A 230,686-nucleotide genomic window follows, 5' to 3' on the forward strand; every position below is an offset into this window, starting at 1 on the left:
TGCACCAACGATATACTTCAGATTCCCTTCCGGAAGAAGCGTATCAATGACATGGCTGACCGCCAGCGGGAAGCATAGTTCCAGAACGGCAAGGATAACCGCACAACAGAAGTCCAGCAGGAACAGCTTACGATAAGGCCTATAGTATGCAAAAAACTTCTTAAGCATTAGAGGCACTCCTTTATTCTAAAAATATAAGTAAGTATAGGTGTCTATATACTGGGGTCCGCCAACATTTTAACGAAAATATACGCTAAGCATCGTTCTCATCCCCTTATTGCAAAGCTGTTTTTTCTACTTCCGATTGCAGATCCGAACGAGTCGTCTTTACGTAATTCATCGTTGTGTCCAGTCTATCGTGTCCCATAATTTGCGCCAGGCGGTGCAACGGGGTGTTTGCTGCCATCACATAACCGAACCGGTGCCGTAGATCGTGAGCGCTCAAACCTTCGAGCTGCGCCGATTTCATGTATTTTTGAATCGCATGGCGTAAAGCTCGTTCGGTTAATCGATCGCCAGTTTTCTCCGATGGAAACAGATAAGGACTATCTGAAGGAAGGACTGTGAGATATTTTTCTAAAGCAGCTCTGCAGGTAGCGTTCAAAGGTACTTCCCGCTGTTTATTCCGTTTTCCAGATCGAACCGTTAACTGACCGTCGTGTTTACCGATTTGAATATCTTCGAGAGCCAGATCGCATACTTCCATTGTTCGTAAGCCGGTGTGAAGCATCACGATAATAATCGTCTGATCCCGAATGGAACCGCCGTGCTCTGCCGCAGCGATCAATGCAGCTTCTTCTTTGTCTGTCATCTGCCTGGGACTTACCTTTTCTTCCGGAAGCAATTTGACCGGCTTCGCAGGGTCGCGGCGAATCTTTGATTCCAACAAGGCCCATTCGAAAAAACGTTTCAGGGTTATAAGCCGCCGGTTAATGGTCGCCGGTTTCAATTCCATTACCTTTTGAGTGGCTTCCCGGTATCTTGTTAATGTTGGAGTAGTCACTTCTTCAATTCGAAATATCACTTCATCCTCTTGGTCGCCGGATGTCTCAAACCAACCGATGAAGTGTTTCAGATCGCTTGCGTATTCCTTTAGCGTTTTGGGATTCAAATCTTCGTTGGTAGTGAGAGCGTGAATGAAGTCGTGAATCGTCTGCTCCCCCTGTTTAGAAATCCCGGTCGTTCCACTCATTAGTGAGACCTCCAAATATTGACTTACATTAGCGGACATGGTACTCTTATATTAATCAATACATTAGCGGACATCAAGTACGAATTCTGAATATGCCTAATAACCGCTAATCTTAATTAGTGGCCATTGATATGATTGTGTTTAATAATTTAATTTTTGGAGGAATCCTATGCAAACAGGTACAGTTAAATGGTTTAATGCTGAAAAAGGCTTCGGTTTTATCGAGATTGAAGATGGTAACGATGTATTCGTTCATTTCAGCGCGATTGAGGGTGATGGTTACAAGTCGTTGGATGAAGGTCAACGCGTCCAGTTCAATGTAGCCCAAGGCAATCGTGGACCACAGGCTGAAAATGTTTCTAAACTTTATTAAATCTTTAGAGCTGCCCTAAACATGGGTAGCTTTTTGTTTATTCCTGCTTTTACATCCATGCACGAGGACTGTCATTTAAGTAATTAAAACAAATATAAGCGGAGGTATCCTAAATGAACAAAGAACAATTGATCGAAGATGTGGCTAAATCTAGTGGATTTTCAAAAAAGAATGCTGAAAAAGCAGTAACACATGTGCTGGACTCGATTTTTGAAGCACTAAAGCAAGGCAAAGAAGTTCAGCTAGTTGGCTTCGGAAAATTTAATGTCCGTAATCGTGAAGCGCGCCTGGGAAGAAGCCGCATAACCGGTGAAGAGGTGGAACTTCCGGCAGGTAAAGTTCCTGTTTTCACGGCAGGAATCACTCTGAAAAAAGCTTTAAATTAAGCTTAATATCACCAAATGCTAATATAAAATAAAGATGTTACAACATCAGAAAAGCGGTTTTTTATAAGTACACATGATTCGAACGTTAGTGTCGTATTTTCTACCATGGATGACATTATTAATTTTTACACCAAACAGAATTTGCAGAGAAAAGCAGCCAACCTGAGCAATTTAAAGAATGATACAAGCAAGGAAAGGGATGATTTATCATTATTTACAACCGACCAGTAAGGACAATTAAGAAGAGTTCGTGGTTGATAATGATTTCCTGCGTTGTTTCTTCATTTTTCTTCACTGTTTGGGGGGGATGCCTTTTGTTTGGCTGTCTCCTTTACTTAGCCTTTTCGAATCGAAAGGTCAGAAGCCACTTGGTGAGTTTGGGGTTTCGGGGTCTCAAAGGATAAACAAATGGCAGATCGTAGTTTCTTGCGATCTGCCTTATTTCATTGCCTGTTTCAGTAAACAATTATACAGGGTTTACCTGTACCGCAGCCTGCTTGCCGCTCAGCTGAATTCCTGACTGTTTGGTGCCATAAGACTTGAGGTCGGTAAGCAGCTGTTCCAGCAGTTCCTTCGCCTTCGCTCCCTCTTTGCCTTGAATCCGAATCACGAGCTGAACCGCGTTGCCGGATTCGAGCAGCTTCACGGCCTGTCGCTGCTTCGTCTCATAATCATGCTGCTCGATATCGACGCTAAGCCGGAGCTCCTTCACTTTCGTCGGCTGATCTTTCAATCTCTCCTCGCGCTTCTGCTGACTAGCCTGTTGCTTCGCGCCACCGCGAATAATCAGCTTGCATGGCGGCGGGCTGCTCATCAGTGATTCGCATACGAGATCCACCTTCAGCTGCTTCGCCATAGCAAGCGCTTCATCTCTCGACACGATCCCAAGGTCTTCACCGTCAAGACCGGTGAGACGCACCTCGGCTGCTTTTATTTTCTCATTCATAATCAACATAAATCCTGTAACCCCCGTCTACTGTCTCTTTAAATCTCTAATGTGGCGCCTTTGCTGCCGCTGCTGCTGTGCGGTCCGGAAGACCTTTTCTGCTCTTCTTTCTTTATAAACTGCTTCTGTCTCCAACGTCTCAGCACCCATAAGCCGCGAATGTATTCATCTAATATCATACACGCATAAATGCCGACGAGCCCCCACCCCAGAGTTATACCAAATATATAAGAAAGAATAGTTGCGATCAAGGTCATGGAAGTGATGGAGGTCCACATGACAAAGCGCGTATCCCCAACAGCATTCAGCGCGTTGCCAATGCCCATGTTCAGCATCTTGCCCGGCTGCAGCAACAGGTTCATCCCCAGCAGCGATACGCCCATCGCGATAATCTCCGGATTATCGGTAAAGATCTTCAGCAGCTTCCCGCCGATCAGATACAGCACCAGCGCATTCACCGTCACGATCGCAAGTCCAATCCATAACGCGCGGTAGGAGTTTTTGTAAGCCTCCTGCACTTTGCCCGCCCCATACAAATGAGCGATCTGAATCTGAAGCGCAAGCGCCAGCGAATAACCAAGCATGAAGCAGAACGATTCCAATGTATTCATGTACGTGCGTGCCGACAGCTCAATTGCGCCAAGCTTCGCAATGTACGTATAGATGAGCAGCTGAGAGAAGACCCAGCAGGACATATTAATGCCAAGCGGCCAGCCAATCTTCAAGATTTCCTTAAACAGCTTATTATCGTACAGCTTGAAGTCACGGAGCGTAATCTGACGCTCGAAGGCACCAAGGAACATCATCAGGAGCACAACAACCGCAAGCAGGCGGCTGATGTCCGTCGAGATCGCAACCCCTCTAAGCCCCCACTCCGGAAACCCGAATTTGCCGAAAATAAACGCATAGTTCATCCCGACATGAATGATATTCATGCCAATCGCGGTATACATCGGTCCTTTCGTATTGCCCGTATTCCGAATCGCATTGCTGAGTGCGGCCATCACCGCAACGAGTACCATTCCGCCGCCAACAATGGAGATATAAGTCTTGGCAAGCGACATTAGTTCATCCGGCAGCTGGAACGCGGAAGCAATCTGTCCGGGGAATAGATATAAGGGCACGCTGATCACAAGCCCAATGATTGCGCTGATTTTTACGGACATAATCGCGATTGTTCTTGCATCCTCTTGCCTCTGTGAACCAATTCGCTGCGCAATGAGAATACCCGCCCCGCTCGCCACCGTCATGAACAGAGTCATCAGGGCGCTGAACAGCTGCGTCGAGAATCCAACTACCGCAACCGCATCGTCCGAGATTTTGCTCACCTGAAGGGTATCGGCTGCCCCTAACAGAAATTGCAGAAACAACTCAATAAATATCGGCCATGCAAGCATCCATAGCGAAAACTTGTTTCGTTCACGCTTTTGCATTTTATAATCCTCCCGAGCGTACACCTGATGCAGCCGATTAATCAAGGTAACGGCAACCCAATACGCCTCTATAATAGTGATGTCAATTTCATATTATAGATGCTATACTTCGGATATTGTATCAGTTTTACAACCGAAACTTTCAAAATTCAAACCTCCGCTAGGAGTACAAAAAGGTGCCTATATGACCCTGTTTCACTTTACTGTTCCGCCACTTCCGCATTATATTGCTTCGGGCTACACAAAAGCTTCTGCCGGGTTCAAGCACCCGAGCCGTTACCGGATTGGAGTATTCGATCTGCTGGTTGTCACAGAGGGCTGTCTCTTTATGGGGGAAGGCGATGCCACGTTCGAGGTACGGGCTGGCGAGGCTTTAATTCTGGGGCCGGACAATCATCACTACGCGACAAAAGAATGCGAAGAGCCCTCCGCCTATTACTGGCTTCACTTCCAGACAACAGGACGGTGGGCGGCTTCAGAGGAATATGCTCCCCGAATTATTCAGGGCAGGGAGCCGCATGGATTAAATCCCCAAATTTTCACTACGCAAACCTTCATTAAGCAGGTACCGCAATACACCCGGCTGCTGCAGCCGGCCAAGATGATCGAGCAGATTCAGCAGCTGATGGAGCTTGGCCACGGCAACCATCTAGGCAGCGTCTCCTGGAAGCAGCAGGTGCTGTTCCAGGAGATCATCGAGCAGCTGTCCGCCTCCATCGAGATGCAGGGCTCAACGCCAACCGCCCATTGCGCAGAGCTTGCGGCCTCCTACTTAAGGAAGCATTACCGCGAGGATATTAAGGCGCAGGAGCTTGGCGAGAGCATTAACTTCCATCCGGTCTACATCGCCAGATGCATGCAGAAGGAATTCGGCTGCTCGCCCTTCGACTTCCTGCTGCGGTTCCGCATCCAGCAGTCGAAGCTGCTGCTCCTGCAGACGAACTATACGATCTCGCGGGTGGCCGAAGAGGTCGGCTTCAACTCCGCCGCCTATTTCACCTCCTGCTTCGCCAAATACGAAGGCATAAGCCCGCGCAAATACCGGCAGCGCTTCTCGCACGGTTGACGCTAGCGACGAACTACTGCTGATGGGCCTTAATCAGGTCCATCTTCAACTGCCAGGCTTTCTCGCTCAGATGAACCGGATACAGGTCCGGATTCAGCTTGCGGAGCAGCTCCGGCCGGAACAAGCGAAGCTGTCCCTCATGGAAGCTGCGAATCTGCTCCAGAGGCGGGAGCTTGTACACAATCTCGCCTTGTTCCACGATCGGCTTCAATAATGGTACTGCCTCATAATTCTCAATGTAACGATGAATATACGGATGCACCGGATCAAACAGCTTGATCCGCTCGCCCCGCTGTACATCCGTCTCCTCATGCAGGGTCATATAATCCGCCTCTGCAAGTCCCGTCTCCTTGTTCATAATCCGGTAGACGTCCTTCTTGCCGGGAGCGGATACCTTCTCGGGATTACCCGAGATCTTGATGACCGGTATGTACTCTCCGCTGCATTTGCGGGCGGTCAGCTTGTACACGCCGCCAAGCGACGGCTGATCGGCTGCGGTAATCAGCTGCGTGCCGACGCCCCATGTATCAATCTTGGCGCCCTGCGCCTTCAGATTAAAGATCAGCGTCTCATCCAGGTCGTTCGAAGCCACAATCTTTGCATCCTGCAGACCTGCCGCATCAAGCAGCTTGCGCGCTTCCTTGGACAGGTAAGCAAGGTCACCGCTGTCGAGCCGAATCCCGCCAAGCCGCTTGCCGATACTCTCCAGATAGCGGGCTGTCTTAATCGCATTCGGCACCCCGCTTCTGAGCGTATCGTACGTATCCACGAGCAGCGTTACCCCATCCGGCAATGCCTTGGCATACGCGAGGAAGGCTTCCTCCTCGGATTCATGCCCCTGCACCCAGGAGTGGGCATGCGTCCCTTTTGTCGGAATGCCAAACAACATGCCGGCATGCATATTGGATGTCGCATGGAAGCCTGCCAGGTAAGCCGCACGCGCTCCCCATACCGCGGCATCCGCCTCCTGTGCCCGCCTTGTTCCGAACTCCAGCAGGATGTCTCCGGCTGCTACCTGCTTGATCCGCGAAGCTTTAGTCGCGATCAGTGTCTGGTAGTTCATGAAGTTCAGCAGCGCCGTCTCCACCAGCTGCGTCTCGAAGATGGTTCCTTCCACCCGGACAATCGGTTCATTAGGGAACACAAGCGAGCCCTCTTCTACGGCATATATCGTCCCCTTGAAGCGGAACTGCCGGAGGAGCTCCAGATAGGCCGGATCATAATCCTCCTCCTGCTTGGCAAGGAAAGCAAGCTCTTCTTCTCCGAACGATAGATGCCGGATGTATTCCACAATTCGCTCGAGCCCGGCGAAGACCGCATAACCGTTGCCAAACGGCAGCTTGCGGAAGAACGCCTCGAACACCGCGCCTTCTTCTGCCGTACCATTCTTCCAATGGGCATACATCATATTAATCTGATATTTATCGGTATGAAGCGTTAAGTTATTAGCACCATTCACTGCTCTTGTACACACTCCCCAAGTAAAATCTTTATTCACAGCATAACCATTTCCGGCAAAAACAACAGCCCTCCGCTTCAATCAGCGAAAGGCTGCTGTACATACGACCATTAGAATTTGCGGACAAACCGGTATTCCGTCCGGCGCCGTCGTCTGCGCTCAAACCAATAATTAATGAGGATGCAGACGATCAGACCGATGCAGGCTCCCGTCAAATCCACAAGGACATCCATCGGATTCCCCGTCCGCCCCACCTTGCTCAGCTGATTCCTCTCATCCATCGCGGCCGCTCCGCCCGTTAAGATGAGTGCCATAATTACCGGCAGCACCATCTGCCTGCGGGCCATCAAATTACGGATCAGCATATACAGTGCAGCTGCCAGTACCGCGTACATGAACAAGTGAGCCCCTTTACGGAAGAAGAACTCGACGAAACCGTAAGGATCCTCCTTGGCAACAACCGTGCTGCCATGGTATGTCACCGAAGTATCCGGAAGCTTCTCCGCCAATTCCTCTTTGGACACCCATTTATTTAACGTCGGTTTGATCGACTGTTGATTATACGATTCAGATGACAATGAAAATATGAAAAAAATCCAACAAAATACGACAAAAAACCATATTATAGAAAACTTTTTATCTTTTTTCGGCATTATTCTTCAACACTCCTTCGACACTATCCGCTACGCCCTATTTCTTTCTCTGGTCTGTTATTGTATCAGATCTATGAAGGAAATGGAAATCTACCGATAAACTCCCGAAAAACAAGACTAAGGTAATGTAAATTTGAGCAAAAAGTCCTATAAACTACTGTTTTTTTCATCCATTCTTTGGTATTATAAAAGCACGAGAAAACAATGAGATAATTGTTAAGCTCATGCTTACGAAGCATGAACAATCACGAATGTCCTTGAATACGGCCATTTGTGTGATAATTCATTTTAGGAGGTTATGCGGAATGGCTGGTTACTTAATGTTCTCCGAGGTTTGGACACCCTTCAAGATGGTAGGCTTTCGATTATTCAAAGACGAGAACGGCGCCTATTGGTACAAATACAGAAACAACAAGCGATCGCGGCTATTCAGATAATCTTCCGTTACATAAATAAAGACACCCCCGGCAGCCAAGCTGCCGGGGGTGTCTTGCATGATTACGACAATCCTTTGACGATATCCATGCCTGCTTTCATATCGGCTTCGAATTGAGCTTTAAATGCAGCAATGATCTCCGTGCTGTATCCATACTTGGTAAGCTCTGCAGTCGTATCTTCAACAATCTTATTGAAGTCGGCCGTACATTGATCAACCATTTGATTAGCTTCTTGCTTAATTCTCTCTTTTGTAGCCGCATCACCAGTCAAATATGGATTAATCATAGCCTGAAGTGTTGCTGCGCAGTTTGCTTCAAGAGCATTTAGCTTGGCTGTAGCAGCCGATTCAATTGATTCTTTTGTTGGCTTTGCAGGTTCAACCGGATCCGTACCTCCGCCAGTACCTGTAGAGCCATTACCCGTGCCGTTGTTTCCGCCAGCTTGGGCAGCTTTGTAAGCTTCCGATTCGCCTGTAATGCTGCTAGTTTTCTGATCCCACTTAATATCGGTTCCTACCGCTTCAGACATGAAGCGAAGAGGAACATAAATGCTGTTATTGATCGAATAGAGAGATTGACCTGCAGGAAGAGCCTTCGACTGTCCATCGAATACAAGCGTAGCTTGAACCGGCTTAATCGCAATACTCTTTCCAGCTGCAGGCTGTTGACCGCCGGCTGCTGCACCGGCCAGCAGCTTCACAAGAGCTTCCTTCTCCAGAGCTGTAGGCTCCGATACCATTACTTTAGAAGTTTTTTGATCCCACTTCACCGACTTCTGCAGTGCATACGAGATGAAACGAATTGGAATATAAGTGCGGTTCTGATAAATGAAAGCATATTGTCCGTCCGGCAACGTAAGCGTTTGTCCGTCGAACTTCAGACTAACCGCTTGTGTCTTAATCGTTACCGAACTGGATGCTGCTGCACCGGCCGTAAGCGGTAAAACGGTACATAAAGCGATAATTAGCAACATGAGTGTGTAATGGCGTAAACTTTTCATCATTTTGATTCTCCTCTTATTTATTGTTATTTATAGCTTTGGCAATGGCGCTGATTGCGGATGATCGTACGGCTTGCTTACTTGCCTCATACTTAGCATTCCAATCCGGCATTGCACTGCTATCAATACCTGCGTCAGCATAACTAGAGGCCGCTTGACTCACAATGCCCTGGAACGCTGCATCACATGAGCCCTCGGCCTCCATGACTTTCCCTAGATATTTATTTTGAAGATTCTCTAGCGTAACACCGTCTGCACTGCCGACGATCTGTGCAAGAATAGAATTACTCTTCGCTTGGCAAGTGCCGGAGAGCGACGCCAGTTGCCCTTCCGTCTTGGAGTCAATCGATTGTTTGACTTGCTTCAGGTCGGTAGTGAGCTCTGGTGTCGGTTCTTTCTCTGGCTCAGCAGGTTTATCGTCCTGCTTGGTGTCAGTGTTAGCAGGCTTTTCATCCGTCTTGGTACCGGTATCGGTTGGCTTTGTTGAACCATTGGATTGCTGGTTCATCTTTTTCCAGGCTTCATTATTCTCCTTCATCTTTTCCGGATCTCTTTCGCCAACCCATTCAATTGGGTAATTTGGGTTTAGAATATTGAGCCCTATACCATATTGTTTCGTGATTGATTTCAACAATTCTATCTCTTCATCAGAGAGTTTGGACAATAAGATATCTCGAATTTTCTGTTTCTCCTCAACAGGCAGATCTGTTGTTGCATTACCTTGCAGATAAGAGATCTGTTTCAAGCTAAGGCCAGAATTAAGGAGGATCGCTGCCACATCGAGTGCGTCTGCACTGTCGATCTTCTCTCCTCCAATTAACTGGCTTGCTTTCTCAACAGGTTTTTCGATAATCGCAGGCAGCTTAGACTCCGGTTGCTTTTCACCAGAGTCCGCAGCTAGATCACTGCTATGACGGGAAGCAATATCTTTGATATCAATGGACTTAATGTAATAGTATGTGACTCCCGTAAAGATCAAAGCGACTATAACAAAAAATGAAGCGGTACCTAGTAACCACTTCATCCACGGCTTCAGCTTCTTTTTGGTTTTCTTCTGTGGCGTTTCCATGTTGTCTCCTGTCTGTTTATAAATTTAAAAAGAAAGAATAGGGTTCGTCTCTTTTACACCATTATTCATCTTCGGTCTGCCGATTGAGTAATAGGCGAAAGGCGTTGCTTCCAATTCTTCTTCGCGATAAATATTCCGGCCATCGATTAAGTTCGGCGTCTTCAGCCATTTCTGAATATCGGATAGCGGGATATTAATAAACTCCTTCCACTCCGTAAGAATACAAAGAGCATCCGCACTTTCAGCAGCTTCTTGAGCCGATGAACAGTACTCCACCTCAGAGCGGTTAAAGGTTCTTTCGAAGTTATTCGAAGCAATAGGATCGTAGGCTTTAACCTGTGCCCCCCGCTCCAATAACGTCTCAATAATCTCAAAGGCAGGAGCATCACGTACATCATCCGTTTCCGGCTTAAAGGCTAAGCCCCAAATACCGATGGTCCGGCCAGCAACATCCCCCAGCAATTCATCCAGCTTCCGAATGACATTAAAGCGCTGATCACGATTGACTTCAACCACAGATTTCAACAGCTTGAAATCATAATCCATCTGTCCTGCAATCTGAATAAGAGCTTGAGTATCTTTCGGGAAGCAGGATCCTCCATAACCAATACCCGCCTTTAGGAATGACGAGCCGATACGCCGGTCCATCCCCATCCCTTTAGCCACTTCCTCTACATCTGCTCCTACCTTTTCGCAGATATTGGCGATCTCATTAATGAAGGAGATTTTAGTAGCCAGGAAAGCATTGGAAGCATATTTAATCATCTCAGAGCTTCGTACATCGGTGATTGTAATTTGATCGGTTAATGGACGATGCAGCTCAGTCAGCATCTCTGCTGCCCGATCACTCGCAGTCCCGATAATAATCCGATCCGGATTCATCGTATCCCGTACGGCCGTCCCTTCCCGGAGGAATTCAGGGACAGAAGCAAAATCAAATGAGGCTTCAGCAAAGTTACGTATAATATCTGCAACCTTCTCGTTTGTTCCGACAGGTACCGTACTTTTCACCACAACAACTTTATAGTCATTAATGGCACGACCAATCTCTTCAGCCGCTTGCTCAATATAGGCCAAGTTAGCCTTTCCATCTGGTAAGGATGGTGTACCAACCGCAATAATAATAATCTCAGAGGCACTCACCGCAGCGGCTAAATCCGTTGTAAAGGACAGCCTGCCTGCTGCCGTGTTGCTTGCGATCAGTTCCTTAAGGTCTGGTTCATGAATAGGAACTTCACCATTATTCAACAACTCAATCTTCGATTTGGCATTGTCTACACAGATGACCTCATTGCCTAGTTCGGAGAAGCATACCCCAGAGACTAAGCCAACATACCCGGTACCGATTACCGCCAGTTTCATCCTCATCCACTCCCTACAATTTGTTTGAGATAGTCAGCAATATGAGCTGCCTCAATCCGTTGCTGACCATCTACAAATAACTGCTCTCTATCTATAACCTCATGCATATTGCCTTCAAGTAATTGCTCCCACTCTACTATCCAATAGGGATGACGATTCCGAAGAGCTCGAATCGTATGCTCATCCTCCTTCATCTTGCTTCGATGAAGCAGAAGTAGAGGCTTCTGAAGGGCTACCGCTTCACCAACCGTACTCCATCCAGGCTTGCTAATGACAATATCCGATGATGCAACATAATTCTGCGACTCCGTATAGGAAGCAGGAATAGCCACAATATTCTTATGCTTCACCTTCATGTTGCTCGACACAATATAAAGGCACGCATCATCATCCCATAGCTTTAATGCCGCCAGATCTTGTACATTTATACTCATTCCAATGCCGAAATAGACGACTCTCTTTTGTTTATCAGGATTAATGGTCTGCAGGATCTTCCTTACTTCCTGATGCTCGACTTCCCTGCTGAAGAAGTTCGCCTGCAAGGTTCCTCTAATGCCCCAGTCCGGTTCAACGGCACCTTCCAAACGGACAAAATAATCCATTGCAGCATAGGCTGCAAACAACGGCTGCAAGGCAGGTTTATCGATCATTTCCAAATACGCGGTATGCCAGGTGAAATTAGATATCCCTACCGATGTTACTTTTGCCTGACTTGCAGCTACAAAGGCAATTGGTGAAATATCTGAAATTACAAGATTCACCTCGGCAGTGTGAAGAAAATCGGCTTCCTTCGCTGCTTCATGAGGTAAGCTCTCAACATATTTGTGATACTTCGTTCTGAAGGCAGGGATGTCCGGTTCAATGCTACCTTCCTGAAGAACATAACCAACATCTGAGGCACACCGATGGTACTGGATAACTTCCTGATAACCCCATAGAGAAGCTCGCATAAAGTTCAATATCTTTTCTGAAGAACATAAAATGATACGATAAACTTCTTCCCCGTCTCGAAGCAGAGCACGGATAACAGCAATGCTTCGAGTAGCATGACCATAACCGTAGTCCGAAATATAATAAGCGATCGTCTTCATTATCTTATCGAGACATTAAGGCAATGTTCGGACATCTCCGACCATGTCGTGTACAACTCCATTACCTTATCCTCATCCGAATATCCGCTATGAACGACGATCATTTCCATATCTGTAACTGCTTTCAGACCATGTAAAGTCTTCATAGGAATATGCAGCACATTGCCGGCTTTTACTTTCATAGGAACCCCGTTTTGAACGAACTCTCCTTCACCTTTGACAACCGTCCATACCTCTTCACGGTTCAGGTGCATGAGATAACTAAAGTTTCTGCCTGCTTTCACTGCAACCCGTTTCGTGATTACCGTACGGCCATCTTCGTACCGCTCATCATCCAAGATGCGTACCCAGCCCCATTCTCTTTCCTCGAACATTGGGCCCTGGTCATAGTTAATGAAATCTTTAATCCGCGGGCTTGCACTCTTATCTGTCACAAGAATACCGTCTGGACTAACCGCTACAACAACATTAGATACCCCAAGTACAGTAACTGGAATTTCAAGTTCATTGACTAGATGCGTATTGATAGAGTCCTCGCTAATGGTACCTCTGCCAATCTGATTCTGTCCCATCTCTTCCGTTAACGTATTCCAAGTACCTAGATCCTTCCAATAACCGTCATAAGGAACAACAACAATGTTATTGGTCTTCTCAACAACTTCATAGTCGAAACTAATCTTCGGCAACTCATGATACTGCTCCACAAGCTGATCATATTGAAGCGGATACCCTTTCTCTTTCAGAATATTAATGAGGTATCCGAGCTTGAAGGAGAATACTCCACAGTTCCATAATGCTTGTTGCTCAATTAAACCAGCAGCAGCCTCTTCTGAGGGCTTTTCTTGAAAATGACTAACTCTTAGGACACCATTAAGGTCTGCCTGCTCACGTTCAGGAATGATATAGCCATATTTTGCAGATGGATAGGTTGGCCTCACCCCAATCAAAGCCAGGTCAGCCTGCGTCTTTTGAATAGTAGCCTCTAGCTGTTTTACGGCATAAAAAAAGTGGCCCTCTACATAAGGGTCCACTGGTAAGATCGCTATCACTTCATCTAAATCCACATTGGCGACAGAATATAAATAAGATGCAGTTAAGGCAATGGCCGGGAACGTATCTCTACGTTCAGGCTCAATAATAAGCGGTACGGTCGGTCCGATCTGATTATGCATCATCTCGATCTGAGCCTTGCCTGTCGCGATATAGCTGGAATCTTCTAAACCACTTTCACTGATTTGCCCCCATACTCGTTGCACCATCGATACGAGTTCTTGATCTTCGTTCTCTAGTACTTTCAAGAATTGTTTAGACCGGGCATCGTTAGATAACGGCCAAAGCCGTTTTCCTGATCCTCCCGAAAGAAGGACTAGTTTCATTAATATTCCCCCGGAGTTATTATTAGTTTCTTCAACTTATGTTTAGTCTTAAGTTTGATTCAAGATGATTATCCATACTATAAAAACTATTCGCTCGTTCTTGCCCTTCTTTAATTCCTGCAAAAATCAGAATTAAAAACATACAGGTAAAAATAGTAGGCTCACTCGCAAAAAATAAGAATACAACAAAAAGTTTCAGCATATAATCAACATTTCCAACAGACATCTTTCTAATAGAATAACAATAAATCAAAAGTATTGTACCTCCGCCCAGCAAACCAAATTGAGACAATACAGAAAGAATACCGTTTGTTGCATCAGTTATTCCGGTTCCGTTTAAATAAGAATTATTCTGAAAACCTATTCCTAGAATAGGATCTGTAGAAATGGTTTCATAAAACAATGGTATCTCACTACTCCGGGCAGTATATGATGCATTATCTGCGGAAAATTTATTTGAGATTATACCCATTTTGTTCTCAGCAATAACCAACGTTAATAAAACAATAAGTAGTAAACTCACTGTTTTAAAGTTTAAATTTTGCAGTATTATTCTTCTTGATTTAATAATAACAATAAGTCCACATGCTATTATTCCAGATGTTGATACAGTAGTGATAATAGCCGCTATAAATACAAGTATTTTCAATCTAGACATTTTTGAAGATAAACTTTCCTTCTCAAATATCCATAAAATAGCTAGATTAAGAAATACTGCGAACATACCACCTTCATGAAAAGGTCCAAAATTCCTTATGGTGTAGTTATCTAATGGGAAATTAAAAACTAACATATATCTAGTTGTATGATCCCAATAGGTTATGGGTTTAATAAATTGAAATACAATTGATGGATTAAAAACAAATATACTAAAGCAAATCAGACTAATAATAGCTATTATAAAGATTATATTTATGTAGTATTTTTTTAACTTTTCAAAATCAATAATTTGAGCGACAATAAAACAACTAATAATTTTCATAACTAAACCCAAATGCCCGTTAATATTTTTACTATATACCATTAAATTAATTAAGACTATTAACAATAAGGTAATACAAATTAGCACATTGACTTTATTAAATGTTTTATTTTTTATCAACACAAGAAATATAATAGATAATATTAAGAAAGCAACGATGCTTTGTGAAAACCAGATATATGAAAATTGAATAGTACCTGAAAGTCCAATTAATACTAAACATATAATTAACGTTATGCTTGGCTTAAAATTTGTTTGTTTTATAATATTCTGGGCGTAATAACTATCCTTCATAGTAGCTCCCTTCTTATTATGGTGATTTGATGAAATCATGAGAAAATAATGCTTATGTGAGAATTCTCATAATCTTTTCTCCAATATTTCGAGGAAGGTTATCTTCACTTAGTTTCTTGGCAACTAGTTTCATATCTAATCGATCTAAATTCTCTAGTGAATTTTTAATCACATCCGCCAATAACTTTGGATCGTCATTTTGATAATAATAAAAAGCATCACCAGCAAAATCTTTAATGTCTGCCACTTCAGATGATATTATCAAATTACCCGTTGCCATATATTCAAATATTTTTGATGGAAAGGAACTGTTACCAAACTGATGTTGACTTAGTTGGCTTTGAATCAATATATCAGCATCAAGCATATATCGAATCACACTTTCATAATCAATAAATCCTTTAAAATCAATTCTTGGATCATTTACTGTAATTTTTCCTTTCCCAGTGATAATTAGTCTAAAATCGTTTGATATATATTTTAAACTATCCAGAAGTATATCAATGCCTCTCTCTTTATCAAGTCCACCACCATAAAAAATAATAGGCCGTGACCTTTCACTTTTTTTATGCCCTTCTCTCTTTAGAAATAAATTTTCATCAGTAACACCCCTTACTACAACGCATGGAACTGTCTGCTGTTTAGCTAATAGAGAATTAACTGTGATTGCGGTTGAAATATTTTTGGACACTACTTTTTCTGTTAGCCTCATTAATAACCTTTTAAACCCTTTAACTGAATCAATATTTGAGTAACCATCCTCATATTCAATTGTAATTGGAATATTTAAAATTTTTTTTGCCAACCACGCAGCCCATGCGACTTCCGGCTTGTAGTTATAAAAAATTATATTATTAATAGGCCTTATTTTATTTTCTTTACGAGTCTCTAGAAACATAAATATTATAGATACCATAGTGCTCAATATTGGAACATCCCAAATTGAACAATAAACTACATTAATTACATTTGATTTTTCTTCCACCCTTTTGTACCATTTAAAGCTTTTAGAATTTACAAGTCCGCTCGATAATACCTTAACATGAGCCCCCACTGCTTCTAATGACTTTTTTATTCCTATTATTTTATTATTTGCTGGTTGAGAGTAAATATTCTGACTGTTTCGAGATTTAGCAATATTAACTGACATATAATTATTCAAATATAAGATATTTTTGTTCATCTGCATGTTTTATTCCTCAATTCATTAAAAAGATGACTTATTCTCCGTTTTATTAATTATGTTCGGAGTTCTTTTTTATTCTCTTTCTAACCCACTTAACCATTTCCAAATACATCTCATCTTTTGCAAAAAAACAAAGTATTAAATATGCAGCTGCACCTACTAGTATTTGAATAATTGTTGTTATAATGGTCGGTGCCATTCTGTATGAGATAATAAATACAATGAAGCACATCCCCACCGAGTAGAAAAAATAATTCCTACAACTTTTTAACAAATTATTAATTGGTATTTGTTTATTTAAATATACATATTGAATCAATATTGTTATGTAACTCGAAACTAATGTAGCGATTGCTGCCCCTAAATATCCCCAGATCGGAATTAGTATTATATTAATTACGAAGTTAAAAATTGCTGTAGTAGTGTATGCCACAGTTAAAATTTTTGTTTGATTGGTGGCTGTAAAGTACTGTCTACCTGAAATCCCCTCTAATGAATAGGCAATAATGATTGGGCTAATAATCATAATCCCATAAATAACTGGTAAAAAATCATCCCCTAAATACCAAGGAACTAAGCTCTTTGCAATTACGATTAATCCAAATGTCATCGGAAAAGCTAGAAATACGGAAAATTTGCCCGATTTAATCAGATAATCTTGAACTTTTTGATTATTTCCTTTACTGTATTCATTTGCTATTCGTGGCATCATTACAGTACTTAAGGCAGTAATTAATGTTAAGATAACTGTTACGATTTTTTCAGCATTATCATAATATGATAATTGACTTGTTTCTTTTGTAAAGTACTCAATCATTACCTTACCAAGTTGTAAGTATAGTAGCGTTGCAACCATAGGTAAGAATAATTTCAATGATCCCTTTAGATGCAATACAATATTATTAATTTTAATTTTTGGCTTCTCTACATATATCCTCAACTGAGTAAATGCGAGTAAATTTGATACAAGAACCGATAGCCCTAAAATTAATAAATAAATCCCGACATCATTGCTATTTTTAACAAATAAGAATATTCCTATTGTGCTGATAATTTTAGTTACTGCATTTTTTATAACAGCAACCTTCATATCCTCAAGCCCAACAAAAATCCATGTGCAATCAATATACTGTGCTAAAAGATAAAGATAGTATATTAAAAAGTAGATTGTATAAGTCTTATACATTATTGCAATAATAATAAAAATACATGTTCCTACAAGTGTCAAAATTATTCTTAAAAACATGATCTCCCAAAAGGTTTGACTCATTTTTGAACGATTATCACGCTCATAAGCAATTTGCCTATTTCCATAGCTATAGATACCAAGTAAAGTTAAGATACTAATAATATAAGTAACAGAATTAACGTAACTATATATACCTTGATTCGAAGCTCCCAATACTCTTGCAAGATAAGGGGCAGTAATAACGGGAACAAGCATTGCGAAAACTTGGTACAATATATTATATATATAATTTTTAACTATCATTTTTCTCTCCTGGTATCTATGTCTAATGGACGTGTATCATAACTTTTCAAGTTCTAAGTAAATTTTTTCGATCTCATTTTCGTATCGCTTCCAAGTATAGTTTTGAACGTTTTGAAATGCTTTTTCACCCATTTTTTTTAATACTTCACGCTCTTTGTTCAGATATTTAATATAGTTCACTAAAGCATTAACATCCCCATTTGGATGCACGTATCCATCTTCTCCATGTACAATAACCCCCTTCCCTCCATCGGCTACAATACATGGCAAACCATAAGTCATCGCTTCAAGGGTTACCATACCAAACCCTTCGAATAGAGCTTCAAAGACAAATATATCATGTGCACAATACTGCTTATACATTTCAACATGGGGGACACTTTCAATATATTTTGCGTTGGAGAGATTTCTTACTGCATTAACTAGAACTTTATCTTGCTCAAAAGTAGGCTTTCCTATAAACGTAAATTCAATATTTTCACCTACTAATTGCTTCGCTGCCTCAATTATATACTGTACACCTTTAGTAAGATTAAACGCGCCTACATAAAGAATTCTTAAAGCATCTGTAGTCTTTTTATGCTTTATCCTATTTTTTATCTCATCAATATTACTATTTGAAATAATTGAACCATACGGAATTAAACGTAATTTTTCTTCATTTACATATGGCAGTAATGAATTATAAGTGGCCTGTGATGCTACGATAATAATATTGGACATTTTAATATTTTCAATTTGTTTTTCAATCATTTCATCAGGGAATTTAACATCAGCATATTCCTTTGGATAATTAAACTTAACTATCTCCTCCATTAGTTTTTCTTTTTGGTAACTAGCGAAAGGTTGAATATGCTCATATACTATAATTTTTTTTTGCTCGTACGCCCAGCGGACTGTTTCATTTAAGTAGTCCTGTAAAACGTGAATAACTTCATTCTGTTTTATAAATTTTTTGCTCCAGCGTTGAAAACCCTTAAAATAGAGACTCTTGAATTTTGTAGGTATAAACTTATTAAGTAAATATAACCCCTTTACAAGTAACGAGGTTTTAATAGAATCACTGATTTGTTTATCTTCGTATCCCTCAATTTTCTTTTTATGCTTTGACTTTAGAACTAATTTATCTAAAATATCGTCTTTATAATAGTATCCATAAACTCCAATTACTTTGTTTGTGTATTGAGCAATTCCTTTTAAAGAGTAATATGAGTGATGCTTATATGGATGAAATAAAGCAACCTTTTTCATTTTTACTCCTCCATATGATTATTAGCTTAATAGATCAGCATAACCTTTTATATTTAATCTTTTTCCATTTATTAAATGATCTTTAATATAGTCCTGATTCTTTTTAGTAAAATCGGAGAATTGTTCTTCAGTTAACGCAATTAAATCGTTAATTATTTTTATAAATCCATTTTTATTTGATAAGTACTCCATAGTAGATGCTATTTTCTCATAGCTATCCCATGGAGTCACTCCTTTACTTAAAACTACTAAACAGTTATTCGCCATAGACTCAACAATTACATGACCATAATTCTCCCCTAATGTAGGGAATAAAAATGCATGATAATTACTAAAAATATTGCCGATTTCTGAGTGAGGGGCTTCCCCCTTATAAGAAACCTTTACATTTTCGGGCATATCTTTTATCAGTTTGTTACAATCTTCCCAATATAATTTATCTTCCAATGGTCCAAAAATATCAAAAGTTACTATTCCTGATTTAATCTCTTTTAATACCTCTAGTGCAAACTTTAGATTTTTCTTAGGAAATATTCTTGAAACGAACACCAGTCGAAGTTCACCTCTATTTTTCGAAAGAGAGGAATTTACCGGGATATAGTTTGAAGTAAGGTTTGAAACATTGCATATTTCTGCTGCATTAAACTTTTTCTTTATATCATTCATTTCTAAGTCACTTGTAGCATGCCAATTTAAATTTTTATAAAGGCCGAATAACTTACTTAAGTAGATATAAGTATACTTTTTAAACTTTTTATTTTCACTTCCACCCGTAAAATCTCCTCGTGGAGTAAGGATAGTCTTTTTGTCCTTTAACTTACCTAACCTTCTTAATATAAGTGGCTTTATTGTAAAAACAGGTGAATAAAAGCCATTAAAATAGATCGTATCATAGTCAATTGAATTAAGTATCTTTTGAAAACCAGATAAGTTTTGAAGCTCAGGACTCATGTAAAACACCTTCGCTGGACCTACCTGGTTCCATTCATTTACCTTTATCTCACTATAGGGGTGTTCTTCTTTGTGATCTCGGTCAGCTGTTAAAACATAAAATTCAAATTGATCTTTTAAATTTTCAATCATGTTTACACATGATTGAATAGGGCCTCCCCCTTTATAACCAGGAAGATACTGCCCGTTTAAAACTAAAACTTTTTTTGGCATTATATATCCACCCTTTTAGGACTAGGACTTTAATTCCCCTTGCACTCCCAATTTTCTATCAAACTTCTCACACTCAAACATCTTAGCGTCCACTAAGAACCTATACCAATATGCTTGCAAGAAGTGAAAAATCCTTCCTTCAGGGCCATCAAGGAAACCTAGCTTTATGTAGTACCTATAAATAAAGTAAAGATGGGCTCTAAAGAATTTGGGCATACCATAGTACCCTTTGTTTTTAACTACCCTCTTCATTTTTGCTTGCTTTGTAAGCTTACCTTGCTGTGCAGAATCATTTAACAAAGTTGTTGCGTTAGTCTTTTGATAATCAAGGACTTCTCGATTGCTATACCAATTATGTTTGTTAGTCCACCACTCAAGATCCTTTGTATTGTTATCAATCAGATCATACTTAAACTCAATAGATTTACCTTCAAGTAAAACCATGTGTTCATCCATAATTTTTTGCTCACAAGCTGCTTTTCCTGTTCGGAATATTCGAAGTAAAAGTTCCGGATAACGGCCACCGTGTTTAATCCAGCGCCCCATGAAATAAACTCTTCTTCGAAGAACAACTCCATTAACATCTCGAGCCAAGTCCATCAACTTATTGTTTATCTCATCTGCTAAATCTTCCATTAACTCCTCATCTGCATCTATACGCATTGACCATTCAGTATTTATATTTGTATTTGCAAATCCCCAGTTTAATTGGGTAGCATGATCAACAAACTCATTTTGATAAAAATCCAGTTTACTACCGATTAGCTGAAGCTCGGCATCTAAGACTCTGCAAAGATGTTCTGTACCATCCGTACTATAGCTATCAACAATAACAAAACGTTTAGCAATGCCACGAAACGATTCTATACACTTTCTTAAATTGCTCTCTTCATTTTTAGTGATAATTACAACCGTAAGATCTACCATTGTCATTTCCTTTCCACTACGTTTAATGTAAGTGGGTTAAAATCTTTTGATGACTCTAGCCGGATTTCCAGCAATTACGCAGTTATCCTCGAATACACCACTAACGACTGCCCCCGCTCCAACTATGCAGCCATCACCGAGCACAGTCCCTTTTAGGATCAGCGCATTACATCCTATAAAGCAATTCTTTCCTATCGAGATTGGTTTGGCCCCAATCTTCTCTTTAATGTCTGCATTTCTTGCTTCAATCTCTAGAGGGTGAAAATCATTGTCCAAAATCTTGGCATTACCGCCTACAAGCGTATTCTCACCGATTGTTATGGATTTTCTAGCATAGATAGTCGCACCAGAAATACCAACATTGTTACCGATTAATATCTGTGATTCCGGAGTTCTGGTAATAATTATCGTCCTCTGATATAGGCCAACCAAGTTAGATAGAAACGATGAGTTAATCGTTACATTATCACCAAAAGTAAGCTGGGCCCCAGACTTGTTAAAGATGACTGGCATTCCTTTCAGCGTTAAGTTCTTACCGTAGCTGACCTTAGTCATTTTCATTAAAAGCTTGAACCAATTACTATTCATATGAATAACCTCGACTTCGTTAAATACTGATTTCTTGAATATATTTACTAATCGATACATCCTTCGTCAGATTCTTAACTAAGAAGGCTCTTGCACGTTTACTCATCTCGGCAGGAACGTTGGTGTCTTTCTCCCTTATAAATTTCTCAATAATAACCTCAACATCACCATAATTGGCCGGTTCGGTTACATAGCCGCAATTCGTCTCTTCAATAATAAGGCGTGCTTCAGATCCTTGTTCGAGGACACCTAATATAGGTTTGCCAGCTGCCATAATACCGTAGAGCTTACTCGGAACAGATACTCCCTTAATGCCCTTGGCATTAATACACCAGTGTACATCACCGGCATTCAAGCTATAGATCAGGTCCGACTTCTTCTGATACGGAATAAAGGTTACGTTATTTAGATCGTGTTCTTCTTTGTAAGCGATCAGATTCTTAAGGACAGTTCCATCTCCGATAAAGGCGAATACGACTTCATCCCGATCCTTGAACTTCTCAATGATAGGCATCATGTTCTCAAGATCATAGTACAGACCGATATTACCGGAATACATAATGACAAACTTATTCTCCAGCCCATACCGCTTCTTGAATGTGACTACCTGCTCATGATCAGCCGGCAAAGGATAGATTTCCTTCTCATCAATCCAGTTGTTAATAAAGGAATGATTCGGAACCCTCTTTCCCTTGAAGCGATGCTTTACGGTCTCGACCATATCACGGCCAACCACGATTACCTTATCCGAACATTTGCAGCTGAATTTATCGAACCACATCATGGCATTCAGGATTAGCTTATTTTTGCTGTAACCAACCGCCATTGTCTGTTCAGGATTGAAATCCTGAATATTGTAGATATACTTGGCACGCTTCATCCATTTGCCCCATACCCCAATAAGTCCACCAAGGACAGGCGGCTGGGAGATGGAATAGACATAATCCATCTTGCCAACCTTGAACGTTGCCAGCATGGCACCAACAAAGTAAGCCAGAATGTTCTTAATTCTGCTTACCTTGCTGCTCTTGGAGAACTCCGGCACACGGATTCGAGTCACTTTCACGCCATTAATCTCTTCTTGATAGAACATCTTGGTCTTATACTCCGGAGCTACTCCTCCTGTATAAGAGGGAACAACACAAATTACCGTGATATCAAAGGAATCGAGCATCCCTTCGGCCAGTTCCTTCAGGATCTGGCCAGTTGACGCTACGTCAGGATGGTAATAGTGCGCATAGATAAGCAGCTTCTTCTTGGAACTCAGTTCGGTTGCCATGCTCTACACTAGCACCCCATCAAACATTCTTCTGCTGCCTTCTTCCGAGCGGACTTTCGCCATATCGTATTTCACCATAATGCTAACTAGCTCTTCGAAGGATGTCTTCGTTGGGTTCCAGCCTAATAATGTTCTTGCCTTGGTTGGATCGCCGAGCAATTGCTCCACTTCTGCCGGTCTGAAGAATGTAGGATCTACTTCAACAATCACTTCACCTGTAGCTTTGTTAATGCCTTTCTCGTCTACACCCTCACCTTGCCATTCGATATTGACTCCTACATGCTTAAATGCAAGCTCCACAAACTCACGGACCGAGTGCATTTCACCTGTAGCAATAACAAAGTCTTCTGGCTTATCGTGCTGCAAAATCAGCCACATGCATTCTACATAATCTCTTGCATAACCCCAGTCACGCAAGGAATCCAGATTACCAAGCATCAGCTTCTGTTGTTTGCCTTGCGCAATACGAGCTGCGGCAAGAGTGATTTTACGGGTAACAAACGTCTCGCCGCGGCGTTCCGACTCATGGTTGAACAGAATGCCGTTAACCGCGAACATATTATAGGATTCACGATAGTTCTTCGTAATCCAGAAGCCATAAATCTTCGCTACGCCATATGGAGAGCGTGGATAAAATGGAGTTGTTTCTTTCTGAGGGACTTCTTGGACTTTGCCGTACAATTCAGAAGTGGATGCTTGATATACACGGGTTTTGTCTGTCAGACCCAGAACTTTAACCGCTTCAAGGATATTTAATGTGCCTTTGCCATCGACATCCAAGGTGTAACCAGGCATATCAAAGGAAACACGTACATGCGATTGTGCTGCGAGGTTATAAATCTCATCCGGTTGAATTTCACTAATCAAGCGGGTGATGTTAAGTGCATCGGTGACATCACCATAATGAAGATGGAAGTTACTATTATTCAGAATTGCTCTAGCTTCTTCTTCTGTCAGAAGATCTTCCAGACGCTCCTGGTTGTAGGACGAGCTGCGGCGGATAACACCGTGAACTTCATAACCCTTCTCCAATAGGAACTCTGCCAAATAAGAACCGTCTTGTCCTGTTACACCTGTAATCAACGCGCGTTTAGCCATGGTTTCCACTCCTCTATTCTCTCTACTTAATATTATTGTCGTACCAAATATTCATTCTGAAAGGTTTCGTAAACAGCCTTAATACCGTCTTCCAACGGAATCGTCGCTTTCCAGCCAAGACCGTTAATCTTTGTTACATCAACCAGTTTCCGTGGGGTGCCATCCGGAGCAGAAGTATTAAAGACTACTTCTCCTTCATAGCCAACTACATCTTTAATAAGATAAGCCAGCTCTTTAATCGAGATATCTTCACCAACACCAATATTGACGATTTCGTTCTCTTCGTACGTATTCATCAGGAAGAGACAAGCATCGGCCAGATCATCGGAGTGAAGGAATTCTCTGCGGGGTGTTCCTGTTCCCCATACCTCAACTTCAGGGGATTGATTGATTTTCGCTTCATGGAACTTGCGAATTAACGCAGGAAGGACATGTGAAGTCTTGAGATCAAAGTTATCGTTAGGTCCATACATATTGGTTGGCATAACCGAAATGTATTTCGTTCCGTATTGGCGGTTATAGGATTGGCACATCGTAATGCCGGCAATCTTCGCGATTGCATAAGGTTCATTCGTTGGTTCAAGAACGCCGGTCAGTAAATATTCTTCCTTCATCGGCTGAGGGGCGAACTTCGGATAGATACAAGTCGAGCCCAGGAACAACAGCTTCTTCACGTTGTTGCGGTATGCCGCATCAATAACGTTCGTCTGAATCAGGATATTGTCGCGGATGAAATCAGCCGGGTACTCGTTGTTTGCTACTATACCTCCGACCTTCGCTGCTGCCAGGAATACATACTCAATGCCCTCTTCCTCGAAGAAAGAAAGAACCCGATCTCTGCTCAGCAGATCGAGTTCAGCACGGGTGCGGTAGACCAGATTCGTATATCCCTTCTCCTCTAGAGCTCTCAGAATAGCTGAACCTACCAGCCCTCTGTGTCCTGCTACAAAAATTTTCGAATTGAGTTCCATTCTCTATCCACTCCTTCTCTCTAATACGCGTCGTCTGATCCAACCATGGCCTTTGCTGTCTTCGCAAGGATCTTCAGATCAAACCACACATTTCGTTTCTCTATATACTCAAGATCCAGCTCCACCATTTCACTAAAGCTCAGCTCATTCCGGCCGCTAACTTGCCACAGTCCGGTACAGCCTGGCTTCACGCGAAGGCGGAGTTTATCGTAGCTGCTATATTCTGCAACCTCTCTTGGGAGAGGCGGCCTGGGACCAACCAATGACATATTGCCGCGAACGACATTCCACAATTGCGGGAGCTCATCTATACTTGTGCGGCGTATAAATCTTCCGATAGCTGTGATTCTTGGGTCATGTTTCATTTTGAACATGTGACCTTCTATCTCATTCTTATGTAAGAGCTCTGTCAATAAGTCCTCTGCATTCGGAACCATAGACCGAAATTTATACATTCGGAAAAGTTTTTCATTGATTCCAACCCGGTTCTGATAGAAAAAGACCGGAGCTTTCGGATTCTCTAATTTAATTAGAAGCGCTACAGTGAGCAGTAGCGGTGATAATAGTATAAGTCCAATCGCGGCACCAACCAGATCCATCATGCGCTTAACCATCAGATAAGTACGTTTGGAATTTCTGGTCTGGGCTTGTGCTTTATTAACCAATGTTAAATGGCCGTCTATGGTCATCTCGGATTCTTTCCGAAGAGGCGATAACGCCATATTGCATTCTCCCCCGTTTAATTAGATTTAAAAATAAGCTCTCTCTCTAAAATCTCTCTCATCGCTTCAAGCAGCGGTCCCTTGAGCGACTCGTTCCGCAGGGCAAAATCAAGTGTTGTTGTAATAAAACCTAACTTCTCCCCAACATCGAATCGTTTGCCTTCGAATTCATAAGCGTAGACACCCTGAGATTCATTCAGCTTCTGAATGGCATCGGTTAATTGAATCTCGCCGCCAGCGCCCTTCTCCTGCTTCGACAAGAATTTGAAAATATCCGGAGTCAGAACATAACGGCCCATAATAGCAAGATTCGATGCTGTCGTTCCTGGAGCCGGCTTCTCGATAAAACGGTCAACCATACTTAATAGCCCGTTCTTCTCGCTATATTCCACAATGCCGTAACGCTCGGTCTCATTCATTGGTACCGGCTTTACGCCTATAACCGATTTACCGGTGTGCTCGAATTGTTCCATCAGCTGCCTTGTACATGGAATCCGGGAGTCCACAATGTCATCGCCAAGCAGTACAGCAAATGGCTCATCCCCGATAAAATTCCGCGCACACCATACGGCATGACCGAGACCTTTTGCTTCCTTTTGCCGGATGTAATGAATCTCGACTCTTGAAGATTTCTGAACTTCATCCAGCAGCTTAAGCTTGCCCTTCTCCATCAGATTGTGCTCAAGCTCAAATGCGCTGTCGAAGTGATCTTCGATTGCACGCTTGCCTTTGCCGGTCACGATAATAATGTCCTCGATTCCGGATGCAACGGCCTCTTCCACGATGTACTGAATGGTCGGCTTGTCTACAATTGGCAGCATTTCCTTCGGCATGGCTTTGGTCGCGGGCAGGAAACGGGTTCCAAGGCCTGCGGCCGGGATAATCGCCTTCTTAACTTTTATCATGTTTTTGTTCCCTCTCTTTTCTTTCTTCTCTCTCTATTTGTCTATGTATGTTGGTATTGATTGGATAAACATCATGTATAAATATACGAGCTATGTCTTCCTTCGGCAGAAAAACATAGCTCGAACATTTAGTTATGAATATAGGGGCATTAAACCCCTCCTCACATCACACCCTTGGCAATAATGCCTAAGGTCGCTAAGACCCACAGCGTGATCGAGTGCCTGCAGTGATAAAGGTGCAGCAGACTTTACCTTGAGCGATTGTTGTAGCCGCTCTTCCTACTTCACATCAGCACTATAGTAATAGTAGTAAGCTTCTTCATTGGAACGCCGCTTGACGTTATTCAGCACAACACCAAGAATGCGGGCATTCACGTTCTGCAGATTTTGAATCGCCTTCTGTGCGAATTGGCGTTTCACTCTGCCTTGATCCACGACCAGGACAACACCATCACTCTTGGTTGCCGCAATTTGCGCATCCGTTACAGCGAGCAGCGGCGGCGTATCCACAAGGACAATATCATACATGGTGCGAAGCTCATCCAGCAGAGCTGTCATCCGCTTCGATGCCAGCATCTCTGCCGGATTTGGCGGAATCGGTCCCGCTGTAATAACATCCATGTTCGGAATATCCGTTGACTGGATAACTTCTTGCAATGTACTTTGCTGCGAAATCACCGAGGACAAACCAAACCGGTTCGAAATCTGGAACGTCTTATGTGCCGTTGGTTTACGCATATCCGCATCAATCAGAACAACCTTGCGGTCGGATTGGCTATAGGTAACGGCCAGATTTGCGATTGTTGTAGACTTGCCTTCACCTGGTCCCGCAGACGATACCATAATGACCTGCAAAGCAGAGTCGATCGCCGCAAATTCAATATTCGTCCGAAGGGTACGATACGTCTCCGATACCGGCGAACGCGGGTTAACGACCGATATGAGCCTGCGTTTATTCTCCGACTGTGACATTCTCGAGTCCCCCCGCTTTCTGTCTGCCTTGTACTCTACTTCCCGTTTGGAATTCACTCGCCTCAACTCTGGCAACCATCGCAAGTGTAGCCTGACCCAGGTAACGCTCCACATCCGCTTCCGTTTTAATCGTGTCATCCATATATTCCAACAGGAACGCAATGCCGACCGAGATCATAAGGGAAACAATAAAAGCGATGATGATATTCAGCGTGACATTTGGTGATATTGGCGCCGGCTGATCGTCCAGCGGCGCTTCATTCAAGATGGATACGTTCTCGACCTGGAAGATATTCGGAATTTCTTCTTGAAAGACAATTGAGATCGCATTCACGATCTTCGCAGCCTGAGGGTAAGACACATCCTCTACAGCGAGTGTCATGACTTGCGTATCATTCACGGAACTTACCTTAATCTTCTTGGCCAGTTCCTTGGCGGATAAGCCCAGCTGTGGATACTTCTCTGCTACCTTGCCAAGAATAGCCGGTGTCTTAATCACTTCTTTATAGGTTTCTATCATCTTGATGTTGGAGTTAATAGCATTGATATCAAGTGCTCCGACAGACAGCGATTCACTAGTCCGGTTCACGACAATCTTCGTCGATGCCTCATAGATCGGATCCTTGAACAGCTTGGTATATACACCAGCTGCTATTGTGCATACCAATACGAAAATAACGATAAGCACCAGTCTCTTCCTCACGATAAGGAAGTACTCTCTTAAATCTAGTTCTTCAGACACTATTAACCTCCTCCTGATTGCCCAGTTGCCTATTCAATTGTAATACGATAGTCCCATTGTTTGTAGACAAAAATTGTAAATAAACCAACATTTTCTATTATTTAGCGAAAAAATACCTTCCTCCCAACTACTGCACATGAGAGGAAGGTAGAAAGTCCTATTTATTACTTAAAGTTAACCGCACGGTAGATCATAACTGCCGCTTCCGCACGTGTTGCCGATGCATTCGGCGAGAATTTGCCGTTGTTCCCAATGACGATTTCGTTCTTAGAAGCGAATGCTACGCCAGCTTTCAACGCTGCGCCGATCGAGCTTGCATCCTTGAAGTTCGCCAGTGCTGCATTCACATCAGCTACATCTTGAGCGCCTTTTGTTATTTTCAATGCACGAGCGATCATAGTTGCCATCTCTGCACGAGTAATTTGAGCGTTAGGGTCGAACTTCGTAGCCGAACGGCCTTGGATAATGCCAAGCTTAGCCGCTGCACCGATGTAAGGTGCGGACCAGTCTGTATCTTTCACGTCTGCAAAGTTTTCTGTCGCCAGGCTGTTATCCAGATCAAGTGCACGAGTAAGCATTTTCGCGAACTCTGCACGAGTTACGTTATCTTTCGGAGCAAATACGCCGGCTTTCTTGCCTTCAATTGCACCTTTCGCTGCGATAACCTGGATTGCACGGCCAGCCCATGCTTCAACCGATTTGATATCTGTAAACGTTACTTTGTTCTCTACAACAACATAGGAAGAGAATGTGTCACGTTGCTCAACGATTGTGTTGCCTCGGATGGAACCGCCTTGGAAGACAAGCTTGCCGTCAACGATCTTAGCAAGCGACAACAGCTCCTTGTCAACGCCATCTACGTTACCAAGCGGAACGCTAACGATGATTGGTTGCGCGAACGATGTAACCGCTTTTCCGCCAATTGCTAGACCAAAGCTGTATACATCGGAAGCCGCTTGAAGGCCGCCAGTTGTTGTGGAATCTGCTTTGGATTTGTTGATTTTGAAATCAACTGCGCCATTGAATTGACCGCCAACCGGAAGCGTAGCGCTCAGGCCGCTTACTGTCAGGTTAATACCGCTAAGACCTGCTTTGATTGCTTCTTGGATAACGGCATTGTTCAGACCAATGTTCACATCGTTCTGAGCTACGTTACCAAGGTTAATGTTCAGAACAACCGGAGGTACAGGCACGCCTGCAGCCAGTTCTTTCACGTTCTTCAGGATCTCGCCGATACCCGCGATTGCAGACAGTACAGATGAACCGCTAACTTGCAGAGCAGCTTGACCGTTCGATACTGTTACATTGCTGGACAGATCGAAGTTCGACAGCTTCGTTACCAAGGTTTGTGCTTGTTGAATCGCTTGCGCGATCAGAGCCGCTTTCTCGGCATCTGTTGCTGCTGCCAGCTTCTTCTTGAAGTCATCGATGAAAGCTGTTACTTCTTTCGGAACTTCTACAGTAGTTTCTTCACCGCCGCCGATAGCGCCACCGCCAGGACCGCCAGTCGACTCGTTCATTTTCAGGTAAGCGCCGTAGAGAGCAGTAGCTGCTTTAATAACGACTGTGTTGTCTACTTTTTCTTGGGCACGCGACACTACCGTAGTCAGGTCCGCTTTTCCAATGCCATAAGCTTCAAAGATATCTTGAACTATAAGGCTTTCCGCCGACAAAGCTTCGAAAGCATCTTCAATCAGAGCAGCTCTTGCTTCTGCATCATTCAGGGCTGCCAGCAATTCAGCAGCGGACAATCCGTTCAGCAAACCAGCAACTTTCTCTTGCAAAGTGAAGAAGTACTCTGCAACATCATCAACGGTCAGGTCATCTACTTGCTGCGGCGTGAAGCCTGCGCCAACAGCCAGTTCAGCAAGAACGCTGCGGTATGCATCTTTATTACGGATAATTTCGAGTTCAGTCAGGTTCGGATCGTATGTAATCGAGATTACATCAAGAACGAGGTCCTCAACCGCTTGTCTGTCCGTTCCATTAAACTCTGCACCAAGCTTAGTTGTTACTTTGCTTGTAATAGGTTGAGCAACATATTTCAGATCGTCAGTGCCTAAACCTTGGATTACTGTGCGCAATGCTTGCACTTCATCAAGACCGCTTGTTGCAACAAGTGCCGCGCGCAGGTCGTTCACATATTCTACGATATCCGTGCTTGGGAATGCCGCTGTTGCAGCATAAGCCGTTGCATTAAAACCAAGTTTCTCTGCCAGTCCTTTGTTGCTGAGCGGAAGTCCTGCAAATGCGGTTGCCGCTACGCTTGCTGCGATAGTTGATACGATAAGCTTCTTTCTGATCGTCATCTCTGTTCACCTCATAGTTTGATAGTTAGACCTTATGTAACCTTGTAACTCTGTATACCATAAAATGGTATATGTAGACACAAAATAACGTGGCATACCACTAGATCGATAGCTCTAACTCTCTAGTTGATTGCCAATTCGTTATCCAATTCTGCATATGGAATCCAATATTGGTGCATCCATCCATGGTTTTCCGTCCAGATCCTGTGCCTATATGCAATGCATTGCTAAAATGTACCTAGGAAAATACTTGATGCTCATTATAGCAGAATAGACCAATAGAATCAGCAGTTTCGCAATCTTTCTCATCATTCGACAAAAAATGATCTAATGGTACTAAATTGTCGGGATAAATTCCCAAAATGATAGCGTTTTCAGTCGATATTTAACGCTGGAAATTATATTTCCTGTGAAAATTCGACAAATGATAAACCGTGCCCTCAGCCTACTCAGAGGTCCTATCCCAAATGAAATAGGGACCTGGTTGTCCCCCGGCACGAATATAACAGTAATTGTTAAACATTAATTGTATTACTTCTTACATTCAAGGAATGATCCGTCTGAGGGTAATAAAGCTATGTATTTGATATCTGTATCCATGCTATCCTGTCAATCGCTTATCTCGAAGGAGTCTCCTCCATAAATATTCCTGTATACATAAAACCTATTAATGTTTATTACCCTTAAGTCCGTATGAGCAGGCTATGATTAAACTCTCCTTCAGCAGCACTTTTACCATACTTTACTAATAATTGATGGATAACCTATAATATTAGCGAATCTATCATCTATCTATTGAGGAGTGTCAAATGAACGTTCGTCGCAAACTTGGTTTATGTGTATCGGTATTGCTGATCATGATGAGCTTATTTCCTCTGGCTGCAGGGGCCGCAAGTGGAGGTAATGGGAAGGGGTCAAAGGTAATCGTACAACTGGCGGCATCCTACGTGACCGCATTCGAGGCTGAAATAACAGCCGTCATAGGCAAGGGTTATTCCCCGAGACTATATATCGGCACGGATCCTGCCAGCCTGACCCTGAGTCAAGGAAAGGTTTCCCGACTTGCCAATCAATATCGCTTTTACGTCACCGATTTGAAGCCACAAACGACCTATTATTATCAAGTAGAAGCCCTCTCGGGCAAAAAGACCGAAAAAAGCAAAGTACAGACCTTCACCACACTTCAAGAAGCGCTGGTCATCAGCGGAATTCAAGCTTATTCCACCAATTCAACCTTTACGAAGTTCGAATGGAGCACCAATCACGGCGCGACTTCAACCCTGTACTACGGTATCGATCCTTCTACATTGGATCAAACAGCCGCCACGGCTCAAGACGGCAATACGCTGCACCTGGCCTACGCGGATCAATTAAAACCGGGCACCACCTACTATTACCAAGTTGTCGCCAAAGATGACTATGGCAATTATGCAGAGCGATGTTTATAAATTTACGACCATGCCAGACGAAGCGCTGGTCATCAGCGGAATTCAAGCTTATTCCACCAATTCGACCTTTACGAAGTTCGAATGGAGCACCAATCACGGCGCGACTTCAACCCTGTACTACGGTATCGATCCTTCTACATTGGATCAAACAGCCACCACGGCTCAAGACGGCAATACGCTGCACCTGGCCTACGCGGATCAATTAAAACCGGGTACCACCTACTATTACCAAGTTGTAGCCAATGACGCCTTTGGTCATTATGTGAAAAGCGATGTTTACACATTCACGACGGTGAGCGAAATAAAGATTTAAGTCCTTACGGGCTGTCGAGACAATCTCGACCTGGATTGGCGCATGACTCCATCAAAGAGAACCGATTAAACCGAAATAAACCCATGTCTCATTGCAAGACATGGGTTCCCAGACAATCGAAAATGCCCTCTTCACTCGGAAGAGGGCATTTTACTGTCATGTATTATTTGCGATGCATCTTAAATTCAAGGAATAATTCATTGTAGTGGGCGAGCATTTTTTTGCCGAGATTCTGGTAAACCTCAAGCTTCGAAGTCAGCTCTTTACTCGGATAGAAGCGCTGATCACCCGAGATCTCCTCCGGCAAATATTCAAGCGCCATGGCGTTAGGCGTAGAGTAGCCGACATACTCGGCATTCTGCGCGGCATGCTCGGGAGCAAGCATGAAATTGATGAACTGATGCGCGCCTTCTATATTCCTCGCCGTCTTCGGAATGACCATGTTATCGAACCACAGGTTCGAACCTTCCTCCGGTACGACGTAATCGAGCTTCTCGTTTTCGCTCATAATCTCCGACGCATCACCGGACCATACAAGGCCCACCGCCGCTTCTTCGTTCGCCAGCAGCAGCTTGATCTCGTCGCCGACGATCGCCTTCACATTCGGGGTCAGCGTACTCAGCTTCGCCTTCGCTGCCTGCAGATGCTCTTCATTCGTATCGTTCAGCGAGTAATGAAGGCTGTTTAGCCCCATTCCGATCACTTCCCGCGCACCGTCGAGCAGCAGGATCTGATTCTTCAGGCTTGGATCCCACAGGTCTTCCCAGCTCTTGAACTTAAGATCGGTCAAGTCCGGGTTGTAGACGATGCCTACCGTCCCCCAGAAGTAAGGAATGGAGTATTTGTTATCCGGATCAAAGCTCAGGTTAAGGAAGCTTGGATCGATGTACTTCAGATTCGGCAGCTTGCTCTTGTCGAGCGGAAGCAGCAGGTTTTCTTGTTTCATTTTATCAATCGCATACTCGGAAGGAACACTTACGTCAAATGTCGTGCCCCCCTGCTCGATCTTCGTCATCATCGCTTCGTTGGAATCAAACGTCTGGTAGATGACCTTGATGCCCGTCTCCTTCTGGAATTCATCCAGCAGATCAGGGTCGATGTAATCGCCCCAGTTGTAGATCGTGAGCGTATCTTTGCCCGTGTAGCCCTCGCTCGAATTGAGATAAGAGGTCAGATACATAAGCCCGAAGGACACGATCAGCACGGCGATAAACGTCTGGACTAATGATTTCATCCCCGTCCCTCCGATCGCGTCGAAGTCCGGTTATTCCGCTGATTGATGAAGTAGTAGCCGATTACCAGCAGAATCGTGAACAGGAAGATCAGGGTGGACAGAGCATTGATCGACAAGGCAATCCCTTGGCGGGCCCGCGAGTAGATCTCAACCGATAAGGTGGAGAAGCCGTTGCCCGTTACGAAGAAGGTGACCGCGAAGTCGTCAAGCGAATACGTTAATGCCATAAAGAATCCGGCAAAGATGCCCGGCTTAATAAACGGAATGATAACGCGCGTCAGTACATGCCAGCTGCTTGCGCCAAGGTCGCGGGCCGCATCGATCAGCGTTGGGCTCATCTCCTGCAGCTTCGGCAGCACCATAATGACGACGATCGGCACGCTGAACGCGATATGCGACAGCAGGACGGACACGAAGCCAAGCTTAATGCCGATAATCGTAAACAGGATTAAGAACGAGGCGCCGATAATAACGTCAGGGCTGACAATCAACACGTTGTTGAGCGATAGCAGCGCGTTCTTCGGCTGGCGTCTTCTTACATAATGAATCGCAAGCGCGCCCGCAATACCGAAGATGACCGATATGGCCGACGACAAGAGCGCGATGACAAACGTGTTCAGCACGATAATCAGCAGCCGCGTATCCGCGAATACCTCCTGGTACCACTCGAGCGTAAAGCCTTCGAAGTCGCGCATCGCTCCGCCGCTGTTGAACGAGTAAAAGATCAGATAGAAGATCGGCGCATACAAAATGATAAATACGGCGATCAGATAGACATTAGACAGCTTTGCGGTTTTCATTCTGCAGCCCTCTCTTTCTGCTGCCCGTTAACAGCATAATAACCGCCATCGCGATAATGAGGAACACCGCAATCGTGGCGCCCATGCCCCAGTCCTGGGTAACGAGAAAATGCTGCTCAATCGCGGTGCCAAGCGTAATGACCCGGTTGCCTGCGATAAGCCGCGTAATCATAAAGAGCGACAGTGCGGGAATAAAGACCGCTTGGCAGCCGGACTTCACGCCGCTTAGCGTCAGCGGGAAAATAACCCGGCGGAACGCCGTCCACGGCGATGCCCCAAGATCCCGCGCCGCAAAGACGAGCGATGGATTGAGCTCCTCCAGCGAGTTGAAGATCGGCAGGATCATAAACGGGATAAAGATGTATACCGAAACGAAGATGAAGCTGAAATCCGTGAACAATATTTGCTGCGTGCCGATGCCAACGAATTTGAGTATGCCATTAACCGCGCCGTAGGTGCCGAAAAGTCCAAGGAACGCGTACGCCTTCAGCAGCAGGTTAATCCAGCTTGGCAGAATGATCAGCAGCAGCCAGAGCTGCTTGTGCTTCGTTCGCGTCAGGAGGTAAGCCGCCGGATAAGCGACTAATAGGGAAAATGCCGTAATCAGAAAGGCGTACCAGAACGAGCTTAGCGTCATTTTTAAGTAAACAGGCGTAAAAAACTTCTCGTAATTGCCAAACGTAAAGTTCCCCTCTACGTCGAAGAAGGAGTAGTACACCACGAGCACGATCGGCGTAATAACGAACAGCGCGATCCACAGGAGATACGGGATGAGATAGAAATTACGGGTATTAGTTCTCATCTTGGCCCTCGCTGTAGGCGTCCAGACGCTTATCGAATTCTTCCTCCGTCTCGCCAAAGCGCATAACGTGAATCGCTTCCGGATCAAAGTACAGACCGATCTGCTCGCCTACCGATGCTTTCTTGGTGGAGTGAACCAGCCATTCATTGCCCGCTTCATCATAGCAGGATATCTCGTAATGAACCCCGCGGAACAGCTGCGAATCAACGCGTACCTGCAGCTTGCCTTGCTCCGGCTTCGTAATCTCGAGGTCTTCCGGACGGATCATGATCTCTACCGGCTCATTCGGGTTAAGCCCCTGATCCACACACTCGAACGTACGGCCTGCGAACTCCACTTCGAAGTCCTGCTTCATACGGCCGGCTACAATATTCGATTCCCCGATAAAATCAGCCACGAACCGGTTAATCGGCTCATCGTAAATATCGTTAGGCGTACCGCTCTGCTCGATCTTGCCCTGGTTCAGGACGAAGATCTCATCGGACATCGCAAGCGCTTCTTCCTGATCATGCGTGACGAAAATAAAGGTAATGCCAAGGCGGCGCTGCAGCTCGCGGAGCTCGTACTGCATCTCGGTACGGAGCTTCAGGTCGAGCGCGGAGAGCGGCTCGTCCAGCAGGATAACCTCGGGCTCGTTCACGATCGCCCGCGCAATCGCAACGCGCTGGCGCTGGCCGCCGGACATTTCGCTGATGTTGCGGTTCTCGTAGCCTTCCAGGTTGACGAAGCGGAGCGCTTCTTTTACTTTTGCCGTGATGTCGGCGTTCTTCAGCTTCTTGATGCGGAGGCCGAAGGCGACATTCTCGAACACATTCAGATGCGGGAACAGCGCGTAGTCCTGGAATACGGTGTTCACCTGGCGCTCATTCGGCGGAATGCGGTTGATCACCTTGCCGTTGAAATAAATCTGACCCTTGGACGGTTCGATGAACCCGGCGATGAGCCGAAGGATCGTTGTTTTGCCGCAGCCCGATGGGCCCAGCAGCGTGTAGAATTTGCCTCTTTCAATCTCGAAGCTGACGCTCTTGAGGACCGTCGTCTGGTCGTCGTACTGCTTCGTTACTTGCTCGAATCGGATGATCGTTTGATCCGACATGATAGCGCGCACCCCTTTATACCCGGAGGTAAACATAGTCAATAATTTAGTTAGCTAACGATTGCTTTCAGCATTTGATTATACATGATGCTTGAGCGTGTGCGCATGACTTTTTGCGCTTAGGGGGATATAATACAAGAATAAGTAATCTCTCTTTCAAAAAACTATTTACTTATAAGGAGTGTGTGGCTATATGGCACAGTATCGCGAGATTGATTCTATGGAAGGCTGGAACGAAACGTTCGAAGCTTCGAGCGATCGTCCGACCGTTATTTTCAAGCACAGCACAACCTGCCCGGTAAGCGCAAACGCGTACCGCGAGTTCAATGAATATTTGAATGGCAACGCGCGTGAAGATGCTGATTATGTACTCGTGAAAGTGATTGAGTCCCGCCCGGTCTCGCTGCAGATCGCAGAAGACACAGGCGTGAAGCATGAATCGCCGCAAATTATCTATCTCGATAAAAAGGCGAAGGTATGGTCCGCTTCCCACTGGTCCATTACAAAAGAGCATATTACAGCTGTGTTAGACTAGCCTCTATGTTTAAGTGCGAGAGCAGCAGTGTTGATTCCCTGAGGGAATCGCACTGCTGCTTTTTTTATTAGGTTGGCTAACTTTGCCTGCTTCTAATCAATACCCTCATCACTTCGGTGAAAAACTCCGTTGGCTATAGATGCTCTATAGCTCGGTCGGTCAGTTCATAATAGCGAATCTGGACTCCTCGCTTGATTGGCTTCAACATTCCTTTTTCGGACAAAGACTGTAACCTTTTACGTGCTGTTCGGAAATTGATTTGGAGATTGTCGGCCAGATTCTTGGGACCAATCCTCCCCCCCTGTATGAAAAGCAAACCGCAGCACGTCTTTCTCTGCGGCGGGAATGGATATGATCGGGGCGTCGCCTCGGATCAAATGCGGTCCGATGACGTGTTGCAGCAGCATTCTGCACATGTCAGGACGATTCTGCACATCATCGAAGGAGAAGTGAATCATTTTCCATCCCAGTCCTGTTAGGAATGTATCTCTATTCAACGAATAACTGAATCTGTCGCGATCCATATCTTTGACATGGCTTTGGAAGCCATCACACTCAATGCCGAACTTGCCGTACGGAGGAAGATATGCGAAATCTAGAAATTGGGATTTACGGTTCCAATCATACACTTCATACTCGGGATGCAGATGCTCGAAACTCCCCAACACCGGCCATAAGACGTTCTGCAGTAGTAGTTTTTCCTCAAAATTATGCCCTTTGGCAAGTCTCCCCTTGCGCTCCCCCGTTCGACCCTCCATATGTCTCTCGATAAACTGCTGATGCGTTTCTTCAAAGCCAACTAACATCCACACAACCTCCCGAAAAATAAAAAAGAACGCCCTTGCCACCAAACATGGCACAGGACGTTCTTCGTCTGAAGATTAGTGTAGCATACCCAATGTGGTAAAAAAAGTATGATATTCGCTTCGCTTAGTCATTCCGCTTAGCTCATATTGCACGAAGTACAGTATATTTGCCTAAAATGGTGAGGTTAGGCGAGTTACGTTGCACAGAGTGCAGTATAATTCGCTGATTTGAGTTCAATTAGGCTATTTCTCTCGGATATCCTGCATTTAGTGCAGGATAATTCTAGTTACTGGGCTCATATGCACCAATATGCTGTATTTCGTGCAACGTACGCGAGCGTTGGGAACTCAAGTAGCTAATTGGCTGATGAGCGCTCCCATTATGCTGCACGAAGTACAGTATATTTACCCAAAATGGTATGGTTAGGCGAGTTATGTTGCACAGAGTGCAGTATAATTCGCTGATTTGAGTTCAATTAGGCTATTTCTCTAGGATATCCTGCATTCTGTGCAGGATATTTCTAGTTACTGGACTCATATGCACCATTATGCTGTATTTCGTACAACGTAGGCGGATGGCGGCACTTCAACTAACTAATTACTGGGCTCATATGCACCATTATGCTGTATTTCGTGCAACGTAGGCGGATGGCGGCACTTCAACTAACTAGTTACTGGGCTCATACGCACCAATGTGCTGTATTTCGTGCAACGTAAGTGCACGGCGGCACTTCAACTAACTAGTTACTGGGCTCGTACGCACCATTATGCTGTATTTCGTACAACGTAGGCGGATGGCAGCACTGCAACTAACTAGTTATTGGGCTCGTACGCGGCGTTGCGGCGGAACGAGCAAAAGGCCACGGGATAACCCGTGGCCTTAACTGTGCTGTTGTGCTGGCGCTTAGCCGAGCGTCAGCTCGAACAGCCGCGCGGTGCGCGGGTTCGGCAGCGTGACGCGAAGCTCGCCGGCAGCCGCGTCCCAGCTGCAGCCGGTGTCTCCTACGGCTGCAGGGTAGGCGCAGCGCGCAGCAAGCGTCTTGCCGCTGAGTTCCGGCAGCGGCAGCGCAAGCTCCGCCGACTCGCCGCCAATGCGCCAGACGGCGAGGTAGAGCTTGTCGCCGCGGCGCAGGCCGAGCGACAGCCAGTCGTCGCCATGCGCCGGCAGGCCAAGCGGCCACACAGGCAGCGCTTCGCGGATGTCGCCGCGGATTGTTTTGTAATAGTCGAGCGCTTCCTTCACCAGCTCGCGGCGGCGCGGGCTCAGCTCGGCCAGATGACCGGACTGGTGAACGCGCAGCAGCAGCGCATTTACCATGTTGAAGATGACCTCTTCATCATCACCCTCGCGAAGCGGATACGACCAGACTGCCGCTTGCTCCGGCGTCAGTACAGCCGGTGCACCCGCTGCGATTGACGCATACTTGATGTAATCCTCTTGGTCACTGGTTGACTGAATACTGTAACGGCTAAGCATCGCATAATCCATCCGCATGCCGCCGCTGGAGCAGTTCTCGATAACCAGCTCCGGGTAACGAGCGAATATGCCGTCGAGCCAAGCCAGGTATGCACGGTTATGCTGGAGAAGGCCATCGCCAACACTATCCGCATCCGTTTCCGTACCAACACCCGCATTGATGTTATAGTCCATCTTGATATAGCCGACGCCATAGTCCTCGACTAAACGGCGGATCACTTCATCCGCATGCGCGATAACCGCCGGACTACGGTAATCCAGCTGATAGCGGCTGCGGTCTTTGACCCGCTTCCCATGACGCATGAAGAACCAGCTGTCATCGGCATCCGCCAGCTTCGGCGAGTTGATGCCCATAACCTCAAGCTCCAGCCACAAGCCCGGAATCATTCCTTTGCTGCGGATATAATCAAGCACATATTTGATGCCCTCCGGGAAACGTTCCTCCGAAGGCAGCCACTGACCAACGCCATCCCACCATTCGCCCGGCGCATACCAGCCCGCGTCAATACAGAAGTACTCGCAGCCTACATCCGCTGCCGCGTCAATAAGCGGAAGCAGCTTCTCGGTCGTTGGCGAGCCCCACAGGCAGTTCATATAATCATTGAAGATAATGCGGAGAAGCTTGTTATCGTCATTCTCCCGGCGGATTCGGCGGCGGTACACCGTCAGTTGTTCAGCCGCCTCTTCGATACCGCCCACAGCAGCACCAATTGCAACCGGAACAGAGACAAAACGCTCGCCCGGTGCCAGCTTCAGCCACCAGTGATTGTCATGCTCGGTTGGTCCGCTGATCAGCAGCGTCAGCCGGTCCACCTGATCGGTCAGCTCCCAATGCCACGAGCCGTTATGCTCGATCTGCCAGAACAGGCTTTCACCCGATGCGACATTGCTCATTACCGCCATCGGAATAAGCTCAGCCGCCGACCAGGAGCCCGTGTTGCTGAACGCAAGACGCTTCGAGCCGCGGTCAATCAGATGAGACATGCCCAGCTCCGGCAACGTATAAGTCCGCCATTGCAGCTCGCTTTGCCAAGCGTTATGCGCCAGGGTGAGCGTCAGTTTCTTATCGCGGTCACCTTCGCCATCTTTATCAAAGCCCGTCAGCGCGAAGGATGACACGTATTCCACGCCAACCTCCTCCAGGCCGCCATTTATAAGCTCCGTCCAACAACGAGCGACAGACACGCCATCATAGAACTGAACATGCCAGTCGGCCGCTACTCCGGTCACCGGATCTTTCAGTCCGAGAACGAGCTTCCTGCCAAATTCATTACAGGTATCGGACACGCCCGCGTACTCCATTCGAAGTCCCGGATAAGAGGCACGATGCGTCCGTCCGTGATACTCCGCCCGGTCCTCGCCGGTCAGTTGCAGCTCGAGCAGGCGGAAGCCGTCTTTTTGCTTATCTGTTACCGAGTCCTCCTGCCAAGGCCGCGCGCCAAAATGAAGCAGCACCACGTCTCCGTTGTCCCTCACCTCGTAGACCAAATGCAGTCCATTCTCTACAATCGTGCTTATCCCCGTCTTGTTCTCCATCTCCTATTACCGCCTTTCCTCGCTCATTTCAAAATAAACGAAGATCCTTACGAATCCTCATATCCAACGAAATTCTCCACTGAGAAAATTCTAAAGAAACGTATACACACTATTTACCCATAAACCGTGCCACGTCTGCCAAAATAGGCGAAATAACGTTACCACGTTTTCGTCACGCCCCGCAGTTGGTACTTGTCCCGCAAGTTGGTACTTGTTCCGCAGCCGGCGTATGCCTCACTGGAGTCGCGCGTTTCGCCAACCCGCTTCCCCCGCTAACCATATAGATAAAAAAAGAGACTGCCCCATCAGCCATTGGCTTCTGGGACAGCCCCTCGAAGGCTTGCTTATTCGGCCGACCCGAATTGCTGCCATGCAGTCTGAATTTCGTTGATGGCTTGATCTTTGGACTTGCTGCCGCCGATGTAAGCCTGCATGATCTCGCCGAACTTCTGGTGGAACGTATCGAGCGAGTAGTTAACCGACAGATCGCCGGATTTTTGAGTTTTAAGGATCTCTTCCATTTGCTTCGGCATATCCAGCTCAGGAAGCGGAGCGTCCTTGATTGGCGGGATAACCTTAGCTACTGCGGAGAACCATTGCTTGCCGTAATCCGAAGTGTACAGCCAATTGAAAAAGTCGATTGCTTCTCTAGCCACTTTGGAATCTTTGTTGATGCGAAGCGCTTGGTCAGCACCTGTTACGATTTGCGTTTGTTCAGGCTTGTCGCTTACTGGGTAGCCAGCGATGCCAATCTCGATGTCCGGGCTGATTTTCTTGATTGCTTCTTCGTCCCATGCGCCTTTACCGGTCATGAACGCTGCTTTGCCTTGTGCAAAGTCACTCACTTCAGCGTTGCTGTCGCGCTCAAGCGGTTTGTCTGTGCCATGCTTAATCGTCAGGTCGATAAAGTTGAAGAAGTTGTCCTTCAGAAGCGGATGATCGTTAAAGGTTGTTTTGCCGTCGATGAATTGTTGGACCAATTCCTTAGGCGTAGTTCCTGCATCTTCAGCAGCCGAGTTCACATAGTGTTGGAAGATGTGCTTCCATACCCACCACTCTTTATAAGCGTTGGCGAATGGCGTGATTTTCTTAGCTTCAAGCTTCGCGATATCGTCATTCAGTTCTGCGATCGTCTTAGGCGGTTCTGTAATGCCTGCATCCGTCAGAAGCTTTTTGTTGTAGATCAGCGTCATCAGGTTGCCTTTAACCGGCAGACCCAGCACTTTGCCGTCAGAAGAAGTCATGTTAGTCTTAACGCCGTCTGTCATAGCAGCCGCAAGCGGCTCGTTAGTTAAGTCTGCGCTGTACTCCGCGAAGGTATCAATGTCGCCGCCAGCTGTTGTTTGGAACACGTCAGGCGTGCTGCCCGAAGCGATTTTGGATTTCAATACTGTATTGTAATCGGCTTGCATGATTTCAAGGTTGATCGTTACGTTTGGCTTCACTTTTTTGTACTCGGCGATGTATGCGTTGAACGCATCCGTGTACTCCGGTGATGCTGTAAACATGTTAATCGTTACCGGCTTGTCCGAAGCTGCACCTTCATTGGCTGTACCGCCGTTATTAGCTGTATCATTGCCGTTATTGCCGCCGCAAGCAGCGAGCATACCGCCGACCAGCGCAAGGCTGAGCGACACCGAAGCAATTCTTTTAAACATTGTAACGCCCCCATTTCTCATAGTTGTCAGCAATCTGCTTCCCGTCGTGTTTGGCGGGCTATTTGTTAAGGCTGACCTTATGCACACGTTTATCATAATGAATACGGGACCGGATAAAAATGCACATAAGTGACTAGTTAAGGGTAAAAAAGCGGAGTCTTGCCACCAGTTCACTTTTTATCCTTCCTTGCGAGCGGTTCGATACTCCGTAGGCGATATGGAGAAATAATTCCGGAATGCTTTGCTGAAATAGTTCTTGTCCTTATAGCCCAGCATCTCAGAAATATCCTGGATCTTCAGGCTTGGATCATCAAGGAGCTCCTTCGCCTTGGCCATACGAATACGCTGCACGTACTCATGGATCCCGCATCCGAACTGCTGCTTGAACAGCTTCATTATGTATTCCCTGCTCAGAAAATATTTATCAGCGAACATCGAAATTTTAATATCCTCGTAGTACCGGTTATCGATATACGCTTTAATATCCCCAATCTCAAAAGGCCGGTTCGCGGACTGCGTCAGGCGGATCTGCTCCAGGTAGAAGGAAAGGGCTTCATCCAGCATCTGGCTGAACTGCTCGAAGCTCGTGAAATCGTCCGAAAGACCCATGAAGCGGATCGGATGCTCCTCCATGAGGGGCAGCTTCTCTCTAGGCACGCCTAGCTCCAGGGACATATCATTGAGCAAAACAATACATCGGTTAAGTGTCTGTTCCGCTTCCCCAAGCGTAAATGCCTCTCCGCTGCTCCATCTTTTTAATGCCTCGCTTAGGATAGACCTCGCCCCGGCTGTATTGCCCGCTTCAATCGCAGCGCGGAACAGCTGGATTCTCCCTGATATCAGAGGGTTCTCCTGAACCGGCTTCTGAGCTGTATTGGTTACGAAATACCCTTTCAGCTTCAGCAGATTAATGCCGTTAATCGCAGCCTTGGCCATCTCGTAAGAATTGGCAATCTCCATAATACTGGAGCAAGGAGTGCCGATTCCGGCAACCGCGACAATGCCCAGCAGATCCTGCAGGGCAGCCAATGCCTTATTCATTTGGTGCAGCGACCGGTACGCGATATCCTCCTGGTAGGCGCCTTTCATCGTCAGGATGACAATAAGCTCGCGGTCCTGCTTCGGACTTGCGAAGCTGAATGCCTGGAAGTACTCGCCGGCAATCTCATTGAGCATATTCCCCACGGCAAAATGAAGCAGGTCCACGTCTGAATGGAATCTGGCCTGGCGCACCTGCTCCATATTGAGCATCCTCAGCACGACAGCGGCGAACCGGTTATCCGGATCATCCGCTCCGATCAATGGGAGGAACGCCTCATTCGTCTGGCTGCGGAAGCTGCGGTCGATAATGGACAGATACATTTTCTCCTTCAGCTTTGGCAGAGACATATTGAGGGTAATGTTGCGGTTAATGAACTCGCTCTCCCGCACGCGGCGTGCCTCCAGAAGATCCACCGCCTTGCGCAGCGCGGCGTTCAGATCATGCCGGTTAATCGGCTTCAGCAAATAGTCGACTACCTTCGAGCGGATCGCCTGCCGGGTATATTCGAAGTCGTTATAACCGCTGATGACGATCGCGGGCAGATCCGGATAGTCGCGCTCAAGCACCTGCAGCAGCTCCGCGCCGCTCATGCCCGGCATCTTCATATCCACCATCACCAGATCAATCGGCTGCTGGGCAATAAGCTCCAGCCCCCTCTTCCCGTCCGTCGCCTCCAGCACCTCGCTCACTCCGAGTCCTTTCCAGTCGCCTAGAATCCGAATGGCTTCACGAAGGGGTTCTTCGTCATCAATAATAAGCACTCTATACATAAGGTCCGCCTCCTCGCGGTATTAGCATTTCCATTTCCGTGCCGGACTGACTCGTCCGGATCACAAGCTGGGAGCTTGTCCCGTACAGCAGCTTAAGCCGCGTATTCAGGTTTACAAGTCCCACGCTTCTCTCTTCTTCCTTCTGTTCATTCCAGTCACCCTCGAACGAGCCCAGCACCTCTTTCAGTCTGCCCGGCGCAAAGCCCGGTCCATTGTCGCTGACGATGATAAAGGCATGTCCGCCCGCCGCCCGCGCGCTGATCCGGATTGTCACGGTACTCGATACCATCTCGACGCCGTGCTTGATCGCATTTTCCACCAGCGTCTGAAGCGACAGCTTCGGCAATTCCAGCTCCTTCAGCTCCTCATCCCAGTCGGTTATCAGTTGCAGCCTGCCTCCGAACCGCGCTTTCTGCAGCGACATATACCGCTCGATATGCAGCAGCTCTTCGCTGGCCCGGACGATATCCTTGCCGCTTATGCAATAACGCAAGGTAAGCGCCAGCGCATCCACCATATCGGCAATATCGAATCGCTCCGCCTTAAGCGCCTTGGTCGAGATCGCCTGCAGCGCATTATAGAGGAAATGCGGATTAATCTCCGCTTCCAGCGCTTTTAGAATCGCGTTTTTCTCCACCAGCTTCATCTTGTACCTCTCGTTGATAAGCTCATTCGTCTGGCTGACCATCTGGTTGAATTGGCGGGACAGATAGGCGAGTTCATCCCGTCCAACGACTTCTGTTGAAGCCTCGAAATCCCCGGTACTAAAGCGCTTCATCTGCTGGGACAAGAACTTCAGCGGTTTTGTTACGGCATTCGAGAAATAAGTGATCAGGATGACGGCCAGCAGAAGGAAGAGAAGACCAATCAGGAAGTTCAGATTACGGGTCGTCTTCGCCGCTGTGTAAAGCTCCTTGTAAGGAATCGGCTTGACCAACCTCCAGCCTTCCTGCTCTCCTACATTGTAGACAACGAGGTACTTACTCTCCTCCGGGGAATCCCAGGTGAGACCGTCCTTGCTCGAACCATCAGCCGTTAGCTGCTTCAGGAGGCCGCTATCCACCATCGACTGGTAGAACGGCTTCTCATCGAGTACGAACGGCACATTATCCGGGCTGAGGAAGAACAGATGCTGACCTTTATTTTGCGGAATATCCTTAATGATGTTATCGATCGTGTTCGTGTTGTAGTAGAAAGACACCACCGCCTGCGGAGCCCGGGTCGAGATCGAACGGAGCACCCGGTGGTAAGCCATAAAGCTGCGGCTTGGATCCATGTCGTACCCGCGTTCCGAGTTCGACAGGAGGAAGGACTGATAAGCCCGGTTCGTCTCGCTGTCCATCGCCTGCTTGTACCAGGACATCGACGGAATATTATCCGCTTGGCCCGACCGGATCTTGATATCGAAGTTCTCCTTGGAGATCGTGTAATAGGTCCCGCTGCTGACGAAATACAAATAAATGGCTTCCAGATCCTCATTACTGCGGGAGAAGTACATATTGCGCAGATAGTCCTCGACGAACATTTTCGACGCATAATTGGTCGCCGCATGGCTGATCGCGAACGCCAGCTCATCATAATTGATCTGCGGCAGAGACAGCTGCTCCATCCCCGTCAGGTAATCCTCCAGATTCTTGTTCACGAGGAGCAAATTGTTAGATGTGCTGGCAATGCTGTTCTTTAGCGCTTCCCGCTGCAGCATCTTGTAAGAAATGAAGGTTAATGACCCTACAACCAGAATAATGATCGTCGAAAACAGCAAAATAAGCTTGTTCACCAATCGGCTGGACACCCGTTCGGTCAGAGCGTTCCAGCCTTTCGCGATATGATTTGTCATTTCAACCACTCCCCCACACACTGCTGATGTTGCCTTAAGTTCACCTTTTTACCCCTAACAGGTTTCATATATCCATTTTGGCTGCCTTCCGGCGCAATTATAATACACAGTATATCGAATAAGGTACTGATGTATAGTCGGACGAACACAACCAGAACGGCGACGCACAAACTGACGACATCGAGAAGAGGTGCAACTATGTTTAAGAAAATGGGGAGAAAAGTGAGCGAGAAAATCGAGTTCGGCCTGTTTACGCTGCCGGTTCTCATTTGTATCGCTATCGCCTTCTACATCCCGTTTGCTATGACGATCCGCTATTCCTTAACCAAATGGAACGGGATCTCCAAGCATCCTAAATTTATCGGACTTGATAACTTCAAGCAAATTTTCCTGCATGACACGAACTTTACCCAATCTGCATGGTTCACGATTAAATACGCCGTTCTTTACATCGTGCTTGTGAACGTGCTTGCCATTTTGCTCGCATTGGTACTCGACATGAAGCTCAAATCGACAACCTGGCTGCGCGCGGCATTCTTTATCCCGTACATCCTTAGCCTTGTTATCGTCGGCTTCATCTGGAAATTCATCTTTATGCAAGGCTTCGAATCGCTTGGAGCAAGCACAGGCTGGGGCATCTTCAAGCTCAGCTGGCTGGGTGAACCGGGACTAGCCTTTATCTCCATCCTGCTCGTCTCCATTTGGCAGTCGGTCGGCTTCTACCTCGTTATTTATATCGCAGGTCTGCAGTCGGTGCCGGATGACCTGAAGGAAGCCGCTACCGTAGACGGAGCCGGTCCAATCCGCCGCTTCTTCAACATTACGCTGCCGTTGCTCGCGCCTTCGATTACGATCTCGGTCTTTATGGCGCTGACCAACTCGATCAAAGTATTCGACGTCATCCTGTCGCTGACTGGCGGTGGTCCTGGCGGAACAACGTACAGTATCGCTTATGACATTTACCGGGATACGTTCCAGAACAACCTGTACGGCTATGGCACAGCCAAAGCGCTGATCCTGTTCGTTGCCGTTCTTATCGTAACGATTATTCAATTGACGATCTTCAAACGCAGGGAGGTTGAGGCATAATGAACCGTCAATCAAGAGCTGGACGCATCATCCTTGAAGTTGTGATGGTCCTATTCTCTCTGTTGTTCCTGTATCCGTTATTCCTGGCCATCAATAACTCCTTCAAGAGCTTTGGCGAGGTTATGACCGACGTTATTGCTCTGCCGAACAAGCTGGCTTTTGGCAACTATGAGCATGTATGGTCCTTTATCAACTATCCGAAGCTGTTCTTGAACAACTTCGTCATTACAGGCGTTGGTCTGATCGGGATTGTCTTCGTCTCGTCGATCGCAGCCTATAAGCTCGCACGTACCAAAACAAGATGGAGCGGCTTCTTGTACCTGCTGTGCATTATGCCGATGCTGATTCCGTTCCAATCGATCATGCTGACCGTTCTTCAACTCTCGAAGGATCTTCACATTACGGAAAGCACTTGGGGACTTGGTCTTCTGTACTGGGGCTTCGGCGCACCGCTGGCCGTCTTTATCTACCATGGTTTCGTAAAAGGCATCCCGAAAGAAATCGACGAAAGCGCAACGATCGACGGTGCTTCCGGCTTCCGCCTCTTCTTCAGCGTGATCTTCCCGCTGCTGAAATCGGTAACGACAACCATCATCATCATCGACGTTATGTGGATGTGGAACGACTTCCTGCTGCCGCTCCTTATGGTTAACGGCTCGCCGGATACGAAGACGCTGACGCTTGCGGCCTACACGTTCGTTGGCCAATATACGTCGGACTGGCAGTATGCAATGACCGCCATGGTCATGGCCGTTCTGCCATCGATCATCGTGTTCATCTTCCTGCAAAAATATATCGTTAAAGGCGTTGTAGCCGGCGCCGTTAAAGGCTAATGACGTTAATGCCCATCCGATCTGCCGCATCCTTGCATGCGGTTGGTCAGATGGGCATTTTTGCGCTATTGGGCGGGGTTATCGATTATAATGAAGAACGACGACAGTCAGTTTTTTTCTGATGGAGGCTCAACCGTATGTCATTCGATCAGCTTAATTTCCTCATCCCTTGTCTTGATCATCTGGAAGCTTATACCCGCTCCACTTCCCTGCCTGCCATTGCCGGCGTGCACCATCTTCTTGTTGTCAGACGCGGGCATGTGAGCGTCACTCCCGGACAAGGCGAGCCCGTTGTCTGCACGCAAGGTTATGCCTGCCATTCGGGGTATGGCGATTACCGGATCGAGGTGCCGAGGACGAAGGCCGCCGAATATGTAATCCTCACTTACCGTATGCTGCCTGTAGAACAACAGGAATGGACGCTTGAGGGTCAGCTTGGCACCTATAGCGAAGTGAAAATTCATTATATGGTGGATGAGCTTCTGCGCAAAACGCAGGAGGAGCTTCCCGAGGCCGGACGTCCCGAAGCAGCGGCTTTTCAATACCGGAAAAGGCTTATGCTGGAGCGAATCTTATACATCTTCCTGCGGGAATCGGAGATGAAAGTATCCGGCGGCACTCGCTCGATCGAAGATACGATTTCTTACATGAACGAGCATTATATGCTCCCTCTTACGCTGCCCATGCTGGCCGGACGGGCCGGTATAAGCGAGGGACATTATACGGTGCTGTTCAAGAAGCATACCGGCCGTACGATGACGGCTTACCTCCGCAGCCTGCGGATCGAGAAGGCCAAGCAGCTATTTCAGCAGACCTTGCAGCCGGCCAAGGAGATCGCGCAGCAGGTGGGCTTCCCCGATTATTTCTACTTCAGCCGAATGTTCAAGAAAGAGGTGGGCATGTCCCCTTCCGAATATCAGAATACCGTCAAGCCAATCTAAATCTAAAAATAAGACATGTCCCATCTTAAGATAAGATATGGTCTAACTGCCCCTCAGCCGTTACAATGCAATTAATTGATAATAATTATCATAATCATTTGGCTGGGAGGAACTTTTTCTTATGCAATTCATTCGTACATCCAGACTTTACGCGCTGGCGTTGATCGCGGCACTTGCTTTAACGCTGGCAGCCTGCGGCAATGCCAACAATACCTCTACATCCGGTGCAGAAGCTTCGGAACAACCATCGCAAGAAGCATCCAGCGGTAAAATCGCCATCCAAGATGAGCTGGGTACCGTGGAGCTTGATAAAGCCCCCGAAAAAATCGTCGTACTGGAGTTCAGCTATGCCGATGCACTCGTTACCCTTGGCGTTCAGCCCGTTGGCCTTGCCGATGATGACGACCCTTCCCTTCTGATGGATGAAGTGAAGGACAAGCTGGGCAGCTACACGTCCGTCGGCTCCCGTTATGAGCCTAATCTGGAGAAGATCAGCTCGCTTCAGCCTGATCTGATCATTGCCGATACGGATCATCACAAGAACGTGCTTGATCAGCTGAAAGCAATCGCGCCAACGGTCGTCCTGAACGATCATCTGGCCGATTACAATATGGCACTCGATAACTACATGATCATTGCCAAAGCGCTTGGCAAAGAAGCCGAAGGTCAGAAGCGTCTGGAAGAGCATAAAGCAACGGTAGAAGCAGAGCAGCAGAAAATCAAAGAAACCGGCTATACCATTCTGCCGGCCGTTGTAAATCCAAAGGGGTTCTTCGCCCAGTCCGACCACTCCTTCGCAGGCTCGTTCCTGACCTCGATCGGCTACGACGATCCGGTGAAGAACGAGGAAGCTTACCCGCAGCTTAGCCTGGAGCAGTTGTCCGAGACAAACCCGGAGGTCATTGTCCTTCTTCCTACCGAGGAGAACACAATCGTCAAGGAGTGGGAATCGAATCCGCTTTGGGACAAGCTCGACGCGGTTGCCGGCGGCAAGGTGCTGACGGCAGAGCGCCGCAACTGGGCGCTGTCCCGAGGCCTGATCGGCTCCGAACATATTATTAAAGATATTGCGGCCCAGTTAGGAGAATAATCTTATGATGACGGCCCCAAGTCAGGGAAAGCAGAAACGTTCCGCGTTTCTGCTCTTCCTTTTTTCTTTTCTACTATTAATAGCCGGCATAATCAGCAGTCTCAAATGGGGCCAGGCAGCGATCTCCTGGCGGACCTTATACGAAGCAGTTACCTATCAGGGAAATGACAAGGCTCATCTGTATATTCAGACACTTCGCCTGCCCCGCGCCATCATGGCGTTTGTTGTTGGCGTTCATCTGGCGCTGGCCGGACTGCTCACCCAGCTGATTACGCGCAACCCGCTGGCATCGCCGCATATCTTCGGCATTAATGCCGGCGCCTCTTTCGCGGTGGTCATCGGACTCGTTGCTATTGACGGCTTATCCTTGTTTGGCAGCATCGCGTTTGCTTTTGTTGGGGCGGCGCTTGGCGCGCTGCTCGTCTGGTCGCTCGCCGGCTCCCGGCAGCAGCATGTCCGTCTGGCGCTGGCCGGCATTGCCGTCCACTTCCTGCTCTCCTCCCTGACCGAGGGGATGATCATCTTGAACCAGCATTCCACCGACAGTATCCTGTTCTGGCTGGTCGGGTCCTTAAGCAGCGTGGTATGGGGAGATGTCCATTCGATTCTGCCTTTTACCGTTATCAGTCTGGTCGTGCTTATTCCGATGATTCCTTCCTTCCGGCTGCTGCTGATGGATGATGCGGTAGCCACGGGTCTCGGACAGCGGATTGCTGTCGTAAGGGCGGTTGGCGGATTGCTTGTTATTGCGCTGGCCGGCTCGGCCGTTGCTTTATGCGGACCAATCGGCTTCCTATGCCTGATCGTGCCGCATATCGCCAGATATTTGGTTGGCGGCCGATTAGCCGTGCTTGTTCCGTTGACGGGCTTGCTCGGCGGCTGCATGCTTGTCTATGCGGATTGGATCAGCAAATTTATCGCCTTCCCGTACGAATCTCCGGTTGGAATCGTAACGGCGGTTATTGGCGGGCCCTTCTTCATCTATCTGGCGCGCAGAAGCAAAAGCAGGGGGATGGCGGAATGAGAAAAGGAATGTACGCTTTAATCGTCTCGGCCGTCCTGTTGCTGCTGCTGGCCGTTGTTTCCCTCCGGGTCGGGGCTGTTCCGGTACCGCTTCGCGAGCTGTGGAACAGCTTAACGATGCTGCCTTCACCGGATTCCTACATCGTCCTTCAGTACCGGCTGCCGCGGGTCGTTATCGCCTTGCTGTCCGGCATTGGACTTGCGGTTGCAGGGGATATTCTGCAAAGCATTGTACGAAATCCGCTGGCGAGTCCCGACGTGATTGGCATTACGAAAGGCGCCGGCTTTATGGCGGCGGCTGTTATTTTCCTGTTCCCGGGGGCGCCAAGCTACGCCCTGCCGATTGCCGCCTTCCTGGGCGCGGTGATCGCCCTGGTCATCCTGCTTCTGCTGAGCAAACGGATGACGTTATCCCCGTCCTCCTTCGCTTTGGTTGGGGTAGCCGTAGGAGCGGTATTTCAGGCCGGCATCCAATACCTGCTCGTCAAGCATCCCTCCGATGTGAACATGGCGCTGCTCTGGATGTCCGGCAGCTTATGGGGACGCGACTGGCAGGATGTGCTGTCCCTGCTGCCCTGGATTGCGATTCTTACGCCGCTTGTCTGGCTCAGCTATCCGAAGCTGAACGTGCTCCAGCTTGGCGATGAAGGCAGCGCCGCGCTTGGCATGAATGTGCCTCGCCAGCGCTTCCTCTTGCTGGCGCTGGCCGCGCTGCTAACCGGCAGCTCGGTCGCTGCCGTTGGCTCGATCGGCTTCATCGGCCTGATCGCGCCGCATATCGCCCGGCTGTTCGTTGGCGGGCGGCATCAGTGGCTTGTGCCGCTGTCGGCTCTGATCGGGGCGGACTTGATGCTGCTTGGCGATGTGATCGGCCGCATCCTGATTATTCCGCGCGAGGTCCCCGTTGGCATTACGACGGCGGTTATCGGAGCGCCTTACTTCATCTATCTGCTGCGCCGCGAACGTAAATCGGTGTAGCCGACGTACACAGAGCTATTCTTCCTTATCGCTGATAAATGGCGAATTGGAAGAATAGCTCTTTTTTAGAGTGATTCTCGATACTTTCGACAAAAAATGATACACTATCCGATAGTAAGAATCAGGAAGGAGCATCACCTACCGTCTATGGTCTACCCGATAAGGCCGCGCAGAGGCTTCAAGCTATCATCTATTATTTCTTTCGTCGTTATTCTATCTGTTCTTATTACAATCTTCATTAGCACCATTATCGGATATAATACCGAGCGCAAATCGCTCTTCAATAATACAATCGAAATGAACGGCATCGCTGCGCTCAACTTAAGCAAAACAACCGAATCGCTTGTCGTATCCATGCAGAAGAGCCTTAAAGTGACGGCTGACTACTTCTCGGATGTCGAGCTGAGGGATAGGAACGTCCTGTCCCAGCTTGATTTCTTTATGGGGACAAGCCCCTACTTCAACTCGCTGACGATCGTGGACAAGAGCGGCGTTATTGTCTCTACCTCGCCCAATAATCTGAATCTCATTGGAAGCAAGCCAACCTCGGAAGCTACCCTGGAGTCGCTTAGGCTGAAAAAGCCTTATATTTCAAAACCGTTCCATGCGATAACGAACCGCCTCATTGTTATGGTTAGTCATCCAATCTTCGACCATAACGGCAATTACAAAGGATTTGTCGGCGGGTCCATCTACCTGCAGCAGGCGAATATTTTCCGGGATATTCTTGGCGTTCAGGCGAGTACAACAAGCGGCTCTTACTTCTATGTCGTTGACTCTTCCGGCAACCTGATCTACCACCCGGACAAGGATCGCATCTCGGACAATGTGAGCAGCAATCCGGTTGTTCAAAAGCTGATGCAAGGTCTGGCCGGCGCGCAGCGCGTTATTAACTCGCAAGGGCAGGACTTCCTGGCCGGCTTCGCGCCGGTACCGGCTGCCGGTTGGGGGATTGTATCGCAGACGCCGCAGGACCATATCACGAATATTTCAGCCAATGTCATTCGGGAAATGATGAAGTTCTCTGCGCCGTTTGTTCTGCTGCTCGTTATTATCTCGTTCTGGCTGTCCCGCAAGCTGGCTCATCCGCTTACCCGGCTCGCAACTTACGCCTCCCGCCTCTCCGGAGGGGATGAATCGCTGAAGCCGCTGACGTCTGATGTCAGCTGGAACTATGAAGCGAACCAGCTGCTTGATACGGTGGCGGTTGCCTTTAACAAGCTTCGCGAGCAAAAGGAAATGCTGCATGCCGAGGCCAATACGGATGCGCTAACCGGTCTGACCAACCGGAGGACGATGGGCGCCATCACAAGCTTATGGAAGCAGCAAGGCACTCCGTTTTCCGTCATCATCATGGACCTTGATCACTTCAAGAATGTTAATGACCGGCACGGCCACCATATGGGCGACGAGGTTCTGAAGTTTGTCGCGGGTATTATGCTGAGCGAGAAAGGTCCCGACGATTACTGCTGCAGGTTCGGGGGAGAGGAATTTACAATGCTGCTCCCCTATGCCTCGGAGGATGAAGCCGTTCAGGTTGCTGAGCGGATCCGGCTGCGGATCGAGCAGTCCGTTACCCCGATTGGCGAGTCGGTGACGATGTCGCTTGGGGTCGCAACCTTCCCGGAAGTATCCGAAGAAGTGTTCGAGCTGTTCAAATATGCCGACCAGGCCCTCTATCAGGCGAAGCGCGACGGCCGTAACCGTACAGTCGCCTACAGCAGCCTGCTGCAATTGACAAGAATTTAACAGAAGCTGCACTCCGTCTGCATACAGACATGGGGTGCAGCTTCTTTCGTTGCGTCTTATTCTCGCCAGATTGGCCCGCTCGCTGCGACTGCAGCCTGGGGCACAATTGAAACGTCAGCACGTTAGCCCCGCTGTATGACGGTTTTATGTTTTAATCATTGGCTGCTTCTGCCCCACATAGTTAACAACCCGATATTTAAGAAGCAACACCTACCGCCTACGTTGGATTTCATCCAACATAATGGCTCACCAAGCCCTGCAACAGATGTACCGGGCCGCTTTCTTCTAACCGAACGTTCTTTCACATACCTTTACTACAAAGGACGAATCTATATTTAGAAGAAGGAGACTGTTGCCTTGAATTATTATATCGATGTGGAACCGGGCGTCAGCCTGTACGTGGAGGATACGGGAGTTGGGCAGCCAATTCTGTTTGTACACGGCTACCCGCTAGATCACCGCATGTATGAATACCAGGTTAACCAGCTGCCCAAGTATGGCTACCGCTGCATCCGGATGGATCTCCGCGGCTTTGGCAAATCGGATTCCCCTTGGGAAAGCTACAGCCTTGACCGGATGGCGGATGATGTACGCGCCATTATTGATACTTTGGGATTCAAGCAGATTACACTTGCCGCCTTCTCGATGGGCGGGGCTGTAGCCGTCCGCTACATGGGGCGGCATGCCGGACATGGCGTCGGCAAGCTGCTTCTGTTCGCCGCGGCTGCTCCGTACATTACGAAGCAGCCCGGTTTTCCGCAAGGCATGCCGGTTGAAGGCCTCGATGCGCTTATTGCCCTTGCGAACCGCGACCGGCCGCAAATGCTGCAGGAATTCGGCAAGCTGTTCTTTCACAACGAGCCAACGCCAGCCTTCAGGCAATGGTTCGACTCCGTGCAGCTCGACCAGTCGCCCCGCGCCATTATTGCCTGCGGGCATACGCTGAGGGATGAGAATGTGAAGGCAGACCTGGGGCGTATCAAGGCTCCGACGTATATTTTCCATGGGGTGTACGACCGCATTTGCCCGTTTGAGCTGGCTATTATTATGAAGGAGAACATTCCAAGCTCCATCCTGCTCCGCTTCGACAACAGCGGCCACGCCATCTTTTACGAGGAGCTGGATCTGTTCAACGCCTGCCTGCTGGAGGCGCTTCGGCATTAAATACCACCGCATGACAAGAAGCTTCCGCTGCACGATCGCGGGGGCTTTTTCTCATGAAACCAGCTTAAATATAAATGAGATTAATCAGGTTATTGTAAGGACAAAAGTATCGTTTTTCGAGCGCCACATGGAGATTCTATAAGAATAGGTTTACAATAAAACAAAACGACAGACTCTTTAGGATGTGACTGACATGGCCCAGCCTTACTCGTGGAAACGTAATTTGATCGTCTTGTGGATTGGTGTTTTCTTTTGCAGCACGGCCTATTCCGTATCAATCCCGTTCATTCCGCTGTTCTTACATAACGATCTTGGAGTGAATAATCATCTGGAAATGTGGTCCGGATTCGCGTTTGGCATTACGTTTCTGGCCAGTGCGCTTATCGCGCCTTATTGGGGATCGCTAGCTGACAAATATGGCCGCAAGCCGATGCTCATTCGTTCGGGCTTCAGCTTAGCGGCACTTTATTTCATTACTTTCTTAATCAAGGATCCTTATGTATTCCTTGTGCTGCGTGTGTTCCAAGGCTTGCTCGCCGGTTATGTGCCTGCCGCAATTGCCCTTGTTGCCACCAACACTCCGGAGGAGAAATCCGGATACGCCCTTGGCATTATGGCGACATCCGGCGCGACGGGCGGCATTATGGGACCGCTCATCGGCGGTACGGTCAGCCATTATATCGGCAACCGGGAATCGTTTATTTTCTCGGGCTGCATCGTGCTCGTGGCCGCGCTTATCGCAACGTTCTTCGCTACCGAGCATAAGTTCAACCGCTCCGGCGTACGCTCCTCCGTCATGGATGACCTCAAGCATGCTTCGCATAACAAGGCATTCCTGGCGCTGCTTGGCATGTCCGGACTCGCCATGTTCTCGGTTATGATTCTCGAACCGCTGCTTACGGTCTATGTATTACAGCTAGGAGCTAACGAGCAGGATGCCTCGCTCCAGTCGGGGATCGTGTTCTCCGCTGTCGGGATCGCCACCTTGATCGCCGCGCCGCAGTGGGGCAAATTCGGATCGAGGATCGGCTTCTCCAAGGTGCTCTTTATCGGTCTGCTTGGCGGCGGAATCGGCAACTGTCTGCAATTCTTCGTTGGGCATATTACCGAGTTCGGGATCCTGCGTTTTGTGTACGGCCTGTTCTTCGCCGGAGTAACCCCGGCTATTAATGCCATGATCGTGAAGTCGACGGAGACAAGCTTCCGCGGACGGGCCTTCAGCTTGAACCAGTCGGCCACGCAGTTCGCCACCATGCTTGGACCGGTTATCGGGGGTGTGCTTGGCGGCGTCATTCCAATCCGCTGGGTATTTATTATTAATGGCATTATGCTGATCATTGCCGCCATTCTGGTGAAGAGACAGCATATGGAGGATAAAATGGCCGCCTCCAAGGCTGCTGCCGAGCAATCCTGATCTAAGCCGGGAGAAACTAGAATAATCCCCCATCTCGCATATATAATGGTAGAGTGATTCATTCATTATATTCATGAGGGGAATGGTAAGATTGTTCGGAAAAGTAGCTGCCGACATACTCGGCCTAAGCGATATCGGAGCGGTTATCCGCCCGGAGAATTATGACAAGGTGGATTCTGACGATTACGTCATGCATGAAGACGGGGAAAAGATTTATTTTCTGATCAAATCGAAAACAGATGAGTACTGCTTCACGAACTTCGCACTCATTCATCTGGACGGCACCAGCGCAATGAGCAAGAAGCGGATGCTGCACCGTTACTCGTACGCAACCAATAAGATCAGCAACGTCGCGCTGGAAACAGCAGGCACGGTCGACCTTGATGTCGAGATCAAATTCACGATTGGCTCCATTCCGTTCTCGATTGACGTGAATAAGAAGAATATCGAGCAAGTAAAGGACTTGTACAAATCCCTTATCAAAATCGCGGAAATTAACCATGAGAACGAAATCAGCCTCAGCTTTGCCCGCCAAAGCCTGGAGCTGGCGTCCTCTACGTTAAGCCATGCCCATAAAGGCGACTACGATGTAGCCGCTACCTTCGACAAGCTGAACAAATCCGCATTCTCTTGGCTTGAAGGCGCTCAAAAGCAGTACAAAGTGAAGGACTTCGGCCCAATCTTCGAGCGGTACATTAATCTGTAATAGTAAGAAAGCCGCCTCCAAGGCGGCTTTCTTGCTTTGTTGTATGGAATCAAGAACCAGCTCTCCTTAACAAAGGTAGCAGCAACTGACCCCCATTTTCAGCAGCAGCGTTTCGGCCGTTCACAAGTGACAGTTCTGCCTCTTCTATTCTCTTCCGCTAACCTCTCCAGCTGCTCTCAGGTTACGTTGTATGGATTACAGTATAATGGGATAATTACCGGGTTATGAGAAGAATATAGTGTATGGTTTGCAGGATAATGTGCTCCGAGAGAGCCTGAAACACCCCAACTGGCGAAATATCCTGCACATCGTGCAGGATACTAAAGGAATGTATGCTCAAAACGCTAAATATCCTGCATTCTATACAACGTATATAACCTGCTGTTGTCGAGAGTCAACTAGACGGATGAGGATTCCATCATAGTAGCCTTATATCCTCATTAGAAATTGCAGTAAAAGCCTCCCGCCCCCAGGGCAAGCTTTACCGCATCAAATCGAATCGCGGTTGTCTCTTGGAGTCGGAAAGCTCCGCTCCCCCACGCGGCTGACCAATGGCCCTGCCTCCACCATATGCAATGTCCCAGGCTACACCTGAAGCTCCATATGGCGGATACCCGAGCTCTCCACTTGAATGGTAGTGTGCTGGATGCCGAAGCGCTCTTCGATCAGCGCGATGGCAGCCTGCAGCACCTTCTGGCAGTCCGTGCCGTCTGCGACCTGCAGGTGACAGCTCAAGGAATCAAGGCCGGAGGTAATGGTCCAAATATGCAGGTCATGGACATCAACGACACCTCCCAGCTCGCCAAGCGCCATGCGCACCTCCTGCTCATCCACGTTAACCGGGGTCCCTTCCATCAGAATATGGACGGTATGCTTCAGCACGCTCCACGCACTCTTCACAATCAGTACCGCAACCACAATGGATATAATCGGGTCGGCAATATTCCAGTCGAACAAGTAGATAAGGAGCCCCGCTAACACGGCCCCCACCGAGCCAAGTGCATCACCCAGCACATGCAGGTAGGCGCTTCGAACGTTCAGGTTATTATGGACATCGCCTTTGCGCAGCAGCGCCCATGCACTTGCGAGGTTAGCCAGCAGGCCGACTGCCGCAATCAGCATCATCGAGCCGCTTGCCACAGTTGGCGGTTCAAACAGCCGTCCAATTGCTTCCCATATAATAAAGACCGAGATTACAACAAGTGTAACCCCATTAAATAATGCCGCTAATATCTCGAACCGGTGAAAACCATACGTACGAACCGCCGATGCCGGACGCGCCGCGAACCAGACCGCCACAAGGCTAAGCACCAAGGCGCTGACATCGCTCAGCATATGCCCCGAATCTGACAACAGCGCGAGGCTGTTCGTCACCAATCCCCCGACAAACTCCAATACCATAATGCCCGCTGTAATAATTAATGCTATAAACAATCCGGTCTTGTTGCCCGACATATCAAAATGATGATGATGCCCGTGATGCCCATGGTCATGACCATGATGCCCGTGCCCGTGACTATTTCCATGGCTGTGGCCATGGTGATGTCCGGCGCTGCAGCTATGCGCCTGCCCCCCATCGGCATGCGAATGCTTCTCTTCTGGTTGATTATGATCATGGCTCATAAAACAGGCACCTCTCTTTATGCATATATGAACAACTATTCATATGTTTATGATGCCGTAACCGCCTTCTTTTGTCAATCCATGGATAAGCCATAATCTCTCTATTCCTATAATCCGCCCGGACTCCGGGCTTAACCGATAGCCCGGGCGGTTATGCTATGGATTGTTCGTGTGCTGCACATTTTGCAGCTTTTGTGACGCCTTGCCTTTGCCGTAGTGAACCTTATTTTTCTTCTGCTTGGCCTGTGTCTCATGAACCTTTGCTACAAATTCGCTAGTCGATTCCATTGCTTGAATCCCCTCCTTTGCCATTAGTAGGGTATCCGCGGAGATTTCACCTTATGCGCCAAGCAAGCCTGCCGTTACAGTACTTTAGATAAAAATGCTCTCGTCCGCTCCTGCTGCGGCTCGTCAAACAGCTTCTGCGGAGTGCCTTCCTCCACAATCATGCCCTGCTCCATGAACAGCACGCGGTGCCCGACTTCTCGGGCGAAGCCCATCTCGTGCGTCACGATGACCATTGTCATCCCCTCTGCCGCCAGCTCCTTCATAACAGCCAGCACCTCACCAACCATCTCCGGATCAAGGGCCGATGTCGGCTCATCGAACAGCATAATGTGCGGTTCCATCGCCAGCGCCCGTGCTATCGCTACCCTTTGCGCCTGGCCGCCGGACAAGGAGGCCGGATAATGCCCGGCTTTCTCGCTTAGTCCAACCTTGCCAAGCAGTGACATCGCGAGCTCCTCCGCTTTGGCCGGCTCCAGCTTTCGCACCTGCACAGGAGCAAGCGTAATATTCCGAAGTACATTCAGATGAGGGAACAAATTAAATTGCTGGAACACCATACCCATCCGGGAGCGGATCTGCGTAATGGCAGCCCCTGCAACCAGCAAGGAGCGGTCCTCGATCCGGATCTCACCGCTTTCCGGCTTCTCCAGTCCATTTAGACAGCGAAGCAGCGTCGACTTGCCCGAACCGGAAGGACCAATCACAACAACAACTTCTCCCTGCTCCACCTGCACAGAAACATCCTTCAGGACGGTATTGGCGCCAAAGGATTTGTGAACCCCTTTTACTTCAATAATTGGTCTAGCCGTCATCCTGCCACCCCCTTCTTCTCCATCCACCCAAGCAGCTTGCTAAGCGAATAGGTCAGAATCAGATAGATGAATGCTGCTGCCAGATACGGCTCCCATACGCGCAAATATTGTCCGCGCATCACGTTGCTCCAGTACATTAATTCCGGAGCGGCGATCAGGGCAACAAGCGAGGAATCTTTGACCAGGACAATAAACTCATTGCCAAAGGCCGGAATCATCCGTTTCACCGCCTGCGGAAGAATGATGAACCGCATCGTCTGCATCCCGGTCATACCAAGCGATTGCGCGGCTTCGGTCTGCCCCTTGTCGATCGACTGGATGCCAGCCCGGTAAATCTCCGCCGTATAAGCAGCCGAGTTCAGCGCCAGCGCGGTAATCGCCGCAATAACGGCATCTGTATGTCCAATGAAGGCGGGCACAAGCCCGAAATGAACGATCAGGATCTGCACGTATAACGGAGTTCCGCGAAAAAAATGAATATAACCGCTCGTCGGCCAGCTGAGATACCATCTGGGCGACATTTTGCCGAAGCTGACAGCAAGCCCGAGGATAGAGCCCAGCACAATAGCCAGCGCGGAGATGCCTATCGTCAAAGCGGCGCCTTTCAGCAGAAGCGGTATATAGTCGACAATAATATCGAATCGAAAATGCATGCGCTCTTCCCCCCAGAATGTGAAAAGGCATGCGCAACATGAACCCATTACGCATGCCTTTAGCAGCTTACTTTGCGTTTAGCACATTGTCGACGTTCGGCTCTTCACCAAACCATTGTTTATAGACGTCCGTATACGTTCCGTCCTCCAGCACCTTCTTGATCGCCGGATCCAGCTTCGCCTTCAGCTCGCTGCCCTTCGGCAGCAGAATGCCGTAGAACTCCGAGCCAAAGCTCGCCTGATCCAGAATCCCCTTCAGCTTGCGCTCCGGATTGTTCTTCATATATTCGCGGACGATCGCTATATCGGCCACTACCGCATCCACTCCGCCCGAATCAAGCTCCAGCATGGCCACCGCATTGCTGTCGAACCGCTTCAGATTGCCGTTGTCATTGCCCATAATGCCGGCCATCAGCGTCTCCGCCGTTGTTGAGATCTGCACTGCAACCTTCTTGTCTTTCAGATCGGCCGCGCTTGCGACCGGGCTATCTTCCTTCACCATAATCATGTTGGTAGATTCGAAGTAAGGAATGGAATAGTCATAGGACAGCTTTCGTTCATCCGTAATCGATACGCTGGAGATCCCCGCATCATAAGTTTTGCCGGACTCCACTTCCGCCAGCATCGGATCCCATCCGGTGTTCGTGATGGTGTACTTCAGACCCGCTTCATCCATGACCGCCTTCAGAAAATCCACATCAAATCCTGTAATTTTATCCTTGTCCATGAACTCCATCGGCGCATAAGCCGCGTCTGTCGCGAACTTGTACACCTTCTCGCCGCTGCCGCCGCTTTCCTTGTTTCCTCCACATGCTGCCACCGTCATGATGAGAATACCTGCTGCCAGAAGTACGGATAATCGTTTTCCCATTGTCCATTCCACCCTTCTTAACATTGGTCTAGCCCCAATCGAATTGCTCGGGCAATCTATCAATCAGCTAGTAATTTATCAAGAGTTTAGCAGGTAAGGAAGCAGGGTTGCAATAACTTTATGTAAATTAATCTAACATTAAACTGACATACCCCTAGAAGTCCATATGGGACAGCGCGGTATTTACGCTCATCGCCGCTTTGCTGCCGCCAGCCGCGGCAACAATAAGCTGGGCGGGCGAAATCGTCGCGGCATCACCGGCAGTATAGACATGCTCGACCGTTGTTTTGCCATAATCGTCAATGGCCAGACCACCGCTTTCATTCAATCGGCAGCCTAGCTTCTCGGCAAATCGGATCGCCAAATACCAGTTTGACGTCACAAAACCTCCCGTGCGCGCTACTTCCGTTCCATTTGCGAAGACAATTTTTTGCAGACGGCCATTTTTCCCTTTCAAAGAAGCAATCGGCTGCTCGAAGATCCGCACTCCGCGGCTTAGAAGCTTCGCCCGCTGCTGCGGCTCGAACGTACCAACGCCATTGGTGCAAATGATCAGATCCTTGCTCCAGTTGTAGACCATGGAAACCATGGAATAGCGGTGGGATTCATTTTCCGAAATGACGGCAAGCGGCTGATCTCTCAATTCCCATCCGTCGCAATAAGGGCAGCTGAACAAGGATGTGCCGTAATAATCGGAGACACCCGTTATGGCTGGAAGCTTCTCCTTGAGTCCAATCGCCAGAATAACCGTCCGCGCCTGATAGACATCCCCATTACTCGCCTGCACCAGGAACAAGGCGTGTCCCCTCTTCACCATATCAGCGACCTTTGTCCGAACAACTTGGACAGAAGGATATTTGCTTATATCGGTATGCGCCAGGCGTCTGAATTCTTCCGGCTTTACGCCGTCCCTTGTAATAAATCCATGCGATTCATGCGTCACGGCATTCCTCGGCTTGTTATCGTCAAACAGCACAACGTTCCTTCTTGCCCTTCCCAGCACAAGGGCCGCATTAAGACCGGCCGGACCGCCGCCGATTATCGCGCAATCATACAGCTTCACTACAATCACTCCTTAAAAGAATTGCTGTTTTGCAATTCTTACGTCGTAAGCGTAATCCTAAAGAATTGCTGTATTGCAATTCTTACTTCGTAAGCTTGCTATTCCTTCAGTATGGCATCTTTATATAGAAACAAAACCGGTCGGCTAAGAACAAAAACCGCGTTGCTTATGAAGTCTTGCTTCACTAAGTACGCGGTTTGTTCGGAATTTATGCTTGGTTAGGATGAAAAGGGAGAAAAGTTTTAGGCCAGCAAATGGCGATTTCGTATTTAGGAAGCGTTGTAACCATTGAAATAGTGCACGCCATCGTGAGCGGTATCACCCGGCTTGGTTCTTCGATTGGTGCTGAACCAAAGCTTGCCATTGGCGATACCGATGCCTTCAATCTCAAACAAGTCAGCATAAGCAGCCGAAGTAATGCGGAAGGATAGATTACCATCCGCCTTTATTGTACCTGAGGCCTTGGACAAATTACGGTATACAAGCACGACACTAACGTTCTTATAGGTTAGCGGAACATAGATGGTATCTTTACTATAGCCGAAGCCTTGAGAGACATATGAGGTGATATTGGATATTGTGCTGCCGTTAACCTTTGCATCTTTTACATTCAGGCTCAAGCTTTTAGTTAATGGAATGGTACCGCTGTTTGCAGTCAGTGGAAGCGTCCCCTTGTAAAGGGTCAGTCCGGATTTGAACATAAAGTTTATTTTGTTCGCGTCCTTGCTTGTAATTTTCACACCCGACATGGACTTGTTAGCGCCATTGTATTTGATCGTGTACTGACCAACTTTGTAAAAGGTCGTGCCTACATATTTCAGCTTCACGAGACTCATGCTGCCTGCTTTCATGGTGACGACAAACATATAATATTTTCCGTCTATATAACTGAGCACCACATCATTCGCATGGCCGAGGTATGTAGCGTGCGTTGTCCCGTTATCCCCGTTCTTCATAAGCGTAGTGGACCCGTCGCTCATTCTGGTACGGTAAATAACGGCCTTCGTATTGCTGCTGTTTACCTTTATGGAATAGGTATACGTTGATCCCGCGGCAAATCCCTGTGCAGCGTAACAGCCGTTTGCATTATTGAGCTTTGCGACGGAGCTGTAGGTGTTGTAGTAGGCCGCGCTTGCTGTCAGGGGGAACAACATCGCCGTACATAGGAGAACGGCTATCAATAGGGTCATCCCTTTCATCATTCCGTTTCTTCTTATTGCCATGCTTCTCAATAAAAGCACCTCCATTTAGACATTCAAAGCTATAAACCTTATTAACCTTAATCCATTATCATTCAACCATTTTTTAGAAAATAAATCCGAACACTGAGCAAGGGCCGCCAATGACAGCCCCTGTGATTCCCTTTTATTTGATTCTGAGATCGATGTCCCCATGAATCCGGGTTGGATAGTCCTGAATATAGAGTGTAAGCGGGCTTTGATAGTTCTCCTTCTTGATAAAATACTGGTACTCATACTCGGCCTCATTGCCTGAGGTTGACGCCATATGCGACTCGAAGGATTGACCGGAAGCGTCCTTATACGTGCTTTCAAATAAACTGAACATATGGTTCTGGTCGAGCGGGTTCTCATTCTTCATCTCGAAGACAAGAATGCCTTGACCATCTTCTGAACTGGTACCGATGTCTTTCAAAGTAAGCTTGCTGTCCGGTCGCGTCAGCAGCTCCTTGCGGTCAATATCAACCTTTACCTCCCGCATAGCCTTATCCATGGCTCGTATGCTGCTTGCCCGTAAATACAGGTGTTTAGGCTTGCGGAAGTAATTGCTCTGGAAATACAGTACTTGGCTGTTCTCGCTTATATTAGAGCCTGTTACGCCATTGTTTATGGTACTAAATGTTTCTCCCTTCTCATCTTCGAGCCGAAGATCATCGAAGTAAAAAAGCTTCTTCGAGTTGGATGGATCATAGTCCACTTCAATTTCTATTCTTGTCGGGTAGACCGTCATCGCCCCAAAGGTGATCTTCTGACCCTCAACCGAGACAGTCTGATTGATGTCATAGGTCTCCTTGAGCCCTTCAAATTTGGCTTTATCTACTGGAATGGCAAACTGCCATTCCGGCCTATTCGTTGCCGATTCGGTAACCTTGTCAAACCTAAAAATCATATTCAGGTAATCGGGGATACTTGCCCCTTCGTTTGGATATAGATCAATGGTTCCTTGGATAATCTTCCAATCTTCTTCATGTGGGTAGAAAGCTTGCGAAATCGAAGTATTCTTATTATCTGTTAACTCCACTTTTTCAAGATTAACAACACTCTTCTGTCCGTCCATGTTCTCTAACGTATAGAACACAATGATTCTCGATTCATCGGCGATAATACCGTCTATCGTCATTTTAATCCCGTCCTGCTCTTCCGAGAGACCCACTGGCTGCATAAAGTCGTTGTCTATTGCGAGCTCAAGCCCCTTATCATAATGAATGAGCTCGACGAGCGGCCGGAGAGCGGGGATTTCGCCTACATATGCCGCGACCTCAGGAGAGAACCGGACGGAAGCTGCCGACACGAGAAGCAAGAGACAGGCCGTATAAGCTGCCATTCTGGTATAGACTCTGCGCCTTCTGCGCAGTCGGCCTGCTCTGATGCCGCTCCAGATCTTTTCATCCACTTCAGAAGGGATCGCAATGTCCTCCATATACTCCTTCATCGCCTCAAGCTGCGGCAATTCCTGCTCATGCTGATCCCGAAACTCACTCATTCGACTCACCCTCCTTTGCCAATCGTTGCCGCAGCCCGCCAAGCGCTTTATGCAGCCAAGTTTTGATCGTGCCTTCCGGCTTCTGCAGTGTTCTCGCAATCTCCGTAATCGTCAGATCATGATAATACTTCAGCTGAATGACCTTCTGATAGTTCGCATCCAGCTGTTCAACCGCCGATTCGAGCATGACCCTCTCCAACAAGGCCGATTCAACGCTTGCTGCCAGCGGTTCCAATGCGGCGGCAGCTGCTTGCTGACCGTCATTTCTTCGAATCTTCCTTTTGACTTCGTCTGCGCAATAATTCATCAGAATTCGAATCAGCCAGCTTCCGAAATAGTCCGGTTCCTTCAGCTTGCGGATCTGCATATAGGCCCGGCAGGTCACTTCCTGCACGGCCTCAAGAGCATCGGTCTCGTTTTTCAAATACGAATAAGCGATCCGGTACATCTTCTCTTTGTGCTGCGATATGAGACTATAAAAGGCAGCATCGTCGCCGCGTTTCGCTGCGGTCACCAGTAAATCGTTTCCCACACGCTTCCTCCCCTGACATCTCGCATCTATTCATTAGACTCCGCAGAGAGCCAAACGGTTTTGGCGAATACAACAAATTGGGAATTGTTTCTTTCATAAAAAATCCCGCTTCAGCCAGACGGCCAAAGCGGGATAGCCTTTTACACTAGATGACCGGAGCCGGCATTCCAAACTCTGCCCATTGCTCTTTCGTCGGGCCGTAAAGATCCGGCGTACGAAGGCCGGCCTGACGCATTAAGACCGTCATTTGACCCCGATGATGTATCTCATGCTTTACGAGTACATCCAGCGTCAAGCCGTTCGGCCATTGCTCGCCGTACATCTCGCTCATGCTGAGCAGATTCTCATCTTTCCAACTGGACTGTACAGCATCAAGCAGCGCTTGCGAGGTCCGTTTGTAGGCTGCCGCAATGTCTGCTGCCGATGCTGGTACCGGTACATCTTCACCCGGCCCTTCGAAAGACAATCCCGTCCGCGATGGCATTTCGTGCAACGTCTGTACAAGATGCCATGCAAGACGTCCAAGCGTTCGATGGTCGCTTGTGATCTGTTGGCCAAGTGAATCGTCCGTGAGCATTTCAAGCGTCCGCAACGTTGCTGCTGTTTCATGCCGCCAAGTTGCAACGAAATCCTCAATGTGTTTAAACATATGCAACATCTCCTTTGTGGTAAGGGAACATAACACCCATTATATCATTGTGAATTGAAATATTTGTAAGTATTGCGGACTATTTATCATGGTACATGAATAGTCCATATTCGGTCATTACAGAGGAGTAGCCTAGTTGGCGAAGCATAGCCGAGAGATTGCCCCTGTGGTACGTACCATGATTCACAACTTGAATAATAAACTCTGAATACCTGGTGTTCAATATTCCCGCGTAAGGATTATCCAAGACAACCTCCTTCTCAAGATCCTCATGCCCGCTAATAAATGCTTTGAATCTCACGGCCAAATCGTCATACATTTTTTCCAGTTCCTCAAGGCTTGCAGCTTCTGCATCCGCCTCAATCTGAACCGACGCTTCCATTGCTTCTTTCATACTCATCCCCTTCAGGATATCCAGCCAACCATAATCAACCTTATATATATGTGCCATAACCTTCGACACCGACGGAAACACGCTCTGAATTTCTTGATTATATAGGTGACGCGGAAGCTCCTTTAATCGATTGAAGATTATGTTATTTGCCCACACGTGATAGTCGTAAAATCTCAAGCAATGAGTAGTCATTTCAGTCATATTAAAATACCTCCGGTTTCTGTAGTTAACTTATACACTCATCTTACAATGATTACCCTGACAACTGTATGTCAGGGACTAATTCGCAAAAAAAAAAGGCTGCAGAACCCTTCTGAAGCAGGTTCTACAGCCTTTTTTACACCTAATTAATAAAGTTAATGATATACCAGGCATCACATGCAAAGTGCTCTGAGCCGGCGAGCGGGGCGTCCAATGGTTTAAAGCCATGCTTTACGTAGAAGCGGTTAGCCGCATGCATGTTTGACAGAGTTTCAATGTAACACTGCTTATAATGAAGCCGGGCAAAGATTAATGCCGTGTCAAGAAGACTGGCGGCAATCCCTGTTCCGCGGGCATGGCGGGAGAGGTACATTTTCTGCAATTCGCAAACTTCATTAGAACCGTTAAATTCCGCGATCCCGCAGCCTCCGACGACCTTCCCATCCTGCTCGATGACCCAATAGGCTCGGCCAACTTGATTATAGTAATCGGATAGATGGCTCAGACTCTCGTCCTCCCACGCCAGCCCGGCCCGGTTGCCTCCAAATTCGATAAGACATTCTCTGATGATTTGTTCAATCGTGGCGTTATCCTTCGCCAGCAGTTCTCTGATGATCATGATGACAACCTCCATTTCCGTATCTATTATAGCCTCACTCGGCCAAATCGAAAAAGGGCAAGGTGAAACGGCTTCGCCGTCCTTTGGCAGGGGGAGCGTTTCATTCCGGAGAATTCTAAGCCATTTTATAAGATAAAACTTATACATTCTTAGCATTAAAAGAAAAAACCGCATAATAGAGAGTATTCTCTATTACACGGTTCTTCTTGTTCGGCCAAAATATTATTTGTTTACAATTGCATTCAGCTGTGCGCGGCCTGCGATGATTTCTTCCTCGTACCGTGTTTGCATCGGTTCAAGGATCGAAGGCTCTCCGCCAAGAGCGACGATTTGCGCAGCTGCGTCGTCCATGATCGTTTTGTACTGATTAGTGCAGCTATCAAATGCAGCTGTACCAGTCTTGTACAATTCCGTCTTCTCATGCGTAGACGTTAACGTCGTGAACTGAACGGCGATATCCGTCAGGCCAGCCTGACACTGGTTGCGCAGCTGGAACAGCTTCGCAGAAGTGTTATTGTACACCTGCTGGATTTTCTTCTCATTGTTACCGTTGTTACCGCTGTTACCATTGCCATTACCATTGTTACCACTGTTGCCATTGCCATTACCGTTGTTACCGCTGTTGCCATTGCCATTTCCGTTATTGTCAGTGTTGCCATTACCATTACCGTTATTGCCACTGTTACCATTGCCATTACCGTTGTTGCCAGTGTTGCCATTGCCATTACCATTGTTGCCACTGTTGCCATTGCCATTACCGTTGTTGCCACTGTTGCCATTGCCATTACCATTGTTGCCGCTGTTGCCATTGCCATTTCCGTTGTTGCCTTTGCCATTCTGAATGCTGTCCGCTGCCTTTTGCACCTCTTGCGCAAAATTCTGAATCACCTTCTGAATGAACGAATTAGCAAACGGCGATTGCGAGAAAAAGCTCGACTTAACGGCGGCTGTTGGCGCTTTGGATGCTGCTGCTGCGCTGGACGCATTCACGATAAGCGCCGGCACAAGCAATGCCGTAGCAGCCAGCGTAATCAGCGCTCGGGATTTTTTATTCATATTTTCCTCCTTCTGCATTTCCTGCATTTTCGTTTATAAGGTAAACCTGGATTCCATCCGCCCGGCCGAAGCGGACTGTCATTCAAGCGCTCACCCCCTTTCGAGATCAGGATCAGCAGATACTGCCCTATCCTTTTGCCTTGGGCTTTATCTATAGATTCGCCTTGGGCTCTTCTTTATAGATTCACAGATTTGCGCTCCGCTTCAAGGCGGTTCACCGGACGGCGACCTACCGAGTAATACACAAACCCGTGCTGCTCCATTACTTTCGGATCAAAGCTGTTCCGACCGTCGATGATGATAGGCTGCTTCATCCGGTCGCGGACCTTCGCAAGGTCCATCGTCAGAACCTCATTCCACTCCGTCAAAATCACGCATGCATCGCAGCCAGCCGCAGCCAGCTCCGCCGATTCCATATAAGCCACGTCCGCCGGCAGCAGCTTGCGCGCCGCTTCTGCCGCGATTGGATCAAACGTACGGACAACCGCACCCTGCTTCAGCAGCTCCGGAATAATCGTCAGTGACGGCGCTTCGCGCATATCGTCCGTATTAGGCTTGAATGCCAGTCCCAGCACGGCAATCTGCTTGCCTGCTAGTCCCCCAAGCGTCTCGCGCAGCTTGTCCATCACGACGTAACGCTGGCGCTGGTTCGTCTTGATAACCGACTTAAGCAGCTCAAAATCATACCCCGACTTATCCGCAATATGCGCTAAGGCATACGTATCTTTCGGGAAGCAGGAGCCGCCGTAGCCGATACCGGCCTGCAGGAATTTTTCGCCGATCCGGCTGTCCATGCCCATGCCTTTGGCTACATCTTCAACGTCCGCGCCAACCTTCTCGCAAATGTTCGCAATGGCGTTAATGAACGAAATCTTCGTCGCGAGGAAAGTATTAGCCGCGTACTTGATCATTTCCGCGCTCTCCAGATCGGTCTTGAAGATCCGCGTGTTAAAAGGCGCATGCAGCTGTGCGATCTGCTCTGCCGCCTCCGGATTATCCGAGCCGATAATGGCACGGTCCATGTTCATACAGTCCGAGAGCGCCGTCCCTTCACGGAGAAACTCCGGATTGGACACGACGTCAAAGCTTGTCCAAGGGTATTTCTTGTTCGCCTGCACAACCTCGCGCACCAGCTCGCCGGTGCCGACCGGCACGGTGCTTTTGTTCACGATAATCTTATGATCGTTCAGATGCTCGCCGATTTTTTTCGCTGCCGACATGACGTAGCGCATATCCGCTTCGCCTGTCTCCGACATCGGCGTGCCAACCGCAATATAGACGATATCCGAAGCCTCGATCGCTTCGCCTACCTCGGTTGTGAAGAGCAGACGGCCTTCGCTCTTGTTGCGGAGTGCCATCTCTTCCAGACCCGGCTCGTAGATTGGAATGACGCCGTCGTTGAGCAGGTCGATTTTACGCTGATCCACGTCACAGCAGATAACCCGGTTGCCTACCTCGGCAAAGCAGGTACCCGAGACAAGACCGACATATCCGGTACCGATTACTGTAATTTTCCGCATATTAGTTCGCCGCCTTCGTAATAAAATGCTTCTCGTACACCTGCTGCAGGTAACCCAGCACATCCTTTTGCAGATCATCGCGCTGCAGCGCAAAGTCGAGCTGTGCCTTGATAAAACCAAACTTGTCGCCTACATCGTAACGGACGCCGTCAAAGTTGTAAGCAAGCACGTTGCGCTGGTCGTTCAGCTTCTTGATCGCATCGGTCAGCTGAATCTCGTCGCCCGCACCCGGAGATTGATGCTCGAGAATATCGAAGATCTCCGGCGTCAGGATGTAACGGCCCATAATCGCGTAGTTGGAAGGAGCGGCTTTCTTCGAAGGCTTCTCGACCAGACCGTCGAGGAAAAAGACCGACGGCTCAATCGACGACCCGCGAGGGGCGATAATGCCGTATTTGGATACATCTTCATCAGCTACGCGTTGTACGCCAACAACCGAGGATTGATAGCGGTCATGGACACGAATGAGCTGGCTAAGACAAGGCTCCTCGGACTGTACAATGTCGTCGCCAAGCAGGACGGCAAACGGCTCGTTGCCAACAAAGCTGCGTGCGCACCAGATCGCGTGGCCGAGGCCTTTTGGTTCTTTTTGACGGATGTAGTGGATGTTCGCCATCTCGGAGATACCGCGGATCTGCTCAAGCTCCTTCGTCTTGCCCTTCTTCGCCAGCATATCCTCCAGCTCGAAGGTTTTGTCAAAATGGTCTTCAATCGCCCGCTTGCCGCGGCCGCTGACGATCAGAATGTCTTCGATGCCGGAAGCGATCGCTTCCTCGATAATATATTGAATGGTCGGCTTGTCCACGATCGGCAGCATTTCCTTCGGCTGAGCTTTTGTTGCAGGCAAGAAACGAGTGCCGAGACCGGCAGCTGGAATTATCGCTTTACGCACTTTCATGGGACATCCTCCTTGATTTCATATGAATGGTTTGTTTGATGCAGTTGATCACTCGGTCCTGCTCTTCCCAAGTAAGACTGGAGCCCGACGGCAGGCAGATGCCCTGCTCGAACAGCGAGTCGGATACGCTGCTGCCCGGCTCATGCGGGAAGTAAGGGTAATATTGCAAAAGCGGCTGACGGTGCATCGGCTTCCATACCGGGCGCGCTTCAATATTGGCTTCAGTAAGCTTTTCAAGAAGATCGGCCGGCGTACAGCCTGTAACGATCGGATCGATTGTCATGGTCGTCAGCCAGCGTGTGGACTGGCCGTATTCGGCTTCCGGCATCATCGCGAGACCTTCGATGTCGGCAAAAGCTCGCTTATAGCGGTCGAACACGGCGCGTCTTGCGGCCACCCGGTCGTCGAGCAGCTCCAGCTGTCCCCGCCCGATCCCAGCAAGCACATTGCTCATCCGGTAGTTGTAGCCAAGCTCCGCATGTTCATAATGAGGCGCCGGTTCGCGGGATTGGGTCGCCCAGAAGCGTGCCTTCGACAGTGCTGCCGTATCGTCGGATACGAGCATGCCGCCGCCGGAGGTTGTAATGATTTTGTTACCGTTAAAGGAGTAGATCCCGAACTTGCCGTGAGTTCCGCTGGACTGCCCTTTGTACGTGGTACCGAGGGATTCCGCAGCATCTTCAATGACCGGCACGCGGTACTTGGCGCAGATTTGGTTAATCGCGTCCATGTCGGCGTTCTGACCGTACAGGTGGACCACGATAACCGCTCTAGGCAGCTGCTTGTTGCGGTGCGCTTCCTCGAAGGCACGCTCCAGCGCTTGCGGCGACATCGTCCAGGTCTCGGCGTCGCAATCGATAAATACAGGCACGCCGCCTTCGTATAGCACCGGATTAACGCTCGCGATAAATGTAAGCGAGGAGACGAAGACGCGGTCGCCGCGCCCAACTCCCAGCAGCTTGAGCGCCATGTGGATCGCCGCGGTGCCGGAGGACAGCGCTACTGCCCCTTTCGCTCCCACCTTCTCGGCCAGCTCGCGTTCGAACTGGTCGACATTGGGACCAAGCGGCGCGATCCAGTTCGTGCGGAAGGCTAATTCCACATACTCGCGCTCCCGCGTTCCCAAATGCGGCGGGGATAAATAGATTCGACTGTTGTTCACGTCGTGATCAACTCCTCTTATGCTGCCCGCCGCTTTAGTGGCGGGCTATGTGGTGCGCTCGCGGCCAGCTTGTGGCCGCTCGCGCGGATTTTGTTTGTTGCTGTAAGCTTCAAGGGAACTTATAAGGCCTTCTCGATGCCGAGGCGCGGCTGCACGATCCGTGCCGGCACGCCAACGGCGGTCTTGCCGCCGGGGATATCCCGGACGGCGACGCCGCCGGCGCCGAGCACGGACCAGCTGCCGACGCGGATGCTCGGGATGAGCACCGCGCCGCTGCCGATATGCGCGCCTTCCTCTGCGGCGGCCGCACCGGCCATGGTCGCGTTCGGCGATACATGCGCGAACGGACCAACCAGCGCGTCATGCTCCACGACCGCGCCGGAGTTAATGATCGCGTGAGCGCCAACGACGGCGCCCGGCCCGATCACAGCGCCGGGCATAACCACGGCGCCAAGGCCGATGCGCGCATCCTCCGCGACAACAGCCGCAGGATGCACCAACACGGCGTAAGACGACTCGGGCAATGCGAGCAATTCTACAATTGCCCGTCTCGTCCGGTTGTCGCCGATGCCGATGACCACATGCATGCCCGGCTCATCCGCGAGAAAATGCTTCAGCGTCGCGATAGGGCCATACGGCAGCCCGCCCCGCAGTTCGACGCCGGAGAAGCGGTCATCCAGAACAGCTGCCAGCCGGTAAGTCTTCGACACGCGGGCAATATCCATCAGTACCCGGCCATGTCCGCCCATGCCCACTACAATAAGCGGGCGCCTTGCAGGCTCCTCCATCACCCGGTATTGCTCCGTATGACCGCTAATCATGATGCATTCCCCATTTCCCTTGTTCCTGTAAATTTTTGAACGGTGGCCTGACCCGCACTCGAAATTCCGTCGCGCTTCAGCACCTTCCCCACAGTACGTACCAATATGCGAAAATCAAACCACAGACTTTGCCGCTCCACATAGACTAGATCAAGCTGGAACTTTTCTTCCCAGGAGACAGCGTTGCGTCCATTCACCTGCGCCCAGCCGGTAATGCCCGGCCGGACATCATGACGGTGCGCCTGCTCTTCGGTATAAAGCGGAAGATATTCCATCAGCAAAGGCCGCGGCCCTACCAGGCTCATATCCCCGCGAATCACATTAAATAATTGCGGCAGCTCGTCCAGACTAAGCTTGCGGAGCAGCTTGCCGAAGGATGTCAGTCTCGCCTCATCCGGCAGCGGCTGTCCAAACCGGTCATAAGCATCCCGCATCGTGCGGAACTTCAGTACATAGAACGGGTTGCCGTATCTGCCCGGCCGCTGCTGCTTGAACAATACAGGCGAACCCAGCTTCAGCCTCACCAGCAGAGCGACGATTAACATAACCGGTGACAGCAGCACCGCAGCCGGCACACTGGCCACCAGATCAAAGAGCCGTTTGCCGAAGGCATTCCATCTAGCTCCCAGTCCCTGGCTCCGGCTTTGCCGCAGCTTCGTGCTCCGGTACAGCCGCATCAGCCTCTCGACAACCCGGGCTTCCGTGAATGCCGCCTCAATCCGGCGGCGTCCCGCTTCACCCATGCGTTTTCTCGCTTCCGGCGTATTCATCATCGCCGCAAGCGATTCGCCAAGCTGCATCGAATCCCGGTAAGGAACAAGAAGTCCCGTCTCGGCATGCGCCACGAGTTCACGAGTGCCAAGCACGTTAGTCGCGACAATCGGCTTGCTTAGCGCCATCGCCTCCATCAAGGAGCGTGGAATGCCCTCTTTTTCAGAAGTCAGCGTAACCGCGTCAGCCATGACCAGCCAAGGAATAATCGAGGACTGCTGGCCGACAAACAGCACATCGTCCTCCAGTCCGCTCATCTCCGCCTGAATCTTCAATTCAGCCTCGAGCGGACCTTGTCCGGCTAGTACCGTTACCCAGTTCAAGGCACCAGCACGCTTAAGCTCAATCAAAGCATCCAGCAGAAGGCTGTGATCCTTCACCGGTTCAAACCGCGCCGCCATAAACAGTACCTTTTCCTCCGGCTTAATGCCGTTCTTCCTGCGAAGAGCCGCTGTTTGTTCCGGCGTAACCGCGGCGGCCAGCCGGTCCAGATGCTCAAGATCTACACCGTTGCCTTCTACAAAAACCGGCCGCCAAGGGGCCAGCTTCCGGAGCACTCCGGCATCCTCCTCATTCTGCGAAGCAAGAGCATGGCAGCATATCGCGCCAAATTTCTCGAGCATTTTGTACAGCCAATATGTCTTCTTCGGCTGCCCTTCATAGAACGGCAAACCGTGGCTCGTATGAATAACGACCTTAACGCCCGCCAGCTTTGCCGCAATACGACCGATCAGGCCGGCCTTGGCCGTGTGGGTATGAACGATGTCATACCGCTCGCGGCGGAACAGCTTGTACATCGCGATAATCGACCTAAGATCGGCAACCGGCTGAATGGAACGTGCCATCGGGAGAAGCTTCCATTCGAACGGGTAGGCTTTCTCTGCCATCAATCCCTCATCCACACCCTCGGGGGAAGTGATGAAGGTCACCTGAACACCCTCCTGCTGCTGAAGCAGCCGAAGCTTGTCGCCCATAATTTTGTGGCTGATGCCGGAGGTGCAGATATGGGCTATCTTTTGAATCATTGTCCCGCCGCCTTTACCGCCGTTTCCAGATCTGCATGGGCGCCATAGTACGACTTGTACCACTCGGCAAACCTTCCGATGCCTTCCTCAATTGTCGTCTCCGGACGGAAGTCCACATCCGCCATCAGGCCGTCCACATCCGCATACGTCGCTGTCACATCACCCGGCTGCATCGGCTTAAACTCCATAACCGCCTTGCGCCCAAGCTTGTCCTCGATCGTATTGATGAACGTCATCAGTTCAACCGGCTTGTTGTTGCCGATGTTGTATACCTTATAAGGCGCATAGCTTGTGCCCGGATCCGGCTGCATGCGGTCCCATTCGGGATTCGGCTGCGGCGCATGATCGAGCAAGCGGTAAATGCCTTCCACAATGTCATCGATATACGTAAAATCACGCTGCATCTTGCCTTCGTTGAACACCTGGATCGGCTCGCCGGCCATGATTCTTTGCGTAAAGCTGAAGTACGCCATATCCGGGCGGCCCCATGGACCGTAAACCGTGAAGAACCGAAGGCCCGTCGTTGGCAGGTTGTATAGGTGGCTGTAGGCATGAGCCATCAGCTCGTTGGATTTTTTCGTTGCGGCATACAGGCTGACCGGATGGTCGACATTGTCGCTGACCGAGAACGGCATGCTGACATTCGCACCATACACGGAGCTCGAGGAAGCGTAGACCAGATGCTTGATGCCCGCCTGACGCGAAGCTTCCAGCACATGCCCGAAGCCCGTCAAGTTCGTTTCCAGATAGGCAAAAGGATTCGTCAGACTGTAGCGCACCCCCGCCTGAGCTGCCAGATGGACGATCGTCGTGACGCCTTCCTCCCGGATCAGCGCCAGCAGACCTTCGTAATCCGCCAGATCCTGCTCGACCCCGCGGAAGGAAGGAGAGGCAACCAGCTGAGCCCAGCGGTCCCTTTTCAGTTGCACATCGTAGTAATCGTTGAAATTATCCAATCCTACGACACGCTTGCCTTCCTTCAGCAATCTCGCGCTCAAATGGAAGCCGATAAAACCTGCTGCTCCCGTCACCAAAATTGTCATAACGCCTCCACCCTTTCTCTGCTCTCGCTTGTACTCGAACTTGTGCTTGTTGTGCTGCTTGTTGTGCTGCTTGTCGTGCCCGTGCTGCCTGTATAGGCCTCGCTTTGCGCGGCCCGCTCAACGCGGACGGCATCCGCGGTTACTGTTTCTTTCAAGGAGCCTTGTTTGACCGCATCGCCAAAGGACTGCCAGAACGCCTGCCGCTTCGCATCCAGCAGCTTCTTCGTAAACTGCCGGGAATGGCCGAAATTACGCTCGGCCTGTTCTATCAGCCATTTGCGGTCAAACGTCGCGCGTTTGATCTGCTCGGCAAGGATACCGACTTGGCCCGGACGATGCAGACAGCTGTCGTGAATCAGCTCGGGAATACCGCCTGCCGTAGATCCAAGCACCGGGCATCCCCGGCTCATCGCTTCAATCGTTGCCCGCGGCAGCCCTTCCTGGTAGCTTGGCTGCAGGTACAGATCGATGCCGTCCAGCCATTCGAAGACAGCCCCGCCGCTAGGCAGTACGCCCTCGAAGGATACGAGGCTGCCGATTCCCAGCTTGTCGGCCATGGCCTGCCAGCGTGCCGGATCTCCGTCACCGAGTACGCGGAACTTTGTTGCCGGCAGCTGCGGCTTGGCTTTGGCGATCGCTCGAAGGGCGATATCAATGCCTTTCGTGCGGCCGTTCAGCGAACCGATCAATCCGATCGTCATCGGCGCATCCGGGCTCATCGCATGCAGACGTTCCAGTCTGCGGGTCAGCACCTCTTCCCCCGGCTCCGGAATTTCAACGTTGGAGCAGGATTCCGTCTTGCCGCCGATATTCGGATAACGCTGCTGCAGAAACTTCTCGGTTACATAGAGCGCATAAGGCGCGTCCTTGACGATAGCCCGTGTCTGATTAAGCGAGAAAGGCGCGTACAGCTTGCCCTGCAGGTTGCCGTAATTCCACAGCCCGTCCCAGGCGCAGGCAACCACTTCAACGGCGTAAGGCTTGCCCATTTTACGCGCAACCCGAATCGCCTCTGCTCCAATCTCGCTTGGCACGCGTGCAATAACGGCGTCGGCCTTGCCGATCGCTTCCTGCAGCAGCTGCTCAATGTAGCCCCGCTTGGTCATTTTGTTAACCGGATTGCTTAGTGACGGTAGCACGAGAAAGTCAACATCTGGTCCGCTCGACAGTGTCTTGCCCGCCATATCGGCATCCGAGGATGCCTTCTTGCCCCGGCAGGCAACCGTAATCTGGTCGAATACGCCGAGATATCGCTCCCATACGGCATAAGGCAGCTTGCCGCCGGAGAAAAATTTCCCCGATTCGTTAAAATAAAACGTATGGTCATGTGCCCAAAGCACGTTCATGCCGTTTTCCCTCCTTCTGTTGCCTGCCGGGCGGCGGTATTGCCGCCTTAGGCTGGCTTCGGGGCTGCAATAAGACCCTGCCGGGGTCTTATTGGCCCTGTTTTCACCCTGCGCGGGGCATATAGCGCCCTCGCAGGGCTTTATTCATCTGCCCTGCGGCGGAATTGCCGCCTAGGGCGTGCTCAACGGATACGTTAAGGTCCCTGAGGGATCTTAACTACCCTAAGTAACTGCTATTTCCGCAGCTTAAGGTCCCTCACGGACCTTAAACCCACTACCATCTGCATTTCCTCGACTATTGCACCTTTTCGCTGGCATTAAGGTCCCTGAGGGACCTTAACTACCCGAAGCAACTGCAATTTCCGGAGCTTAAGGTCCCTCACGGACCTTAAACCCCCTCTAACTGCTGCTTTCCCTCGACTATTGCAGCTTTTGGCTGGCATTAAGGTCCCTTAAGGACCTTAGCTACCCGAAGTAACTGCTATTTCCGCAGCTTAAGGTCTCTCACGGACCTTAAACCTCCTCTAACTGCTGCTTTCCCTCGACTATTGCAGCTTTTCGCTGGCATTAAGGTCCATGAGGGACCTTAACTACCCGAAGTAGTTACTTTTTCTAGGGGTTACGCCAGCCAAAGCAAGCAGCCCGCGAAAGGCACCAGCCTTCAGCTTTGCCTTCACGCACCCTCAGGCGCGGGGGCCGCTCCCGTCCCGATGCTCTTCACAGGGCGGGCCGGCACGCCGGCCGCAAGTGTTCCTGCGGCGACCGGCTTGTTCACAACGGCGCCGGCGGCAATTACCGCACGGGCGCCAATCTCGACGCCGGCAAGGATGCGGACGCCGCAGCCGACCCAGACATCTCGGCCAATCCGAATGGCCGAGCCAAGCACGGGATTGTCGCGAATCGGCAGCGACGGATCATTCCAGGTATGCTGGAACGATACGACCGACGATTGATGCGCGATCGATACTTCATCCTCGATAATGAGTCCGCCGTAAGCATCGATATAACATTGCTTATGGATACTCACATTCGAGCCAATTACCAGGCGTTCCGGATAACGGAGCTCTACCGAGCGTCCAATCAGCACATTATCGCCGCAGCGTTTGGCCAGCCGTCTCAGCAGCACGTATCGCATAGCTACACCCGGCAGATCCGGCAGCCAGTCGCTTAACACCCACATCCACTGCAGCAGCGGCCTCGGCACCGGCTTCAACACGGCTTCCGCCAGGCGAAGCACCCCACGGAACCGGCCGAACTGGTCACGGCCCCGTTTCTTCGTCTTATGGACTGCACTCCGTTCCAATCGTTCTCCCGTCCATTCACCTGCCCTATGTCGTTCTCGTTCCCGCATGACCGTCACTCCCCTTTCCGCCAGCAAGTCTTTCATGCCAAGCAGGTGCTGTCGCCCCTCCACTTGGCTTAGGAGCAGCCACAAGCTGCTTCAGCTCCCGGCTTTGTTCAGCCTCTAATGACTGAATTTTTCGATGTTTCAGAATAAAGATTTTGCGGCACCACACCATTGCGTAGGCAGCTATCGTATAGAGAAGCGGCAGCACTGGCAGCTTCTTGCGCACCATGTTGTCCCCGATCGTTCCAACGCCGTAGTCCAGCTCCCGGCCTGTAATTGTAACGTATCCGACCAGTACCAGCGCGCAGGCATAAGTGAAGATCAGAAGCGCCGCCATCAGGTAAAATTTCCTTGTCTCCTTGTACACAATCGCCTGATAGACCGAGATCATCAGCACAATGCCCATAAACACCGCTTCCAGCGTCCGCAGCAGCAGCTCCGGCTCCCAGTTGCTGAAGTTCATCGGATTCGGACTGATGAACAAGAAGATCGACAGCATCACCGCATTAATGATGCCAAGCGGTCCAATCTGCATGAACAGCAGGCCTGCCGCCGCCAGCATAACGCAAACCGCAGTGCGGATCCGCTGGGTATACAGGAAGTAAAAGCACAGCGTGTAGATTACCGCGTAATCCCTTAGCCCTGTCGCGTACAGAATGACAATAAGGAACAGCAGCCATCTTTTCTGCAGCAGCAGCAGTGCCCCGAGTAATCCCAGCCATACGCAGGTAATGTCTTTGGCGAACAAAGAGGACATGTACATAAGCGACGGACTGAGCATTAATCCAATCACGGAGATAATCATAAATGGCTGCCTCGAGTTATCCGGATCCGGAAGGGCGTAAGCGAATCGGCTGTCGTTCAGCCGGTAAGAGCTGTTGACTATCAGAATGAGCAATACGGTGTTGAACAAAATAATCGCCAGCGGATCATCCAGCTCCAGCCACTTGTAAAAGGGCATGTACATCAGACCAAACACCGGGTAGGCGGAAATGTTCATCCAGCCGCTCTGTATCTGCTCAATCGCGTACGGCATAAACTGCGACAGCTTCTCGAAGGTCGTTACTTGCTCGTAGTAATGAATCTCATCCGGTCCGGCCAGCGGATTGACCGTTGCCGCGTAGATGGCTTTGCCCGCAAGCGTAGCGGTAAAGCTCGCCATCAGCAGCACCGGTGCATTCGGCCAGCGCATCAGGACGAAGAATGGCAGCAGCAGCCCGCAGTATAGAATAAGCGACAGCCTTTCATCCGCCGCAAAAGCCCATCTCGCCGTCAGCACCAGCAGGACGGAGTAGCCAACCAGCATGATTCTCTTCGTATCTACTAACCGATCAACCTGCATAGAGCCGCTCCAGCCTTGCCGCGCTTACGCGGATATCATAGCCGCGCTCGCCAAGCGCTTCCGCTCTTTCCTGCCATTCCCCGCCGCCATGATTCTTGCGCTCGGCGAGACTAGCCAGCGCTTCCGCCCAGCGCTCCGGCGAATCATTCACCGCCAGGCGCTCGATGAGACCGATCCGCAGATCCGCTTCCCGCGGCACGCCTTCCGAGATCAGACATGGCACACCTGCCGCCTGTGCTTCAATGAGCACGATGCCAAGTCCCTCATACAGAGACGGCAGTACAAAAGCATCCAGTGCGCCCAGCAGCTCCGGCACATCCTTGCGGAGGCCAAGGAAGCTGACCTTGTCCGCTATTCCAAGCTCACGCGCCTTTTGCTCCATCTCCGGACGCAGCGGACCGTCTCCGCAGAGCAGAAGACGCGACTTCGGACGCAGCTTCACCAGGCTTGCGAAGCTGTCCAGCAGCAGCGCATGATTCTTCTGCTTGCTGAACCGGCCGATATGGCCAATCAGCAGCTCATCCTCTGCTGCTCCGAAGCGGCGGCGCAGCTCCTGACGGTTCTCCTGTACAAGCGACTCGTAAGGAGCCAGGGTAATTGCATTCGGGAATACATCCACGCGTCCGTCCTTCCAGCAGCTGTTGCCGAACAGCGATTCGCAGGCCGCCCGCGAGCAGCCAAGCATATTCGTCGAATACCGGCTGATCAAGCTCCGCATATACGACCGGTACAGATTGCGTATTGGCGAAGACGACTTGCTGTCGCTTGTGTTGTGACTGTGGCTGATCCGCACCGGCACGCCAAGCTTGTCCGCCAGCTTAAGCACATAGCCGCTGAAGCCAAATACATGACTGTGCACCGCTGCATACGGCCCGTACTTGTTCATGTTGGCCATCAGCTGCTTGCGGAAGGAACGAATCCCATCCTTCGGCGGCGGCTGAACGAAGATCGTTCCTCCAAGCTCCCGAATCTCATCATCGTAGAAGGATGGCTCCGCCGACTGTACGGCAAAATGAAATTCATATTTGTCCCGGTCGATATTCCGGTATACATTCATCAGCAGCGTTTCAATGCCGCCGGGATGCATGCGTCCAACGACATGCAGCACTTTGATTTTGGTATGGCTCATGGCAGTATTCTCCCGATATGTTCATAGAGCTGCAATTTTTTCGCATCAATCGCCGGTCCCGAATCGGCCATCCGGCCATCTACCGCCGCGGCAAGCTGCTGCCTGCTCTCACGGAAGTCGATCAGCTGGCTCTTCATGCCCAGATCCGCAAAAATATTCTCAAGCTTCCGGTCCCAGATAAGCCCGTATGTCGGCTTACCCATCGCAAGCGACGGAATGCAGGCATGCAGCCGCTGCGCAATAACGGTATCACAGGCGGCGATCGTTCCGACCAGCTGTTCCACGGTTGTGGGGTACGGCGTGAACTCGACACCCTTCAAGCCCGCCAGACGAGGCTTCACAAACTCCTCGACAAAAGCGTTATCCGATGCCGCGCCGTTGGTGAAAAAGCTTACGCCATGGCCCGCTCCAAGAGCGAACTTCGCCGCATGCGCCCACCAATCGGCACAAGCCTCGCGCTCCCATCGGAGCTCGCAGTGACGGTTCATCTCATGCGGATCCATCACGCCGAGGCCAATCGTCCGCTTCCCTTGGCTTTCCTGACCCGCAGCCGCCTCCGTCAGACCAAAAGCTTCCGGCGTAAACAGCGCCGGGTCGGCTAACGTAACCGTCTTGCCCGCTAGCTCTGGATCCAAGCCTAGCAGGAACCGCCGAGAATCTTCATCCCGTACAGCGATGGATGCTGCGTACCGGCAAACCCCAAGCAGCCAGCGCTTCGCCTGGGAGCTCCAAGGTCCGCGTGCGCCAACAAGCAGAATATGAAGCGGCTTGCCTTGGCGCTTCGCCTCTTCCGCCACGCGGCGGACGGCTAACGGGAATGTCCAGTAGGTATCAATGAGCAGATGGCCGCCCCCGATCATTACGGCTTCCGATTCGCCAACCGCCTGCTTTAATTCACGGTTCAGCTTCTCGTTCTTGCTGCGGTGGATCCAGTAAGCCTTCAGGCGCCGAAGCGCATCGGGCGTCATCTTCTTGCTCGAGCCGGCGCTGTTCAGCTTCAAGGCTGGCGCCGAAGCACCCTGCTCAACCGCCGCTGACCTTGGCGGGCCAGCCAGCGCGTAATGCAAACCGCCGCGGGCGGAGTAGATCGGCATCGACTGGTCGCAGCGGCCGTCCAGCAGGTCGAAATGAATAACCTGATGCTTGCCTCGCATGGAGATAATCCGATTTAACGTGTAGGCGATGAGGCCGTCGCCCAAATTCGGCGACTTCGGAACCCCCGCCAGCAGTACTTTCTTCACGAGTAATTCCCCCTCTTTCTAACAAGCGCCAGTCTTGGCGCCCATGCAAGCGTCTGAATCCCCGGCCTCTTGCTGACCAGCAGCACGGCGGCCGAGTTCCAGACGATAATCGATATGGTAGCGGCAAGTGCGCCGCCAAGCATGCCGAGCTGCGGGATCAAAAGCGCATTAAGCGCCGCGTTCACCACTGCTGCGGCAATCAGTATTTTCGTTAACGCGTTTTGGCGTCCGGTCATTGTAGCTACGGTGCCGTTCTGTCCGCAATAAGCGCTGAACAGCTGGCCAAAAGCCAGAATCAGAAGGGACGGATAGGCTTGCGTAAATTCAGGGCCGAACAGCCCAAGCGTCCAATGGCCAAGAACAACGAAGTAGGCAAACACGACTGCAGCGAAAGCAAATCCAATCCGCCCCGTCCGCATGCATACCCGCTGGAGCCCTGCCATATCGCCTTTCGCATACTTTTCGGATACGAGCGGTGAAGCCGTCATATTGACGGCCGTCAGCATGAACGATACCAGTACAGCAAGCCGGACCGCTGCAGAGAACAGGCCTGATTCCGTCTCTCCCCGCATGAAGCCCATCATTAACACGTTTAATTGTCCAAGAATTAAATACATACCGGCGTTAACCATTAACGACGATGATAATCGCAGCCAGCCCCGCGTCTCGAAGCTTGGGACAACGCCGGCCGTCTGCGAGCCGATCCGCTTCTTCAGCACGACAGCACCAATTACATAGGTGACTGCCGTCGCAACCAGATAGCACAGCAGCGCCATAGCTGCGCCAAGCTCTACTCCCGCCGCGCCAAGCGCAGCGACAAAGCCGATGGTCAGTACCGGCCGGATGATTTTCTCCGGCATCTGTGCGAACAACGCATCCTTCATTGCCTGCAGCGCGCTTTGGCGCAAGGTGGCGAGCGTCAGAAGCGGAATCGAGGCAAAGCCTGCGATATACGCAATCGTTTTGGCGTGCTCAGCGGTCCCGCCCTGCTCTCCTCTGCCCCAGTCCATCCACGCCACCACCGCAATGCCGATGAGCGCTGTAATGACGGAGAGAGTGAGTCCAATCTGATTGCTTCGGCGCAGGAGGCCTTTGATCAGCGGCCAATCCCCCTTCACCCGATAGGCGGAGACAAGCTTGACCGTTGTGGTATCAAAGCCAAGCTTCGCCGGGAACACCATAAACGTCACGACGGTTGTTACAAAAGCGTATATTCCGTAATCTTCGACGCCGAGCAGCCGGGCCAGCGCGATCTGCAGCAGCATCGCCAGCCCCATTCCAATGGAATTGATCAGGAAGCTGGCGCCCCCTCCCCGGCTGAGCCGAGAAGTAATAAGCGTTCGAATGGACCCTGAGCCGGTAGCGCCGTCCTCCTTACCGCTATTGTTCATGCTGCACACTCCTCAAAAGAATTGCAGAGCAATTCTTACTTCGTAAGCATTAACTTAAAGAATTGCGTAGTAATTCTTGCTTCGTAAGCTTTCGCTATGTTTAACCGGCAGCTGTTGCGCCGCCGTTGCGGTAAGTAGGTACAAGATGCTGCAGGACGGCACGGATATCATCCGGATGCTGTCCAAGCACCTTTTCCATCTTGCGAATTTCGAAATCAAGCTCCTTGCGGTTGAGCTGTGCCGGTCTGCCGATGAAGATCCGGTTATGCTTCGTGGAAGATAAGCCTTCCTCATTCGTCAACAGCTCTTCATACAGCTTCTCGCCTTCACGCATACCCGAGAACGTGATATCGATATCGACATGCGGCTCGTAGCCCGACAAGCGGATCAGGTCGACCGCCAGATCGTAAATCTTAACCGGCTTGCCCATATCGAGGATAAATACCTCGCCGCCTTGGGCGAATGAGCCTGCTTGAATAACGAGCTGAACGGCTTCCGGAATCGTCATGAAGTAACGCACCATCTCCGGATGCGTAACCGTTACCGGGCCACCCTTCACAATCTGCTCCTTGAAGCGCGGAATAACGCTGCCGCGGCTGCCAAGCACGTTGCCGAACCTTACGGCTACAAACTTCGTATTGCTGTGCATGTCGAGAGACTGAATAAACATCTCGGCAATTCTTTTGGTCGTACCCATAACGCTCGTCGGGTTAACCGCTTTGTCCGTGGAGATCAGAACGAAGCGCTCCGCTCCATATGCATCTGCGCATTCGGCGACGTTTTTTGTTCCGAATACATTATTCTTAATCGCTTCCGCCGGGTTCCGTTCCATCAGCGGCACATGCTTATGCGCTGCGGCATGGAAGACAACCTGGGGCTTGAATTTGGCAAACACGCTGTCGATACGAGTCCGGTCCTGCACATCCGCGATAACCGTCTCAATCGGAAGGTGCGGGAACATGCCGCGCATCTCCATCTCAATCGTATAAATACTGTTCTCGCCGTGTCCAAGAAGCAGCAGCTTGCTTGGAGCAAAAGGTGCAATCTGGCGGCAAAGCTCGGAGCCGATCGAACCGCCTGCCCCTGTAACCAGAACAACTTTTTCCTGTACGTAGCCGGCAATATGCTCGAGATCCGTACGGATCGGGTCACGGCCGAGCAGGTCTTCCACGCTGACATCGCGCATGCGGCCTGCCGCGCCGCGGTTATCAATCATATCCTGAAGATCCGGTACGATCTTCAGCTTTGCTTTCGTTGTTTTGCAAAGGTTAACCAGCTCGGAGATTTGGGTCTTCGATACCGAAGGCATCGCGATAATAATCTCGTCGATATGGTGCGATTCCACAACACAAGCAATCTCGTGACGGTTGCCGAGGACTTGCAGTCCAAGAACATCCATCTGGTGCTTGTACGGGTCGTCATCAATAAAACCAACCGGCGTAACGCTGACGCCGTCGTTCTGCATCATTTCCTTGGCGATCATCGTACCGCAGCTTCCCGCTCCGATAATAAGGGCGCGGCGGCCGCCAGCCGGCTTGCTCACGCTGTATTTGTCACAGAAGATACGCCATGCAAGACGTGGAGCAGTCAGCAGCAGGAAAGTGCCTGCCGCGTGATGCAGCATAAGCAGCGGATGAGCTTCACCCTGCATCACCCACCAGGCAGCAAACGGAACAACAGCAGAGATCAGGGAAACCTGCAGCAGACAGAGCATGTCCGAGATGCCGGTGTACTGCCAGATCCGGCGGTGAAGCCGGAGCCGGTGAAGCCGCCAGAAGCCAACAACCGCAGCTAACGCCCCGTAAGCCAGCCATGCAACAGCCCCGCCTTGAGGTACCGAAGGTTCAAGCGCAAATGCAATGGCGAAGCTGGCCAACACCGCTGCCAGATCCCCCGCCACAATAACTTTTGTCCGATAATGAGCCCGCATTATTAATTCCTCCTCTATTCCTTCTGATTGATCTATGTCTCTATCTGATCAACGGTTGGTTCGTCTTACGTGCGATCCACGTACTCGTAATAAGGTCCCGCATCCCTGTGAGCGGTCTGGTTAAGCGCAATGCCTACAATTCTTGCCTGGACGAACTGCAGGGCATTTTTCGCTTTAATGGCATGCTGTCGTTTGCCGGTACGTGCATTAACCACCAGCAGCACACCGTCACATCTCGAAGCGACGACCTGTGCATCGGTTACTGCCAGCACCGGCGGTGTATCGATCAGGACCATATCATACTGCTCGCGAAGCTTCCCAAGCAGATCATCCATACGGGAAGATCCAAGGAGCTCCGACGGATTCGGCGGTACCGGTCCGGAAGTCAACACATCCAGTCCGGGAATCCGGCTTTCCTTGATAACCTCTTTCAGATCAGCCTGGCCAGATAAAACATGCGACAGTCCAGTACGGTTACTGAGGCCAAAGGTGAAATGCGCGGTTGGCTTTCGAAGATCGGCGTCAACAAGAATGATCCGCCGCTCCATCTGCGCATAAGTGACAGCCAAATTCATAATGGTCGTCGACTTGCCTTCCTCCGGACCTGCCGAGGTGACCATCAACAGCTGCAGCGGACGGTCCGTCTCGGCATATTGCAGATTTGTGCGCAAGGTACGGTAAGCTTCCGAAATCGGGGAAGTCGGGTTCGCGTCAGCTACGACCGGGCGAATCTTAAGATCACTGCGTGACATTGGGTTTGTCCCCCTCCTTTCCTATTGCTGCTTTAACTGCGGCCAGAGCCCTCGGCTTCAGATCGCCTTGCTTAATATTCGGTATGGCTGCCAGCGTAGGAAGGCCAAGATACCGTTCCACATCGCTTTCCGTCCGTAACGTATCGTCAAAATAATTCAAGGCCAGTACCAGCGTTATCGACAGCAGGAGTGCAGCGACAAATCCGATGGCGGTGTTCAGCTTCGTATCCGGCTTCACCTTTACTGGCTGATCATTGGAGTCAGCGGTATGAAGGATATACACGTTGTCGACCTTCATAATGAGCGGGATCTGCTGTTGGAACACAAAGGAGACCGTATTGACGACCTTTGCCGCTCTCACGTAATCCGTGTCCAGATAAGAGATCGTGACAACCTGCGTGCCATTCACCGAGCTGAACCGGATATTACGCATCAGCTGATCCGTTGTCAGTCCAAGCTCGGGATGCTTCTCCACCACCAGGTCCATAATGGCCGGGGTCCGGATAATTTCCTTGTACGTATTAATTAAGCTTAAATTCGTGTTGATCATATTCAGATCCAGCTTGAACGATCCTGCCTGACCCGCTGTCGAGTTGACGATCAGCTTCGTATTGGCTTGATAGACTGGCTTCATCACCCATGCACTGTAGGCACCCGCCGCAGCCGCACCGAGGACGGTCACAAGAATGACAAGCCAAAGCTTTTTCCGAACGAGCCACACTATTTCCTTTAAATCCAATTGGCTGCTCAAAACGACAATAACCTCCATCCCTTTCCATCAACATTCGACTTTGATTATGTCACAAGGGTTATGGGAACATAGAGGGAAGAAGGTAATATTTTCAATTAGGCGGCTGTTATCATTTTTTGATGATGGATGACATGCTGAATTTCCTATGATTTCATATTTCTAATCAAGAATTAATCGTATGGAGAGAAATATTTCCAGTAAATTCATGTGTTTTTGTGTGCAAAAATGATATAAAACTAGGTATTCCATACACAACCATAGGTACAGTATCAGGACAGGCGGGAAAGTGGCGTTCTGCCGCATAGGAGCAGGCTTTAGCGGATATGGAAGGCAGAGGAAATTGCTACAGTTAGTCGCAGCGAAATACGAATGCAAGGGACTTTGGCCATACAGCCGGCAAATAGTCGGGATAATGCCCGGTCGTATCAAAACGATAAGAACATTCTCATAATCCGTTACCCTCCCGGTTTCCTGCCCGATGGCCTAGGTTTGTCGGTATTTTAGAGTCAAATGGTCCTGAAAGGGTCGGATCAGGTAGAATTGGAGATTTTAAGTAAGCGCTTTAATTAAATTTGTTACGTCAATGCCTGTCAATTCCGACCGTTCGCATTGAAAATAACAACTTTTCCACTCCATTCCACGCATCACCTATGTACCAATTGTAAAATGAGCTAGTCCAGCGGTAGGACGATGGACAATTGGCTTAACTGTCAGAGCAGCCGATTTGCGAGTCCCGTAGTCCGCGAGGACCCTATGAGAACAAGCCATTTATATCCGAAATACCTCATATTTCGCCCTTTTCTCTCGGCTCCGTCACCGCTAATACCCTGCTTTTATCCATATTTCGCGACTACACCATCCGTAAAACCTCGTATTTCGCTCGGATTTTGGGTCATATCCATTGCAATACATCTGGGTTCGCTCGATCAATCATGACTGCTTCACCATTATTACACTGCTTTTGCTCACTCCTCGTGACTGTGTCATTTGCCATATCTTTAACCTTTCTCGATCCTCGCTACCGCGCCACCTTCAACATACCTGCCTTTGCTCAAGCTCCATGCTATATCTACCGCCATACCTACCTTCGCTCGATCCTCGCGACCAACTTCACCCGCAATACCTCCTCTATCGTTTATTTCCCTTGCCATACTCCCCGCAGCACTTCTGTTTGCACTCACACCGTGCGTGCCACATTGGATTTGCTCCAATGTCACTCTGCAATTTGGCTAAATCACAGTCTCTACGATGGATTTTATCCAGTAGAATCTGCCGATTTAATTGTAGTTGGATGAATCATGCCCTTTTTACTGGATGAAATCCAACGTACTGACATGAGTTAGCTCGAAGTAACCCTTTACGCTGGATGAAATCCAGCCTAGTCTTGCCAGCAGCAAACTCGCCCTAGTTCGAAAGCACAAAAAGACCCAGCCAGGTCTCTGTCGACGCGGCTGGGCGATTTTTTTCTTCTATATATATTAGTTGCTCGTTTCAACTCGATTAGCTGCTGCTGGACCTTCTTTTCCCGCTGGCACAGTCCGGTTATCCCGATTCAAGAACGTTACCGACAAGAAACCGATGGCGAGCATGCCGGCGAGCACAAACAGAGCAGGAACGAGATGGTCACCAAAGACCTCAGGCGATGTAATCGCACCGCCGCTTTCGAAGACAAGACCGCTGATGGCTACACCAAATACTCCGCCAAGCTCACGGGATGCATTGCTCAGACCGCTGGCCTCACCCGCCGCATGCTCCGGAACGGATGTCAGAATGCCGTGGGAGAGCGGGGTAAAGCTAAAGCCCATGCCTGCACCAGCTGCGACCATTGCCGGAACGATATAGCCAAATGGGAAGATCGCACCCTTGCCAATAATAAGGCAGGCGATAAAGATCATCGCGGCCGTCTGCAGGAATAATCCAAAGAGCAATATCCGTTTGGAACCAAATCGGCCAACCAATAATCCGGCAAGCGGCGCGCAGATCATCGTGCAGACGGTCCATGCCATCTCTCTCACACCCGCTCCAAGTGCAGAATAGCCTTGGGCTTGCTGCAGAAACAACGTGAGCAGGAAGATCGCACCGAAGATTCCGGCATTCATCCAAAAGCCGGCTGACAAATAGGCACTATACGTCCGGTTACGGAAATAGGAAAATTGGACGAAGGGCTGCTTCCTGCTGCGCTCCCAGAAGTAGAACGCCAGCAGCAGGACCACACCGCCGGCAATAGCCCCCCAGACACTAATCGAATCCCAGCCTTCCGAGTTACCGCGCATTAATCCAAACACAATGCCAAACAACGATGCGCCCAGAAGCACAATACCCGGCAGGTCCAAAGGCTTGCGCTCTCCTTTTGATTCCGGCAGCCACATTGCGCCAAGGATAACGGCAAGGATACCAATCGGTACGTTAATCCAGAATACCATTTCCCACGGTGCGCCATTGACGATAATCCCGCCGACCAAAGGTCCAATCGACAGTCCCAGCCCGGAAATGCCGGACCATAGGCCGATAGCTGCGGCACGTTTTTCAGGAGGAAAGGCCGCATTAACGAGCGTTAAACTGAGCGGAATGATGGCCGCACTGCCGATTCCCTGCAGAGCTCTTGATAGCGACAGCTCAATAGAGCTGGTACTAAGGGCAGAAGCAAGCGAACCTAGGGTGAACAGGACAATGCCGAGCAAAAACATTTTTTTACGGCCAAAACGGTCGCCAATCGCACTGAACGGGACGAGCAGCACCGCAAAAGCCAAGGTGTAAGCATTGAGGAACCATTGCAGATCGGACATTTCGGCATGAAAATCCTCCTGGATGGAAGGCAGTGCCACCCCGATAACCAGATTGTCGAGCATCGCCATAAACAGGGCAATACAAGTTACTACAAGCAGGCGAACACGAGAAGCAGTCGTTAACATTTTTAAATCTCTCCTTATTTTGGTTTTTTATTTATTGATTAATAAATACAAGCTCAAAAAAAATAAGCTTAAACAGGATGGCGGATCTTACGGCTGCGAGTCTTCGAAGACTTACGGGGCAAACGGGGCGTATCAGTCACAGTAGGCTCCCCTTTCGATTATTATTTATTGATAAATAAATGAATCCCGCAAGCGATAACGGATGCGCCTTCCATAGGAGGTGCGGCAACCGTTTCGCGATTAAAAGGCTCAGTATAAGGATATATGCGACTTCGACTAGAGGTTGACTTTAAAACCTGCAGCCGAAGCTGCCTCCTACTTTTCTGTAAGACCCAGCTGCCCCAAGTCTGCCAGCACGGGAAGCTGGAGAATTTCGGACATCGTAATGACCATGCCGCAAGCAATAAAGGTTGAGGCCTGCTGACTTGGATTTGGAATCCCTGCCCGATCGAAACGTTCTGCTATCACCTGATGCACCTCGGCAAATCTCTGCTTCACGATCTCCCGGACATTCGGCTCAGGTGTCGTATAGGACTGCATGCACAGCAGCGTTTCATCCCGATGTGTGGCCATCAGCTCGTTAAAGGCGTTTCCCATCTGATGGTGGAGAAATTCCGGCGGAGCTTCTACCGTAGAGAAGGCGTGCATCAATCGTTTCTGTGCTCTCTCCAGTACAGCCAGGTATAATCCTTCCTTCGTCTTGAAGAAGTGGAACACATAGGGCTGAGTGACCCCAACCTCCGCAGCAACCATACCTGTAGTTGTCTTGTAGTACCCGTTATTCGCAAATAGCGAGGCGGCTGCATCTAAAATCTGTTCTTTCCGGTTCGTTACAGCGTGGAAGTCTTTTTCTCTTGGCGTCATAGGCAACCTCGTTTATTTATTTATCAATAAATTACTGTATAGGATTGGAAATGTCAACTGTTTTTTCGCGGAAAATGTTCCGGAGAAGGAAAAAGCCGACGGAAGGTCGGCTTTTGGGGTTGCTTCAAGGGGTCTTGGAGAGCTCGGAGCTGCTGTTGGAGCAAGCAGGAAACGAGCTTAAGGCAGCTCGTCAAGCAGCTCCTCGAACCAATAGGCTTTCTCCAGCGCGGCGGGGATATCGCCGACGCCGTCTTCGTCGCACCATGCGGTTGACAGCACTGCATGGGCGAACCCCCACGCCAGCAGCCTGGCGTGGTCCAGACCAAGCGCGCCGCATAACAGAAGTACGCGGCGCCGGATCACTTCCCGCTGCCCCTTCGGCGGCAGCTGGTTCAAGAGCAGCGGAATCGTTCCGTATTCCGCTTCCCCAACCACACCCTTCGGGTCAATGGCCAGCCATACCGGCCCGCCATGACCCGAAGACAAAATATTCCCATGGTGCAGGTCACCATGGAGCAGAAACAACTCGCCGCCCTCTTCGAGCAGGCGGCGGAACGTCTCCTCCGCGCGGCTGACCACGCGCTCCGGCAGCGGCCCCGTGCCGCCGCCATGCCGCTGGCGCAGCCTGGCGAAGCCCGCGGCCCAGTCCGCTACGGACGGGAATTCTCCCCCGTCCGGTGCGGGAACAACCAGCCGCCGCATCACCTCGGCGGCGGCCAACGTCCTGTCGTCGTCGCTAAGCTCCGACTCCGCCAGCATCAAACCAGGCTTAGCGCGCTCAATAAGCAGCGCGCCCCGCTCCTCGTCCGCGGCCAGCAAGCGTACCGCGCCGCGGCCATCGTACAACCTCAAAGCCGCAAGCTCCGTGCGGAATTCCCGGCTTGGCACAACAAGCTTCAGCACGGCTTCCGTCCCATCCCGCAGCACGGCCGGGGCAACAAAATTAAAGGACAAGGTAAAAGGAGACGGCAATTCCACCGTCATCTCCCATTTTTCCTCGCAATCTAGCAGCAGCTTATCAAATTCCGCCAGCCACTGCTCACCTTTTTCACCGTGAACCGATTTGATTGTCTGACACAAATGCTCTGAAATCTGCATCATTCACTCTCCCCCGGCACTACTTATGCAGTATTAAAGCTGTACAGGAATGACGCATACCGGCTGGGAAATCTCGATCGAATAGCCCGTAAACACCGGCATCCCCGACTCGCTAATACGGAATACCGCCACATTATTCGTATCCTTGTTAGCTGTAATTGCGAATTGACCGCCCGGTACCAGCGCAAAATGCCGCGGATGCTTTCCTTCCGTAGACACATGTCCAACCAATGTCAGCTGGCCGCTCTCCGCATCCACCGCGAATACAACAAGGCTGTCATGTCCGCGATTCGAGCCGTAAAGGAATCGGCCGTCCTCGGAAATCGCGATTTCCGCGGTGCCGTTCGCCTCTGTGAACCCTTCCGGCAGCGTCGACACGGTCTGCACGGCCTCGAGCGCACCTTTTTCCGCATCGTAACGGAAAGCGATAACCGTCGAATCCAGCTCGTTAATCACAAAAGCAAACTGACCGTTCGGATGGAACGTCATGTGGCGCGGGCCAGCGCCCGGATGGACCACGGTCTCGCCATGGCGGACCAGCTTGCGGTTTTCTTTATCCAAGGCATAAGCAACGATCCGGTCAATCCCAAGATCCGGCACAAAAATATATTTGCCGTCCGGGCTGAAATTCGTGCTGTGCGGATGCGGTGTTTTTTGGTTCGGATGAGGACCGCTGCCTTCATGCTGTTGAATGTCGAGGATCTCGCCGATTTCGCCATTGTCCGAGAGAGAAACCAGGCTGATCCGGCCCCCGTGATAGCTGCAGAGCAGCGCAAATTCGCTGTCCGCATCACGCTGAATGTGGCAGGATGGTGCTGTAATCGCCAGCTTCCGGTTGAGCTCTTCCAGACCGCCTTCAATCGAGAAAGCTACGGCATCGCCAACCTTCGCCCCGTCCGCATCTGCTCCTTCCGCGATGGCGTACAGTCTGCGGTTAGCCGCATCCACATTCAGGAAGGTCGGGTTTCTAAGCCCGGATGCCTGTTCCTTCAGCGTCAGCGTCCCTTCTGCCGCATCAAACTCATAACGGTAAACGCCGCTTGCCGAAGCCTCCGCGTAAGAACCAATAAATACTGTCATTTTGTCATTATGTAAGGTCATGGATTATATCCTCCCGCTTCTATAAAATGCTACCTATATTGTACCCGCTCACCAAGCATAAACCAAGCTTTTCGCTCCGCATGGACAACAGCCTCAATTAAGCCTACACTGTTTTTAACGAATTCACTACTAATGAAAGGAGAGATGAGAATAGTGAGTATGAACCGAAAACTATTCACCGATCCGGATTTCGAGGAGGCCGTTCGCCGGAAATATCCGGTACGCGTGTTTAAGGATGATTATATTGTAAACAACGGCGGGACCGTGGTCCGATTCGACGATAGTATTGTTGTCATCCAGTCCAGCGTAAGCGACCTCGTCTACTATACCAGGCAGGAATGCGAGTTTTTTGAAGTTCGCAAGCGATAACTGCCGCGCCTTCCATAGGAGGAGCAGCCGGCGTTTCGCGGTGAAATATAAGCATAGTATAGAGAAAACTTATACTTTCTTATATTTGAAAAAATGACAACCACCTCTCAAGAGGTCTATAATTACTTTAGTAGTGAGGCAATCTCCATCGAGGTCGCCAAATAGAAATGAGTTTCCACTATCGGGAACTTAGATACAACGGCTTCGCCATTCATTCGCGGCGTGGCACGTTTCATTTATATCAAAGGAGTTTGCAGCATGAGCGAAAATGGAAAAATACTCGTTATGACCGCCGTTGCGGTCGAACGGGATGCTGTCCTTCGCGGACTTAACGGCGATGACCGCTTCGAAGTGATGGAAGCCGGCGTTGGTCCGGTGGAAGCCGCCGTCAGCACGGCAACGGTTCTCGCGCTGGCAGGCTCCGGTGCTTACCGCCTTGTTATTTCCGCGGGTATTGCAGGCGGATTCAAGGAGCGTGCCGAGGTTGGCTCGCTTGTTGTCTCGAATGCGATCGTTGCCGCCGATCTTGGCGCGGAAACGCCGGAAGGTTTCCACAGCGTGGAGAAGCTTGGTTTTGGCTCCGCCCATATCGATGTCGATACAGAGCTTGCCGAACGTCTGACATCGGCGCTTCAGGCTGCCGGTTTGCAGACCGCTCTTGGTCCTGTCCTCACTTTATCTACAGTGACCGGATCAGCCGAGACCGCTTCCGGGCTGGCCGAACGGGTTCCCGGTGCTGCCGCGGAAGCGATGGAGGGCTTTGGCGTTGCCGCCGCTGCCCGGCGCGCGGGTCTGCCGGTGCTGGAGCTTCGAGCCATTTCGAATCCGGTTGGTCCGCGCGACCGCAGCGAATGGCGGATTAAGGACGCCCTGCAGTCTCTCGAAGCTGCAAGCTCCGTATTACGGGAGGTAATTGAATGAAAATCGCTTTTTCCCCGTGTCCAAACGACACGTTTGTCTTCCACGCCCTGACGCATGGACTGGTTCCCGGTGCTCCGGAATTTGATGTCACTTATGCCGATATCGACATTACGAACAATCTGGCAGCAAGCGGCGACAGTGATCTGGATGTGCTCAAAATCTCCTACGCTGCTCTTCCGTGGGTGCTGAAAGACTACGCGCTGCTGCCTTGCGGCGGTGCGCTTGGCCGAGGATGCGGCCCGCTTGTTTTGACAAAGGATAAGCTTGAAGACCCATCTGCTTTAAGCGGCAAACGGGTTGCCGTTCCTAGCGAACGTTCAACCGCTTATCTGCTGTTCCGTCTCTGGGCCGCGCAAAATGTTCCCGGCGGCGTAGGCGAAATTATCGTAATGCCGTTCCATGAGATCATGCCCGCCGTACAGAGCGGCAAGATTGACGCAGGACTTGTTATTCATGAAGCCCGCTTCACATACCAGAATTACGACTTGTCCATGCTCGTTGACCTCGGCAGCTGGTGGGAGTCCGATACCGGACTGCCGATCCCGCTGGGCGCCATCATCGCCCGCCGTTCGCTGGATCTTGCAGCCATCTCGAGCTGGATCGAGAAATCCGTCGAGTATGCCTGGAAGCATCCCGAAGCGTCGAAGGACTATGTGCTGCAGCATGCGCAGGAAATGGACCCGGCCGTTGCCGAGCAGCACATTAACCTGTACGTAAACGACTTCACCGGCAACCTTGGCAGCAGCGGTTATGCCGCTATTTCAACACTGCTTACCCGCGCAGCAGACGAAGGCCTCGTGCCTGCCGTCGACCCGGCTCTGCTCGAGTTCCCGGGTTAACTAGCTAAACCAAAACCAAAAGGGCAACCCCTAAGCCAATGGCTTAAAGGTTGCCCTTACTTTATTGGTTACTGTAGGTGCTTTAACTCTCGGCACCCACGAAAAAGAGCTGCCCCGCTGAGCAACGCTCCATCCTTGCAAGATAATGGAGTGTTGCTTCGTTCGGGCAGCCCTTGTTTATGCCAGTACGGCCCGACTACACGTCGGAGTCGTCCCATTTTTTCGAATATGCTTTCTTAGTGACCCAAAGGGTCATCCAGGTGAGCAAAACAACGATGATGGCAGCAAAAATCCAAACTCCAACAGGAACGTTCATCTGCAACTCCCCCCTTCACGCCTATTACCTCTATATTAACGGACAAAAGGGCGGTTTATGCGGCTCAAATATTAACATTTTGCAACGGTTTTCACCGGAATCTGTCATTTGGAGGCATGACGTACCAGACCTAAGGAGATGCTACCTTTATCTAACTACCGAAAAGCGCGCAGGAACTCAACCGCCTTGCGGATATCCTCCTCCGGACGCTGTCCGACTTCCCGCTCTATCGTTAGGTAACCGTTGAAGCCGATATCCTGCAGCGCCTTCAAGTAACGGTCGAACGGAACGCTGCCTTCCCCAAGCGGAACCTCGCGGAACAAAGCACCTTCGCTCGCCATATCGGCAATAATGTCATGGCTCATCCCTGCAAAGCCCAGATAGCCGTACACTACCCGAGGATCGATCTCGGCAGCCAGCTTAAGCCCATCCTTCGCATGCGTATGCACGATATAGTCCTTCAGCAGATAGACGCCCTGAACCGGATCATCTCCCGTTACCATTACCATATTTGCCGGGTCAAAATTGACCGACACCCCATTGGTCGTAAGCGAGTCGAGGAACGACTTCAACCTTGCGGCAGGCTCAGGACCCGTCTCAATGGCAAAATACGCTCCCATGCTGCTCGCATAGCTGCTAAGCTCTTCACAAGAAGACTGCATGGCCGCGTAAATAGCCGATTCCGTATCGTCAGGCACGATGCCGATATGCGTCGTTACGATATTTGTTCCTAGATCAAGCGCCAGCTCCAGAATCCGCTTCGACTTCTCGATCTTCGCCGGATTAGCCGCTGCATCCTGGAAGCCATGTCCGCCAAGATCGCCGCATAACGCGGAGATCGTAAGGCCCAGCGAATCAATCCGGTCTTTCAACTCACGGCGGGCCGAAGCAGACAAGTTCGCAGGATCCGTCTCACCGCTCACCGCATAGATTTGGACGCCTTCCGCCCCAACCTCTTTGGCCTTCTTCAACCCTTCATGAAGGCCTATTCCAAAGCTCTCCACAATTACGCCAATTGGATTGTTAATCTTTGTTCTCGCCAGATCTGTCATCGTTTATACGCCCTCCCGCGTCGCAGCGGCCGCCGGAGCCGCAGCATCCTTATTTAGAACAACCTCTGTACCAAGCTCTGCCGATTCATACACGGCCTGAAGCATCCTCATCAGCTCAACGCCGTCTTCAACAGGGCTGATTGGCTCAGCTTTTCCGAAGCAGCAATCTACAAAATGGGCAATTTCAAGATCAAAGCTTTCCTGGAACTGGAAGGTTAGATGATCCAGCTGCGGCTCGATATTGACAATCTTATTGAACTGCTCGGTAACGATAACGAGCTTCGGATCTATCTCCACTCCGCCTTTGGTTCCGTAAATCTTGCTGCTCATCTCGTTCTGCGCGGCATGCAGCGTGTAGCTGATATCTACATATAGAGAAGCGCCATTCTCGAAGCGGATCAAGGCATTCGCCAAATCTTCCACATCATTAAGTGAGGCATCGTAGTCCGCCGCTTTGTAGAAGCTCAGCCCTTCAATATGCGACCGGTTGCCCAGCTTCCGGTACGTATTGCCGCTTACCGAGACCGGCTTTGGCTTGCCCATCAGATACCAGCACAGATCGATCATATGTACGCCGATATCAATAAGCGGGCCGCCTCCCGATCGCGAGGCATCCGCAAACCATCCGCCCGGGTTGCCAAGCCGGCGAATTGCGGAGGCTTTTGCATAATAAATCTCTCCAAGCTGCCCGCTATCCGCATACTGCTTCACCAGCTGTGCCTGGTCGGCATACCGGCGGACAAAACCAACAAGCAGCAGCTTGCCGGAACGCTCCACGGCTTCCTGTACGGCAAGCGCCTGATCAACGGTCTGGGCAAGCGGCTTTTCGCACAGGACATGTTTGCCGGCATCCAGTGCCGCAACGGCAATCTCGGCATGGCTGTTATTCCAGGTGCAGATGCTTACGGCATCAATCTCCGGATTCGCCAGCAATTCTTTATAGTTATCGTAAACATGAGGGATGCCGTAGGAAGCGGCTTTCTCCTGCGCTCGCTCCCCGTTCATATCGGCAATAGCCGTAAGTTCCACCTCAGGATGAACCGAATAAGCATGCAGATGTGAACCCGATATTGAACCTGCTCCAATAATCCCAACTCTTAATTTCGCCATTGCCTGCATCTCCTCCATGTTTCCTATAATCAGTTGCAACCTGCTCTTCATTCAATTTATCATGAGAGGTAAAAGAGAGGAATGAACAGCATGGCTCAATTCATGGATTATATGATCAGTCCAAAGCCCCTACGTGTTGTCGATTTAACGCTTGATCCCGCCAAGCTGTCCGTTCGCTCTCTCGTTATTCGGACGGCGGGCTATTTGCCAGGGCGGACGTATTACCGGCAAGGGGCTGTATTTACCTATTGGGCGATCGTCTACATTGCCGGAGGCTCAGGCTCCTACCGGGTGAACCATGGAGAAGCAGATCGGATAACGGCGGGAAGCCTCTTCTTATTTCAACCCGGTATCCGCTATGATTATGGTCCTGATCCGGAAGGTTATTGGGATGAGTATTACTTCACTATAGAAGGAACAAGGTTGCAAGAGTGGCTCGAGCATTGGCCTATTCAGCCGAATACGGTCATGCATCCGGGAGAAGATGCCTCCTCGCAGAACCGGATTGACCGGATCTTTGCGCTGATGGAAAGCGGTACACCGGCTAACGCGGACCGCGCTTCGCTCCTGCTTGAATCGCTCCTGTATGAATGGGTGCAGAGCTGCCAGTCATCCCCCTCCGCTCAAGGGAAGACAGCGCGTCTTGCCCAGCTGCTCGAGGCGTTGTCCGCCAACTTGCATGAGCCGTTTGATGCGGCAGCTTTTGCCGAGCGCCATCATTGGGCGCTATCGACGCTCCGGCGGACGGTCAGCGAATATACCGGCTTCGCCCTGCACGAATATGTTCACCGGCTGAAGATGGCCGAAGCGAAAAACCGCCTGCTCAATACCGAGCAGACGGTCAAGGAAATTGCCGCAGCGCTAGGCTACAGCGATGTGTATTATTTTTCGCGTCTGTTCAAGAAAATTACCGGCGAGGCGCCCCAGCTGTTCCGCAAAAACATGCGCTCCATATGAGAAAGACGGTCCCGGAGCTGGGACCGTCTTTCTATCCTGACTACTCCGCAAGCCTTGCCGCATAGCGGAATCCACGCGATGTAATCGTCTGCAAATGCCTGAAGTTCGGATGCACGACCAGATCATCGAGATAAGCCGACTCCGTGCTGAAGGGCCCGCGCATTTTGTTCAGAGCATTAATAATCTGCTGCCCCGGCTCGATGCCGATGCCATGACCGAAGAACAAATTCTCCGACAGCTTCACGACATTCTCCCCTTGCCATTCCGGTGTATCCCGGTCAAAGTCCGGATTGCGGAAGTACATCACGTCACCCGGATACGATTCATTCTTGTTATGTGTCGTAATGAACCACAGGTCGCTGTCATGATTCCAGTCGCGCAGATACAGAGGGTTGAACAGCTGATTAAACATTTGCTCCCCGATCGTATCCAGCACCGCTTTGTACAGCACGATAACGATTGCCGTCGCGCATTCGAACCCGTACAGCTCACCGTTCATAAAAATATCATTTATCGCATCCGACGGCCTCACGCCCGGATTCATCTGAAATCCGCCGTTCTCCGTCCGTGTCCAATAGCGCGGATTACATCTGGATTCACGGAACACCGCAAAATCCACCCTGCTGTCCTGCATCATTCTAGCCGCATTCACCGTGCGGTCCCTCAGGCGCAGCTCGAACCGGAGCGCATTCATCGAGTCATAATTGTAGACGACCGGACTATTTTGCTTGCCCTGCAGCACTTCCCGCTCCACCGGCGTTAACGCAAACGGGTTAAGCTGCCCGGCGTCACTGCCCGAAATCTGAAGCATTCTCCTCCCCCTCCCATGATCATGCCATGGGTTATTGTACGTGTGAGGGATGGGATTTGTGCTCTTCCCCGGTCAGTGCCTGATGCTTAAGTGCTAGTGGCCGAAGAACCCGATTTGGATAAAGAACAGAACCGCGAACACATAGAAAATCGGATGAACCTCTTTGCCCTTGCCGCGAATCAGCTTCAGAATCGGATACACGATAAAGCCAACACCAATCCCTGTCGCAATGCTGTACGTAAGCGGCATTAGGACAACGATCAGGAACGCCGGGAAAGCTTCCTCGATATCGTTCCATTCGATTTTGCGCAGAACATTCATCATCAGGAAGCCCACGATAATGAGCGCAGGAGCCGTAATGGCCGGGATACCCGCCAGAACCGATACCGTCGGGGAGAAGAAGAGTGTCAGTGCGAGCAGTACGCTTACCGTAATCGCAGTCAGGCCCGTTCTGCCGCCAATCGCAACACCGGAGCTTGACTCGATATAAGCGGAAGTCGGGCTCGTGCCAAACAGCGCGCCAGTAGTTGTGCCAATCGCATCGGCAAGCAATGCGCCGCGCGAACGCGGGAATTTATTATCCTTCAGCAGGCCCGCCTGCTCCGCAACGCCAAGCATGGTGCCGGTGGTGTCGAACAGCGTAATAAGCAGGAAGGTGAAAATAACGGCATAAAGGCCATTTTCGAACACCCCGCCAATATCCAGCTGGAATGCTGTCGCGTTAAGTCCCGTAGGCAGCGCAGTCCAGCTTTCCGGCAGATGCATCTGACCGGTAATGACCGCGATAATCGCGGTGATGATCATGCCGATGAAGAGGAAACCTTTTACCCGGTAAGCCATCAGAATCAGTGAAATAATAAGACCAACAACCGTAAGCAGCGTCATCGGCTGCGACAGATCGCCCATCGTGATGAGCGTTGCCGGCGAAGCAACGACGATCTTCGCATTTTGCAGTCCGATAAACGTGATGAATAAACCGATACCCGCCGTAATGGCATGCTTCAGACTTGATGGGATGGCATCAAGCAGCATATAGCGGAAGGAAGTCAGAGACAGCAGAATGAAGATGACCCCCGCAACAAATACAGCGCCAAGCGCCGTTTGCCACGAAACGCCTTCTCCCCCTACTACGGAAAAAGCAAAGTAAGCGTTAAGCCCCATGCCCGGTGCCAGCGCGATCGGATAGTTTGAGAAAAGTCCCATAATAAGCGTTGCTACGATACTTGCAAGGACGGTCGCGATAAATACACCGTGGAAGTCCATTCCCGCTTCGCTTAGCACGCCGGGATTCACGATGACGATGTAGACCATCGTCAAAAAGGTAGTCACTCCCGCAAGCAGCTCCGTTGTTACCGTTGTGCCCCGCTCCTTCAATTTAAACAGGCGATCCATTGATTCGTTCCCTCCAGATTGTCCATAATGTCCGGGTATTGGTACCTATTGTCTCCTTGATTGCGGCGGATTAGTAAATATGGGAAACAAAAAAAATCCTAAGCCGCGAATGAAGGGAAGTTGGTACACGTATCCCTTATTCGTAGTTAGGATTTTTGGCTCCTTGTAGAGACCCTCACGCCATATTGATGAGGATATACGAATATGATTAGTTGTTTCAATTAACCTTCATAAGATTAAAGGAGGCCGCAGGCTGTGTCAATCCTTTTTTGCGGAATTTGTCGGCTATTCACGAACTATAGGGTTAACGACGTTAATAATGTTCGTTTTTCTCAAAAATCGCGGCTGGCGGCGAATTGAATCGGATCAGCACTTCTTTTAGCGATATACCACTACCTTTGTCAGGCGGGAAGGGAGTTGGCTTGCGAGGACGAATAAGTCTCGTAAGTGACAAATGAATGAGGTGATGAAATGACGTTGCTCAAAACAAAAGAGGCGGCCCATCAGCTGGCCGTCAGTGAAACAACCGTCAGGCGTTGGGTGTCCACCTTCCCGGCTTCCTTCCGTAAGGATATGTTCGGACACTATATTTTTGATGCCCCGGCAATGGACAAGCTTCGGCAGATCAAGGGTCAGCTGGATTCCGGAACAGCCCTGTATGACATTAGACTGCTGTCGCTGGCGGAGGAAGAAGCATTGGCGGCTGTAGCCGCAGAAGTAATGGGAACGAATGGTGCTGTTGATACGGCGGCGGATGGTTCTGCAGGTCAATCTGATGATTCCGTTAAGCTGGTGGTGGATGAGGCTGGTAATGTTCACGCTCCCGGATCTACCGGTGTTGGCAGAGGCGGCGGCGCTGGTGCACTTGTAGTGGATAGTGCCGGAAACGTTCATGCTGCTGGCGGAAGTATCGTAGTCAAGGGAACGGCTGGGATCAGCAGAGGCGGTGCCGGAGCACTCGTGGTTGATAGTGCGGGGATTGTTCATGCTGCTGGCGGCAATGCGGTAAGCGGTGAGGCAGGAGCTAAAGCATCTGCGGAGATAACAGCCGGCTATCAGCATGCTGCTGCAGCTGCAGATGTTGCCGGTGCCCGCCCTGTGAATCTTTTACCTGTCGGCCCGGCTGTCCAATCGCAAGACGTTTCGCAAGCAATCGTCCCTTCCGCCCCTTTCCGTCCTTCAACCTCCTTAATTGACGAACCCGATCCGATGCTCGAACGTCTTAATGCCATAGAAAATGCCCTGTCCCAGAAGGCCGATGAAGTCGTTACCGTCCAGCTGCTCCATCATCGCAAAGAACTGGAGGAGCTCCGCAAATCGCTGACCGAGCTAGCCGCCACCATCGAGGCGCTGCGCACTCCGCAGCAGGAACTGGCTGCATTCGGCAAAGCCTCGCCTTCCCATGAGGAGGATGGCAAGCGCAAAAAACGCGGCTTCCGCTCGTTCTTTTTCTTCTAAGCCCTGTTCCTTATCCAAGGGCCTAGCTCCCTCCACTCCCGCGAAAGCCGCACTCGAGTGATGCCGGGTTAGGTCCTTTTTTGCCTTGTTGTTGGAAGCTGCCTCAAGCGCTGACTGCTCGGCTTATTCCGGCCTGCAGCTTGCGGTTTAGCTGCTGCTCGCGCCTCCAACTGACAGCCGATCCGTGTAATCCATAGCTGCCTGCGCAATCTGCGACAGGTCATAGCCCTGTGCCAGCAGCTGATGGTTATTAAAAAGATAATAAGCAGGATATTCTCTGCTGTTCGTTTGAAGCTGCAACGCAGCCCTTCTCCCTTCCTCCGTCTTCACATCATAGATGACCGGCGTGAACCGGCCCGCCATTGCAGCGACCATATCGTTAACAGCCCGAGTCTCTTCCTGCACCTTCTCCTGCACGAGCACAACGAGCCGCAGCTCACCTTCTTGCTCCGCCAGGAACGGCGTATACTCCGGTGCTGGAGAAGAATCCGGTTTCGCACTCTGACTGCTGCAGCCGGTCAATAGTATTACAACTAAACCCATCATGATCCAAGTTTTAACCACAATCCACTCACCCTCCAAAAAAAGAAATAGAGCCTGCCCCTGAGCGGCGCCTCTTGTCAGATTGTATCCAACTTGAGGCGCCGCTCATCAAAGATGGGCCGGCTCTATCCATATCACTCTATTCCTTCGTCATCTTCACGTCCTGCGGATGCGGCTCGCTTACGAGCTGTGCAGCAAGCGCGTTGGACGCGACCTGCTCCGGATCCTTGCAGCCCGGGATAACGGCCGTAACGGCCGGATGCTTGAGGCACCATGCCAGCGCCCAGCTTGCCATGTCCACCCCTTGCGGCACTTCCTCGCGCTGAATGCGCTCGACTTCCTTCAGCTTCTCCAGCGTGCTCTCCGCATCATGGCGATGGCGCACATCCGTGCTGCTGAACACCGCGCCCGGCTTGTACTTGCCGCTGAGATACCCGCTTGCAAGCGGTACACGCGCAAGCACGCCAAGGTCCTGGCGCTGGCAGGACGGGAATACCTGCTCTTCCGGTACACGGTCCAGTCGGTTGTACACGACTTGGATCGCACGGGAGCCTACTTTCGCAGAGGCCTCTGTTTGATGGATATTCGCGTTGCTGCCTATCGACGTGCCGAGGAATCGGATTTTACCCGCCTGTACCTGCTTGTCCAATGCCGTCCACAGATCGTCGTTATCGAAGACATGATCAGGCCCGGAATGGAACTGATAAAGATCAACGTAGTCTACTTTTAACGCCTTTAAAGATGCATCCAGCTGCTTGATAACACCCGCCGGGTCAAAAACATCCGTACGCGTGAACCGCTCATGGAAGTGATGGCCGAATTTCGTTGCGATAATCCAGTCCTCACGATTGCGGCGGCTTATGTAGTCGCCAATAAGAGATTCCGAGAGATGATCGCCGTAGCATTCCGCTGTATCAATCAGGTTGATGCCAAGCTCATGCCCCTTGTCGAGAATCGCATCGGCTTCGCCTTGCGCGTACTCACGTCCCCATTCTCCTCCGAACTGCCACGTTCCAATGCCAATGACAGATACGTTAAGATCCGTACTTCCGAGTCTCCGGTATTTCACAATCGCCACTCCTTCCAATTTTCACTAAACTGCATCCTTATATTAACATTACACGCCGGAGTAAGCCATAAAGCCGCCGTCGACCGGAACGGTAATGCCGGTTACGAAGCCGGACACACTCTCGTCCGCCAGCCATACGAGGGTGCCCAGCAGATCCTCCGGCTTGCCGAAGCGGCGCATCGGCGTGTGGGTAATGATTTTATTGGAACGCTCCGTGAGAGAGCCGTCTTCGTTCGTAAGAAGCTTGCGGTTCTGTTCCGTCAGGAAAAAGCCCGGCGCAATTGCATTGACGCGGATACCCACATCCGCCATATGAACCGCCAGCCATTGCGTAAAGTTGTTGATTGCCGCCTTGGCCGCACTGTATGCCGGTACCTTCGTCATCGGACTAGGCGCGCTCATGGAGGACATATTGATAACCGTAGCGCCAGGCTTGTTGATCATCTGCTTCGCGAATACTTGAGTAGGAATAAGAGTGCCGAGAAGGTTAAGGTCGAATACGAAGCCAAAGCCTTCTTTTTTCAGATCAAAAAAGGTCGTCACTTCAGGGTTTGCCAGATCATCCGGATGGAACGTTTCCTTCGTCGTAATGCCGTCCGGATGATTGCCGCCGGCGCCGTTAATCAGAATGTCGCAGCTGCCGAGCTGCTCTAGTACAACCGCGCTGGCTTCCTTTACGCTTTCCGCATCCACCACATTGCAGGCAACCGCAATGGCCGTGCCTCCCGCTTCGCGGATTTCACGCGCCACGGCTTCGCCTTTTTCCGCCGTACGGTTCAGGATCGCTACCTTCACGCCCTGACGCCCCAGCTCTCTTGCCATCTCCGCGCAAAGCACGCCGCTTCCTCCCGTAATAACGGCAACTTTGCCTGCTAAATTCTCATGATTCGGTACCATTTATGCATTCCCCTTTCGAATTCTCTCAAGTCCGTCCCATACGCCCCACAGATACATGATGCCAAGCGCGCGGTCATACAGACCGTAACCCGGACGGCATTCCTCATCCCAGATATGACGACCATGGTCCGGCCGCGCATAACCCGTGAACCCGCTCTCGTGGTAGGCCCGCACAACCTCCGCAATATCCACTGTACCGTCGCTCGATTTGTGGGAAGTCTCGATAAAATCGCCATTGTCATACACCCGTACGTTGCGGATATGGGCAAAAGGAATACGGTCCGCAAACTCCCGCACCAGTGCCGGAACATCATTGTCCGGATTCGCGCCAAGCGATCCGCTGCAAAGCGTAAGCCCGTTGTAAGGACTGTCCACCAGCTTCAGCAGCCTAGCCAGATTATCTCGGCTCGTCACGATCCGCGGCAGGCCAAATACCGAGTAAGGAGGATCATCCGGGTGAATTGCCATCTTGATGTCATGCTTCTCACACACCGGAATGATCTGCTCGAGGAAGTATTTCAGGTTGTTGAACAGGTCTTCCTCCGTCACATCCTTGTAGGCTTCGAACAGCGGCGCAAGGCGCTTCAGGCGCTCCGGCTCCCAGCCTGGCATCGAGTAGGAGGAGTTGCCCGCGATGTTATCGACCAGCTCTTCCGCGCTCATGCTTTGGATCTTTGCTTTGTCGAAGAACAGCGCGGTTGAGCCGTCTTCCATTTCTTTGAACAGATCCGTCCGCATCCAGTCGAAAATCGGCATAAAATTGTAGCAGATTACTTTAACGCCAACGGTCGCCAGCTTCTCAATCGTGCGTTTGTAGTTCTCGATATATTTGTCTCGTGTAGGCAAGCCAAGCTTGATGTCATCGTGTACGTTTACGCTCTCTACGACTTCCAGATGGAAGCCATGCTCATCGGCCAGCCGCTTGTATTCCATGATTTTGTCCATCGGCCACTCTTCCCCTGCCGGAACGTCATGCAGCGCCCATACGAGGCCTTCAACGCCTGGAATTTGCTTGATTTGCTTAAGTGATACGGAATCATTGCCTTCCCCGTACCAGCGAAAAGTCATTCTCATGTTAGTTGTCCTCTCCCAAGGAAATTAGTCTGTTAAGCTTAAACGGCCGTTCCAGCCCAAGCTGCCCTTATATTTGAAAATAATCCGGATGCGCTTCCCTCAGCTGCGGAAGCTCCTGATCCAGCTTGCGGATATGCTGCGCCAGCCGCTCTGCGGCGAGCTGTTCGCTGCCGCTGCGAATCGCTTCAAACAGCAGGCGATGCTCCTCCACAACGCGATCCATATGGCCAAATTGATCAATCGCCAGGTACCTGGCCCGGTTAAGATGAGCACGCATGTAATAAATCATCTGCAGCAGCGTTTCGTTATCCGCAATTTCCATAATTGCGCGGTGAAAAGCTTCATCCAGCTGCATAAACAGCGCGATATTATTCGCTTCGGCTGCGGCACGCTGCTGCTCCAGCAGCGCTTCCAGCGAAGCGCTTTCGGCGGAGCGGTCACGTTCGCCCCATTTGGCGGCTGCAAGACGGAACGCGCCAAGCTCCAGCTGCTCCCGGATAAAACGGGCCTCGCTTACTTTTCGAACTGAGATTAACGCAATTCTCGTGCCCCGCTGAGGCTGTACCTCGAGCAGCTGTTCGCTTACGAGCAGCCGAATCGCTTCACGCACCGGCGTGCGGCTTACGTTCATCGTATCGGCCAGCTCATTCTCGTATATCATCGTACCCGGCGGCAGCCGGAACGAAACGATGCTCTCCCGGATCGATTCATAAATCTGGTCGCCTAGCGTTTTGCGCTGCTTCTGCGGCTGCAGCGGCGGAATTAAAGTCATCTGCGCTCCTCCTTCCACGTTTGTTTGTTATCTTTACTTTACTTGTATTCTTGTATACAAGTAAAGCCCTAAATTTTTAGATATATGGGATACGGAAGTTACAGGCAACAAAAAAAAGGACCAGCAGCTGGTCCGGTTCCCAAACCGTCACTTCCGTTGGTCCTGTGCTTTTAAGGTCTTTAGCCGTAATACGTGACGTTCACCGTCGAACCGACGGGCATCAGTTCCTCGGCGTAATGGCGGATTTTACTCTTGGCCGTATCGGTGAAGGGGGAGTGGCTGTACGCGGCCAAATGGACTGTTCCTGTACGCACGTCATACCGGTTGAAGGAGACAACAACGCCGGCAAACAGATTATTCAGCACCGCGAACACGGCCGACTGGTCCAGTCTGCCCTTTAGCGCCGTCTTCGTAAGCTCTTCATCGGGCGACTGGCAGGTTACTTGATCCGCAGCCGCTTCATTGTAAGGCCTCACCGATACACAAATATCCGGTGACATCCACTCACTTGCATAACGGTGCAGCTTAGCCGCATCCGCCTCGGACAGATCAAGCTGGTCGTCCCATGCATAGATCGTCGCCTTATGATGTCCACAGCTGCGAATGGTGACATATCGAATATGCGGAAAACGCTGTCTGACTGCCTGTTCCCACCAAAGACGAGTTCCCATCGCAATACCACCTTTTCCCGTGTTATTGGCATCCCCATCACATTGATAGCGCTTACAATATTGTATGGCTCCCCGTTCAAACTATTCCACCAAGTAGGGAAACGTTCGAATAAGAGAAAGGTTCGACATCTGCCTCTCCTTTCCCTTCCCGATTGCCCTTCCTCAATATGGATTTAATACACTATCCCGGTTATGTATAAGATCCGAGACCGTTACCATCTCATAGCCCCTCTTCTGGAGCTCCGGCAGGATCAGCTTCAACGCTTCTACCGTCTGCATGGAACGCGGCACATAATCATGAAGCAAAATAATATCCCCGTTGCGGGCATTTTTCAGCACCTTGTTCACAATCTTCTGCACGCCAGGGCTGCGCCAGTCATTCGTATCCTGATGCCAGGACCATAAGACGGTGGTATAGCCGTATTTCTTGGCGATTTGAATCATCTGCTCGTTATAAAATCCGCCCGGCGGGCGGAACAATAAGGGCTTCTTGCCGGTTATCTGCTCTAAGGCCTCTTCCGTCCGAACGATCTCGCTTTGCATAACTTCGGAGTTTTTCTTCTGCTGGAAATAAATATGGTTAAACGTATGGTTCGCAACCTCATGCCCTTCCGCGATTTCCCGCTTGACCGTCTCCGGGAACTGCTCTACCCGGGTGCCGACAACAAAGAAGGTTGCCTTCGCATGATATTCCTTCAGCAGATCCAGGATCGGCTCCGTTGTTACCGGGTACGGCCCATCATCAAAGGTCAGCGCGATCTTCTTGCTCTCGCCGGGAACCTCCCATATAATCTCGCCGCGTTTTTCATAATAGGCTCTGTCCTTGGTCGCTTCGGGAGCAGTAAAACCGCATAACAGCGCCGTGACCGCCGCACCTAACACGAATCTTCTCATACCTGTGAAGCAGCTCCTCCTTGGGATGGCATTACAGGTATTATTCCGCAATAGTGCCGCTATATGCCTAGCCTGGCGAATTACTTCCCTTGTTCCTCCGCGAAGCGAACCACTTCTTCTTTCGTCGGCATGCCGGTCTGCGCTCCGAATTTGGTAACGGCTAGAGCGGATGCCATGGACGCGTAATCAACCGCATCGCGCAAGGTCCGGCCTGACGCTAAAGCCACGGCCAGCGCGGCATTATAGCAATCGCCCGCTCCCGTTGTATCCACGACCGGCATGCTGTAGCCGGCGATCCGAACCAGCTGGCCTTCCTCATCCAAATAGGCTGAACCGCTTGCCCCCAATGTCGTCACCACATGAGCTGCTCCAAGCTCCATCATCCGGCGAATCGCATGCTCCAGCGAGTCTCCGTCTGCACTCATCCCTGCATAACCGCTCAGCTCTGTACGGTTTGGCGTAAAATAATCCACCAATCCGAACAGCTCCTCCGGCAGCTGCTGCGCAGGCGCGGGATTAAGGACAACCAGCTTGCCCAGCGACTTCGCTTTACGGGCTGCATACAGGACCGTCTCAACCGGAATCTCGAGCTGCAGCAGCACGAGATCCGCTTCCTTCAGCTTCTCTTCACAGCGGTCAATATCTGCCGGCTCAACAAGACCATTCGCCCCCGGAACCACAACAATGCTGTTGTCGCCTTCCGCGACGTAGATCGAGGCAATACCTGATGCTGTGCCCTCTACCCGCTTCACGCCGGTAATATTCACTCCATCCCTCTGCAGGCTGCCCAGCAGCTCCTCCCCAAACGCGTCGTCTCCAACTGCGCCAATCATAACCGTATCCGCGCCGAGACGCGCTCCGGCCACAGCCTGATTCGCGCCTTTGCCGCCCGGAATAAAGCGCACGCGCTGGCCCGTAATCGTCTCTCCTACCTGCGGATAAGCGCTTGTCTCTACAACAATATCCATATTCAAGCTGCCAATGACGACAAGCTTTGGTCTGTTTGTATGCATGATTAATCCCTTCCTTCTTCTATAACTGCGGCGACTATAACACAGCATATGGAAAATAGCAATCTAACTCCTGCCCTGACATTCTAGCGGGGCTCTTGCCTGAATGACTAGATTCGTAGTCTCGCGTCCATTACGTTCTTCAGGCTTTGTCGAGCTGGATGCAGCAGCTATTCTTCAATATGAAATCCAACTAACCACAGAGAAGAAGACCCGGAACCTCCGGGTCTTCTTCTCTTCGATTAGAGCAGCAGCTGGGCCAACTCTTCATAGCTTGCTGCAATATGATTGGGGATATGCTCCTCCGATTCGGGGCTTGCCCCCCGGTGGTTGAACCAGATGACCGACCAACCGGCTTCCCGTGCGCCAATGACGTCATTACGCCACGAGTCGCCGATATAAATGCTGTTCTCCGGCTTGGTTCCGGTCGCTTCATTCACGTGGTGAAAGACCCGCGTATCCGGCTTGTCCCATCCAACCTTGCCGGATATGAACTGCCGCCCGGGCGGGATCAGATGATCAAGCTCCATCGCCCGGATTTTGCGGAGCTGATGATTCTCGGCTCCATTAGTCAGCAATCCTACTACATAACCAGTTTTTACCAGCCGTTCAATCAGCTCTTTGGCTCCTTCAAACATCGTAATGTTGAACTGGCAGCCGATATAAGCAGCCTGCATGGCCGAAGCCTGTTCTTCGCTGAGCCTAATGCCAAACTCCGCAAGGGACAGCTCGAACCTCCTGCGTCGCATCAGCTCCGTGCTCGCCCCGTTTTCCATGACGCCTGCCCCGCCCATCTCCAGCGACAGCTTATCGCTATAGTAACGCATCCGGTGATAGGCCTCTTCGTAAGGGAAGCCTTCCCGCTCGCCAACAATAGCGATTACGGCTTGACGGAAGGGGGACAAATGATCGTATAACGTATCGTCCACGTCGAAAAAGACGCCTTTTCTCTCCAGCTTCAATTCTTGTGTCATAACAGGTTGCAACCGCTCCTCTCTTGCTATGCCCTTATTGTAACATTGGATCGGCAAAAGACCCAGCCATAGGAATGGCCGGGCCTCTCTATACGCTTATGACTCCGGTTCCCGGTGATCGGGATCGGAATCCGGCGGTGCCTCGCCGTCTTCTTGCTCCATGTCTTCATCTATCGCTTCCGTCACAGTCTCCTTCGCCTCCTTGGCTGCAGCCGGAGCGGAAGCGAACAACTTAACCTCGGGCGGCTCCGGACGGTCCCGGCCGTACAGGTCACGATAGATCTGCTCGATCTCCTCGCCCGTCAAATCCCCGTGCCGCAGCAGCTCTTCGGCGATCTTATGAACAAAGTCGGCATGATCCCGCACAAGCTTCTTCACCTGCTGCATCTGATCCTTCAGCAGCTCATTAATTTGCGGACGCAAAGCCTTCAGCGCATCCATCCGCGAGCCGGCGGCAAGGAAGCTGTACAGCTCATCTCCCATCCCGACCATGCCCAGATACGCTCCGGCGCTTTCCGTTGCTTGTCGAAGGTCAGAGGTAACCCCGTTCAGCTTCTTGCCGAGGAACTCTTCCTCTACGGCGCGGGCAGCCAGGCAGACCTGAATATGAGCGAGAATCTCGCTGTCGCTCCGGTTATACCGCTCATGCGTCGGCTTCGTAGCCGCTAGCCCAAGCGATCCGCCGCGGCGGATAATGGTAACCTTCCACACGCGATCGTGCGGCTTAAGCAGAAATTGTGCAACCGCGTGGCCTGCTTCGTGATAAGCCACATTCCGCTTCTCATCATCCTTCATGGAGCGAAGCGGCTGCTTGAGCCCCCATTCATACGTCTCCATCGCGGCGCGGAAATCTTCATAGCCCGCTTCCTGCGCACCCCGCTGATGTGCAATAACAACCGCTTCATTAACGATATGCTTGATCTGTGCCGGGCTGTATCCGATCGTATCCATGGCAGCCTTCTCCGGCGTAAGCGTAGGATCGCATTTCACCTTACGGAGATAGTACCCGAACACGTCTACACGCCCGTCATAATCCGGCGAATCCACCCACAGCTGACGGTCGAAGCGGCCGGGACGAAGCAAAGCCTGATCCAGCACATCCGGCAGGTTCGTTGCCGCAATGGTCAGCACCGGCGGACGCTCTGCCTTCCTCCGCAGCAGGCCAAGCGAACGAAGGAGCTTCTTGAACTTGGAGCTGTCGAGGTTCGGAGGGTCCATCTGCAGGAGCAGCTCATTCAGCAGTCCTGTTCCGCCGCCCATCCCGAACATCCCCATGCCGCCACCGCCGCCTTGCCTGCTCATGCCAATGGCATCCACTTCATCTATGAAGATAATGCAGGCTCCATAGATATTAGCCAGCTTGCGGGCTTTCTTATAAATGCGCATGACCTTCAGGTTGCCGACACCAAAGAACATGTTCTGGAAGCTGGGAGCTGAAGCATAGGCGAACGGCACCTGAGCTTCATTTGCAATAACCTGTGCCAAATAGGATTTCCCTGTTCCCGGCGGTCCGCACAGCAGAAGGCCTCTAATGGCTTCGCCGCCCATCCGTTTGAAATCCTTCACGCCCTTCAGCAGGCTGACAATTTTCTTGGCATTCTCCACGATCTCCGGGTTGCCCCGATAATCGTCCCAAGTAGCGCCCGTCTCACCCGGCAATACCCAATAGGTCCGGCCTCTCGCAAGGAACCAGAACAAGGCAACAAATTGGATAATGATGAAGACGACAGCAAACAGCAGCTGAAATAAGAAGCTGGCAACAGTAAGCGCAACTCCCCACGCCGGTGGTCCTCCTGCCCATAAAAGCCAAACAAGGATGATGAGGACTACGAGTCTGAGGAGGAATCTACGCCACTTGATCCACTGATAACTCCTCATGGCTTCACTTCCTTTTAAGGTATGCCTTATTCTATGAAACGGCATACCGCGCCATGACTAACATTCTTGCGAAGCATCAGCCGGAAGAAGAGTAACGTGCTCTGTCAGATGGACGAACATGTCTTAATAGCCAAGCTCCTTCAGGATGCGGGACAAGGTGCGCAGACGTTCTCCGTTCAGCTCGTCATCGTCGCTCAGCGCCTGGCTGAACAGCTTGATATCCTGGTTAATCTTTTCATTATCCGTGCATACGGAGACTGTCATTGCATCCCCTTGCAGGCCAATGCGGTCAATAACCGGCTGCTCCGGATCGTACAGATTTTCATACCGGTAAGAATCCTCGCGGAAATGCTGCATCGAACGAGCAACCAGAATCGCAAGATCCAGTACGCGGTGAAGCGGCAGCTCTTCGGATTGGCGCGACCATTTCTCCCCGGTATACCGCCATACCTTCGCCGAGATTTCAACCTTGCCTCTGTCATTCCATTGGGCCAGCCCAAGAGACAGCCCTTTCGCATCGGTATGTTCCGCGTATCTGCCGTCTACCTGCTCGTAATTTTCAGAGATAATAACCGGCTTGTGCTTCAACGTTGTTGGGATTTTCATAATTCCATTCCTCCATCATTTCAAGTTTAGATGTATGAACATTGATTGATTACTAAATTACTAAATTAGTAGTTCGATTATACTGTACCTGTCTTCCCATCGTCAAATCTATGTACCTGCCGGTTAACGTCAACCATCCGCTGTCTCAAAGGGAGACAGCGGATACTGATTCATCACTTTATTTCAATAAAATAGCGATAAGCGAGGCATGAATCCGCTTTAGCACCCGGTAACCGGGCTCTGCCGCCGTTGCCCTTTCTTCCGCATCCGGCTTGCAATAGCCATTCACTTCGCAAATACCGTCATCATAGACTGCCAGCTTGCCCATTAACCCCACGGCCACCCATTCCCGCCGCTTCCTGCGGGGAACGTAAGTCCGCCCAGGGTCACACTGCTCGTCGATAATCGGGCTGCCTCCCGCATCAAGAAGAGGTCTTCCGAATTCATCCTTCTTATACTGCCCGCTCCACGCCAGATCGCCCCTCCGGTGCTCGTATTCAACCCTCCAGCGAAGGAGTTAAGTCCATTGGCAAGGGTACTATCGCCAATGGCAAAGGAATGGTCACCCGTTGCCTGCGTGAAGTTACCGCCTGCAAAGGAATTTAAGCCTGCAGCTTGCGTCCGGTTTCCCATTCCGTGCGCATTATCGTTACTGGCAACGGTAAAGCTTCCCTCCGCATGCGCATTATTGCTCGTAGCCTGCATATTAAAGCCTTGGGCATGCGAGGCGTCGCCTTGCGCCAGCGTGCCGTTGCCTTCCGCATGCGACTGCGCTCCTGTTGCCTGTGTGCTTAAACCTTCTCTCACCGAGCGGACAGCGTATTCCGGGTACTGCGTCATCTAATCCTGTAACGGTGCTGATTCTGGATAACAAGGAATAACAAAACGCGGCTATATGGAAAAAAGAAAGGTATCAAAAACGCAGAAAAGGACGGAGCAGCTATACAGCTCTCCGTCCTTTTTTGTGCCCATCATTAATCATCTAAATTATTAAGCCCGTTGTCCTCCAGTACGGCCGCTTTCGAGCCAAACTCTTTAATAATATGCCGCTCTCCCCAATTGCATAAGGAATCGAGGATCGGGCGAAGACTATCTCCATATGGCGTCAGCTCGTACTCGACCTTTGGCGGCACCTGATTGTAGACGATCCGGTTCACAATGCCGTCCTCCTCCAGCTCCCTTAATTGCTGGGTCAGCATCTTTTGCGTTATGGATGGCATTAATCGTTTGAAGTCGCTTGTTCTTTTCTTGCCATGCGTCAGATGACACAGAATTACGCATTTCCACTTGCCGCCAATCACTTCGAGTGTTGCTTCAACGGATATGTTGTACTTTTTCTCTCCCATTGCTTACAGCCTCCTGTTCCATAGGTACTTTTTAGTGCCTACATTACTTTTTAGTATCTATATTACAAAATAGTGCGTACTAGTCACAGCGACTCATTGCCTCCATAATAGCACTTACCGGCCGATCAACACAACAATATGAAATATGGGGAGTGCAAACATGGTTACAGCAAAAAGTCGTACAGCACTGGCGCTGCTGGCGCTCGCGATCAGCTCTTTTGCCATCGGAACGACAGAGTTCATTAGTGTTGGACTCTTGCCTTTAATCTCGGAAGATCTGGATGTATCCGTTACAACAGCGGGTTTATCCGTTACTTTATATGCAGTAGGCGTTACGGTAGGGGCTCCGCTGCTTACCGCTCTTACTTCAAGGGTACCGCGCAAGACGCTGCTTATCGCTATTATGGTTATCTTTATCTTGGGCAATGGCCTCGCGGCCATGTCCGGCAGCATCGCTATGCTGCTTATTGCCCGCGTCATCTCTTCCTTCTCGCATGGCGTGTTTATGTCTATCGGTTCCACGATTGCTGCCGAGCTTGTCTCCGAGGACCGCAGAGCAAGTGCGATTGCGATGATGTTCTCCGGCCTAACGGTCGCTACCGTTACCGGGGTGCCGCTTGGGACTCTGCTTGGTCAGCATGCCGGCTGGCGGGCCGCCTTTATTGCCATTGCCGTAATTGGGGCGATCGCTCTAATTGCGAATATGATTCTCGTTCCAAACACGCTGCGCAAAGGCAACCGAACGAAGCTGAGCGAGCCCTTCAAAGTACTGAAGAACGGCCGGTTACTGCTCGCTTTTGCCATTACCATGCTCGGGTACGGCGGTACCTTCGTCGTCTTCACTTATCTGTCTCCGCTGCTCCACGATATCACCGGGTTTAAGGAGAGTACGATTGCGGGCATTCTGGTCCTGTATGGGATTGCGATTGCGATTGGCAATCTGATCGGCGGCAAAGCAGCCAACAAGAAGCCGTTATCGGCTCTGCTCGTGATGTTCATCCTCCAGGCTATTATCCTGCTGGTGTTGACGTTCACGGCGCCATACGCCGCAGCTGCATTAGTAACGATAACATTGATGGGCCTCTTGGCCTTCATGAATGTTCCCGGTCTTCAAATGTATGTTGTTCTGCTCGCGGAACGATATATGCCCAAATCAATCGATGTCGTCTCTGCCCTGAACATCTCGGCCTTTAACGCCGGCATCGCTATTGGTGCCTACGTCGGCGGTATTATTACCGACGAGCTTGGCCTGATCCATACCCCTTGGATCGGCGCGATTATGGTGCTTGGCGCCGTTCTTCTGACGGCGTGGAGTCGCTCGCTCGAGAAAAAGGATACGGAAGGCAATCAACCGATTAAAGCTTCCGCTTAAGCAGTAATTCATTAAAGCCGCATGCTTTTATGAAGCATGAATCACCACGAACGGCCGCGCTCGGGCCATTTGGGTGACAATTCATTTAGTTCATGCTTTCGAAGTATGAATCATCACAAATGGCCTTAAAGCGGCCATCTGGGTGACAATTCATTTTAGGAGGATATTCTAATGACAACAGCAATAAACGATAAAGTAATACTGCAAAACGGCGTAGCCATGCCTTGGCTTGGCCTTGGCGTATTCCAAGTGGAGGATGGCAGCGTCGTTGTTAACTCCGTTAAAGACGCAATCAAGAACGGCTACCGCAGCATCGATACTGCAGCGATCTATGATAATGAAGCCGGCGTTGGCCAAGGCATCCGCGAAGCGATTGCTGAGCATGGCGTGACAAGAGAAAAGCTCTTCATTACTTCGAAGGTATGGAACGCTGATCTTGGCTATGAGTCGACGCTTGCCGCTTTCGAGACAAGCCTGAACAAGCTTGGTCTGGACTACCTGGATCTGTATCTTATCCACTGGCCGGTAGAAGGCAAATATAAGGACGCATGGCGTGCGCTTGAGACCCTTTACAAGCAAGGCCGCGTTAAAGCGATTGGCGTCAGCAACTTCCATGTTCATCACCTGCAGGATCTGATGAAGGATGCGGAGATTATGCCGATGGTCGATCAGGTGGAATATCATCCGATGCTTGCCCAGCATGAGCTTCGCGCCTTTACGCGTGAGCATAATATTCAACTGGAGGCTTGGTCCCCCCTTATGCAGGGTCAACTGCTGGATCACCCGGTATTAAGCTCGATTGCGTCCAAACATGGCAAATCGGTTGCTCAAGTCATTATCCGCTGGGATCTGCAGAACGGCGTGGTTACCATTCCAAAATCCATTAAAGAATCACGTATTATCGAGAACGGCAACGTATTTGATTTCGAGCTGTCGGCTGACGAAATGGCTCAAATCGATGCCCTGAACGAAGACAAACGGGTAGGTCCGGACCCGGACAACTTCGATTTCTAAAAAGGCTTGTTCATACAATAGACAAACCAGGCACGCCTCTTTAGGCTGGCCTGGTTTTTTTGTTTGCTTTTTAATTTATCACTTGATAAAATCTATCCAGCAGCATTAATTTATCAAACGATAAATTAGTGACTAAAGTATTCAAGACAGAAGGGAATCCTGCTATGGGACGCAGAAAAAAACAGCCGCTTGACGAAGCAACCCGCTCCTTGATTATCAAGACCGCCCATGATCTGTTCATGGAGCATGGCTACCGGGCAGTCACGACACGGCAGATCGCCAAAGCCAGCGGCTTGACGCAGCCGGCAATGTATCATTATTTTGCGGACAAAGAGGCGCTTTATACCGAAGTGCTGCGAACCGTCACGGAGCAGACAAAGACAGCCATGAATGAGATTATCCAGAGCGGCGGTTCAGTCCGGGAGAGGTTAATCAAGCTTGTTGCCTATATCCTGCTCTATATGCCCGATGATCTCAGCCAGATGGAAAGAGATATCCGGCATGAGCTTCAGCCGGAAACGCAGCAGCTTATTACAAGGTGGTGGCAGGAAAGCTATCTGTTGCCGATTGCCTCCTTGTTCGAAGAAGGACAGAAGAACGGCAGCCTCCAAGGCGGACTGCTCGATCCGATTCCATCCGCTTTCTTCCTGCTAAGCGTGATTCAACGCAAGCCGGGAGGCAGCGGCGGTCCCCTGCCAAAAGGCAGCAGCATTCCCGTTCCCGCAGAAGTAATAGCTGCCCGGACCGTCGATATTCTGTTGTTCGGCATGGCTTCGGAGGAAGGAAGACAAGAAGTTCATTACGGAAATAAAGGAGATGAGAAAGCATGAATGGTTTAGCACGCATAGCAAACGCCGTCAGCGGTAAACGTGGACGATGGATTACGCTTGTTTTGTGGATCGTAATCGTTGGTCTCGCCAGCGTCCTCCTGCCTTCATCAAGCGATCACAAAGACGACGCGGCGGCCAATCTGGAGAGCAGCGCCCCGTCCGTTCAGGCTGATGCGCTGAATGACCACAACGGCATTCCCGCTATTATTGCCTGGCACCGGACCTCGGGCCTGACGGATGAAGATATCGGCCGGATTCAGGCCTTATCCAAGAAGCTAGCGGATGATCCTCTGCCCCATCAGACGGAGCTGCCGCCTCTTCACGAGATGCCGTTGCCAGCCCTGAAAGCCATGGTGTCGGAGGACGGCACCACGATGCTGCAGACGGTTGTTTTTGATAAGAATGCCTCATCCGATGAACTAAAGATCAGTCTGGAGCAGCTGCAGGCTGATGGGGATACGATTTTTACAACCAAGCCGTTTGATACCGCCTTGGAGGACGAAGGACTGGTCGGCCGGATAACCGGACCTGCGGGTATTGGGGTAGATGCTACCTCCTTGTTCAAAGGCGCGGACGTTTCGCTCCTGATCGCCACCACCCTGCTTGTCCTGATCATTCTGTTATTAATCTACCGCTCGCCTATTCTTGCCCTTATCCCGCTTGTTGCGGTTGGATTCGCCTATGGTCTGACCGGTCCGATTCTCGGCTGGATGGCCGATGAAGGCTGGATTTCGTACGATTCACAGGGCTTATCGATTATGACGGTGCTGCTCTTCGGCGCAGGGACAGATTACTGCCTCTTCCTGATTGCCCGTTTCCGCAGCGTGCTGACGACCGAGTCCGATAAAAAACAGGCCTTGCTCAAAGCGCTCAGCGATTCCGGCGGTGCAATTACGATGAGCGGCCTGACGGTTGTGATGTCGCTGCTCGCCCTGCTGCTCGCGCAATACGGTGCGATTCACCGCTTTGCGGTGCCGTTCAGCCTATCGATTCTTATAATGATGATTGCAAGCGTGACGCTGGTGCCTGCTCTGCTCGCAATTCTCGGCCGCGCTTCCTTCTATCCGTTTGTACCGCGCACACCGGAGATGCAGGCAGCCCGTGCCGCACGCAAGAACAAACCGCTGCCCGCGCCACAAACAAAACCGGGCTTCGGCATCCGCTTAGGTGAGGCTATTGTAAAACGGCCGAAGACGATCGCGATCGCGACCCTGATCGTATTAGGGATTACGGCAGCATTTTCGGCTCAAATCAAATTCACGTACGACACGTTGTCCTCTTTCCCTGAAGACATGCCTTCCCGCGAAGGCTTCACTCTGATTGGCGAACACTTCTCCGAGGGCAGTCTGGCAAAGGTTCAAGTGCTTGTGCAAACCGACGGCAAGGACTATCCGCTTGACCAGAAGCTAGGGGAACTGGCGAATATCAGCGATGTATCAGACCCAGTGGCGAATACACGCAATGCCAATATCGTGTCCTATAATGTTGAGCTTGCGATGAACCCGTATTCCATTGAAGCGCTGGACATGATTCCTGTCATCCGTTCCGCCGCCGAGCAGAGCCTTACCGATGCCGGCATTACGGATGCGTCAGATAAAGTATGGATTGCAGGCGCAACGGCGGAGCAATATGATACACGCCATGTGACAAATGCAGATGCTTACCGGATTATTCCCGTCATTATCGGGATGATTGCCCTGCTTCTGCTTATCTACCTGCGTTCGTTTATTGCGATGCTCTACCTGATGGGAACCGTCCTTCTCTCCTACTTCAGCGCGCTTGGAATCGGCTGGCTCGTCCTGCACCATATGTTTGGCGCAGAGGCGATCCAAGGACTCATTCCGCTTTATGCCTTTGTCTTCCTGGTCGCGCTTGGCGAGGACTACAACATCTTCATGGTGTCGAGCATCTGGAAGAAGAGCAAGACAATGCCGCTGAACAAGGCAATTGTTGAGGGCGTTGCGCAGACAGGCGGCGTTATTACTTCCGCCGGAGTTATTCTCGCCGGCACCTTCGCCGTTCTTGCGACCCTGCCGATTCAGGTGCTCGTCCAGTTCGGCACCGTCACGGCAATCGGCGTCCTGCTGGATACCTTCATTGTCCGCTCCTTCCTCGTACCGGCTCTGACGGTATGGATCGGCAAATGGGTATTCTGGCCTTCGAAGCAAGGCAGAACCGCCGCTGCGGCAGAAGAAAAGAATTAATCACGTTAAAAAAAGCCTTAGTCCAACGGGGGTCATTCCCACTGGACTAAGGCTCTTTGCTATTTTTTCAGATGGTAAGGAACGGTTGTAATGATGACATCCTTGCGGTAAAGAAGCTGGGCACGAAGCATTAAGCTTGTTTGGTTATGCAAAATGTTATGCCAGCCCTTCTTCGGAATAAATTGCGGAATAACGACTGTAACCTGAAAATTCGCTTCGCCCGCCTTGCGCTGCACCGTGTCAATAAACTTGAAGAGCGGATTCGAAATCGAGCGGTATGGCGAGTGCAGGGTCACGAGCCGGACATCCGGCTGGAATTTTCCCCACTTCTCTTCGAAGATTGCCTCATCCTCTTTCTCGAAAGGCACGTAAACGGCAATAATCTGTTCGGGCTTCAACGACTTGGCGTATAGAATCGAGTGCTCTACAACATGCGTAATCCCCGAGACCGGCAAAATCATGACATTGCCTTCAATCGGCATCACAGGCTCGCAGGTTGCAAGGCGAAGCTGCTCGCCCACCGCTTCATAATGCTTCTTGATCCGGTGGAAGACAAAGATGATAAGCGGCAGGAAGATCAGAATCGACCATACCTGCTCGAATTTCGTCAGGAAGAACATGATTGTTACGATAAAGCTGATCAAAGCGCCAATCGAGTTAATAATAAACTTCGGTACCCAGCCCTTCGGCCGCTGGCGGAACCACTTCACCAGCATCCCGGTCTGAGACAGGGTGAATGGCACGAATACCCCAACCGCATACAGCGGAATCAAATGCTCCGTCTTCCCTTGGAATGCAATGATCAGAATAATGGATAAAACACCCAAGCTGATAATCCCGTTCGAGTAACCTAGACGGTCACCGCGGACCGTAAACATTCTCGGAATGTACTTATCCTTCGCCAGGTTAACCGCAAGCAACGGGAAAGCGGAATAGCCGGTATTCGCCGCCAGAATGAGGATCAAGGCGGTTGTCCCCTGGATAAAATAGTACATCACATTGCGTCCGAAGATACCCTCGGCAATTTGCGATACCACCGTCACGTCTTCCTTAGGAGAGATTCCGTAGTAGTACGCTAGGAGCACGATCCCCGAGAACAGGATTGAGAGCAGGACTCCCATTGCAAGCAAGGTCTTGGCCGCATTGTTAGGGGCTGGATCCTTAAAGTTCGGGATCGCATTCGAGATCGCTTCAACCCCGGTCAAAGCCGAGCTGCCTGACGCAAAAGCGCGAAGCAACAGAAACAGGCTGATCCCGGCTACCGGTGTGCCAACCGCGGTATGAAGCTGCGGCGACACGTCGCCTGTAGCGACTCTGTACAAACCTACGCCAATCATAATGACAATCGCAAGCACGAATAAATACACCGGATAAGCGAGGATGGAAGCTGATTCGGTTACGCCCCGCAGGTTCAATATCGTGATGCAAAGGACGAAAAAGATGGCGATTAACACGGAATGGCTATGCAAGCTTGGAAAAGCGGACGTAATCGCATCCGTACCCGCCGAGACGCTTACGGCCACGGTTAGAATATAATCGACCAGCAGCGAGCCGCCGGATATGAGACCCGGAAACATTCCCAGATTTTCCTTCGATACGACATAAGCTCCCCCGCCGTGAGGGTAGGCAAATATAATTTGCCGGTATGACAAAATAAGTGCTGTTAATAAGACCAACACCCCGATCCCAATCGGGATGGAATACCAAAACGCCGCTGCGCTAACCGTCAATAAGACGATCAGAATCTGCTCAGGACCGTAAGCAACGGATGATAAGGCATCCGAAGAAAGTATCGCAAGCGCCTTCGTCTTAATGAGCTTTTGCTCCCCGAGTTCCGTGGACTTGAGGGGACGCCCGATCAGTAATCTTTTGATAAGAGTAAACACACAGGTCACCGCCAACATTGAAGTTAAACACATTTGTCTGGATACTTGGGCTACTTGGGCACTTATCAGTGCTAATGTAACCATCTTTTCGTTTTTCTACGCACAAGAAAAAAACCGCAGAGTATCCTCCCGCGGCCCTAAAAATAACCGAAGTTCACCCTCTCTATCAACGCTTACAAGGTTAGCTGACGGATTCGGGCGTCTAGAGAATCGCCCTACAGCTTGCTGCCTTTATGACGAGCATGCTGATTCACCCCGGCGACAAGCCGTACTTTCTACAAGCTGTCGCAATTGGTTCCCCTGCTTTCCGGTTCTATCGGAAACTCAGCGAATATGTGGAACATATTTAGTTGAAGTTGCAGAATTGATCATAGTCCTCTCCCGCCTTATCTGTAAACCACGATAAAACCGCAAATAAGGCGGAATAGACCGTTTTCCAATCATGAATGCGGATACATCCCGTTTTGGCGTGCAGAATGTCCCCGTGCGGCGTCCATGCTCTCTTTTAAAGCGCATAAAGTCGCTACCCCCTAGATTATGGAGCAGATTAGCTGTTTTACGTCAGGGATGCTTCTATAGGGGCTATGCCCGCAAAAAAACAACGAACCTGCCGGTGGCGGATTCGTTGTTTTTGATGTAAATTTTTTTATTTTTATCAAGCGGAATGGCTTTCGTTCTGCATCGATTGCCTCTTGGGAGCAACCTATCGGTTGTTGTTGAATACATCAACGATTGGGCTGTCTGTAACAACTATTGACAAAGAGGCCCTCTTGGCACTACCCTTTGATAATGCCCTTGTAACAGCTTAGATTGGAGTTGAACAATGGAAAATTCTAAAGATGCAGCTGCTCGAAGCAGGCTGCCGGAGATCCAGCTTGTCCGCGCGCTGTTGATTATTGCGGTAATTATGATTCATGCAACATCGTTCGCTACGCTGCAAATGAAGGATTCGAGCTTGTATCCCGTTTATCATTTCTTGAATGTATCTATGGCATTCGCAACGCCCGCATTCGTATTCCTGAGCGGCTTTGTCTTGTTCTACAGCTATTATACGCGTCCGCTTAACGGCGCCTTGATAAGTACTTTCTATCGAAAAAGAATTACGTTCGTCATTATTCCATACGTCCTATTCTCGATCATCTATTTCATCCTGTATTACAACGCATACACGCCTACTATGCCGGCGGAGGAGACATTCCGCAGCTTCCTGATCAAGCTCGCTACCGGCAAAGCCTACACGCATCTCTATTACGTCTTTATCATGGCGCAGATGTATGTGCTGTTCCCGATCCTGCTGATGGTCTTCCGGCGCTTCTCCGGGTTGATCAAATGGGCGGTCCCTGCGGCTCTGCTGATCCAGCTTGGTTTCTTTATCTGGAACGAGGAAGCGCTGCATATCACCAATCTGATGAGCTGGGCCCCTTCGTATGCCACTCAGTATATGCTTGGCGCTGTGCTTGGCATTTATTATCCGCAGCTTCGCGGGTGGCTTCATATCTCGAGGGAGCATGCCGCTCCAAAGCGAATCGCCGGATGGCTGGCTGCGCTGCTCGCTTGGCTCTGCTGCCTGGCTGCAATGCTGGTAATTCTGTATGACACGCGGATGAATGGCACCGTTTATTCACCGTTGATGCTTAACGTGCTGAAAATGCTGTACTCGGTCACAAGCTCCGTTATGCTGCTTCTCGCAGCGCCTTTCCTATACAGGCTGCTGCCTGGGAAAGGGCTGCGCGTGTTGGATTCGATTGCCGCGTTATCGTTCGGCATTTATCTGCTGCACCCGCTGCTGCTGTTCTATTACCGGAAGTTCCCCGCAGAGGGCGGGACCTCCTGGCACTATCATGTCTGGTATGCCGTTGGCTTCGGCCTCGCCCTTGGCGGCACCTGGCTGATTGTAGCGGCAGCCGCTCGCTTCCTTCCGGGGGCGGCTCTGTTGTTTGGGGAGCTGCCTCGGAAGGGGAAAAGCGGTAAAAGCCGCATAGCCGGCTGAACAAAAGACATGCTCCTTCGATCTCTGTTGTGCCCCAGATTTCCTCGAACTTACCGCTAAGCGGCAGGAATCCGGGCACAAAGGCGAGCGCTGCCGCTTCTTGGGAGCATGTCTTTTGCTCCGCTCCAGCTCAGCCCTCCAGCCCACCGCAGTACCCCCCACGCTAATCCGCCTGGCTTAGGCAGATTGTATATTATGCAGTATATTCCCCGCTTTCACGCTATCGGCTCAAGCTATGTTGTATGGAATGCAGTATATTCGTCCTCTATTACCCCAAATGTGCCTTTTCTGCTCCAATATACTGTACTGGATACAATGCAACTCATACCTCAGAGCTATACAGGGCAATTATACTGCACATTATACAACGCAGCTTCATCCAATCCCGGTAACTCAGCAAATCCGGGTTCCTAGCCATAACCCCCAGCATCCACGCAGCTTCAGCGACAACCATCCATCAATCCGCGTTGCATCATACTCAGCAACTAACTGCTATATAAGACGAGCTCCTAGGCCGTTTCTATCTCCTCTTCCCGCTTCCCTGCTCGCCTCAAATCCATCAGCTGCCGCATTAGAAGCGCACGTACTAGTCCAAATTCCATATTGCCTTAACAAAATCTCCATTGTATGATTCCTAATAGTTCTGGATTAATATTCCATAAGAATGGAGAGGTTAACATGATTCAACCGACAGTAGGAGCGAGGATTACTGGTTCATCTATTGTTTTACTGGTTAAGGATATACAAGCCGCCTCGTCGTTCTACAAGAATATAGGGTTTATTTACGATGAGATCGGCGGCCATGTGCACGTGGCGAGAAACAGCATCACCCTCATCCTGCATCCCGCCTTGAATAAGGAAGATGTGCGGCCAAACTCCGCTGTTCAAGGCGGACTGTATTTTGACGCTTTTGCCTACACCGATGCCGTGGACCTGCTTATTGAAGAATGCCGTGCTAACCGAGTAGAGATTGTTAACGGCCCTCACTTTTCCGAGCATTGGAATGAGTTCACGATCAAGGACGCCGATGGGTACCGGATCGCCTTTGGCGGAGGGGTCCGTGTACAGCCGTAATTAAAATATTTAGCCTAAAACTTTTTAATACAATGAATCGTCTACTTGGTGTCTTCATTCACCGAACACACTTTAGGAGGCCATCCACCATGAAAAAACCTTTCAAAATGCTTACTCTTGCAGTAGCCGGCTCCTGCCTGCTTACTTTCACTCCAGCGCTTGCGATGGCACAGGAAACAACTGCTGTCCCTATTGCCGCAACCTCCGAACCAATTACAGCCGTACCAATCAGCGCAACGCTTCCAGATACGCAAGCCGTTAAAGTGACGACCAAGGTCATCGAAGAAACAACCGATCTTCTTACCGTAAAAATCTCGGTACCTGTAATCAGCGGTATGCTCGACACTACCTATCAAACTAAATTAAATGCCGGCATCGAGGATAAAGCAACCAAGGAAATCGACCGGCTGAAAGCGCTGGCGGCCGAGGACAAGAAGTTTGCAGAAGAGAGCGATTATCCATTCCGCGCTTACGAATTGAACGTATCCTATGAGCTGAAAGCCGATGGCAGCACCGCTGCAAAGGGTATTGTCTCTTTCACCGTATCCACTTATGAGTTCACTGGCGGGGCTCATGGCGGCACGGCTGTAGAAGGCTACAATATCGTGAACAGCCAGCAAGCTGCTGTGCTGACGCTTGAGCAAGCGCTTGGCGAAGGCGGCTTTGCAGCTGCCAATAGCGCGGTGCGTTACACGATCAGCAAAAACCCGGATAACTTCTTCTGGGATGCAATAACTACGTTCAAAATAGATGCTGACCATACTTACTTCGTAGACAGCAAAGGCATCGTTAATCTGGTCTTCCAGCAATACGAGATCGCGCCTTATGCCGGCGGGATTATTAACATCCCGGTTGATGAGACTACTTCGGTTGGCCCAACATTCACCTTGTCCACCAAAGAGCTGGCCACCGGTCCGAATGGTGCGCATTTCGTTCCGCTCCGCAAAGCTGCAGAAGCACTGGGCTACAAGGTAAAATGGAGCAACAAAACGCAAAGCGCGGAAGTCTCCCGCGATGCGCAATGGACATCGGTAACCGAAGGCAAAAACAGCTACATCATTAACAAGATGGCTCCGATTAAGCTGTTTGCCGCGCCTAAGTTAATGAAAGGTTCCCTGTATGTACCGGATGAATTCTTCAGCAAAATTCTTCACCTGGATGTGAAGAACAATGAAAATGATAATTCGGTTACGATTAAAGGCTAGACGCAAGACACTGTGGAGCTATTCGGCAAAGCCCGTGGATATCCATCCACGGGCTTTGCGTTTAATAAAGCTCGTTATACAACAGGTGAAGCACCTTCGCCGCTTCTGCACGCGTCAGGTTGTTCTGAGGGGTCAGATTGCCGTTATTGCCGTTAATAATGCCCGAAGCAGGACAAGCTCTTCCTCTGCCGGAAAGCGAGCAGGCGGCTGTTTCGCAATAAACGAGAAGAAGGCCATCCACTCCAATGAGCAGATGGCCTTCTTTTTAAAGCACGTCTATTAGTCTTCATGCTCCGCGAAGCCATGCTCCACGAGATAATCCATTTCCAAATCGAGAATCGTCTCGATGGTTACTTCGTCCAGCTTCACATCGCGCTGCTTCAGGACAAAATCAACCAGCTCATCGCTGTCGATATCGACAACCTGGCCTTTCGCCGAGTTTTGCGCCTTATCAATAAACGCCTGCTCGTACTTCAGCACAAGGCTGACCGAAGCAGCCGGTACCTTCGTCTTCTCGGCCAGATAGTTCACTAACTCTTTCTCGTTCAGTTCGCTCATTAGCTTAAACAACTCCTCGGAATCATATATGGTCTATTGTACCATTCCGGGGAGCAGATTCAAAAATCGTCATTATTGTGCCGTATAACCGCCATCCACGGTCAGCGTTGTACCTGTTACAAAGGAAGCATCTTCGCTTGCGAGAAACAAGACGGCCTTCGCAATCTCCTCCGGCTTGCCAAGACGGCCCATCGGATGCAGGTTCACGAGATATTGCCGCGCTTCTTCGCTGCTTCCTTGAATAAGCGGGGTATCGATATACCCCGGGCAGATCGCATTCACGCGAATGTTTTGCTGCGCATAAGCAATCGCCGTGCTTTGCGTCAGCAGCTTCACGCCGCCTTTGGCTGCCGAGTAAGCCGGAATCGTATTTCTCGCCACATGACTGTGAATCGAACCGCAGTTCACGACCGCCCCGCCTGTGCCCTGCTTCAGCATTTGATCAATGGCATATTTGTCGCAGAGGAATACGCCCGTTAGATTGATGTCGATCATCCGCTGCCAATCCTTCAAAGCCAGCTCATGGGTAACGCCTTGTGCACCAATCCCGGCATTCGCGAACAAAATATCAAGCTTGCCGTATTTTTTCACCGCAGCGGCGACCATCGCTTTCACGCTGGCTTCTTCCGCTACGTTTGTTTTGACGAAGAACGTATCATAGCCCTGCTTGTTCAGCTCTTCGGAGACCGCCGTACCACGATCCGAGAAGTCCGCAATAACAACCTTCGCGCCTTCGGCAGCGAACTCGCGGACAGTCGCTTCCCCTATTCCGCTGGCCCCGCCGGTTACGATTGCTACTTTATTATGGAAACGCATCATAATAGCCACCTTTTATCAGAATATGGATAAGACCTAATCGAGCCCTTGCACAATTATTAACAACCTCGTCTACTGTCCCTGCACGGCCCATCGGCGTCAAGCATAGCCGTATTAATGTACCCCGGATGAATGGAATTGAACCTGTACACATGAAGGAAAGAATATGAGCATGAACGATATACCATGACTGCAACGGAACCTTTATTGCTGCAGAAGTACCGGCTTTAATCAAAAAAAGAGCACCTCCGGCAAGGAGGTACTCTTTATCATTAGAAAAATGGATTAGTGCACGGCGGCTGTCGCGAGCATCTCGCATTTTCTCGCTTCCCGCTCGTCTTCCGTCATCCGCGGACAAGTGTAGCATTTTGTTCCGTTCTCGCGGCGGTCGTACATGCAGCAGGAGGAATGCATCAGCCACTTCTCCTCCGGATTAAGCGGGTTCTCCACATAACGCGGCTTTGCCAGAAAATACGGATTCCGTCTGCGGTTGAACAAAGCAGGATCGAGGAATTCCGTGAGCAGCTTGCCGTCAGCCAGGAACTGCTCCGCAAGCTCCGGCATCTTCATATAATCCGTGATGAAGTCCTGCGTCATCTTCAGATATCCGCTGAACTGCTGCCAGATCGCATCCGGCTTCAGATCGCCGGCTGCAGCGATCAACTCCACCGCAGGCGTGATGAAGTTCGTGAAATACTCCTCCCAATGCTGAAGCAGGAAAGCTTTGCGCGCTTCGGGCTCCGTTGGCACCGGGACAGAGCGGATATCTTTTATCCGATAGCCGATATGAGCATGATCGTCATGCATCTCGACTTGGTAGTTCAGATTATCCGGATACATATCGAGCAATTGTTGATACATCGAGACAAACAACAATTGAACGATACTCACCTTGCATAAGGTGGTTCCGAGGAAAGACGCCGGCAGCGCATTCGAGGTGGCTTGCACCGTCTCCCCGCTCCGCCGAAGCGCCTCTTGCAGGATGGCCGGATCAAAAAAGCTCGTTGCCGGAATCTCATAAATCGGATGATCTGCCCCTTCGGGCGAAATATGATAATACATCTTCACGATCGTAAAATCGAACAACTCGCAGGCCCCCGTTTCATTTTTCCTATGGACCTTTGGCCCACAAGACCACATCAATATTACTATGTATATAATCCTCTTATATGATAACGATTCTCATATATACTGTCAATTTATACCGCATAATATCTGCCTTTTTGCCTAAAGCTGTATAGAAGAGGTGAACAAAATGATCTTTATCATTGGAGCAGGGCTAGCTATAGCCGCAGGGATTGTAGGCTGGATCAGTTACCGGAGCAAACTGGGCCATTCCGTGCTTGGCGGCCTCGCCGCTATCGCAATCTTCCTGGCCTCGACCGTCATCGCCACAGCGGCGACGCGGACGATTATGGATAACACGGTGTACATGACGGAGATCCATTCGGTGCTGGAGTCGCCGACTTTTATTATAAGCACGGGGTACCTGATGGTGTATGGATTGGCGAGGATTGTGGCGGGCATTGGACGGGGTACTGCAAGAACATGAAAAAAGCACCTCCTTGGCAGGAGATGCTTTTTTATTTATATAGCCCGAAGGCATCTATTTACGCTGACTGTAGCTTGTGTTCTCAACCGTTGCCAGCATTCGCTCTTCTTTGATCATGGGGGATTGGCACTGGAAGCATACGGGTGCTTCGGACAGTGAGAAATTATCCCTCATCCATCCCTTGCATTGCTCATTCGAGCATGACCATACCACTGTTAATTCAGTAGGCAGTTCTTCGACCGTCTTTTTCCGAGAATACATCATATCCCTCTTTCCTCAAATTCTGTAATGGCAATGAAAAAAAGCCCCAAACCTTTACGATCCGGGGCATTCTTTTACAGTCCTACAGTTTTACAACGTTTTCGGCTTGTGGGCCACGGTTGCCTTGAACGATGTTGAACTCAACGCGTTGACCTTCGTCAAGGGATTTGAAACCGTCGCCTTGGATTGCGCTGAAGTGGACGAATACATCGTTGCCGCCTTCAACTTCGATGAAGCCAAAACCTTTTTCTGCGTTAAACCATTTTACTGTACCTTGTTCCATTTCGAATTACCACCTTGTATATGATTTACATGACATTCTTATTTTGTGCTAACAATAAAAAATTCACATATCGTGCAGGATTATTTCCTCTTAAAAAAATAACCCTCTACGTCATGTGAATTCAGGTCACGTTTTTTGATAAACTCATTGTACCACATCCTAATGGAAAAAGCTATTTCCAATGGGGCCCATTAGGAAAAAAAGTGGACATTATTTTTAAAACCTTGCCTGAACTCAGATATTTATTGAAGGAAGAGCAGAAAAACCCCTGCTCTCTCCCCTTTGTATCCTTTATAATTCCCTTTATGGCCGATTACATACATCGCTGGATCTTCCAATATTATCCGAAACAGCGATTAGATCTTCTCTTGCACCAATCTCGATTCTGCTGCGTACTCCAACTTGCGGAAGAGATCTTTAAAGATGCCGTCACGGGATACGCTTCTTGCGCATCGGATCAGATGTCTGCTTGCATCAAAGCTCCAAGTCACCTGGTCGGTCAACACGGGACTGTGAACCAGATCGCACGGCACCAGAGCTTGGTCTACAAGATAAGCAACGGCAGATAAATCCCAAATGACGCGGGAGTAGCCGTAATGATCACTGCTGCACCCTTCGTACCGTTCCGCCAGAAACGCGCCAATCTCCCCTTTGTCTTGCACAAAGTGTTTAATCTCCGGCAAAGTCGTAATCAGATGCGAAGCAACCCCATGGCAAGGAACGAGAACAAGCGGCACCCCGCTGTCGAACATCACCCGTGACGCATGAATATCTTGGGCCAGATTGAATTCCTTCGTATCGCGCCAGGTCAGCTGATGACCGCCAAGCCAGACAACAACGATCTTGCTGATAATGGAAGGCTCCAGCAAAATGGCCGATGCAATGTTCGTTATTGCACCAATTGCAATGACATAGAGAGGCTCATCATCAGGAGCAGCAAGCGCTCTTTGGACAAGATCCCGGGCCGCCGGACTGTCCACCGGTGTCACCGCTCCGGGCAGATAGCTGTCTGAACCGCGGAAGACCGCATTGTCTTCCTCACAGCCAAGCCGATTCAGAATTCTGCCTATCTCGTCATAGCTCTTCTCCATACCGTCCTTTGGTCCGTCCGACAGATCGTTCCAGAAGGGTGCAGCATATATCGCCTCAAGCTCGATCCGATCCGGTGACAAAAGCGCATAGACGAGAGCGAATTGATCATCGATCTCATTAAACGTATCCGTATCAAGCACAGCACGTACCCGGCCTGCAGGAGGCGCAAGCCGGCTTAATCGCAAGGCATCGGAAATAACAGGGTAATTCACGGCATTCACTCCACTTCGCTTTAGAATAGGACATCTATTCTCATCATAAATAGAGATGCCAGCTGAAACTAGCCGAATTCGGCTATGTTCTTATACGATCTGGTTATCCATCCGAAAAGCGCGGGGAGATACGCCGGTATGCTTGCTGAAGAGCATACTGAACTGCGGCGCATTGCTAAACCCGCATTCATGGGCAATCTCAATCATCGACTTTCCGGAATGAAGGAGCAGCGCCTTGGCATTCTCCACCCGCTTCCGTATCACAAACTGGCTGGGCGAATAGCCGGTCTCCCGTTTAAAGAAATGGCGGAAATGGTCATAGCTGTATCCCAAACTGCGGGCGATCGCCTGAAGGTCAATGGAATCCGACGCATACTGCTCCAGATAGTTTTTCGCATAGTTCACTTTATCATTGGTTCCGGCTCCGTCCGCGGTGTCTACTAGGCGGCCAATCTCCGCAATAGCCTGGCAGAGAAGACCATGCAAGGTGAGATGATAATAATTGCGCTTGCTGCCAAGCTCCTCCTTCATCGCCCGAAGCAGCTGCTCCAGCTTGCGTTCATCATCGGTATACAGCCCGTTATTCAGCGTAAACATGGCATTATCATAGGAGAAGCAGGCGAATAAGACTTCGCTTTCGGTATGGCGATATTCATTATGCTTCGTGTGCGGGGGGATAATAGCAAACGTTCCGGGCACATAGTCGTAGACGGATTTACCGATTTGAGTCGTGCCATGTCCGCTGGCGTAATAGACCAGCTCATAGCTGGCATGCGTATGAAAATCAATAAAGCTGTCCGCTTCCCGGATAACGTGATATAGAAAATCAAAGGAGCAATTCATGCGGATCCTCCTTGTATGAGGAGATTAGTCCCAGTATAGCAAAAAAGAATCAACTTTCTATAAAAGAAACCTTTTTCTATATAGAAGGAAATGGGCAGCAAAGCGTCGTCAAGGGAAGCCCGGAGATTCGTTTCTTCATTAGATACTGAAAAAGTCTCTCGTTGTCTGTGTCGTGGCTTTAGCCACCTCATCCGCCGGCTTGCCGATACAATGCGCAACCGTCTGCAAAATATGCGGCAGCAAGGCCGGTTCATTCCGCCCATCGGCGGGCTTTTCGGGCAGATCCCGCGGAGTCAGGAATGGCGCATCCGTCTCAATCATGAGCCGATCGAGCGGAATGATCCGTACCAGCTCCCGGAGATGTTTGCCTCTCCGCTCATCGCAAATCCAGCCCGTAATCCCGATATGGTACCCCATCTCCAGATAGGCTTTAAGTTCGGACGACGTGCCTGTAAAGCAATGAACAACAGCCCTTTGCACCTTATGCTCCTTCAGCATCCCGATAAAATCTCCCGATGCCTCCCGTTCATGGAGAAACAGCGGCATGTCCAGCTCCAAAGCCAGACGAATCTGTTCTTCGAACCATCTCCGCTGCACGTCCCTCGGCGAGAAATCCCGGTTATAATCCAGCCCGCATTCCCCAACCGCAACTACCTGCCGCAGCGCCGCTAGCTCCCGCAGCTTCCCGATCGTCTCTTCCTTACAATTCTTCGCATCATGCGGATGCACGCCGGCCGTGGAGTACAGCTTCCCGGAATACCGCCCGGCATAACGGGCTGCATCTTCACTATTCCGGAGACTTGTTCCTGTTAGGATTAATGGCGTAACGTTATTCTCGGCCGCTCTTGCCACAACCTGATCCCGATCCTGATGAAAGGAACGGTGCATCAGATTTACGCCGATATCTATGATGGAATTATTCATCCTACATCTGCTCCTCTTCCTTGGCAGCAGGCTTAACCGAGCAGCTGTCAGGCGGCACACGGTCAGCAAGCCATACTTCGTTACCTGCAAAATAAAAGACAACGCCGGCTTGCTTCGCTTTTAACGTATCAATCTGCAAAATCACCAACTCGCCGCGGCGGCTCCCCGCCAGCGTTGCAAAATGAGTGCCCTCCGACAAATGCACATACTGGCGGTTCATTGGATTAAGCCCCTCCATTAAGATGGAGGCAAGAGCCTTTTGGTTAGTGCCGTGATACAGAATGGCCGGCGGTTCACCGGCTGTATATTGGACTCGATCATGACTATGCCCATATCTTGCCCGGATACGCCCGCCATCTATGGCAAAACGCTGCTTTTCCGAGTTGCGGACGACCTGCTCGATATCATCCTGTGTAATGCCCGGCCACTTGGGCTGAGCTTGTATCGCTTCTAATAAAGTGCCCACCGGGCACGAACCATCTTCCGGGTCCAGCACTATGCCAAACTCCCCGGGTGAATGCCGGAGTATTTTACTCATTAATTTGCTTAAGCTATGTTCTATCGCTTGATTCAGCATGGCCTTCACTTCGCTTTCTCTGATCAGCTTTCCATAATTTCATTATAGCTGTTCCACGCTATCTATAGGCGGGATTAGTTGTTTTAGCAGAAACGTTCGCATGAAAAAAGGCCCGAACCACATCGTGGTTCAGGCACTATTTACGATGGATTAACGGTCACTTGGAACTCGTAACGCCCTGAACCAAGAGTGACAACAACATCGTTCGAATCCGTCCTCACTTGGAGGGAATCGGCTGTATGGTCCGAATCGGATGATGACCAGATGGTCTGATTACACCCTTGCTCGAAGATCGATGAAATAAGAGCATCTCGGCGTTTTAAAGGAAAATGCACTTCTGCTGAGCAATTAGACGGTATCTGAATCTCGCATTCCCAGCTGCCGCTGCTCTCCGTGGACCAACGAATCGCGTACTGCCCGCTAATGGTATGGACTGAAGCAGATGCGTGGCTTAAGCCCTTCGCGCCAAAAGGCTTGAAGACCGCTTGCCCGAAAGCAACGGTATCGGGATGCGGAGCTATTCCCGCCAGATGCTTGTAGAACCAAGCGCTGACACTCCCGAACATCGGATGATTATGGGAGTCATGGCCGTCCCATGATTCCCATAGGGTGGTGGCGCCATTTTCGATCATATAGCCGTAGCCGGGATATTCTTTTGTCAGCACCATGCCGAGTGCCAGATCCGTTTCCCCTCGCTCACTCAGCAGATCGAACAAGAAGGAGGTGCCGAATATGCCGGTATCCAAATGTCCGTTCAGCTCTTCCCGGTAGTGCCGCAGTACCCGCTGCCACACTTTATCCTCGTAACCCTCGGGAACACAGCCCAGAATGAACGGAAAAAGATCCGAGCTTTGTCGACCAATGGAATAGCAAACCGTGTTGGGATTAAAGAACGCCTCATTAAAAGCTGCGCATATGTGGCCAAACAGCTCCGCATACTGCTCCCGATCCTCTTCATGACCAAGCACTGCGGCGATTTTGGACATGATGTTCACCGTATAGGCATAATAGAACGTGCTCACGAGTAAAGGAGGAAGCTCGTTCTGCCCCGGGATACACCAGTCCCCTAAAAACCAGCTGCCCTCCTCTTCAAATTCGACCAGATAGCCGCCCCGATTACGCGTGCCTAAGTAAGCGATCCAGCTTTTCATGCCTTCATAATGTTCAGCGAGCAAGCGCTGATCTCCATAAGTGCGATACATCATCCACGGCATGATGACATAGGCGGATCCCCAAGCTACGCCACCTCCGCCTCCATTAAACGGAGCCGTGTGCGGGACAAAACCTGTCTGCTTATTCTGCGAATCGCTAATGTCTCCGATCCACTTCGTATAGAAAGCAGCCATGTCAAAATTATAACCGGCCGCTTCAGCAGTTAAATGCCCGTCACCGGTATATCCGAGCCGCTCCCGATGCGGGCAATCGCTCGGTACGCCTCCATGCATATTGCTAAGCTGCGACCAACGGTAAGCGTGCTGCACCTGATTCAGTAACGGTTCGGAGCAGGTGAACTCGCCGATAGGTTCGACAGAAGCATGCACGACGATACCTTCAAGGTCTTTTAAGTCCGGTACTCCAGGATATCCGGTGACCTCTACGTATCGAAAGCCATGCCAGACGAATCGGGGTTCATATTGCTCTAATCCTTGCCCTTTCATTATGTAAGTATCGGCTTGAATTTGATCGTCCCCTCCGCAGCTTAACGTATCAAGCGTTCCATCAGAGTTGCAGTTCTCCGCGAACTTCAGCGTGACCTGCTGCCCGGCATTTCCTTGCTGCATGCGAATGCGTACCCAGCCCGAGAAGTTTTGACCAAAATCAAATACATAGACTTGAGGCTGCACTTCAGTACGAGAGATGGGAACGATGGTGCTGATCTTTTTATCCGGCGGAGAAATCTGAGCCGTTAACTGTCCGCGGGGAGCACGGACCAGACGGGCATTAGCCCAAGACGAATCATCAAAGCCAATTCCGGCCCAGCCAGGCTGCTCAAGCCTCGCATCATAAATTTCTCCGTAGAAAACGTTATTGAACACAATCGGACCGGAGCTGCATTTCCAGCTGTCATCGCTCTGAATGCATTGCACCGTACCATCCTCATAAGTCACGACCAGCTGCAAAATCAGCTTGGGAGCGCCATAGCTCATTGTTCCTTCAACGGTTCTTTCCGTCTGGTTGTAAAAGCCGTTCCCCAGCATAACTCCTATCGCATTCTCTCCCTGCTGAGTATAGTCGGTCACAGCATATTGAAGATAATTAACTCGCTTAGAGGTTTGATCATCGAAAGGATATAGCAAGCCTTCGATCTGGCGGTCATCATAATCCGTCCAGTTGGGAACAAGCACGTGGTCCCCGAGTTGATCACCGTTCATATACAGCTCATAGTAACCGAGGCCCGATACGAATACAGTGGCCTGCTTAACTGCTTTCTCAATGTGAAAAGTCTTCCTGAATAACGGAGCCGCAATCGACTCATCGGCACCAATCCACTGTGCGGTCCATTCCTTCGGATTGAGGATTCCCATTTCAAAAAAAGCAGCCTCTTCAGCTTCGTATAGTTCCCCATCCTGATCCCAACATCTAACCGTCCAGTAACAGCGTTGCCCGCTAACCAGCGGCTTGCCTGCATACGCAATGTGAAAGGTTTCCGCAGAAGCGACTTTTCCGGAATCCCATAGGTCACCGGTTCCGGCGATAGCATTGTTTTCGCTCGCGGATACAATAATTTGATAAGCAGCCTGCCTTTGGCCACGTTTGGAGGTATTGAGCTCCCAACTGAAGCGAGGCTGGCTCGTTTGTACGCCAATCGGATTATGATTATACTCGCACCGCAATCGAATAATCTTTTCCATGATCGTAGTCCCCTTCTACTGATTAAGGATAAGTGAGTTAGTATACATACGTAATGAATATCACCCTCATAATAACATACTAACTAGAGTGAATAAACCACAAAACACATACAAACTAAAAAATGTCACGCGAATCAGAATAACTGATTGGCGTGACACTTTATTGCTACTTCCCTTCTTCCAACATCACTACGAACGGAATATCTGCCGGGGCAAAAGTAAACTCCTTGAGTTCATCACTACTGATCCAGCGGTACTCATCATGATCGACCAGTGTAATCTCCCCGCTGACGAAGGCTGCTTGGTAAGCAATAAGCCGGATATGCGTGGAACCGTAGTGATGATCATTAACTCCGAAATACGCGTAAGGAGTAATCTCAATGTTCATCTCCTCAAGCAGCTCCCGCTTCAGGCAATCTTCTGCCGTTTCGCCCACTTCAATCTTGCCGCCGGGGAACTCCCACATGCCCGCTTGAGACTTCCCTTTTCTCCGACGTGCAATTAATATCTGGCCGTGCTCATTCTCAATAATAGCTGCCCCAACAACGATCATGTAGTACACTTCCTTATTTTCCTGCATTTAAACTCTTTTTAGCGAAATATATTTAGTTATAAAAATTAACTTACAGATCTACATAAAAAAGGGGACTCTTATTTTATGAGCCCCTTCATATTATTATACAAGTTGTTCAAACGTAACACCTGCTAAATTAATGCTATAGGAAATTTGTGAGATAGAATCAGGATACTTTCCATTAATAAAAGACTGTTCCGTAATCCTCGGAAAAGCATCATCAACATGGTACTTTCTCTTCTCAAGAAGTGAGTACGTCTCCATCCTAGCCGCGCTGCCTGCTTTTAGCCCGCATTTCTCCAACTCACGCTCAAGAGTGTCCTCCGGATAACCTAATAGCTTTAAATCATTAACTAAAGTTTCTATAGACTCCCCAGCCTCAGATGGCTCAAACCTGCAAAAAATCAAGTAAAGTTCTCTGTCAGGGATTAATCGCAATTGAAACTGACCGGATATTGTAATAGTCTCACCGTATCTAATCAGAGTAGATTTAACTTCAATATCTTGATTCTCATTTTGAACTTCTATATCCCTAGTACCGCCAGATGCTCCTGCCCAATGTACTTTTTTACCTTGTTGTAGTAAATAGCGCACTGCACATAGCTCACCAAGAACAGAATAGGCTTGTTTCATGTATAAGTTGTTACCTAGTAGCTGACTCCATCTCTTCCACCATTTTAGTGGATCAGCTTTCAGTTCCGTTCGTGCCTCTCCTTTAATGCCTGGGTCAAGAAACTGTGAACAGATTGAAGCAAACTCCATACGCAACTCTGTAATGCGGCAAGTCAACAAAAGTGCATTCATTGATTTGTTCTGTAAAGTCATAAATGTTGTACGAAGGTATGCACTTGCAAATCCTTCATTGACTTTTAATTCTGGGTCTACTTCAATAGCTACACCGTACTCATCATTATATTGAATAACCCATGCTTCATAAGCATCAGGCAGGCTAGTAACTTTCAGGGCATTATTTTTCGCATTTTGTGCGAACAGTATCTTTAGTTCGATGTCCAAGCTCATACATTCACCTCAGCTAGCTGATCCTTCTTCGCAAGTAAATTCTTCAGCTCATTAGCTATTGCATTCGAAAGCAATGGAGGAACTGCATTCCCAATTTGCTTAAATGCATCACCCATTGTACATTGAAAAATAAAATCATCAGGAAAAGACTGCAGTCTAGCGGCTTCCCTGACTGATATTCCTCTTGGCTCCCAAGGATGGATATGGCTGTAGGTATCCACAGATAAATGTGCTACTAATGTATGAGACGGCTTATCTAAACTTAGACGCTTCCATTTGTCTTTAAATTTATCCGTGTCATATGGAGGCACATATTTCTTCTTCAGCTCGATATATCTCTCTGGATTAGTATCTTCTGTTACATTTTCTGCGGCACATGCTTGTTCAAGGAACGCTTCAGCAATTTCAATCGCCTGAATATAATTGTCTTCAGGATTCATCTTTTCAAAGATCCGATAATCTCTAAGTGTTTTTCTGTAACCATGGCCTGAAACATATTCAAGCGGCTCTCCGCCCCAGTGACGCATTTTCTGCTGATAGTCATTTGACGGAGGGGAAGCGTACTTTAATAGTATATTAAGTTCATACAGTCGATATCGAGAATCTGCCGTTGGGAATAACCTAGGCAGATCTGACAGTGCCTCTTGAACTGAAATCCAAGGCGGCAGCTGTTTTGAAGATTCCTCTGGGACAATATAATGAGGATATTCCCTAAGTTTTGCAAGCCGGAGCTTATAGGAGTTTGCTCTGCAGTCTGCTGAGTAGTGTGTCTGTGCGGGAAATCTCGGTATAACCCCTTCAGACTTTTTAATAGCAATTACAAAGAGTCTCTCTCTTGTTTGAGGTACTCCATAGTCAGCTGAATTTAGAATACTCCATCGCGCATGGTATCCTTCCTTATCTAAACGCTCGCATACTTCTTCAGGAATATTTTGCTCCCCATAATTAACCGCTTCGGGTACGTTCTCCATGACGATAGCACGAGCATCCACCTCAAGTGCAACTCTTAAGAAATCCATATACAGCATCCCTCTTGAATCACTTAGATGGTCTCTGCCTTTACCTAATGAACGCAGCTTGCCTCTTCCTATCTGGGAGTAAGCCTGACAAGGCGGTCCCCCAATAACGATATACCCATTGGGGGAATCCGCTATAAAATCATTACCGTTGAACTTGGTTATATCTCCCGCAATATGCTGTCCATCTCCATTGATTTTCCAATGAAGATTATAGGAAGCAGTTTTTACGGCAGATGGTGAAAGATCAATCCCATTTCCAATAGAAAACCCAGCAGATTGAAAGCCATAGGCTAATCCGCCACAGCCAGAAAATAAATCAATGACTTGAGGCAAGCTGGAACTTCGAATTGACGATTTCTTTGAATAGGTCTGTAACGTATCCACATTCTTCACCCTCATATAATGCTGGTTCTATTACTGCAAGTCTGGCTGTATTCAGCTTCATTACACGGCGAAAAAGCTGTCCCGATCTAGTCTTGGTTTCATTGTCAAATTGACCATATTGAAGCATAATTTCTCGGCAAAGCTTAATGCGGTATCCGAAATTTCCTGATCGTTCAACTAACTGTACGACTTCATCTGTTGTATTAGTTAAAAGAACTTTTCTAGTAAGCTCTTCTGTTCCCTGCCAAGAAAGATGAATATACCACCATAACACTTTTAACCATATTCGTCTAGGGGATTGATAGAATCTATCATGAGCTTGTGCCCCCCATCTTTTGAAAACAATATCCGGTATAACAGCTACCCCTAAGTAGGCCCAAATTTGATTATCCGAAGCGATTGCTTCTGTCATATCATATTTCTTAAGCACCTGATAAAGCTTTAAGCCAAATGATAGGTCATAAGCATACTCGCGCCCTTTTGGAGTAGAAATCTGCAGCTCAGATTTAACTTCCATTTCTATCTGAAGCAGCTCCTCTCTCAGTTCTAGATAATCAGCTGCAGGAGTTTCATGTACTTCACCGATATCATTCCAACTGCTCACACGATATTGTAAATCTGAACTATTCATCGTCTTCCAGTTCATACTGTGCCTCCCCCGAGCAGTTTATCCAGACCTTTGCGAATGGAACTTGCTAATTCTTCAGGAGAACTAGTATTCCACTCGAAGGTTTGAATGAAGTATTGTACGACCTGGCAAATGCTTCCGCTTGCTATATTTGTCCCGCTTAGAATCGACTGTACATCAATAGTGCGTGTGACATTTTGTATAATAATCTGAAGGGAAGATGCCAGAACCTCTCTCATAAGCGGAGATAGTTTTGTAAGATTATTGCTAAAATCCAAATGCTTATAATCTGGGTGTCTCTCATTCAATAAAATCTTAACATACTGCTCTTCAAATAAATCCAATGTAGGATCATCCCAGTTAATTTCTACACGCCATAACGGGCCATCTTCACTAATAGTTGAAATCGGGAAAAATGAACCCGTGCCCTTAATATGAATTGTAGTTGTATCGAATTCCCCTATGATAAATCCAGCATTATTAGCCAGGTGATTTTCATCAGGCAATAAACTGCCAGGGCTTTTAATATACATAATAGTACTTAACTCAATTTTATCCCGCAATGAACCTCTCAAAAACTCACCGGAAATATTAAATTGGCGTTTAGAAGAGTTAGAATCAAAGCTATCCCCTACAAAGATTCCCCGCTGATTAGATGATTTCGATTTCCATACAATTGCAGTCCCAATTTCCGCATTCAGTCCTGCAACGCCGTTGCTTCCAAACAAATGATCAGTTTTTTGGAGAATGATACTTCTGCTTACAATTAGACTATGGGTCTTTTCATTCCATACCCCACGCTCATCTTGGAGAGCTAATTTAGAACCCGTATGTTCAAAACCTGTAACTGGTTCTGCACTAATTGATCTTCGGATGCCGTATTCATCGTACTCAAATCCATAGTCAATAAACTGAATTGCAGATTTAAGCTTTATTTCCTCTGTTAGGACCGGGTTTAAATTAATGATTGCCTTCATGCTTAATTACCTCCGGTGCGGGAATCAATCTGAATCGCTGCACTTACTTTACGATCACTGGATGAAAGCCAAATTGATCCGCTGTACGTATATGCATTTCCATTATGAACGCTTACAGTACAACATTTTTGAAATCTTGAGCTCTTACTTAATTCGAATCGAATCTGATCAATTTCCTCACATAGATTTGAGTGATCAAGTACAAGCGGTTGATCCATCTCAATTCTCTTATTTTTTGCTCCTGTAATATTATGAATCTCTAACTTTGTCACTTCATATGGAAAGACACTTCCTATACCTTCATCGCTTTCCCATACGTCGGCGTTCATCTCGCCAGACTCAGTCAACACTTTAAGCCTAATATCAAATTCCTTGCAGGTTTTCCCTCCAAATAACTCAAAATCATACTTAATGAGGCCCGCTTCATACTTAGGTGAAGATAATGTCTGAAGCTTTGCTAGGCGGCCAGTTGCACCTGAACCTGAACCTCCTCCGGATCCGCCTTGTTTTTGAATTTTAGCAGACTGTCCGAAACCTTCTGGAGGCATTAGTACTGATGCAAGCATTCTTCCAAGAGCTGTCTCTTTCTTTTCAGTAACCCCAGGCTTTTTATCAGAAAGGGATTGTGAAATTTGCTTACGAACATTTTTCTGAATTCTTTCGATAATTGTTTTTTTCTTTTTATTAGGAGTCCAGTCCCCCCAAGACGTATGATCTGCTTTCTCACAGCCCCTGATATACTCCTCAAGCAAAAACTGTTTCTGGGACTTAGGGTTCTGCTCATTTAACGGATTATTTGAGTTAGCAACAAAGATCCCCAATATATATTCGCCGGCTCCAGTTCTAGAAATTCCATCCGTCCAGTGACCACTATACTCATAACCTACTAACATACCAGGCTTTCGAGTAAAAGTAATAATCGCAGGATTCTGATCCAATCCGGTCTCTTTTCCGAATATTTGAATCCACGGAGAAGGATAATTATGCGGAGGTCCCATCAATAGTTGTTCGGCCGTGACTTTACTAAATGCAACCCAGCCCGCTGTCTGACCCTTTACAAACTCCGATCTTATCTTAATTGGAAGGCAGCCTATTTCCCCTTGCTCCAATTGCGCAAGCGATCCCTCTTTTAATTGAACCGCTTCCTCCTGATCTTCTTTTTGAGTGGACCATATCTCGTTATATAATCTCTGTACCAGCGAGAAAACTGGCAAAAATTGATCTTTGCCAATGCCTTTACCATTTACACTCGCTCTAAGCCAAGCACCGTAAGTATATTCCGAATTCATTAAACGAGGAGCGTACCATCGTTGCAAAGCAACCTCAAGTGCACCTTCATCAGTCTGCGTCCACCACGAATCCATCGCTGAAATGGCCATTTTAGAATTCTCAACTTCCTCATTGTCCAAATCGAATTCAGCACGAAGATCGTCACGAAGAAATGGAATTATGATTGTTGTTCCTGTTTCTGTTCCTGAATAAGGCTGAGCACCTAACTTATAAAGGATATCTTCAATATCAGCTTCACTAATAATTGGCTGAGTTGATTGCCCGTCAATTGAATCCCCCCACCAAGCTATACCTCGATTATTTCTAAAATTAGCGAGAAGCGCTTCAGGCCTGGTCTGATCTTCTACCAAACAAGCAGCGAGACGAGATTGGTAACTTCCATTCTCAAATATCCTTGAGTAGTAAATAACAAGCCCAATTCCTAATCTATAATAAACCGTTTTACCAATTCCCCAGGAACCGCCGGAGCCTTCTTTTTGCTGCGGCATACCAACCTGATAAATTAATTTAATTAAATTTCCATACTGATCAGCATCGCTGATCTTATCATTGAGAGGGCCTGTAAGACCAACCGTATTGCAATCTCTGATTTCCAGCAGACGGTACTCTTGTTCTGAATATAGGCCTTCAATCTGCTCCCCTATGCCATCCAGCAACTGAACTATACTGGAACGATTAAATGTACGAATATTAAAACTTACGTCTACATTTATTGCATCTGGCTTTGCAGCGTCCAAACTATTTTGAACAGCCTCACGAACTAGCAAATCGATTACAGGCATTTCGTTGTTTTGAATAAGTCGTATTAAGGAGCTTCCGCTCTCTGACATTCGTTCAAACTTCGCAATTTCAATCTTCATGGCCATCTCCCGTTTCATAGTCATCATCTGCATCAGAAGGATCAATTTTTACTGTCAGATTTTTAACAATTGAATTGCTCTTAGTTCCTGGAATCCACATACTCATACCGATAATATCGGCCTCTGCATTAAGATCTTTACGCGCAGGCTGTTCACCTGGCACTGTCCTAACATTGGCTTCAGAATCTTTATCAATTCGGTAAATAATAAGTAATGGTGATAGGGCCACACCTGCCTTTTCACGAGTTTCCATTATCACCGAATTTCGAGGTGCTCCAGCCTTCAATACTCTCTGTATTTCTTCATCCTGGATAACCTGCTTATCGAAATCTTCGAACAAGTCGTTCGGAGCACGCAAAACACCAATATTTATGGAGTCACTTTCTGTGCTCTGAACCTTTTGAGAACGGCCGATTTTATTAATCCGTCCTCCAGGAAGCTCCCAAAGTTTATCGTTCTGTTCAGACTTTGTTCCAGATACAATTATATTCCAATTACTAAAACCGGTTTTTTCCGATGCAGCTTCATACCAGTTACAGAACGCCTCTATCTGATTAAACACTGACGCTCTCTCATGGAATTTGAACCTGTTATACAAGAGACCGTTTTTTATTAAGTCAAAAGAAACATCTTTCCAGACCAATGAGCGCTTAGAGTGAGATATTTGTCCTGTACCAAGGGATTGTAAAAACAACTCGACTATCTTGATATTATGATTAAGTTCATTAAAGTTATTTTTAAATACAACGGTTTGTGCATTTGTTCCTGAATAATCAAGGTCCGCTGCCATCGCTTGCTTCATTCGATTCGCAGCCGTAATTTTAAGTTTAATACCCTTAGGAAATGCCCTTACCTTAGGTCCAAATTCACTTGGATCTTTACCTGCATGCATGAAGCTCTTAAGGTCTTCTCGAAGTTCGTATTCCAATTCAGCCAACTCTTTAAACTTGGTCTGAGTCTCGTTAGTCATCCATATTCTTGGATATAACTCATATCCTTTACGGAATCCAAACCATCTTCCCATCTGCATTAATGTATCAGCCTGAGTTGAGGTGCGAAGAAAGAACGTGCTGACTAATCCCTCAATTGTCAGACCTCGAGACAAAGTATTGCCGCCGACCACAATAAACGCCGGAGCTGGAGAAGGATAATCTGGCTTTGTGGAGTCAGGATAAGCCAATCGAATAAAAGCATTTTCGTCCGAATTGTTCTTTGAGCAGTTGTCAATACACAGATGGATGCCTTCGTGATATGTCAAAACATCATCATTATCCATCAGAATATTATCAACCTTGGAAATCAGTTTAGCGATTTCATTTTCCAGCTCGCTGAAGTCAGGATAGTTGCGGATTTTATCCATTGTTGGATAGGAACTAAACTGCTTCTTAAACTTCTCCAGGCCAAACTGCTTTGTTTCTATATCCCATACTTTTCTGCATATTGTGATTATGCTTTTCTTTGGAAGCGCCAGCCATTGCTGAATGGCATCTGCTACATTATCATGATGGTTCTGTTTCTGGCTTGTATGTACTAGGAAGCTGATCGACTTCTTATACCCTTGTACACGCATCGCTGCAACTGAACACAAGAACCAAGCTAAACTATCAGTCATGCACTGCGGCATCCCCAAAGATTCACCAGCATGCAAAGACTTAATTGCACTGAGATCATCTTTTTTCACTTCTCTCAGGATATCCAATCCATCGCAATCTTCCGTACCATTTATTCCAAATATTTGCTTTGGACCAAAGTACTCCTTTGACGGTTGAAGTGTACGGATAAAGTGCCTTGGATATAATGACTCCCTGGACGATTCATTAAGGAAGTTGGCGTACGGCGTTGCAGTATAACCTATGTAATTCATTACATTTGGAGCAGCATCAAACTTCACACTATTGGTTTTATTGCCTTCAACCAAATTAACAATTAATTTATTAATTTTGGTACGTTCCTTGCTATCAAAGTTCGCAGTATTTATACCGCCTTGATCAGCCTCATCATCAATAATAATAATTTTCATTTGCTGCAGTTTATTTTTATCTTCCTGCATCCATTTAATAAGATCTTCCAAACGTTTCGCGTTTTTCAAACAAACAGTAAAATATCGCCGCTGGCTTCCCTTCTCAAAGCTTAACTGAGGTGTTCGCTGTCCATAATGAGATTTCAGCGACGGATGATCGATTGGGTTCCAGAAAAGATTTCCAGGATGATTTAAGTCATGAAGAAGACGTTGCTCCGTCTGACGGCGCAGATTGTCTATGGTTCCGGACAGTACGATAAACATATTCCATCCCCAGTCAGCCGCCATAGCCATAACTGCAGCCATGTTGGCTGTTTTACCTGACTGGACATGTCCTACCACCATTCCTTTAGTAGGCTGTCTGTCTGGAATATCTTTATTTAACTTTTTCAAAACTTGGTAGGTTGCTGATTCAACCTCATCAATTGAATCCTGAGCCCAGCCGCCGTTTTTAAGATGCCTTCTATAAGCTACCCATGCAGAATTAGCATCCAAAGGGACTTGGATATTATTCTCAACATCTTTAGTAGCTACCATTGCCTTATCATCTTCCAAAGATATAGTGAGTCTGTTATTTTCCAACTTTTCTTCTTCTTGAACAAGAGCTGTCCAAGATTCAACATTCAATCCTCTTGGCCAAAAGTCTTGAACAATTCGACGTTCTAATTCTATCTGTAACATTTCCAAGCTTAATTGATTGGCGAGTTTAACCGCTTCCCAGCTGAGGTCATTATTTCTTGCATCTCGTATCCAGGTACGTAACTTATCGTAATTAAATTCGTGTATGTCGGACATAAGATTCCCCTTTAATTTTAACTAAAGAATATCATTCAACTACTAAGACAATAGTACTACAACGATATGCCCATCGGAATGGGAAAAATAGAATAATTTAAAAACTTTTACTGTATTTCTTCTCTCTTAAGAGGTTTTATACTATCTTTTACAATTGTAAATAACAATTATGACAACACTCTGTCAGCAAACATTTGTTCCTCATTTTAATGTTCAATACTTTTGATTGCTATAACCACTACAACTTACTGGAAATTAAAAAAAGATGACTCCTGTTCAATACGGAAATCATCTTTTATGAGTCGCCTAATTCATTTTTCGAAATGTCCTTGACATAGGGACCAGTTAAATAAATTGCAACGACTTTTTTATACTAGAGCCTCTTCATTTTCATAAACTACAAGTTCTTGGAGTTCTTTATCAAGAGGTGTTTCCGGTTCTATACCAAGTGACTTTAACAATGATTCCGCAATCGCTCTAGCCATCAACGGCGGGACAGCATTTCCAACTTGCTGGTATTGCTGGTCTTTCGTTCCGCAGAAAATATGTTTATCTTTAAAAGATTGTAACCGTGCAGCTTCACGCACACTTAGGGAAACAGCATTTTCAGGATGATTCCACATCGATTTCCTAATATTCACAACTGTCGGCGAATGATCATCATAGTTCAATCTTAAATAAATAGTCGTTTGCGTTCGGCTTGCATCCGTATAAGTATCTTTCATCTCATCCGACAGACTATGAAAATTTTTCCCTCCACTTTCCCGGATTTCTTCAAATCTTTTTAAGCTTAAGCTGTTACTGGCGGTATTAATATGATTGTGTAGTTTTTCGCTACCTTTTCTAAAATACTTTTGTAATGGATTATCTATTGGAAAATCAGGATAATCTAAGGCTTTGTATTTCTTCATATCTGCTTCAGGTGGAACACTAGCTAAATCAGATATTGCATCTCGTGTATAAAATAATCGTTTCAATTTTCTTATCGGCAATTCGGGTTTATATCGAGCCTTATATGTGCCAATCATAATAAACCTGCTTCTCTTCTGAGGTACCCCAAAGTCCGATGCCGTTATAGGCCCGGAGTCTATGTCATAATCAAAATACTCGAATACACATCGAAGATATTCCACTACATTATATGATTTTACACTAGCGTATACTTTTAAAGGGGATTTCATATCTACCTTTAATGTATTAACGATACCCTCATCTTTAAGTTCGCGCAAATGTATCAGTAAGGTATTTATATCAATCAGTGGTCCAATGGTGTTTTTGGCATTTTGTAAATCTAATTCACCGTCAATTAGTTTTTGCAAACTAGGCAATGCCTGTATAATGACTGGAGCTATGCCTAAATCGTCATTATTTATGAGCATTTGATCAATTTGTCCAGCAAGATGGTTAACTAACTCTTTAATCTCCGCAACACTCTTTGGTGATTTTGATTTTGATTTCGCTCTTGATTTCTGAATGTATTCTTTCTCAATCACCCGTAATCGAGAGACTAATCTCTCATCATCTATGATCGGAGTATCATATTTTTTTTGAACAATATACTTAATTGCAGTTTGCAATGAATTAAATTCAGAATCAAGTAATGTAATAAGATCATCTTTCCATATTGGCTTATCAATAGAATATTTACTATTCATTGCTGTAATTTCTCTTAAATGATTTTCAGAGCTGTAGTCCTTATCCTTTTTGTGTTGCGTCACAAAAAATTTATGCTTTACTGATTCAATAGCCTTCACATTTTCCATTAGAAAAGCTTTCGGGCGCATCTCGTCGATGGCTCTTACGAATTCCTTAACCAGCTGATTATTTCCCGAAATTAAATAGTTTTTCTGCCTGTTCGCATTAGAAAAACCTTGGCAAGGCGGCCCGCCTATAACTACGAGTTTGGAGCTATCAACTCTTTTATTATCGATGAACTCTTTAAATTTTATCTCTGTAATATTACTTTGAATTGATCCTTCTGCTTTGATAATAATATTTGGATTGTTCCCATGATTCTTAATGTAAGTTTCTGCGGCGGCAGGGTTCAGCTCAACTGCGCCAATGACTTCGAAACGTCCTGTTTGTTCGAACCCCGAACTTAATCCTCCAGCTCCTGAAAACAAATCTATAATTTTAAGTTTATCCATCTCGCCACCCCTTGAAATAGAACGTGTGTTCCTATAAATTAATTATATCATCTATTAGCAGCATAATCTATTTGCATCTCTTTTTCAAAAGAAATATTTGCAACATGAGTCCTCTTGTATCAACAACTAAAATTCAGGAAATAATATTATGCATATTAAACGAGGCGGTTTAAAAATGTCCGACAATTTATCAAGTGAACACCGGAAAAAGAATATGCGTGCAATTCGATCTGTCTCACGATTAGAAACAAGGGTCTCAAAGAAACTTTGGGCTTGTGGAATCCGATTTCGTAGAAATGTCGCAAGTTTATTTGGGAAGCCTGATTTTGCTATAAAAAAGTACAAAATTGTAATCTTTATAGATTCATGTTTTTGGCACTCATGTAATCAACATGCTAATATTCCAAAAACAAATAGTGAATATTGGATTGCAAAACTAGAACGTAATCGAAAAAGGGATATCCAAGTGACCGAATATTATAGATCAAAAGATTGGAACATTCTACGCATTTGGGAGCATGACTTAAAAAAAGAAAGCTTTGACCGAACTATTAATAAAATAATCAACTTTATAGAAGATATAAAATGTGTTAAGAGTCAGCAGTCTACTCAAAACACGATTTAATAGGTAGTTTGGCTATCCCTTATATAAGACAAATAAAAATTCCAAGCTGACACCGGCGTAGTACCGTTGGTCAGCTTGTTTAGTAGGGAGCATATGTTTTTTGCAAAGAGAAGTTACCCTTTATACTTCAACTGCCCACAATATAGAGCTGATTAGGCTAAATCTTCAATCTATACATTCATTTATTGCTGCCAGCATGGGTATTCATTTACGCCAGTCACATAAATGGATGCCATCCTTTGCAGTTACATGTTAGTTTTTAGAAGGTCTGACTTCAAATTCAATGGACTGTCTATAGAATATAAAAAAACGTCTCAAATGACATTCTCTAATTAATTAGGTTTTACTAACAATAGTAATATATAAACTAATACAGCTTTTTTGATTGTATGGTTTATTACACTAATATACGATGATTCCACCTCACACCCGCTTCGGCAACAACTTCGAATACTTCCTTCTTAACCGATGCAACTCCTCGCTCCCGGCAAGCGCAGCTTGCTCCTGCTCTTTCCCCACCGCAACGATCAGCGCCTCAATGACCGCGATTGGCGCGACCATTGAGTGGAACTCCCAGAGCTGACCGCGGGCGGTGAAGAGGGAGATGCCGGCTTTGGCGAGCATGGGGCTGACGGCGAGGTCGGTGATGAGCAGCGTGCGGCAGCCGCGTTCGCTGGCGAAGTCGAGCAGGACGGCCATCTCCGGGGATTCGGAGACGAAGCCGAAGATGACGATGACGTCCTGCGGCTTGATCGGCACCATGCTCTCGAAGAGCTCATGGCCGCCGCGATCCAAGCGGCGAACGTCAGCGCCGAAGCGCGACAGGCGGAAGTCCATTAATGCGGTTAAGCATTCGGCGGAGCCGGGTCCGTAGATATGGACGGTGCCCGCTTCCGCCAGCATCTCCACTGCCGCATCGAACGATTCTTGATCGAGGCGATCGGCCGACTGCTGAAGGTAGTCCGCAGATCCCAGCACGCTCACGCTTGCGCCGCTGTCGCCGCCTACTTTATCAAAAGCAGACTGCAGCTTGCGCGCAGGAGAAAGCAGCGCCTCGTCCTTGACGCGCTGCTTGAATTCTTTCAGGTTCTTCGAGCCTACCTCCGCCCAGAAGCGCGAGACGGTGGAGATGCTTACTCCGCATGCCGCCGCGATAGTCTCCTCTACCATGAACGGAATATCGTCCATGTTCTTGCTGATATAATCCGCGATCCGCTGATGGCCGCGCGTCAGCTTGGCCTCATCAAATAACATCATAGCCACTGCTTTCTCCCCCGTTCCCACGCCGACTTAAACGACGACTTCAACTTTCTTCTTCAGCAGCTTCTTCACGTAATTTGCCGCGCGCACTTGCAGATTGAGACTAGGCGAGATGACGCGCTTGTACGCTCTGGAACGAATAGCTGCCTTCAGCTCGGCTACGGTCTCGAAGTCCCCCGCGAACTCGTTATATACGCAGCCCACCTGGAACATCTGATGCGCATCGCTTCCCGCAATAACCGGTACGCCAAGCTCTTCGCCCAGTGTCAGAACCTTCGCGATATTTTCCTGGATGCCGATTTCATGCAGGTCTTTGCCGTTCAGGTCGAACGCATCGAACCGCTTCAGCAGCTCTTTGTCGATATGGTAGAGATGGTTCGACTCGCGGAACGGATGTCCGCCGATCACCATCAGGCCGCGCGGGTGGCACAACTCGAACAATTGCTCCAGCCCGATAAAACGGTCCGCTGTCAAATGTTGCTCCTTCAGCACCGCGTGTACTTCGAGCAGCTTATCCTTCGGACCGCTGACGAGGATATGGCCGCCTTCGGCTACATCAACCTCCATGCCCGTGAACAGCTTGAAGCCGTCGACATTGTAGTAGTGATTGTTGCAAGGGTACAGCTGGTCGAGCGTACCGTATACGTCCTCGAAGCGGTGCGTGTTGAAATGCTCGGTCAGCGTAATGGCATCGAGTCCCTGAGCTTTTGCTTCATTAATAATGCTATTGAAATGCTCGATCTCGAAGTTGGTTTTCTTCGAAAGCTTAACGTGTATATGAAAGTCGATCTTCATGCGCGGATTCCCCCGGTTCATTGTTGTGTCTTGCATATGTCAATTCCAATCGGATACCTGTGTTCTTCTCATAAGCATTCATCTGATCCTCGCGCAGCACGGCGAACAAGGTCGCTCCCGGCTCGTATTCGGATTCCCCGATGACGCGGGCCATTAGCTGCTGCCCGCCTGCATCAAGCTGGACATAGGTCTCCGCACCACTTGGGAAAACAGCCGTAACGCTTACGGCCACGCTCCCCAGCCGCGCACTCTCGTACAGCCGGATATCTTCCGGCCTTACGGTGAGCACGACCTCCGTTCCATCCTCCAGCTCGTCACCCGCAGCAAGAGGCAGAAGAGCAACCGGCGTGTCGAGCCATACCAGACCTTCCCCATCTGTACGGACTACCACCTCTAATCGGTTCAGCTGCATGCCTGTATTTCCGATAAACTCCGATATCTGCAGCGTTTTCGGATGTTTATACAATTCACGCGGCTTATCTAATTGCACAATCTGTCCTCCGAAAAAGACCGCAACCTGCGTCGACAGCGTCATCGCTTCATGCTGGTCATGGGTGACGTAGATGACGGTTGTGTTCAGCTCCTGATGGAGCCGCTTCAGCTCGGCGCGCATCTCGACGCGCAGCTTGGCATCGAGGTTGGACAGCGGCTCATCCAGCAGCAAAATATCTGGCTCGGTGACAATCGCCCGGGCGATCGCAACGCGCTGCTGCTGGCCGCCGGACAGCTCGCTTGGATAACGAGCGGCCAGCTCGCCGATTCGCATTTTGTCCAGAGCGGCACTTACCTTCTCCCTGATCTCTGCCTTCCCCAGCTTGCGAACCTGCAAGCCAAACGCGACGTTATCGAATACGGTCATATGCGGCCATAAGGCATAGCTTTGGAAAACAAGGCTTAACCTTCGCTTAGACGGCTCCATATGGAACGACGTCTCTCCGTTCGCCACTTCGCGTCCGCTGATCGTAATTGTCCCGGCTTCCGCCTGCTGGAGTCCGGCGATGGTGCGGAGCAGCGTTGTTTTGCCGCAGCCGGATGGGCCGAGGAAGGTCATGAAGTCTCCCTGCTTAATGGTGAGATCAATATCGTTAAGAACCTGCTTCCCATCCAGCGATACGCGGATGCCCTGCAGTTCAATTGCATGCATATTTATTGTCCTCCTATCCCCTGCGTCAGGTCGGCTTTGCCGAACTTCACCGCAAGGAAATATACCGTCATCACGATCGCGATAATGATCATCAGAATGACGTTCATCAGCTGCTCATAGCCCTTCTCAGCATAATAGAACGTAATGGTCGTCAGCGTCTCCGTCCGCGGGGTTATGAGCAGGATGATTAACTCCATCTCTTTCATGGCCCCGATAAATACGAGCAGGAAAGCCGACATTAGGCTCTTGCGATTAAGCGGCAGCAAAATCCTCCGGAACCGCGTAAACCAGGAAGCTCCGCTGATCTGAGCCGCTTCCTCCAGCTCTCGCCCGATCTGCATCATGGAGGCGCTGCCCGCTTTTACGGTGAACGGCAGTTCCTTAACGACGGTAATTAAAATAAGCAGTGTGATCGTCCCGTACAAGGCCGGAATGATGAAGGTTGGCTTCGCAAACATCGAGATATAGATCGCGGCGAGCGAGATGCCCGGAATGAGATACGGCAGGAAAGACACTTGATCCACTGCCCGTCCCAGCCAGGATTGTCTGCCCCGCGCTACCACATAGCCAAGAATTAGGCCGATGACAGCTGCGATGACGGAGGAGACGCCTGCGATGTAGAGAGAGTTTTTCAACGCCAGTATGAAAATAGGATTTTGAAAGACGCCCTTCTCGCCGGTGTTAATGTCCGGATTCGAGCCTCCCCACCAGTAATGCATCGTAAAGTTGCTCAGCGAATACTCGCCTTCCTTCAGCATGAACGACTGGAGCAGCAGCACCAGCAAAGGCACTACGGAGATGATGATCATCCCCGCCGTTGCCATGCCCGCCGCCGGATATCTCCAGCGTCCAAGGGAGGTTAAGGTTCGTGCGCTGTCCTTGCCCGTCACCGTTACGAAGCTGCGCCGCCGTCCAACGACCCGCTGGTTCAGATAAATCGTCACCATCGAGATGATCATAAGCGTCAGGCTGAGCACGTTCGCTTCGGTCGTCAGTCGGGATCGCATGCTGGAATACAGCATCGTTGAGATCATATAGAAGTTCACGGGCGTGCCGAGCAGAGCAGGAACCCCGTAGGAGCTGATGGCCTTGGTGAAGATCAGGATAAAGCCGGACAAGATCGACGGCAGCACCAGCGGGAACACGATACGCCGCAGCACGGTCAGCCTTTTTGCGCCTGATACGCTTGCCGCTTCCTCCAGCTGACTATTCATGGAGCTTAATGCTGCCCCAACGATCAGGAAGAAGAAGACGCTGTCGTGAATCGACAGGGAGATTACAATCGGCACAAAGCCGTACGACAGCCAGTCGGGCGGCGACACATGGAGCAAAGCCTGCAAAATGCCTGGCGTCCCGCCGATTTTGCCATTTTTGAAGAAGGTCAGCCACGCTTGCGACAGGATCCATGAAGGCAGCAGGTACGGAATAACCGCCAGGAAGGAGATCGTCTTCTTCCACGGGATATTCGTCCGCACGACCAGCCACGCCAGCCCGCAGCCGAGCAGCATGGACAAGGCCGATACGGCAAAGCCAACGCCAAGCGAATTCAGGATTGGCTTATAGAACAAGCTCATGCTCATGTCGCTTGCCAACACCCGGGTCCAGTGATAGAGCGTGAAATGCCCCGGATCCGCCTCTCCCGTCAGCCTGACATCCTGCTGTCTCCATAGGAAGGTTGTATATAGAATCTTCAGTACGGGCCACACAATCGTATAGGCCAAAAAGAGAAGGGCTGCAAGCCCGATCAGATGAACGGGATTCGTCAGCCAGTTCAAGGTCTGGTTGTGCAGCCGCGGCCGCTTCACGGTCACCGCCGGTTTGTTCGCCAATTCTCTCTCCACCTTGCTTTATTTTTGTTTAATCCAGAAGTCGCGCACCTTCGGAGCCGTGTTGTACAGCTTGTCGCCGTCGAACAGCCACAGGTTGAGCTCCTCGAAGGAAATATCATTCTTCGTCTTCACGTCCGAACGCGGTACCCACGAGCCTACTTCGTTGAACGGAGCAAGCCCTTCGCCCGCGCCATCCTTCTCGCCCATCATCCAGCGGATGAACAGCTTCGCCGCCGCTTCATGCGGCGCTTTGTTTGCGATAAAGAAATAACCGGAGTCCGGAACGGAGGTTTTGGGCTTAATATCGTAAATCGGCGCGATCGTCCAGCCGTTCTCTTCGTTCTTCGAAACGTCGCCCGATACGGCAAGGCCAAGGGCGTCGCTTTTTGTTTTGCCGATGGCATCCAGCACGTCGTCACTGCCCTTGAGCACGATCAGACCGTTATCGAACAGCTCCTGGATGAACTCGTAGCCGGCATTTTCCGTCCCGTTAAGGACGATGTCCTTGCCGAACTTCTCTTTGTAAGCTGCCGCCATGTCATCACTGTTGATGACCATTGTCGTGAACAGATCCATGAACGCCGGGGAGCTGAGCGGGTCGGCCGTGTACACCTTGCCCTTGAACTCCGGAGTCGTGAGATCCCACCAGTTCGTCACGGGTGCTTCGGTATATGTAGATTTGTTATAGAAAAGAGTCCGGAACTCCACGTAGTTCGCATAAGCTTCCGCCTGCGTGCGGTAAGGCTCATCCACCATTGGCGCGATATCCTCCGGCAGGTATTTGAGGTAACGGCCTGTCAGAACCATCTCTTCCTCCACCGCTCCGCTGACTTCCTTCGTAATAATGACGTCAGGGTTGAACTGTCCTGCGTCCTGCTCCTTCGTCACCTTGTCCATCATCTCATCGGATTTGACCTTGCTCACTTCTACCTTGATGCCCGGATATTGCTTCATAAAAGTTTCCGCCGCATCGTTCGCGCGACCGGAGGTCGAATAAACAACGACTTTGCCTTCTTCCTTCGCCTTTGCATACAAAGCGTCAACCGATTCTTCTGCCGGAGCAGCGGATTGTTCTGCGGCTGGTGCTGGTGCGTTTGCATTCGTGCTTGCTGGCGCGTCCGTTGGCACGGCGTTCGAGAGTGTATTCGAGCTCTTGTTGTCTCCGCATGCGGACATAATGGCCATCGCAGACACCAGTGTCATCAGCACCAGAGCTGGCTTTTTCTTCGAAATGAACATAAGGATAATTTCCTCCTATGAGATGGGCTCTCTCCAAGTCCTCATCTTTGTTTGTCTCTCGAGTTAGATGATAGAGCCCGATTGTAAGAGGCATGTTACGGCCATGTGGAGTTTTAGTAAAAAACTATTATTTTTTAGGACATGAAAGTTTTTATTCATTTTTCATGCACCGAGCAGAAAGGCAATTGCATTTAAAGGAAATGCTTTTCGGTCATGCGAATACTTATAGAGGACTAATCTGATGAGTAGGAGGCAGTTTGGCTTGACTAGATCGATTTTCCATATCGTTGCAAGCATCGTATGCATTCTATTGCCGGTAATCTTCTTGCTGTATATGTTTTGGGATATGCATCAGCCGAAGATTGGACCCGTCGGCGACGGCAAACCCAATTACCCTACATTTATTCTATTAGTGCCTATAATAAGTTGCTTCCTGATGGGAGTCTTGAATTTGCCTGTCGGAATTTCGCGTTATAGACAACAGAAAAGGAATCACCAACATGACAAAGATAATAATGTCTAGTTATACGGACCTGATCGTCGGCAGCTTGGACATTTTGACACCCAGGGCTGTCGCCGCTTCATCATCATAGGCCCTCTCATACCCTACGTTGGATTTTGTCCAGCATAATCTCCTCCTTGCAACTAACTCCATAACCTACGTTGGATTTCATACAGCAGAATTTACTAGTGCAGCCTCAAACTAGCTCATCACCGCCAATTCCATTGGATAGAATCCAGCGTAGCCGAACTATCTTCACGTTTCCGCACTATTTTACTGGACTAACTCCAACCTAGCCCCTGCCGCGCCCACTAGTCATCACACGAGCCGATTGATATATTCTTTATAGGTATAATTTAGAGGAACGCTCGATGGGAGAGTGCCAAGCAATGGGAGCATGGGGACCCTGGATTTCAGGAGCGGAGAAAGATTTCGAAGAACGCAAAAAGGTCCTCTACGCGTTCAAGCATCAATTACTTGATTCCAACTAGCAATCAATGAGTACACCGGAGGAAGCAAAATGAACAAAACCGATCGGCAGCTCGCCATCATGCTTGAGTTGCAGCGGAGCAAGGTAGTACGAGCGGAGGATTTGGCTGCTTTGTTTGAGACAAGCGTGCGGACCATCTATCGGGACATCCAAGCCTTGAGCGAGACGGGCATTCCCATCTTTGGCGCTCCCGGTCATGGCTATTCCCTGATGGAAGGCTATTTTCTGCCGCCCATCGGATTTTCGGCTGAAGAAGCGGTAGCCCTGCTGCTTGGCGCAGACTTTATCGAGCAGCGGCTCGATGGCGATTACGGAAGAGCAGCAAAAGCTGCGAAGAGCAAGATTGAAGCTATCCTTCCGGAGACTGTACGTGACGAATCGATACGCGTCCGGGAAACGATGCGGCTCCTGAACGCCGGAGAGCCAAGAACCGGCATGAACGAAAAAGACACTCTCGGACAAGTGCGGCGCGCTATCCTGGAGCGTCGTAAAATAAGCTTCTCCTATAAGAAAAAGACGCCGGAAGCGGACGGCAACCGTAAGAGTATCCGCGAGGTAGCCCCTTACGGATTGGTCTTTGCCCAGGGCAATTGGATGCTGATCGGGCATTGCGGGCTGCGCCAGGATATCCGCCATTTCCGGTTATCGCGAATGACGGAGCTTGTCGTGCTCGACACGCCGTTTGCCATGCCGCCCGGGTTCAACCTAAGCCTTTACCGTCCGCAGGATGACCGCAGCGAGCATGTATGGATTCGGGCTAACCCCGAGATTGCCGATAAAATCGCCGAGACCGGAAACTTTTATATCGAATCCGCCGAGGAGCGCGAGGGTGGTCTCTGGGTACACTTGCGCGTTCGTGCGCCGGAGGAAATCCTTCATCTTATCCTTAGCTGGGGCGGAGACGTTGAAGTTATGGAACCAGAGTCTTTACGCTTCCGCGTTCGGGAAGAAGCCGAAAAAATGTTCAAACGCTACTGACATACTGTTGTCAGTAGCGTTCTTTTATATTGGGAATATCCCAAATATAGAAGGAGTGTTATTGAAATGAGAAGCACAACAGAAGCCTTGCAGGCCTTTCAAAAATCGGTCGATCGGTATATAGATGAACTGAATCAATTCAGCATGGAGCAATTGCTCGCAAAGCCAAGCGAGGAAGAATGGTCGATTGGACAAATGTATGTTCATTTAATTCGGTCCGCTCAATACTTGCATCTGCGCAACGTTGATCAATGTATCGCAGGCAACGAGGCGGTGTCGGAGGGCACAGGGAAAAAAACAGAGAACGGAAAGAAAGCCTTCGAGCTTGGAAGTTTTCCGCCTATTCGGATACGAGTCCCGGCTTCGCCTCAGTACACACCGAATCAGCCGGAGAGTAAGGAGCAGTTGATCGCAGGGCTTCAAGACGTAGCGGAACGCATGAAACATACGGAACCAGCATTAATTCAAGCCCCTCTAGAGCATACAGTCCCCCATCCCAATTTTGGAGCTTTAAATGCTGCAGAGTGGTTTTTACTGGTAGAGATGCACTACCGGCATCATTTCTTGCAGTTGGAACGTTTGAAAGCCATTGGAGCTTAAAGGACCTGACACATAGCAGCATAACTATATTAAGTAAGTTCCCTAAAGGAGCAGAAGCTATAGGCCGCAGCTCCTTTTTTGGTTTTTTGATTCCTCCTCTACGTTGGATATTGTCCGGCATAATCGCATACCTCGTTTCGTTTGACCCTCTTTCCCGCCTTACGTTGAATTTCATCTAGTAAAAAAACCCTTAATGGCGTTTCAGCTCTAATTTATTAGAGCCTTTAAATACACGTGTCATAAAACTTAACATTTATGTTATAGGTTTTGCACTCTAAAGAGATCCCTCAAGAGAAAACGATTAAAACGTATAAAACATAACATTTAAGCGGTTTCTTCAGCTTTCTACTCGTTTGATTTACTTAGCTAACATAACTAATATAAAGCGATAGACTGATAGAGAGATTCAAGGGAGGAACATTTTATGTAATATTAATGTCATATATTATAGAGATTTCTTTAGCAGTTTTGTCTACCAAGTTATTATATTTGACATTAATAGACTGGCCTGTGCCAATCCAAGGAGGACGCCATGATTAAACCGATTATTAAATTTACCAGTCTTCTGCTGCTGGGCAGCATGCTTATCTACTCCACTCCGCTCCTGAACACCACCGGCGCATACGCCAACGCTTCGACGAGCACGTCTCTCGTTCAGGAACAGACTCAAGCTCAAGCGCCAAATGCGATGGTTCAGCTATCCGGCCCTGCGCTCACTTCGGTTGGTGACAGCTTCAACGTAACGGTATCGCTGACGGGCGCGACCGGCGATGCGACCGCGGGAAAATTCATTTTCGAATATGACCCTGCTCAGTTTGACTACATTTCCGCTGCGTCGGCCAACTCGGCAGTCAGCATTGCCGGCGTAAACGCCGAGACCGGCAAGGTCACCATCGTAACAACGGATACAACGGGAAGCTTGACAACTGTCGGCTCCATCCTTACCTTGACTTTCAAAGCCAACGCCGCCACAGACCTTAGCGGAATCAGCGGCACCGTAGAGCTCGGCATGGACGACGGCAGCACGGTTCAAACGCCGGAGGAATCGGTAGCCGTCCAAATTACCGACGCCGCCCAGGGTGATCTGAACGCCAACAGCGTCATCGATGTCGGCGATCTCTCCGTCCTGATCAAATACTTCGGCATTCATTCGGATGACCCGAACTGGCCTAAAGTCGCTAATGGCGATTTCAACAAGGACAACACGATCGATCTGCAGGATCTGGCTTCCCTGGGCAAAAAGGTGCTCTACGACAACGGCCAGCCGTTCCAGCTGATGGAAGCCGATATCATGAGCATTCAGAACGCCATCGCCGCAGGCAAGCTTACTTCGGAGCAGCTCGTTCAGATGTACCTGGACCGGATCAACGAATTCGATGATGACATCAATTCCCTCATTACGATCAATCCGGATGCGCTGGCGACTGCGAAAGCGCTGGACGACGAGCGCAAGGAGAAAGGTCCGCGCGGTCTCATGCACGGCATCCCGATTATCGTCAAGGATAACTACGACACCATTGGCATGCCGACAAGCGCCGGATGCACTTGTCTCAAGGACAATCAGACGGTCAGCGACGCCTTCATGATCAAGAAGCTGAAGGATGCCGGCGCCATCATCTTGGCTAAAGCCAACCTGAGCGAATTTGCCATTAATACAGATACGAACAGCTCGCTTGGCGGCCAAACGAAGAATCCTTACGATTTGACCAAAAATCCAGGCGGTTCCAGCGGCGGTACGGGCGCATCGCTTGCATCCAACTTCGCCGTAGCCGGTCTTGGCACCGATACGGGCGGATCGATCCGCATCCCTTCTTCCTGGAACAGCATTGTCGGCATCCGTCCGACGATCGGACTGACGAGCCGCGACGGCATCATTCCGCTCGCGCTGTCGCAGGACGTCGGCGGACCGATGGCCAGAACGGTATCCGACGCCGCCGTTTTGCTCGACGCGGTCAGCGGCTATGATCCGAACGATATCGTCACGGCCGGCAGCTTCGGCAAGAAACCGGTCAGCTATACCAAATACTTGGACAAAAACGGACTAAAAGGCGCGCGCATTGGCCTCGTCTTGGATAGCAGCGTTGTCGGAACCAACCAGGAGGCACTTGGTCTTCTGAATAACGCCGCTCAGGATATGCGGGATCAAGGCGCGACGGTGATCGGGGTCAACATTCCTAGCGTCGCGGATATTATGAAATACCCAAGCCTCAGCGGCTATGAATTCAAATTCAACCTGAACGACTACCTGTCCAACGCGCGGATGGTCGACCCGGCCGTTGTCCGCTATCATTCGCTGAAGGACATCATTGACTCGGGCAGCGATTTCCTTTCATCGCTGAAGAGTACGTTGAATACACGTAACAACGTCGAGTCGCTCGATACACAGGAATACAAGGATATCGTACTGTTCCGTACGCGCACGACCCAGCAGTCGCTGCTCAGCTTGATGGCAAGCAACGATCTTGACGCGATCTTGTATCTTTCGACTACGGGACCTGCGGGTTCAAGCTCCGGCAATGCCAACCGATTGAGCCCCTTCTCCGGCTTCCCCGCTATTAGCGTTCCGGCCGGATACGTGTCCAGCGGCCTTCCGGTCGGCATCGAGCTTCTCGGACGCCCTTACGAAGAAGGCGAGTTGATCAAGCTTGGCTATGCTTACGAACAAGCTACGCATCACCGCGTAGCGCCGAATTCGGTTCCAGCTTTGTCCGGCAAATAAGGTCCAAGGAACGTGACTGTAGAGCGGAGAGGCGGACAAAACATGTCCCCCTTCGCCTCTTCCCCCGTTTCCGCATTCGCCGGCGTTTCACTATACGAGAAAGGACGAACCTGTTATGGCGCGTAAACGACTTTCCTTACTTACGACGATCTGCTTAGCGATAGCCATGCTCGTACCACAATATGCAATGGCCGCGGCCGATTCACCCTCCTTTACCGTGACATCCGACAAAGGCGCCCTGAACAGCGGCGACGAAGTTACCGTGACGGTAAAAGGAAATGAGCTGCAGGATGTGTATGCCTACGAATTACATGTGTACTACGATTCCGATCTGCTGACGTTCAAAACGGGCAGCGAGAAGACGGATGTTGTCGGCTTCAGCACTCCTGCCCAAGTCGTCGCCGACGGCGGAGGCGAATCTCATCTCGTATTCGCCCACACCAAGTCGGGAGTCTCGCCCGGCGACAGCGGCGAGCTCGATCTGGCTTCCTTTACCTTCAAGGCGGCTGCCAACGGAAAGGCAGACGTCGAGGTCAGAAAAATCCGGCTCGTCGATTCGGGGCTTACTGCGAGTACCGTTGAAGACCATTACGGCACCTCGATTCAGATCGGGTCATCGGGCGGCTCGGGCGGCTCCGGCGGCTCCGGTGGTTCGGGAGGCGGCTTGCCCGTCGAATCAGAGGGTACGTTTAATGTGACGGCCGATCAATTAAAGGCAGACGGCACGGGCCATGCTACAATCGCGGTGCCGGAATCGGCCACCGTGACCAAGCTGCCGGCCAATACGGACGAGCTGCTCGGGAAAGCCAAGCTGAACGTCGTCACCTCCGGCAAAGCTGCATTGGAAATTCCGGCCGGCGTGTTCACCGAGCTGAAGAAAGGATTGACCGCTGCGCAGCTGCAGGGCGGCTCCATCTCCCTGACCGTCAAACCCGTCGCCGGTGCGCCAGCACTTGGAACGGATACCAAGCTGAGCGGACGCAGCTATGAGCTGAAGCTGCAATGGATTGCGGCGGACGGCACATCCTACGATCTGCACCAGTTCAGCGAGCCTGTGACGCTTCGTTTGCCGGTTGACGCCTCGATCAATCCGAAGCTGGCGTCCATCTTCTATCTCCCGGATAGCGGAACCCCCGAGTTCGTAGGCGGGACGTACGAGAATGGCGTATATGTCGCGCAGCTCTCGCATTTCAGCTCTTACGCGGTACTCGAGATCGACAAGAATTTCTCCGATGTCCCCGGCAGCTACTGGGCTTCCGGCGTAATCAAGGAGCTATTCGCAAAGCAGATTGTGACCGGCACGACAGCCTCTACCTTCGAGCCGAACCGCAGCATTACCCGCGCCGAATTTACTGCGATACTCGTCAGGGCGCTTGGCTTGAAAGCGGAAGGAACACCTGCCTTCACGGATATTCCCGCAGGCGCCTGGTATGCGGATGACGTTGCCGCCGCTTATAAAGCCGGTATCGTTCAAGGCGTAAGCGGTAAGACGTTCTCTCCTGGCGCCAATATTACCCGAGAGGAGATGGTCACGATCGCGATGCGAGGCTACGAATTGCTGAACGGCAAGCCTGCAGTTGCGGCGGCCGAACCGTTCAAGGACGAAGCCACCATCTCCGCTTGGGCGCTGGATAACGTCAAGAAGGCCGCATCTCTTGGTCTCATTCAAGGACGGACAAAGGGTCAATTCATCCCGCTCGGCACCTCCACCCGCGCCGAAGCCGCGCAAATGATTTACGGGGTTATTAAATAAGCTGTAATTCCGATTCACGGCGATTCGGAGCTTCAGCAAAAACGGAAGGGAACCTGGTTCCCTTCCGTTTTTGCGTTTATTTGCATGCAAAGCAGTTCGTGCTCCAGAGCGAATCCGCGAATCCCCCCTCTAACATTACCCCCCATAGAATTTTTTACAAATTTTATTTAAAATGCCGTTGACAGGACACCGAATGGTGTCATATACTAAAAATCGTAAACAGACACCAAATGGTGTCGGATTAAAAATCAGTCACTCATGCAGCTTGCATAAACTTAAAACCCATTTCGAGGAGGAAAAAAAATGAGCAAAACAATCGCAGCGGTAACAGCCGCAAAAGTAAACGCCACGCCCCAAGGAAAGAAGATTGCCTATTGGTCAGTAACAGCACTACTCGCGGGAGCTCTTACGTTAAGCGGTCTCGGGCAGCTGATGGAATTAGGAGGTAATGTGGATCTTGTCACGAATCTGGGTTACCCCTTATACATCATGCAGATTCTAGGGGCTTGGAAGCTGCTAGGAGTGATTGCTATTCTCGCGCCGCGATTTCCGCGCCTGAAAGAATGGACCCACGCCGGGATCTTCTTCCTCATGACGGGTGCGGCTTTCTCCCACCTGCTTGATCACGATTATGGCGATGGCGGGTTTAATGTTATCCTTCCGCTCTTCTACGCTGCTCTTAATATCGCCTCTTGGGCGCTGCGTCCGGAGAGCCGCAAGCTTTAAGGAGGTGATGAACTTGCGTGAATGAGGAAAATCCGCTTCGGGATGTATTTGACGCCATTGCAGATCCAACTCGTCGCCAGCTGATTCGACTATTAGCAGAGGCAGAAGAGATACCGCTGCACGTAATCACGGCACAGTTTCCGATAGGCCGGACAGCGGTATCCAAGCATTTGGCCATTCTTAAAGAGGCCGGGCTGGTGACGGACCGAAAAGTCGGCAGAGAAACGCGATTCAGGCTTAACGCCTCTCCTATCAAAGAAATTCAAGATTGGGTAGCGTTCTACAGCAAGTCCTGGAGTACGAATATGAAACGTTTGAACCAGCTATTAGAGTAGCGCATGCTTACGAAGCTACTGATTCTTTCATAACTATTTTTAGGAGGAAGAACAATGAGTTTAGCCTTATCCCTGGATTTTCAGTACACAACATCAATCGAGAAGCTGTGGTCTGCCTTGACCGATTCAAGCAAGCTTGGCAAGTGGGTGGCCAACATCCATACAGGCGAAGCGATGGAAAATAACTTCAAGCCCGAGGTCGGATACCAGTTCCAATTCCGTACGCAACCATCGGAGTATTGGGATGGCATTATTGATGGCGAAGTGCTTACGGTGGACGCACCTAACCAGATATCCTACACATGGAACAGCGGAGGTATGGAGCACACCGTTACCTGGACGCTGCAGGATCTGGGAGACGGCAAGATCAATCTTCACCTCGAACAAACCGGATTCGCTAATGTTCAGGCCGTTAATGGAGCTAAATATGGCTGGAGCAAATGGTGCGGCGAGCTTGAAAAGGTTGTAGCTTAAGGTATTTAGGGCGTGATCGTCCGGCAGCTTGGGCTACGTTGGATTATGTGCAGCAGAATCCGGAGTTTCGGCCGGCACCCTGCGGCTACGTTGGAATGCGTACGTTTTAGCGATTCAGGCTCACTGGCTGTCTTCTTCGATATGCGAAAAGGACCCTCTCAACGGTAATAACGGTCGAGAGAGTCCTTTTTATACTTTCTATTAAACCAGATGGCAAGCTACCAGATGATCGGTGCCAATGGTACGAAGAGCCGGCACCTCTTCCTTACAGCGCTCTGTCGCATAGGGACAGCGGGTATGGAACTTGCAGCCGGATGGCGGATTAGCCGGGCTTGGGATATCGCCGCTCAATACAATTCGTTCCCGCTTCAGCTTGGGAATCGGGATCGGAACGGCTGACAGCAGTGCCTTCGTATAAGGATGCTGCGGACGCAAGAACAGGTCCTCCCTCGAACCCGTCTCCACCATGGAGCCGAGATACATAACGCCGATCCGGGTGCACAGGTGCTCAACAACGCTTAGATCATGAGAGATGAACAAATAAGATAATCCGTTTGTTTCCTGCAGCTTACGGAATAGATTGATGATCTGGGCTTGGATCGATACATCCAGCGCAGACACCGGCTCATCGGCAATGATAAGCTCCGGATTAAGCGCAAGCGCCCGTGCTATGCCAATCCGCTGACGCTGGCCGCCCGAGAATTCATGCGGAAGACGGTCAATATGATAGTCAGACAAACCGCATAGCTCCAGCACCTCCAGTACCTTGCTGCGAATCTCCGACGTGTCCGCCAGCTGATGATCAATAAGCGCCTCGCCTATTGCATCGCCGACGCGCACCCGCGGATTCAAAGAGCTGTACGGATCCTGGAAGATCAACTGCAGAGCCGGCCGCAATTGACGAAGCTCATCCTTCGGAAGCGAGTAGATATCCGTTCCTTTGAACAGAACGTCGCCGGACGTCTTCTCGGTCAAGCGGACAATCGAACGGCCAACCGTGCTCTTGCCGCTGCCCGACTCACCCACAAGACCAAAGGTCTCGCCTTTGCGGATCGTGAAGCTGAGGTCATCAACGGCTTTCACGTGGCCAACCGTCCGATTCAGAAGCCCGGACTGAATGGGAAAATACTTTTTCAGATTACGCACTTCCAGCAACGCTTCAGGCATACCGTTTCTCCTCCTCGTACAGCCAGCAAGCCGCTTGCTGCGAATCGCCCACCGGGATAAGCTCCGGCTGCTTGGTCCGGCAGATGGCCATGCATTGCTCGCACCGGTCATGGAAGTAACAGGATTCCGTCAGCTCGAGCGGATTTGGCACTTGTCCGGGAATGGAGTACAGCTCATCCCGCAGCTGATTCATGATCGGCTTCGAACGCAGCAGCCCCTTAGTATAAGGATGCTTCGGATTCGCGAAAATCGCCTCTACTTCACCTTGCTCGACGATCTTGCCGGCGTACATGACGGCTACGTAATCGGCCATTTCGGCCACCACACCTAGATCATGAGTAATGAGCAGAATCGACATCCCGCTCTCTTCCTTCAGGCTGCGAAGCAAATCCAGGATTTGTGCCTGAATCGTAACGTCGAGCGCCGTGGTTGGTTCATCGGCAATCAGCAGCTTAGGCCCGCAGGAGATCGCCATGGCGATCATGACGCGCTGCAGCATGCCGCCGCTTAGCTCATGCGGATAAGCATCAATGATTTGCTCCGCCCTGGAAATGCCCACTTGCTTAATCAGCTCGATTGCACGCTTGCGTGCCGCCTTCCTGCTCAGCTTCAGATGCTCCATCAGCGGTTCAATCACTTGCTCGCCGATCTTCAGAACCGGATTAAGCGAAGACATTGGCTCTTGGAAGATCATCGCAATTTCATGCCCGCGTATGGTACGAAGTTCGTTTCGGGACAGCTTAAGCAGGTCGCGATCCTGGAACTGGATGCTCCCGCCCTCTACCTTGCCGCCCGCATTTCCTATAAGCCCCATTACCGACATGGCAGTGATGCTTTTTCCGCTGCCGGATTCCCCTACGATACAGACCGTTTCACCCGGCTTGATCCGCAGGCTGACATCGTCCACGGCACGGACAGTTCCGGCTTCCGTCTTGAAGAAGGTCTGGAGATGATCAATTGATAGTAAATCCTTCATGATAGAAGCTCACCTACCTTTTCTGTTTCGGATCCAGCACGTCCCGCAAGCCGTCACCAAAAATATTGATGGCAATGACCGTCGCAAAAATCGAGAAGCCCGGCGGAAGCCACAGCCATGGCCGCTCCTGGAAATCAATCATGTTATTCGCGGCATCAATCATATTTCCCCATGTCGGCGTCGGAGGCATAACGCCCAATCCGAAGAAGCTAAGCACCGATTCGCTCAATATCGCGCCGCCGATATTCAGCGTTGCAATAACGATAATAAGCGGCACAAGATTCGGAAGCAGATGCCGGAACAGCTTTCGTCTATCGCTGAGGCCAAGCACGATCGTCGCTTGCATGAACTCCCGCTCGCGCAAGGACAACATCTGGCCCCTAATCATCCGGGCTAATCCCGGCCAGCTGACGATACTAAGCATCAGCATAACGATATACATCCGGTAGTCCGGCGGCACTTTCCACTCCGACAGCAGCGCACCGATAATGAATAAGAGCGGAAGGCTTGGTATCGTCAGCAGCAAGTCAGCCAGCCTCATAATGAGTTGGTCGACAACGCCGCGATAATAACCGGCAATAATGCCAAGCAGAGTACCGATGAAGACGGACAATACCATCGAAGCAAGTCCCACCGTAAGCGAGATTCTGCCCGCCTGAAGCACGCGGGTCAGCACGTCCCGCCCAAGCGTATCGGTGCCAAGCCAGTGCTTGGCATACGGCGCGTGATTCATTAAAGCCATATTGATTTTGTTATCGGTATAAGGCGAGAAGAATGGTCCGATAAAACAAGCCAAAAACATGATCACGACAACAGCAAATCCCGTTACCGCCAATTTATTGCGTACAAGTCTCCGGAAAGATTGCCGCCACAATGAAGATCTTACATGTGATTGGTTTTTATTTACTTTTATTCCCTGAGCCGTTTCACTACTAGCAATCGTCATCTATTAGCCCTCCCTTCCTACAGCTTCACCCGCGGATCTGCGAGATGATACAGAATGTCGGACATAAGCGTACCGATTACCGTCAGCACGGCGATAAACATCGTAAAGCCCATCAGCAGCGGATAATCGCGCAGTCCGAAGGACTGCATATACAGTTGCCCGATACCCGGCCAGTTAAAAATCTTCTCAATAATAAGAGATCCTCCGAACAAGGCTGGAAGTTCGAAGCCAACCAGCGTGATGGCAGGCAGCAACGCATTGCGAAGCGCATGGGTGAACAATACCTTGCGTTCTGTCAACCCTTTCGCCCGGGCAGTTCGTATATAGTCCTGTTTAATGACGTCAATCATGTTGCTGCGGAAGTAACGCGTCAGCGAACCAACGCCCAGCAGCGTCATAACGATTACCGGAAGCGTCATATGATGCATCACTTCCTTCACATAGGCAAGTCCTTGGGCGTTGCTGCCCGTCGTAATCATTCCTCCTGGAGGCAGCCACTTCAAATCAACGGCAAGCACCTTAATCAGGAACAGCCCGATGAAGAAGGATGGGATAGACATCGCGGCAAAAATAAGCACCATCACCAGCGTATCAAACCAGGAATATTGTTTATAGGCCGCAATGACCCCAATCACGACGGCAATCAGCCAGGTAAAGAAGGTGGAGACGGCCGCAAGAAGGAATGAGTTCCAGATGTATTGATTGAACAAGGTGAGCACCGGCTTCTGCTGGGCAAGGGAATAGCCGAAGTCTCCATGTATAGCATTCGTCATCCAAGTGAGATACCGCTCGATCAACGGCTTGCTAAGCCCGTAAATTTCCCGCAGCTCCGCCTTGCGTTCCGGGGTTAATTTAATATTGCCGGTGATGAAATCACCCGGCGTCAAGGCGTACAAGCTAAAGATCAGAAAGGAAGCGGCGAGCAATATAATAGCCATGTAGGTCAATCTCTTCACGAAATAAGTGCTCATATCGGCTCCTTAACCTCACATCCCCTGCCCGGCATTTGCTCCGGGCAGGGGACATTATTTTTACTTCAGGTTCCAATTCGGCAGGCTTGACGCCAGTCCGTAGAATGGGCTGATGGACAGGTTCTCAATTCTTGCGTTATAAGCGTAGACACTTTTTTTGTAGTTGGTAAAGATAACCGGCAGATCATCGTTAAGCAGCTGGAAAATTTCTTTATAAATCGCCTTGCGCTCTTCCATGTCGGTTGTAGCAAGACCTTTCTCGTACAGCTCCTTGAACTTCGGATTATCGTAGCCTTTAATCTCGCCGTCTACGAATTGCAGCAAACCGTCAGAAGGATCCGTCAATAGCGGTGTCGAGAAGGATACCATGTCATAATCTCCGCCTTCTACCTTCGATACCAGCGAGTTGAAATCGGCGAATACTTCAGGCTCAAACTCGACGCCCAGTGCCGCAAAGTTTTCTTTGGCAACCGCGATGAAAATATCCGTGTTCTTGCTCTTTGTGCCAAGATAATGGATTTTCAGCTTCTCGCCGTCTTTCTCGCGAATGCCCCCTGCACCAACGGTCCAACCGGCCTCATCGAGAAGAGACTTCGCTTTTTCCGTGTCGAATTTGTATGGGTTAATGTTATCTTCCGTATAGGCCCACGAGATTGGCGATGATGGAATATTGGCCACAACGCCTGCTCCTTGGTTAGCATCTACGTAGATGCTTTGGCGGTCAAGACCGTAGGTTAAAGCTTGGCGCACCTTCTTGTCATCAAGCGCCTTGTGCTCGAAGTTGAGCTGCAGGTAGCTGTAAGTGCTTGGCGTGTATGGAACGATATTAACGAAGCCAAGTGACTTCAGCTTGTCTATATTTTCGGTAGTGGCGCTGAAGGATGCATAGTCGACTTCACCTGTCTCCAGGTATTGCCACGTATCGCCTTCGGATGTTTTATAGATGAAGTTTTTGGTTTTCGGCTTCTCGCCGTAGTAGTTCTCATTAGCCGTAAAACGAACCTCTTGGCCGGGAATGAATTTTTCCAGCTTGTACGGGCCGGTGCCAAGCGGCTTCGAGCTAAGCTGCTTCATATAATCCAGATTGCCTTGCTTGTAGTCCTTGCCGTAGTAAGCCTTCGACAGAACATCGGAACCAAGCAGCACCAGGGCAGCCGCATTGGGCTTATCCAAAGTGACGGAGATGGTCTGCGGATCAGTCACCTTGATTCCCTCAATAGAGGTCGCGCTTCCGTCTTTGTAAGCCGCGCTTCCTTTAACACCAAGCGTATTGACCTGCGAATCACCGTCATACGACTTGTCATTCAGGATCGTCCATGTGAACGCTACATCCTCGCTTGTAAGCGGAGAGCCGTCGCTGAATTTCAGATCCTTCCGCAGGTGGAACGTATACGTCAAGCTGTCAGGCGATACTTCCCATTTCTCCGCTAGTCCTGGCTGAGGAACGCCCTCGTCATCCACGGTTACAAGCGGGGTATAGAGAAGCGAAGAGACGTTGCCGTCATATCCGCTTTGCTGGAAATAAGGAGTAAATGCACCGCTTGGGTCGGTGAGTCCGACAATAATCATATCCGTCCGCTTCTCTGCTTGATCAGGCAATTTGCTGATGTCGCTGGCTAGAATCGTGTCCGTTAATCCTTGCGAAGCAGAGCCGGAGTTATTGCTGCCACCGGCTTGAACATTGGAATTGCCCGATGTCGGTGAATTGGCGGGCGCCTCGTTGCCATTATTGGAGCAAGCAGCAAGGAGCAAGGTGCCGGCAAGCACAACCGATGTTGTGGCTAAAGTTAACTTTTTCATAAATACCCTCCCATAATGTACAATACTGATATCGGATTAATTCCGATTAAAAGACTATGAATTGGAATCTTTAGTCCCTATTATAGAAACTAGATACAGTTCTGTAAAGAGAGAACTAAAAAATATTTCTTTTTTCAGAGAAATTAAGGGAATAACAAAAATGCCGCTTCCCCCTAATTGGGGCAAGCGGCATTTCAATGTTGCTATTTTCCGGTTATAAAATCCATAATGACATGCTGCAAACGATCAAGCGTTCCGGCACGCAAGCTGTACACCGTCAAGTTTTCCCCTTCAAAATGGGCATGAATCAGTCCCGCGCTCCGAAGTTTCGTAATATGATCATGCGTAATTCCTTTGGACAGCTTTAAGTGGCGGTGAATCTCTATAAAGGTTCTTGGGCCTTGATGCAGATAACGCAGGATCTTCAGTCTGCTCTTCTCCCCCAAGCTTCTTAAGATGCGATAATCATGGGCGGATAAAAAATCTTCCTCGCTAAGGTCCACTCTCGCGGAGTAGTAGCAAAGCGTTAGTTGATTAAAGTGCGATATCACGTTAATGGGCTGAAAATGATACTGCGGAATCAGCACAAGCTTACTTAAACTCGCTATAGGCTCAAAAATAAGTCCGTTTGTCGTCTCGTCTATGAACTGCCAGGCTGACGTGGCTGACTTGGCGTTCTTTCTCTCCGCTGCAACCTCCTCCAGGCTGCTCAATATTCGCGGGCTGATATGCTCGAAATATTGCTCCTGCCACATGGTAAACAGCTTGAGGATCTTCTCTTTGAATGCGCTCATATCTACCGGGAAGCTGCTGCTGTACGGTGACATCCTTTCATACAGTTCGCCCATACCCTGCTTGGACAGCCAATTCACAAAGGCCGGAACATCCGTTTCCGGACACAAATGAACAAGCAGAAACGCATATTTCCATTCCTGATCAATAGATAGTTGATCCAGCCATTCCGCCAAATCCGGAGTCAGCTTGGTGCGGATCTCCTGTGCCCAGCTAGGTGAAAGATCGAGCTTCTTATGCGATTTTCGGCAAATATAGGTATGCAAACTACTGATCGCTTCGTTCAGCGGTTTAAATTCGATGTCTATATGGTAATCCATCCACACCCACCCTTCGCCTTCTAGGTCGAAATACCTTGACTTGGGCGTATTCTACACGGAAATGAATACGATTGCAACATGAAGAGCAGCACCCAAAGAGCATAATGCTCCCCGGATGCTGCTCTTCTATAATAGTAGATTCTAATTATTGACTAACAATGGAGCCCATCGATGCAGATGCCAGCGGAGAGAAGCCTTCCGTTGGCTCGCCTACCGGCTGATTCACTTTGAACAGGAAGCTTGCGCCGTCAACCGTCTTCACGATAACTTCCTTCGTCAGTTTATCGTCCGCGGCTTTGAGCATCAAGTCGAAGTCGCCAATCATGGTGCTTGAGTCCTTCGGATCAATCGTCTGCACATCACCTGTAGCTGCAAGCTCTTTCTCCGCATCTGCCTTAATATCGTCCAGCTTGAAGCCTTCCGGCAGCTTGCTGATCTCTACATAATAGTTGTTGTCGACATTCATGATCAGCTTGTTCGCAGCGGCATCAAATTTGAACTGCTCGAAGATGTACAGCGCATATCCGTCGCCTTTCGCCAGCGTGCCGGTACGGGTCTCTTCATTGCCTTCCAGCTGGAACTTGAAGTCCTTCGTAGCTGGAAGCTCCTTGACTGGCGTATCCCCTGCCGCCTTCTCGATCTTCGTAATGGTGAGCACTTTGGCTGTCGCATCACCCTCGATGGCTGCTTCCGTATATTCGAAAGTAACAGCATCGCCTTCCTTCAGAGCGTTTGCCGCCTCCTCTGTTCCCTCTCCAAGCTGGTAGGCAGCTGCCTCGCCATCCACTGTAATTTCAACCGTATGGGAGTCGGCCAAGCCGACAAACACGCCTTTTCCTTGTTTAGCTTCTGCTACAGGTGATTCTGTGGGAGCCGGTGATACCGATTCCGTAGGAGTTGCTGTAGGTGTCGTATTGTTCGTGTTATTGTTGTTGTTGCATGCCGACAATAGGATAGCTGCCAGCATGGTACTGCTCAGCAAGACGGTCAATTTTGTCGTGATGTTTTTGTTTTTCATTTGTTAAACCTCCTAAAAAGAATTGCGGATTTGTTGATGGGCTTAAGTCCGGCCAATTCAGAGCAATTCTTGCTTCGTAAGCATCAACTAAAGAATTGCGGATTTGTTGATAGGCTAAGTCTGGCCATTTCAGAGCAATTCTTGCTTCGTAAGCATCAACTAAAGAATTGCGGATTTGTTGATAGGCTAAGTCTGGCCATTTCAGAGCAATTTTTGCTTCGTAAGCACTTCTCACTATTACAAACGAATTCTCTCCTGTAAAGGTTACATTAATTTTATGAATAACATCCCCCAAGATCAGGGAAACCTTGTCATATCCAGACATAACTGGCTCTTTCTTGCATCGACAGCTCTATTGTTTTGGAGCATAATGAGAGAAATATAATTAAAAAGTTGTAAATCCGAGTAATCCGATGTAATATAAAAACATCAGAAACAGCTCAGATAAAACTGGAGGATGGAATCATGCGCAAAAGCATTCCCGCTTTACTTACCCTCATTATTCTAGCAGTAGTCATTAGCGCTTGCAGCGGCAACAACAATGGCAATACTGCAGGCAACAACTCCGAAGCATCGCCTTCGAACACGGCAGCTGCCGATCAAGCGAAAGACGGCGGCAACCTGATTTTAGGTGTACAAGCCGATCCTGTAATTCTTAACCCGATCTATGCAGGCGACCGCGTCAGCCTGACGATTGACCAAGCTCTCTACGCTCCGCTGTTCCAAGTGAACAACGGCAAAAAAACCTTCTACCTGGCTGACAGCCTTGAACCTTCCGCTGACAACCTGACTTATACATTGAAGCTGAAAAGCGGTCTTACTTGGCATGACGGCCAGCCGCTGACAGCTGACGACGTTGTCTTCACCTTCGATTCGATTCTCGACGAGAAGCAAAACAGCTTCTTCCGCGAGAACCTGATTATCGGCGGCAAGCCAATCCAGGCCGTGAAGGTCGACGATACAACCGTTGAATTCAAACTGCCGCAAGTTAACCCGGCGTTCGAAGCAACACTCGTGCAATTGACTCCGATTCCTAAGCATATTTTCGAAGGCGAAGCGAATATTGAGAAGAGCACGAAGAACAACACACCAGTTGGTTCCGGTGCATTCAAATTCAAAGAGTACAAAACAGGCGAGTATGTAACGCTTGAGCGTTTCGATAACTACTTCGCGGGCAAGCCGCATCTGGATTCGATCACTTACCGTGTAGCGAAAGACGCGAATGCAGCAAACCTGGCTTTGCAAAACGGCGAAATTAACGTGAAATACCTGGATCCGCAAGACGTATCTACGATTGAAAGCACTGGCAACTTCGATATTCAAGCTTACTCCGAAGGCCGTCTGGCTTACCTGCTCTTCAACGAAGACAGCGACACTGGCGCCCTGAAGAAAAAAGAAGTTCGTCAAGCCATCTCTTACGCTCTTAACCGTGAAGAACTGATCCAAACGGTATACGGCTCCAGCGACTATGCTGACCCAGCAAAATCGTTCGTAACACCGGATGGCCTGTTCCACCACAACGACGTTACTTCGTATGACAACGATGTTGATAAAGCAAAAGAACTGCTGGCTTCCGCTGGCGAGAGCAACCTGAAGCTTCGCTTCATCGTATCGAGCGGCAACAAAGCACAAGAAGCTGCTGCCCTGTACATTCAACAAAAGCTGAAAGCTGTTGGCATCACGGTTGAGCTGCAAAGCATGGACGCTTCGGCGTACGGCCAGAAGTTCACGGATCTGAAGTCGAAAGACTATGAACTGTCCTATGCAGGCTACATCATGGGTTACGACCCGGATGCTTACCGTATTCTTTACACAACTGGTGCTAATTCCAACTACGCTCGCTACTCCAATCCTGAAGTAGACAAGCTGTTCGACCAAGGCGCTGGCGAAGCAGACGCAACCAAACGCGGCGAGGCTTACCAGCAGCTGCAAAAAATCATCGCGGACGACGCGGTTATCTACCCTGTCGGCTACACGAAAACAATCGTAGCGATCGACAAACGTTACGGCGGCCTGGAAGAGGCTGTTCTGAAACCAGTCGTTATCTTCGAAGATCCGTCCAAGCTTTACATGAAATGAGAAAACCTTTATCGAGGTCATTCGAAGATGAGCGACCGCGTTTAGAGGTAGGTTTTATCGCCAAATAGAATTTCAGTTCATTCTAATTATTTTGAAACTTTGACAAATTCTATTGTGGTAATCTCTAAATTGAATATGGAAACAGGCAAAAAATAGCTGGGGCTACCCCAACGTCATTAAACCAAGCTAACTTAATGACATTGGGGGTAACCCAGTTTATTTTTTGCCGTAAACAGCATAGGAGACAATCGTATGAGACAACTCATCGCTAGACGCTTACTGCAGACGATTCCGCTCTTGCTCTTCGTCTCTATCGCCTGCTTTGCCCTGATCAAGCTGGCTCCCGGAGACCCTGTTCTATCCTTCGTGACGCCAAACATGCATCCCGAGGATATTGAACGTATCCGTCATAATCTCGGGCTGGACAAGCCTGCTTATATTCAATATTTGCTGTGGCTGAAGGAGCTGTTCCAAGGAAATCTTGGCTACTCGCTTATCAATCATCAGCCGGTGATGGATCAAATTCTTGACCGTCTGCCGGCAACGGCAGGACTAATGGGCTGCGCGATTGCACTGGCCGTTCTGATTGCTATTCCGCTTGGCCTGACTGCCGGAGCGAACCGTAACCGCTGGCAGGACAAGATCATTAACCTGATTTCTTATATCGGCATCTCGGTGCCTTTGTTCTACCTGGCTATTTTACTTATCTACTTATTTGCAATTGAACTGCACTGGCTTCCGATTATGGGCATGCGGACGATTGGCGTCGAATCTCCTTGGGATGTCATCAAGCACGGCATTCTGCCATGCTCGGTACTTGCCTTCGGCTTCCTGTCGGTCTACGTGCGCTACATTCGTTCCAGCACAATTGGCCAGTTGAACGAAGATTACGTTCAAATTCAATACGCGTTTGGCGCGACACGTCGGCAGGTCCTGTTCCGGCACGTCATGAAGCATGTTCTGCTGCCAGTCATTACGCTGCTCGGCATGTCGATGGCCGATCTGGTTACCGGTGCTATCGTAACCGAAACCGTCTTCTCCTGGCCGGGCATTGGCTCGCTTGGCATGACAGCCGTCAAAGGGATGGATTATCCCGTTATTATGGGCATTACGCTTTTCTCCGCCTTGTTCCTGATCCTTGGCAACTTGCTTGCGGATATTTTATACGGATTCGCCGATCCGAGAATCAAATCAACGAGGTGAGCTCATGAATCGGACCAAATGGCGAAATGCGGGCCTCGAGCTCGTTCGAAGCAAAATGGGGATCGTCGCAATCGCGATTCTCTTTATTTTTATACTGGGAGCGATCTTTGCTTTTCTCTCCCCTAAAGATCCCAACGCACTGGATGCCTTGCAGCGCCTGAAGTCGCCAAGCTCCGCGCATTGGTTCGGAACCGATGACTATGGCCGCGATTACTTCGCCCGTGCCTTGTACGGCGGACGCGTCTCCCTGATGGTCGGCTTCTCCGCCATGATTCTGGCAACCACGATCGGCACGATCGTTGGGGTGGTCAGCGGCTACTTCGGCGGCTGGCTCGACAATCTGCTGATGCGGTTGCTGGAAGTCATTTTGTCTATCCCAACCTTCCTGGTTATGCTCTTGCTCAGCGTGTTCCTGAAGCCGAACTTGACGAGTATCGTCCTCATTATCGGGCTCCTGATGTGGATGAACATGGCCCGCATTATACGGGCTGAGACGATGACGATTCTGGAGCGCGAGTATGTGCTGTACGCGAAGGCTTCCGGCCAGAATCACTGGGGTATTATTTTCCGTCATATCTTCCCGAGCCTTGTTCCGGTCATTATCGTGGGCGCAACGAACAACGTGGCTTCCGCGATTATGATGGAATCGTCCCTCAGCTTCCTCGGATTTGGGGTTCAAGCTCCAAACGCCACATGGGGAAGCATGCTAAACAATGCGCAGGGCTATATCGCGCAGGCGCCATATCTGGCGTTGTTCCCGGGTTTATTCATTCTGCTGACGGTGCTCAGCTTTAATATTCTAGGCGATATCTTGCGCGTTGGCTTCGAACCGAAGCTTGGCAAGCGGTAGGATTGTACGTTAATCCCCCCTTCCCGCGCACTTCCGAGAGGAGTGAACGTTAGATGGCAGACAGGCTGCTAACCGTCAATAACCTACAAGTGTCATTCCATACCCGCAGCGGAGAAAATAAAGCGGTTCGCGGCGTCAGCCTCCATATTGATCAAGGCGAGACGATCGGCATCGTTGGCGAATCCGGCAGCGGCAAAAGCGTCACCGCCAAAGCCATCATGGCGATGATTCCGCCTCCGGGCGAGATCATCAGCGGCGAGATTACATTCGCCGGCGAGAACCTGAGCGGCTTAGCCGAGCGCAAATGGCGGCAGATCCGCGGCAACCGGATCGCCATGGTGTTCCAGGATCCGATGACGTCGCTTAATCCGGTTAAGAAAATCGGCCAGCAGATGACGGAGGTCATCCGCCGGCATCGCGGACTAAGCAAGGAGGCCGCTTTGAAAGAAGCGGTTGAGATGCTTCGTCAGGTTGGCATTAACGAGCCAGAGCGCCGCGTCCAGCAATACCCGCATGAATTCAGCGGCGGCATGCGTCAGCGCGTTATGATCGCGATGGCGTTATCCTGCCAGCCCGAGCTTCTGATCGCCGATGAGCCAACAACGGCTCTCGACGTAACGATTCAGGCTCAGATTCTAGATCTGCTGAAGGAATTGAAGGATAAAACAAGTGCTTCTATTGCGTTAATCACCCATGACCTGGGCGTTGTCGCTCAGGTATGCAGCCGCGTTATCGTTATGTACGGCGGAATGGTGATGGAAGAAGGCACGGTAGAAGATATTTTCTATAACTCCAAGCATCCTTACACCCAAGGGCTGCTTCGTTCGGTTCCGCAGCGGCAAGGAGGCTCGCGTGAACGGCTCGTGCCGATTGAAGGCTCACCGCCCGATCTGCTCGATCCGCCTTCGGGCTGTCCGTTCATGGAACGCTGCCCTCATGCGATGCCGAAATGCGCGGAGCTTCCGCCGCATTTCCAAATCAACGAAGGCCATCGCGCCCTCTGCTGGCTGAACGATGCAGAGGTTCAGGGAGAACTCGCTCGCCATCCGGAGCTTGAAGGGAGCGCTGCACATGTCAGAGGATAAGAAGGTACTGGTAGATGTCCAGCACCTCAAGAAGCATTTTGTGAAGAGCCGCGATGCCTGGGGCCGTACTTCGGAGGTGCTGAAAGCCGTTGACGGCGTCAGCTTCCAGATCAACAAGGGCGAGACGTTTGGCCTTGTTGGCGAGTCCGGCAGCGGCAAATCGACGGTTGGCCGCTGCATCCTGCGGCTCTACGATTACACCGACGGAACGGTTAAGTTCGACGGTCAGGATCTCGCGAAGCTTGGCGAGAAGCAGCTGAAGCCATTCCGCCGGCGGATCCAGTCGATTTTCCAGGACCCGTACTCCTCGCTTAATCCCGGCATGAGCGTGCTGGATCTGATCGGCGAGCCAATGAATATTCACGGCATGTACAAGGATGTAGAGGAACGGAAAGAGGTTATCGCTTCGCTGCTCGAGAAGGTGGGCCTGAAGCGCGAGCATCTATACCGTTACCCGCATGAGTTCAGCGGCGGTCAACGCCAGCGGATCTCGATCGCCCGCGCTTTGTCGGTACGCCCGGACTTCGTGGTCTGCGACGAGCCGATCTCGGCGCTTGACGTATCCGTACAAGCGCAGGTTGTTAACATGCTTGAAGATTTACAGGGTGAATTTGGCCTGACGTATCTGTTTATTGCCCATGACTTATCGATGGTGCGGCATATTTCCGACCGGATCGGCGTGATGTATCGCGGGCGTCTTGTGGAGGTCGCAGGCAGCGATGAGCTGTACGACAATCCGCTTCATCCGTATACAAAGGCGCTGCTGTCCGCGATACCGGTACCGGATCCACGTGCCGTCGTTGAACGGGTAATCTATACGCCTGACGCTGCAGCCGAAGAAGCTGCGGTGTTGCGTGAAGTAAGCCCGGGACATTGGGTCGCATTGCCGTAAGGATTTATCAGGAGCTAGCTAAGGGAGGCTGAAACCAAATGGGGAATACCGTGAAGCTGTCGCAATGGGATGCATTGCTTGTAGAGTCCCTTCGCAAGGGGCATGGCTGGTCGGATGAAGAGATTATTGCAAAAGTGAAGGCTGGAGACGATCTTCCGTCGGACGATAGCATCTTCCAATTTAACTATAGCGATCTGGCGGCTTTCGCTCAGAAAGAGCCGGAAACCTTCGAAGCAGCCGTACGCAACGGCTACCAGATCAAGTACAATACCGTGCGCGGCATCCGCAGCTGGATTTGGGTCGCCTTCGGCGAAGAGCCCCAGCTTGAGCTTGAAGCCGGACAGGAAGCCGTAACGGCACGGCTTACGCCGGAGCAGCTGGAGCGCGTGAAGACGGCGTTGTCCTTCGGCTGGTCAATCGAGCCGATTGACGGCGCGGCCGGTTCCTACCGGATCGAACCGATCCAGCGGTAAGATTTTTATACGGTTAATTATTAAAGGGCTGTCCCAAGAGTCATTCTACTGACTTTTTGGGACAGCCCTTGTTTCTTTTCACCGTACGTTGGATTGGATCCAGTGAAATCAGGATAAAAGGAAGGATTCGGAGGCTACATTGGATTTACTCCATCATAAAGGAAACAGATTGAGCCGCTTATGCCAAACAGAGCTGGTTATACTGTAGACAATCCAATGTAGATCGAACCACCGGACAAAATCGCCCCATTATGCTGCATCAAATCCAATGTAGCTTTAATTCGGTCTGCAAAGAGAAGTTCAGTATAGTCTTCGCTGGCATTTCTAATTTGCGGTTGAGGTCAATTGCGACAGTGGTATAATAACGTAATTAGGCCGCAGCTTAGCCTTACAGGAGGTTACACATAACGTGGAGAACGCGGAAACAACAACCGAGCAGCAAATCGCTGAATGGATGATTAATGAGATTAAGTTTAGAGGCACTCTTCGTCAGGAAGAAGCCATCGAACATGTGAAGCAGCATTTTGGCGAGCAATTCATCTTTGTGAACGAGAACGGGAATGTCTCGCTGGAGAAAGAGGTCAAGAAAGCCTTCCGCAAGCAGCATAAGGGCAGAATCGCCTGGGACCGAGACGGCTTCTTCTGGGCTTGGACTTAAGCCCGGCCGGCCGACAAGATCATCATATCAAAAAAGCCTCCAGCATATGCTGGAGGCTTTATCTATTTCACCTAGTCAATCAACCGGTGACGGTACCACTTCTTGCCGCGGAAGCGCCAGAAGAAGATCGCTCCCCGTACGCCCCACTCCAGATTCATCGCGACCCAGACACCGATGATTCCAAACTCGAACACGATGGCGAGCAAGTAACCAAGTACAATCCGGAACAGCCACATCGAGAGAAGCGATACGACCGAAGTAAACTTCGAGTCCCCTGCTGCCCGAAGGGCTGACGGCATAATAAAGCTGATCGACCAGAATACAACCTGCATTAGGGCATTAATAAGCGAAATGATCAAGATATCGTCTACAATTTCAGCCGGAGGATGGAACAGCCCTACCAGCGGATAAAATAACGGCATCATCAGACAAGTCATAACGAACAGGCAAGCCGTGGACAACCATAGGAAGGAACGGGTAAACTTCCGCGCATCGTCAATGTTTCGCTGCCCCATGCATTGGCCTATAACCGTTATCGCTGTTATTGCCAGCGCGTTCGAAGGAATCTGCAGCACGTTAGCAAGCGAGCCGGTTATCGCATTCGTTGCGATGGCATAGGTGCCAAGGCTGACGACAAACGTTTGGGTGACGATTTTCCCGCCGTTGAAGAACATCTGCTCCGCCGCAAACGGCAGGCCAACGAACAGGATTTTTTTCAACATGGCGAAGTTCACTCTCAGCATGTCCCGGAGGCGTATCTGCAGGCTTGTATCTATCTTCACCAGATAGATAATCGCCAGAACCGCCGCAGCATACCGCGAAATATTAATCGAGATGCTGAGTCCCAGCACGCCCATATTCATCAGGTTAATAAACACGATGTTCAGCAGCACATAAGAGAGATTCATGACGAGCGACAGCATAAGAGATGCCCGGCTTCTCCCGATTCCCCTGAGCGCCCCGCATACGGCCTCCATCATCGCGATCCCGACATACGACAAGCCGCTGCCGATCAGATACGTCCTGCCTTCTTCGAATACTTCCGGCGAAGCCGCGCCAAACAGCAGATTAAGCATCTGGTTGTGGAACACCACGACGATCAGGCTGATCGCCAGCGCTACGAGCGTAACTGAAGCTACGGAACTTGCTGCCGCTTTGGATACCATCGGATGATTGCCGCTGCCTTTGTACTGGGCAACTACTACCGTTCCCCCGGTCGATACGGCGATAAAGACGCTGATCAGGAAAATGTTTAGCGAGTCGACCATATTAACGGCGCTAACCGCATCAACACCCGATGAACTGACCATCGCCGTATTGACCAGGTTGAGACCCACCAGAAAGGCCTGATCGATCAGGATCGGAATGAACAAAGCTATAATTTGCCGGTAATCAATCGACACTCCCGTGAAGTGCCGTCCCAGGAAAGCCTCATGCTTCCCTTTCAGTCTGGGTCGTCCTATACCCATTATTATCACATTCTTCTCGTTGATTTGGTGAAGCTTAAACTACCTACTAAGCTACTACTAACGCACAGATTTGTCCATGACGGATCGCTTAAAACATGAAAAAACCCACATCCTTTAAGCGGCTGTGGATTCGGATTCATACGTTACCGTTCTTCTGCTCTCAATTTGCCGGGCGACGTAAAGCACAAGCATTAAGCCGAGCATTGCCGCGCAGACAGAGAGCGGTATAGCCCAATGATGGGCTGAGTGTGAAAAGAAAGGGATAAGAGCAACCGCTACAATCGGCGGAGCATTCCATTTGAATTTATTAATCAGCCAGATCGTAATAACGACGTTAATGAATAACGAGACCGGGCTTGGATAAATGTAGTACAATACCGTCCCAAGCGTTGAAGATACAACCGCGCCAAAGGTGATTCTCCCCACCTCGGATATGCTGGACGAGCGGGAAAGGAATAGAAAGCTAAACGCTCCGAGCGTTGGGAAGAATAAGGTGTCCAGGAAAGAAATATGCAAGGAAAGCCAATAAATTAGCACCACATACAAGCAAATCGCAATGGTCTTCAAGTTCATGAGCTTTTGTTAACCTCCAGTCCGCAATTTCAGCAGATAGGCCGAGTTGCGCTCGTTCCATTTTAAAGAGTTTTGAAAAAAGCGTCAATCTCAAAAATTTCTAAACCGCTTATTCTTTAAACCCTACCCGGAAACTAAGAATTATTATATACTGGGGATAATCATTACGTAAACTAACCAAAAATGGAACGGAGGATGATGATGTCACAGCCGGCCGTTAACTTAAGCTACGAATGCGTGGAGGAAGTGCCCCTGCACCGAGTCCGCGGCAATCAGCTCGGCATTCTTCTGAGCGTTATCGCAACCGTCCTTACCCAGCAATGGTGGATTCTTGTTCTTCCCCTCGCTGTGCAATTAATCAGTCGTGCGTACGGTGTCAAATATAATCTGTTTGTCCGTTTGTTCTCGCCATTACTGCCGGTGAGCCAGCGGACGGAAGCCCGCGAGCTGCTGCGCTTCAACAATCTGCTTGCGATCCTGTTCCTGGTCGTGACTCTTGCGGCTCATTACTTTGGTCTGACCCTGCTGTCTTATATCAGCCTCGGGATGCTGACAGCTGCCGTCGTTGCTGCCTTAAGCGGCTTCTGCTTAGGCTGCTTCATGTACTTCCAATACAAGCAGTTCCGCTTCCGACAGGCTGCAAAAACAAAATGAACATGAAAGAGCCCGCCATCTCTGGCGGGCTCTCTTGTATCCCATTAAAGAACAATGTCGGAAATAAACCGTTCCAACACCGTCACATCGGTTATATTCTTGTTACAGCTCTCGCTGTTCACGCACATATAGTTGCCGATTGCTTTGTAGTAGTCCGGTGAAGCATTAGCCGGCCTCGACTTCGTAACAGCCGAGAACAATGCCACTTCTTCATGCCGGTTGCACAGGAAGCATACGCTTTTCTTCTGCACAGGCGTGAACCTGCCTTCTACTCCGACAAGCCGGCCGTTCAGATGATAAGCAAGAAACATCTTATTCGAGGCAATATCAGTCCAACCGAGATAGGTCACATAGCGCAGATCCATCGCTGCAAGATCAGGAACCTTCAGCTTCTTGACCTTCGGGAACAGCTTCTTCAGCTGCTTCTCCTCCACCTTCTCGAAAGGCAGCATATAGTTCTCGAGCGACTGCAGATAGCTCTGGAATTCCTGCGGCTTATTGAGCGGCGCGAAGCCTCCAAGCAGCCTCTGCTCGGCTTCCGTTGCCCCCGGGAATGCTTCCATCACTTTAAATGGCGCGTTTGACCGTACCGATTCAATCACCTTCGGATCCGATACCGTGCTGCACGCCTGCTGCAGCTGTCCTACTTGCTTCTTAATCAAATTCAATTGATGGTTTCTAATAAATGGTGTACACATTGCTTTGTCAGCCCCTTATTTGGTATAAAATCATAAATCAATAAGGTGCAAAGCCCATTATTAGAAACGATAGCCGGGCGACCATCCTTCCGTACGCCCCATGCAAAGTATCGCCCCTAATTCAGGCTCTGCATGAAGCTGATTCGTAATCCGGCAAATTGATTTGCCATTCCTACCGCCTCCCTTTACCGCTCAATTATAAAATAGATCCCGTACCGCCCGCAATCCTTGGTTCTTATCCTTCCATCCATTCCCGCAGCTGCGGCATCATCCGCTTCGCATCCTCGTACCCCTGCCTGTATAACGCATCCAGCTTCGCCGGGTCCCGCTCCATTCGGCCCACAACCAGCGTCTCTTGCGGACGGATGACGAATACCGCCCCGCTCTTCTCCTGCTCGGCAATGTAATCCAGCGTCTCGTTGTAGCGTTTATGCCGCCCGAGCATCATCTCTACCAGCTTTGGATATTTGCGGTACGCACGCTCCGCAATCCAACCGAACCTTCCCGCCGATTTCCGGTAATCCTCATTCCTCGTCAGGATGAGAAGATTACGCCTATAGCCGTCAATCTGGGCTTTCTGCAGCGGAATCGGATCGGAAATCCCGCCATCCAGCAGCTTCCGTCCGCCGTATTCCACAATGGGCGCGATGAACGGCAGCGAGCTTGATGAACGGAGCAGCTTCAAGAGATCAAAGTCAGGGCTGCTTTTCCGATAGTAGATCGTCTCTCCTGTCTCGCAGTCCGTCGTACCAATGACAAACTCCTCGGGACTAGCGGAGAATGCTTCATAATCGAAAGGCACATGCTTATTCGGAATCTCGTCGAAGATGAAGTCCATGCCAAACAGCTGCCGCTTCTTCCACAGGTTTTTCCATGAGATATATCTAGGATCGCTCACCCATTCCACATTCACGATCCGGTTGCGTCCAAGCTGTCTCGAGAGGTAGCTTGCCCCCATGCATGCCCCCGCCGAAACCCCGATCATATAAGGAAAATAAACGTCATGCTCCGAAAAGTATTCCAGCACCCCTGCCGTATATACCCCGCGCATGCCTCCGCCTTCCAGCACTAATCCGATCGATGCCGCGTCACTCATCTCTTTGCCTCCCCGGGCGAGGTTGTTCCTCTATTTGTTACCCACATTGTAGACATCGTTTTTCGCGTTCGTCAATTTGGCAGTCCGTTTAACCGGACAACCGTCGCCAAGAATAAAGAAACTTAACAAACTTTCCTAAGTCCATGCCTTGAAACAGGCCATCAACTATGTCACAATCTAGATGGATACACGGAACAGTTGTCTACATACCGTATATTTGCAACCGATTACAAAAATTGGGAGCAAACAAAGGAATCATAAATCACGCGAATCGCGCGATAATTCATTTGAGGAGGATTCAACAATGAGAACGATTAAACTCGGAAGCACGGCGCTGGAAGTACCGGTTGTTGCGGTTGGCTGTATGCGTATTAATTCCTTGGATAAAGCAGGGGCAGAGCGTTTTGTCCAAACGGCACTCGAGCAAGGGGCAAACTTCTTCGACCATGCGGATATTTACGGCGCTGGTACTTGCGAAGAGATCTTCGCGGAAGCGATTCATATGAACGACAGTGTTCGTGAAAATATTATTTTGCAATCCAAATGCGGCATTAAGCCTGGAGTCATGTTCGACTTCTCGAAGGAGCATATCCTTGCTTCGACGGATGCGATCTTAAAGCGCCTCAAAACCGACTACCTCGACATCCTGCTGCTGCACCGTCCGGATGCGCTTGTTGAGCCGGATGAAGTTGCTGAAGCGTTCGACCGTCTGGAAAGCTCCGGCAAAGTACGCCACTTCGGCGTATCGAACCAAAACCCTATGCAAATCGAGCTGCTTAAGAAATCGGTGAAACAACCAATCGTTGCAAACCAGCTGCAGCTGAGCATCACGAATGCCAACATGATCTCCAATGGCATTAACGTCAACATGGAGAACAGCTCCGCGATCAACCGCGACGGCAGCATCCTTGACTACTGCCGCCTGAATGATATTACCATCCAGCCTTGGTCGCCATTCCAATACGGATTCTTCGAAGGCGTATTCCTCGGAAGCGACAAGTTCCCTGAGCTGAACAAAGCAATTGATGAAGTGGCTGGCAAGCACGACGTGAGCAACACAACGATCGCCATTGCTTGGCTGCTCCGTCACCCTGCGAAAATGCAGCCGGTCATCGGTTCGATGAACATCGAGCGTCTGAAGGACTGCGTGAAAGCAGCCGACATTACGCTTACCCGCGATGAATGGTATTCCATCTACCGCGCGGCAGGCAACATTTTGCCATAAGCACAACAGCAACGAACAACAGCAGCCTCTGGTCTCGGACCAGGGGCTTCTTCTTTCTTTCATAAAGCAAGAATCATCAAGAACGGGATCATCCATTCGTATACAATGAGGTCACCGGGAGAACGAGGAGGCGGGCATTCGAGTGAAGCAGGACTATCTGGTACAGATTCAACAGACGATTGATTACATTGAAGCCCATATTGGCGAGGAGCTGTCTTTATCGCGGCTGGCGCAGGTTGCGAAGCTCTCGGACTTTCATTTTCACCGCGTCTTTCAATCCATGGCAGGAGAGACCGTGATGGAATATGTGCGCAAACGTCGTCTGGCGATATCCGCATATCAGGTGGCTTATTCGGATGCGAAGCTGATAGATATCGCTCTGGATACCGGGTTTCAGAATCACGAGACCTTTACCCGCGCCTTCAAACGCATTTTCGAAATGACGCCCGGCGATTACCGCAAGCGGGGCATCAAACCCTACGCCTACTCCAAGCTGAATGTGCTGCAGCGCAAATACAATCCCTATTTAGGAGGAATACGAATGGAATACAAGATTATAACGAAGCCTGCTTTCAAGGTGATCGGCTACGAGATCCATACACGAGCAAACGGAGACAACCATAAAGAGATCCCGGCCTTCTGGCAGGAATATATGCAAAAGGGGCTGTCCAAAAACATCCCAAACCGCGTTCACAAGGACTCTCCCGTCGAGCTTGGCATCTGTTATAACTTCGATATGGGCTCGGACAGCTTCTCCTATCTGATTGGCATGGAAGCGGAAAGCTTCGACGGCGTACAGGGCGACGGCCTCGTCTGCTGCGAGTTTGACACCGCCGAGTACGCCGTGTTCACCACGCCAAAGGTTCCTCGGGAGCAGTTCTCCTCCTCCATCCAGAGCACTTGGATGACGGTCTTCGGAGAATGGTTCCCTCACTCCGGCTACGAGCATGCCGGCAAACCGGAGTTCGAGCTTTATGATGAGCGCAGTAACCATGAGCTTGCCGAAATCCAGATGGACATCTATATCCCGATTAAGAAAAAGGCTTAGACTACCTAAGTGCAAAAAAGGCTATCCACCGTCCGAAGGACGGCAGGATAGCCTTTTTTTCTTGCCTGCTTATGCATTAATGAGTTCGGCTGCAACCAGCATGCGCTTCATTGGAATTTCTCCTACCAACAAACCAAAATACTTTATCACTAAAATTTCCTGCAACACTGCAAGAACATGGTTCGTCTAAGGGGAAGAAGGTTAAGCTATTTATAAAAAATCAGGCGGTGAACATCATGAAAAAAGTCAGCACCCTTATTCTTCTTGTGACGCTCAGTTTCACCCTGCTCCTTGCAGGATGTTCGAAGGCAGATAACTCAGGCAATAACGCCAATACACCAGCAGCAGAAACCGGGAACAACTCTTCCTCTAACTCAAACACTGACTCTGACTCTTCATCGGATTCTAATAATACGGCTACGAATGCGCCTAGCACTGAGCCTGTAGAGGATAATTCCTCGCAGCAGCCTGGCAATACGAATTCCGGAGACGGCACTTCGTCGAATCCGACTCCAGTCAGCACGAATGATCAAGTTGCTCAGATCAGCAATGTGACAGCACTGCGTCTTGCAGATTCGAAGACCGGCTGGGTGGCCGGCAGCGGCCAAATTGCAAGAACGGACGACGGCGGCGCTCACTGGAAGCTTCAATATTCCGGCACCAAGACGATTAATCAGATTTTTGCCCTAAGCAGCACGAAGGTATGGGCAACGATTGGCGACAGCAACGCAAAAAGCCTGATCCTCATTCAATCAACCAACGGCGGCAAATCGTGGACGAAGGCCGGTACCGTGCCTAATCACGGTTTCCTCCACTTTACCAATGACAAGACGGCCTTTAGCGGCGATGCGATGACGAAGGACGGCGGCAAGACTTGGACAACGCTGCAGACACCTGGCAAAGCAATCGGCGAAGTATACTTCCATGACGCAAGCAACGGCTGGGCGGTACAACATGTGAATGGCCGAATTCTTTTCATGCGTACAACAAACGGCGGAAAAACATGGAACACGGTTATGACGCGCAAAAGCGAAGAGGCGCCTAATAACGTGATCATCCGATCCACTGGAACAAACGATGCCTGGATCGAGCTCATTGGCGACTCCGGCATGTCGCAAACTTCCTACTCGCTGTTCCATACAACAGACGGCGGCAAAACATGGCTCCCTGCCATCGTGAAGAACGGCGCAGGCTCCGGTCCGGCACCAGGCTTTACCATGGATGATCCATCGGTTCCAAAAGGCATGGCCAGCTCAAGCCCGGGCACTCTGTATGTAGTTAACCCGCAAACAGCGATTATGGGCGGACAATGCCAAGCCTGCGATACGCCAAACACGATCATGCAGACTACAGACGGCGGCAAGCACTGGACGATCGGCAAATCCCAATTCTCCGGCTACGGCACGCAATATATTGCGGCTTCTGACGCAAGCCATATCTGGTTCATCTCGACAGATGCAGCAAATGCAGCCGTACTGAACACTTCCGCAGACGGAGGCAAGACCTGGAAAAAGGTCTTCACCTTCAAGAAACCGCAGTCGAAATAACCGCATAACAAAAAAGCCCTTTTGCGAATCCGATTCAAACGGAAAGCGCAGGAGGGCTTTTTTTACTTTTACATCGTTAATTATTCGTATCCTTAACCGCTATCAATTCCTTCCGGTGCGAGTAGGCAAGCAGCAGAAAGTTAATCATGCCAAGGAGCACATACGGCCAAGCGTAACTATCCAGTACCAGATAGATGGTTAACAGCAGCATCCCCAGCACGACATGAAAGGCATCCGTTTCCGAGTGGGTTGGTATGTCCTTATTCGGGCGCTTCGACGCCAATAGCAGCACCGCCAAAATAACGGCATACGCCAGTGAGGCCTCAAAGCCGGTCAAACCGCTCCAGACGCCAAAGGTTACAGCAATCGCTTTGCCGCCTTTCCAGCCTGTAAACGGAGAGAAGATATGGCCAAGTATAACTGCCGCCGCAGGCAGAACCATACCAAATCCCGTGACCGCGCCGCTATGGTGCAGCCAGAGCATGGGCAAATAGCCTTTTGCAAAATCCAATATAATACCGGCGATGCCATAGCCATACCCCGCTGCCTTCCACAAGTTAATCGCGCCCGGGTTGCCGTCTCCGTACGTTTTCAAGTTAAACCTTTTCATCCGTCCGATCCAATACGAGAACATCAAGGAACCTGCCAGAAAAGCTGCCGCTGTCCATAACACGATCATGGCTTGCCCCGCCCCCCTACCTCAATGCTTCTGCCCTTCCAGGCTACTTTCCGCACAAAGACAACTTGATACAAGGAATACAGCATAATGTACAAGAAGAAGACCGTACTTAATAGATGTATGGCGGGAAGCCATTTTCCGAAACGGCCCGTATAACGGACCAAATAATAAATTTGAAGCGTATACAAGACATAACCGATCGCAAGGGGCAGCAAAGCCGAGGTCCCAATAACAAAAGGCGCCGCTTCCGCAGCGATTAAACCAACAAGCCAGACGGCTACAAGCAGCGTTGTCCGGATATTAAGCTTGCTCGTGCTGAGCACCGCCCCTTTGCTGAAGCCTTGAATTTCGCTCTTGATTCCCCCGGGATACATGCGGAAGGAAACCACGCCTCGCCCGATATAATTCGTCACTTTTACTCCGGCTTCGATAAAGCGGGCTCCCAGATTCAGATCGTCAAGCACTTCGGCTTTAACGCTCTCATGTCCCTTGGCTTGCTCATAATCCTCTCTGGTCGTCAGTATACAGGAGCCGTATAAGCCCTTATCCGGGTTTGTCCGCTCCATGGGGGACGTAAAGGCAAATAAGCCTAAAAGGTTCGGGATAAGCGCCAGCCGCTCATAAAACTTCTCCGCCACATGATAAGGAACAACCGAGATGACCCCGCCTTCCTTCTCTCTTGCTGACAGCAGAGAGCGCAGTGCATCCGGGGCAAGGCGGACATCCGCATCCAGAAACAGAATCAGGTCCCCGCCGGCCTGCTGGTAACCGTTCCATACGGCCCAGTTCTTGCCTGTCCATCCTGAAGGGAGTTCCGGATTCGAGATGACATTGATGCCGCAGCTTTCCGCAATCTCTCTTGTGCGGTCTTCCGAATGATCGTCTACGACAATAATCTCGTACGGTTTATAAGACTGAGCCTTAAGGGAGCCCAGCAAATAAGACAAATTGCTTTCTTCATTCCGGGCTGGAATAATAACCGACAGCTTTCTTTCGTGAAAGGGACCATCGCGGCTGACCGGCACTGTATTTTTGCGAAACAACACAAACCCCATAGCTGAGGCGCATACGAGCAAGGCTGTGATGAGTACCCCCATATCTCACACCCCCAATAGGCTTATATAGCAAATATATGGCCGCGGCAGTCATTCTAAGAACGTTTATCTGCTTGTGTTGCAGGCATGAACGACTAATTTTTTATAAAGGCCTGTATTTTAAACCTTTTGGCGGTATTGTCCTCGCGGAGGCAATACCTTCACTCGTTCTAGTGCCGGTACACAGAATACAAGACCCTCTGAGGGTCTTATTGGCCTTATTACGACATGACAGTATTAATACAAAATAAGACCCTCGCAGGGTCTTATTTGAATTCATTATTCCATTTCCCGACCCTTTTTGCTTTTGTTGGCGACGAAAAAAGCCCTCCCGGGTTCACTCTTTCTCTTCATGCTCCTCTGGCCCTTCAGGCGGGCCAATCGTCACCCGCTTCCCGTCAAAAGAGAGCACGGCCTTGCCTTCCACCTCCATTTGCTCGAGATAGTCCTTCGGAATCTGCAGCCGGCCGACGCGGTCGATGACGACAAACTGCTCGTGGCGGGAGCCGAATCGGGCATCCTGCACAGGATGCTCAAGCGCCTCAGCTGCCATGCCTTCTCCCTCCCGCTTGATCCACTCCGTACTGGTCAGTCCGTCGCGGATGGCCACGACACGGTCGACCTGATCGGCAACCGACAGGTCATGGGTGACGATTACAATCGTAACCCCCATCTCCCGGTTCAACCGGCGGAAAATTTGAAGGATCTGCTCGCCCGTCGCATGGTCAACCGAGCCGGTCGGCTCGTCGGCCAGCACCAGCTGCGGCCGGTTTGCGAGGGCAATGGCAAGCGCGACACGCTGCTGCTCGCCGCCGCTCAGCTGGGTCAGCCTGCTGCCCATCCGATGCTCCAGCCCGACAGCTGTGAGCAGCTGCCTGGCATAAGCCCGGTCGGGCTTGCCATGAATCAGCATGGGGAGCTCGACATTTTGCAAGGCGGTCAAGTAAGGGACCAGATTACGCCCGTTATTTTGCCAGATGAATCCGACCGTCTCCCGTTTGTAGGTGATCAGCTGTTCCTTGCTCATTTTCAGCAGATTCCAGCGGCCTACATGAGCTTGACCTGCCGACGGACGGTCAAGTCCGCCCAATATGTTAAGCAGAGTCGACTTCCCGCTGCCGCTGTTGCCGATAATGGCCATCATCTCGCCCTGCTCCACCGTCAAGTTCAGTCCGTGAAGGGCAACGACTTCCACATCATCGGACTTATAGATTTTGACGAGACCTTCGCAATGAATCATAGGCGGCCTTTCAGTTGTTGCTTCCAACATTAACGCTCCTCCCCTAGCTTAACGGCCTGCGTAATACGAAGACTCCTTAACTGCCAGAGAAGGAGGCAGGCGCCGGCAGCCAGCATGATACCAATCGCGGCATACAGCTTGAGCATATCCTCGGCTTCGAATACGATCCGGAATGGCGGCACCTGTCTGGCATTATCCAGACTTTTGTCCTGCAGGAACGGCAGAAATAACCGGCTGGCGAGCTGTCCGAGACCAATCCCGGCAGCAACGGACAGTCCCATCGTAAACAGCTGCTCCAGGAGAAGCATGCTCGTCAGCTGCAGCCGGGACAGCCCCATCGCCCGCAGGATACCCAGCTGAACCGCTCTGCGCGATAACGCGAAGAACCAGAAAATCAAATAACCAAGCATGGAGATGAGCAGCGAGATCAGGAAGCCAAGGCTAAGAATACCGAACAAACCGCCTTGGGCCGGATGATTGCGCCGGTCAATCAGCTCACCTCGTGCGTCACGCACCGTGCTGACCTCAATCCCCCGATCAGCAAGGGTATCGAGTACGGTCGCCAGCTTCGCCCCCTCCTTCATGTTGAGCCATACCTCGTAAGGCGTCTTCTCCGCCTGCTGATACATGTAATCCAGATTGGCGATGAAAAAAGGCGCTTCATCCTCATACAAGCTTGGCCAATACGGCAAAATGCCGACGATGACAAATTCCACCGGTGTTTTGTCATATCCCATCTGAATAGTGACCGGGTCACCTTCCTTAAGACCATGCTTCTTCGCGAAAGCTTCCGATACAAGCACTGCTTGCTCGGCCGTACCCAGCGCATCCAAATAATAATAAGGATGAACCTTGTATAAATCGTCACGGAACCAGGCGGTTTGGGCAAAATCGGCATTATCGATGCCCACAATCTGCCCGCTTCCCGCCGACTTGCCGCTTATCTCCACCTTGCCGTTCGCCTTCCACACACGTGCAGCAGCCTCCACCCCCTGAGGATCCCGGAATGCCTCAAACGAAGGCTCTGTATAATAAATTTTGTTCTCGTCATTCTCATCCTGCATACCTTCCCAAGCTGTCTCCAGCACAACATCGGCGCCATACTCATACTGCGTGCGGTCCGAAGCGTTCAGGTCCATTGTACGGGCAGCCGACGAGTTATAGACTCCAAGCCCAATCGTCAGAATGAGCAGAATCATAAGCGGGTAAAAGCTTGCCGCCGAACGGGACAGCTGCGTCAGCGTTACATAGATCGTGACCGGCATGCGGCTTCGCATCAGCGCATTCCAATACCGCAGAAGCAGCGGGAACAGCCTTAAGCAGAGCAGCCCCGCAGCGAAAATCATTAGCGCCGGCAGGACGAAAATAACCGTCTGAAGCGTTGTATCTCCCCCGCTTCCCGCAGGCACGAGACTGCCGCTCTGAAGCAGATACCACCCGGCGGCTGACAGAACAACCAAGAGCACGTCGATATACAACCGTTGCCACAATGGTTGTTGGGCTGATCTTGCCCGCTTCTGCGCATGCTCAACAACGGAAGCATCCGCATATTTTCGGATCGGAGCGGTGGAAGCTGCCACGGCCAATAGCGTTGCAGCGCCTCCAAAGATGAGGGAAGTGCCGCTAATGCCAACCGGAATCGATTTGCGGCCGACAAAGGACAGAAACCCGCTGGATGAGCCGATGACCTTCGCCATAAACCAGGCAAGACCAATGCCAACAAGCAGCGCCGTCAGACCAAGCAGGGCAGCCTCAAGGGCATACAATGCCGTAATCTGTCCCGGACTCGCTCCGCGGCTTTGCAGAACGGCAATATCGCTCCGCTGCCTCTCCAGCGCCTGCTGCGCATTAAGCGTAATGAAATAGAGCACCATCGCCAGCACCGGTGCGGCCAGCGCGAACAGCATGGCAAGCAGCAGCAGGCTTTGCCTTTGGAACTCATGCAGCATGCTGCTGAAGGAGAGATTCACCTTCGTACCCGCCAGCATGCCGTGCAGCGTAATGTCCATACGCTGCAGCTCGCTGATAAGCGGAGCCAGGTCACGAATCCGGATATTTTGCAGATCAAACGCGTAATACCAGCCTCCGTCGCCCGGCATAAGCCGACTATCCTTAAGCAGCGTTTCGGACAACGTCTTTTCGCTGACCCATAACGTATCCGCCAGCTTGTCCTTCCCATCGATCGCCCAATTCAGATCCGTGTCATTCTTCAGCTTATAGGAACCGGAAATACGCAGCTGCAGCCGCTTCGTCTTGCCGTCCGTATTTTTCGCATCGTAAGAGAACGTATCTCCAATCTTCCAGCCGTACCGTTCCATGGTGTCGCCGAGCACAAGCACCTCTATTGCCCCGCCTTGGACACCGTCTCTCGGCAGCTTCCCTTCCGTCAGCTCAACCGCATCGGGAATACCGCTTTGAGTGGCAAGCTCCATCCGAACCAAGCGGCTCCCCGTTCCCTGCTCGGCATTGCTGCTACGAACGGTGGAAGCCGGAAGACTGATCCGGCTGGAGTAGGCTAGGGACGGGAACCCGATTCGATCCGGCAAAGCCTCCTTTATCCACTTGTCCAACTCGTCAAGCCCGGACCAATCCGCATCCTTGCTGCCGTCCGACTGATATTTCATATATAAGGAAGCGGCCGGGAGACCTTCCGTCTCCTCCTCCAGCGACTTCGCGACTACCCGCTTCAGCGTGCCGTCCGCATACATCGGAATACTCATCGCAAAAGAAGCAGCGACGGTTAAACCAAGCAGCGTGCTGAGCGTAAACCAGCGGTTCTGCCACATTTTCAGAAATAGAAACTGGAGAATGCGCATTATTTGCCCACAACCTTCTGGCCTTCCTCCAGCCCTTTAATGATCTCCACATCCGTTGAAGTCTGGATGCCGATCTCGACGTCCACCTCGCCTTTGCTGCCGTCCTTCCCCGCTGCAAGCACGTAGTGCCGGCTGTTTTGCGTGCGAAGCGCAGCTAGCGGAATCGTCAGTACCTTCTCCTTCCGCTGAACAATAACGGAAGCTGACAAAGGCGTACCCCGGCCAAGGCCGTCGGGCAGCTTGGAAAGCTCAATAAGCGTATAAGCATCGAGGGATTCTTCCCCGCCGCTATCCGATTGCCCTCCGTCGTCCACCGGAAGCCTTTTGACTGTGCCTTTATACTCGCCGGATGCGTTTATGTCCACAATCGTCTCCATGCCCGGAGCAATGCTGTCCCTGTCATTCGTATTGAATTGCACCGCAACAACAAGGGAATCCATATCCGCAATTCGGCCAATCGCTTCATACGCCCGGGCCAAATCACCTTTCTCGGCGGTAAAGCTGATAATGGTGCCAGAGTAGGGGGCCGTCAGCTTCAGGCTGTTCAGCTCCTCCTTGAGCTCGGCAAGCTCTTCTTTCATCAGCTCATAATCCAGCTGCTGCTTGCGCAACAGCACACTGTCGGCAGCTTCGGCATCGCCGCGCATCGCTTCCTTCAGATCCAGCTCCGTCTTCTCGATATCAATTTCCTTGCGCCGGATCTGGCTGTTCAAATCTCCCAGATCCAGCTCCGCCAGCACCTGGCCTTTGTTCACTTTGTCGCCTGCCTTCACATAGACGTCGGTAATCCGCCGGTTATCCATTTCGAAGAATAAGTTCTCCTCTTGTGCGGACAGCAGCTTGCCGGAACCGGTGGCTTTCAGCTCGAGGGTTTTGCGGGTTACCGGATACTCGGGCTTCTGCGAAATCTTGGGCACTCTTATTTCCGGCAGCGCCTCCTTCTCTTCCTCCTGCGGCATAATCGAGCAGCCCGCGAGAAGGGTTAATCCCATTACCGCAAGCAGCAAGCCTGCCGCACGTCCTTTCTTATTCCGGCTCCAGCCGGCCGTCCGCCATCTGATAGACAACATCTGCCGCCTCCCATAACGTAGAATCATGTGTCGTCATGCAGATGGCGATTCCTTCAGCCTCAATAATGTCGCGAAAAATAGCAATAATCTTGGCCGCCATCTGCGAATCCAGTTCCGCTGTTGGTTCATCCGCAAGCAGCAGAGCAGGCTTGTGGGCAATGGCCTTGGCAATGGCAATCCGCTGCTGCTCGCCGCCCGACAGCTCATACGGCCGATGATTGGCACGTTTTGTTAGTCCAACCAGCTCGAGGCATCTGGCTGTTCTTGTCTTCCATTGCGACTTCCCGACTCCCGCCATGCGAAGGGACAGCTCAACATTCTCCCAGGCGGAGAAAAGCGGCAGCAGAGCAAAGGATTGAAAGACAAAGCCGACCTGCTTGCGCCGCAGCATCGTCAGCTGCCTGTCGCTTTGGTCTTGGAACGGCCGGCCCCGGAACAACACTTCCCCCTCGGAGGGCTGGTCAAGCCCTCCCAGCAGATTAAGCAGCGTTGTTTTGCCCGAGCCCGACCGGCCTCTAAGCATCGTCAGCTGTCCGCTCTTGACCGTAAGATCAATCCCTTTCAGCACTTGAAGAGGGCTGCCGCCGCTAATGAAGCTTTTGTGCACGCCACGCACCTCAAGCAGCGGAGCCGCTTGCTGAACCGCCATTATTCCGCGGCCTCCTCATCAGCCAGCGCCTTCGTCAGCAAATCCTGGCCTTGCGATTGAATCGCCTTAAGCGCATCATCCACCGATTGGCTGCCTTGAACCGCCTGATTGATCTGCCCGGCCGCCATCTCCTCGAACGATTGGGCAAAGCCTTGCGGCAGCGAGTTTTCTTGCAGCAGGGCCTGTTCATTAATCTTCTCGTTATAGAAGGCATCGATATTTTTGCCGTCTGCTTCGTTCTTGAAGGCCGTTCTTGAAGATAGTGCCGGGGAAGACTTGGAGCTTGTCTTTGCAAGCTGCTCGCCGTTCGCATATTTCAGGAACTCCCATGCGGCAGACAGATTCTCGGAAGACGCGTTAATGGCGAAAATATTATCCAAGCTCATGCTGCCGGTTACCCCTTGCTGGGAAGGGTCGGTCGGAATCGATACCAGATCCCAGTTGATGTCCTCGCCTGGTGCTTTTGCAGCCCCGCCGTCGCTGCTTCCCGCCGCTTTGGTGGCCATTTTCATCCCTCCGCCGCCGATTCCGAGCATGTTCATCAGCAACGGACCATCCACCGTCATCGCGGCTTGCCCGGACATAAACCGCATCGTGGCGGGGCCAAACGAGATGGTCGACTTACCGCCCATACCGCGGATCATCAACCCGCCGCCTCCTTGGCCGCCTCCACCGTTAGAAGGAGGGGAAGAGATGCTGCCCGATTCATAGCCGTCAACAACGGACTGGACGATCGCTTTCCACTCCGGCGTATCGAAGGACACCGTCTTCGCCTCGCTGTCCGCATACAGCAGTCCCTTCGCCTCGCCGATCTCGCGGATCAGCTCGAACGAATCCTTTGTCTGCATCGGCAGCGACAGCCCATATAAAGCATCATCCGCGCCAACTTTGTCCATGGCTACGTTATTATCGCCTTTCTTCACCGGGAACCTTGCTGCCAGCTGCAGCACTTCATCCCAGCTCATGCCGTCCGTCGGATACGGCACGCCATACTTGTCGAACATATCCTTGTTGTAATAAAGCGCCTGGCTTGAGAAGCTTGGGCTTAGCCCATACAGCTTGCCGCCGCCGCGCGCCTTAAGCAGATCAATTACCGAAGGAAGAAACCCTTCGAGATCAAATTTATCCTGCTTAACCGCTGCGTCCAAATCATACAGCTTCCCGTCCTGTGCGAGATCGGCATACTGCTCCTCCGTCAGCAGAACGGCATCTGGCTGCTGCTCCCCGATAAAATCCTCCATTGCCGTTACGGGGTCGTCTGCCAACATCGCCTCCTCCGTCGATAGCACCTCCAGCTCCACATTCGGGAACATTGCCTGAAAGGCGTTGCCGTACTGCATGTAGAAGGCTTCTTCGTTGAAATAGCCGATCTTCAGCGTCCCTTTATCGTCTCTGTCCATGCTCCCGAACGCCGCGCCATCCTCCTTGCCTCCCCCGGATGTACAAGCCGTCAATGTCAAAGACAAGGCAAGCAAACTTGTGGCATATCTCTTTCTTCTCACTACCGATCACCCTTTTCCGTTTAATAGGTTCAATGGTAAGTATGATTTGCGTTTCTTAGAAAACCGTTAGAGAAGCTGAAAGCAGGCTTAAAGGACGATTAAAGGGATATAAAAAGTGAAGATCCGCCCGCACGTTGTATATTGTGCAGGATATTAGCCGGTTTGGAGGCCATTCGAGACGATATAGTGTACAAAATACAGGATAGTTCCCCGTTTTCTAGCTAGATTGGGGGAGAGGGACAAATATACTGCATTTCATACAACATAGCTCCTAAGGTTGGAGCATTGCGGGCAAATATGGTGTATTACGTGCAAGGTAGAACAAACGGTTAGTCAGTAGTGGGTGCAAAGGCAGGTTTGGGAGAATCGGGAGCCGCTATATGTTACTGGGATACGCAAAAAAACGCCCTATGCCATCCACTCGCACGGCATAAGGCGCTCCAACATACTTATCATTTATCCCGCAGGCAAAGTAACCAGTACGCGGGTGCCGACTGCGGGCTTGCTCTCGATGCGGATTTTCCCGCCATGGCGTTCTACAATCCATTTGGCAATGGCAAGGCCTAGCCCCGTCCCGCCTTCCTGCCTTGTCCGGGCTTTGTCCCCGCGGTAGAATCGGTCGAAAATATGGGGCAAATGCTCCGGCGGAATCCCAACACCCGTATCCTCGACCTCAAGGTAAACGGTATGCGCAAGCTTATGGCAGGCAACCCGGATGACTCCGCCTTCCGGCGTATATTTAACGGCATTATCCATTAACACCATTAGCAGCTGATGCAGCCTCTCTTCATCCGCTTGCAGCAGAATAGGAGACTCTACTTCACCACGTAAAATAATATCCTTCACCTCGGCCAGCATGGTCATTTTGCTGATTCCATCCTGCACAATCCGTTCCATATGGATGAGCTTCCTGTCCAGCTCCAGCTGATTCGAATCGGATCGCGCCAGCGTCAGCAGACCACTGACCAGCTTGCCTAACCGCCTTGTCTCCTGCAGCACCATCGAGATATGCTTGCTGTCTTGCTCAATCGTATGGTCAGGATGCCGGAGCAGCAGCTCGGCATGGGCCTGAATAACAGACAGCGGCGTACGCAGCTCATGGGACGCATCAGAAACGAATTGCTGCTGCTTCTCCATCGAGTTGCGTATCGGAATCAAGGCGCGGTTAGCCAAGTAATACCCGGCGGCTACCGCCACAAGCAGCCCGATAAATCCACCAAGCAGCAGAATCATCTGCAGCCGGCGAAGCATGCTTACCTCTGCCGAAATATTCGTAAGCAGCTGCTGCTTTATACCAACCTGCAGCTGCCCGTTAACTCTGCTGTAGAGCACCGGCGCGCTCGATTCATCACTGCCGTTGAATACCCGGTAATACTGATCCCCAAGCTTCACCGTTTCGGGATGCTCCCCGAAGTTATCCGGCTGAAGCCGATTAAGATCCTTCTCCCCAAACATACCGCTTGCAGGAAGTTGAATAGGCTTATTGTCCTCTGTCCAGAACAGCTGGAACACCGGCCGGTTCATCTGGCCAACCTGAAAAATAACGGTCTGTTTAGCCTGCAGCGACGGCAAAGCCGGCGATGTCGTTCTTGCGCTGACGCCTGCCACCGTCAGCTTATTGCTTACTCCCGTCAGGGACTTGTCGATTTGCGAGAACAGCATGTCCTTCATCACAAAGAAAACAAAGGCATTTAGCGAAATAAGAATGATCGATAAAACGACGGCGTTGCGAATCGTCAGCTGCATTCGGGTGCGCTTGATCATGATATTTTCTCCTTCAGCATATAGCCGACCCCGCGGATCGTATGGATATAGCGGTCGCAGCCGGAGGGCGTAAGTTTTTTACGCAAATAATGGACGTATACGTCCACCACTCCCGGACTGGCATCGGAATCAATCCCCCATACCCGGTCGAGCAGGTGCTCCTTCGTCAGGATCTGCTCGCGGTTGAGCAGCAGAAACTCCATCAGCTCGAACTCCTTGGCCGTCAGCTTCAGCGGCTCTCCGCTTGCATATCCCTCCATGAAGTGGCATTTAACGGACAGGCTTCCGTACGTCAGCTCCCCATCCTTTGCTCCCCGCAGCTGACGGCGCATCAGCACGCGAAGCCGGGCCAGAAGCTCCCGCATGGCAAAAGGTTTAATCATATAATCATCAGCGCCCGCATCAAGGCCCAATACCCGGTCCTCCACGCCGTCTTTAGCTGTGAGCAGCAGAATTGGCATCGCAAGGCCCTTCTTGCGCAGCTCCTGCAGAACGGCAACCCCGTCCATGCCCGGCAGCATAATATCGAGTATGATCAGATCATGGATACGCTGCTCCGCCAAATACAGCCCCTCCAGACCGTTATCGGCTTCATCCACCTGATAAGATTCTTCCTTCAGAACCGTCGCGATCGCGTCGCGAAGCGGCCTTTCGTCTTCCACAATTAATATCCGCAAGGTGACCCTGCCCCTTCTTGTAACTTCTAGCTCGCCCCATTGTACAGGACGAACCTTAAGAAAGGGTTAGAAATGGTTCCGCCTAATCCATCATTCGCAGAAATAATACGGCGAGACGCAGCTTCATGAAATCATTTGGCTTTTTGAAATCCAGACCCAGCAGCTCACTCAGCTTCTCCAGGCGATAACTCACCGTATTCCGGTGCACGTACAACTGTCTAGCCGTATCACCAAGCAAGCCTTCATTACTCACATAGACATCCAGCGTCAGCAGCATATCCTGCGCCTGCACGGTATTCGAATCCAGCAGCGGCCCCAGTACATGCCGACAGTAGTGCCGCATGCTGTCCGCTGGGACATATTGGAATAAATGAGCCATTTGAATGGTGTCAAAATGTATAATCTGCTCTTGCGATAACAGCTTCCGGCTCAGCTTGACCGTTTCCTTGCATTCGTTGTAAGCTTCAGCAAAATGCACAGCAGACTCCTTTGGCGTACTGAATGCAAATCGGATGTGCCCATCCTTCGGACAAATCGCTTCGAGTGCAGAAGCTAACGCTTGAACACTGCCTGAACCAGAGACCGGATAGATGGACAATAAACCAGCGTCCGTCAGAACATGGTAGCCTTTCTTATCCCTGATAAACGGATTAAACTCCAGCTCCTGCCGCACGGCCTTAAGCCGGGAAGGCTTCAAGAGATAGTCCCGGTTCTCTTCTGCCGCGCACAACACGCAGACAAATCTGTCCTCCAGCACATGAATACCGGCCTTCTCAGCCTGATGCAGCACCGTATCCAGCGAAGTCCCCACTTCCAGGTAATGATTGATTATCGTACCGAGCTCCTGATGCCAGAACGTATCCGATCCGTTCTCCATCATCTTGGACAAATAATAAGCAAGCATCTCGGAGGCTTGATGGAACAGACCCTCCTCTGTTTTGGGCATATAATCGGCAGGCAGAACAAAGACCGCAAAACCTATCGTCTCATCCTCATGAATGAGAGGCAGCCGATATAATTGACAGTCGTTTCTTGTCATTCGTCTTGGCTCCGCTTTCCAGGGCCACTCGCTCATCAGCTCCCCTTCCGAACAGGGAGTATCATTATATAAAATATGTCCTTTCCCTCCCACAATGGACATGGGGTATTCCATTACCGCAGATATGCGCTGGAACGGATTCTCCGTCATGCTCTGATAGAGGGCGACATTCATAAGCCTCTTCTGTTTCTCAACAACCCGCTTCAGCCTGAGGGTGCTTCTATGTATCTCATCCTGCAGCAGACCGTTAATCTGATCGGAGAAGGCGAAAGGATATGGCAGTTCAATTAACGGGAAGCCCAGGACATCAGCCTCCTCAATCAGAGCAGCGGGCATCTCCGACCAGAATCGTCCAAGCTTGATGCCAAGTCCTGCGGAGCGCCTCTGGTGAAGGCTGCGAATGGTTGCAATCGCTTCATCAATGGAGTCCTTGAACACATAAGCCGTTGTAAAAAACATATCTCCTTCTCTCGCCCATTGAACAAAGTCCGGGGCATCAATAATATTAACGGCCTTAAGCGGCCGGGATCCCCCCGCTTTGCCAGCAATCAGTCTGCCTTCCGATAACGGGTATACGCGCATGGCGTCTTCAACGGTCAACAACATAGCTTCTCCTCCTATAAAGAATGATGAAGGCAAGGACGCGGATAAAGGGCTCCCCTATTAGGAGGAACCCGCAATTGAATCGTTATTTGGCTGGCAAAAAATCATTTGTGAAGAATTGCTCCGCCTTCAAATCCTTCGTGACAAGGCCCGCTTCCTTCATCTGTCCAAGCAGTGTTGACCAGCGTTCCTCCGACATGTAGCCCGTGCCGTGAGAAGCGGCATCCCCTCCAAAGACGAAGTCCTTCGCGACGCCTTGCGCATAAGCAAGATGGTCAAGGGCGTAATCCTTGTTGTAGCTGTTAATAACCTTGTTCACTTCTTCTCCGTGCTCGTAGTAATAGTCCCAGCCTTCCGTTGTTGCTTTCAGATAGGCCTTGATCAGCTCCGGATTTTCTTTGATCATTTTCTCCGTCGTGATAACCACGTTGCCGTACGGATTATATCCGAGATCGGCATTCAGGAACCAATCGACGTCTATATTTTGATTCTTCAGCACAAACGGTTCGTTTGTTGCATAACCTTGTTGAACCGCGTTTTTATCTGCTACAAATCCGGCCAGGGAGCCGTTATAGGCCTGAATTTTTACATCGTTCAGCTTATATTTGTAGGCAAGATATTGCCAGTACGGGAAGCCTGTCGCGACATAAACATTATGGCCATTCAGATCCTCAATGCTCTTAATCCCGGAAGCTTTATGGAAAATCAAGTTCTGGGGATTGGTCTGCAGATCCGCATAGACAGCTACAACCGGTATACCTTCCTGTCTGGCCAAGATAACCTCGTCGGCCTGGGACATGGCGAAGTCGACCTTACCGGATGCAACCAGCTGCACGTTAGAGATTTGGGGGCCGCCTTGCTGAATCGTGACGTCCAGCCCGGCGTTTTTGTAAATGTCTCCGGATAGGGCCGCGAAGTGACCGCCCATCTCCGGCTGCGCGAACCAGCTCATTTGCTGAATCACCTTCGCGGGTTTATCCGGCGAGAAAGCGGCATTGCTGCCGCCGCTATTAGAGCAAGCGGTTAAAGAACCGACTACTGCAGCGATCATTCCAGCTTTCCATACAAGCGACTTTTTCAAGTTTATGTCCCCCTATATGATCATTTGATTTAATCTTAAGGCGTTAATCCTTATCCGGCCGAATCGCGGATTCATGCCAGTGACGTAAGGAGTAATGGGAAATCGCAGCGACGGTCAAATAGAAGGCCATGCCGAGCAGCGATGCTGCAATGGTGCAGGCAAACAGGAAGGAGGTCTGCATCTGCACGGCTGCCGAGGTTATCGCCATGCCAAGCCCTCCTTTTCCTCCGCCAATACCGGCTACGAACTCTCCAATAATGGCACCAATAACCGCCATGCCGCTCGAGATCTTCATGCCTCCGAGCATATAGGGCAGGGCATACGGGAAGCGAAGCTTCCAAGTCATCATCCAGGTGCCGGATTTGTACATCCGCATAAGCTGAATAAGATTGCGGTCGGTCGAGGACAGCCCCAAATTCGTATTCGATATAATCGGGAAGATGGCAACGATAAGGGAAATAAACACAATGGAATTCATCCCTGGACCCAGCCAGATGACGACAAGCGGCGCGATTGCCACGACCGGGATGGTCTGAAGAACAACCGCATAAGGCTGTATCCCCCACCGAATCCATTTGGATGCCATCATCAGCAAAGCAACGGCCGTTCCTAGTGCTACACTAAGCAGAAAACCAAGCAGGGCAGCGATAAAGGTATTGCCTGCCGCCTGCATCAGATCGGGAAATCCCTTGCGGGCCGCCTGCCATATATCAGATGGTGCAGGCAGCAAATATTTCGGCGTATCGAATATTCTGACCCCAAGCTGCCAGAGCGCGAGTAACAGAAGAATAAATGCCATGGGCGTTGCCGTCTTATAAATGAGCTGCCGGTGCTTTTTCAGAAATCCGGCTTGGGCGGAGATTCCCTCCTGGGCCAGCACCTTCACTGAAGCATTCGTAACTTGTCCGTTTGCTTGCATCTTTCTGTCCACCTCTTTCCTTGCCTTTAGGTTAACGTATTAGTAATCGCTCGAACCTTCTCTCCAAATGCAGGAGAAGTCATGAAGGCATTCGTACGCGGATAAGACTCTTCAATCGGAATAATTTCCTTGATTTTGCCGGGACGGGCTTCCATCGCCACCACTCTGCCTGACAAATACACAGCCTCGAACACGCTATGCGTGACAAAAACAATTGTCAGCCGGGAATTCATCCAGATATTCAGGAGCTCTTCATGCAGCCGATGGCGCGTCATTTCGTCCAGTGCGCCAAACGGTTCATCCATGAACAACAGCTTTGGCTCCGATACAAGCGCCCGGGCGATCGATACCCGCATCTTCATTCCGCCGGACAGCTGGCGCGGATAGCTGTCCGCATAAGCCGTTAAGCCGACCTTCTCCAATGCGGCTAGTGCTCGCGCCTTGCGTTCGGCAACCGGCGCACCGCTGATTTCCAGAGGCAGTGCAACATTAGCCAGCACCGTACGCCATGGCATCAGGTTCGCTTCCTGAAAGACAAAGCTGGCCTGCTCATTGCCCTTTGCCGCATGGCTCTGAATGTGTACCTGACCTGAAGTGGCCTGATCCAGTCCTGCCATAATGCGCAGAAGAGTAGATTTTCCGCAGCCGGACGGTCCAACCAGCGTGACAAACTCCCCTTCTTCTATTGTTAAATGGATGCTGCTGAGCGCTACCGTACCGTTCTCATACCGCTTCGTCACATCATGGATCCGAATGGCTTCCGCCGCTTGGACGGTTGTCTTCTCATCAACGGTCATATTCATCAGCCCATTCACTCCTTTCGGGAATGTTCCTCCATGCGGCAAAGCCGCTGTTCCCCTGCCACAAGCTTCCGGCGACGGGAATCCCCTCTCTAATGACCAGCTGCCGTCTTGGTAAAGCAGCTAAAGCATGCGGCGCATTTAATGCCTTTACAAGGACAAAGTCAGCTGCATCTCCCGCTTTAAGCTCAAGAGAGCCGCGTGACATCCACTGAAATACCGAGGCCATTCGCAGGTCGTCGTTCCAGATATACTTCTCGGCCAGCAGCCTGCCGCGCCGCAAAATATCCGGATGGCCGTAAGGTGTCCAGGCATCGAGGCCAGTATGATCAGTCGCAAGCGAGATCTTCACGCCACTTGCGGCAAGCAGCGGTACAGGAGGCATCGCCGTATCAAACGGGACGCTCGTTGCCAGGTCCATAGCCTCGCCGGCCATTCGGCTTCCCAGCTCCGCAACAAGCCCGCTGTCCACCTCGCCAAGTCCATAGGCGTGACTGACCGTTACTTTGCCCTTCATGCCTGCCTCCGCGGAATAGTCCAGCATCTTTTCAATGGTATACACCGCCAGATGACCGGGGTCATGCAAGTGAAGATCCACCCTTTTATCAAACTCCGTCGCAAGCTCAAACATCGTTTCCAGAGAAAGCTCGATATGGCGGTCAACACCAGCCGGATCCACTCCACCCATCAGATCGGCACCCATGCGGAGTGCTTCACGGATATAGGGCGTCGATTGCGAACGGAGCAAGCCTTGCTGCGGAAAGGCAACCAGTTCGATTGTCATACGCGAAGCATATTCTTCTTTTAATTGAAGCATCAATTCCAGATGGGATAGTCCGATGTCCGGATCAATGTCCACATGTACCCGCGCCTCTGTAGTACCTGAGGCCAGCATGGCCTCCAGCGTTTTTACGGCCAGCTCCTTGCGGCGGTCCTTACAGCCTGCAAGCAGCTCCTTCTCCAGCTTGAACTGCTCAAAGAGGGATGAGACTGGCGTTCTTGAGATCCAGCGGTCTGATGGGAATGCTTTATCGAGATGAACATGGGCGTCACGGAAAGCCGGAAGCAGAAGCAGCCCATGTGCGTTCCAGACGGAATCGCGAGCTTCCGGAATAAGATCCGGAGCACCAACTTCCGTTATGCATCCTTTTTCAATGACCAGCGTACATGCCCGGCCATTCATATTTATTTGTTGAATGAGTTGTCGTTCAGCCATTACGAGTCCCCCCTATTACAGGTTAATGATCTCTTTAATAACATGTCAGGTATTTTACTTTCGCCCTTTGTCTCATTCGAATTATGGGGGCATATTGGTGATCCGTCAATTATACATGTTAAGTTTTATAACATAACATAAAAGAAGCACTTCCATTTGTGCATAGCTAAAAACAGCCAAACTCAGCCTATCCAACACTATTCCCTATATGCATAATGAAGTTCAAGACTATTTATATGTAATAAAAACTGACACAGAGGATGGTTGCTATGCTCGATATTTTGTTCACTAAATCGGCCGACCTGGTTTCGGGCCCGTTAAGGGATGTCGGAGTAAAGGACGGCAAGATTACGTATATCGCCAATCATTCCGGAGCTGTTCCCGAGAGCAGGGAGATCTGCTGCCTGGATGGGAAGCTGCTGCTGCCCGGACTTGTCGAGCCGCATATTCATCTGGATAAAGCGCTGCTGCTGGAGCGGATGGCAGAGGATGTGACCGAGCTCCGTCAAGCCATTGAAGTAACCTCTTACTTAAAACAGTCGTTCACCGCGGAGGATATATATGAAAGAGCCATGCGGATTATTAAGCAGGCAGTGAGCAAAGGAATAACTCATATGCGATGCCATGCCGAGATTGATCCCGTTATCGGGTTGACCTCTATGGAAGCGATGGTGGCTCTGAGACAGCAATTAAAGGGGATACTTGATATTCAGGTTGTCGCATTCCCGCAGGATGGCTTATTCCAGGACAAAAGGATGCCTATTCTTATGAAGGAGGCCGTTGCGCTCGGGGCGGACGTCATTGGCGGAATTACCTATATGGATGCAGACTTAAGCGGCCATCTGGAGCTTGTATTTGGTTTGGCTCGGCAATACGGCCTGCCGGTTGATCTGCATGTCGACTTCTCAGATAATCCCCATCAGCTTGCGATTCAGGATGTTATTCAAGCGACCCGGAAATACGGGATGCAGGGCAAGGTTAGTGTCGGTCATTTGACTTCGCTTGGCGCTGCTGAGCGCGGGGATGCCGAGCGAATCGCCTCAGCTCTTGCAGAGGCCGGCATTCATGTGATCAGTCTGCCTCTCACCGATTTGTACTTGAACGGAAGAGGCGATCACAAAGGAGACTACCGCGGGCTTACGCCCATCTCCCTGCTTCTTAAGCATGGGGTAAACGTGATATACGGAAGCAACAATGTGCAAAATGCCTTTACCCCGTTTGGAACAACGGATCCGCTGGACGTTGGCCTCCTGCTTGCCCAAACCTCCCATCTGGGCAGCGCTAGAGACGCCCGGCAGCTCATTCACATGGCAACGGCGGGAGCAGCAGCGGCTCTTGGCCTCTCCGGCTATGGCATCCGGATTGGATCCGACGCCGATCTGGTTGTCTGCAGCGCCAAGGACGCAAGGTCACTCCTGTATGAGCGTCCTGAGCGGGAACGCGTCTACAAAAAAGGCCGACTCGTTTCGCAGACGGATGTCATACAGCAAAACTGGCTGAGCTTGGAGACGGTTGGTAGCTGATCCCCGCGAGGTGGCTTCAGTCTCCGTGTCAAACTTATCCCATCAGCAGTTAAGGTCCCTTAGGGACCTTAAACACCTAACTAGCTGCTCTTTTTCCGGACTTAAGGTCCCTTAGGGACCTTATCCCCCTCGTCTACGTCCATCAGCACTCAAATCTGCTATTCCGTCTGCTTTAAGGTCCCTTAGGGACCTTAAATACCTAATTGGCTGATCTTTTCCCAGACTTAAGGTCCCTTAGGGACCTTATCCCCCTCGTCTATGTCCATTTCAGCACCCAAATCTGCTATTCCGTCTGCTTTAAGGTCCCTTAGGGACCTTAAACACCTAACTAGCTGCTCTTTTCCCAGACTTAAGGTCCCTTAGGGACCTTATCCCCTCGTCTACGTCCATTTCAGCACTCAAATCTGCCACTTCGTCTGCTTAAGATAACAAGTTACTCCACTCACCTGCGAGAGTCTTATTAATACCGTGTGCGCAAGCGCCAGGCGAATAAAAAAAGCCCTTAAGGTCTCATGGACCTTAAGGGCTTGCTTTTCACAACTGTTATTTCGCGTAGTTAAACATCGATTGAACGGTTACCCGCCCTGGTGCTGCAGCAACGAACTGTACGCTGTCCGCCGCTTTTTTCTTGAATTGAACAGTTACAGGGATACCCGGAATCAGATCGAAGAAGTTATCCGTGAAGATGCCTTCCTCCTCGGCCTGAACCCATACCTGCTTGGCCAATTGCTTAGCCGTTAAGACAAACGCCGTTCCCTCGCTGCCTGCCACTTCTTCAACCGCAATGCCAGGGTCCCCGAGCTCCAGATCCTTTGTATAGACAAAATAATGCTCCGACCGCGCCAGCACCTTGCCTGCCTGAACAAGACGTCCAACCAGTACCGTGCCATTAGGATTAAAGCTTCCCAATTGCTCAGCCGATAAGGCGAGGACCAGCTTAGCCGAACGCGCGCCAATGGCAATGGTCTCCGAAGCATGCTTCAGCGGCTTACCGTCCAATTCATGCAGGCTCCACTCCAGTACCGCATCGATGGACTGCCCGAGATCAGACACCACATGGACGTTTGTCACATCCTCTTTCTGTTCGAACGATAAGAGAACATCCTCAAAGCTGTTCTTGATCAAATATTGCGCTGCCTTCCATCTGCCGAAGTAATCCATGCTAGCCCAGGAAGCAACCGGCCAGCAGTCATTGATTTGCCAATAGAGCGATCCCATACAATAGTTCATGCTGCGGCGGTGAGCTTCAATGGCCTGCTTCATGGCCTCGGCCTGCAGCACCTGACTGATATACAGGAAGGACGGAAAATCCTTCGGCTGCTTCATATAGCGGTCGGCATAATCCTTGATCAGGAAGTTGCCTCTGCCATTCTTCTGGTGATGCAGCATCACTTCGGAATCAAGTGCCATATCCTTCTCTTCCGCATAAGACCGCACGGTCTTATATTCCGGGAAAGATTGGAACCCATACTCGCTCATAAAGCGGCCAATATTCTGATTGTATTGCTCGAATGGCTCCTGCGCGTGCCATACCGCCCAATAATGAATATCGCCATGGGAGGATTTATTCGTCGCATGCTGCTCCGAATTGCCCGTCAGACGCTGCATCGGCGATGACGGCCAATAGGCAATATCCGGTGCCATTGCCGCAACAACCTCCGGCAGAATCTGATGGAATACCGCCTCGTAATCCGCCCAGATCTGTAAGCGCTGCTCGCTCGTATATAACTTCTTCCAGCCCCAGCCGCCGTCTTCCACATATTGCGACCATGCCGTGTCAATCTCGTTATTGCCGCACCATAACGCGATACTTGGATGGTTGCGCAAGCGGCGGACATTATCTTCCGCTTCCGCGCGCACACTATCCAGAAATGCTTCGTCGCCAGGATACATGCTGCAGGCGAACATAAAGTCCTGCCAGACCAGCATGCCGTTCTCATCACATAATTCGTAGAAAATATCCTGCTCGTAGATTCCTCCGCCCCAAATCCGGAGCATATTAAAGTTTGATTCGATCGCGCTGCCAATCTCGTGGCGGTAACGCTCAGGAGTCACCTCGCTAAAGAAGCTGTCATTCGGAATATGGTTAGCGCCTTTCGCGAAGACCGGAATGCCGTTTACTTCGAAGAAGAACGATGAGCCATGCTCGTCCGGCTTGCGGATGAGTTTAATGGAACGAAGGCCGGTCTTAGCCGATGCCAAAGCCGGATTCGCCTCTCCTTGCGAGAGTACTGCTGTAAACGTATACAAATGAGGTTCGCCAAGACCACGCGACCACCAGAGCTTAGGCTGTTCAATCGTAAGCGGCCAAGCTACCGTCTGCAAGCCCTGCTCCAATACAACGCGGCGGATCCATTCCTGTCCGTCATTCGTACGCAGCTTAAGCTCAAATTCACCGCTGTTCTCGGAGTCAATACCGAGCTGCACCGTAATCGCAGCCTCCGCCGCCGTTACTTCATCCTGCTGAATATACAGGTCAGAGATTCTCGCGCCGCTCCACCCTCTCAGATAGACCGGCTTGCCGATCCCGCTGGTGACAAACCGCGGACCCCAGTCCCAGCCGTAATGATAAGGCGCTTTGCGCGAGAATACGCTTACTTTTTTGTCTTCCAGGCCCCCAGTAACGGAATCATCGTTTGGTGCCGGCAGCACCGGCCCATACGCCTCCTGCTTGGCCAAGCCCTCCTCGATCGGGGAACGGAAGCGAATATATAGACGGTTGCCCTTCTCCCGTACATGAGGCTTCACATCGACTGTCCAGGTACGGAACATATTATTAGCAGACAGAATGGATACATCGTTCAAATAAACGTCGGCGTACGTATCCAGGCCTTCAAACACCAGCTCCAGGCGGGAATGACCCAGCAGCTCAGCGGAAGCATCAAATACCGACTCGTACTCCCATGTCTTCTTATCAATCCACTGCAGGTCTTTCTCGTTTGTTCCGACAAAAGGATCGGGAATAAGCTCATTCTTGAGCAGGTCCGTATGCACGCAGCCAGGCACAAATGCCGGTCTCCACTCCTGCTCTTCGCTATTCTTAAACGTCCAGTCCGCAATTTGCCACTTCAACTCGCTCATTAGAATCCTCCTACATGTGCCAATGCTATTCGTAAAAACGGTTGTATTCGACTGTAGTATACCGGAGTTCGGAATCAAATGTATACCACAGTTATTTATACTTTTTTCAGGCTTATTTTATAGAAAATTTGAAACCGCAGGCTACAATGGAAGAGAAATGAGGTGCAGCTCCCTATGTCCATTCGAAAAAAACTGATTTTGTCCTATGCCGCGATGATCGCTGTTCCACTCTTACTGTTTGGCCTGACGATTGCGCTGCTGGGAAATCTATTCATAAAAGATGCCATGCCGGGGGCCGGCAGCGAAGGTGAGCCCTCCAGCCACTCTTTCCCTTTCGCCTCCATCCGCGAGCTGTTTATGGGCCGTACCGAGTTGTCATCGGGCTTACGGTTTGTTGCGGAGCATGACTCCCAGCTGTTGTCCGATCCGGCTTTTCTGTCCGCGACGGATGCTGAGCTCCGGCAGGTCGAGGCCGGAATCATCATTGTCCATAATGACCAGATGACCTATGCTTCGCCAGGACTGTCTGCCGATACCGATACCATACTGGCTGAAGTACAAAGCGGCGGGGAACGCCAAAAGGCCAATCATCCCGGACCCCCAAGCGGCAACGAGTGGGAGGTCATCAACTATTCCGGCCCGGACGGCAGTACCGGCAAGCTTATAATGGTGACGGATATGGAGCCGGTTGCGGACTTCTTCAAACGATTGTTCCCGCTCATCCTGCTCACGCTGCTGGTGGCACTTGCCGTCACAAACGGCGTCCTGACGTATCTCGTCTCCCGCAGCATCATCCGGCCGCTGTATGCGTTGAAGGAGGCAGCCGGCCATATCCGGGAAGGCGATCTGGATCATGCCATTCAGCTTAAAAGACAGGATGAGATCGGACAGCTTGGAGCAGCCTTCGAAGAGATGCGCGTTCGCCTTCAGGCCTCTCTAGGCGCTCAGCTTGAGCTGGAGCAAGGCCGCAAAGAGCTGCTCGCTAACATTTCCCATGATCTGAAGACGCCGATCACCGCGATTCAAGGCTGCACCGAATGTCTTAGGGACGGCATTGCCGACACCGAGGAGAAGCGTCAGAAATATGTGCAGATGATATTCGGCAAAACGACCGAGATGAACCGGATGATTGAGGAGCTGCAGCTGTACTCGACTTTGGATACCGGCCAGCTGCCTTTCCACTGGGAAACGGTTCATTTAACGGCCTATATGATTCAGCTCGTTAATGAATTGCAGCCGGATCCCCGCTTCAGCGGTACAGAGGTTACTTTTACAGCTGACTCCAACGCGGAGTCTGCCTTCATAAGGGCAGACCAGCAAAAGCTGTACCGGGCACTCTTGAACCTGGCCAACAACAGCCTTCAGCATATGAAGGACGATCCGAAGAAGCTGCAATTCCTGCTCAATAAAGAACCGGACGGCATGTACCTTTTGCAAATAAGGGATAATGGGGAAGGCATTCCGCAAGGCGCCCTGCCGCGCGTTTTTGATCGGTTCTTCCGGGCAGAATCCTCGCGTAGTCCGGGCAAAGGCAACAGCGGGCTTGGCCTTGCGATTGTGAAGCAAATCATAGAAGCACATGGCGGAACCGTGGCGGCTGTTAGCAGTCCGGGTGAAGGAACAACGATACAGCTCCGGTTCCCTGCCGTTAGGCAGGACAAGCCGGAGCCGGAGAATGGAGGCCCAATATGAAACGCATTTTGATAATAGAGGACGATCCGGTTATTGCCGAGGTACAGAAGGATTATCTGCTCGCCCACAGCTTTGAAGTCGATATGGCCGAACGCGGCGATCTGGGTCTTGAGATGGCGCTGCAGAGCAGTTATGATCTGATCCTGCTTGATCTGATGCTGCCGTCTATGGACGGCTATGAGGTATGCCGGAGGATTCGCGAGGCGAGCAATGTACCCATTCTAATCGTGTCGGCCAAGAAGGAAGAGATCGATAAGATCCGCGGCTTTGGGCTTGGAGCGGATGATTACATCCTGAAGCCATTTGGACTTGGCGAGCTGGTAGCGCGGGTAAAGGCCCATCTGTCGCGATATGAACGGTTAGTCGGACAGGGCGAGTGGCGCCGGGATGAGCTGCGGCTGAACGGCATCCGAATCGAGAAGCAGTCCCGCCGGGTGTTCGTGAATGAGAAGGAAGTCCCTTTTACCGCCAAAGAATATGATCTGCTCCTCTTTCTTGTCACCCATCCGAACCGGGTCTTCCGAAAGGAGGATCTGTTCGAGAGAATCTGGGGAATGGATGCCATCGGCAGCGATCATGCGACGGTCACCGTCCATATCAGCAAGCTGCGGGAGAAGATCGAGCGCGATCCGTCGAAGCCCCAATATGTCGAGACGATCTGGGGCGTTGGGTACCGGTTCAATATTTAAGAGAGGAGGACGCGACAATTGAAAAAAATCAGCTTGCAGCAGCGGCGGATTTTACTCTTGCTCCATATTATTTTTGCGGCGATTATGCTTGGCGTGCAGGTCGTGTTTATCATACTGGCCCTAACCGCATCCGTTACAAGTGATGCTGATGTGCTGCAGGCGTGCTACACCATTATGCATCTGTTGGCCGATTCAAGCGTACGGGCATCAACGATCGGCACAACCGTAACCGGCATTGCGCTATCGTTACTGACCTCCTGGGGGCTGTTCCGCTACTACTGGATTATGGCCAAGGAAGTACTCACCCTGCTCGCTATCGCGATAGGCTTTATTGGTCTTTATGAGTGGACTTTGCGGGGATTAAACGATAACGGCAGCTTAACCGTGCATCATACGTGGCTGCTGATCGGAATCGCTCTGCAGACCTTGTCTCTTGTCATCATGTACATTCTGTCCGTGTGGAAACCGGGCGGCAAACGAAAAGCCCCGGCCTTATAAGGTCCGGGGTTTTACCGCTTCATCATCAGCAGATGCTCTTAAAATAAATCATCGTGGCATCCAATCGGCCGTCAGCCGATCTCGCAAAGTCCGGAATCCGGCCTGCCAGAGCGTACCCTACTGAACTATACAAAAGATTCGACGGATCACCTTCCCTTGTATCCAGCACCAGCAGCGACCGGTTCTCCTTCAGGGCAGCCGCTTCCGCTTCCTGCATCAGCATCCGTCCGATCCCTCTGCGCCTGAACGCCGGATGCGTCATCAGCTTCGCAATCTCCGCGCGGTGGGAGCCGTTAGCCTTCCCGCATAGCTGCAGCTGAACGGTGGCTGCAATCTGCCCGTCTACTTTGGCTGTGAACAGTAACACATCCGGATCCGGAACACTCCTCCAGTAATCCTTCGCTTCCTCCATTGAGAGCGGCGGCAAGAAACCGATAGACGCTCCATCCTTCACCACCTCGATCAGCAGCTCCGAAAGTTCTTCCAGCGAGGCTTCTAATGACGTTAATTGTTCAATCACAATGGACCCGCCCATGCTTATATCCCTCCATCTCAAATGCTTATAAATCAATCATAATGGCATGTTTATCATTTGTATAACGAATAATATATGTTACTATAATTCATATTTTCGATGACGAAAGGGACGTTTTGCATGGATTCCTCCCAACTTGAAGCGTTTATCGCGATCGCTCAAATTCTTAACTTTACAAAAGCCGCCGAGCATCTTCATATCTCCCAGTCGGCCATAACGGCACGAATTAAAGCGTTAGAGGCGGCTGTCGGCAAGGAGCTGTTCCAGCGGGATAACCGGAACGTCAGCCTGACACGGGCAGGCATCGCTTTTTACCCTTATGCGGAAAGGATGCTGCGACTATTCGAGGAAAGCAAGCTGACGCTGTCGGACAGCTTCGAGCAGTCACTTGTCTTGAGCGGTCCGGGCTCCGTCTGGCATTACTGGTATTTGCCGCGTATTCTCGCCTTTAGACGTGACAACCCGCAGGTTGCCGTAAAATTCTTAAGCAATATTGACCCGGGCTATATGATCCGCGATCTTCTGCTCGATGGCATGGTGCATCTCTCCATTAAGTTTGATCCGCCCGAGCATCCGAAGGTAATCAGGCAGCTGCTGTTCGAGGATGAGATCCTCCTCGTGTCCAGGCAGCCAAGAGCTCGTAAGGTGGAGAAGGAAGATTTCCGGTCAGCGGATTACTGCCACAATGTGTGGGGGTCATCTTTTCCCGAATGGTTCGCCGAGCTGGTTGGCCCCGGCTATGTTCCCGCCCTGGAGACGGATCATTCCACCATCATGCTGACGATCCTTCTGCAAGGAGAAGGATTTGGCTTTCTGCCCCGCTCTATTGCACAGCCTCATCTGGATTCGCATAGCTTGTTTGAGCTGCCATGTGCCTTCGATATGCCGTCCATCCGGGCATACGCAACGTACTTAACCGACCAGCAGCATCAGGGCAGCGTTCAGCTTGGTCTCAAGCTGCTCGGTCTTTCTTGATACAAGTGTCATATGAGCTCTACTATTCTCATACAATTATTTTGCTGACTCCTTATCCGATTACAAAGGGAGGATCGCGGATGAGACACGGGGAGCCAATAACGGCTGGTTATGCGATGATCGTAAGAGAAGATATACCGACAGGACTACGCTATGAAGCGCTTGTTGCCGCATTCGAACGACAGATGGGAAGATTAGAGCCTGAGCTCGCAAGACAGCTTGTCCAGCAGCAGGCGACTTGGGAACAAGTACAGGCTGCCGTCAAGCAGGCGGAAGGCCCGCATGGGCTGATGATTTTGTCGGAAGTAAACCAGGGGGAGCTCCTGTCCCTTCATAACGGCATTAAGCAAAGCCGTCTCTATCTGGTCGGCAATCCGCTTATCGCTGAACCCATCCTTGCAATTGACCGAAGAGCCAGCCTGTACGTTCCGTTCCGGGTCACCCTGTACGATGACGGCAGCCCGCATGGCGCCTTTATCTCCTTTGACCGGCCCTCTTCATTCCTTGGCGCTCTCCACCAGCCGGCCCTTGCACCGTTTGGACAGCTGCTGGATGCCAAGATCTACAGCGTCGTGCGCTCGATCCTCATGTAACGATATAAACCAAGAAGGAGGACACTGCATTACGCAGTGCCCTCCTTCTTTTGACGGCCGATTAGAAACGGCCAATGGCTACAAATATAGCGATCGCGAGCATAATGACGTTCATTCCGATGCTGCCGTATTCAGCGCGTCTTGCATGAAATATGGCTGCAAAAAGCATGATGACTGCGATTCCAAGCGCAGCAATTGGTGTCAGGACAGGCGCTAGGTCCGTTGCCCACGGGAGAATTAAACCTAGTCCGCCAAGCAGTTCCGACAGGCCGATAAAAACGACAAGACCTTTCGAAGCATCCTTCGCCCACGGCATCGTTGATCTTACTTTATCAGGCTGGAAGGTTTTCATCACACCCGCCGGGATAAACATTAAAGCTAACAGCACCTGTGCAGCCCATAATGCCATATTCATTGATTTGACCTCCTTGATTACGTCTTGTTTATAGCGATATAATAAACCCAAGGGTTTGAATGCGGAAGTAGGCACATCAAATAAACCTAGTATCCAAAAAGATACCTTAAGCCCCGTCTGGGATTGGAGGATGTAACGTGGAGGAAAGCTGCAGCACGGTTGAGACCGCATTAGAGATTCTGGTCGGAAAGTGGAAGCCCGTCATTTTATATCACCTCTTCACAAGCGGTACGATGAGATTCAGTGAACTGCAAAGGGCATTGCCGAATATTACGAAAAAAATGTTGACCTCCCAATTAAGGGAATTAGAATACCACGATATCGTGCACCGGAAAATTTATATGCAGATCCCTCCAAAGGTCGAATATTCCATTACGGAATACGGACTAAAAATGGGCCCTCTCTTGCAGGCCATGAATGACTGGGGTACCTCTCATATGCAGCATTTAAATGAGTTGTACGGGGATGACCGGAAGGTACAGGCGCTGGAAGCAATTCAGGATTAACCAGGATCAATCAATAAGCTGAAATAGAAAAATCCCCACGCGAGTGGGGATTTTTTGGCGTATTAAGCGACATTCGCTTTCTGATGATAGGAGGCCTGCTTGGCCCGCGGACGATGATGCAGCAGGTAGTAACCGCCGGCACAGATAAGCGTAACGATTCCCGCCGCAAGGTACATCATCCGATAATCGGAGATCGAAGCGATCATGCCCATGAAATACGAGCCGAGCCCGTAACCAAGGTCAAACATGAGGAAAAAGGTTCCGTTCGCACTGCCCCGCCGGTGTTCAGGCGACAGCTTGATGGCAAGCGTCTGGAAGCACGGCAGCAAGGCACCGTATCCGATCCCCATAATAACACCAGCAAACAGTACCATAGCTGCAGAATGCGCCTGACTGAGCAGGAACATGCCAACAGCAAACAAGCCAATCCCCGGATAATACAGGTAATGCTCCTTATAACGGTCGAACACCTTGCCGATAACAGGCCGGAAGGCAACAATCATAACCGCAAACACCATGAAGAACGTCCCCGTCACTTGAGACTGGTGAATTTCTTCGGTGAACGATGCCATAAAGCTGGATAAAGAGCTGTAGGCAAAAGAAAGAATAAAACCAACCAGCGAGATCGGCAGTGCAGCGGGCTCAACGAAGCTGCTCAGGCGCCATCCCTTCTTCACCGGCTGGGATGCGGCAAGCTCTGCTGCAGCGTCAGCAGTTTGAGCTTCAGCGGACTCCGGTCCTTTATCCCGCGGCATGCGAAGTCCAACCGCAAACGCCAGAGACAGGGCCGCAATGATACAAATCGCAAGCAGCAGCACGTTGATGTTCTTATCCTTCCATAGGAAGAGTCCAAGCGCGGGTCCAACGACCATCGCAATACTCATGAACATCGTATAATAGCCCATCCCTTCCCCTTGCCGGGAGCCGGGAACAATCGTAGCGGCAACGGTACTCATCGCTGTTGAAGCGATGGCATAGCTCATGCCGTGAATGAAGCGGATGATAAGGAATAGAATAATCCCTTTGGTCCCGAAATAACACAGACAAGCGAGGAGGAAAATAATCATCCCGATAACCGCCATTTTTCTTTTGCCGAAGCGGTCGACCCACTGGCCGGAGAAAGGCCGGATCAGCACGCCGCCAAGCACATAAATCGTAATGACCAGCCCCATCTGCTGTTGGTTGCCGTGCAGACTATCCCGGACATACAGCGGAAAGGCCGTCGTCAGCACATAAAAGGTCAAGAACATAAAAAAACTGCTCACGCAAATAATGACGAAGTTTCTCGTCCAAATTTTCTCTCTAAGCAAGGTCAACGCTCTCCAATCCCGAATGAAACTTTCTATATGTTGAATCATTATAAAATTAGAAATTCATAAAGTATAATACTTATTTTATAATGAATTCATCATATGAAAGTTATATAGAGGAGCGTAACCCGCATGGAATTTCTCCAGTTGAAATATTTTCAGGCCGTCGCCCGGCATGAGCATATTACGAAAGCCGCCAAGGAGCTGAACGTCTCGCAGCCCTCGCTCAGCAACTCCATCAACCGTTTAGAGAAGCGGCTTGGCGTCCCTCTCTTCGAGCGGCAGGGCAGGCATGTGAAGCTGAATGCTTTCGGCAAAACCTATCTTCGCCGCGTCGAACGCGCCTTTCTCGAGCTCGAAGAGGGCGAACGGGAAATAACGGATATGGCCGGGCTGGAGCATGGTACCGTCTCGATCTCCGTTACGCTGCCCTATGTGCTGCCCATGATGCTGAAGGAATTTCTGACGCTGCATCCGCATATCCGGATCATACAACGGCAGCTGGGCTCCGTCTTGGAGATGCGAAGCGAGCTGGAGAACGCCGATATCGACTTCTGCATCTCCACGACCCAAATTAACGGACCGGACATCGAGTGGCTGACTCTTGCCGAGGAAGAGCTGTGCTTGACGGTGCCCAAGGGGCATCGCTTTGCCTCGCGGGAGAGCATCTCTTTAATTGAAGCAGAGGACGAGCCGTTCATCGCGCTCTCCTCCCGCTCCAACTTTCGCGAAATAACGGACGGCTTCTGCCGGAAAGCCGGCTTCGAGCCCCATGTTGCCTTCGAGCTCGAGGAGGTCAGCTCCATTCAGACACTGGTCGAGATGGGTCTTGGAATTACCTTCACCCTTCCGCTGTCACTGGGCAATCGGGCATCCAGCCCCGGTACCGTGCAGCTTAAGATCACCGATCCCACCTGCCGCCGCACCTTCGGCATCGCCTGGAACCGGAAGCATTACCTGTCTCAGGCTGCCGTCCATTTCCGCGACTTTGCGATCAGCTTCTTCGGAAAGCTGTAGCCCCGCCGCCGCTGCTTTAAGGTCCCCAAGGGTCCTTAAAGTCACTTCTGGCCAGTGATCTCCTGCATTTAAGGCCCTTTAGGGACCTTATTAGTCAATCAACAGCTGAGACTTGGCATGTTTGTCCGCCTCCAACCTGCTTTAAGGTCCCCAAGGGACCTTATCGTCTCTTCTAGCCAGTGATCTCCTGCATTTAAGGCCCTTTAGGGACCTTATTAGTCAATCAACAGCTGAGACTTGGCATGTTTGTCCGCCTCCAACCTGCTTTAAGGTCCCCAAGGGACCTTATCGTCTCTTCTGACCAGTGATTTTCTGCACTTAAGGCCCTTTAGGGACCATATCTTCGTCTGCCCGCACCATACGTTGGATCGGCTCCAGTAGATTTGCTCCCTCCTGATGCTTCATGGCCTCTACGCTGGATCTTATCCAGCATAATCTTTCAAAAAGAAGGTTACTGGGGCTATTCGTGCTTGTTTTCCTGCATCTACTCCAACGTAGTCACAATTGGATCTCCTTGGTACGGCGGCTCATACACACAATAATGCGTGCTTTATTGCCGTTTTCTTCGATGATCGCGCGCTTAGATAAGCGCTTCTCTATAGAAAAATATAAAAAGCCCTCAATAATGAGGGCTCCGATCTAACGCCGGTATGCGCGGCTGCGCAATTGGGATTTAGACGGCATAGCTGATAATGAACCGCCAAGGCTGCGTCATGTGATAATTCGAGGCACCCACCCTGCATCAAGCAGCCCCAGCTCCAGCTCCAACACTAGATCAACCGGCACATCCTTCGGTTCAAAACGCGGCACCGAACGCCGTTTTCGTATAAGCTGAACTAACTCCAGCCATACCCTTCCTAGCTCCGCAATATAAATCGCAGCATATCGCTAATCATGGGATGGACAACCGATACATGCCCTTCCCCTTCAAACAACCGGTACCTGTGCCGCAGGCCGTCTGCCTGATACGGTTCGACCAGCTCGTTCAGCTGTTTCGAATCCGCAACCATATTAGGCTTCTCATCCGGGCCCACGCCACTATACAGCGAGATATCGTGCAGCTTGCCGGTCTGCTGCAGCCGCTGCAAGGATTCCGGAAGACGGCTTCCCTGCGTGCATTCGTCTAATTCACCCTCACCGTTTTAACGAAAACAGATGTATGCGAATACATTAAAGTATGATCTCCGTATAGGAAGGGGTTGTCCCCATGAATATTGCCGTTGCTGTCATCCATGGGATCGGTCAGAGCAGGGAAGATTTTTACGCCGAGTTGGCCAAAAATCTAAGCGCGCAAATGGCTGTCGTCAATCCGGAAGTCAACTTACATGTAGAGGGTATTTACTGGGGAGATATTGTGAACCGGCTGGAAGCAAAATTATGGAATCGGATTCAGGAGAAAAGGCTCCGCTGGGCCAAATGGCTCAGGCTGCGTCCCTTCTTCGTTAACCAACTAGGCGAAGCAATCGCCTATCAGGCTATTCCCCGGGAGTATGATCCGTCCCCCGATGATTATATTTACGACGAGATTCACCGGCGTTTCGCCGTCTGTCTGCAGCGTCTGACCGAGAAAGCGGGACAAGATGCTCCGCTCTGCATTATTGCCCACAGCTTGGGTTCAATCATTGCCAGCAACTTTTTCTACGATCTACAGAATGGCAAGCTGACAGCCAAAGCTTCAGAGGTCATCGGGGCGAGCAGCTCCGGGCTTGGGCGGGGCGAGACCCTGACTCATTTGTATACCCTGGGCAGTCCGCTTGCCGTATGGGCTTTGCGGTTTGAGGACTTTGGTGTCCCGATTGCTGTTCCTGCCCCTCCGCTCCAAGGGCTTGGCATAGGGGAATGGGTGAACTTTTATGATACCGATGATGTAATTGCCTATCCGATCAAGCCATTAAATGATCGATATAAAATGGTCGTTACCGAGGATATCGAAGTGAAATGCCCGGGCCTGCTAAGCTGGACGCCAATGTCCCACCGCAAATATTTTCAAACCCCAGCTGTCATTGAACGCATTGTTCATTCCTTAAGCACGCTGCAGGTCTATTACGAAGAAGCCCGGCCATAGAGGCCGGGCTTTATTATAGATGCTCTGTTATAACCTACAGCTTAAATTTGCCTACCGCTGCTTCGAGCCCGGCTCTCCTGCTCTTCATTTTCCAAATGCCATCCTACAAATTTCCCTAATTTCCCTTAAATTTCGACATACCTGCTCCAATTTCCTCCATTCGGCGAAAAACAAACACAGCCACATCCGATATCGGATGTGGCTGTTATAGCTGCTTAATTAACCGCAGCACTTCTTATATTTTTTCCCGCTGCCGCAAGGGCATGGCTCGTTTCGGCCGACTTTGGCCGATACGGCTTGCTGCTGCTTAAGAGGGACGATATTTCGTATAGGATCGGCTCCCGGGCTGTCCGACCCTAATTCGACAGGCTTGAACCCGGCATTCGACCACATCCGGGTGTTATTGTACACATTGATGACCAAATGAATGACCATCTCCAGCTGCTCTCTGGTTGGGATCTCAATTTTCCGATCCTCGAAGCCCATCATGATTTCTTCAATTGGTCTTCCCATCGAGCAGTTGAATTGAATCTCCGAGATCAGGTCCTGGACAAGACCTTTATCCTTGCACAGATACTGCAAAATATATTGCTCGAGCCCCGCCAGTTGAGGCGTTTCCTCGTAATAGCCATACTCCGCATATTGCAAGAACTCTTGTTTGCTCGGAATGTAGTACGGTTTATCCGCAACGTTCGCCAGCAGCTCTTCCAGCTCCTCCTGATTGTCATTATCATAATAATCAGCAATCAGTCTGCCATCTGCCACATGCCAGCTCTGCTCCCGTCTTGTGAGCAACTCACTAACGCGGGTAAACTCCGCCTCATCCAGCTGCTCTTCATTCTGTGCGTTATAGATGGCGATAAATTGCTCAAACGGGCATAAGCCGTATAAATTCATGGCAGCAAGAATGTAGGTGCCAACATGCTGTATGCGCTCGCGCTCCTTCAGAAGCGTTGGTCCAACGACCTTCGCATACGCCTCTTTCACTTCCTCAGGCAGAACATAATACAGCTTGTCCTGATCGTAGAAGGAGTAGAATAACCCTGTATTCATGAGGAAGAAATAGGCTCCGGGCAACATCGCGTCATCCTGCAGGTAAGGAACGGAAAGAAGCTTCTGCAACAGCTCCCATTCCTTCGAAGTAGCGAGCAGCAAGGCCATATTTAGCTCCCGTACATCAACGATTGCTGCTTGGACGGCATCCGCCAGCTCCTGCTTCTTCAGCTTGGAGCGTCCTTTGATCTCGTAATTGCCGGCAAGCATATTCAACTTCTCTTTCGTCAGAAGCGGCAGAATCTCGGCCAGTCTGGTCTTAACCTCGCCTTTAATCGCATATTGAATGTTCATCTGCTGCAATTCTTTCATTAATAATTCCAAGGCTGCACACCATTCCTTTAATGTATGATTTCAGTAAACTGTCCTTTACCTTTGCTGCTTCTACCATACACGGACGGATGATGAATATCAAATTTGCACGAACTCGATCCAGTCAATCTGCATTCCCGGCTTCACGAAATCCAGCTTCAGCTCATACAGGCCTGCCGGAAGCTCCACCTTCACCAGCTTCTGGCGGATCCAAGCGCTTTCGGTACCGTTTGTTTGGACGGTGGTCATCAGCTCGCCATTGATCAACACATTGCATGCGCTTTGCGCCCAAGCGAACTCAGTCGACATCAGATGTACCGTAATCCGGTAAACGCCGCTTTGCCCGACCTTCATCACAACCGGCTCATCCGCCGTGAATTTCACCTGATTATTGTCAGCAAGCGACTGCACGGAGGCCGAGGAGAATAACTCAACTGCCGGCTCAAACCGCTCCGCCTTCTCTTCTGTCACCAGCGCTCTCGAGAATACCGGAGCTTTCATAATGAAATCGCAGATGTTCATTGCACTGCGCTGAAGCTCGCCGCGGGTGAGCGTTCCGTTCTCCAGCGATTCAATCGTATTGTCTCTCCACACATTGGATTCTGCGCCGTAATTCGAGACGACCATATACAGATCGTTCTGGGAACGGACCATCCAGTTCGTGAACTTGCGGTCAGCCTGACCGCCATCAACAACATCATTCATAACGGCCCACCAATCCGTCATGACGATGCCCTTGAAGCCCCATTCGCCGCGAAGAATCGTGGTGTTCAGATCATAGCTCGATGCTGCCCAATGCCCGTTAATCGGGTTATAGGAGGTCATGATTGAATTCGCTCCGCCTTCCTTCACCGCGATCTCGAAGCCCTTCAAATAAATTTCACGAAGAGCCCGCTCCGATACGACCGCATTCACACGGTGACGGTATTGCTCCTGATTGTTGCAGGCAAAATGCTTGAGCGTCGCATTCGAGCCGCCTTTCATAATCCCGCGTGTGCATGCTGCCGCGAACGCACCGGAAATCAGCGGATCCTCGGAAAAGTATTCGAAGTTGCGGCCGTTCAGCGGACTGCGGCGGATATTAAGACCCGGTCCAAGGAGAGCGTCGATATCATTGCTCAGCAGCTCGCGCCCTTCCATCACGTACAGTTCTTCAATCAGCTCTATGTTCCAGGTTGCCGCGAGCAGCGTACCGATCGCTACCTGTGTCGCCTTATGCCCGCTGTCCATGCGGATGCCGGACGGACCGTCCGCTGTGCAGGCAACCGGAATGCCGTAGCCAAGCAGATTCTCGCTTACGCCGCCAAAGGCCGACGCCGTGCCCGGTGTTACCTTCGGGCTGGACATGCCCTCACCGCGGACAATCGCCGCCAGATCATCATCGCTAAGCTGCGCGACAAAAGCTTCCATGCTTACTTTGCCATCCGCAACATCCTGCAGCTTGTAGCCTTGATTGCCCGTCTGTTCAAGCGTCACAGGGAGGTTCTTCTCGATCCGTTCCGCGAGCGAAATCTTGCGAACCGGCACTTCGGCAAAGACCTGCTCATAAGTGCCGTCTTCCTTCTTAGCACCCGGCATCATACGCGAGAAGCTGACTGTCGGCGCCATCGCCTCCTCTAATTGCTCCACCAGCTGAAGAGCTTCAACAATGTAGCCGTCCTTCCCGTCAACGGCCACCGCCGCAGCCTTCTTCACGCTATTTCCGGCGAAAATACGGTACGTTCCGGCTTCCAATACATAAGCCGAAGAGTAACCCGTTACACCTGAATCATCATAGGAAGCCATCGCGTGTACCGGGAAGCTTAATGTAAGCCACTGCGATTCTCCCGGCTGAAGCTCCTTCGTCTTGGCGAATGCCGCCAATGCCTTCGCCGGTTTGCCCAGCTGTCCTTGCGGCGCCTCATAATAAACCTGTACCGTTTCTTTGCCGGCGAAGACCGCGCCTGTATTCGTGACTTTTACGCCAAGCTCGATATATGCCTTGCCCTCTCTATCAACCAGCTTTGCCTGTTCAGGCGTGCTCGTGAAGGTCGTATAGGACAGGCCATAGCCAAATTCGAATTGAACCTTCTCCGGGGCAAAGGTTTCGAAGTAACGGTACCCGACATAAATATCTTCTTCATACCGATTGTTCAACTCATTGCCGTAATTGCGAGTAGACGGATAATCCTCGATGGAATAAGCAATGGTATCCGTCAGTTTACCGCTTGGAGTTACATCGCCCGCCAGAACATCGGCAATGGCATTGCCGCCCTCCATACCGCCCTGCCAAGCGTATATAACGGCTGGAATCGATTTCATTTCTGATGCGTTCAACCAGCTCATATCGATAATGTTGGATACATTCAACACAACAGCCGTCTGCTCAAAATGCTCGGCAACAACCTTCAGCATATCGAGTTCTTCTTCCGTCAGCAGGTAGCTGCCCGGCTTCACCGCATTGTCCTGATCCTCACCAGCCGTACGTCCGATGACAACTATTGCCTTGTCCGATTGGCTTCTTGCCCTCGATACCAGCTCCGCCGTCAAAGGCATTTCCTTCTGATGCCAAGGCTCCGCTGCCCATCCGCCTCCGCCGTTATCAAACGGATTTTGCTCAATCCACTGTTCATACACGGCTGCCAGTTCTTCGTTCACCTTCACGTTCTTCTTGCTGCGCATACCGCCGAGCAGATTCGTCGTATGGGTTACATTAACGCTGCCGCCTGATCCTGTACCGCTGCGGTAGTAGTTCACCTGCGTCCGGCCAAAGATTGCAACGCTTTCGCCCGCCTGAATCGGAAGCACTTGTCCGTCGTTCTTGAGCAGAACCGCGCCTTCGGCCGCTACCTTTCTGCTGAACGCCGCAAAACCTTCTAATGGAATGCCATGTGTATTCATTCTATTTTCTCCTAATCAGTTTCTACATCTATAATTGCTATGTATTATCATATCAAATTCTATATCACGAAAACATAATAAACATTCAACTATTTTCCCTTATTTATTGCATTATTCACCGGTAATGATGTCCAAAAAAGAACAACACATATAAATGTGTTGTTCCAATGATGCCGACGCATGCAGCATTATGATTTTTCTATAATCTGTTTGATATAAGACGGAAGCACAAAGCTTGCCTGAAAGATGTCAGGGTTGATATATTTGGCGGTCTGCCACTGCAAACGATTCAGATCAGCCGCGAGCGGATCCCATGTTTTCGAAGCAATGGTGAAGCTCCATATGCCGCCGGGAAACGAAGGAATGGTACATAAATAGGTGTGCACAATGGGAAACAGCTTCTCCAGATTGCCGATTGTTTTGCTCAAGCTGCTAAGATTATAATACGGCGAACCGGATTGGAACACCGCAATGCCATCCTTCGTCAGACTGTCGTACACATTCTGATAAAATTGCGGCTTATACAAGCTGACAGCCGGTCCGTAAGGGTCCGAACGGTCGACCAGCAGGACGTCCCATTTATTTTTCTGCCCCTGGATCCAAGCGTAGCCGTCTTTATAAGTCGTTTGGATTTTGTCCGAGTCAGGCTCCTTCGTCAACCATGCCCGGCATACCTCAATCACTCGTTCATCAATTTCAACAACTTCAATCTGCTGAACGCTGTCATACTTCAGTGCTTCGCGGGCCGGCCCGCAATCGCCGCCTCCGATCATGGCTACCCGTTTCGGTTCGGCATGAGTCGTCATCGCAATATGCGTAATCATTTCGTTATATATAAAGCCGTCCTTCGAGGTCACTTGAGGGGTCCCGTCCAACACAAGCATGCGCCCAAAGCCTTTTGTCTCGACGATGCTTATCTCCTGAAAAGGGGATTGCTCGTAGTGCAGCAGTGCTTTCACCTTATAGCCGACTTCCATATCCAACTCCGGAAGATCGTCCCACAGCCAGACTTCCTCATTGTTTTCTTTATGAAATCCTGTTAACGATCCCTTATTCATTATTTTTTCATCCCACCAACCATCATATTTTTTTCAACCGGTCAAGCAGCAGCCCGTCCGATCCGCTGTTCTCGCCTGTCACAAAATGCTTCATATAATACGACAAGTACTGACCGTAACCGGAATCCGTCTGAAGCAGCAGCTCGTCTACGAAATAAACGCCGTCTGGTATATCATCCAGCAGCAGCGTCGACAACGCTCCATAAATGCCGCAGGCTACCTGGAAATAGGTCGCATTAGTCTTATACTCGGCAAACACTTCCTTATTGCTCATGACATTGTACATGTACCGTTCCTTATCCTTGTAGACAAGCAGTACTCCCACCATGTCGGATCCGATCAGCTCGCCATCCAGCGGATCCAGCACTTGGTGCTTCCAGTTCCACAGATCATTGGCGTTAGCCAGATTCGCCTTGATTATATCTGTCGTATGATCGTTTACCCGATAGATGAAGCCAAACTCCATATCGAAGGCTTTGCCTAGCGTAATCACCTCTTCATGCGGCATCAGGCAGCCATAGAACTGTTTGTCCCCTAGCAGCACTTTGAATTCCAGCTCATACACATCGTGATACAGAAACATCGGCATATGCTGCTTCATCAGCATGGGATAGTTCAGAATCGCTTCATCCAGAAAACATTCCGGCGACCACGTCGAATAGACCGTTTTCTTCTGAACCTTGGATGGATCCGCATAAAACGAATCGTCCTGCTCTACAATATAAATGCCAAGCGGAAGCTCGCCTGATCCTTGCTCCAGCATGCTGAGCGCCATCCATTGCACAACGCCGGGATTCATGCCCGAGCCGATAATCGCCTTCGTATGCGTAAAGCGCCCTCTGTTCTCTTCGAAGATGCGATAGCGCTCGAGCAGCGTAAAGCCCTCCAGCTCCTCTTTTTCATCCACCATCGTGTTCTCCAGTGCCGTATTGATATACATAACCCCAAGCTCATCGCAGCATTGCAGCATTTCCACTGTATCTGCCCAAGACACATCAATAACGACAGTTGTCTTCGTATCCGTCAGATGCTGGCGGAAGCGGTTCATGTTGCCCAAATCAAACTGATGCAGCCTGAAGCCGACATGCGGAATAAACAACTTGTAATAAGACTCTTCCTTCTGTATCTTGTCCACCAAATGCAGATCCGCCTGGCGAACGAACGCATGAATCGGATCATTCGGGTCCTGGAAGGCCTTGTCAACGATCGCGAGAACCGATTTGGCCACACCTCCTCCACTCCCTAGAATCGTAAGCCCTAATCTTTGATTCACCTGTACCTCAACTCCTTTTATTCAAGGTATTCAAAGGAGGGAGGGACGAACTATTCGATGACCTATAGAATCTATCATTTTTTTGCAAACCAGAAATCCCCAAATGACGTTAACGATCCACTAACAATTCGGATATATACTGGAGTTGTGCAGCAGAATATAACTACCCTGTTCCAAGAAAGGAATTTTAGCACATGGGAATTCATACGTACTTTCAGTCGTTGACCGACCTTGAAAGAATCATTCGCTGCCCGGGGAAATTCAAATTTCAAGACCATAGCGTTGCGGAGCATTCCTGGAAGGTTATTCAATATGCGAAGACATTAGCGGATATTGAGGAAATGAACGGTGTTGCCGTGGATTGGAAGAAGCTCTATGAAATTACGAGCAGCCATGACTACGGCGAAATCTTTATCGGAGATATCAAGACACCCGTCAAGCATCATTCCATGGAGCTCCGTTCCATGCTGCTGCAGGTGGAGGAAGGAATGGTTGCCCATTTTATCGATGAGCATATTCCGGAGGAGTTCAAGCCCATGTTCCGCCGGCAGCTGCGCGAGGGCAAAGACCAGTCCGTGGAGGGTCAAATCCTTGAAGTGGCGGACAAATTGGATCAGATCTATGAAGCTTTCATTGAGCTGCAGCTTGGAAATACAGAAAAAGAATTTATTGTGATGTACCGGTCCGCCTTAATTAAAATAAAAGAAATCAAGCTTCATTGTGTCGATTACTTCCTGGCGCACATCCTCCCCGACCTCGTCAGCCAAGGCGTTAAATCCCCGATTGATATCGCGCAGATTACAAGAGAAGCTTTGGCGGAGTAACTCCCCCTTTTTACTACTATCCAAAAATGCAAAAAGCCAGCCTGTCGCGGCTGGCTTTTTTATTTAGCTTACATATCCCCATGGTCCGGCGCGATGAGCATGGAGCGGCAAGAACCCGGCTGGCCCGGCCGCAGCCGATGTAGTATCATAAAAGCAACGCTGGACAACCGAAAGGGGAAGCTTTATGTGCCGAAATATTAAGACGCTGTATAATTTCGATCCGCCGGCAACCGACGAGGAAATTCAGGCGGCAGCGCTCCAGTTCGTCCGCAAGTTGTCTGGATTCAACACGCCGTCTAAGGCAAATGAGGATGCATTTCAACTGGCGATCGGGGAGGTCACGGAGGCGGCGCGCAAGCTGCTCGGGTCGCTGGTCACGAATGCCGAGCCCCGCAATCGCGAGGTCGAGATCGAGCGCGCGCGGCTTCGAAACGCGAAGCGTTTTGGCAACGGTTCCGAATAGATGCGCCTGAAGGGCAGCCTAAGCATCTTCCATGCGATGCTTAGGCTGCCCTTCTGTGAAGACCCAGAATTTGTTGGATGAAAATCAATGATGACCAAATAAACTCAACCGTTTCGTCTCCCCGGGCTCTACCTTAATCCTGCTCCATTGCAAGTAACCGCATGAACCAAGCGGCAGAGCTGCTTCTTCCTCCGTTTCCGCCAGAAGCTTCACCTCAGCCGGAAAGCCGGTCGGATTGGTAATGAGTAAGTTCCGGGACGGGCTTTCTTCCCAGCTGCATTCGACCTGATCGATCACCGTTACGATGCCGGTTGTCTTATTGACGTAAATACCCGGAAGCTCGGCATAGGTCAGCATAAGAGACACTTCGCACCAGCAGGAATAAGGGATCGCTTCGCCAACGTTGTCCTTCCCCTCCCAATCGCTCATATTCACCCGCTCGCTCATATAACCGGGCGGCATATCCCAGCCTTCCCAGCCTCTGACCGGGCGGTCGGCCCGCGACAAATATTGCGGCAAATGGCCGGCGATTTCCCTCAGCAGCTCCAAATAATCATTATTGCCCGTTGCCCGGTACAGCTTGAGTAACGAATCACCGGACAACGTACAAATCCCCGGAGCGCTATGCTTATTCTGCACGTTAGCAATAACGGAACCCGTTGTACGGATGCCAAGCTGCTCAAAGGTTGAGCCCTTTGGAAAGCTGAAATCATAAGAGACGCACCAGGTCATCGCCTGAAGCGCTGCCTCTTCGGCCATTCGGATCCAATCCCAGTCTCCGCTTGTTTCATACAGCACCATATAGGACTCAAGCAGAGCGAAGGCTGACTCGCTGTCCGGACATTGCAAAATTTCCCCCGGCCCCCCTGTCGTAAACCCCTGAAGGGTAAACTCCCGGTAATAATGCCGCGCAGACAGCTCGGCAACAGCCATATATATGTCTTCATTAAAGTATTTCCCGCAAAGAGCCAGACCTGCCGGAGCTATACCTCCACCTGCGGAACCGCCGATGATGATATCTCCGGTCCCGGTATGAACCCATTGCCCGAATTGACCGTACTTGTGCCACAGCCGGACGAAGGCATCCGCCAGCCTCCTTGTTCCATCCAGCCATTCACCGGGGATTACATAGTCGGGGCGCGCCTCCTTAAGGGCAATCAAATGCTTCATGATGAAATACAATGCATCCGCGCTCTTGCGCAAAATGTGCCACTGCTCGGGATACTTTCGATCCGGAGCATCGTTAAATTCATCGCCATACCATTGTCCGTTGTAACAGACCCCACGGAAGAAGCCCGCTTCCGTCTGGCTGCTGAACAGGAAGCGAAGCGTATCAAGCGCTCGGCTTACTGAAAGATCACTGCCCTCAAGAAGCAAAGCGAGGCTCGACATGCCTCCCCCTACCCAGCCAACCTGCCAATCCTGATGCTTCATATCAATTGTGCCTACCGCATAATAACCAAGCTCAGCGTTCCAGTTCATCGCGTTGTACTTCCGCTCCTGAATCTCCCACGCTGCGGAGAACGGCAGGCTTCGCGCCAAGGCAGCTTGAGGCTGCCCCTTCTGGCGGACGGCTGCGAACCGCTCGAACAAGGTCTGAACATTTGGGCAAGAGAACCGATAAATCCGGCAGCTGAGCTCTACCGTATCCCCCGGCTTAAAATCATGACCTCTATCGGTGCCAGGCACTTTGGTGGTAGCCATCTCATATTTCACGGACGGCCGGACTCCCGGTGTCTGGAACGAGATTCGTGCCGAGCTCCGGTCAGCATTCTCTACCACATGGATCGAGCTGTCCCCAAACGCCGTCCCCTGCTCCGTAACAAACAGCCATCCGGTTGCCGATGCTTGATCCATAATCCCTACGGCAGGCGTAGCCGCATCGCCGGTCAGCAGATGGAAGGCAGACGGAACTTGTTCCTTATTAGACAACCGAGGAACATCCGTAATCAGGTTCGGTACATTGGGTCCGATATCATCGAGTCTCGACCAGCAAGGGGCATAGGACAACTCGCGCACTTCGAACCGGTTCCCGGCATATATGGCGCCCGGCACCAAGACATAATTTTGCGCAGACCATCCGCTCCATAGAAAAGACAATGCAACAGCGGATTCGTCCGAGACGTCATGCGACTGGAATTGTGCAGTCAGTATCTGGCCATCCGGATGGTCAACGCTGCCTTCGATACTTACTTGTACAGACCAATCCCGGCTTAGAGCGGTTTGATTTTCGGCTTCGCAATGAAGTGGAATATCGAAGGACTCCCGTATTTCACTGCCTTTATATTTCGTTACGCTGCCGGCATAAGTCACAATTGACCTCATCAATATACCCCTTCCTTAAGCAGCTAATGCTTGTTGAAGGTACGTTAACATGCCCCGGCTGACCGGTCTATTGTGAAATAAACGAATTACTGTACAATCCCGTAATTCCTTTAAATTAAAAAAACCGGCCTCCTCAGGCCGGTCCCCCCACTACAACACGCCAATCGCAATCAGCACCCAGCCGATCATAAAGGACAGACCGCCAAGCGGCGTAACCGGACCAAGCAGGCGCACTCTTTTCAAACTTAAAACGTATAGACTACCAGAGAACAGCACGATTCCCACTGCCAGGAGCCAACCTCCCGTAACGATCATCCCGGAGTCCGGATAACGGTCTGCCAAGAGCCCCACTCCGATTAATCCGAGCGCGTGAATAATATGATACTGCACGCCAGTCTCATACACTTTAAGCTTGTCCGGTTCAATCTTGCTCTTCAGCGCATGTGCGCCAAACGCGCCAATCGCAACCGCTACGGCCATCAGAATACATCCAAGCACAACAAACGTTTGCATCCCATTCCCTCTTCTCTTGAATTTTCTTCCTCTAGCATATCATGTTCCACAATAATTTCCGATTGCTTTACGGCCTGCCGGGTAGTATCGTTGTAGGTTGGAATAGCATCGGGAGGCACACTTACATTATGAAATGGTTTCAATCTACTACGGCGGAGTGGAAGGGCTGGTCCCGCAACATCCGTCTCTTCTTTCTGTCGAACATGTTATATCAATTCGGAACAGGCTTGTTCTCGGTACTCTACAACTTATATATCCACGAGCTGGGCTACCCCGACGCCATGAGCGGGACGGTCGTCAGCATGCAGTCGCTTGCCACGGCGGTCTGCTTCATCCCCATTGGCCTATTTGGCGACCGCACCAGCCGCAAACGGTTACTCCTCATCGGAGCCTTATGCAGCGGAATTGTCCTTGCCGGACGTTCCTTGTTCGAATCGGAGAGCAGCTTGCTGACAATGGCGGTTCTGACCGGAATCTTCGCAACCGTCCTTCAGGTACTCGCCATCCCTTTCCTTGCGGACAATGTGGCCAAGGCAGACCGGCTGCGCATCTTCAGCATCTACTCCGCATTTGTGCTGGCGGCCCAAGTGGCCGGCAGTCTTGGCGGCGGTGTCATTTCCGATGTGCTGCAGGATGCCGGGGTAAGCGAGCTGCTCTCGTTCAAGCTTGTCCTTCTGGCTGGCAGTATCGCCACGATCGGAGCATTCCTGCCGCTGCAGGCGATGAGGGAGAGCAAGAGGACAGACAAAACGGAGGAAAACCAGCATGCAGCCTTGCCTCAACCCGCTCCGGTAAAAAAAGAGTTCCGCTTTATTGCCGCATTTGCAGCCGTAGAGCTGCTCATCGGCATAGGCTCCGGGCTGGTCATCCCTTATCTGAACCTGTATTTTACGAACCGCTTCGAGGTCTCGCTTAGCGGCATGAGCTTCCTGCTCTCGCTTGGACAGGTGATGACCATCTTCTCCATGCTTATTGGTCCATCGCTGGCCAGCCGGATCGGACAGGTGAAGGCGATCGTAATTTTCCAGACGCTGTCGCTCCCGTTCCTGCTTATTACCGGCTTTACGAATATGCTGCTTGTCGCTTCGATCAGCTTCTTATTCCGGCAGGCTTTGATGAACGCCGCCAATCCGCTTCTGTCTGCGACACTTATGAACCGGGTCTCGGCTCGTAATCAAAGCTTGGCCAATTCGGTCATGCAAACCGCCTTTATGCTTGGCTGGGCTACCATGGGGCCGGTCCAATCCCATATCATCACATCCCATGGCTACTATTGGGGTTATGCGATTACGTTCAGCATCACAGGCCTTCTCTATGTAACCGCCTCTCTCCTCTTCTATCTTCTGTTCCGGGAGAAGAAGGAATCGCAGCCTAATTGACCATGTTGAAGCAAGGCTTAACGATGCCGCGCATCGTTAAGCCTTGCTTTTTGGTCTGCCGAGGCTGATTTAACGACGCTGCACATCGTTAAGTCCACTTTTTAGCCGGAATGTTAAAAAAGTACAATAAGTCATTTAATTCGTGTAGTAAAAGAATTTTTAATAAACGCTATAATTTTCTCTAGGAAAGGAGGATTCGCCAGCAATATTGTAAGCGCTTCACCAAAAATTCTTTTCGAAGGGGAATGCAATAAATGAGTAGATCATTGAAAAAGCTCGTCTCGATCCTGCTTGCAGCAGCGCTGCTTATCCCGATCGGCAGGCTTGCACCCGTTGCG

The 230,686-nt window shown here is 50.2% G+C and carries 211 protein-coding genes, 1 pseudogene and 2 riboswitches (2 of these 214 only partly in view); of the genes and pseudogenes, 62 read left to right on the top strand and 150 right to left on the bottom strand.

The genetic code is table 11. The features are described from left to right. Together BM200_RS20100 and BM200_RS20105 are read right to left on the bottom strand one after the other, a co-directional pair. Nucleotides 1-168 carry the 5' portion of an ABC transporter ATP-binding protein gene (locus BM200_RS20100; RefSeq protein WP_091188429.1) on the bottom strand. It extends 1,551 nt beyond the left edge of the window, so only the first 168 of its 1,719 coding nucleotides appear in the window; its start codon is at nt 166-168; its stop codon lies beyond the left edge, outside the window. A gap of 106 nt (nt 169-274) precedes the next feature. Next, on the bottom strand, nt 275-1,192 hold the full coding sequence (locus BM200_RS20105; protein ID WP_091188430.1) for a tyrosine-type recombinase/integrase: 918 nt from the start codon (nt 1,190-1,192) through the stop codon (nt 275-277). A gap of 169 nt (nt 1,193-1,361) precedes the next feature. Between BM200_RS20105 and BM200_RS20110 the strand changes: the two genes are divergently transcribed. Both BM200_RS20110 and BM200_RS20115 read left to right on the top strand, forming a co-directional pair. Beyond that, complete coding sequence (locus BM200_RS20110; RefSeq protein WP_091188431.1) at nt 1,362-1,565, top strand: cold-shock protein; 204 nt, start codon at nt 1,362-1,364, stop codon at nt 1,563-1,565. A 113-nt stretch (nt 1,566-1,678) separates the two neighbouring features. After that, nucleotides 1,679-1,951, top strand: a complete 273-nt coding sequence (locus BM200_RS20115) for an HU family DNA-binding protein (protein ID WP_091188432.1) — start codon at nt 1,679-1,681, stop codon at nt 1,949-1,951. Between the two features lie 466 nt (nt 1,952-2,417). Here the strand turns inward: BM200_RS20115 and infC are convergent, their stop codons facing one another. Both infC and BM200_RS20125 read right to left on the bottom strand, forming a co-directional pair. After that, nucleotides 2,418-2,906, bottom strand: coding sequence for a translation initiation factor IF-3 (infC, locus tag BM200_RS20120; protein WP_091188433.1), 489 nt, complete (start codon nt 2,904-2,906; stop codon nt 2,418-2,420). A 29-nt stretch (nt 2,907-2,935) separates the two neighbouring features. Continuing rightward, nucleotides 2,936-4,330 carry an MATE family efflux transporter gene (locus BM200_RS20125; protein ID WP_091188434.1) on the bottom strand — a complete coding sequence of 465 codons (1,395 nt, stop codon included), beginning with the start codon at nt 4,328-4,330 and terminating at the stop codon, nt 2,936-2,938. Nucleotides 4,331-4,514: 184 nt separating this feature from the next. Here BM200_RS20125 and BM200_RS20130 point away from each other — a divergent pair, with 184 nt between their 5' ends. Further along, complete coding sequence (locus BM200_RS20130) at nt 4,515-5,396, top strand: helix-turn-helix transcriptional regulator (RefSeq protein ID WP_091188435.1); 882 nt, start codon at nt 4,515-4,517, stop codon at nt 5,394-5,396. A gap of 13 nt (nt 5,397-5,409) precedes the next feature. On the opposite strand, the gene BM200_RS20135 is transcribed toward BM200_RS20130, so the two are convergent. Both BM200_RS20135 and BM200_RS20140 read right to left on the bottom strand, forming a co-directional pair. Next, nucleotides 5,410-6,855 (bottom strand): nicotinate phosphoribosyltransferase, encoded by a 1,446-nt coding sequence (locus tag BM200_RS20135; RefSeq protein WP_091188436.1) that lies wholly within the window; start codon nt 6,853-6,855, stop codon nt 5,410-5,412. Nucleotides 6,856-6,965: 110 nt separating this feature from the next. Then, entirely contained in the window at nt 6,966-7,508 is a 543-nt protein-coding gene (locus BM200_RS20140) for a VanZ family protein (protein ID WP_091188437.1), read from the bottom strand. A gap of 305 nt (nt 7,509-7,813) precedes the next feature. On the opposite strand from BM200_RS20140, the gene BM200_RS30655 reads away from it, so the two are divergent. Continuing rightward, nucleotides 7,814-7,945 carry a hypothetical protein gene (locus BM200_RS30655; protein WP_281248409.1) on the top strand — a complete coding sequence of 44 codons (132 nt, stop codon included), beginning with the start codon at nt 7,814-7,816 and terminating at the stop codon, nt 7,943-7,945. Between the two features lie 61 nt (nt 7,946-8,006). Here BM200_RS30655 and BM200_RS20145 read toward each other — a convergent pair whose 3' ends face one another. From BM200_RS20145 to BM200_RS20240, 20 genes are all read right to left on the bottom strand, one after another. Continuing rightward, nucleotides 8,007-8,948: a stalk domain-containing protein gene (locus BM200_RS20145; protein ID WP_091188438.1), complete on the bottom strand. Its 942-nt coding sequence runs from the start codon at nt 8,946-8,948 to the stop codon at nt 8,007-8,009. Between the two features lie 13 nt (nt 8,949-8,961). Further along, nucleotides 8,962-10,014 carry a hypothetical protein gene (locus BM200_RS20150; RefSeq protein ID WP_091188439.1) on the bottom strand — a complete coding sequence of 351 codons (1,053 nt, stop codon included), beginning with the start codon at nt 10,012-10,014 and terminating at the stop codon, nt 8,962-8,964. Between the two features lie 24 nt (nt 10,015-10,038). Next, entirely contained in the window at nt 10,039-11,376 is a 1,338-nt protein-coding gene (locus BM200_RS20155) for a UDP-glucose dehydrogenase family protein (protein WP_091188440.1), read from the bottom strand. A gap of 2 nt (nt 11,377-11,378) precedes the next feature. Next, nucleotides 11,379-12,467, bottom strand: a complete 1,089-nt coding sequence (locus BM200_RS20160) for a glycosyltransferase family protein (RefSeq protein WP_091188441.1) — start codon at nt 12,465-12,467, stop codon at nt 11,379-11,381. Next, a complete protein-coding gene (locus tag BM200_RS20165) occupies nt 12,467-13,843 on the bottom strand; it encodes a sugar phosphate nucleotidyltransferase (RefSeq protein WP_091188442.1) in 1,377 nt (458 codons plus the stop codon). The genes BM200_RS20160 and BM200_RS20165 overlap by 1 nt, the downstream gene beginning before the upstream one ends. A 31-nt stretch (nt 13,844-13,874) precedes the next feature. Beyond that, nucleotides 13,875-15,119 carry a hypothetical protein gene (locus tag BM200_RS20170; RefSeq protein WP_091188443.1) on the bottom strand — a complete coding sequence of 415 codons (1,245 nt, stop codon included), beginning with the start codon at nt 15,117-15,119 and terminating at the stop codon, nt 13,875-13,877. A gap of 52 nt (nt 15,120-15,171) precedes the next feature. Next, nucleotides 15,172-16,308, bottom strand: a complete 1,137-nt coding sequence (locus BM200_RS20175) for a glycosyltransferase (RefSeq protein ID WP_091188444.1) — start codon at nt 16,306-16,308, stop codon at nt 15,172-15,174. 46 nt (nt 16,309-16,354) lie between these two features. Further along, on the bottom strand, nt 16,355-17,797 hold the full coding sequence (locus BM200_RS20180; RefSeq protein WP_091188445.1) for a flippase: 1,443 nt from the start codon (nt 17,795-17,797) through the stop codon (nt 16,355-16,357). Nucleotides 17,798-17,833: 36 nt separating this feature from the next. Next, complete coding sequence (locus BM200_RS20185; protein WP_091188446.1) at nt 17,834-19,048, bottom strand: glycosyltransferase family 4 protein; 1,215 nt, start codon at nt 19,046-19,048, stop codon at nt 17,834-17,836. Between the two features lie 21 nt (nt 19,049-19,069). Continuing rightward, on the bottom strand, nt 19,070-20,212 hold the full coding sequence (locus BM200_RS20190) for a glycosyltransferase family 4 protein (RefSeq protein WP_091188447.1): 1,143 nt from the start codon (nt 20,210-20,212) through the stop codon (nt 19,070-19,072). Nucleotides 20,213-20,233: 21 nt separating this feature from the next. Then, nucleotides 20,234-21,145, bottom strand: coding sequence for a glycosyltransferase family 2 protein (locus BM200_RS20195; RefSeq protein WP_217649577.1), 912 nt, complete (start codon nt 21,143-21,145; stop codon nt 20,234-20,236). A 30-nt stretch (nt 21,146-21,175) separates the two neighbouring features. Then, nucleotides 21,176-21,727 (bottom strand): acyltransferase, encoded by a 552-nt coding sequence (locus BM200_RS20200; RefSeq protein ID WP_091188449.1) that lies wholly within the window; start codon nt 21,725-21,727, stop codon nt 21,176-21,178. A gap of 19 nt (nt 21,728-21,746) precedes the next feature. Beyond that, on the bottom strand, nt 21,747-23,006 hold the full coding sequence (locus tag BM200_RS20205) for a glycosyltransferase family 4 protein (RefSeq protein WP_091188450.1): 1,260 nt from the start codon (nt 23,004-23,006) through the stop codon (nt 21,747-21,749). A gap of 3 nt (nt 23,007-23,009) precedes the next feature. Then, the gene (gmd, locus tag BM200_RS20210; RefSeq protein ID WP_091188451.1) at nt 23,010-24,104 is read right to left on the bottom strand and encodes a GDP-mannose 4,6-dehydratase; all 1,095 of its coding nucleotides are present in this window, start codon (nt 24,102-24,104) and stop codon (nt 23,010-23,012) included. Between the two features lie 32 nt (nt 24,105-24,136). Then, nucleotides 24,137-25,075 carry a GDP-L-fucose synthase gene (gene fcl / locus BM200_RS20215; RefSeq protein ID WP_091188452.1) on the bottom strand — a complete coding sequence of 313 codons (939 nt, stop codon included), beginning with the start codon at nt 25,073-25,075 and terminating at the stop codon, nt 24,137-24,139. 20 nt (nt 25,076-25,095) lie between these two features. Next, nucleotides 25,096-25,797, bottom strand: a complete 702-nt coding sequence (locus BM200_RS20220; RefSeq protein WP_091188453.1) for a sugar transferase — start codon at nt 25,795-25,797, stop codon at nt 25,096-25,098. Between the two features lie 17 nt (nt 25,798-25,814). Continuing rightward, nucleotides 25,815-26,702 (bottom strand): UTP--glucose-1-phosphate uridylyltransferase GalU, encoded by an 888-nt coding sequence (gene galU / locus BM200_RS20225; RefSeq protein WP_091188454.1) that lies wholly within the window; start codon nt 26,700-26,702, stop codon nt 25,815-25,817. Between the two features lie 279 nt (nt 26,703-26,981). Then, a complete protein-coding gene (locus tag BM200_RS20230) occupies nt 26,982-27,674 on the bottom strand; it encodes a CpsD/CapB family tyrosine-protein kinase (RefSeq protein WP_091188455.1) in 693 nt (230 codons plus the stop codon). Beyond that, nucleotides 27,655-28,416, bottom strand: a complete 762-nt coding sequence (locus tag BM200_RS20235) for a YveK family protein (protein ID WP_091188456.1) — start codon at nt 28,414-28,416, stop codon at nt 27,655-27,657. The genes BM200_RS20230 and BM200_RS20235 overlap by 20 nt, the downstream gene beginning before the upstream one ends. 164 nt (nt 28,417-28,580) lie before the next feature. Beyond that, nucleotides 28,581-30,725: an S-layer homology domain-containing protein gene (locus BM200_RS20240; protein WP_091188457.1), complete on the bottom strand. Its 2,145-nt coding sequence runs from the start codon at nt 30,723-30,725 to the stop codon at nt 28,581-28,583. 809 nt (nt 30,726-31,534) lie between these two features. Between BM200_RS20240 and BM200_RS20245 the strand changes: the two genes are divergently transcribed. Beyond that, a complete protein-coding gene (locus BM200_RS20245; RefSeq protein WP_091188458.1) occupies nt 31,535-32,173 on the top strand; it encodes a fibronectin type III domain-containing protein in 639 nt (212 codons plus the stop codon). Then, nucleotides 32,139-32,486 carry a fibronectin type III domain-containing protein gene (locus tag BM200_RS20250; RefSeq protein WP_091188459.1) on the top strand — a complete coding sequence of 116 codons (348 nt, stop codon included), beginning with the start codon at nt 32,139-32,141 and terminating at the stop codon, nt 32,484-32,486. Before BM200_RS20245 ends, BM200_RS20250 begins: the two co-directional genes overlap by 35 nt. A 163-nt stretch (nt 32,487-32,649) precedes the next feature. On the opposite strand, the gene BM200_RS20255 is transcribed toward BM200_RS20250, so the two are convergent. Genes BM200_RS20255 through BM200_RS20270 form a run of 4 tightly spaced genes read right to left on the bottom strand, consistent with a single transcriptional unit; the run spans nt 32,650 to nt 36,418 of the window. After that, nucleotides 32,650-33,720 (bottom strand): ABC transporter substrate-binding protein, encoded by a 1,071-nt coding sequence (locus BM200_RS20255; protein ID WP_091188460.1) that lies wholly within the window; start codon nt 33,718-33,720, stop codon nt 32,650-32,652. Then, the gene (locus BM200_RS20260) at nt 33,717-34,520 is read right to left on the bottom strand and encodes an ABC transporter permease (protein WP_091188461.1); all 804 of its coding nucleotides are present in this window, start codon (nt 34,518-34,520) and stop codon (nt 33,717-33,719) included. Before BM200_RS20260 ends, BM200_RS20255 begins: the two co-directional genes overlap by 4 nt. Further along, complete coding sequence (locus tag BM200_RS20265; protein WP_091188462.1) at nt 34,498-35,322, bottom strand: ABC transporter permease; 825 nt, start codon at nt 35,320-35,322, stop codon at nt 34,498-34,500. Before BM200_RS20265 ends, BM200_RS20260 begins: the two co-directional genes overlap by 23 nt. Then, on the bottom strand, nt 35,312-36,418 hold the full coding sequence (locus BM200_RS20270) for an ABC transporter ATP-binding protein (RefSeq protein WP_091188463.1): 1,107 nt from the start codon (nt 36,416-36,418) through the stop codon (nt 35,312-35,314). Before BM200_RS20270 ends, BM200_RS20265 begins: the two co-directional genes overlap by 11 nt. A gap of 193 nt (nt 36,419-36,611) precedes the next feature. Here BM200_RS20270 and ytxJ point away from each other — a divergent pair, with 193 nt between their 5' ends. Next, nucleotides 36,612-36,953, top strand: a complete 342-nt coding sequence (gene ytxJ, locus BM200_RS20275) for a bacillithiol system redox-active protein YtxJ (protein ID WP_091188464.1) — start codon at nt 36,612-36,614, stop codon at nt 36,951-36,953. Between the two features lie 236 nt (nt 36,954-37,189). Here the strand turns inward: ytxJ and BM200_RS20280 are convergent, their stop codons facing one another. The 5 genes from BM200_RS20280 to BM200_RS20300 all read right to left on the bottom strand — a co-directional run bounded on the left by BM200_RS20280 (nt 37,190) and on the right by BM200_RS20300 (nt 46,079). Beyond that, nucleotides 37,190-37,759 carry a PDDEXK family nuclease gene (locus BM200_RS20280; RefSeq protein WP_342716431.1) on the bottom strand — a complete coding sequence of 190 codons (570 nt, stop codon included), beginning with the start codon at nt 37,757-37,759 and terminating at the stop codon, nt 37,190-37,192. Between the two features lie 904 nt (nt 37,760-38,663). Beyond that, the gene (locus BM200_RS20285; protein WP_091188465.1) at nt 38,664-40,772 is read right to left on the bottom strand and encodes a glycoside hydrolase family 36 protein; all 2,109 of its coding nucleotides are present in this window, start codon (nt 40,770-40,772) and stop codon (nt 38,664-38,666) included. Between the two features lie 344 nt (nt 40,773-41,116). Continuing rightward, complete coding sequence (locus BM200_RS20290) at nt 41,117-42,430, bottom strand: ABC transporter substrate-binding protein (protein WP_091188466.1); 1,314 nt, start codon at nt 42,428-42,430, stop codon at nt 41,117-41,119. Between the two features lie 177 nt (nt 42,431-42,607). Continuing rightward, nucleotides 42,608-44,242, bottom strand: a complete 1,635-nt coding sequence (locus BM200_RS20295) for a response regulator (protein WP_091188467.1) — start codon at nt 44,240-44,242, stop codon at nt 42,608-42,610. Further along, nucleotides 44,235-46,079, bottom strand: coding sequence for a sensor histidine kinase (locus BM200_RS20300; RefSeq protein WP_091188468.1), 1,845 nt, complete (start codon nt 46,077-46,079; stop codon nt 44,235-44,237). Before BM200_RS20300 ends, BM200_RS20295 begins: the two co-directional genes overlap by 8 nt. Before the next feature lie 198 nt (nt 46,080-46,277). Between BM200_RS20300 and BM200_RS20305 the strand changes: the two genes are divergently transcribed. The 10 genes from BM200_RS20305 (at nt 46,278) to BM200_RS20350 (ending at nt 57,066) form a co-directional block, all read left to right on the top strand. Continuing rightward, the gene (locus BM200_RS20305) at nt 46,278-47,168 is read left to right on the top strand and encodes a carbohydrate ABC transporter permease (protein WP_012772388.1); all 891 of its coding nucleotides are present in this window, start codon (nt 46,278-46,280) and stop codon (nt 47,166-47,168) included. Then, entirely contained in the window at nt 47,168-48,001 is an 834-nt protein-coding gene (locus BM200_RS20310) for a carbohydrate ABC transporter permease (protein ID WP_091188469.1), read from the top strand. Before BM200_RS20305 ends, BM200_RS20310 begins: the two co-directional genes overlap by 1 nt. Nucleotides 48,002-48,138: 137 nt before the next feature. Beyond that, nucleotides 48,139-48,942 carry an AraC family transcriptional regulator gene (locus BM200_RS20315; RefSeq protein ID WP_091188470.1) on the top strand — a complete coding sequence of 268 codons (804 nt, stop codon included), beginning with the start codon at nt 48,139-48,141 and terminating at the stop codon, nt 48,940-48,942. A gap of 121 nt (nt 48,943-49,063) precedes the next feature. After that, entirely contained in the window at nt 49,064-50,032 is a 969-nt protein-coding gene (locus BM200_RS20320; RefSeq protein WP_091188471.1) for an ABC transporter substrate-binding protein, read from the top strand. Between the two features lie 4 nt (nt 50,033-50,036). After that, nucleotides 50,037-51,056, top strand: coding sequence for a FecCD family ABC transporter permease (locus tag BM200_RS20325; protein ID WP_091188472.1), 1,020 nt, complete (start codon nt 50,037-50,039; stop codon nt 51,054-51,056). Next, nucleotides 51,053-52,033 carry a FecCD family ABC transporter permease gene (locus BM200_RS20330; protein ID WP_091188473.1) on the top strand — a complete coding sequence of 327 codons (981 nt, stop codon included), beginning with the start codon at nt 51,053-51,055 and terminating at the stop codon, nt 52,031-52,033. Before BM200_RS20325 ends, BM200_RS20330 begins: the two co-directional genes overlap by 4 nt. Nucleotides 52,034-52,180: 147 nt before the next feature. Further along, the gene (locus tag BM200_RS20335) at nt 52,181-53,782 is read left to right on the top strand and encodes a sensor domain-containing diguanylate cyclase (RefSeq protein ID WP_091188474.1); all 1,602 of its coding nucleotides are present in this window, start codon (nt 52,181-52,183) and stop codon (nt 53,780-53,782) included. A 357-nt stretch (nt 53,783-54,139) separates the two neighbouring features. Beyond that, entirely contained in the window at nt 54,140-54,946 is an 807-nt protein-coding gene (locus tag BM200_RS20340) for an alpha/beta fold hydrolase (RefSeq protein ID WP_091188475.1), read from the top strand. A gap of 193 nt (nt 54,947-55,139) precedes the next feature. Further along, nucleotides 55,140-56,360 (top strand): MFS transporter, encoded by a 1,221-nt coding sequence (locus tag BM200_RS20345; RefSeq protein WP_091188476.1) that lies wholly within the window; start codon nt 55,140-55,142, stop codon nt 56,358-56,360. 91 nt (nt 56,361-56,451) lie between these two features. After that, entirely contained in the window at nt 56,452-57,066 is a 615-nt protein-coding gene (locus BM200_RS20350) for a PH domain-containing protein (protein WP_091188477.1), read from the top strand. 585 nt (nt 57,067-57,651) lie between these two features. Here the strand turns inward: BM200_RS20350 and BM200_RS20355 are convergent. From BM200_RS20355 to BM200_RS20515, 34 genes and pseudogenes are all read right to left on the bottom strand, one after another. Further along, a complete protein-coding gene (locus BM200_RS20355; RefSeq protein WP_091188478.1) occupies nt 57,652-58,689 on the bottom strand; it encodes a cation diffusion facilitator family transporter in 1,038 nt (345 codons plus the stop codon). 156 nt (nt 58,690-58,845) lie between these two features. Continuing rightward, a complete protein-coding gene (locus tag BM200_RS20360) occupies nt 58,846-58,977 on the bottom strand; it encodes a DUF4023 domain-containing protein (RefSeq protein WP_091188479.1) in 132 nt (43 codons plus the stop codon). A 74-nt stretch (nt 58,978-59,051) separates the two neighbouring features. Continuing rightward, nucleotides 59,052-59,774 carry an amino acid ABC transporter ATP-binding protein gene (locus tag BM200_RS20365; RefSeq protein ID WP_091188674.1) on the bottom strand — a complete coding sequence of 241 codons (723 nt, stop codon included), beginning with the start codon at nt 59,772-59,774 and terminating at the stop codon, nt 59,052-59,054. An 11-nt stretch (nt 59,775-59,785) separates the two neighbouring features. Then, on the bottom strand, nt 59,786-60,442 hold the full coding sequence (locus tag BM200_RS20370) for an amino acid ABC transporter permease (protein WP_091188480.1): 657 nt from the start codon (nt 60,440-60,442) through the stop codon (nt 59,786-59,788). A gap of 67 nt (nt 60,443-60,509) precedes the next feature. Next, nucleotides 60,510-61,313 (bottom strand): basic amino acid ABC transporter substrate-binding protein, encoded by an 804-nt coding sequence (locus BM200_RS20375; protein ID WP_091188481.1) that lies wholly within the window; start codon nt 61,311-61,313, stop codon nt 60,510-60,512. A 154-nt stretch (nt 61,314-61,467) separates the two neighbouring features. Further along, entirely contained in the window at nt 61,468-62,376 is a 909-nt protein-coding gene (locus tag BM200_RS20380) for an NAD(P)/FAD-dependent oxidoreductase (RefSeq protein WP_091188482.1), read from the bottom strand. A gap of 269 nt (nt 62,377-62,645) precedes the next feature. Then, nucleotides 62,646-63,599: a hypothetical protein gene (locus tag BM200_RS20385; protein WP_245773116.1), complete on the bottom strand. Its 954-nt coding sequence runs from the start codon at nt 63,597-63,599 to the stop codon at nt 62,646-62,648. A 142-nt stretch (nt 63,600-63,741) separates the two neighbouring features. Continuing rightward, nucleotides 63,742-65,097, bottom strand: coding sequence for a DUF4179 domain-containing protein (locus tag BM200_RS20390; protein ID WP_091188484.1), 1,356 nt, complete (start codon nt 65,095-65,097; stop codon nt 63,742-63,744). Beyond that, nucleotides 65,090-65,629: a sigma-70 family RNA polymerase sigma factor gene (locus tag BM200_RS20395; RefSeq protein WP_091188485.1), complete on the bottom strand. Its 540-nt coding sequence runs from the start codon at nt 65,627-65,629 to the stop codon at nt 65,090-65,092. Before BM200_RS20395 ends, BM200_RS20390 begins: the two co-directional genes overlap by 8 nt. Before the next feature lie 145 nt (nt 65,630-65,774). Beyond that, nucleotides 65,775-66,278, bottom strand: a complete 504-nt coding sequence (locus BM200_RS20400; RefSeq protein WP_091188486.1) for a DinB family protein — start codon at nt 66,276-66,278, stop codon at nt 65,775-65,777. Nucleotides 66,279-66,357: 79 nt separating this feature from the next. Continuing rightward, nucleotides 66,358-66,873 (bottom strand): DinB family protein, encoded by a 516-nt coding sequence (locus BM200_RS20405; RefSeq protein ID WP_342716434.1) that lies wholly within the window; start codon nt 66,871-66,873, stop codon nt 66,358-66,360. Between the two features lie 142 nt (nt 66,874-67,015). After that, nucleotides 67,016-67,492, bottom strand: a complete 477-nt coding sequence (locus BM200_RS20410; RefSeq protein ID WP_091188487.1) for a GNAT family N-acetyltransferase — start codon at nt 67,490-67,492, stop codon at nt 67,016-67,018. Nucleotides 67,493-67,714: 222 nt separating this feature from the next. Further along, nucleotides 67,715-68,548 carry a hypothetical protein gene (locus tag BM200_RS30075; RefSeq protein WP_175532938.1) on the bottom strand — a complete coding sequence of 278 codons (834 nt, stop codon included), beginning with the start codon at nt 68,546-68,548 and terminating at the stop codon, nt 67,715-67,717. Nucleotides 68,549-68,724: 176 nt separating this feature from the next. Next, entirely contained in the window at nt 68,725-70,068 is a 1,344-nt protein-coding gene (gene tuaD / locus BM200_RS20425) for a UDP-glucose 6-dehydrogenase TuaD (protein WP_091188490.1), read from the bottom strand. Between the two features lies 1 nt (nt 70,069). Next, the gene (galU, locus tag BM200_RS20430; RefSeq protein ID WP_091188491.1) at nt 70,070-70,966 is read right to left on the bottom strand and encodes a UTP--glucose-1-phosphate uridylyltransferase GalU; all 897 of its coding nucleotides are present in this window, start codon (nt 70,964-70,966) and stop codon (nt 70,070-70,072) included. After that, nucleotides 70,953-72,128: a DegT/DnrJ/EryC1/StrS family aminotransferase gene (locus BM200_RS20435; protein ID WP_091188492.1), complete on the bottom strand. Its 1,176-nt coding sequence runs from the start codon at nt 72,126-72,128 to the stop codon at nt 70,953-70,955. Before BM200_RS20435 ends, galU (BM200_RS20430) begins: the two co-directional genes overlap by 14 nt. A gap of 119 nt (nt 72,129-72,247) precedes the next feature. Next, entirely contained in the window at nt 72,248-72,949 is a 702-nt protein-coding gene (locus tag BM200_RS20440; protein WP_245773099.1) for an acetyltransferase, read from the bottom strand. Continuing rightward, nucleotides 72,946-73,578, bottom strand: coding sequence for a sugar transferase (locus tag BM200_RS30465; protein WP_281248418.1), 633 nt, complete (start codon nt 73,576-73,578; stop codon nt 72,946-72,948). Before BM200_RS30465 ends, BM200_RS20440 begins: the two co-directional genes overlap by 4 nt. 102 nt (nt 73,579-73,680) lie before the next feature. Continuing rightward, nucleotides 73,681-74,745: pseudogene (locus BM200_RS30470) on the bottom strand (glycosyltransferase family 4 protein); the annotation flags it as partial. Continuing rightward, nucleotides 74,742-75,788 carry an NAD-dependent epimerase gene (locus tag BM200_RS20450; protein WP_091188493.1) on the bottom strand — a complete coding sequence of 349 codons (1,047 nt, stop codon included), beginning with the start codon at nt 75,786-75,788 and terminating at the stop codon, nt 74,742-74,744. The gene BM200_RS20450 and the pseudogene BM200_RS30470, both read right to left, overlap by 4 nt. Then, entirely contained in the window at nt 75,785-77,134 is a 1,350-nt protein-coding gene (locus BM200_RS20455) for a glycosyltransferase (protein WP_245773100.1), read from the bottom strand. Before BM200_RS20455 ends, BM200_RS20450 begins: the two co-directional genes overlap by 4 nt. 673 nt (nt 77,135-77,807) lie before the next feature. Further along, on the bottom strand, nt 77,808-78,485 hold the full coding sequence (locus BM200_RS20460) for an acyltransferase (RefSeq protein ID WP_091188494.1): 678 nt from the start codon (nt 78,483-78,485) through the stop codon (nt 77,808-77,810). After that, complete coding sequence (locus BM200_RS20465) at nt 78,463-79,824, bottom strand: hypothetical protein (RefSeq protein WP_091188495.1); 1,362 nt, start codon at nt 79,822-79,824, stop codon at nt 78,463-78,465. Before BM200_RS20465 ends, BM200_RS20460 begins: the two co-directional genes overlap by 23 nt. Then, the gene (locus tag BM200_RS20470) at nt 79,814-80,953 is read right to left on the bottom strand and encodes a glycosyltransferase family 1 protein (RefSeq protein ID WP_091188496.1); all 1,140 of its coding nucleotides are present in this window, start codon (nt 80,951-80,953) and stop codon (nt 79,814-79,816) included. Before BM200_RS20470 ends, BM200_RS20465 begins: the two co-directional genes overlap by 11 nt. Next, complete coding sequence (locus BM200_RS20475) at nt 80,950-82,194, bottom strand: polysaccharide pyruvyl transferase family protein (protein WP_091188497.1); 1,245 nt, start codon at nt 82,192-82,194, stop codon at nt 80,950-80,952. Before BM200_RS20475 ends, BM200_RS20470 begins: the two co-directional genes overlap by 4 nt. Then, nucleotides 82,191-83,585, bottom strand: coding sequence for an oligosaccharide flippase family protein (locus BM200_RS20480; protein WP_091188498.1), 1,395 nt, complete (start codon nt 83,583-83,585; stop codon nt 82,191-82,193). The genes BM200_RS20475 and BM200_RS20480 overlap by 4 nt, the downstream gene beginning before the upstream one ends. A gap of 100 nt (nt 83,586-83,685) precedes the next feature. Beyond that, nucleotides 83,686-85,515, bottom strand: a complete 1,830-nt coding sequence (locus BM200_RS20485; RefSeq protein ID WP_091188499.1) for a polysaccharide biosynthesis protein — start codon at nt 85,513-85,515, stop codon at nt 83,686-83,688. A 65-nt stretch (nt 85,516-85,580) separates the two neighbouring features. Further along, on the bottom strand, nt 85,581-86,267 hold the full coding sequence (locus tag BM200_RS20490; RefSeq protein WP_091188500.1) for a CpsD/CapB family tyrosine-protein kinase: 687 nt from the start codon (nt 86,265-86,267) through the stop codon (nt 85,581-85,583). Then, nucleotides 86,254-87,018 carry a YveK family protein gene (locus tag BM200_RS20495; protein ID WP_091188501.1) on the bottom strand — a complete coding sequence of 255 codons (765 nt, stop codon included), beginning with the start codon at nt 87,016-87,018 and terminating at the stop codon, nt 86,254-86,256. The genes BM200_RS20490 and BM200_RS20495 overlap by 14 nt, the downstream gene beginning before the upstream one ends. A 998-nt stretch (nt 87,019-88,016) precedes the next feature. Next, on the bottom strand, nt 88,017-88,199 hold the full coding sequence (locus BM200_RS30080) for a hypothetical protein (RefSeq protein ID WP_175532940.1): 183 nt from the start codon (nt 88,197-88,199) through the stop codon (nt 88,017-88,019). Nucleotides 88,200-88,496: 297 nt separating this feature from the next. Further along, a complete protein-coding gene (locus tag BM200_RS20500; protein WP_091188502.1) occupies nt 88,497-89,930 on the bottom strand; it encodes an MFS transporter in 1,434 nt (477 codons plus the stop codon). A 315-nt stretch (nt 89,931-90,245) separates the two neighbouring features. After that, entirely contained in the window at nt 90,246-90,794 is a 549-nt protein-coding gene (locus BM200_RS20505; RefSeq protein WP_091188503.1) for a TetR/AcrR family transcriptional regulator, read from the bottom strand. Nucleotides 90,795-90,971: 177 nt separating this feature from the next. Continuing rightward, nucleotides 90,972-91,895 carry an aminoglycoside phosphotransferase family protein gene (locus BM200_RS20510; RefSeq protein WP_091188504.1) on the bottom strand — a complete coding sequence of 308 codons (924 nt, stop codon included), beginning with the start codon at nt 91,893-91,895 and terminating at the stop codon, nt 90,972-90,974. Between the two features lie 30 nt (nt 91,896-91,925). Then, on the bottom strand, nt 91,926-92,993 hold the full coding sequence (locus BM200_RS20515; protein ID WP_091188505.1) for a lactonase family protein: 1,068 nt from the start codon (nt 92,991-92,993) through the stop codon (nt 91,926-91,928). A gap of 153 nt (nt 92,994-93,146) precedes the next feature. Between BM200_RS20515 and BM200_RS20520 the strand changes: the two genes are divergently transcribed. From BM200_RS20520 to BM200_RS20530, 3 genes are all read left to right on the top strand, one after another. Beyond that, on the top strand, nt 93,147-93,362 hold the full coding sequence (locus BM200_RS20520; protein WP_091188506.1) for a hypothetical protein: 216 nt from the start codon (nt 93,147-93,149) through the stop codon (nt 93,360-93,362). A gap of 258 nt (nt 93,363-93,620) precedes the next feature. Next, nucleotides 93,621-94,283 (top strand): futalosine hydrolase, encoded by a 663-nt coding sequence (locus tag BM200_RS20525; protein ID WP_091188507.1) that lies wholly within the window; start codon nt 93,621-93,623, stop codon nt 94,281-94,283. After that, the gene (locus BM200_RS20530; RefSeq protein WP_091188508.1) at nt 94,280-95,122 is read left to right on the top strand and encodes a 1,4-dihydroxy-6-naphtoate synthase; all 843 of its coding nucleotides are present in this window, start codon (nt 94,280-94,282) and stop codon (nt 95,120-95,122) included. Before BM200_RS20525 ends, BM200_RS20530 begins: the two co-directional genes overlap by 4 nt. A 471-nt stretch (nt 95,123-95,593) precedes the next feature. Here BM200_RS20530 and BM200_RS20535 read toward each other — a convergent pair whose 3' ends face one another. Both BM200_RS20535 and BM200_RS20540 read right to left on the bottom strand, forming a co-directional pair. Beyond that, complete coding sequence (locus BM200_RS20535) at nt 95,594-96,490, bottom strand: sugar phosphate isomerase/epimerase family protein (RefSeq protein ID WP_091188509.1); 897 nt, start codon at nt 96,488-96,490, stop codon at nt 95,594-95,596. A gap of 3 nt (nt 96,491-96,493) precedes the next feature. After that, entirely contained in the window at nt 96,494-97,600 is a 1,107-nt protein-coding gene (locus BM200_RS20540; RefSeq protein ID WP_091188510.1) for a Gfo/Idh/MocA family protein, read from the bottom strand. 90 nt (nt 97,601-97,690) lie between these two features. Between BM200_RS20540 and BM200_RS20545 the strand changes: the two genes are divergently transcribed. Then, nucleotides 97,691-98,557, top strand: coding sequence for a helix-turn-helix domain-containing protein (locus BM200_RS20545; RefSeq protein WP_175532941.1), 867 nt, complete (start codon nt 97,691-97,693; stop codon nt 98,555-98,557). A 40-nt stretch (nt 98,558-98,597) separates the two neighbouring features. On the opposite strand, the gene BM200_RS20550 is transcribed toward BM200_RS20545, so the two are convergent. Together BM200_RS20550 and BM200_RS20555 are read right to left on the bottom strand one after the other, a co-directional pair. Beyond that, nucleotides 98,598-99,368, bottom strand: a complete 771-nt coding sequence (locus BM200_RS20550; protein ID WP_091188512.1) for a protein-glutamine gamma-glutamyltransferase — start codon at nt 99,366-99,368, stop codon at nt 98,598-98,600. Nucleotides 99,369-99,461: 93 nt separating this feature from the next. Continuing rightward, a complete protein-coding gene (locus BM200_RS20555; protein WP_091188513.1) occupies nt 99,462-100,760 on the bottom strand; it encodes an NCS2 family permease in 1,299 nt (432 codons plus the stop codon). Between the two features lie 123 nt (nt 100,761-100,883). Next, nucleotides 100,884-100,982, bottom strand: a riboswitch (purine riboswitch). A 249-nt stretch (nt 100,983-101,231) separates the two neighbouring features. Here BM200_RS20555 and BM200_RS30755 point away from each other — a divergent pair. Further along, entirely contained in the window at nt 101,232-102,218 is a 987-nt protein-coding gene (locus tag BM200_RS30755; protein WP_139230816.1) for a MerR family transcriptional regulator, read from the top strand. A gap of 147 nt (nt 102,219-102,365) precedes the next feature. On the opposite strand, the gene BM200_RS20565 is transcribed toward BM200_RS30755, so the two are convergent. From BM200_RS20565 to BM200_RS20625, 14 genes are all read right to left on the bottom strand, one after another. Next, nucleotides 102,366-102,782, bottom strand: a complete 417-nt coding sequence (locus BM200_RS20565) for a hypothetical protein (RefSeq protein WP_091188514.1) — start codon at nt 102,780-102,782, stop codon at nt 102,366-102,368. Between the two features lie 118 nt (nt 102,783-102,900). Continuing rightward, the gene (locus BM200_RS20570) at nt 102,901-103,830 is read right to left on the bottom strand and encodes an aldo/keto reductase (RefSeq protein WP_091188515.1); all 930 of its coding nucleotides are present in this window, start codon (nt 103,828-103,830) and stop codon (nt 102,901-102,903) included. Between the two features lie 48 nt (nt 103,831-103,878). Further along, nucleotides 103,879-104,727, bottom strand: a complete 849-nt coding sequence (locus BM200_RS20575) for an SDR family oxidoreductase (RefSeq protein ID WP_091188516.1) — start codon at nt 104,725-104,727, stop codon at nt 103,879-103,881. Then, nucleotides 104,728-105,801, bottom strand: coding sequence for a mannonate dehydratase (uxuA, locus tag BM200_RS20580; protein WP_091188517.1), 1,074 nt, complete (start codon nt 105,799-105,801; stop codon nt 104,728-104,730). A 67-nt stretch (nt 105,802-105,868) separates the two neighbouring features. After that, nucleotides 105,869-106,573: a GntR family transcriptional regulator gene (locus tag BM200_RS20585; protein WP_091188518.1), complete on the bottom strand. Its 705-nt coding sequence runs from the start codon at nt 106,571-106,573 to the stop codon at nt 105,869-105,871. A 179-nt stretch (nt 106,574-106,752) separates the two neighbouring features. After that, nucleotides 106,753-107,244 (bottom strand): hypothetical protein, encoded by a 492-nt coding sequence (locus BM200_RS20590; RefSeq protein ID WP_091188519.1) that lies wholly within the window; start codon nt 107,242-107,244, stop codon nt 106,753-106,755. Between the two features lie 162 nt (nt 107,245-107,406). Continuing rightward, entirely contained in the window at nt 107,407-108,138 is a 732-nt protein-coding gene (locus BM200_RS20595) for a polysaccharide deacetylase family protein (protein WP_091188520.1), read from the bottom strand. Nucleotides 108,139-108,218: 80 nt separating this feature from the next. Continuing rightward, a complete protein-coding gene (gene rbsK, locus BM200_RS20600; RefSeq protein WP_175532942.1) occupies nt 108,219-109,151 on the bottom strand; it encodes a ribokinase in 933 nt (310 codons plus the stop codon). Between the two features lie 239 nt (nt 109,152-109,390). Further along, nucleotides 109,391-110,122, bottom strand: a complete 732-nt coding sequence (locus tag BM200_RS20605; RefSeq protein ID WP_091188521.1) for an HAD family hydrolase — start codon at nt 110,120-110,122, stop codon at nt 109,391-109,393. A 96-nt stretch (nt 110,123-110,218) separates the two neighbouring features. After that, on the bottom strand, nt 110,219-112,000 hold the full coding sequence (locus BM200_RS20610; protein WP_091188522.1) for an AAA family ATPase: 1,782 nt from the start codon (nt 111,998-112,000) through the stop codon (nt 110,219-110,221). Nucleotides 112,001-112,123: 123 nt separating this feature from the next. Then, nucleotides 112,124-112,606: a DUF6530 family protein gene (locus BM200_RS20615; protein ID WP_091188523.1), complete on the bottom strand. Its 483-nt coding sequence runs from the start codon at nt 112,604-112,606 to the stop codon at nt 112,124-112,126. A gap of 178 nt (nt 112,607-112,784) precedes the next feature. Continuing rightward, nucleotides 112,785-112,949, bottom strand: coding sequence for a hypothetical protein (locus BM200_RS30085; protein WP_342716436.1), 165 nt, complete (start codon nt 112,947-112,949; stop codon nt 112,785-112,787). Next, nucleotides 112,934-113,446, bottom strand: coding sequence for a hypothetical protein (locus tag BM200_RS30090; RefSeq protein ID WP_175532944.1), 513 nt, complete (start codon nt 113,444-113,446; stop codon nt 112,934-112,936). The genes BM200_RS30085 and BM200_RS30090 overlap by 16 nt, the downstream gene beginning before the upstream one ends. A gap of 134 nt (nt 113,447-113,580) precedes the next feature. Next, nucleotides 113,581-113,952: a winged helix-turn-helix transcriptional regulator gene (locus tag BM200_RS20625; RefSeq protein WP_091188525.1), complete on the bottom strand. Its 372-nt coding sequence runs from the start codon at nt 113,950-113,952 to the stop codon at nt 113,581-113,583. 160 nt (nt 113,953-114,112) lie between these two features. Between BM200_RS20625 and BM200_RS20630 the strand changes: the two genes are divergently transcribed. From BM200_RS20630 to BM200_RS20645, 4 genes are all read left to right on the top strand, one after another. Further along, entirely contained in the window at nt 114,113-115,324 is a 1,212-nt protein-coding gene (locus BM200_RS20630; protein ID WP_091188526.1) for an MFS transporter, read from the top strand. A 171-nt stretch (nt 115,325-115,495) separates the two neighbouring features. Beyond that, nucleotides 115,496-116,338 carry an aldo/keto reductase gene (locus tag BM200_RS20635; protein WP_091188527.1) on the top strand — a complete coding sequence of 281 codons (843 nt, stop codon included), beginning with the start codon at nt 115,496-115,498 and terminating at the stop codon, nt 116,336-116,338. Nucleotides 116,339-116,502: 164 nt separating this feature from the next. After that, nucleotides 116,503-117,168 (top strand): TetR/AcrR family transcriptional regulator, encoded by a 666-nt coding sequence (locus tag BM200_RS20640; RefSeq protein ID WP_091188528.1) that lies wholly within the window; start codon nt 116,503-116,505, stop codon nt 117,166-117,168. Further along, a complete protein-coding gene (locus BM200_RS20645) occupies nt 117,165-119,372 on the top strand; it encodes an MMPL family transporter (protein ID WP_091188529.1) in 2,208 nt (735 codons plus the stop codon). The genes BM200_RS20640 and BM200_RS20645 overlap by 4 nt, the downstream gene beginning before the upstream one ends. Before the next feature lie 59 nt (nt 119,373-119,431). On the opposite strand, the gene BM200_RS20650 is transcribed toward BM200_RS20645, so the two are convergent. Further along, nucleotides 119,432-121,258 carry an APC family permease gene (locus BM200_RS20650; RefSeq protein WP_091188530.1) on the bottom strand — a complete coding sequence of 609 codons (1,827 nt, stop codon included), beginning with the start codon at nt 121,256-121,258 and terminating at the stop codon, nt 119,432-119,434. 154 nt (nt 121,259-121,412) lie between these two features. Further along, nucleotides 121,413-121,598: riboswitch (cyclic di-AMP (ydaO/yuaA leader) on the bottom strand. 483 nt (nt 121,599-122,081) lie between these two features. Between BM200_RS20650 and BM200_RS20655 the strand changes: the two genes are divergently transcribed. The 3 genes from BM200_RS20655 (at nt 122,082) to BM200_RS20665 (ending at nt 125,527) form a co-directional block, all read left to right on the top strand. Then, nucleotides 122,082-123,248 (top strand): acyltransferase, encoded by a 1,167-nt coding sequence (locus BM200_RS20655; protein ID WP_091188531.1) that lies wholly within the window; start codon nt 122,082-122,084, stop codon nt 123,246-123,248. Nucleotides 123,249-123,926: 678 nt separating this feature from the next. Further along, a complete protein-coding gene (locus BM200_RS20660; RefSeq protein ID WP_091188532.1) occupies nt 123,927-124,322 on the top strand; it encodes a VOC family protein in 396 nt (131 codons plus the stop codon). Nucleotides 124,323-124,411: 89 nt separating this feature from the next. Next, entirely contained in the window at nt 124,412-125,527 is a 1,116-nt protein-coding gene (locus BM200_RS20665; protein ID WP_091188533.1) for a stalk domain-containing protein, read from the top strand. Between the two features lie 61 nt (nt 125,528-125,588). Here BM200_RS20665 and BM200_RS20670 read toward each other — a convergent pair whose 3' ends face one another. The 5 genes from BM200_RS20670 to BM200_RS20685 form a co-directional block, all read right to left on the bottom strand. After that, nucleotides 125,589-125,768: an S-layer homology domain-containing protein gene (locus BM200_RS20670; protein WP_175532945.1), complete on the bottom strand. Its 180-nt coding sequence runs from the start codon at nt 125,766-125,768 to the stop codon at nt 125,589-125,591. A 38-nt stretch (nt 125,769-125,806) separates the two neighbouring features. Then, complete coding sequence (locus tag BM200_RS20675) at nt 125,807-126,085, bottom strand: hypothetical protein (protein WP_091188535.1); 279 nt, start codon at nt 126,083-126,085, stop codon at nt 125,807-125,809. A gap of 72 nt (nt 126,086-126,157) precedes the next feature. Then, complete coding sequence (locus BM200_RS20680; protein WP_091188536.1) at nt 126,158-126,901, bottom strand: SDR family NAD(P)-dependent oxidoreductase; 744 nt, start codon at nt 126,899-126,901, stop codon at nt 126,158-126,160. Continuing rightward, entirely contained in the window at nt 126,888-127,220 is a 333-nt protein-coding gene (locus tag BM200_RS29760) for a hypothetical protein (RefSeq protein ID WP_139230817.1), read from the bottom strand. The genes BM200_RS20680 and BM200_RS29760 overlap by 14 nt, the downstream gene beginning before the upstream one ends. Beyond that, nucleotides 127,187-127,987 (bottom strand): (2Fe-2S)-binding protein, encoded by an 801-nt coding sequence (locus BM200_RS20685; protein WP_091188537.1) that lies wholly within the window; start codon nt 127,985-127,987, stop codon nt 127,187-127,189. The genes BM200_RS29760 and BM200_RS20685 overlap by 34 nt, the downstream gene beginning before the upstream one ends. Nucleotides 127,988-128,156: 169 nt before the next feature. Here BM200_RS20685 and BM200_RS20690 point away from each other — a divergent pair, with 169 nt between their 5' ends. After that, nucleotides 128,157-128,453, top strand: coding sequence for a hypothetical protein (locus tag BM200_RS20690; RefSeq protein ID WP_091188538.1), 297 nt, complete (start codon nt 128,157-128,159; stop codon nt 128,451-128,453). 54 nt (nt 128,454-128,507) lie between these two features. Here the strand turns inward: BM200_RS20690 and BM200_RS20695 are convergent, their stop codons facing one another. The 15 genes from BM200_RS20695 to BM200_RS20765 all read right to left on the bottom strand — a co-directional run bounded on the left by BM200_RS20695 (nt 128,508) and on the right by BM200_RS20765 (nt 147,211). After that, complete coding sequence (locus BM200_RS20695; protein WP_091188539.1) at nt 128,508-128,717, bottom strand: cold-shock protein; 210 nt, start codon at nt 128,715-128,717, stop codon at nt 128,508-128,510. A 79-nt stretch (nt 128,718-128,796) separates the two neighbouring features. Further along, nucleotides 128,797-128,997: a cold-shock protein gene (locus BM200_RS20700; RefSeq protein WP_012772304.1), complete on the bottom strand. Its 201-nt coding sequence runs from the start codon at nt 128,995-128,997 to the stop codon at nt 128,797-128,799. A gap of 356 nt (nt 128,998-129,353) precedes the next feature. Continuing rightward, nucleotides 129,354-130,301 carry a nucleoside hydrolase gene (locus BM200_RS20705; protein ID WP_091188540.1) on the bottom strand — a complete coding sequence of 316 codons (948 nt, stop codon included), beginning with the start codon at nt 130,299-130,301 and terminating at the stop codon, nt 129,354-129,356. A gap of 90 nt (nt 130,302-130,391) precedes the next feature. Further along, the gene (locus BM200_RS20710; RefSeq protein ID WP_091188541.1) at nt 130,392-131,144 is read right to left on the bottom strand and encodes an AraC family transcriptional regulator; all 753 of its coding nucleotides are present in this window, start codon (nt 131,142-131,144) and stop codon (nt 130,392-130,394) included. A 138-nt stretch (nt 131,145-131,282) separates the two neighbouring features. Further along, the gene (locus BM200_RS20715) at nt 131,283-132,068 is read right to left on the bottom strand and encodes a TatD family hydrolase (RefSeq protein ID WP_091188542.1); all 786 of its coding nucleotides are present in this window, start codon (nt 132,066-132,068) and stop codon (nt 131,283-131,285) included. Nucleotide 132,069: 1 nt separating this feature from the next. After that, nucleotides 132,070-132,645 carry an RNA 2'-phosphotransferase gene (locus BM200_RS20720; protein ID WP_091188679.1) on the bottom strand — a complete coding sequence of 192 codons (576 nt, stop codon included), beginning with the start codon at nt 132,643-132,645 and terminating at the stop codon, nt 132,070-132,072. Nucleotides 132,646-132,785: 140 nt separating this feature from the next. Next, nucleotides 132,786-135,497: an alpha-L-rhamnosidase gene (locus BM200_RS20725; protein WP_091188543.1), complete on the bottom strand. Its 2,712-nt coding sequence runs from the start codon at nt 135,495-135,497 to the stop codon at nt 132,786-132,788. Nucleotides 135,498-135,663: 166 nt separating this feature from the next. Then, nucleotides 135,664-136,077 (bottom strand): 8-oxo-dGTP diphosphatase MutT, encoded by a 414-nt coding sequence (mutT, locus tag BM200_RS20730; protein WP_342716441.1) that lies wholly within the window; start codon nt 136,075-136,077, stop codon nt 135,664-135,666. Between the two features lie 96 nt (nt 136,078-136,173). Next, complete coding sequence (locus tag BM200_RS20735; RefSeq protein ID WP_175532946.1) at nt 136,174-137,085, bottom strand: PD-(D/E)XK motif protein; 912 nt, start codon at nt 137,083-137,085, stop codon at nt 136,174-136,176. Between the two features lie 2 nt (nt 137,086-137,087). Beyond that, entirely contained in the window at nt 137,088-138,494 is a 1,407-nt protein-coding gene (locus BM200_RS20740) for a DNA cytosine methyltransferase (RefSeq protein WP_245773101.1), read from the bottom strand. Beyond that, a complete protein-coding gene (locus BM200_RS20745) occupies nt 138,427-139,140 on the bottom strand; it encodes a DUF6339 family protein (protein WP_091188547.1) in 714 nt (237 codons plus the stop codon). Before BM200_RS20745 ends, BM200_RS20740 begins: the two co-directional genes overlap by 68 nt. Next, entirely contained in the window at nt 139,137-140,099 is a 963-nt protein-coding gene (locus BM200_RS20750; RefSeq protein WP_091188548.1) for a hypothetical protein, read from the bottom strand. The genes BM200_RS20745 and BM200_RS20750 overlap by 4 nt, the downstream gene beginning before the upstream one ends. A gap of 2 nt (nt 140,100-140,101) precedes the next feature. After that, nucleotides 140,102-142,249 carry a hypothetical protein gene (locus tag BM200_RS20755; protein WP_091188549.1) on the bottom strand — a complete coding sequence of 716 codons (2,148 nt, stop codon included), beginning with the start codon at nt 142,247-142,249 and terminating at the stop codon, nt 140,102-140,104. Then, on the bottom strand, nt 142,239-145,064 hold the full coding sequence (locus BM200_RS20760; RefSeq protein ID WP_091188550.1) for a Z1 domain-containing protein: 2,826 nt from the start codon (nt 145,062-145,064) through the stop codon (nt 142,239-142,241). The genes BM200_RS20755 and BM200_RS20760 overlap by 11 nt, the downstream gene beginning before the upstream one ends. A 368-nt stretch (nt 145,065-145,432) precedes the next feature. After that, entirely contained in the window at nt 145,433-147,211 is a 1,779-nt protein-coding gene (locus tag BM200_RS20765; RefSeq protein ID WP_091188551.1) for a DNA cytosine methyltransferase, read from the bottom strand. Nucleotides 147,212-147,386: 175 nt separating this feature from the next. On the opposite strand from BM200_RS20765, the gene BM200_RS20770 reads away from it, so the two are divergent. Further along, nucleotides 147,387-147,836, top strand: coding sequence for a very short patch repair endonuclease (locus tag BM200_RS20770; RefSeq protein ID WP_091188680.1), 450 nt, complete (start codon nt 147,387-147,389; stop codon nt 147,834-147,836). Between the two features lie 423 nt (nt 147,837-148,259). Here the strand turns inward: BM200_RS20770 and BM200_RS20775 are convergent, their stop codons facing one another. The 5 genes from BM200_RS20775 to BM200_RS20795 are packed head-to-tail and all read right to left on the bottom strand — an operon-like array spanning nt 148,260 to nt 154,103. Continuing rightward, on the bottom strand, nt 148,260-149,093 hold the full coding sequence (locus tag BM200_RS20775; RefSeq protein WP_091188552.1) for a MurR/RpiR family transcriptional regulator: 834 nt from the start codon (nt 149,091-149,093) through the stop codon (nt 148,260-148,262). A gap of 33 nt (nt 149,094-149,126) precedes the next feature. After that, nucleotides 149,127-149,891: a PHP-associated domain-containing protein gene (locus BM200_RS20780; protein WP_091188553.1), complete on the bottom strand. Its 765-nt coding sequence runs from the start codon at nt 149,889-149,891 to the stop codon at nt 149,127-149,129. Continuing rightward, nucleotides 149,863-151,035 carry an ABC transporter ATP-binding protein gene (locus BM200_RS20785; RefSeq protein WP_091188554.1) on the bottom strand — a complete coding sequence of 391 codons (1,173 nt, stop codon included), beginning with the start codon at nt 151,033-151,035 and terminating at the stop codon, nt 149,863-149,865. The genes BM200_RS20780 and BM200_RS20785 overlap by 29 nt, the downstream gene beginning before the upstream one ends. A gap of 2 nt (nt 151,036-151,037) precedes the next feature. After that, the gene (locus BM200_RS20790) at nt 151,038-152,864 is read right to left on the bottom strand and encodes an ABC transporter permease (RefSeq protein ID WP_091188555.1); all 1,827 of its coding nucleotides are present in this window, start codon (nt 152,862-152,864) and stop codon (nt 151,038-151,040) included. Nucleotides 152,865-152,882: 18 nt separating this feature from the next. Beyond that, entirely contained in the window at nt 152,883-154,103 is a 1,221-nt protein-coding gene (locus BM200_RS20795) for an ABC transporter substrate-binding protein (RefSeq protein WP_091188556.1), read from the bottom strand. A 1,022-nt stretch (nt 154,104-155,125) separates the two neighbouring features. Between BM200_RS20795 and BM200_RS20805 the strand changes: the two genes are divergently transcribed. From BM200_RS20805 to BM200_RS20835, 7 genes are all read left to right on the top strand, one after another. Next, entirely contained in the window at nt 155,126-156,073 is a 948-nt protein-coding gene (locus BM200_RS20805; RefSeq protein ID WP_091188558.1) for a helix-turn-helix transcriptional regulator, read from the top strand. 66 nt (nt 156,074-156,139) lie between these two features. Next, the gene (locus BM200_RS20810) at nt 156,140-156,673 is read left to right on the top strand and encodes a DinB family protein (protein WP_091188559.1); all 534 of its coding nucleotides are present in this window, start codon (nt 156,140-156,142) and stop codon (nt 156,671-156,673) included. Between the two features lie 532 nt (nt 156,674-157,205). After that, nucleotides 157,206-159,392 carry an amidase family protein gene (locus BM200_RS20815; protein WP_245773102.1) on the top strand — a complete coding sequence of 729 codons (2,187 nt, stop codon included), beginning with the start codon at nt 157,206-157,208 and terminating at the stop codon, nt 159,390-159,392. Nucleotides 159,393-159,507: 115 nt separating this feature from the next. Continuing rightward, nucleotides 159,508-161,145: an S-layer homology domain-containing protein gene (locus tag BM200_RS20820; RefSeq protein ID WP_091188560.1), complete on the top strand. Its 1,638-nt coding sequence runs from the start codon at nt 159,508-159,510 to the stop codon at nt 161,143-161,145. Between the two features lie 303 nt (nt 161,146-161,448). Continuing rightward, complete coding sequence (locus BM200_RS20825; RefSeq protein ID WP_091188561.1) at nt 161,449-161,871, top strand: DoxX family protein; 423 nt, start codon at nt 161,449-161,451, stop codon at nt 161,869-161,871. Between the two features lie 17 nt (nt 161,872-161,888). Beyond that, nucleotides 161,889-162,206, top strand: a complete 318-nt coding sequence (locus BM200_RS20830; RefSeq protein WP_091188562.1) for an ArsR/SmtB family transcription factor — start codon at nt 161,889-161,891, stop codon at nt 162,204-162,206. A gap of 54 nt (nt 162,207-162,260) precedes the next feature. Continuing rightward, entirely contained in the window at nt 162,261-162,680 is a 420-nt protein-coding gene (locus BM200_RS20835; RefSeq protein ID WP_091188563.1) for an SRPBCC family protein, read from the top strand. Between the two features lie 201 nt (nt 162,681-162,881). Here BM200_RS20835 and BM200_RS20840 read toward each other — a convergent pair whose 3' ends face one another. The 8 genes from BM200_RS20840 to BM200_RS20875 form a co-directional block, all read right to left on the bottom strand. Beyond that, the gene (locus BM200_RS20840; protein ID WP_091188564.1) at nt 162,882-163,847 is read right to left on the bottom strand and encodes an ABC transporter ATP-binding protein; all 966 of its coding nucleotides are present in this window, start codon (nt 163,845-163,847) and stop codon (nt 162,882-162,884) included. After that, a complete protein-coding gene (locus BM200_RS20845) occupies nt 163,840-164,823 on the bottom strand; it encodes an ABC transporter ATP-binding protein (protein ID WP_091188565.1) in 984 nt (327 codons plus the stop codon). The genes BM200_RS20840 and BM200_RS20845 overlap by 8 nt, the downstream gene beginning before the upstream one ends. A 13-nt stretch (nt 164,824-164,836) precedes the next feature. Beyond that, nucleotides 164,837-165,769, bottom strand: coding sequence for an oligopeptide ABC transporter permease (gene opp4C, locus BM200_RS20850; protein WP_091188566.1), 933 nt, complete (start codon nt 165,767-165,769; stop codon nt 164,837-164,839). 17 nt (nt 165,770-165,786) lie between these two features. Then, nucleotides 165,787-166,740, bottom strand: coding sequence for an ABC transporter permease (locus BM200_RS20855; protein ID WP_091188567.1), 954 nt, complete (start codon nt 166,738-166,740; stop codon nt 165,787-165,789). A gap of 60 nt (nt 166,741-166,800) precedes the next feature. Further along, a complete protein-coding gene (locus BM200_RS20860) occupies nt 166,801-168,540 on the bottom strand; it encodes an ABC transporter substrate-binding protein (protein ID WP_091188568.1) in 1,740 nt (579 codons plus the stop codon). A 203-nt stretch (nt 168,541-168,743) separates the two neighbouring features. Further along, on the bottom strand, nt 168,744-169,652 hold the full coding sequence (locus tag BM200_RS20865; protein ID WP_091188569.1) for an ArsR/SmtB family transcription factor: 909 nt from the start codon (nt 169,650-169,652) through the stop codon (nt 168,744-168,746). Nucleotides 169,653-169,797: 145 nt separating this feature from the next. Beyond that, nucleotides 169,798-170,670 (bottom strand): hypothetical protein, encoded by an 873-nt coding sequence (locus tag BM200_RS20870; RefSeq protein WP_139230819.1) that lies wholly within the window; start codon nt 170,668-170,670, stop codon nt 169,798-169,800. Further along, complete coding sequence (locus BM200_RS20875; protein ID WP_091188571.1) at nt 170,576-170,995, bottom strand: hypothetical protein; 420 nt, start codon at nt 170,993-170,995, stop codon at nt 170,576-170,578. The genes BM200_RS20870 and BM200_RS20875 overlap by 95 nt, the downstream gene beginning before the upstream one ends. Nucleotides 170,996-171,135: 140 nt before the next feature. Between BM200_RS20875 and BM200_RS20880 the strand changes: the two genes are divergently transcribed. From BM200_RS20880 to BM200_RS20910, 7 genes are all read left to right on the top strand, one after another. Next, the gene (locus BM200_RS20880) at nt 171,136-172,749 is read left to right on the top strand and encodes an ABC transporter substrate-binding protein (protein ID WP_091188572.1); all 1,614 of its coding nucleotides are present in this window, start codon (nt 171,136-171,138) and stop codon (nt 172,747-172,749) included. 252 nt (nt 172,750-173,001) lie between these two features. Continuing rightward, nucleotides 173,002-173,952 (top strand): ABC transporter permease, encoded by a 951-nt coding sequence (locus tag BM200_RS20885; RefSeq protein WP_091188573.1) that lies wholly within the window; start codon nt 173,002-173,004, stop codon nt 173,950-173,952. A 4-nt stretch (nt 173,953-173,956) separates the two neighbouring features. Then, a complete protein-coding gene (locus tag BM200_RS20890) occupies nt 173,957-174,802 on the top strand; it encodes an ABC transporter permease (protein WP_091188574.1) in 846 nt (281 codons plus the stop codon). 53 nt (nt 174,803-174,855) lie between these two features. After that, complete coding sequence (locus BM200_RS20895) at nt 174,856-175,887, top strand: ABC transporter ATP-binding protein (RefSeq protein WP_091188575.1); 1,032 nt, start codon at nt 174,856-174,858, stop codon at nt 175,885-175,887. After that, nucleotides 175,874-176,779, top strand: coding sequence for an ABC transporter ATP-binding protein (locus tag BM200_RS20900; protein WP_091188576.1), 906 nt, complete (start codon nt 175,874-175,876; stop codon nt 176,777-176,779). The genes BM200_RS20895 and BM200_RS20900 overlap by 14 nt, the downstream gene beginning before the upstream one ends. A gap of 38 nt (nt 176,780-176,817) precedes the next feature. Next, on the top strand, nt 176,818-177,252 hold the full coding sequence (locus BM200_RS20905) for a hypothetical protein (protein WP_091188577.1): 435 nt from the start codon (nt 176,818-176,820) through the stop codon (nt 177,250-177,252). Between the two features lie 409 nt (nt 177,253-177,661). After that, nucleotides 177,662-177,910: a DUF6953 family protein gene (locus BM200_RS20910; protein ID WP_425434589.1), complete on the top strand. Its 249-nt coding sequence runs from the start codon at nt 177,662-177,664 to the stop codon at nt 177,908-177,910. 71 nt (nt 177,911-177,981) lie between these two features. Here the strand turns inward: BM200_RS20910 and BM200_RS20915 are convergent, their stop codons facing one another. Both BM200_RS20915 and BM200_RS20920 read right to left on the bottom strand, forming a co-directional pair. Then, on the bottom strand, nt 177,982-179,379 hold the full coding sequence (locus BM200_RS20915; protein ID WP_091188578.1) for an MATE family efflux transporter: 1,398 nt from the start codon (nt 179,377-179,379) through the stop codon (nt 177,982-177,984). Between the two features lie 114 nt (nt 179,380-179,493). Beyond that, a complete protein-coding gene (locus tag BM200_RS20920; protein WP_091188579.1) occupies nt 179,494-179,952 on the bottom strand; it encodes an HPP family protein in 459 nt (152 codons plus the stop codon). Nucleotides 179,953-180,147: 195 nt separating this feature from the next. On the opposite strand from BM200_RS20920, the gene BM200_RS20925 reads away from it, so the two are divergent. Then, nucleotides 180,148-180,606: a DUF4395 domain-containing protein gene (locus BM200_RS20925; protein ID WP_245773103.1), complete on the top strand. Its 459-nt coding sequence runs from the start codon at nt 180,148-180,150 to the stop codon at nt 180,604-180,606. 44 nt (nt 180,607-180,650) lie between these two features. Here the strand turns inward: BM200_RS20925 and BM200_RS20930 are convergent, their stop codons facing one another. Both BM200_RS20930 and BM200_RS20935 read right to left on the bottom strand, forming a co-directional pair. Then, a complete protein-coding gene (locus tag BM200_RS20930) occupies nt 180,651-181,304 on the bottom strand; it encodes a FusB/FusC family EF-G-binding protein (protein ID WP_091188581.1) in 654 nt (217 codons plus the stop codon). A gap of 235 nt (nt 181,305-181,539) precedes the next feature. Continuing rightward, nucleotides 181,540-182,400 (bottom strand): patatin-like phospholipase family protein, encoded by an 861-nt coding sequence (locus tag BM200_RS20935; protein ID WP_091188582.1) that lies wholly within the window; start codon nt 182,398-182,400, stop codon nt 181,540-181,542. Nucleotides 182,401-182,704: 304 nt separating this feature from the next. On the opposite strand from BM200_RS20935, the gene BM200_RS20940 reads away from it, so the two are divergent. The 3 genes from BM200_RS20940 (at nt 182,705) to BM200_RS20950 (ending at nt 186,220) form a co-directional block, all read left to right on the top strand. Then, nucleotides 182,705-183,625 carry an aldo/keto reductase gene (locus tag BM200_RS20940; protein ID WP_091188583.1) on the top strand — a complete coding sequence of 307 codons (921 nt, stop codon included), beginning with the start codon at nt 182,705-182,707 and terminating at the stop codon, nt 183,623-183,625. Nucleotides 183,626-183,767: 142 nt separating this feature from the next. Then, nucleotides 183,768-184,673, top strand: a complete 906-nt coding sequence (locus BM200_RS20945) for an AraC family transcriptional regulator (protein ID WP_091188584.1) — start codon at nt 183,768-183,770, stop codon at nt 184,671-184,673. A gap of 236 nt (nt 184,674-184,909) precedes the next feature. Next, nucleotides 184,910-186,220, top strand: coding sequence for a WD40/YVTN/BNR-like repeat-containing protein (locus tag BM200_RS20950; protein WP_091188585.1), 1,311 nt, complete (start codon nt 184,910-184,912; stop codon nt 186,218-186,220). A 76-nt stretch (nt 186,221-186,296) separates the two neighbouring features. On the opposite strand, the gene BM200_RS20955 is transcribed toward BM200_RS20950, so the two are convergent. From BM200_RS20955 to BM200_RS21020, 14 genes are all read right to left on the bottom strand, one after another. Then, nucleotides 186,297-186,899 carry a glycerol-3-phosphate acyltransferase gene (locus BM200_RS20955; RefSeq protein ID WP_091188586.1) on the bottom strand — a complete coding sequence of 201 codons (603 nt, stop codon included), beginning with the start codon at nt 186,897-186,899 and terminating at the stop codon, nt 186,297-186,299. Next, the gene (locus tag BM200_RS20960) at nt 186,896-187,996 is read right to left on the bottom strand and encodes a glycosyltransferase family 2 protein (RefSeq protein ID WP_091188587.1); all 1,101 of its coding nucleotides are present in this window, start codon (nt 187,994-187,996) and stop codon (nt 186,896-186,898) included. Before BM200_RS20960 ends, BM200_RS20955 begins: the two co-directional genes overlap by 4 nt. A 334-nt stretch (nt 187,997-188,330) precedes the next feature. Continuing rightward, nucleotides 188,331-189,233: an ABC transporter ATP-binding protein gene (locus tag BM200_RS20965; protein ID WP_091188683.1), complete on the bottom strand. Its 903-nt coding sequence runs from the start codon at nt 189,231-189,233 to the stop codon at nt 188,331-188,333. A gap of 29 nt (nt 189,234-189,262) precedes the next feature. Then, nucleotides 189,263-192,049: an ABC transporter permease gene (locus tag BM200_RS20970; protein WP_091188588.1), complete on the bottom strand. Its 2,787-nt coding sequence runs from the start codon at nt 192,047-192,049 to the stop codon at nt 189,263-189,265. Next, complete coding sequence (locus tag BM200_RS20975) at nt 192,049-193,119, bottom strand: efflux RND transporter periplasmic adaptor subunit (RefSeq protein WP_091188589.1); 1,071 nt, start codon at nt 193,117-193,119, stop codon at nt 192,049-192,051. The genes BM200_RS20970 and BM200_RS20975 overlap by 1 nt, the downstream gene beginning before the upstream one ends. Further along, on the bottom strand, nt 193,076-193,768 hold the full coding sequence (locus BM200_RS20980; RefSeq protein WP_091188590.1) for an ABC transporter ATP-binding protein: 693 nt from the start codon (nt 193,766-193,768) through the stop codon (nt 193,076-193,078). The genes BM200_RS20975 and BM200_RS20980 overlap by 44 nt, the downstream gene beginning before the upstream one ends. Continuing rightward, nucleotides 193,768-195,270, bottom strand: coding sequence for an extracellular solute-binding protein (locus BM200_RS20985; RefSeq protein WP_139230820.1), 1,503 nt, complete (start codon nt 195,268-195,270; stop codon nt 193,768-193,770). The genes BM200_RS20980 and BM200_RS20985 overlap by 1 nt, the downstream gene beginning before the upstream one ends. A 456-nt stretch (nt 195,271-195,726) precedes the next feature. Continuing rightward, on the bottom strand, nt 195,727-197,034 hold the full coding sequence (locus BM200_RS20990) for a sensor histidine kinase (RefSeq protein WP_091188592.1): 1,308 nt from the start codon (nt 197,032-197,034) through the stop codon (nt 195,727-195,729). Continuing rightward, nucleotides 197,031-197,711, bottom strand: coding sequence for a response regulator transcription factor (locus tag BM200_RS20995; protein ID WP_091188593.1), 681 nt, complete (start codon nt 197,709-197,711; stop codon nt 197,031-197,033). Before BM200_RS20995 ends, BM200_RS20990 begins: the two co-directional genes overlap by 4 nt. Before the next feature lie 82 nt (nt 197,712-197,793). Next, nucleotides 197,794-199,356, bottom strand: coding sequence for a PucR family transcriptional regulator (locus BM200_RS21000; RefSeq protein ID WP_091188594.1), 1,563 nt, complete (start codon nt 199,354-199,356; stop codon nt 197,794-197,796). An 82-nt stretch (nt 199,357-199,438) separates the two neighbouring features. After that, nucleotides 199,439-200,434 carry an ABC transporter substrate-binding protein gene (locus tag BM200_RS21005; RefSeq protein ID WP_091188595.1) on the bottom strand — a complete coding sequence of 332 codons (996 nt, stop codon included), beginning with the start codon at nt 200,432-200,434 and terminating at the stop codon, nt 199,439-199,441. A 43-nt stretch (nt 200,435-200,477) separates the two neighbouring features. Continuing rightward, the gene (locus BM200_RS21010) at nt 200,478-201,353 is read right to left on the bottom strand and encodes an ABC transporter permease (protein WP_091188596.1); all 876 of its coding nucleotides are present in this window, start codon (nt 201,351-201,353) and stop codon (nt 200,478-200,480) included. A 26-nt stretch (nt 201,354-201,379) separates the two neighbouring features. After that, on the bottom strand, nt 201,380-202,156 hold the full coding sequence (locus tag BM200_RS21015; RefSeq protein WP_217649578.1) for an ABC transporter ATP-binding protein: 777 nt from the start codon (nt 202,154-202,156) through the stop codon (nt 201,380-201,382). Further along, entirely contained in the window at nt 202,140-203,369 is a 1,230-nt protein-coding gene (locus BM200_RS21020) for an amidohydrolase family protein (protein ID WP_091188597.1), read from the bottom strand. The genes BM200_RS21015 and BM200_RS21020 overlap by 17 nt, the downstream gene beginning before the upstream one ends. A gap of 269 nt (nt 203,370-203,638) precedes the next feature. Between BM200_RS21020 and BM200_RS21025 the strand changes: the two genes are divergently transcribed. Then, nucleotides 203,639-204,892, top strand: a complete 1,254-nt coding sequence (locus tag BM200_RS21025) for an amidohydrolase family protein (protein ID WP_091188598.1) — start codon at nt 203,639-203,641, stop codon at nt 204,890-204,892. A gap of 543 nt (nt 204,893-205,435) precedes the next feature. Here BM200_RS21025 and BM200_RS21030 read toward each other — a convergent pair. Further along, nucleotides 205,436-207,973 carry a beta-mannosidase gene (locus tag BM200_RS21030; protein WP_091188599.1) on the bottom strand — a complete coding sequence of 846 codons (2,538 nt, stop codon included), beginning with the start codon at nt 207,971-207,973 and terminating at the stop codon, nt 205,436-205,438. A 174-nt stretch (nt 207,974-208,147) separates the two neighbouring features. On the opposite strand from BM200_RS21030, the gene BM200_RS21035 reads away from it, so the two are divergent. From BM200_RS21035 to BM200_RS21045, 3 genes are read left to right on the top strand one after another with little or no spacing between them, the layout of a single operon-like run. Further along, nucleotides 208,148-209,665 carry a sensor histidine kinase gene (locus BM200_RS21035; RefSeq protein ID WP_091188600.1) on the top strand — a complete coding sequence of 506 codons (1,518 nt, stop codon included), beginning with the start codon at nt 208,148-208,150 and terminating at the stop codon, nt 209,663-209,665. Continuing rightward, nucleotides 209,662-210,354: a response regulator transcription factor gene (locus tag BM200_RS21040; protein ID WP_091188601.1), complete on the top strand. Its 693-nt coding sequence runs from the start codon at nt 209,662-209,664 to the stop codon at nt 210,352-210,354. Before BM200_RS21035 ends, BM200_RS21040 begins: the two co-directional genes overlap by 4 nt. 18 nt (nt 210,355-210,372) lie before the next feature. Continuing rightward, nucleotides 210,373-210,852 carry a hypothetical protein gene (locus BM200_RS21045; protein ID WP_091188602.1) on the top strand — a complete coding sequence of 160 codons (480 nt, stop codon included), beginning with the start codon at nt 210,373-210,375 and terminating at the stop codon, nt 210,850-210,852. A gap of 25 nt (nt 210,853-210,877) precedes the next feature. On the opposite strand, the gene BM200_RS21050 is transcribed toward BM200_RS21045, so the two are convergent. Further along, entirely contained in the window at nt 210,878-211,387 is a 510-nt protein-coding gene (locus BM200_RS21050) for a GNAT family N-acetyltransferase (RefSeq protein ID WP_091188603.1), read from the bottom strand. Nucleotides 211,388-211,507: 120 nt separating this feature from the next. On the opposite strand from BM200_RS21050, the gene BM200_RS21055 reads away from it, so the two are divergent. Then, nucleotides 211,508-212,362, top strand: coding sequence for a LysR family transcriptional regulator (locus tag BM200_RS21055; RefSeq protein WP_091188604.1), 855 nt, complete (start codon nt 211,508-211,510; stop codon nt 212,360-212,362). Nucleotides 212,363-212,442: 80 nt separating this feature from the next. Further along, on the top strand, nt 212,443-212,955 hold the full coding sequence (locus tag BM200_RS21060; protein WP_091188605.1) for a DUF302 domain-containing protein: 513 nt from the start codon (nt 212,443-212,445) through the stop codon (nt 212,953-212,955). A gap of 61 nt (nt 212,956-213,016) precedes the next feature. On the opposite strand, the gene BM200_RS21065 is transcribed toward BM200_RS21060, so the two are convergent. Then, entirely contained in the window at nt 213,017-213,370 is a 354-nt protein-coding gene (locus BM200_RS21065) for a DoxX family protein (RefSeq protein WP_091188606.1), read from the bottom strand. 137 nt (nt 213,371-213,507) lie between these two features. Here BM200_RS21065 and BM200_RS21070 point away from each other — a divergent pair, with 137 nt between their 5' ends. Beyond that, the gene (locus BM200_RS21070) at nt 213,508-213,876 is read left to right on the top strand and encodes a winged helix-turn-helix transcriptional regulator (RefSeq protein WP_091188607.1); all 369 of its coding nucleotides are present in this window, start codon (nt 213,508-213,510) and stop codon (nt 213,874-213,876) included. Between the two features lie 62 nt (nt 213,877-213,938). Here the strand turns inward: BM200_RS21070 and BM200_RS21075 are convergent, their stop codons facing one another. Then, nucleotides 213,939-215,186, bottom strand: a complete 1,248-nt coding sequence (locus tag BM200_RS21075) for an MFS transporter (protein ID WP_175532947.1) — start codon at nt 215,184-215,186, stop codon at nt 213,939-213,941. A 132-nt stretch (nt 215,187-215,318) separates the two neighbouring features. Between BM200_RS21075 and BM200_RS21080 the strand changes: the two genes are divergently transcribed. Then, nucleotides 215,319-216,203, top strand: coding sequence for a LysR family transcriptional regulator (locus BM200_RS21080; protein WP_091188609.1), 885 nt, complete (start codon nt 215,319-215,321; stop codon nt 216,201-216,203). A gap of 857 nt (nt 216,204-217,060) precedes the next feature. Here the strand turns inward: BM200_RS21080 and BM200_RS21085 are convergent. After that, nucleotides 217,061-217,291: an alpha/beta hydrolase gene (locus BM200_RS21085; protein WP_091188610.1), complete on the bottom strand. Its 231-nt coding sequence runs from the start codon at nt 217,289-217,291 to the stop codon at nt 217,061-217,063. 119 nt (nt 217,292-217,410) lie between these two features. Here BM200_RS21085 and BM200_RS21090 point away from each other — a divergent pair, with 119 nt between their 5' ends. Then, nucleotides 217,411-218,268 (top strand): hypothetical protein, encoded by an 858-nt coding sequence (locus BM200_RS21090; protein WP_091188611.1) that lies wholly within the window; start codon nt 217,411-217,413, stop codon nt 218,266-218,268. A 219-nt stretch (nt 218,269-218,487) separates the two neighbouring features. On the opposite strand, the gene BM200_RS21095 is transcribed toward BM200_RS21090, so the two are convergent. From BM200_RS21095 to BM200_RS21110, 4 genes are all read right to left on the bottom strand, one after another. Continuing rightward, the gene (locus tag BM200_RS21095) at nt 218,488-219,645 is read right to left on the bottom strand and encodes a YecA family protein (RefSeq protein WP_091188612.1); all 1,158 of its coding nucleotides are present in this window, start codon (nt 219,643-219,645) and stop codon (nt 218,488-218,490) included. Nucleotides 219,646-219,732: 87 nt separating this feature from the next. Then, nucleotides 219,733-222,513, bottom strand: coding sequence for a glycoside hydrolase family 3 C-terminal domain-containing protein (locus BM200_RS21100; protein ID WP_091188613.1), 2,781 nt, complete (start codon nt 222,511-222,513; stop codon nt 219,733-219,735). A 188-nt stretch (nt 222,514-222,701) separates the two neighbouring features. Then, nucleotides 222,702-223,571: a polyamine aminopropyltransferase gene (gene speE, locus BM200_RS21105; protein ID WP_091188614.1), complete on the bottom strand. Its 870-nt coding sequence runs from the start codon at nt 223,569-223,571 to the stop codon at nt 222,702-222,704. 22 nt (nt 223,572-223,593) lie between these two features. Then, nucleotides 223,594-224,844 (bottom strand): saccharopine dehydrogenase NADP-binding domain-containing protein, encoded by a 1,251-nt coding sequence (locus BM200_RS21110; RefSeq protein WP_091188615.1) that lies wholly within the window; start codon nt 224,842-224,844, stop codon nt 223,594-223,596. A gap of 194 nt (nt 224,845-225,038) precedes the next feature. Here BM200_RS21110 and BM200_RS21115 point away from each other — a divergent pair, with 194 nt between their 5' ends. Continuing rightward, nucleotides 225,039-225,668: a YfbR-like 5'-deoxynucleotidase gene (locus BM200_RS21115; protein WP_091188616.1), complete on the top strand. Its 630-nt coding sequence runs from the start codon at nt 225,039-225,041 to the stop codon at nt 225,666-225,668. A 184-nt stretch (nt 225,669-225,852) separates the two neighbouring features. After that, nucleotides 225,853-226,131: a DUF2277 domain-containing protein gene (locus BM200_RS21120; RefSeq protein WP_091188617.1), complete on the top strand. Its 279-nt coding sequence runs from the start codon at nt 225,853-225,855 to the stop codon at nt 226,129-226,131. Nucleotides 226,132-226,215: 84 nt separating this feature from the next. Here BM200_RS21120 and BM200_RS21125 read toward each other — a convergent pair whose 3' ends face one another. Further along, nucleotides 226,216-228,456, bottom strand: coding sequence for a hypothetical protein (locus BM200_RS21125; protein WP_091188618.1), 2,241 nt, complete (start codon nt 228,454-228,456; stop codon nt 226,216-226,218). Between the two features lie 150 nt (nt 228,457-228,606). After that, nucleotides 228,607-228,969 carry a DUF423 domain-containing protein gene (locus BM200_RS21130; RefSeq protein WP_091188619.1) on the bottom strand — a complete coding sequence of 121 codons (363 nt, stop codon included), beginning with the start codon at nt 228,967-228,969 and terminating at the stop codon, nt 228,607-228,609. Nucleotides 228,970-229,097: 128 nt separating this feature from the next. On the opposite strand from BM200_RS21130, the gene BM200_RS21135 reads away from it, so the two are divergent. Together BM200_RS21135 and BM200_RS21140 are read left to right on the top strand one after the other, a co-directional pair. Next, the gene (locus tag BM200_RS21135; RefSeq protein WP_091188620.1) at nt 229,098-230,348 is read left to right on the top strand and encodes an MFS transporter; all 1,251 of its coding nucleotides are present in this window, start codon (nt 229,098-229,100) and stop codon (nt 230,346-230,348) included. Between the two features lie 254 nt (nt 230,349-230,602). Continuing rightward, a protein-coding gene (locus tag BM200_RS21140; RefSeq protein WP_091188621.1) for an endo-1,4-beta-xylanase crosses the window boundary here: on the top strand, nt 230,603-230,686 show its 5' end (the start). It continues 3,843 nt past the right edge of the window; 84 of the gene's 3,927 nt are visible here — the first part of the coding sequence; it begins with the start codon at nt 230,603-230,605; the stop codon falls past the right edge of the window.

This window comes from Paenibacillus catalpae, assembly GCF_900112695.1.
Lineage (GTDB): Bacteria > Bacillota > Bacilli > Paenibacillales > Paenibacillaceae > Pristimantibacillus > Pristimantibacillus catalpae.

Excerpts from the sequence above, each read along its gene's own strand:
- BM200_RS20640 (WP_091188528.1), top strand. The coding sequence starts at position 116,503 with ATGGGACGCAGAAAAAAACAGCCGCTTGACGAAGCAACCCGCTCCTTG.
- BM200_RS20930 (WP_091188581.1), bottom strand. The coding sequence starts at position 181,304 with ATGTGTACACCATTTATTAGAAACCATCAATTGAATTTGATTAAGAAG.
- BM200_RS20205 (WP_091188450.1), bottom strand. The coding sequence starts at position 23,006 with ATGGCAACCGAACTGAGTTCCAAGAAGAAGCTGCTTATCTATGCGCAC.
- BM200_RS20285 (WP_091188465.1), bottom strand. The coding sequence starts at position 40,772 with ATGGAGAACAAGACGGGGATAAGCACGATTGTAGAGAATGGACTGCAT.
- BM200_RS20440 (WP_245773099.1), bottom strand. The coding sequence starts at position 72,949 with ATGATTAGCGGTCATACGGAGCAATACCGGGTGATGGAGGAGCCTGCA.
- BM200_RS20980 (WP_091188590.1), bottom strand. The coding sequence starts at position 193,768 with ATGGCGGTTCAGCAAGCGGCTCCGCTGCTTGAGGTGCGTGGCGTGCAC.
- BM200_RS20880 (WP_091188572.1), top strand. The coding sequence starts at position 171,136 with ATGCGCAAAAGCATTCCCGCTTTACTTACCCTCATTATTCTAGCAGTA.
- BM200_RS20390 (WP_091188484.1), bottom strand. The coding sequence starts at position 65,097 with ATGAGTGAGTTTCGGGATCAGCATGAGCAGGAATTGCCGCAGCTTGAG.
- BM200_RS20105 (WP_091188430.1), bottom strand. The coding sequence starts at position 1,192 with ATGAGTGGAACGACCGGGATTTCTAAACAGGGGGAGCAGACGATTCAC.
- BM200_RS20545 (WP_175532941.1), top strand. The coding sequence starts at position 97,691 with ATGGCTCAATTCATGGATTATATGATCAGTCCAAAGCCCCTACGTGTT.
- gmd (WP_091188451.1), bottom strand. The coding sequence starts at position 24,104 with ATGGCTAAACGCGCGTTGATTACAGGTGTAACAGGACAAGACGGTTCT.
- rbsK (WP_175532942.1), bottom strand. The coding sequence starts at position 109,151 with ATGCATACAAACAGACCAAAGCTTGTCGTCATTGGCAGCTTGAATATG.
- BM200_RS20810 (WP_091188559.1), top strand. The coding sequence starts at position 156,140 with ATGAGAAGCACAACAGAAGCCTTGCAGGCCTTTCAAAAATCGGTCGAT.
- BM200_RS20330 (WP_091188473.1), top strand. The coding sequence starts at position 51,053 with ATGAGAAAAGGAATGTACGCTTTAATCGTCTCGGCCGTCCTGTTGCTG.
- BM200_RS20280 (WP_342716431.1), bottom strand. The coding sequence starts at position 37,759 with ATGTTAGTTGGCTTTGAAGAAACGCATCAGCAGTTTATCGAGAGACAT.
- BM200_RS20220 (WP_091188453.1), bottom strand. The coding sequence starts at position 25,797 with ATGGCGTTATCGCCTCTTCGGAAAGAATCCGAGATGACCATAGACGGC.
- BM200_RS20315 (WP_091188470.1), top strand. The coding sequence starts at position 48,139 with ATGTCATTCGATCAGCTTAATTTCCTCATCCCTTGTCTTGATCATCTG.
- BM200_RS20295 (WP_091188467.1), bottom strand. The coding sequence starts at position 44,242 with ATGTATAGAGTGCTTATTATTGATGACGAAGAACCCCTTCGTGAAGCC.
- BM200_RS20505 (WP_091188503.1), bottom strand. The coding sequence starts at position 90,794 with ATGACGCCAAGAGAAAAAGACTTCCACGCTGTAACGAACCGGAAAGAA.
- BM200_RS20720 (WP_091188679.1), bottom strand. The coding sequence starts at position 132,645 with ATGCTGAATCAAGCGATAGAACATAGCTTAAGCAAATTAATGAGTAAA.
- BM200_RS20250 (WP_091188459.1), top strand. The coding sequence starts at position 32,139 with ATGACTATGGCAATTATGCAGAGCGATGTTTATAAATTTACGACCATG.
- BM200_RS20960 (WP_091188587.1), bottom strand. The coding sequence starts at position 187,996 with ATGGGGGTACTCATCACAGCCTTGCTCGTATGCGCCTCAGCTATGGGG.
- BM200_RS20870 (WP_139230819.1), bottom strand. The coding sequence starts at position 170,670 with ATGAAAAACAAAAACATCACGACAAAATTGACCGTCTTGCTGAGCAGT.
- BM200_RS20795 (WP_091188556.1), bottom strand. The coding sequence starts at position 154,103 with ATGTTCATTTCGAAGAAAAAGCCAGCTCTGGTGCTGATGACACTGGTG.
- ytxJ (WP_091188464.1), top strand. The coding sequence starts at position 36,612 with ATGGCACAGTATCGCGAGATTGATTCTATGGAAGGCTGGAACGAAACG.
- BM200_RS20290 (WP_091188466.1), bottom strand. The coding sequence starts at position 42,430 with ATGTTTAAAAGAATTGCTTCGGTGTCGCTCAGCCTTGCGCTGGTCGGC.
- galU (WP_091188491.1), bottom strand. The coding sequence starts at position 70,966 with ATGAAAGTGCGTAAAGCGATAATTCCAGCTGCCGGTCTCGGCACTCGT.
- BM200_RS21055 (WP_091188604.1), top strand. The coding sequence starts at position 211,508 with ATGGATTCCTCCCAACTTGAAGCGTTTATCGCGATCGCTCAAATTCTT.
- BM200_RS30755 (WP_139230816.1), top strand. The coding sequence starts at position 101,232 with ATGACGTTGCTCAAAACAAAAGAGGCGGCCCATCAGCTGGCCGTCAGT.
- BM200_RS20825 (WP_091188561.1), top strand. The coding sequence starts at position 161,449 with ATGAGCAAAACAATCGCAGCGGTAACAGCCGCAAAAGTAAACGCCACG.
- BM200_RS20755 (WP_091188549.1), bottom strand. The coding sequence starts at position 142,249 with ATGAAGATTGAAATTGCGAAGTTTGAACGAATGTCAGAGAGCGGAAGC.
- BM200_RS20400 (WP_091188486.1), bottom strand. The coding sequence starts at position 66,278 with ATGTTTAAACACATTGAGGATTTCGTTGCAACTTGGCGGCATGAAACA.
- BM200_RS20695 (WP_091188539.1), bottom strand. The coding sequence starts at position 128,717 with ATGATGTATTCTCGGAAAAAGACGGTCGAAGAACTGCCTACTGAATTA.
- BM200_RS20255 (WP_091188460.1), bottom strand. The coding sequence starts at position 33,720 with ATGAAATCATTAGTCCAGACGTTTATCGCCGTGCTGATCGTGTCCTTC.
- galU (WP_091188454.1), bottom strand. The coding sequence starts at position 26,702 with ATGATAAAAGTTAAGAAGGCGATTATCCCGGCCGCAGGCCTTGGAACC.
- BM200_RS20820 (WP_091188560.1), top strand. The coding sequence starts at position 159,508 with ATGGCGCGTAAACGACTTTCCTTACTTACGACGATCTGCTTAGCGATA.
- BM200_RS20605 (WP_091188521.1), bottom strand. The coding sequence starts at position 110,122 with ATGACACAAGAATTGAAGCTGGAGAGAAAAGGCGTCTTTTTCGACGTG.
- tuaD (WP_091188490.1), bottom strand. The coding sequence starts at position 70,068 with ATGCGGAAAATTACAGTAATCGGTACCGGATATGTCGGTCTTGTCTCG.
- BM200_RS20890 (WP_091188574.1), top strand. The coding sequence starts at position 173,957 with ATGAATCGGACCAAATGGCGAAATGCGGGCCTCGAGCTCGTTCGAAGC.
- BM200_RS21115 (WP_091188616.1), top strand. The coding sequence starts at position 225,039 with ATGGGAATTCATACGTACTTTCAGTCGTTGACCGACCTTGAAAGAATC.
- BM200_RS20715 (WP_091188542.1), bottom strand. The coding sequence starts at position 132,068 with ATGAATAATTCCATCATAGATATCGGCGTAAATCTGATGCACCGTTCC.
- BM200_RS20875 (WP_091188571.1), bottom strand. The coding sequence starts at position 170,995 with ATGTCTGGATATGACAAGGTTTCCCTGATCTTGGGGGATGTTATTCAT.
- BM200_RS20635 (WP_091188527.1), top strand. The coding sequence starts at position 115,496 with ATGACAACAGCAATAAACGATAAAGTAATACTGCAAAACGGCGTAGCC.
- BM200_RS21130 (WP_091188619.1), bottom strand. The coding sequence starts at position 228,969 with ATGCAAACGTTTGTTGTGCTTGGATGTATTCTGATGGCCGTAGCGGTT.
- BM200_RS20625 (WP_091188525.1), bottom strand. The coding sequence starts at position 113,952 with ATGGGAGAGAAAAAGTACAACATATCCGTTGAAGCAACACTCGAAGTG.
- BM200_RS20355 (WP_091188478.1), bottom strand. The coding sequence starts at position 58,689 with ATGAGCCATGATCATAATCAACCAGAAGAGAAGCATTCGCATGCCGAT.
- BM200_RS20805 (WP_091188558.1), top strand. The coding sequence starts at position 155,126 with ATGAACAAAACCGATCGGCAGCTCGCCATCATGCTTGAGTTGCAGCGG.
- BM200_RS20610 (WP_091188522.1), bottom strand. The coding sequence starts at position 112,000 with ATGAGGAGTTATCAGTGGATCAAGTGGCGTAGATTCCTCCTCAGACTC.
- BM200_RS20585 (WP_091188518.1), bottom strand. The coding sequence starts at position 106,573 with ATGACTTTAATTCCGCCGCTGCAGCCGCAGAAGCAGCGCAAAACGCTA.
- BM200_RS20645 (WP_091188529.1), top strand. The coding sequence starts at position 117,165 with ATGAATGGTTTAGCACGCATAGCAAACGCCGTCAGCGGTAAACGTGGA.
- BM200_RS20125 (WP_091188434.1), bottom strand. The coding sequence starts at position 4,330 with ATGCAAAAGCGTGAACGAAACAAGTTTTCGCTATGGATGCTTGCATGG.
- BM200_RS21060 (WP_091188605.1), top strand. The coding sequence starts at position 212,443 with ATGAGACACGGGGAGCCAATAACGGCTGGTTATGCGATGATCGTAAGA.
- BM200_RS30090 (WP_175532944.1), bottom strand. The coding sequence starts at position 113,446 with ATGACGCAGTACCCGGAATACGCTGTCCGCTCGGTGAGAGAAGGTTTA.
- BM200_RS20110 (WP_091188431.1), top strand. The coding sequence starts at position 1,362 with ATGCAAACAGGTACAGTTAAATGGTTTAATGCTGAAAAAGGCTTCGGT.
- BM200_RS20690 (WP_091188538.1), top strand. The coding sequence starts at position 128,157 with ATGATCTTTATCATTGGAGCAGGGCTAGCTATAGCCGCAGGGATTGTA.
- BM200_RS20680 (WP_091188536.1), bottom strand. The coding sequence starts at position 126,901 with ATGCGTTTCCATAATAAAGTAGCAATCGTAACCGGCGGGGCCAGCGGA.
- BM200_RS21050 (WP_091188603.1), bottom strand. The coding sequence starts at position 211,387 with ATGGGCGGGTCCATTGTGATTGAACAATTAACGTCATTAGAAGCCTCG.
- BM200_RS20835 (WP_091188563.1), top strand. The coding sequence starts at position 162,261 with ATGAGTTTAGCCTTATCCCTGGATTTTCAGTACACAACATCAATCGAG.
- BM200_RS20840 (WP_091188564.1), bottom strand. The coding sequence starts at position 163,847 with ATGCCTGAAGCGTTGCTGGAAGTGCGTAATCTGAAAAAGTATTTTCCC.
- BM200_RS21080 (WP_091188609.1), top strand. The coding sequence starts at position 215,319 with ATGGAATTTCTCCAGTTGAAATATTTTCAGGCCGTCGCCCGGCATGAG.
- BM200_RS20230 (WP_091188455.1), bottom strand. The coding sequence starts at position 27,674 with ATGTCACAGTCGGAGAATAAACGCAGGCTCATATCGGTCGTTAACCCG.
- BM200_RS20335 (WP_091188474.1), top strand. The coding sequence starts at position 52,181 with ATGGTCTACCCGATAAGGCCGCGCAGAGGCTTCAAGCTATCATCTATT.
- BM200_RS20595 (WP_091188520.1), bottom strand. The coding sequence starts at position 108,138 with ATGAGAAGATTCGTGTTAGGTGCGGCGGTCACGGCGCTGTTATGCGGT.
- BM200_RS20515 (WP_091188505.1), bottom strand. The coding sequence starts at position 92,993 with ATGACCTTACATAATGACAAAATGACAGTATTTATTGGTTCTTACGCG.
- BM200_RS21120 (WP_091188617.1), top strand. The coding sequence starts at position 225,853 with ATGTGCCGAAATATTAAGACGCTGTATAATTTCGATCCGCCGGCAACC.
- BM200_RS20765 (WP_091188551.1), bottom strand. The coding sequence starts at position 147,211 with ATGGATAAACTTAAAATTATAGATTTGTTTTCAGGAGCTGGAGGATTA.
- BM200_RS20345 (WP_091188476.1), top strand. The coding sequence starts at position 55,140 with ATGGCCCAGCCTTACTCGTGGAAACGTAATTTGATCGTCTTGTGGATT.
- BM200_RS20175 (WP_091188444.1), bottom strand. The coding sequence starts at position 16,308 with ATGCAGATGAACAAAAATATCTTATATTTGAATAATTATATGTCAGTT.
- BM200_RS20615 (WP_091188523.1), bottom strand. The coding sequence starts at position 112,606 with ATGAAAATCCCAACAACGTTGAAGCACAAGCCGGTTATTATCTCTGAA.
- BM200_RS20300 (WP_091188468.1), bottom strand. The coding sequence starts at position 46,079 with ATGACAAATCATATCGCGAAAGGCTGGAACGCTCTGACCGAACGGGTG.
- BM200_RS20130 (WP_091188435.1), top strand. The coding sequence starts at position 4,515 with ATGACCCTGTTTCACTTTACTGTTCCGCCACTTCCGCATTATATTGCT.
- BM200_RS20270 (WP_091188463.1), bottom strand. The coding sequence starts at position 36,418 with ATGTCGGATCAAACGATCATCCGATTCGAGCAAGTAACGAAGCAGTAC.
- fcl (WP_091188452.1), bottom strand. The coding sequence starts at position 25,075 with ATGGAACTCAATTCGAAAATTTTTGTAGCAGGACACAGAGGGCTGGTA.
- BM200_RS20845 (WP_091188565.1), bottom strand. The coding sequence starts at position 164,823 with ATGAAGGATTTACTATCAATTGATCATCTCCAGACCTTCTTCAAGACG.
- BM200_RS20510 (WP_091188504.1), bottom strand. The coding sequence starts at position 91,895 with ATGATGCAGATTTCAGAGCATTTGTGTCAGACAATCAAATCGGTTCAC.
- uxuA (WP_091188517.1), bottom strand. The coding sequence starts at position 105,801 with ATGAGAATGACTTTTCGCTGGTACGGGGAAGGCAATGATTCCGTATCA.
- BM200_RS20940 (WP_091188583.1), top strand. The coding sequence starts at position 182,705 with ATGAGAACGATTAAACTCGGAAGCACGGCGCTGGAAGTACCGGTTGTT.
- BM200_RS20920 (WP_091188579.1), bottom strand. The coding sequence starts at position 179,952 with ATGAACTTGAAGACCATTGCGATTTGCTTGTATGTGGTGCTAATTTAT.
- BM200_RS21020 (WP_091188597.1), bottom strand. The coding sequence starts at position 203,369 with ATGGCTGAACGACAACTCATTCAACAAATAAATATGAATGGCCGGGCA.
- BM200_RS20655 (WP_091188531.1), top strand. The coding sequence starts at position 122,082 with ATGGAAAATTCTAAAGATGCAGCTGCTCGAAGCAGGCTGCCGGAGATC.
- BM200_RS20360 (WP_091188479.1), bottom strand. The coding sequence starts at position 58,977 with ATGGAATCGACTAGCGAATTTGTAGCAAAGGTTCATGAGACACAGGCC.
- BM200_RS20955 (WP_091188586.1), bottom strand. The coding sequence starts at position 186,899 with ATGATCGTGTTATGGACAGCGGCAGCTTTTCTGGCAGGTTCCTTGATG.
- BM200_RS20535 (WP_091188509.1), bottom strand. The coding sequence starts at position 96,490 with ATGACAGATCTGGCGAGAACAAAGATTAACAATCCAATTGGCGTAATT.
- BM200_RS20460 (WP_091188494.1), bottom strand. The coding sequence starts at position 78,485 with ATGCGGGAACGAGAACGACATAGGGCAGGTGAATGGACGGGAGAACGA.
- BM200_RS30075 (WP_175532938.1), bottom strand. The coding sequence starts at position 68,548 with ATGAATAAAAAATCCCGAGCGCTGATTACGCTGGCTGCTACGGCATTG.
- BM200_RS20150 (WP_091188439.1), bottom strand. The coding sequence starts at position 10,014 with ATGGAAACGCCACAGAAGAAAACCAAAAAGAAGCTGAAGCCGTGGATG.
- mutT (WP_342716441.1), bottom strand. The coding sequence starts at position 136,077 with ATGCAGGAAAATAAGGAAGTGTACTACATGATCGTTGTTGGGGCAGCT.
- BM200_RS20485 (WP_091188499.1), bottom strand. The coding sequence starts at position 85,515 with ATGCGGGCTCATTATCGGACAAAAGTTATTGTGGCGGGGGATCTGGCA.
- BM200_RS20555 (WP_091188513.1), bottom strand. The coding sequence starts at position 100,760 with ATGGATCGCCTGTTTAAATTGAAGGAGCGGGGCACAACGGTAACAACG.
- BM200_RS20180 (WP_091188445.1), bottom strand. The coding sequence starts at position 17,797 with ATGATAGTTAAAAATTATATATATAATATATTGTACCAAGTTTTCGCA.
- BM200_RS20325 (WP_091188472.1), top strand. The coding sequence starts at position 50,037 with ATGATGACGGCCCCAAGTCAGGGAAAGCAGAAACGTTCCGCGTTTCTG.
- BM200_RS20895 (WP_091188575.1), top strand. The coding sequence starts at position 174,856 with ATGGCAGACAGGCTGCTAACCGTCAATAACCTACAAGTGTCATTCCAT.
- BM200_RS20990 (WP_091188592.1), bottom strand. The coding sequence starts at position 197,034 with ATGATCAAGCGCACCCGAATGCAGCTGACGATTCGCAACGCCGTCGTT.
- BM200_RS20885 (WP_091188573.1), top strand. The coding sequence starts at position 173,002 with ATGAGACAACTCATCGCTAGACGCTTACTGCAGACGATTCCGCTCTTG.
- BM200_RS20815 (WP_245773102.1), top strand. The coding sequence starts at position 157,206 with ATGATTAAACCGATTATTAAATTTACCAGTCTTCTGCTGCTGGGCAGC.
- BM200_RS20660 (WP_091188532.1), top strand. The coding sequence starts at position 123,927 with ATGATTCAACCGACAGTAGGAGCGAGGATTACTGGTTCATCTATTGTT.
- BM200_RS21065 (WP_091188606.1), bottom strand. The coding sequence starts at position 213,370 with ATGAATATGGCATTATGGGCTGCACAGGTGCTGTTAGCTTTAATGTTT.
- BM200_RS20190 (WP_091188447.1), bottom strand. The coding sequence starts at position 20,212 with ATGCCAAAAAAAGTTTTAGTTTTAAACGGGCAGTATCTTCCTGGTTAT.
- BM200_RS20310 (WP_091188469.1), top strand. The coding sequence starts at position 47,168 with ATGAACCGTCAATCAAGAGCTGGACGCATCATCCTTGAAGTTGTGATG.
- BM200_RS20470 (WP_091188496.1), bottom strand. The coding sequence starts at position 80,953 with ATGAGCCATACCAAAATCAAAGTGCTGCATGTCGTTGGACGCATGCAT.
- BM200_RS20320 (WP_091188471.1), top strand. The coding sequence starts at position 49,064 with ATGCAATTCATTCGTACATCCAGACTTTACGCGCTGGCGTTGATCGCG.
- BM200_RS20590 (WP_091188519.1), bottom strand. The coding sequence starts at position 107,244 with ATGGGAACTCGTCTTTGGTGGGAACAGGCAGTCAGACAGCGTTTTCCG.
- BM200_RS20550 (WP_091188512.1), bottom strand. The coding sequence starts at position 99,368 with ATGCTTCAGATTTCGGGCAGTGACGCCGGGCAGCTTAACCCGTTTGCG.
- BM200_RS20370 (WP_091188480.1), bottom strand. The coding sequence starts at position 60,442 with ATGCATTTTCGATTCGATATTATTGTCGACTATATACCGCTTCTGCTG.
- BM200_RS20900 (WP_091188576.1), top strand. The coding sequence starts at position 175,874 with ATGTCAGAGGATAAGAAGGTACTGGTAGATGTCCAGCACCTCAAGAAG.
- BM200_RS20265 (WP_091188462.1), bottom strand. The coding sequence starts at position 35,322 with ATGAGAACTAATACCCGTAATTTCTATCTCATCCCGTATCTCCTGTGG.
- BM200_RS20780 (WP_091188553.1), bottom strand. The coding sequence starts at position 149,891 with ATGAAGATCGACTTTCATATACACGTTAAGCTTTCGAAGAAAACCAAC.
- BM200_RS21030 (WP_091188599.1), bottom strand. The coding sequence starts at position 207,973 with ATGAGCGAGTTGAAGTGGCAAATTGCGGACTGGACGTTTAAGAATAGC.
- BM200_RS20760 (WP_091188550.1), bottom strand. The coding sequence starts at position 145,064 with ATGTCCGACATACACGAATTTAATTACGATAAGTTACGTACCTGGATA.
- BM200_RS20385 (WP_245773116.1), bottom strand. The coding sequence starts at position 63,599 with ATGGCAATAAGAAGAAACGGAATGATGAAAGGGATGACCCTATTGATA.
- BM200_RS20245 (WP_091188458.1), top strand. The coding sequence starts at position 31,535 with ATGAACGTTCGTCGCAAACTTGGTTTATGTGTATCGGTATTGCTGATC.
- opp4C (WP_091188566.1), bottom strand. The coding sequence starts at position 165,769 with ATGACGATTGCTAGTAGTGAAACGGCTCAGGGAATAAAAGTAAATAAA.
- BM200_RS20665 (WP_091188533.1), top strand. The coding sequence starts at position 124,412 with ATGAAAAAACCTTTCAAAATGCTTACTCTTGCAGTAGCCGGCTCCTGC.
- BM200_RS20855 (WP_091188567.1), bottom strand. The coding sequence starts at position 166,740 with ATGAGCACTTATTTCGTGAAGAGATTGACCTACATGGCTATTATATTG.
- BM200_RS20575 (WP_091188516.1), bottom strand. The coding sequence starts at position 104,727 with ATGGTACCGAATCATGAGAATTTAGCAGGCAAAGTTGCCGTTATTACG.
- BM200_RS20170 (WP_091188443.1), bottom strand. The coding sequence starts at position 15,119 with ATGAAGGATAGTTATTACGCCCAGAATATTATAAAACAAACAAATTTT.
- BM200_RS20530 (WP_091188508.1), top strand. The coding sequence starts at position 94,280 with ATGAAAATCGCTTTTTCCCCGTGTCCAAACGACACGTTTGTCTTCCAC.
- BM200_RS20770 (WP_091188680.1), top strand. The coding sequence starts at position 147,387 with ATGTCCGACAATTTATCAAGTGAACACCGGAAAAAGAATATGCGTGCA.
- BM200_RS20200 (WP_091188449.1), bottom strand. The coding sequence starts at position 21,727 with ATGAATAGTAATTGGTTCAAGCTTTTAATGAAAATGACTAAGGTCAGC.
- BM200_RS20970 (WP_091188588.1), bottom strand. The coding sequence starts at position 192,049 with ATGCGCATTCTCCAGTTTCTATTTCTGAAAATGTGGCAGAACCGCTGG.
- BM200_RS20630 (WP_091188526.1), top strand. The coding sequence starts at position 114,113 with ATGGTTACAGCAAAAAGTCGTACAGCACTGGCGCTGCTGGCGCTCGCG.
- BM200_RS20525 (WP_091188507.1), top strand. The coding sequence starts at position 93,621 with ATGAGCGAAAATGGAAAAATACTCGTTATGACCGCCGTTGCGGTCGAA.
- BM200_RS20500 (WP_091188502.1), bottom strand. The coding sequence starts at position 89,930 with ATGTTAACGACTGCTTCTCGTGTTCGCCTGCTTGTAGTAACTTGTATT.
- BM200_RS20785 (WP_091188554.1), bottom strand. The coding sequence starts at position 151,035 with ATGCATGCAATTGAACTGCAGGGCATCCGCGTATCGCTGGATGGGAAG.
- BM200_RS20140 (WP_091188437.1), bottom strand. The coding sequence starts at position 7,508 with ATGCCGAAAAAAGATAAAAAGTTTTCTATAATATGGTTTTTTGTCGTA.
- BM200_RS21035 (WP_091188600.1), top strand. The coding sequence starts at position 208,148 with ATGTCCATTCGAAAAAAACTGATTTTGTCCTATGCCGCGATGATCGCT.
- BM200_RS20465 (WP_091188495.1), bottom strand. The coding sequence starts at position 79,824 with ATGCAGGTTGATCGGTTAGTAGATACGAAGAGAATCATGCTGGTTGGC.
- BM200_RS21100 (WP_091188613.1), bottom strand. The coding sequence starts at position 222,513 with ATGAATACACATGGCATTCCATTAGAAGGTTTTGCGGCGTTCAGCAGA.
- BM200_RS20455 (WP_245773100.1), bottom strand. The coding sequence starts at position 77,134 with ATGAACGTGCTTTGGGCACATGACCATACGTTTTATTTTAACGAATCG.
- BM200_RS20405 (WP_342716434.1), bottom strand. The coding sequence starts at position 66,873 with ATGACTGAAATGACTACTCATTGCTTGAGATTTTACGACTATCACGTG.
- BM200_RS20925 (WP_245773103.1), top strand. The coding sequence starts at position 180,148 with ATGATGATGTCACAGCCGGCCGTTAACTTAAGCTACGAATGCGTGGAG.
- BM200_RS29760 (WP_139230817.1), bottom strand. The coding sequence starts at position 127,220 with ATGCGAGATGCTCGCGACAGCCGCCGTGCACTAATCCATTTTTCTAAT.
- BM200_RS20710 (WP_091188541.1), bottom strand. The coding sequence starts at position 131,144 with ATGAATTGCTCCTTTGATTTTCTATATCACGTTATCCGGGAAGCGGAC.
- BM200_RS20915 (WP_091188578.1), bottom strand. The coding sequence starts at position 179,379 with ATGGGTATAGGACGACCCAGACTGAAAGGGAAGCATGAGGCTTTCCTG.
- BM200_RS20950 (WP_091188585.1), top strand. The coding sequence starts at position 184,910 with ATGAAAAAAGTCAGCACCCTTATTCTTCTTGTGACGCTCAGTTTCACC.
- BM200_RS20540 (WP_091188510.1), bottom strand. The coding sequence starts at position 97,600 with ATGGCGAAATTAAGAGTTGGGATTATTGGAGCAGGTTCAATATCGGGT.
- BM200_RS20195 (WP_217649577.1), bottom strand. The coding sequence starts at position 21,145 with ATGACAATGGTAGATCTTACGGTTGTAATTATCACTAAAAATGAAGAG.
- BM200_RS20725 (WP_091188543.1), bottom strand. The coding sequence starts at position 135,497 with ATGGAAAAGATTATTCGATTGCGGTGCGAGTATAATCATAATCCGATT.
- BM200_RS21015 (WP_217649578.1), bottom strand. The coding sequence starts at position 202,156 with ATGAATATGACCGTTGATGAGAAGACAACCGTCCAAGCGGCGGAAGCC.
- BM200_RS21010 (WP_091188596.1), bottom strand. The coding sequence starts at position 201,353 with ATGCAAGCAAACGGACAAGTTACGAATGCTTCAGTGAAGGTGCTGGCC.
- BM200_RS20490 (WP_091188500.1), bottom strand. The coding sequence starts at position 86,267 with ATGTCACGCAGTGATCTTAAGATTCGCCCGGTCGTAGCTGACGCGAAC.
- BM200_RS20750 (WP_091188548.1), bottom strand. The coding sequence starts at position 140,099 with ATGAAGGCAATCATTAATTTAAACCCGGTCCTAACAGAGGAAATAAAG.
- BM200_RS20375 (WP_091188481.1), bottom strand. The coding sequence starts at position 61,313 with ATGGGAAAACGATTATCCGTACTTCTGGCAGCAGGTATTCTCATCATG.
- BM200_RS20305 (WP_012772388.1), top strand. The coding sequence starts at position 46,278 with ATGTTTAAGAAAATGGGGAGAAAAGTGAGCGAGAAAATCGAGTTCGGC.
- BM200_RS20115 (WP_091188432.1), top strand. The coding sequence starts at position 1,679 with ATGAACAAAGAACAATTGATCGAAGATGTGGCTAAATCTAGTGGATTT.
- BM200_RS20240 (WP_091188457.1), bottom strand. The coding sequence starts at position 30,725 with ATGACGATCAGAAAGAAGCTTATCGTATCAACTATCGCAGCAAGCGTA.
- infC (WP_091188433.1), bottom strand. The coding sequence starts at position 2,906 with ATGTTGATTATGAATGAGAAAATAAAAGCAGCCGAGGTGCGTCTCACC.
- BM200_RS20775 (WP_091188552.1), bottom strand. The coding sequence starts at position 149,093 with ATGATGTTATTTGATGAGGCCAAGCTGACGCGCGGCCATCAGCGGATC.
- BM200_RS20450 (WP_091188493.1), bottom strand. The coding sequence starts at position 75,788 with ATGACAATTTTGGTGACGGGAGCAGCAGGTTTTATCGGCTTCCATTTG.
- BM200_RS21025 (WP_091188598.1), top strand. The coding sequence starts at position 203,639 with ATGCTCGATATTTTGTTCACTAAATCGGCCGACCTGGTTTCGGGCCCG.
- BM200_RS20480 (WP_091188498.1), bottom strand. The coding sequence starts at position 83,585 with ATGAACAATAGCGGTAAGGAGGACGGCGCTACCGGCTCAGGGTCCATT.
- BM200_RS20745 (WP_091188547.1), bottom strand. The coding sequence starts at position 139,140 with ATGAACTGGAAGACGATGAATAGTTCAGATTTACAATATCGTGTGAGC.
- BM200_RS20410 (WP_091188487.1), bottom strand. The coding sequence starts at position 67,492 with ATGATCATCAGAGAACTGCTGGCGAAGGATAACGCCACGATTGAACAA.
- BM200_RS20865 (WP_091188569.1), bottom strand. The coding sequence starts at position 169,652 with ATGGATTACCATATAGACATCGAATTTAAACCGCTGAACGAAGCGATC.
- BM200_RS21135 (WP_091188620.1), top strand. The coding sequence starts at position 229,098 with ATGAAATGGTTTCAATCTACTACGGCGGAGTGGAAGGGCTGGTCCCGC.
- BM200_RS20145 (WP_091188438.1), bottom strand. The coding sequence starts at position 8,948 with ATGATGAAAAGTTTACGCCATTACACACTCATGTTGCTAATTATCGCT.
- BM200_RS20965 (WP_091188683.1), bottom strand. The coding sequence starts at position 189,233 with ATGATTCATTGCGAAGGTCTCGTCAAAATCTATAAGTCCGATGATGTG.
- BM200_RS21125 (WP_091188618.1), bottom strand. The coding sequence starts at position 228,456 with ATGAGGTCAATTGTGACTTATGCCGGCAGCGTAACGAAATATAAAGGC.
- BM200_RS21000 (WP_091188594.1), bottom strand. The coding sequence starts at position 199,356 with ATGTTGTTGACCGTTGAAGACGCCATGCGCGTATACCCGTTATCGGAA.
- BM200_RS20185 (WP_091188446.1), bottom strand. The coding sequence starts at position 19,048 with ATGAAAAAGGTTGCTTTATTTCATCCATATAAGCATCACTCATATTAC.
- BM200_RS20165 (WP_091188442.1), bottom strand. The coding sequence starts at position 13,843 with ATGAAACTAGTCCTTCTTTCGGGAGGATCAGGAAAACGGCTTTGGCCG.
- BM200_RS30655 (WP_281248409.1), top strand. The coding sequence starts at position 7,814 with ATGGCTGGTTACTTAATGTTCTCCGAGGTTTGGACACCCTTCAAGATG.
- BM200_RS20260 (WP_091188461.1), bottom strand. The coding sequence starts at position 34,520 with ATGAAAACCGCAAAGCTGTCTAATGTCTATCTGATCGCCGTATTTATC.
- BM200_RS20860 (WP_091188568.1), bottom strand. The coding sequence starts at position 168,540 with ATGAAAAAGTTAACTTTAGCCACAACATCGGTTGTGCTTGCCGGCACC.
- BM200_RS21090 (WP_091188611.1), top strand. The coding sequence starts at position 217,411 with ATGAATATTGCCGTTGCTGTCATCCATGGGATCGGTCAGAGCAGGGAA.
- BM200_RS20905 (WP_091188577.1), top strand. The coding sequence starts at position 176,818 with ATGGGGAATACCGTGAAGCTGTCGCAATGGGATGCATTGCTTGTAGAG.
- BM200_RS20975 (WP_091188589.1), bottom strand. The coding sequence starts at position 193,119 with ATGTTGTCTATCAGATGGCGGACGGCCGGCTGGAGCCGGAATAAGAAA.
- BM200_RS20675 (WP_091188535.1), bottom strand. The coding sequence starts at position 126,085 with ATGAGCGAACTGAACGAGAAAGAGTTAGTGAACTATCTGGCCGAGAAG.
- speE (WP_091188614.1), bottom strand. The coding sequence starts at position 223,571 with ATGAATAAGGGATCGTTAACAGGATTTCATAAAGAAAACAATGAGGAA.
- BM200_RS21040 (WP_091188601.1), top strand. The coding sequence starts at position 209,662 with ATGAAACGCATTTTGATAATAGAGGACGATCCGGTTATTGCCGAGGTA.
- BM200_RS20700 (WP_012772304.1), bottom strand. The coding sequence starts at position 128,997 with ATGGAACAAGGTACAGTAAAATGGTTTAACGCAGAAAAAGGTTTTGGC.
- BM200_RS20935 (WP_091188582.1), bottom strand. The coding sequence starts at position 182,400 with ATGAGTGACGCGGCATCGATCGGATTAGTGCTGGAAGGCGGAGGCATG.
- BM200_RS20160 (WP_091188441.1), bottom strand. The coding sequence starts at position 12,467 with ATGAAGACGATCGCTTATTATATTTCGGACTACGGTTATGGTCATGCT.
- BM200_RS20155 (WP_091188440.1), bottom strand. The coding sequence starts at position 11,376 with ATGAAACTGGCGGTAATCGGTACCGGGTATGTTGGCTTAGTCTCTGGG.